Genomic DNA, 212,749 nt, shown 5'->3' on the forward strand with positions numbered 1-212,749 from the left:
AAGGGAAACCATTCGGTAGGCCTTTAGGCCTCGGCCGGTAGCAGAGGCTTTCAGCCGAAGAGCAAGCCACCCGTTCTCATGGGTTGTTTTGACTGATCTGTTTGTCAACCGTAGTGAGTGACGAAAAGCTAATATCTAGAGAGGACATAGTGGTATAGGGTAATCAAGTTTTGCTTGAATCTCGATATGAGTGTTAGTTTCAAAAACAAGTGAAATCTTGATATTTTACTCTTTATTTCCGATTAATTCGGTGGTATTCTTAATAGGTCTTATAAGTTCTTCCTAATGATGGTTTGGTCGCTTTTCATTATAGTTCTTATGGGACTTTTTGTGTATACTCAAAAAGCTCTATAAGAACTACAGTGGTTTTTATCCGCTTCAGAAATTATAGAGCCTATCATTTTTATAGTGACATATATGTCTCTATTTTATTTCTTATGTATCTCTTATAATAGGTTTCGTAATTATTTTAATTGCAAATATTTTATCTATTTATAGGAGGTTTAATGGAACAAGAAGTTTTTGTTCATGCATATGAAGTTGTAAGGCCGATTGTACTTAAGGCTAGTAGACAATATTTCATCCAACTTTGGGACCAAGCTGATATGGAGCAAGAAGCTATGATGACGCTTTATCAGCTTTTAGAAAAGTTTCCTGAATTAAAGTCTGATGATGATAAGTTACGGCGATATTTTAAAACGAAATTTAGGAATAGACTTAATGATGAGGTTAGAAGGCAGGAGTCTGTAAAACGACAAGCTAATCGACAATGTTATATCGAAATTTCAGATATTGCTTTTTGTCTCCCAAATAAAGAGTTAGATGCTGTTGATAGGCTTGTTTATGACGAGCAGCTTAATGCTTTCCGTAATCAGTTGTCTTCGGAAGATTCTACTAAGTTAGACCGTTTGCTAGCTGGGGAGTGTTTTAGAGGTCGAAAAAAGATGATTCGAGAGTTAAAATTTTGGATGGTTGATTTTGATCCTTACAATGAAGATGATTAATTCTTAATATAGAACCTTGACTAGCATTATTGATTAATATGAATAAAAAACACTTCGAAAGTAGATTTATCTTATCTATCTTTTGAAGTGTTTTTAATGTAATGAATTTATTTTACTGATATAGGGTTCCCAATGAATCTTGGAAGTTCAATATTTTCTTTGGTTAGGGCTTCTTGGTAAAGTTTTAAGAAATCAGCATAGATATGAATTTGTTGTCCATTTTGTGTAAAAATATCAATACGAAATACTAGTTGTCCAGAAGGAGTTGTGCTTAATCCAATGATATTTGGAGCTCCACAGATTTGAGGATAGTTTTCAATGTTTTCTCGATTTACTTCTTGTATGATGCTTGTCACCTTATTGATATCGGTTGACGGATAGACTGGGATATCAATTTGAGCTCTCATGTCCCCTCGAGATTTGTTGGATACAATTGTGATATTTCTGTTAGGTATAAAATGGAGGGTTCCATCAAATCCTCGAATTTGAGTAGTTCGAATACCTACGGTTGAAACAAGGCCTGTAACGGCTCCTACTTCAACTGCGTCACCGACTTCAAATTGGTTTTCTAACAATATGAAAAAACCATTAACGACATCAGATAGGAAGCCCTGAGCTCCTAGACCAAGAGCAACCCCAGCAAGTCCTGCCCCAGCAAGGAGGCTAGATACTGGGACCCCAAGGATACTAAGAAGACAGTAAACAAGGAAGAAGTATAGCACGTAGTTCATGCAATTGTGTAGTAATCGTTCAATGGTTTTTTGTCGAGCAGGTGTTTGAATTGTCCAAGCTAGAGAGCGTCCCACTGTATGTTTAAAAAGGAAGTTGATAATCTTCTTACTAAGAAGAAAGATGATGAGGAGAATAAGGAGTTTAATCCCTTTCGTAATGAGTACCATTAGGGTCTCTTCAAAATTAAATTGTTGGATGTATCTTTGTAAAATATTCATAGCTCTAGTTTATCAAAATTTTGAAAAAGTAGCAGTTTCTAACGATTTTCTTGTGATTAAATTGGATAAAAAAACTTTTAAAAGGCTTTGAAATATGGTAAACTAAACTGTATCTATAAAAAATTTTAAGGAGAATGACTACATGTCTGTATCATTTGAAAACACAGCCACTAACCGTGGTGTGGTGACATTCACTATCGGTCAAGATAAAATTCAACCAGCTTTGGATCAAGCATTTAACAAGGTTAAAAAGAATTTGAACGCTCCAGGCTTCCGTAAAGGACACATGCCTCGTGCCGTATTTAACCAAAAATTTGGTGAAGAAGCTCTTTACGACGATGCTTTGAATGCAATTCTTCCAGCAGCTTATGAAGCAGCGATTGCTGAACTTGGTCTTGATGTTGTTGCACAACCAAAAATTGATGTAAAATCAATTGAAAAAGGTCAAGATTGGACACTTACTGCAGAAGTTGTTACAAAACCTGAAGTAAAACTTGGTGCATATAAAGATCTTGAAGTTTCAGTTGAAGCTTCTAAAGAAGTTACTGATGAAGAAGTTGATGCTAAGCTTGAAAACGAACGCAAAAACTTGGCTGAATTGGTTGTTAAAGAAGGTGCAGCCGAAAATGGCGACACTGTTGTTATCGACTTTGTTGGTTCAGTAGACGGTGTTGAATTTGATGGTGGTAAAGGTGAAAACCACTCTCTTGAACTTGGTTCAGGTCAATTTATCCCAGGTTTCGAGGACCAATTGGTTGGAGCAAAAGCTGGTGATGAAGTAGAAGTTAAAGTAACTTTCCCAGAAGACTATCAAGCTGCTGACCTTGCAGGTAAAGCTGCTGTATTTGTTACTAAAGTTAACGAAGTTAAAGCTAAAGAAGTTCCAGCTCTTGATGATGAGTTGGCTAAAGATCTTGACGATGAAGTCGAAACTCTTGACGAGTTGAAAGCTAAATACCGTAAAGAACTTGAAGCAGCTAAAGAAATTGCATTTGATGACGCTGTTGAAGGTGCTGCACTTGATTTGGCTGTTGAAAACGCTGAAATCGTTGAATTGCCAGCAGAAATGGTTGAAGACGAAGTTCACCGTGCTATGAACGAATTCATGGGCAACATGCAACGTCAAGGTATCTCTCCTGAAATGTACTTCCAAATCACTGGTACAACTCAAGAAGATCTTCACAAACAATATGAAGCTGACGCTGACAAACGTGTGAAAACTAACCTTGTTATCGAAGCTGTTGCTGCTGCTGAAGGATTCGACGCTACAGAAGAAGAAATCCAAAAAGAAATTAACGATCTTGCAGCTGAGTACAACATGGAAGTATCACAAGTTTCTGCACTTCTTTCACCTGAAATGCTTAAACACGATATCACTATGAAGAAAGCTGTTGAAGTTATCACAAGCACAGCAAAAGTTAAATAATATGACTAAAATCAAGTTTCTGTTGAGACTTGATTTTTTCTTCTATAAATGCTTTGACTATTGACTCTTTTTAGCGTAAAATAAAAGGTAGCGAAAAATTGATTGCTGAGCTATTTCTGATAGAAACTAGCTTGAGTAAGAATGAAGGAGAACCACTTTGGAACTAGACGTATTTGCTGGACAAGAAAAAAGTGAATTATCAATGATTGAAGTGGCCCGTGCTATCTTAGAAACACGTGGTCGTGATAATGAAATGTATTTCAATGATTTGGTCAATGAAATTCAAAATTACTTAGAAAAATCGGATGCTGATATCCGCAATGCTTTGCCATTCTTTTATTCAGATTTGAATACGGATGGAAGTTTCATTCCACTAGGTGATAACAAATGGGGCTTGCGTTCATGGTATGCAATTGATGAAATCGATGAAGAGGTCATCACATTGGAAGATACTGATGAAAATGCACCAAAACGTAAGAACAAGAAAGTTAATGCCTTCATGGATGGTGATGAAGATGCCATCGATTATAATGACGATGATCCAGAAGACGAGAACTTTACACCTGATTCTGATAGTCTTGAATATGACGACGATAGCGAAGATGATGAGAAAGCCGAAGTGGAATCTTATGACTCTGAGTTGAATGAAATTATTCCAGATGATGATTTGGATGATGTTGAGTTGTCAGAAGAAGATGATGACGATGACTATGAGGACGAGTCAAACGACTAAGTTTTCATTGACAAATGGTCTTGGATAGTTTAGACTATTTATCGGGCACCTCTTTTGAAGAGGTCATGATTAAGGCTCCCAGAGTAAAACTCTTGGGGGTCATTTTTGTTTTTAGTCATTTACTGGACTTGTCTAAGGTGAGGTACTTTGTACGGCACCCATCAGGTACTAGGAAAGGACTATCATGATTATCTGAGTGGGTAACCAATCTGCTATCTGTAGTTGTTTTGAATTATATTATAAGGAGTTAACATGACAAAATATATTTTCGTCACTGGTGGTGTGGTATCTTCAATTGGTAAAGGGATTGTAGCTGCAAGTCTTGGGCGTTTGCTTAAGAACCGTGGTCTTAAGGTTACGATTCAAAAATTTGATCCTTACATCAATATTGACCCAGGAACAATGAGTCCTTACCAACACGGTGAAGTTTATGTCACTGATGATGGTACTGAAACTGACCTTGACCTTGGTCACTACGAACGTTTTATTGATATCAATCTTAATAAATACTCTAACGTGACTACTGGTAAGATTTATAGCGAAGTTTTGCGTAAGGAACGTAAAGGAGAGTATCTTGGTGCGACTGTTCAGGTGATTCCGCATATCACAGATGCTTTGAAAGACAAGATTAAGCGCGCAGCGACAACAACTGATTCAGATGTCATTATCACTGAAGTTGGTGGTACGGTTGGTGATATTGAAAGTCTTCCATTCCTTGAAGCTCTTCGTCAAATGAAGGCTGATGTGGGCTCTGACAACGTTATGTATATCCACACAACGCTTCTTCCTTATTTGAAGGCTGCTGGTGAAATGAAGACAAAACCAACGCAACACTCTGTTAAGGAATTGCGTGGTTTGGGTATCCAACCAAATATGTTGGTTATTCGTACAGAACAACCTGCTGGTCAGGGAATCAAGAATAAATTAGCTCAATTCTGTGATGTTGCACCTGAGGCTGTTATCGAATCACTCGACGTGGAACATATCTATCAAGTGCCACTTAATATGCAGGCTCAAGGTATGGATCAAATCGTTTGTGATCATTTGAAACTGGATGCTCCAGCTGCAGATATGACAGAGTGGTCTGCTATGGTTGATAAGGTGCTTAACCTTAAGAAAACAACTAAAATTGCTCTTGTTGGTAAGTATGTGGAGCTTCACGATGCTTACTTGTCAGTAGTTGAGGCACTTAAACACTCAGGTTTGGCAAATGATACTGCCATTGATATTGACTGGGTCAATGCTAATGATTTGACTGCTGAAAATGTTGCTTCTCGTTTGGCTGATGCTGATGGTATTATTGTTCCTGGTGGTTTCGGTCAACGTGGTACTGAAGGTAAGATTCAAGCTATTCGTTATGCACGTGAAAATGATGTGCCAATGTTAGGTGTCTGTCTCGGTATGCAATTAACATGTATTGAGTTTGCTCGCCACGTTCTTCACTTGGATGGCGCTAATTCAGCTGAGCTTGATCCAAACACAAAATATCCAATTATAGATATTATGCGTGATCAAATTGACATTGAAGACATGGGTGGTACTCTTCGTCTTGGTCTTTACCCATGTAAGTTGAAACCAGGTTCTAAGGCAGCTGCAGCTTATGGCAACCAAGAAGTTGTTCAACGTCGTCACCGTCACCGTTATGAATTCAATACTAAATTCCGTGAACAGTTTGAGGCTGAAGGTTTTGTATTCTCAGGTGTGTCACCGGATAATCGTTTGATGGAAGTTGTAGAACTCCCAGACAAGAAATTCTTTGTGGCAGCGCAATACCACCCAGAATATCATAGCCGTCCAAACCATGCTGAAGAACTTTACAGTGCCTTTGTGACAGCAGCGGTTGAAAATGCTAAATAATTATCTAAGACAGAGTGGGATAGCCTACTCTGTTTTTTATTGGCTCCTTTTATGCTAAAATAAAGGGAATAATAAGAAAGAACGAGGAAAACAAATGGCTAAATTCGGCTTTTTGTCAGTATTAGAAGAAGAACTGGATAAGCACCTGGACTATGATTTTGCGATGGACTGGGATAAAAAGAATCATGCTGTGGAAGTAACGTTTATCTTGGAAGCGCAAAACAGTAGCAATGTGGAGACTATTGATGATAAGGGTGAAGTGTCTGATGAAGATGTCATTTTTGAAGACTACGTGCTCTTTTACAATCCAGCAAAATCACGTTTTGATGAAGAGGACTACCTAGTGACAATCCCATATGAACCTAAGAAAGGTCTATCTCGTGAGTTTTTGGCCTATTTTGCGGAGACCTTGAATGAGGTGGCGACAGAAGGATTGAGTGACTTGATGGATTTTCTATCTGATGATGGACCTGAGGAATTCGGTTTGGTTTGGGACAAAGATGCTTTCGAAAAAGGGAAAGCTCAACTTGAAGAGAAGGAATTTTTTGCTTATCCAAGGTATTAAAGGGAGCGAAAAGGGATGGATGCTTATTTAAAAAATCAGTTTGATTTTACAGGTGTTAAGGCTGCCTTACTCGTAGAGCAAAGTATTTTGGTCATTCTCAGAGATAATAAACCAGATATTCCTTGGCCAAATACATGGGAGTTGCCAGGTGGTGGAAGAGAAGGTCAAGAAACGCCTCTTGAATGTCTTCAACGTGAGGTCTGGGAGGAGCTGGGCTTGACTTTGACAGAGGAATCGATTATTTGGTCGAAAATCTATCCTAGTATGTTGGATAAAGATAGGTCAGCTGTCTTTGTGGTTGGCCGAATTAGCCAAGAGCAGTATCGTGAGATTCGTTTTGGTGACGAGGGGCAGGAATTTAAACTAATGCCTGTAGAGGATTTTATAAAAGCAGAAGGTGTCATTCCCCAGTTGCAGGAACGCTTTAAAGACTATTTATCAGAAAAGGACGAAAATAATATATGGACAAATGGCAAGAATTAACGATTGAGGTTAATCGTGAGGTCGAAGAGGCGGCTTCTAATATTTTAATTGAATCTGGTAGTCAAGGTGTGGCTATTGATGATAGTGCAGATTATTTGGAAAATGCGGACCGTTTTGGTGAGCTTTATCCTGAGGTTGAACAGGTTGAGACGGTTAAAATTACGGCTTATTATCCGGAGTCAGCAGATATCGAAGCTATTACTAAGCAGGTTAATGAGCGTTTGGCTGAGTTGACGGATTTTGGTCTTGAAACTGGAGATATTCACTTGGCTACTCAAGAATTGGTTGAAGAAGACTGGGCTGAGAATTGGAAGAAGTACTATGAACCAGCTCGCATTACCCACGATTTGACTATCGTACCGTCATGGACGGATTATGAGGCATCAGTAGGTGAGAAGATTATCAAGCTAGATCCTGGCATGGCCTTTGGGACAGGAACACACCCGACAACTAAGATGAGTCTTTTTGCACTCGAACAGGTGCTTCGTGGTGGCGAGACGGTGATTGATGTGGGAACTGGTTCGGGTGTCCTCTCGATTGCTAGCTCTCTTCTTGGAGCTAAGGAAATCTATGCCTATGACCTTGACGATGTGGCGGTTCGAGTGGCACAGGAAAACATTGATATGAATCCTGGCATGGAAAATATCCACGTTGCTGCAGGTGATCTTTTGAAGGGAGTAACTCAAGAAGCTGATGTTATCGTGGCTAATATTTTGGCGGATATTCTCATCCATCTGACGGAAGATGCCTACCGTTTGGTTAAAGATGAAGGTTATTTGATTATGTCAGGGATTATCTCTGAAAAATGGGATATGGTGCGTGAATCGGCTGAGAAAGCTGGTTTCTTCCTAGAAACTCACATGGTTCAGGGAGAGTGGAATGCTTGTGTCTTCAAGAAGACAGATGATATTTCAGGTGTGATCGGAGGCTAAATGCAACAGTATTTTATAAAGGGGCAAGTTGAAAATCCAGTAATCATCAAAGATAAGGATACTGTGAAGCATATGTTTAACGTTATGCGTTTAACAGAGGATGATCAGGTTGTCTTGGTTTTTGAAGACGGTATCAAGCGTCTTGCGCGTGTGACTGACCGTGAGAACCATGTCTTTGAAGTGATTGAAGACTTAAATGATAATGTTGAGATGCCTGTATCTGTAACCATTGCCTCTGGCTTTCCCAAGGGAGATAAGCTAGAGTTGGTGACACAAAAGGCAACAGAGCTTGGAGCTCAGGCTATTTGGTCCTTCCCTGCCGACTGGTCTGTGGTCAAGTGGGATGGTAAGAAGCTTGCCAAGAAGGAAGATAAACTTGCCAAGATTGCTCTAGGAGCTGCAGAACAATCCAAGCGTAATCGTGTTCCAGAAGTTAGATTGTTCGAGAAGAAGGGAGAATTTCTATCAGAATTAGATAATTTTGATAAGATTTTTATCGCCTATGAGGAAACCGCCAAAGCGGGCGAGTTGGCTACTCTAGCTCGTGAGTTGGCTCAGGTAGAGAGTGGTCAGAAAATTCTCTTTATCTTTGGACCAGAAGGTGGTATTTCTCCGTCTGAGATTGATGCTTTTGAGGAAGCTGGTGGCCTTAAAATTGGGCTTGGACCGCGTATTATGCGGACGGAAACGGCTCCTCTCTACGCTTTGAGTAGTGTCAGTTATGCCCTAGAATTGAATAAATAAGAGAAAGTTGGCCTTGTTCCAACTTTTTTTGTATTTGACACTTTTAAGCTAAGATTGCATCTTGCCATTGGTTTTGTATGACAAATCGAGTAATTCTAAAAAAGTTGATAATCTTATTTAGTTTTAATATAATTGTATTATCTTTATAAAAGGGGAAGATTTTTAATGAAAACGAATCGTTATGTGACTCAATCCGCTGTGGTTTTGGGCCTTTTTGCTCTCTTGACCGTGCCACAAGTCGTAGGGCAAGCTGATGAAGCAACGGCACCTGTATCAACTACTTCTACGGAAACTGTGGCAGATAGTGGTGCATCAGTAGTATCAGGACAAGGAACTTCTGGGACAGCTGTTCAAGGAGGAACAGAGACTGTCTCTGCTACACCAACAACAGTAGCGACAAATGCGTCTACAGAGACATCAGCTAATACCTCAACGACCCAAGCAAGTCAAGAAGCCAGTGCTGTTTTGACGAATGCCAATCAGGTGACACCAGCAGTGCCAGTACAGGCTGAAACTGTTACAGAGCCTGCTCATGAGGGGCAGACCGTTGATATGCAGATTTTGTCAACAACAGACCTTCATACCAACTTAGTTAACTATGATTATTATCAAGATAAGCCGTCTCAAACAGTTGGTTTGTCTAAAACTGCTGTCCTTATCAAAAAAGCCCGTGAAACCAATCCCAATACGGTTTTAGTGGACAGTGGGGATACGATTCAGGGAACTCCTTTTGGGACTTATAAGGCTTTGATTGATCCTGTTGCCCAAGGTGAGACTCACCCTATGTATAAGGCTTTTGAGATGCTTGGTTACGATGCCGAAACGCTTGGCAACCACGAGTTTAACTATGGCCTAGAATTTTTGGATCGTATGGTTAAGGCTGCTAAGATCAACATTATCAATGCCAATGTGCGTAATGCTCAGACTGGTGATTACTATTACAATCCATATAAGATTGTTAACAAGACCTTTACTGATACGGACGGCAAACAGGTAACACTAAAAATCGGTATTACTGGTGTCCTTCCAACACAGATTTTGGTTTGGGATAAGGCCAACCTTGAAGGTAAGGTAACCGTTGATGATCCAATGGAGGCTGTTAAGGCTATCGTTCCTAAGATGAAGGCTGCAGGAGCTGACTATATTCTTGTTGCTGCTCACTCTGGTATTGGTGATAATGAATACACTAAGAACGAAGAAAATGAAGGTTACCAAATTGCTGGTATCGAAGGCGTTGATGCTGTTGCGACAGGGCATTCTCACGCGGATTTCCCAAATGGAGACGGTACGAGTTTTTATGCGAAATACCCTGGTGTAGATGATGTCAATGGTCTCATCAATGGGAAACCTGTGGTTATGGCTGGTAAATTCGGGGATCATCTAGGTATCATGGATGTTAAATTGACTTACACGGACGGCAAATGGAAAGTTGTCAATAGTAAGGCCAAGCTTGAAAAGATTGATACTAAGTCAGATGTTGCGGACAAGGACTTAATTGACATGGCAGCTCATGACCATAATGGAACAATCAACTATGTTCGTAAGGAAGTTGGTGAGACTACTGCACCAATTACTAGCTACTTTGCTCAGGTTCAGGATGATCCATCTATTCAAATCGTTAATAATGCACAACTATGGTATGCTAAAAAACAAGTAGCGGGAACAGCAGATGAGAATCTTCCACTCCTCTCAGCTGCAGCACCTTTCAAGGCAGGGACTCGTGGGGATGCGACCTACTATACCGATATCCCAGCTGGCCCATTGGCCATTAAGAACGTCGCAGACCTCTACCTCTACGACAATGTTACTGCCCTACTCAAAGTGACTGGGGCACAAATTAAAGAATGGTTGGAAATGTCTGCAGGACAGTTCAATCAAATTGATCCTAACAGCAAAGAACCACAGCAACTCATTAACAGTAGCTATCGCTCATACAATTATGATGTGATTGATGGGTTGACTTATAAGTTTGATTTGACACAACCTAACAAATACGATCGCGAAGGTAAGTTGGTTAACCCAGACGCTAGCCGTGTTCGTGACTTGGCTTATCAAGGTAAACCTATTGATTTGAATCAGACTTTCCTTGTCGTGACTAACAACTATCGTGCGACTGGTAACTTCCCTGGTGTTAAAGATGCTGCCGAAAAACGCCTCCTCAATCTTGAGAATCGTCAGGCCATCATTGATTATATCGTTAGCGAGAAGACAATTAACCCAACTGCCGATGGAAATTGGAGTTTCGTTCCTAATATCACGAATGCAGATATCCGTTTTGCTTCATCTGACAATGCGCGTGCCCACCTTGCAGGTCAGGATGCCATTAGTTATGTAGGACCATCAACACAAGCAGGATTTGCAGAGTACCGCTTGATTGTTAAGGAAAAGGCAAATCAAGTTGAGGATACGACTAAGAAAGAATCTGAGAAGTCACCAAAAGGTTCTGAGACAGCGGATCAAACTAAGCGTGAGACACCAAAAGCTACTGTAGGTGCCAGCGTGGCTAAACCTGCCCCAGCTATCCAATTGTCAAATGCTCAAGTCGTTATCTTGCCTCAAGCTCAAGCACAAGAAGCTCAAGGTTCAAGTTCAGTTAAGGCCTTGCCAAACACTGGTTCAGACGAATCTGTGTCGGCAACTTTAGCTGGTCTGATTCTTATGACCTTGGTTGGATTCTTTGGAATCAAAAAACACGAAAAAAATTAAGCAAAGGAAAAAGCCCCTATCAGGGCTTTTTTGCTCTAGTTTTAGCGTTGGTTAAAGTTCTTTTGGGCTTCTAGGATAATAGGTGCCAGACGTTCGATATCAGACTGTGTGCCGCGTAGCTCGAAGTCTCCCAACATTGGGAAGCCAAAACGTTGACTGTACTGTTTGGCGGTTAGGCAGTACTGGTTATTGAAGTTACGGTTACCAGAACCGATGATACCAAAACAACGTTCGTGATTGCCATGGGCCGCGATAAAGTCACCCAGTGGATTGGTTAGGATCTCAACATCTCCATTGTCAACGCCATTTCCTCCTTCAAGGTAGGTTGGTAAGAGTGCGACAAAGGGTTCATCTACTTGGAAGGTTTCATGATTAAGCTCTTTAATATTGATTTGGCGACATTCAATCCCGTGGTTGAGGGACAGATAGTCAGACATACGTTTGACAAAGCTTTGGGTATTGCCACTTAGACTAATATAAACGAGGGTAAGTTGAGACATAAGCGTCCTCTTTCTATCTATATCTTGTGTTTGTTCAATCATTCTAACACAAGATATTGTGCTTTTCAAGTTAGCTCCTTGTACTTAAGAATTGCCTATCTAGCTCTTTTTCTTTACTTGTAAAAGTGATAAAATAAAGGTTATTAAAAGAAGCGAAGGAAGAAATCATGGCTAAAGATAAAAATGTAACAGGAGAAGAAATTTTAGACATTTGTTCGGCCTACATGTCAGCAAATGATTTGAAATTAGTTGAAAAAGCCTGGCATTATGCGACAGATGCTCATAGTGGGCAATCTCGACAGTCAGGAGAACCTTATATTATTCACCCTATTCAAGTGGCAGGTATCCTGGCAGATCTCCATCTTGATGCAGTGACAGTAGCCTGTGGTTTCTTACACGATGTCGTTGAAGACACCGAAAAAACACTCGATGATTTGGAAGCGGATTTTGGTACAGATGTACGAAATATCGTGGATGGTGTTACTAAGCTTGGTAAGGTTGAGTACAAGTCCCATGAGGAGCAGTTGGCTGAAAACCACCGTAAGATGCTTATGGCCATGTCTAAGGATATCCGTGTCATCTTGGTTAAATTGGCCGACCGTTTGCACAATATGCGTACCCTTAAGCATCTTCGTAAGGATAAGCAAGAGCGCATTTCTCGCGAAACTATGGAAATCTATGCTCCTTTGGCCCACCGTTTAGGTATTAGTCGTATCAAATGGGAATTGGAAGATATGTCCTTCCGTTACCTTAATGAGGTGGAATTTTACAAGATTTCTCACATGATGAAGGAAAAACGTCGTGAGCGTGAGGAACTCGTGGACGAGATTGTCGATAAAATTAAGACTTACACAGCTGAACAAGGACTTGTTGGTGATGTTTATGGTCGTCCAAAGCATATCTACTCTATTTATCGTAAGATGCGCGACAAGAAAAAGCGCTTTGATCAAATCTATGATTTGATTGCCATCCGTTGTGTTATGGAGACGCATAGTGATGTTTACGCCATGTTGGGATACATCCATGAACTCTGGCGTCCGATGCCTGGCCGTTTTAAAGACTATATTGCCAATCCTAAATCCAATGGTTACCAGTCTATCCATACAACGGTTTATGGGCCAAAAGGGCCTATTGAAATTCAAATCCGTACCAAGGAAATGCACCAAGTTGCCGAATACGGGGTTGCAGCTCACTGGGCTTACAAGAAAGGTATCAAGGGCAAGGTAGATTCGAAAGAGTCTGCTTTGGGAATGAACTGGATTAAAGATCTTGTTGAACTTCAAGACGCCTCAAATGGTGATGCTATGGGGTTTGTGGACTCTGTTAAAGAGGATATCTTCTCAGAGCGTATTTATGTCTTTACGCCAAATGGTGCTGTTCAGGAATTGCCTAAAGATTCAGGACCTATTGACTTTGCCTATGCCATCCATACCCAAGTTGGTGAGAAGGCCACAGGTGCTAAGGTTAATGGTCGTATGGTGCCCTTGACTGCTAAACTCAAGACAGGTGATGTGGTTGAGATTGTCACCAATGCCAATTCCTTTGGTCCTAGCCGTGACTGGATTAAGATGGTTAAGACCACTAAGGCCAGAAATAAAATTCGTCAATTCTTTAAAAATCAGGACAAGGAAGCTTCCATCACCAAGGGTCGTGAGCTTTTGATTGCCTACTTCCAAGAGCATGGCTATATTGCCAATAAGTACCTAGACAAGAAACATATTGAGGAAATTCTCCCTCGTATGAGTGTGCGTAGTGAAGAAGCTCTCTATGCCGCTGTTGGTTTTGGTGAAATTAGTGCTGCTGCTGTTTTCAATCGTTTGACAGAAAAAGAACGCCGTGAGGAAGAGCGTGCGAAGGCAAAAGCTGAAGCTGAAGAGCTAATGAACGGTGGCGAAGTTAAGACTGAGAAGAAAGAAGTTCTCAAGGTTAAGAGTGAAAATGGCGTCATCATTCAAGGTGCTTCAGGTCTCCTCATGCGTATCGCTAAGTGCTGTAACCCAGTACCTGGAGATGAGATTGAAGGTTATATCACCAAGGGCCGTGGAATTGCTATTCACCGTTCCGATTGTAATAATATCAAGAGTCAAGAAGGTTATGAGCAACGTCTAATTGAAGTGGAGTGGGATGAACGTAATGCCAATAAATCTTATTTGGCAGAGATTGACATCTATGGCCTTAACCGTTCTGGTCTGTTGAATGATGTTCTTCAAATCTTGTCAAATACGACCAAGAGTATTGCTACGGTCAATGCGCAACCGACTAAGGACATGAAGTTTGCCAATATTCACGTTAGCTTTGAAATTGCAAACCTTATTGAATTGACTGGTCTTGTGGATAAGATTAAAATTATCCCTGATGTTTACAGTGTTAAACGTACGAATGGTTAAGGAGTTACTGCGATGAAGATTGTAATTCAGCGTGTGCAAAGTGCCTCTGTGGTTATTGAGGATTGTACAGTTGGCGCTATTAAGCAGGGACTCTTACTCTTGGTTGGAGTTGGTCCCGAGGACACCAAAGAGGACCTAGAGTATGCAGTTCGTAAGATTGTCAATATGCGCATTTTTTCAGATGAAGATGGCAAGATGAATCTTTCTGTTAAGGATATTGGCGGCCAGATTTTGTCGATTTCTCAGTTTACGCTTTTTGCAGATACGAAAAAGGGGAATCGACCAGCATTTACAGGTGCTGCAAAGCCCGACATGGCTAGCCAGTTATATGACGATTTCAACCATTCCTTGTCAACTCATGTTCCTGTAGAAAGAGGACGCTTTGGCGCAGATATGCAGGTTAGCCTGGTTAATGACGGACCTGTGACCATTATTTTAGATACCAAAAATCGATAAACAAACCATTTCTCGCCTTGTGTGAGAGGTGGTTTTTTTATTCTCTCACATGAACTATTTAGGTGATGGATTTTCATTATTTGGGATTTATTTTTGTCATTTAAAGTAGACTGAATCAAGTGAATATTTAATGAAATTAGAAAATGTTGTTCTCAAATTTCTGAAAAAACCTGACCATTCATGATGAAAAAATTACCGTTTACGAGGATTACCGGAAATTCCCTTGTCTTACAAAAAAGATTAAGTTAACATTAGTTTCATAAGAAACACCAAGCGATTTTTATGAAACTAAAAATAACTCGAGTTTACAGCATGCAAATACAAATAGTGATAATTTGAAACGCCGAGGTGATTTAAACTTTTTTAGAGGGATAGAGAGATATGTCAAAGAAAGTAGCGTCAACTAAATTATTATCAGGTTTGTTTGTAGCCGGTGGTGTCCTAGGGATGAATCAGGTTGCCAAGGCAGATAACGTGGTCAGTTCAGAAGCAACAAAACCAGTTATTACAACTGAAGCAGATAACTTGGTGGTGGTACCAACTGAGGCCGTTGCTCCAGTAGCGACAACAGAAGTAGGTCCATCATCTGCTGCTGTTGCGACAGATACTGCAACAACAGCGACAGCTTCTACAATCTTTTCACAAGCTGTGCCAGCAGAGAGTGCTAGCTCAGAAACGCTTGTAGCCAGTGAAGCACTAGCTCCTGAGTCAGCTGCTGTGGAAACCATCACGTCATCATTTGATAATGCTACTGAAGCAGGACGCCATTCAACTGCTCAAGTAACACCAGTTACAGAAGTGACAGAGCAAAACTTGAATGGTGATGCCTACTTGACAGATCCAGAAACAACAAAAGCAGCCTATAGCAAGACAGATGGTGATATTAATTATTCCGTTGTTGTATCTAATCCAACAGCAGAAACTAAGACGATGACTGTCAACTTGACACTTCAACATGCTTCAGAAATCATTGGTCAAGATAACGTTGACCTCACGCTAGCGGCAGGAGCTTCAGCTAAGGTTTCAAACTTGACAGTAGCGTCAGAGTGGTTGACAAACAATACAGGTTACTTGGTGACAATCAGTGTCAACGATAAATCAGGTAGTACTTTGTCAAGCAAGCGTGCTGGCTTGTCTGTTGAAGATGATTGGACAGTTTTCCCACGTTACGGTATTGTAGCAGGTTCGCCAACTGATCAAAACAGTATTCTTGTTAAAAATCTTGAAGCCTACCGTAAAGAGCTTGAGCTCATGAAATCTATGAATATCAATTCATATTTCTTCTATGATGCTTATAATGAAGCTACAGATCCTTTCCCAGAAGGTATCGATAGCTTTGTTCAAAAATGGAATACCTGGAGTCACACTCAGGTTGATACTAAGGCTGTTAAAGAATTGGTTGACCAAGTTCATAAGTCAGGTGCTGTTGCCATGCTTTATAACATGATTTCAGCAGATTCAAATCCAAAGAATCCAGCACTTCCACTTGTTGCTTTGGCTTATAACTTCTACGATAGCTTTGGTAAGAAGGGTGAACCGATGACTTACACTATCGGTGATAACCCAACTCAAGTTTACTATGATCCAGCGAATCCAGATTGGCAAAAATACATCGCAGGTGTCATGAAATCAGCTATGGATCGTATGGGATTCGATGGTTGGCAAGGTGATACAATTGGTGACAACCGTGTGACTGATTATGAGCACCGTAACAGCACAGACGAGGCTGACTCACACATGATGTCTGATTCATATGCATCATTTATTAATGCCATGAAGGACCTCATCGGTGAAAAGTACTACATCACAATCAATGATGTTAATGGTGGTAATGATGATAAACTAGCCAAGGCACGTCAAGATGTTGTTTATAATGAGCTTTGGACAAATGGTGGTTCAGTTATTCCAGGACGTATGCAGGTTGCCTATGGTGATTTGAAAGCACGTATCGATATGGTACGCAATAAAACTGGTAAATCACTTATCGTTGGTGCCTACATGGAAGAACCAGGTATTGACTATACTGTTCCTGGTGGAAAAGCAACTAACGGTGCAGGTAAAGATGCCCTTGCTGGTAAGCCATTGCAAGCTGATGCGACTCTTCTCGTAGATGCGACAGTAGCTGCAGCCGGTGGTTATCACATGTCCATTGCAGCCCTTGCCAATGCTAATGCAGCCCTTAACGTTCTTCAAAGTGCCTATTACCCAACTCAATACCTCAGTGTGGCTAAGGACACTATTCGTAAGCTTTACAATTACCAACAGTTCATCACTGCTTATGAAAATCTTCTCCGTGGTGAGGGTGTGACTAACAGCACTCAGTCTGTATCTACCAAGAATGCTTCTGGTGAAATCCTTTCTAAAGATGCTCTTGGTGTGACAGGAAATCAAGTTTGGACATTTGCTAAATCAGGAAAAGGTTTCTCAACTGTTCAAATGATTAACATGATGGGCATCAATGCGGGCTGGCATAATGAAGAGGGTTATGCGGACAATAAAACACCGGACGCACAAGAAAATCTCACAGTTCGTCTTAGTCTAGCAGGTAAAACAGCTCAAGAAGCAGCTAAAATTGCTGATCAAGTCTATGTGACATCACCAGATGATTGGGCAACTTCAAGCATGAAGAAGGCACAAGCAAGCCTTGAAACAGATGAAAATGGTCAACCAGTGCTTGTCATTTCAGTTCCTAAACTAACTCTTTGGAACATGCTCTATATCAAGGAAGACACAACAGCAACACCGGTAGAACCAGTTATCTTGAAACCAGTTACTAACCAAGCTGGTAAGAAAGTAGATAATACAGTAACATCTGAAGCAAGCTCAGAAACAGCTAAATCAGAAAATACAACAGTAAATAAAGGTTCAGAGGCTCCAACTGATACGAAACCATCTGTTGAAGCTCCTAAACTAGATGAAACAACTAAACCAGCACCATCAGTTGACGAGTTAGTAAACTCAGCAGCTGTTCCAGTGGCGATAGCTGTGTCAGAGACCGCACATGATAAGAAAGATGACAACTCAGTATCTAATACGGATCAAGGTACAGTAGCATCAGATTCAATCACTACACCAGCTTCAGAGGCTGCAAGCACAGCTGCCTCAACAGTCTCATCAGAAGTATCAGAAAGTGTAACAGTATCATCGGAAGCATCAGAAACTGAAAATAGTTCAGTAGCATCAACTTCAGAGTCAGCAATTTCAACGACGACAGCAATTTCAGAATCACATACAGTAGTTGAACCAGTGGCTTCTTTGACAGAATCAGAGAGTCGGGCAAGCACTAGCCTTGTTTCAGAAACTACTAGCACAATTGTCTCAGTTGCTCCGTCAGAAGTATCAGAAAGCACAACAGTATCATCGAAGGTCTCAGAAACTGATATTATCTCAGCAGCATCAACTTCAGAGACTTCAGCATCTGAATCAGAGAATTCAATCAGCACAGTCGTTTCAGAATCAGAAGTAGTTGAAGAACCAGCTGTTTCATTGACAGAATCAGAAAGTCAAGTGAGCACTTCAGAAGTGACTTCGGCGATTTCAGAAACAGTAAGCACATCAGAGGAAGTCATCCTTGATGGACTATCAGAAAACATCAATAGTTGGAATAGACTCTCTGTAGCTCCTCGCGTCTCAGAAACCTTACCAAGTACTTCTGAAACGATTACAGAAGCAGCATCACTCTTTAGCAACTATGCAAGATATTCAGAAACAGCAAGCTCAGAATCTCACTCTATGGTAGCAGCTTCTTCAGAAGTTTCTATTGAAAAATTAGCAGTATCTATCTTGAAAGATACTGAGGGTGGCTTGTACGATGCTACAACAATCAGAAATATTGTTGAGATGATTGATAGCATTACAACAAATGTCAGCTATACTCGCAGTAGCCGTCAAGACCTTGTCAATACAGCTTCGTCAGATAATACTTACAATGGTAGTCAAGATCTTAACCTTGCAAGTAAGACAACGACGCAAGCAGGTGAAAAAGGAACAACTGAAGATCTTAAGGCTACAATTGCTAAAACAGCAAAATCTCACAAGTGGGGAGAACATGCTGTAGCTATCCTTACAGCTATTGTCCTTGCAGGTGCGGCAACCCTTGCAGCTCTTCGTAACTTCTTGATGTCAAAAAAAGTTGATAAATAATAAGTAGAACTCTTTGTGTAAACAAGGAGTTTTCTTTATACTGGCTGCTATTTTTTCTGAAAATTGTGATACAATAGAAATAGTTTGAATATTGTGTCAAAGGAGAGCCAATGATTACTGCAAATGATATCGTAAAGGCTAATGAAGTCTTAAAAAACGTGGTGGAACGCACACCACTAGATTTTGATCGCTACCTATCTGAAAAATACGGGGCGACCATTTATATTAAAAAAGAAAATATGCAAAAGGTACGCTCTTTCAAATTGCGTGGAGCCTACTATGCTATCCATCAATTGAGTGATGAGGATAAGGCGCGTGGTGTGGTTTGTGCATCAGCCGGAAACCATGCTCAGGGGGTTGCCTACACTTGTAACGAGATGAAGATTCCGGCAACCATCTTTATGCCAGTAACAACACCTCTCCAAAAAATTGGTCAAGTCCGTTTCTTTGGTGGCAAGTTTGTAACAATCAAATTGGTGGGAGATACCTTTGATGCTTCTGCCCAAGCAGCGCAGGAATATACCAAGTCTGAAGGGATGACTTTCATTGATCCATTCGACGATTATAATGTCCAAGCGGGGCAAGGAACTGTTGCTTATGAAATTTATGAGCAGGCTCAAGAGGAAGGTGTTTCCTTCGATAGTATCTTGGTTCCAGTAGGTGGTGGCGGCCTTATCTCTGGTGTAGCTACCTATATCAAGGATGTAGCACCGTCTATGGAGGTTATTGGTGTTGAGGCTAGTGGTGCTCGTAGTATGCGTGCTGCCTTTGACCGTGGTTATCCTGTAAAACTCGAAGAAATTGATAAGTTTGCGGACGGGATTGCTGTTCAAAAGGTAGGTGTCAAGACCTATGAAGTCGCACGTAAATATGTTGACCGCCTCTTGGGAGTTGATGAAGGATTGATTTCAGAAACCCTAATTGATATGTACTCTAAGGTTGGTACCATTGCAGAACCCGCAGGTGCGGCATCAGTGGCAGCTTTGGAAGTGATCAAAGATGAGATTAAAGGAAAAACCATCGTCTGCATCATTTCAGGTGGTAACAATGACATCAACCGTATGCCAGAGATGGAAGAACGTGCGCTTATCTACGATGGTATCAAGCATTACTTTGTGGTTAACTTCCCACAACGTCCTGGTGCCCTTCGTGAATTTGTAAATGATATCTTGGGACCAAATGATGATATCACTCGTTTTGAGTACATCAAACGTGCTAATAAAGGAAAAGGTCCGGTTCTCATTGGTATAGCTCTTAGTGATAAGAACGACTATGATGGACTTCTCGAGCGTCTTTCGGCCTTTGACCCAAGTTATATCAACCTTCACGGTAACGAAACACTATACAATATGCTTGTCTGAGGACAGGTTCAGACAATGAAAAAAGAATCGACGAAGTCGGTTCTTTTCTACTTTGACTTAGCTATAAAGTGGTACTAATGCCTTATCTTCAAACTAAAACCCCAGTATTTCTACTGAGGTTTTCTTTATTCGATAATTAAGAGTCCATCTTTAATAGCGAATGGATTGTCTTTATTGATGCGGTCGTAGAACATGATACCGTTAGTATGGTCGATTTCATGTTGAACAACGATTGAGTTGTAACCACGGAGTTTAACACGTTGCTTTTCGCCCTCTTTGTTGAAGTATTCAACAGTTACACGAGCATGACGAACCACGTAACCAGGAACGTCGCGGTCAACTGAGAGGCATCCTTCGCCATCGCCCAAAGCAGCATCCTGAACAGAATGGGCAACTACTTTAGGGTTGTACATGATTTCTTGAAGGCTATATGCTTCTTTTGGTGGATTACCTTCAGCGTCTTCAGGGTTTGGAACGAGAATAGCGATAATGCGTTTTGAAATATCTAATTGAGGGGCTGCAAGACCGACTCCCCCACGAAGCCCCATTTTTTCGGCAATAACAGGATCTTGTGAGTTACGAAGAAACTGCATCATTTTTTCACCTAGGATAATGTCTTCGTCTGATAGTGGGAAGGTTACATCTTCAGCGACAGCACGCAAGGTTGGATTTCCTTCGCGAATGATATCATTCATATCAATCATATGGCTGGCGCGGATAATTTTGGTTTGAGCGTCCATTTGTTTACCTCTATTTTCTTTGATTTACTTGTTTATAACTATAGCACAAAAGGGTTGAAAATTAAACCATCAAGGATTAAAGTGAGGCTTTTTCTAATCGATAAAAGCCAGTTTTTCCAAGGTTTGTCTCTCTAAAATACGATAGGTTTTAAAGGCCTCTTTTTCGATAATTCCCTGGTCGATAAATTGTTTGATGACTCGCTGTACATGACGATAGCTAGTTCCAAAACGGGAAGCTAAAATAGATGGCGATAATTGAAAGATATTCTCTTCTTCACTATTCAAAATATGGGTGGCCAGACGCTCTTTGACAGAGTAGCTCGCATTCGTTGAAGCAGTGATACCTTGCTTATGCAGTGCCATAGCCAGGTTACGTCCAATTTGGTAGAGAAAAACAGGGTCTTTGAGGAGTTCTTCTTTATTATTTAATGGGAGCTGAACTGCTTGAACCTCTTCTAAAGCAATGACTGATGATCCTGCTGGTTGGTTGGTCATGAGTTCTACATCTCCCAATATCTGAGGCTGATTGAGCGTTTCTAGGATATGTTCTTTACCATTGAAGAGAGAACGAACAATTTTTACCTTTCCTGATAAAATGTAGGTCAGCTCAGTGATAGCTTGCCCTTGGGTACAAATATAATCGTTCTTTTGAAAGGTGACTTTCTGTAATTGGTTGAGGTAGGGGGGTGGAAAGACCTGGTCAAGTTGAGGTCTTATGGTATGATTACGCATACATCTCCTTTTTTAGGACCTAGGTCCTATTTTTTAAAGTCTCCTTAGATTATAATGAAAAAATAACTATTAGACAAGTAAGGAAAGGATGTTCTTATCCCTATATTATGACACGAATTTTAGAAAAAATGAGCCTGCTTGGGCTATCCTTGCTCTTGATTTCGGCCTTTTCGATTTCAACAGCGTTACCACCTATGTTGGACTACTATAGCCCAACCTTTTCTGCCGCGCAAGTGGAGCTTTTAGTATCTGTCCCTTCATTTTCCGTAGTCGCGATGCTCTTACTTAATTCATTTATTGACAAATGGCTAAGTGATAGACAGCTAATTGTGACTGGGCTGCTCTTACTTAGTAGTGCTGGGATTTTTCCTTTTTTTGTACAAGCCTATCCTCTTGTCTTACTGTCACGTATTGCTTTTGGAATGGGGATTGGTCTTATCAATGCTAAGGCGATTGCCATCATCAGTCAACGTTATCAAGGTAAAGAGCGAGTTCAGATGTTAGGTATTCGTGGCTCCATGGAGTTGATTGGTGGAGCTTCTTGTTCTCTTTTAGTTGGACAATTACTGAAAATTCATTGGACCTTTGCCTTTCTTATCTATGGTTTTGGTTTTGTGATTTTGATTATGTACCTCCTTTTTGTGCCATCGATGGAGCAGGTGGAGAAGAAGCAGATTACAAAAAGAAAACAAGTTCTGAACAAAAAAGACCTTGGTATGATTCTTGGCATGGCTCTTTTAGCAGGTTTTGTCATCTGTATCAATTCTTCGATTAGTTTGCGCGTGCCTCTGTTTCAAGTTGCTGGTAAGACTATTGAGAGTGGTCAATCAGCCTTAGTACTGAGTTTAGAGCAGGGAATTGGAATTGTAGCTGGACTGAGTTTCGCCTCGCTTATAGGACATTTTAAAAATCGTCTTTTGCTTATAGTGATGTTCTTGTTAGCGGTTTGTCTCTTTGGGATGTCAGTGGCTAGTAACTTACCGATTTTGATTTTATCTTCAGTTGGTGTTGGTTTCTTTTATAGTATTATTTTGACAATTATCTTTAACCGACTTTCTGAGTCTATTGCTAGAAGTCTGTTGAACAAGGCGACAGCCTATGTCCTCTTAGGCTGTAACCTAGGGTCAGCCATTTCCCCTTATGTTTTGAAATTGTTAGCACTCATATCTCCAAGTTTTAGTTGGATTTTTCTAGCTTATGCTATCGTAAGTTTCCTACTTTTCCTTGGATTCTTTCTGAATGCAAAAATGGCCAAAAAAGTCTAAGCTTCAAAAACTTAATCAGTGAAATCTTGCGATTGACAAAGATTAGTAGATGAGCTAAAATAGAGAGGTCGTAAAGACAAACCAACTCTTTCTTGGTTTTAGGAGAGCCAATCCTAAGACTCGGATGGAGCAAAAAAAGGAGAAAAAACATGGCAATTTCAAAAGAGAAAAAAAATGAAATCATTGCTCAATACGCACGTCACGAAGGTGACACTGGTTCAGTAGAGGTTCAAGTTGCTGTCCTTACTTGGGAAATCAACCACCTTAACGAACACATTAAACAACACAAAAAAGACCACGCTACTTACCGTGGTTTGATGAAAAAAATCGGTCACCGTCGTAACTTGTTGGCATACCTTCGCCGCACAGACGTTAACCGTTACCGTGAGTTGATCAGCTCACTCGGACTTCGTCGTTAATTCAAGATACAAGTGTCTAGGCCTTGTTCAATTGAATACACGAAAATGGAACTGCTCTATGATGGGGCAGTTTTTTTATTCGCTAGGATTTTAGCCTGAGTTCAAAACAGCTCTCTAGATGTAGAGGGCTGTTTTTCTGCATTCCTCTAAAAATTTCTTACGATGATTAATCTATAGAACAAAAAAAACTCCAAAATTAATTCTGGAAGTTTTTTAACTTAAAATCTTTTTGATAACTGTTTGAAATTGAGGGAGTTGATGGATAGCAGTTCCGACAAGGATACCTAACATATTTAAGGTGATATCTCCCAAATCAAAGACTCCCAAATGTCCGAAGTACTGAATGGATTCGACGGAGAAAAGGGTAAGGAGACAAAGTAGGAGATTACTCAATCGTGAAGAAAAGAGGAGTCCCAGAGGAATGAACATTAACAGGTTCATGATGGGAACGAAGTGGCTACCCCAGTATAATTCCCGAGCAAAGGAAAGGGGGTTAAGTGAGAGACCTTGGGTACCAATGTTTTTCAAGAAAAGTAGGTAGAAGAGAGCAAGAAAGTAAATGAAGTAGAGTAGGAGTAGTGTCTGTTTTTTCAGCTTTCTAGTAAGAAGTAGTTTCAAAAAAGCGTAGACAAAGTAACTCAGTAGGACAATAATGACTAGGTTGAGTAAGACTTGAAAGTAGGAGCCATAATGGGCGATGTAATGAACGTACTGTTCGAGATGCCCCCTATAAAACCAATAAGACAAGGCCAGTGAGAGGATTCCTAGTAAGATGTTACTCAATGTTTTTAATGTTTTTGCCACTTTGCTCCTCCATTTGCATATGATGAGTACACATTATATCAAAAAAACGTTTAAAGAAAGTTAAGAAACTGTAACGAAGTTTTGATAGAATAAAAGGATAAGGCAGAATCAAAGACTAAAAAAGGACTTTGAAACAGCAACTCTACTTTTGACTAACAATTTAATGATTTTTGTAAACAGGCTATGAAAGCTTATAAAATAATTAAATTTTAAAAATTAGGAGTCAGCACCTTGTTTCGAGATTATTAAAATGTTATTATATAGTAGTGAATTTTTAACATAAAAAGGAGTTCGTCTTATGAATAAAAAGGTTTTGGCGACAGCTGGAATTGCAGCACTTGCAGTTTCTGCTACAGTTGCTAAAGCTGATGAGGTAACGACAAACGATCAAGCCTCAACAACAGCATCAGTATCATCGACAGCTACACAAGCTGTCCCAACTCAAGCCCAAGTCGAAGCGGCTAGAGAAGAAGCCAGCGCTGCAAATCAAGCAGTATCGCAACAAGAGTCAGTTGTTGCTAATCATGAAGTAGCTGCAAACCAGGCTCAAGCAAACCTAGCGACAGCAGATTCTAACTTGCAAAAGGCACAAACAGCAGCCGATGAAGCAAGTCCAGAAACTATTGCTGCCGCTCAAGGTCAAGTAACTACTGCTGAAAATGCAGCTAAGGAAGCTAAGTCAGCAGTCGAAACAGCTCAATCAGCAGAAAAAACTGCTAAAGATGCAGCAGACAAACAGCAAGCTGTCGTTAATACAGATCAAGCTAATGTCAATGCTAAAGCTACTGAAGTGGCTAATGCTCAAAAATCAGTAGATGCCGCTAAAGCAGCTCTTAATGGTTCTAGTGCTTCTGAGGCAGCTTCTAACCAAGCTAAAGCGCAATCAGCTTTTGATGCTGCAACAGCAGCTGAGAAAAAAGCTCAAGAAGAATTGGCAGCCGCTCAGGCAGCTGATAAAGAAAAAGCTACTGCTATTTCAGCTAAAGAAGGGCAATTGACTGCAGACCAAAATGCAGCAAACCAAGCTAAAGCAGCTTATGAGACTGCTCAAACAGTAGCTAATGAAAAGGCAGCCGCACTTGCAGCCGCTGAAGCAGCTAAGAAAAAAGCAGAATCTTCAACAACTTCAACAGCTAATGTTCGTCAAAAATTCTCAGTGTCACAAGAGTATGTCAATGCTCTTAAGATTCATGAGTCTAAAACAGCGACCGCAGCAGAAAAAGCTCAAGCTGAACAAGTCTTGAAGAACGTTAATAAACGTGATCGTGGTAACAATAGTTATCAAGATAATGAAGCGGATAAAAATGTTAAAATTAGTGATTTGAATAATCTTAGTGAAGCTCAAATTACAGATTTGTCATTGTATGCTTCAAGTTTGATTAACCAAATTCGTACAGCCTTTGGTACAACTCAAACATCTGTTTCAAAAGGTAGTGTTCTTGCGGCTGACCGTGTTTCAGATGGTTATGTAGCAGATAACTGGGGTTGGGAAGCTATTACCCATCAACGACATGATAGTGCCGCCCTTGACCGTGCTGGTAAGTCATTTAATAGTGTAAGTATTGGTGAAAACCTTAATACATGGCAAGGTTTGACAGGACCATTTACCCTTAACGACATTAAGAAATATGTCTATGAAGCTATGCTTGACTTCATGTTTAACGGTAATGAGTGGAACCATGCTCGTTCTATCTCTGGACTTACAGCAGATGGTGGTGAGTCTTACATTGGAACAGACATCAGTGTTGTTGCCGGTGCCTTTAACGTTCACGTAAACAATGTCAATAAAAATTCTATCGCTTCTGATAGTAGCTTTGACACAACTAAGATTGCTAACCCATATGAAGGTAACCAATCTCAATCATCTTCAAATGCAAATCTTGCTGCTGCAAAAGCAGCTTATGAAGCTGCTAAGCAAGCTAACGATCAAGCTCAAAGTGACTTGGCTAGCAAGAAAGCGGCTTCTGAGTCAGCAACTCTTAAGCTTAAGAATACTCAGTCAGAACTTGCAGCTCTTAAAGCGACTGCAAGCAAGTTGGCAACTGCTCAGAATAACCTTTCTGAAAAACAAGCAGCCCTTGCAACTGCTAAATCAGAATTGGAAAAAGCTAACGCTGCAGTTGAAAACCTTAATGCTAACGCACAAGAAAAAGCAGCAGCCCTTAGCAAAGCTCAAGCAACTCTTGATGAAAAACAAGCAGAGCTTAAAACAGCTAAAGATAAACTTGCGACAAGTTCTGCAACCTTGCAACGTTTGACAAATGCCTACAACGCTGCTAAGCAAGATACTGCTAAGAAACAAGTAGCATTGACACAAGCTAACCAAGCCTTGACTGCTGCTAAGAACCGTGTAGCAGCCCTTACAAATGCTTCAGCTAACCTAGCTAAGGCTAAAGCAGAACGTGCAACAGCCTTTGCCAAACTTACTGCGGCGAAAGCAGCTCTTTCAACTGAACGTGCGAAACTTGTTGAATTGTCAGCTAAGCGTGATAAATTAACGAGCGAATACACGACTGTTCAAACAGCCTTCGATAACTACATGAAAGCTAAGGCAGACAAAGAGCTTCAAACACAATTGGCTAAAGAGTTCGCTAACATTACATCTAAAGGTCTTACACCAGTACCTGTTTACGATGTAGATGGGAAAGTTATTGCTTTCACAACACAAGAACAGGCAGCTCAAACTGTAGCGCAAGTTCCTGTAAATTATGGTCAAACAAAAGCTGAGAAACAAGCTCCTGTACAAGAAGCAGACAGCTTGCCAGAAACAGGTGAGTCAACTGCAGCAGGATTCAGTCTTGTAGGTCTCTTCATGACACTATTGGCCTTCCTTGGTTTCGTTGACAGACGTACACGTCGTAACTAATCATTATAGACAAAAAAACGGCAACTGCCGTTTTTTTTATATGTCTGAGAATCTAAAAAAGTTAAGGCCGAAACCTTAACTTTTTTGTTTTTAACCCAAGAAACGTTTGAGGAATTCCTTGGTACGTTCTTCTTTAGGATTTTCAAAGATTTGTTCTGGGCTACCTTGTTCAGCGATTACCCCTTTATCCATGAAGATGACACGGTCTGAAACGTCACGTGCGAACTCCATTTCATGGGTAACGATAATCATGGTCAAACCAGTTCCAGATAGCTCCTGCATAGTCTTGAGTACTTCCCCTACCATTTCTGGGTCAAGGGCTGAAGTTGGTTCGTCAAAGAGGATGGCTTCTGGATCAACAGAGAGGGCACGAGCAATTGCTACACGTTGTTTTTGTCCCCCTGAAAGTTGTTTTGGTTTAGCTTTCCAGTATTGTTCCCCCATACCAACTTTCTCCAAGTTAGCTTTGGCGATGCTTTCAGCTTCTTTACGGTCACGTTTTAGAACGGTTGTTTGAGCTACGATAGCATTTTCCAAGACATTAAGGTTTTCAAAGAGGTTGAATGATTGGAAAACCATACCGAGTTTTTCACGATAGGTAGTGAGGTCGTAACCTTTTTCAAGGACGTTGTCCCCATGATAGAGGATTTCACCACCTGAAGGTGATTCGAGTAGGTTAATAGAGCGAAGGAAGGTTGATTTCCCTGAACCTGAAGAACCAATAATTGAGATAACCTCACCCTTTTTGACGCTGAGGGAGATATCTTTGAGGACTTCATTTTTTCCGTATGATTTTTTGAGGTTTTTAATTTCTAAAATCGTCTCAGTCATTAGTGAACCCCTCCTTGTGTGTAAGTATCTTGATCCAAACGGCGTTCTACATAACGCAAGATGCGTGTCACTGTGAAGGTAAGGACAAAGTAGATTGCTGCGATAACAAAGAATGTTTGGAAGTATTGATAAGTTTGGCTTGCGACAGTGTTACCTGCGAAGTAAAGTTCCACAACAGAGATAACGTTCAAAACAGAGGTATCCTTGATATTGATAACGAACTCATTACCAGTAGCTGGCAAGATATTACGGATAACCTGTGGAAGAACAATCTTACGCATGGTTTGACCATGGGTAAATCCAAGAGCAGTTGCAGCTTCGAATTGTCCTTTATCAACAGCGAAGATACCACCACGAACGATTTCACTCATGTAGGCTCCGGTGTTGATAGAAACGATGAAGACAGCTGCTAGGGTACGGTCAATGTTGATACCAAAGGCCTGGGCAGTACCGTAGTAGATAACCATAGATTGTACAATCATTGGCGTACCGCGGAAAACTTCGATATAGACATTAAGAACCCAACCAAAGAGTTTTTGGAGCAAAGCTACAAATTTATTAGCAGCTTTAGGAGCTGTACGGTAAACACCAATCATAAGACCGATAAAAGTACCCACAACTGTACCAATAATTGAGATAAGAAGGGTAATTCCTGTACCACGTAAGAATTGTGGCCAGTTCTTAGCGATGATAGCGCTCATCTGACTAAAGAAGTTTCCTTTTTTAGCCTCATCAGTCTTATCTGCAGGTTGGATGGCAATGATGTGATCCATCAGTTTGACACGTTCCTCTTGGCTGATTCCAGCAAGGACCTTATTGACTTGTTCCATTTGCTGGCTGTCTCCTTTACGAAGACCGACGGCCAAGGACACGTCATCGTCTGAAACCTGGAAACCACCATCTTTAAGCGTAATCATCTTATATTTTGAGCTAGCTTCTTCGGCAGTTTTGGCTTCAGGACGCTCTGAAACATAGCCATCGATGATACCAGACGCAAGGGCTTGGCGCATAGCACCGAAGTCTCCCATAGCGGTTTGTTTGCTGACACCTGGGATTTGGTCAATCAAATTATAGAGATAAACCCCTTGTTGAGCTGTGATTTTAGCATCCTTGAAGTCTTTGAGGCTCTTAGCGTTGGCATAATCACCGTCTGAGCTGACAACCATGACAGGTTCGCTTCGGTAGTAGCTGTCTGAAAAGTCGATTTCTTGACGACGTTCAGCTGTTGGACTCATACCTGCGATGATCATATCGATCTTGCCGGAAGTGAGGGCAGGAATCAAACCTGTCCAAGCGGTTTTGACCACCAAGGGTTTCTTCCCTTGAGCTTCAGCGATTTTTTTAGCGATTTGCACGTCATAACCGTTGGCATACTGTTTAGTACCTTCGATTGGAACGGCTCCGTTTGAGTCATCGTCCTGCGTCCAGTTGAAAGGTGCATAGGCAGCCTCCATACCGACACGGAGATACTCGTCTGCTTGAGCGCTTGATACTCCGCCAAAAACGAGGAGGAGCGCTGCAAAGCAGGCTACAATAATTCTTTTCATTGAAACAATGTCTCCTATAAAAATGTCATACCTTACTATTTTACAGGAAATTAGGATTAATGACAATAAGTTGGGATTAGAAAAACAATCTCTATACCAAGATTGTCTTCAAATACAAGTTGTAATTTGATATAATGGGAAGGACGATTTGGAGCCTTGATCATTTTTGGTGTGATGAGGCTAGCATTTTAAAACGGAGATAATTATGCAAACGGCACAATTTATTATTGAATTACTAAAAGCAGTCTTTCTTGGGATTGTCGAAGGTATCACTGAGTGGCTACCGATTTCATCTACAGGTCACTTGATTTTGGTGAATGAATTCTTGAACTTGAGACAAAGTAAAGATTTCATCGATATGTTTAATATCGTTATCCAACTTGGTGCTATTCTGGCGGTTATGGTCATTTACTTTAAACGTTTGAATCCCTTCCAACCTGGTAAGACAGCACGTGAAGTGCAATTGACTTGGCAACTTTGGCTCAAGGTGGTCATTGCCTGTATTCCTTCAGCCTTCTTTGGTCTACTTTTAGATGACTGGATGGAGGCCCATCTCAGTAATTTCTTTGTAGTAGCTATCATGTTGGTGGTCTACGGGATTGCCTTTATTTGGATTGAGGACCGCAATCGACGTGTAGAACCTAAGGTAACGGATTTGGCACGTATGTCTTACAAGACAGCTTTCTATATTGGTCTTTTCCAAGTCTTGAGTATCATTCCAGGGACAAGCCGTTCAGGTGCTACTATTCTTGGGGGTATCATCGTTGGTACTAGTCGTAGCGTAGCTGCTGACTTTACCTTCTTCCTTGGTATTCCAACCATGTTTGGTTATAGTGGCCTTAAGGCGGTTAAGTATTTCATTGACGGGAATACCTTGACAGGTGGACAAGTGGCTATTCTCTTGGTAGCTAGTGTGACAGCCTTTGTTGTCAGCTTGTTCGTGATTCGCTTCTTGATGAATTACATTAAGAAACATGATTTCACAGTTTTCGGAAAATACCGTATCGTACTTGGTATTATTGTGCTTCTTTATGGAGCTGTCAAACTTATTTTCGGATAATTACTTTTAAGTAAACTGAAAAGGACTTCGATTGAAGTCCTTTTTATCTGGTTTAGAGATTAATTGTGGAGAAGTTTTCCAAAGATAAGGTAAGCTAGCAACCATAGGACCAGTCCACAAGTTAAGAAACTAGCTAGGATTTTCAAGAAGTCCACGATATTATGCAAGGGATACCATCCGGACAAACAGAGAATTGGAAGGATGGTAACACACATGATAGAGAAGTGCAGAAGTGATTGCTGTTTGAGCGATAAACGGTTATCGTCGTAAATGGGTGCAGTTGCTAGTATGATGGCGACGATTAGCCCTGTAAGAAAAGTAGATTTGTTTACTTGATAAGGTTGCCCCGATAAGTAGAGAAAGAGCGTCAATAAACTCGTTATTCCTCCAGCAATGCTAGCTCGTAGCCACCCTTTTTTATAGGCAGTCATGGTCATCACCTCCATGTATATCTTCACTTTTATTATACTCCAATCTAGGATAGATGACAGGTATAAATGGGGAAATACAAGGTTTTGTTAGTATTAAGAAGTTTGTAGAAATCCTTTCCAAAATAAGACTCAAACTTGCTCAGAAATTGCTATCTCTTGGCTTTTCTAGTATAATGAAATAACTACTCGTGCGAGGTTTTTTACATATGGAAATGAAACAAATAAGCGAGACAACTCTAAAAATCATGATTACCATGGAAGATCTTGAAGAACATGGTATGGAATTGAAGGATTTCTTGATTCCCCAGGAAAAAACAGAGGAATTTTTCTATACTGTCATGGATGAGTTGGACTTGCCTGATAACTTTAAAAATAGTGGAATGCTGAGCTTCCGTGTCACGCCACGCAAGGATCGTGTGGATGTCTTTGTGACTAAATCAGATCTTAAGGAAGACCTTGATTTCAACGATTTGTCAGATATGGATGACTATTCAGGGCTTTCTCCAGAAGAGTTTCTAAAGGCCCTTGAGGGTAACTTTATGGACAAGGGTGACATCGAAGCACACCATAAGCTCGAAGAGCTTGAAAAGACCTTGGAAGAGGTTGATAAGGCTATGACAGAGCCTACCAAGGAAGTGGCTGAAGAAAATATTCGTGAAGACTATACCCACTATGTCTTGGCCTTCTCTGACTTTGATCAAGTGGTGACTTTTACGCAAGGTTTGAAGGATATACCTGTTGAAGGTTCTGAGCTTTATAAACTTGGGGATGTCTACTACATGACGATCCTTCTTTACTTGGCTGATGAGCCTGATTATTACGCGAACAATATGTATGCGCGTTTTCTTGAATATGCGAATGTAGCAGACCGAACACGTGCCTACCTACAAGAGCATGCAACAATCTTGATGGAAGAGGACGCCTTACCGGTACTACAAGCAACGAAATGGAGCTAAGACATGCCTTGGACCATTAACTATATATTCGTTTTGATTGGGACCTTTTTGATTGCCATTGTGACGACCCCATTGGTACGCTCTTTGGCCTTACGTGTCGGAGCTGTTGACAATCCCAATGCAAGACGTATCAATAAAAAGCCCATGCCTAGTGCTGGCGGTCTAGCTATTTTGTTGGCCTTTGTACTAGCGACCTTGGTCTTTATGCCTATGATTATCCATAAGGATATCTGGCATGTTTCTTACATTAGGTACATCTTGCCGGTTGTTGTGGGGGGATCTGTCGTAGCTCTGACGGGCTTCATTGATGATATCTTGGAATTAAAGCCTCTACCTAAGATGCTTGGTATTGTTATTGGAGCTGTTATCGTTTGGGCTTTTACAGACTTCCGATTTGATAGCTTTAAGATTCCATTTGGTGGTCCCATGATTCATTTTGGGCCAGTCCTGACCTTGATTTTAACGGTGTTATGGATTGCGGCCATCACCAATGCCATTAATCTGATTGATGGTTTGGATGGCTTGGTTGGAGGAGTTTCTATCATTTCCCTTATGACTATGGGGGTGATTTCTTATTTCTTCCTCTATGATACTGATATTTTCTTGACCATGACCATCTTTGTCTTGGTGGCTGCCATTATGGGCTTCTTCCCTTACAATTATCATCCAGCGATTATCTATCTAGGTGATACGGGGGCGCTTTTTATTGGCTTTATGATTGGTGTCTTGTCATTGCAAGGATTGAAAAATGCAACTGCAGTGGCTATTTTGTCACCTGTTATTATCCTTGGAGTGCCTATTGTTGACACAGTGGTAGCCATTGTCCGCCGTAAGTTGTCAGGGCGCCCAGCCATGGAGGCTGACAAGATGCACTTACATCATCGCCTTCTAGCCATGGGCTTCACTCATCGAGGAGCGGTTCTGGTGGTTTATGCCATCGCTATTCTCTTTTCATTGATTGCCCTCTTGTTAAATGTTTCCAGTCGTCTCGGTGGTATTCTCTTGCTCTTGAGTTTACTTTTGGGAATGGAAATTCTGATTGAAGGGCTTGAGATTTGGGGCGTTGGTCGAACACCTCTCTTCAATTTCCTAAAATTTATCGGGAATAGTGATTATCGCCAAGCAACCATGTTAAAATGGAAGCAAGGGCGAAAAAATTAAACATTTGAAAAGCCAAGTAATGGCTTTTTTGTTATAATGATTCTAATTAAGGAAAATGGAAGTTCTCTTTTTATTTTCCAGAAAATAGCAAGACTATTTTCAAAAAAATAATGCAAATTAGCGAGCAAGTGCTCGCTGTATATATGAAAAAGGAGTATACAATGTCTGTACTTGAAATCAAAAATCTTCATGTTTCTGTTGAAGATAAAGAAATCTTGAAGGGTCTTAATTTGACTCTTAAAACTGGTGAGATTGCTGCTATCATGGGTCCTAACGGAACTGGTAAATCTACCCTTTCAGCTGCTATCATGGGTAACCCAAACTATGAAATCACAGAAGGGGACATCCTTTTTGATGGCGAAAGCATCCTTGATTTGGAAGTTGACGAACGTGCACGCCTAGGTCTTTTCCTTGCTATGCAATACCCAGCTGAAATCCCAGGAATCACAAATGCTGAGTTCATCCGTGCGGCTATGAACGCTGGTAAAGAAGATGACGAAAAGATTTCTGTTCTTGATTTCATCACTAAATTGGATGAAAAGATGGAATTGCTTGGTATGCGTGAAGAAATGGCTGAGCGTTACCTTAATGAAGGTTTCTCAGGTGGTGAGAAAAAGCGTAACGAAATCCTTCAATTGCTCATGTTGGAACCTAAGTTTGCTCTTCTCGATGAGATTGACTCAGGTCTTGATATCGATGCCCTTAAAGTGGTTTCAAAAGGGGTTAACGCTATGCGTGGCGAAGGCTTCGGTGCTATGATTATCACTCACTACCAACGTCTCTTGAACTACATCACTCCAGATGTCGTACATGTAATGATGGAAGGTAAAGTCGTTCTTTCAGGCGGTCCTGAATTGGCTGCTCGTCTTGAGCAAGAAGGTTATGCGAAAATCGCTGAAGAGCTCGGTTACGAGTACCACGAAGAAGCGTAAGTCTGTTACTCGAAATAACTAGAAAAGGAGTAACCTATGTCAAAAGAATCTATTATCGCTTTTTCACAAGCAAAGGCAGAGCCACTTTGGTTGCAAGACCTTCGTCAAGCAGCCTTTGATAAGATTGAAAGTTTGGCTCTTCCAAAAATTGAGCGTGTTAAATTCCACCGTTGGAATCTCGGTGATGGAACGATTACTGAAAATGAACCATCAGCAAATGTGCCTGATTTTACAGCGCTTGGAAACAACCCTAAATTGGTCCAAGTAGGAACAAATACTGTACTTGAACAATTGCCAGCTGACTTGATTAGTCAAGGTGTGGTCTTCACAGACCTTACAACTGCTCTTGAGGAAATCCCAGAAGTCGTTGAAGCCTTCTTTGGTAAGGCTGTAGCCTATGATGAGGACAAATTGGCAGCTTATAACTATGCCTATTTCAATAGTGCAGCAGTCCTTTATGTACCAGATAATGTTGAAGTTGACTTGCCAGTTGAAAGCTATTTTTACCAAGATGGAACTTCAAATGTTCCATTTAACAAACACGTTTTGATCGTGGCTGGTAAAAACAGTAAATTGACTTACCTTGAGCGCTTTGAAACGCTAGGTGAAGCGACTGAAAAAGCTAGTGCCAATATTTCAGTTGAAGTCATTGCTCAAGACGGTGCACAAGTCAAGTTTGCGGCTATTGACCGTTTGGGTGAAAACGTCACAACTTATATTAGTCGTCGAGGTCGTATCGGTCGTGATGCCAGCATTGACTGGGCTCTCGGGATCATGAACGAGGGCAATGTTATTGCTGACTTTGATAGTGACTTGATTGGCAATGGAAGTCATGCCAACCTTAAAGTTATTGGTCTTTCATCAGGTCGTCAGGTTCAAGGGATTGATACTCGTGTGACGAACTATGGTAACAACTCTGTGGGTCATATCCTACAACATGGTGTTATCTTGGAACGTGGTACTTTGACTTTCAATGGTATTGGTCACATTGTTAAAGGTGCTAAGGGTGCTGATGCACAACAAGAAAGCCGTGTGCTTATGCTTTCTGACAAGGCACGTTCAGACGCTAACCCAATTCTCTTGATTGACGAAAATGAAGTTACAGCAGGGCATGCTGCTTCAATCGGTCAGGTAGATCCAGAGGATATGTATTACCTCATGAGTCGTGGACTTGATCAAGACACTGCAGAACGTTTGGTTATTCGCGGTTTCTTAGGAGCAGTTATTACTGAAATCCCAGTTAAAGAAGTGCGCGATGAAATGATTTCTGTAACTGATACAAAACTAAACAAACGTTAGGAACTATCGACGCAGATAGTCTAACCTATGATATATCTAGATAGGGAGATAAGATGTCAGCTTTAGATGCCTATAAGATTCGACAAGATTTTGCCATTTTAGATCAGGTAGTTAATGATGAACCTTTGGTATACTTGGATAATGCAGCAACGACTCAGAAGCCTCAAGTAGTTTTGGACACTCTCATGGCCTACTATCATGAGGACAATGCCAATGTTCACCGTGGTGTGCATACTTTGGCTGAGCGTGCAACAGCTGCTTACGAAGCTAGTCGTGAAAAGCTTCGTCAGTTTATCAATGCTAAATCAACCAAAGAGGTCCTCTTTACACGTGGAACGACAACTGGTCTTAACTGGGTTGGTCGTTTTGCAGAGCAGGTTCTTGAGCCAGGAGATGAGGTGGTTATTTCAATTATGGAACACCACTCAAATATCATTCCTTGGCAGGAAGCTTGTAAGAAGACAGGGGCTAAACTTGTTTACGCCTACTTGAAAGATGGCCAATTGGATATGGAAGATTTGGCTAACAAGATTACTGAAAAGACAAAATTTGTCAGTCTAGCTCAGGTCTCTAACGTTTTAGGCTGCATCAATCCTGTCAAAGAGATTGCCAAGCTTGCTCACCAAGTTGGTGCCTATATGGTGGTGGATGGTGCCCAATCGGCGCCCCACATGGCCATTGATGTTCAGGATTTGGATTGTGATTTCTTCACCCTTTCTGGACATAAGATGTTAGGCCCAACAGGGATTGGGGTTCTTTATGGCAAGGAAGAGATTCTTAACCAGATGAATCCTATTGAATTCGGTGGTGAGATGATTGATTTCGTTTACGAACAGGAAGCCACTTGGAAGGAATTGCCTTGGAAATTTGAGGCTGGTACACCTAACATTGCGGGGGCTATTGCTCTTGGTACTGCTGTGGACTACCTCTCTGCTTTAGGCATGGAAAATATTCATGCTTACGAGCAAGAATTGGTAGACTATGTTTTGCCTAAGCTTCAGGCGATTGATGGTCTGACAGTCTATGGTCCAGAGGATCCTAGTCAGCATGCAGGTGTTATTGCCTTTAATATTGATGGGCTTCACCCTCATGATGTGGCGACAGCTCTTGATTATGAAGGAGTGGCAGTGCGTGCGGGTCACCACTGTGCTCAGCCTTTAATTAATCATTTAGGAATCTCATCAGCTGCCCGAGCAAGTTTCTATATTTACAATACCAAAGAGGATTGCGACAAGCTTGTAGAGGCAATTCTTGCGACGAAGGAGTTTTTCAATGGCACTCTCTAGACTAGATAGTTTATATATGGCTGTTGTGGCCGATCACTCTAAGAGCCCTCACCATCATGGTGTCCTACCTGATGTGGAGCAACTTCAACTGAATAATCCGACTTGTGGAGATGTTATCAATCTGTCAGTCAAATTTGATGGTGACGTGATTGAAGACATTGCCTTTGCTGGTGATGGGTGTACCATTTCTACAGCTTCATCAAGTATGATGACGGATGCAGTTATTGGAAAAAACAAGGCCGAGGCTTTGGAGCTAGCGGAGATTTTCTCTCTTATGATTCAAGGAGATCATAAAGATGAAGATAAGCTAGGCGAAGCCAAGCTCTTGGCGGGGGTTTCTAAATTTCCACAACGTATCAAATGTGCAACACTCTCTTGGAATGCCCTCAAAAAAGCCATAGAGAGAAGCGAGCTTTAGGAAGTCAAGGAGCAGTTAGTCTCCTTGACCAAGCAAAAAGGAAAACGAATCAAACCTTTAATAAAGGAAAATACTATGACTGAAACAAATGAAAAAGTAGAACCAAAACCCATTGATTTGGGGGAATATAAATACGGTTTCCATGACGATGTGACACCAGTCTTTTCAACAGGAAAAGGAATCAGCGAGGATGTGGTCCGTGCCATGTCTGCTGAAAAAGGGGAGCCTGAGTGGATGCTTGAATTCCGCTTGAAATCATTGGAAACCTTTAACAAAATGGCCATGCAAGAGTGGGGACCAGACCTTTCTGGTATTAACTTTGATGACTTGACATATTTCCAAAAAGCATCAGACAAACCTGCTCGTGACTGGGAAGACGTTCCTGAGAAAATCAAGGAAACTTTTGAACGTATTGGTATCCCAGAAGCAGAGCGTGCCTATCTTGCTGGAGCCTCAGCTCAGTATGAATCAGAAGTGGTTTACCACAACATGAAAGAAGAGTATGACAAGTTGGGTATTATCTTTACAGATACGGACTCAGCTCTTAAAGAGCATCCAGAGCTCTTCAAGAAGTACTTCTCAAAACTGGTTCCGCCAACAGACAATAAATTTGCGGCCCTTAATTCTGCCTTCTGGTCAGGTGGTACCTTTATTTATGTACCTAAAGGCGTCAAGGTGGATATTCCGCTTCAAACCTACTTCCGTATCAATAACGAAGCGACTGCCCAGTTTGAACGTACCCTTATCATCGTTGATGCAGGTGCCAGCGTTCACTATGTTGAAGGATGTACAGCGCCAACATACACAACGGCTAGCCTTCATGCAGCCATTGTTGAAATCTTTGCACTTGATGGTGCCTACATGCGCTACTCAACTATCCAAAACTGGTCAGATAGCGTCTACAACTTGGTAACTAAACGTGCTACCGCTAAGAAAAATGCGACTGTTGAGTGGATTGATGGTAACCTTGGGGCCGAAGTCACTATGAAGTACCCATCTGTTTACCTTGATGGAGAAGGTGCGCGTGGTACCATGCTTTCAATTGCCTTCGCCAATGCAGGTCAACACCAAGATACAGGGGCTAAGATGATTCACAATGCACCGCATACATCATCATCTATTGTTTCTAAATCAATCGCTCGTAACGGTGGTAAGGTTGACTACCGTGGACAAGTCACTTTCAACAAGGATTCTAAGAAATCGGTATCTCACATCGAATGTGATACCATCTTGATGGATGACTTGTCTAAATCAGACACTATCCCATTTAACGAAATCCATAACTCACAAGTTGCCCTTGAACACGAAGCTAAAGTTTCTAAGATTTCTGAAGAGCAACTCTACTACCTCATGAGTCGTGGACTTTCAGAACAAGAAGCAACAGAGATGATTGTTATGGGATTTGTGGAACCATTTACCAAAGAACTTCCAATGGAATATGCTGTTGAGCTTAACCGCTTGATTAGTTATGAAATGGAAGGATCAGTTGGGTAAAAACTCTGATAATTTAAAGGGACCAGATGGTCCTTTTTGTTTTGCTAGAAAAATCGAGCAATGAGCTCTAGATAACTGTTAGTAACAGAGTAATTGCAAAGTGTAGAAAGCGTTTACAATCGGTATTTAAAAAGATATAATAGATTTGAATAGCAAGTAATGGAGGGGACTAATATGGGAGTGTATAACAGTGACTGGCTACTCAATCAAATTCGAGGGACAGCTAATGTGGTCAGTAAGGCTTTTAAGTTTGAGACTTTAGATATTGATTTAGGTCAGGTGGAGGACGAGCAAGGTCACACGATTGATGGCAATGACTACATTGACGACTTGTTAATCCATGAACAGTATGATCAGGCAACTACCTTCATTCATAGTCAACTCAAGCGTTTGACAACTAATGACTATAATCTCCTTGTCAGCGTCTATATTGAGTATTTGGAGAATTTACCACCTGTAATAAGACAGAAACACCATTTTGATGATAGAAAAATAGCAAGTTTGAGGGAAAAACTGTCCGAATTTTCATGGTAATTTGGTAGAGAGTGTGGAAGAGAAACGCCGAGCGTTTACGATTTTTCCACCCTCTTTTTTGTGTTATAATAGAATCACTATGGATAAATTAATTAAAACAATTTCAGAATCAGGTTCTTTCCGTGCTTATGTTCTTGATAGCACAGAAACTGTTAGAACCGCACAAGAAAAACACAATACTCTATCATCATCGACAGTTGCTTTGGGGCGTACCCTTATTGCTAACCAGATCTTGGCTGCTAACCAAAAAGGTGAAAGCAAAATTACGGTTAAGGTTATCGGAAACAGCTCTTTTGGGCATATCATCTCAGTAGCTGATACCAAAGGACATGTTAAGGGCTACATCCAAAATCCAGGTGTGGACATCAAGAAAACAGCAACTGGTGAAGTCTTGGTGGGTCCTTTCATGGGACAAGGGCAGTTTGTTTCTATCATCGATTATGGAACTGGTAATCCTTACACGTCGTCAACACCACTTATTTCTGGTGAAATTGGTGAAGATTTTGCCTATTATTTAACAGAGTCTGAGCAAACGCCATCTGCTGTAGGTCTTAATGTGCTTCTTGACGAAGAGGACAAGGTCAAGGTTGCTGGTGGCTTCATGCTTCAGGTCTTGCCTGGTGCCAGTGAGGAAGAAATCACTCGTTACGAAAAGCGTATCCAAGAGATGCCAGCCATTTCAACGCTTTTGGAGTCTGATGACCATATCGAAGCTCTCTTGAATGCCATTTATGGGGATGAACCTTTCAAACGTTTGTCTGAAGAGGAGCTTAGTTTTGAGTGTGATTGCTCACGTGAACGCTTTGAAAATGCCCTCTTGACACTTGGTAAGGATGAACTTCAAGCTATGAAAGACGAGGACCATGGTGCTGAAATCGTCTGCCAATTCTGCCAAACCAAGTATGAATTTTCAGAAGCTGACTTGGAGGAACTCATCAATGACTAAACTTAATTCGTCCTTCATGATTGGAAACGTAGAGATTCCTCATCGTACAGTATTAGCTCCTATGGCAGGTGTGACCAACTCGGCCTTCCGTACCATTGCCAAGGAATTTGGTGCTGGTCTTGTGGTTATGGAGATGATCTCTGAAAAAGGGCTCCTCTACAATAATGAGAAGACCCTCCACATGCTTCATATTGATGAGAATGAGCATCCAATGTCTATTCAGCTTTTCGGTGGTGATGCTGAGGGCTTGAAGCGTGCGGCTGACTTTATCCAGACCAATACCAAGGCTGATATCGTTGATATCAACATGGGTTGTCCGGTCAATAAGGTAGTCAAAAATGAAGCTGGTGCCAAGTGGCTCAAGGATCCAGACAAGATTTACCACATCGTCAAGGAAGTAACGTCAGTACTTGATATTCCTCTGACCGTTAAGATGCGTACAGGTTGGTCAGACAGTGACTTGGCTGTAGAAAATGCCCTTGCAGCTGAGTCTGCAGGTGTTTCTGCCCTTGCTATGCACGGCCGTACTCGTGAGCAAATGTACACAGGTCACTGTGATCATGAGACTCTGGCTCGTGTTGCTAAGGCTATCACTAAGATTCCATTTATTGGAAATGGCGATGTTCGTAGCGTTCAAGATGCTAAGCTCATGATTGAAGAACTTGGTGTCGATGCCGTTATGGTGGGTCGTGCAGCTATGAACAATCCATACATTTTCACGCAAATCAACCACTTCTTCGAAACAGGAGAGGAGTTGCCAGAACTTCCATTTGATAAGAAATTGGACATCGCTGAAGACCACCTCAAACGTTTGGTGGACCTTAAAGGTGAAAAGATTGCTGTTCGTGAATTCCGTGGTCTGGCACCACACTATCTTCGTGGAACAGCAGGAGCGGCTAAGGTTCGTGGCGAAGTCTCACGTGCCGATTCTATTGCTCAGGTCGAAGAAATCTTTGCAACTTTGAGATAAGCTTCTATATGATGAAAACTTAACCAGCTTGGTTAGGTTTTTATTTTACCTTTATTCTTCCTTGATAGTGATGATAGCCCATCACCAATCTTTTTCTTGGTCCACCCTTGCAAAACCTCTGTGTTTTCGATATAATTAACTGGTTAAGTAAATGGAGAAAGCAATGCTAGAACTAGAAGAACAAGTAAATCAATTGATTAATCAGATTTTGCTTAAGGCTGAAAATCAGCATGAGCTCCTCATTGGTCAGTGCCGTAGTCAGGTTAAGTTGACCAATACCCAGGAGCATATTCTCATGCTTTTGTCTGAGGGACGAAAGACCAATTCTGAGTTGGCTAAGACCCTCAATGTCAGCCAGGCTGCTGTTACCAAGGCAGTTAAAACCTTGGTCAAAGAGGGCATGTTGGAGGCTAAGAAAGATAAGGATGATGGGCGCGTGACCTACTTTGTCTTGACACAAGAAGCTCAACCCATAGCCCAAGAGCATGAGGAGCACCACCAAGAGACCTTGGGGGTTTATCGGTCTGTATTGGATCAGTTCGATAATCAAGAGCGTCAGGTGATTGGACGTTTCTTGACAAAATTAGCAGAAAAAATCGAGGAATAAGATGCGCTATATTACAGTTGAAGGACTGAGCTTCCAGTATGATGCGGAGCCTGTTTTGGACAATATTCACTATCATTTGGATTCTGGGGAGTTTGTGACCCTAACTGGGGAAAATGGAGCTGCCAAGTCAACGCTTATTAAGGCTACCCTAGGAATTCTCAAGCCTAAGAAGGGAACTGTAACCATCTCTGAAACCAATAAAGATGGTAAAAAGCTTCGCATGGCCTATCTTCCACAGCAGATTGCCAGCTTTAATGCAGGTTTTCCGAGCACGGTCTACGAGTTTGTGAAGTCTGGCCGTTATCCTCGTAAGGGCTGGTTCCGTCGTTTGACTAAGCACGACTTGGAGCACGTTCAACGTGCCCTTGAGTCTGTAGGTATGTGGGAAAATCGTCACAAGCAAATTGGTCGTCTCTCAGGTGGGCAAAAGCAACGTGCCGTTATTGCTCGTATTTTTGCCTCAGATCCAGATATCTTTGTCTTGGATGAGCCAACGACGGGTATGGATGCAGGAACAGCCAATACTTTCTATGAACTCATGCACCACTCGGCTCACAAGCATGGCAAGTCTGTCTTGATGATTACCCACGACCCAGAGGAAGTCAAGGAGTACACCGACCGTAATATTCATCTGGTTCGTAACCAGAAATTGCCTTGGCGTTGTTTCAATGTCCATGAAAAGGATGGAGAGGAGCACAAACATGATTAGTGAATTATTAGCCTATGATTTTATGCAACGTGCTATTCTCGCCGTGATTGCTATCATTATCTTTTCGCCAATTTTGGGGCTTTTCTTAATTCTTCGTCGTCAGAGTCTGATGAGCGATACCTTAAGTCACGTGTCCCTAGCTGGGGTGGCTGTTGGGATTTTCTTGGGACTATCAACCACTTGGATGACCCTTGTGGTTGTGGTTATTGCTGCTTTGGTTTTAGAATATCTCAGGGTTAGTTACAAGCATTATATGGAGATTTCAACGGCTATCCTCATGTCAATGGGATTGGCAGTGGCTCTTATTCTTAGTAACAAGGCGGGTAGCAGTAGTATGAGTCTGGATAGCTATCTTTTTGGTTCTATCATCACGATTAGCGCTGAGCAGGTGCGTGCCCTCTTTGTTATTGCGGCCATTGTACTGGTCTTGACCCTACTCTTTATTCGTCCTATGTATCTTTTAACCTTTGACGAGGATACCGCTCATGTGGATGGCTTGCCAGTTCGTCTCATGTCCCTCCTCTTCAATATTGTGACTGGGATAGCGATTGCCCTGATGATTCCAGCAGCAGGATCACTTTTGGTTTCTACCATCATGATTCTTCCTGCAGCTATTGGTATGAAAATAGGTCAAACCTTCAAGTCTGTCATTTTCTGGGCTATTGGTATTGGTTTGATTGGTATGCTCTCTGGTATTTTTATTTCCTATTATTGGGAAACACCTGCTAGTGCTACTATTACCCTTATCTTCATCGCCTTCTTTGGTCTGGTATCCATCTTTGAACCTCTCTTAAAAGCAGAGTAAATAATAGAAGAAAAGGGCTTGAGAAATCAAGCTCTTTTTGTGATATACTAAAGTGGTTTTTGAGAGAAGTTAAAATAAGAATGGTGGATTTCTAGGCAGAAAAAATGATTAGTTTTTTCTGGTGTCTACTATTATTTGTAACAGTAACAAAAAAGGAGAAAACATGGAAATCTTTTTAACGAGTATATCGGGAATCCTAGTCATCTTAGGTATGATTTTAGTGGGATTCGTTATGGGCGAAAAAGGCTGGTTTGACGACAAGTCACGTGGTCTTATAGCGAAGCTAGTCACTCAAATTGCCCTGCCTTGTTACATGCTCTATACGATCACACAGCGTTTCACAGCGACAGACCTACTTAAAATGTTGCCAGAATTGCGTTTTCCTGCACTGTCCATGGTGATTTTACTTGGGATTGCGACAGCGGTGGCTAGTATTTTTGCAGTGAAAAAGGAGCGTCGTGGTCTCTTTATTTCCATGTTTTTTAATTCAAACACCATTTTTGTGGGGCTCCCTATCAATCAAGCCCTCTTTGGCGATGCTAGTATTCCCTATGTTCTTATCTATTATATGTGCAATACGACCTTTTTCTGGACCTTGGGAACTTACCTTATTCAGCGAGATGGGGAGGGAGAGGCAGAATTTGATTTAAAAACAAGTCTGAAAAAGATCTTCTCACCCCCTCTAATGGGCTTCATGTTAGGTCTTATTATTGTTATCCTTCATATTAAATTACCAACTTTTTTAGCCAGTGATTTGCAGTATTTAGGTAGTTTGACGACTCCTTTATCTATGATTTTCATCGGTTTGTCGGTATCCAATGCAGGTGTGAAGCAGTTGGTTCTTAAAAAGGACCAGTTATTAATTTTGTTGGGACGCTTTGTAGTTGCTCCTCTCTTGATGGCTGCTATTGTTTACTGGGCACCTCTCCCAACTTTGATGAAACAAGTTTTTATCATCCAGTCTGCCATGCCTGTCATGACCAATGCTCCAGTAGTTGCTAAACTCTATGGAGCTGATAGTGATTACGCAGCTGTTATGGTTACTGAGACTACCCTTGCAACCATGGTTGTCATCCCAATTTTGATGGTTCTGATGGCTTGAAAATAATCAAGTAACCCCTGTTTTTCTGGGGGTTTTTAAATTTGTAAAAAAATTCAAAAAAAGTTTACGAAAACGCTTTACAAATCGTAAAAAGATGCTATAATAAATACATAAGTTATGCAAGCGTTTGCATCGAAACGTAGGAGGAAATGAAATGAATAAGCTAAAAGAAAAATTTGGCTTTGAGTTCTGGCAAAAATTCGGTAAAGCCCTCATGGTTGTTATCGCAGTTATGCCAGCAGCAGGTCTCATGATCTCACTCGGTAAAACAGTTGCCATGATTAATCCAAACATGACACCACTTGTTATTACTGGTGGATTTCTTGAGCAGATTGGTTGGGGGGTTATTGGTAACCTTCACATCTTGTTCGCCCTTGCCATTGGTGGTAGCTGGGCTAAGGAACGTGCAGGCGGTGCCTTTGCGGCAGGTCTTGCCTTTATCTTGATTAACCGTTTGACTGGTTCAATCTTTGGTGTTACTTCAGATATTCTTGCTGATAAGGCTGCTACAGTCCACACCGTTTTTGGTCAATCAATCAAGGTATCTGATTACTTCATCAGTGTTTTGGAAGCTCCAGCCCTCAACATGGGTGTGTTCGTAGGTATCATCTCTGGTTTCATCGGAGCTACTGCCTTCAACAAATACTATAACTTCCGTAAATTGCCAGAAGCTTTATCATTCTTCAATGGTAAACGTTTCGTACCATTCGTAGTTATTCTTCGTTCAGCTATCGCAGCTATCGTTCTTGCTATCGTATGGCCAGTTATCCAATCAGGAATCAACGGCTTCGGTATGTGGATTGCCAACTCAAAAGAAACTGCTCCAATCTTGGCACCGTTCTTGTTCGGTACTTTGGAACGTCTTCTCTTGCCATTTGGTCTCCACCACATGTTGACTATCCCAATTAACTACACTCAATTGGGTGGTACTTACCACGTATTGACTGGTGCTGCTAAAGGTACTGAAGTATTGGGTCAAGACCCACTCTGGCTTGCTTGGGTTACTGACCTTGCAAACCTTAAAGGTGCACACCCAGAACAATACAAACACCTTCTTGAATCTGTTACACCAGCCCGCTTTAAAGTTGGTCAAATGATCGGTTCATTCGGTATCTTGATGGGTATCGTAGTAGCCATCTACCGTAACGTCGATGATGATAAAAAACATCAATACAAAGGGATGTTGACTGCAACTGCACTTGCAACATTCTTGACAGGGGTAACAGAGCCAATCGAGTACATGTTCATGTTCGTGGCTACTCCACTTTACATTGTTTATGCTTTGGTACAAGGATGTGCCTTTGCCATGGCTGATATCGTTAACCTTCGTGTTCACTCATTCGGTTCTATCGAGTTCTTGACACGTACACCACTTGCTATTAACGCTGGTTTGGCGATGGATATCGTTAACTTCATTTGGGTAACTGTACTCTTTGGTGTTATCATGTTCTTCATCGCAAACTTCATGATTAAGAAATTTGACTACGCTACACCAGGACGTAACGGTAACTATGAGCAAGCTGATGATGCTTCATCAGAATCTGCTGGCTCAGCAAGTGCTGGAACAAGCTCAGCAAGCTCACAAGTTATCAACATTATCAACCTTCTTGGTGGACGTGCTAACATCGTCGATGTTGACGCATGTATGACTCGTCTCCGTGTTACTGTTAAAGACGCTGAAAAAGTCGGAACTGAAGAACAATGGAAAGCTGAAGGAGCTATGGGTCTTGTCATGAAAGGACAAGGGGTTCAAGCTATCTATGGTCCTAAAGCAGACGTATTGAAATCTGATATCCAAGACGTTCTTGATTCAGGTGAAGTTATTCCTGAAACACTTCCAAGTCAAATGACTGCTGTTCAAAAAGCAGAAGCTAACTTCAAAGGTGTGACTGATGAAGTGCATTCAGTTGCTGATGGTCAAGTTATCAACATCGAAGATGTTAAAGACCCAGTATTCTCACAAAAAATGATGGGTGACGGCTTCGCTGTAGAACCAGAAAACGGTAAAATCGTTTCACCAGTAGCTGGTAAAGTGACAAGCATCTTCCCAACTAAACACGCTCTTGGTTTGGTAACAGATAATGGTCTTGAAGTTTTGGTTCACATCGGACTTGACACTGTCAGTCTTGAAGGTAAACCATTCGACGTTAAAGTTACTGAAGGTCAAACAGTTGCTGCAGGTGATCTCTTGGTTGAAGCAAACCTTGATGCTATCCGTGAAGCAGGTCGTGAAACATCTACAGTTGTTGTCTTTACAAATGCAGATGCAATCAAATCAGTTAAAGTAGAACATACAGGTAAATTGGCTGCTAACGCTCCAGTTGCAAAAGTAGAACTTTAATTTGCTAAACGATAAACAAGCAGACAGCCCTTGGGCTGTTTTGTTTGTAAATGACCCTATGTCATTTCTAGATGCAAGTCAGAAGAGGGATAAACTTATGAAATTTCTAACTTTAAATACTCACAGTTGGATGGAAGAAGATGCAGAAGGAAAGTTCCAAACCTTAAAGGAACAGATCCTAAAGGCTCAGTATGATATTATTTGCTTCCAGGAAGTTAACCAAGAAATAGAGACTTCTGTTGTAGACACGGATGCTTACTATCATGCACTTCCATCAGCAACACCAATCCACCAAGATCACTTTGTCCGTCTTCTTGTGGAAAAGTTAGCTGAAGAAGGGCTTCAATACCATTGGACTTGGGCCTACAATCACATTGGTTATGATCACCTTAATGAGGGGGTTGCCGTCTTGTCACGTCAACCATTGACAGCTAGCGAAATCTTGGTTTCAGATGTTGATGATCCAACTGATTACCATACACGCCGTGTTGCAGTTGCTGAAACTACTGTAGATGGCCGAGAAGTTGCTGTTGCTAGTGTTCACCTTTCATGGTGGGACAAAGGTTTCCAAGAAGAGTGGGCACGTATTGAAGAACGTTTCAAAGCTATTGGGAAACCGCTCATCCTAGCAGGTGACTTTAATAACCCAGCAGGTCGCGAAGGGCATCAAGCCATCTTGGCTAGCTCGCTCAATCTTCAAGATAGTTTTGAAGTAGCTAAAGAAACAACTGGTAGCTATACAGTTGGACCAGGTATCGATGGCTGGAAGGGCAATGAAGAGCCTTTACGTATCGATTATGTCTTTGCTAGCCAAGATTGGACAGTAGAGCGCCTTAGCGTGATTTTTGATGGCAACAATCAACCTTTGGTAAGCGACCACTACGGTCTTGAAGCAGAATTAACATTTAAGTAGAAACTGTATCCTATTATGACCTAATAAGGGTAAAAAACATTGTCAAAAGACAAATAAAAGAGTAAACTAGAAGCTATAATTGAATTTTTATAAGGAGAAAAAAATGTCACATATTACATTTGATTATTCTAAAGTATTGGGTAAATTTGTAGCACCACATGAGGTAGACTATTTTCAACCTCAAGTAACAGCTGCTGATGAAATGATTCGCAAAGGAACAGGAGCAGGAGCAGACTTCCTTGGATGGCGTGACCTTCCTGAGAACTACGATCGTGAAGAATTTGATCGTATCTTGAAAGCTGCAGAAAAAATCAAAAAAGACAGCGATATCTTAGTTGTAATCGGTATTGGTGGTTCATACCTTGGAGCCAAAGCAGCTATTGATTTCTTGAATAATCATTTTGCTAATCTCCAAACTAAAGAAGAACGTAAGGCCCCTCAAATTCTTTATGCAGGTAATTCTATTTCATCTAGTTATCTAGCTGATTTAGTTGATTTTGTTGCAGATAAAGATTTCTCAGTCAACGTTATTTCTAAATCAGGAACAACAACTGAGCCAGCTATCGCTTTCCGTGTCTTCAAAGAACTCCTTGTTAAGAAATATGGTCAAGAAGAAGCAAACAAACGTATCTACGCAACTACTGATCGTCAAAAAGGTGCGGTCAAGGTAGAGGCAGATGCCAATGGTTGGGATACTTTTGTAGTTCCAGATAATGTTGGTGGACGATTCTCAGTTTTGACAGCTGTAGGTCTTTTACCAATCGCAGCTTCAGGTGCTGATATCAAAGCCCTTATGGAAGGTGCAAATGCTGCACGTAAAGACTACTCTTCATCTAAAATCTCTGAAAATGAGGCTTACCAATATGCAGTACTTCGTAACATTCTTTATCGTAAGGGGTATCCAGTAGAAATTTTGGCAAATTATGAACCATCATTGCAATATTTTGGAGAATGGTGGAAGCAATTAGCTGGTGAATCAGAAGGTAAAGATCAAAAAGGTATCTACCCTACATCAGCTAACTTCTCAACAGATCTTCACTCTCTTGGACAATATATTCAAGAAGGAACTCGTAATGTTTTTGAAACAGTTATTCGAGTGGATAAGCCTCGTAAGAATATTATAATTCCAGAATTAGAAGAAGACCTTGATGGACTCGGTTATCTCCAAAGTAAAGATGTGGACTTTGTGAATAAAAAAGCAACAGATGGAGTTCTTCTAGCTCACACAGATGGTGGAGTACCAAATATGTTTGTGACAATTCCTGAACAAGATGCTTTCACTTTGGGTTATACTATCTATTTCTTCGAGCTTGCAATTGCTCTATCAGGATATTTGAATGCTATTAACCCATTCGACCAACCAGGTGTAGAAGCATATAAGAAAAATATGTTCGCTCTTCTTGGTAAACCAGGATTTGAAGAGCTTGGAGCAGAACTTAACGCTCGCTTGTAATTATTAGAAAAGATCAGACTAGTCTGATCTTTTTATTATACAAAATAATATCCCCTTAAAACATTTAATAATAGATAATCAGACTATACCAATTTTTCTATTTGACAACTATTATTACTTGTTGTAAACTATCATTGTTGGTTTTGTAAATAAAAATCAGACTATACCAATTTTTAATGAAAGGATGTATTATTTCTCATAGAATAATACAAGGAATATACTATGTGTGGAATTGTTGGGGTTGTCGGTAACACAAATGCAACAGAAATTTTAATTCAAGGACTTGAAAAGTTAGAATATCGAGGATATGATTCTGCTGGGATTTTTGTTATTGATGAAGGGAAAAAAGGACATCTAGTAAAATCAGTTGGTCGTATCGCAGATTTACAAGCTAAAATTGATAGTGAAGTTGTTGGTTCGACTGGGATTGGCCATACACGTTGGGCTACTCACGGGCAGGCAACAGAAGCAAATGCTCACCCACATACTTCAGCAAATGGTCGTCTTATTTTGGTACATAATGGAGTAATAGAGAATTATCTTCAAATTAAGGATGAGTATCTATCAGGAGATACTTTTAAAGGTGAAACAGATACTGAGATTGCAGTCCATTTGATTGGACACTTCGTTGATGAAGGGAACTCAGTATTGGATGCCTTTAAAAAGGCTTTACACATAATTCAAGGTTCATATGCCTTTGCACTGGTTGACTCTGAAAATCCTGATACAATTTATGTTGCTAAAAATAAATCACCGTTGTTAATTGGTATCGGAAACGGATACAATATGGTTTGTTCGGATGCAATGGCCATGATTCGTGAAACAAGTGAATTCATGGAAATTCATGATAAAGAATTGGTTGTTTTGACTAAAGATTCTGTAACTGTTAGTGATTATGATGGTAATCTAAAAGAACGTAATACTTATACTGCTGAGTTAGATTTGTCTGACATTGGTCGTGGAACATATCCTTACTACATGTTAAAAGAAATCGATGAACAACCAACTGTTATGAGAAAATTGATTTCTACTTACTCTGATGAAAATGGAAAACTTAAAGTTGATCCTGCTATTGTAAAAACTGTTCAAGAATCTGATCGTATTTATATTTTGGCGGCAGGAACATCATACAATGCAGGTTTTGCAGCAAAGAACATGATTGAACGTTTGACTGATACTCCAGTTGAACTTGGAGTGGCCTCTGAGTGGGGATATAATATGCCTCTATTGAGTAAGAAACCAATGTTTATCTTACTCACTCAGTCTGGTGAAACTGCGGATAGCCGTCAGGTATTAGTAAAAGCCAATGAGATGGGTATACCTAGCTTGACTGTTACTAATGTGCCAGGATCAACACTTTCTCGTGAAGCTACTTATACAATGCTACTTCATGCTGGACCAGAAATTGCCGTTGCATCAACTAAGGCGTATACTGCACAAATTGCTGCACTTGCCTTTCTCTCTAAAGCAGTAGGCGAAGCAAACGGTAAGAAAGAAGCAATTGAATTTGATTTGGTACATGAACTTTCAATCGTAGCTCAATCAATTGAGGCAACTCTTTCTGAGAAAGAAGCAATTTCTGAAAAAGTTGAGAAGTTGCTTGCTGCAACACGTAATGCATTTTATATTGGTCGTGGAAATGATTATTATGTTGCGATGGAGGCCTCTCTTAAGCTTAAAGAAATTTCCTATATTCAATGTGAAGGATTTGCCGCAGGTGAGCTTAAACACGGTACAATTTCATTGATTGAAGATGGTACACCGGTTATTGCACTTATTTCATCAAGTAGTGTTGTAGCTAGTCATACACGAGGAAATATTCAAGAAGTAGTTGCTCGTGGTGCAAATGCCTTAACAATTGTAGAAGAAGAGTTAGCTAAAGAGGGAGATGATATTATCGTCAATCAAGTTCATCCATTCTTGGCACCTATTTCTATGGTTATTCCAACACAACTAATTGCTTACTATGCATCACTTCAGCGAGGTTTAGATGTAGATAAACCTCGTAACCTTGCAAAAGCTGTTACTGTTGAGTAAATTCTATTATCTTGTAAAAGTTACTATTAATGAGACTAGTACTGGTTGGGTACTAGTCTTTTTTTTTGTCACATTTTTTTTGACAAAGTTTTAGTATGAAAAAAAAGAAATATATCGTATAATTAATTTATCAAAAAAGAAAGCGTTTTCTATTGCTGTTATAGGAAACAAAAAAAGGAGAAGAAGATGGAAAATAGTTCTTCATTTAAAGTAAGGCTCCAGAAATTAGGAACCTCTTTATCAAATATGGTTATGCCGAACATCCCAGCTTTGATTGCTTGGGGCGTATTGACTGCTCTTGTCATACCAGATGGATATATTCCTAATGAGCAATTAGCGACAATGGTGTCACCGATGCTGAAATATGTAATCCCACTGATGATTGGGTTTACTGGTGGATATAATGTTTATTCACATAGAGGAGGTATTGTTGGTGCAATAGCAGCATTTGGTGCAATTGCAGGATCTGATGTAACCATGATTATTGGTGCTATGGTCATGGGTCCGTTAGCTGCTTGGTTGATGAAAAAATTTGACCAGAACGTGCAACCTAAAATACGTCCAGGATTTGAAATGTTAGTGAATAACTTTTCTGCAGGTTTCATTGCTTTCGGTTTAATGATTCTGTCATTCTATGGTATTGGTCCTGTGGTTGCTAACTTAACTGGATTAGTTGGACAGGGAGTTGATGTATTAGTTAAATTATCACTTCTACCACTAGCTAATATTATTATTGAACCAGCCAAAATTCTATTTTTAAATAATGCATTGAACCATGGAATTTTCACTCCAATTGGAACACAACAGGTTACAGAAGCTGGCAAATCTATTCTCTTCTTACTAGAAGCAAACCCAGGTCCAGGTCTAGGAATCTTGCTTGCTTATGCGTTATTTGGTCGTGGCAGTGCTAAATCTTCTTCATGGGGAGCGATGATTATTCATTTCCTAGGGGGAATTCATGAAATTTACTTCCCTTATGTAATGATGAAACCAGCAATGTTTCTTGCAGTAATCGCAGGTGGTGTATCTGGTACATTTACTTTCCAATTATTAGGAGCAGGTCTAACTGCACCAGCTTCACCTGGATCTATCATTGCTATTATGGGTATGTCACCAAAAGGTTGGGGGCCACACCTAGTTGTTCTAGCGGGTGTACTTGTTGCAACTCTTGTATCATTTATCGTAGGTGCATTAGTACTTCGTTTTGATAATTCTGAAGAAGCTTCTCTTGAGGAAGCAAAAGCGGCTAGTACTGCGGCTAAAGCCCAATCTAAGGGGAAAGTAATTGATAAGACAAGTGAATCTGAGGAGATTTCTACAGATTCAGTAAAAAGAATTATTTTTGCATGTGATGCAGGAATGGGAAGTTCTGCAATGGGAGCTTCATTACTTCGTAATAAAATAAAGAAAGCAGGTTTAGATAATATTCCAGTTACTAATCAAGCAATCTCAACTTTAGATGATACAGATTACACATTGATAGTTACTCAGGAAGAATTGGCAGATCGTGCTAAACAAAGAACTCCACGTGCGATTCATGTAGCTGTTGATAATTTCTTGACATCACCTAAGTATGATGATATTGTTTCTCAGCTACTCAATAAAGAGCAAAATAACGTTAAACTTAAGAGTGAAGATAATAATTCAGAAAGTCCAAATGTTGATTTAGATAACATTGATGAAGTAGTTTTTGCATATGGTGTAAATCAAGGTTCCGCAACTATGGGATGTGAAACTTTAAAAACTATTTTTAGAGTTAATAATATTAATATTCCAGTTGTTACTGTATCAAATGCCAACCTTTCTGACCATAGTTCCCCAAATATTCTTATTGTTACAACTATTCCTAACCAAACAGAGGTTCAGGCTATTGCTCCTAATTCACAACTTTTAGTTGTTGATAGTCTTGTAACGACACCTGAATATGATAAGATTGTTGCTCGAATGAATAAATAATACGATTTACTTGATAACCATAGTATAATAGTATTATGATATTTACCAATCGAGAAGAAAAATTAGTGGATGCTTTCTTAGAACTGGGAAGTTTATCCTTAAAAGAAATGTCAGATATTCTGCAAGTCTCATCGAGAACAGTATATAGAACATTATCAGACTTGATGCTAACTCTTAAGACTGAGAATATACATGTTGTTAAGAAAGGAAAACAGTATTATCTTGAAGGAGACCTTACTCCCTTAAAGAATGCTAATGATTCTACGACAATAATCAGTAATCGTTTGTTAGGAATCACTTATGATCTTTTAAATAGCTCTAAACCCTTGATAAATGAGGAACTGCAAAGAAAATATCAGGTTTCAAACGTAACTATAATTCAGAGTATTTCTCAGATTGAAGAGCGCTTAAAGGACTTTAAGTTAGATATTGTTAGAAATAGAGGTTACTTGATTGAAGGTACAATTTGGGAAAAACGTAAAGTTTTAGCTATACTTTTAACAAATGCTATTTCCACACAAGATTTTAATAATGATCAATATAATTTATTTGAGTGTCTGAATAAAGATATACTTAATCATTGTAAAATATCATTTGATAAAGAAAAAAGTAACTTAGGTGATTTAGATCCTAAAATAAGACAATACTTAATTATTTTACTTGCACTAGCTGATAACACACTCCCAACTAACCTAGTTGGGAGTGTGTCGAGAAAAGCCTTGGGAATCTCACAGAGTATTTTTACAAATTTATCAAAACTTGTTAGCAGTAAGCTATATGGATTACAAGAAGTATTGTTTTTTGCTTCGATACTTGATGAGACTGATTTGATGAGACAAGAAACACCACTGTTTCAAGAACGTTTTGATGGAGATTTTTATTATAGTGTTAGTCAATTGATTGATATGGTTTCTCGCTTAACTAAGATAGAATTTTTCCGAGATAAACAACTCTTTCATTTTCTTTTTCAACATCTAAAGCTTAGTCTCGCTGTACCTATACTTTTTCCTGAATTTTCAAGAAATCATGTAGCATATCTTGCGACACAAAATAATACGTATTTGCATAATGTTGTCAGCTTGGTAGTGAAAGATATTTTCCCTAACTATATTCAAAATGATTATGAGTATTCCTTACTTACTCTTCATTTTGCGTCAAGTTTAAGACGAAGCCCAGATATCTATCCAATTAGTATGTTATTAGTTACGGACGAACGTCCGCTTGTGAGAAGCGTATTAGTATCGAAGATTAAAAGTGCTGCTCCTTTTGTGGGTGATATTAGAGTTATATCTACGAGTCAACTTAAGGACCATGATACTGAGGATTATGATTATTGTTTATCGACTAAGCATATCTCTCAATATCAAATGGATATTATATCTATTTTTCCATCTACAAAGGAGATAATAGAACTTCAAGAACGTCTTCAAGATGTTCAGTTGAATAGGACTATAAGACAACGAAAAAGAGATGTCGAGATAAAAAAATATGATATTCAGACGTATCTGTCTGCTTCAACTCATTTATTGAGAAATTTTAAATTGATATCATATTCTAATCCCAAAGAATTTACCGAGATGGTTAATACACTAGTTAATTATCTAGATAATGTATCTGAAAAGTCCTATTTAGCAGCAAAATTGGTTAGTAGATTTGATGAGAGTCCGATGGCTATTCCGAAAACAAATTTGTTACTATTACATACTCAATCGCATGCAATAGTTGAAAGTCAGTTTTTAGTCGTACAATTAGACAAGCCAGTCTTATCAAAATCGATGAACCACGAACTTGAAGAAGTCCATAGGGTTTTGGTTATGTTAACTAAAATAAATGAGAGTGATGAAGTCAGGGATTTAATGACGGCAATTAGTCAATCTATAATTGAAAATAATCTTTATACCGAAATTTATAAGACGGGAAATAGGGAAATTTTATATCAGTTATTAAATACGATATTTAATGAGAGGATAAAAAAATTGGAGGAAAAAAATGAAATTTGAAAAAAACTTAATTAAACTCAATCAGTCATTTGATTCAAAAGAAGAGGCAATACGTTATTGTGGACGTCAATTATTCGAAGCAGGGCATGTCAATGAATCTTATATTGATGCTATGATTCAGCGTGATAGAGAGCTATCGGTATATATGGGGAACTTTATTGCAATCCCTCACGGTACAGACAGTGCTAAGAATGAGGTAAAATCTTCTGGGATTACAATTGTTCAAGTTCCTTCTGGAGTAAATTTTGGAGATGATGAAAATCCAAAAGTAGCTACAGTACTATTTGGTATAGCTGGTTTAGGAAATGAACATTTGGAAATTATACAAAAAATCTCAATTTTCTGTGCCGATGTAGATAATGTTGTGAAAATTGCTGATGCTCAGTCGGTAGAACAAATTATTCAATTATTGAGCAGTGTAGAATAGGAGTAATATATGAAAAGAGCAGTACACTTTGGTGCCGGTAATATTGGGCGTGGTTTTATTGGAGAATTGTTATTTGAAAATGATTTCGAGATTACATTTGTTGATGTAAATGAGGAAATTATTAATGCATTAAATGATCGTGGTTCTTATGAAATCGAGATTGCTGAGGAAGGTCAGAGAAAAATTAAGGTATCAAATGTTTTGGGAATTAATAATGCAAAAGATCCAGAGCTGGTTATTGATGCTATTTCCAAAGCTGACTTAGTGACGACGGCCATTGGTCCGAATATACTACCTTACATTGCTGAATTAGTAGCGAAAGGTATTATGGAACGTCAGGCTAGTGGTAACAAAGAGCCGCTCGATATTTTGGCTTGTGAAAATATGATTGGAGGGTCACAATTTCTTTATGAAGAAGTGAAGAAATATTTGACTCCAGAAGGGATTGAATTTACCAAAGAGTTGATTGGTTTTCCTAATGCTGCAGTTGACCGTATTGTTCCAGCCCAACATCATGAGGATCCATTGTTTGTAATTGTTGAACCATTTAATGAGTGGGTTGTTGAAACTAGTCGCATGAAAAATCCTGATTTAAGGCTTGAGGGTGTTCATTATGAAAAGAATCTAGAACCATTTATTGAACGAAAACTTTTTTCAGTTAATTCAGGCCATGCAACATCTGCATATACAGGTGCTCATTTTGGAGCAAAAACTATTTTGGAAGCTTTACAGAATCCAACTGTCAAAACTAAAGTTGAATCTGTTTTGACAGAAATTCGTAATCTACTAATTGCTAAATGGGGATTTGATGAAGAAGCATTGGCTGACTATCATAGGGTTATTCTCAGTCGTTTTGAGAATCCGTTTATTGTGGATGATGTAAAAAGGGTAGCAAGAACGCCAATCCGAAAATTGGGATATGATGAACGCTTTATTCGTCCTATTAGAGAATTACGTGAACGTGATTTATCGTATAGTAACCTTCTTCAAACAGTTGCTTATGTATTTAGCTATAGAGATGAAGATGACCCTCAATCAGTAGAACTCCAAAGAATGTTAGAGAATCAAGAATTAACAGATGTGGTTAAGGAAGTAACTGGCGTTACTGACAAGGTACTTGTTGAAGAAATCGTATCAGCTGTCGAAAAGAATTAAACTAAAAGAAAAATCTATGAGATGATTAGGTTTGGGATATTGAAAAGGAGACTTCCTACATATGTCTCCTTTTTAGGCTCTTTGTCAACTGTAGTGGGTGACGAAAAGCTAACATCTTGAGAGGACCGGATAGGTCCTCTTTTTATGTATGTTCAGAGTGATGAAGACACGTTTCTAAAACCGAACCCCAACCGTTTGATGTCTTTGATCAACTTGTTAGTCGCTTCAAGTTTTGCTTGAATTTCTAGATGAGTGTTAGTTTCAAAAACAAGTGAAATCTTGATGTTTTGGTCTTTAATTCCGATTAATTCTGTGGTATTCTTAATAAGTCTCATAAGTTCTTCCTAATGATGGTTTGGTCGCTTTTCATTATAGTTCTTATGGGACTTTTTGTGTACACTCAAAAAGCTCTATAATCTCTACAGTGGTTTTACCCACTACAGAAATTATAGAGCCTTTTTTATCCATTTGTAGGCTAAAACCCTCCATTAATGATTTCTTGTAGGTTAATTTACGATTTTTTATTTTAAACGTTTTGGACTGGCTAGTTGGGCTTTGTGGCTCTTTAATTTAGAAATGATTGTTGTTATAATTAGTTCAAGCATAGGAGGATGGATCATGATTGGACCTGTTGAAATGGGTGCTTTGTTGAAAAAAATTCGTTTATCAAAGAATTTGACATTGAAAGAACTTGCTAGTGATTATTTATCAGTATCTTTCCTATCAAAATTTGAACGTGGAGAATCTGATATCTCATTATCTAGATTTTTTCTTTTGTTAGATAAATTGGATGTCAGTATTGAAGAGTTCTATGGTATTTTATCTCAAGATAATCCAACTCATACTGAAAAGTTATTAGAAAGTGCTAGTAAGGCTTATTATCAAAACGATATTTTATTGTTACAGAAGTACGCTGGAGAAGAGCGTCATAAATTTGAGCTCACACAAGACAAATCATTTCTCTATAACAGTATTATGCTAGAATCTTTTTTGGTAAGTGTTTCAAATAAAGAAGTTGATGAAAATAAGGTAAGGGAATTAACAGACTATCTTTTTAGCATTGAACAATGGGGAAAAAGAGAGTTAATCATATTAGGAAATAGTATGTCGTTTATTTCCACCCAGACACTTAATGTTTTGACCAAGGAGATTGTGTATAGAACTAGCCTTTTTGGAAAGAGCGACTCAAATCAAAGAATTCGAATTAGTCTTCTTATTAATGCAGCTTATGAATTTTTACGACGTGATGAATTAGATTCTGCGAAATACTATTTAGATTTAGTCAATGATAGTGGAATTCCTGAGGTCCTCTTATATGAAAGACATGAGTTGATATTTGTAATGGGAACCTACTTGATAAAGTCAGGTGAAGTCACAGAAGGGAGAAATCTAATTGAGGGGTGTTTAGAAACTCTTAGAACTTTAGGTGCGGAAAATTTATTGATTACTAAGGAATCAGAGTATCAAGAGTTGCTAAATTCCACTATATGACAATTTTATAGAGTGAGTTGAAAAATAGAATAAACTAAGACCATAGTACGATATCACTATGGTTTTTAATTTTTAATGGATATATGGAGTTCCAATGTCTTCAATTTATCCAACTGACTAAATACCAAGGTGATTTAGATTGTGAGGAAATCTATGAGAACCTATATTCTTAAATACAAATATGAAAATTTAGTTCATATCTTACTGTTAGCGTTGAATGCTGCTATTTTCGTGAGTGCTTCGGTAACCTTGGCTTTAATGACTAATCAGCTGGTATCGAAGCGAATCCAATCCTTTTTAGCTTTATTAGCTTTAGAGGTAGGGCTTTACGTTATTTATTTAGTTTTGAATTATATTATTGCTGTAAATCAAACAAAACTAATTCAGAAAATGACTTTGTCTATTCGTCAGTCTTATCTTAGTAAAATTATTCACCATTCTTTTAGTGAATTCAGAAAGAGTGATATTGGAGAGCATCTCTCTGTATTAAATAATGATATCCAATTGATTGAATCAAATGGCTTTACAAGTATTTATGCCCTTTGTTCAACAGTATTCACTACTTTGTTTTCAATTATTGCCTTATTAAGTTATGATGTAAGGATTGTTCTGTTAGCCATTTTTTTAACTTTGTGTCTGACCTATCTTCCCAAACCATTTACCAATAAAATGCAGAAATCAATGGAGAAATTTTCCCAAGCGAATGAAGAGCTTGTTTCTGGAGTAAGCGATCAGTTATATGGATATGCGGATGTTTATTATGCCAGTCGTAAACAGATATTTCTTAGACAAGTAAGGTCCATTGTTGAGGAATATATTGTACAAAAAATTATTTTTACAAAAAGAAATACTAGCACAGAGACGCTGATGGCTTTATTTTCAGTTGCCGCTCAGATGTTGATACTTCTTCTAACTGGCTTGTTAATTATTTTTGGGAATATTGCCGTAGGTACCATTGCTTCTGTGGGTCAGATATCAGGTAATATTTTTAACTCTCTATCCACCATTAATCAGCTGCAAGTGACAATTAAGTCTGTCGATCCTATCTTAAAAAAATTTCACGATTTTCCAGAGAATCCAAAGACTTGCATAGCGACTATTCAGGATGTTCGTTTTGAGAATGTAAGTTATCATTTTGGAGAGAAGGGTATTATTAAGGGATTCACTCAAACCTTTAAAGAGGGAGGTAAGTACGCTATTACTGGATGCTCAGGTAGTGGGAAGTCCACCCTGCTTAATATGCTCCTAGGAAATCTTAAAGATTATGAGGGAAAAATCTTGTTTGAGAAATCGGAGTTAAAAGAGATTGATGAGAACTCAATCGTATCTAATTGTGTCTATGTTGGGAGTCAAACTCATATCTATAATGACACCTTGAGGAATAATCTAACTCTTTGGAATGAAGCTATTACTGATACGCACATCAAGGAAGCTCTTGAAAGAGTTAATCTTTTATCTTTCTTAAGCCGTATAGATGAGCAAGTAAGTGACGGTAGCTTTTCGGAGGGTCAAAAACAAAGAATAGGCCTGATAAGAGCGTTTTTAAAAGGAAGTTCTGTTGTGATTTTTGATGAAGCCACTGCAAATCTTGACCATAAAAATGCTACTCGTATTGAGCACCTATTATTAAGTGATCCTAATATCACTTATATCACGGTTACCCACCATCTAATAAAGGAAAATGAACCATATTTTGATGAGATTATTTGCTTGGGAGAGGACGCTGAGTAAATGTTTGATATGATAAATGCTTAGGATTTATTTCAATTTTACTAACGGCAGTCAAAGTGCTATAATGTAAGGGATTGTGAATTTAGCAAGTTCTGCTATTTTCAAAAAAGAAAAAACAAATCAGAGATGCAAATCTCTTAGAAGAGGTGAATCCCATGGGACGTAAATGGGCTAATATCGTTGCTAAGAAAACTGCTAAAGATGGTGCAAACTCAAAGGTGTACGCTAAGTTTGGTGTTGAAATCTATGTAGCTGCTAAACAAGGTGAACCAGATCCAGAATCAAACTCAGCTTTGAAATTCGTTTTGGAGCGTGCTAAACAAGCGCAAGTGCCAAAACACGTTATTGATAAGGCCATTGATAAGGCTAAAGGTAACACAGATGAAACTTTCGTTGAAGGACGTTATGAAGGGTTTGGGCCAAATGGTTCTATGATCATCGTAGATACTTTGACTTCAAACGTTAACCGTACAGCTGCTAACGTACGTACTGCCTTTGGTAAAAATGGCGGTAACATGGGTGCATCAGGTTCTGTTTCATACATGTTTGATAAAAAAGGTGTTATCGTTTTTGCAGGTGAAGATGCAGACGCAATCTTTGAACAATTGCTTGAAGCCGATGTAGACGTTGAAGATGTAGAAGCAGAAGATGGTACTATCACTGTTTATACTGAGCCAACAGATCTTCATAAAGCGTTGGAAGCTCTCCGTGCTAACGGACAAGAAGAGTTCCAAGTGACTGAACTTGAAATGATTCCACAAACTGAGGTTACTCTTGAAGGTGAAGACCTTGAAGTTTTCGAAGGACTTATTGATGCGCTTGAAGCAGACGATGATGTTCAAAAGGTTTACCACAACGTAGCAGATATGTAATCTCATTCAACACTTTCCTCACGATGGAAAGTGTTTTTGTGTGGTCTATCTAAGGATTTGTCTTGCTTGTCCTGACTTAATCTGATATAGTAGTAGCCAAGTGAATTATTGGAGGAATACGAAATATGAATATGATGCTAGTTTTGGCCATTTATGTGGTCGCCATTGTTGCTTATGTGGCTTTCAGCCGTCGTCGCCAAGCAAAGGCACAGGAAGACCGTTTTGCAGGCCTTGCTAAGGGTGCTGAAGTTGAAACAATCGGTGGTTTGATTGCTATTGTTGATGAGATTGACAAAGAGAATAACCGTATCGTTTTGGATGCAGAAGGTGTCTTCTTGACTTTTGATTTGAGTCGTTCAATCATGAAAGTGATCACACCAGCACCAACTACAGAAACAGCAGAAACAACTAAAAAGACAATTATCGAAGAAGATTCAGCAATTGAGTCTTCTGATGAAAACTAAGTTGTATATATTAGACTAGGTTAAATCCTAGTCTTTTTGTGTTTTCTAATCTTATCGGTATTAAAAGCTGTTCAGAACCCCTGAAAATGTGGTAAAATAAAGGGTAAACTATATTTAGAGGATATTCCATGTTTAAATTTAGAAAAAAATCTCATCAAGAGGTTCTAGACAATATTCCCAACCATATTGGTATTATTATGGATGGAAATGGCCGTTGGGCTAAAAAGCGTCTACAACCACGTGTGATGGGGCATAAGGCTGGGATGGACGCCTTGCAAAAGGTAACTATCGAAGCATCACAACTTGGAGTTAAGGTATTGACAGTCTATGCCTTCTCAACTGAAAACTGGTCACGCCCACAAGATGAAGTAAAATTCATCATGAATTTGCCAGTTGAATTTTTTAACAAGTATGTACCAGAATTAGACAAAAACAATGTTCGTATTTTGACAATCGGAGATAACAGTCGTTTGCCTAAGGAGACTTTAGATGCTCTTGAAAAGGCAGTTGAGCAGACGAAACATAATTCCGGTTTGGTTCTTAATTTTGCACTGAACTATGGTGGTCGTGCGGAGATTGTGTCTGCTGTTCAAGCGATTGCTAAAGAGGTTGAAGCAGGAAAACTCAGTCCTGAAGCTATTGATGAAGATCTCATTGCTAAGCATTTGATGACAGATAAATTGCCTTACCTCTATCGTGATCCAGATTTAATTATCCGTACGAGTGGCGAGCTTCGTCTTAGTAATTTCTTGCCTTGGCAATCTGCCTATAGTGAGTTTTACTTCACAGATGTTTTCTGGCCAGACTTTGACCAGCAGGGGCTACGTCAAGCCATCTCTGACTACAATAAACGTCACCGTCGCTTCGGTGGTGTCTAGAAAGGACCTCTCATGCAAGAACGTTTAATTGGTGGGGGTGTGGCAGCAGCCATTTTCCTCCCATTGCTCTTTATCGGCGGTCTTCCTTTCCAACTTTTAGTTGGGGCTATGGCCATGGTTGCGGTGTCTGAGATGCTTCGCATGAAGCACTTGGAGATTTTCTCTATCGAGGGTATTTTATCAATGGTGGCAGCCTTTATCTTGGCTGTACCGATTGATCGGTATTTTATCAGTCTTCCAACAAATGCTAGTGTGACAGGTTTCGCTGTTATTTCATTTTTGATTCTAGCAGGGACTGTCCTTAATAGCGACCACTATTCTTTTGATGATGCAGCTTATCCAATCGCATCTGCCTTTTATGTTGGTTTTGGTTTACAAAATCTCATTGCAGCACGTTTGGATAGTTGGGAAAAGGTTCTCTTTGCCCTTTTTATTGTTTGGGCAACGGATATTGGGGCTTACCTTTTTGGTCGTCAATTTGGTCAAAATAAGTTATTGCCAAAAGTATCACCAAATAAGACTATTGAAGGTAGTGTTGGGGGTATCTTATCAGCAATCATTGTGGCTCTTATCTTTGGGTTGATTAACCACGGAGTTTATGCCCCTCATAACTTCTTCTGGTTGCTTATCTGTACGATTCTCTTTAGTATTTTTGGTCAATTTGGTGATTTGGTTGAATCAGCTATTAAACGTCACTTTGGCGTAAAAGACTCAGGCAATCTCATTCCTGGGCATGGTGGTATTTTGGACCGTTGTGACAGCTGGATTTTCGTTTTCCCAATCATGCACTTCCTAGGACTTTTTTAAGAGTGGGGGTGTCTAGATGAAAGCTATTATTACCTTTTTACTGATTTTCTGTGTGATTGTCGTTTTCCATGAGTTTGGTCATTTCTTTTTCGCCAAACGTTCAGGAATTTTGGTTCGTGAATTTGCCATTGGTATGGGACCGAAAATTTTTGCACACACTGGTAAGGATGGTACCGTTTATACTATCCGTATCCTCCCTTTGGGTGGTTATGTCCGTATGGCTGGTTGGGGTGAAGATACAACTGAGATTAAAACAGGTAGTCCTGCTAGTCTAACGATTGGATCAGATGGTAAGGTGAGACGTATCAACCTTTCGGATCATCAGGTTGACCAGACGGCTTTACCTATGAACGTCACTGCCTATGATTTGGAAGATAAGTTAACCATTACAGGTCTAGTCCTAGATGAGACCAAGACCTATGAGGTTGACCATGATGCCACTATCGTTGAGGAGGATGGTACAGAACTTCGTATCGCTCCTAAGGATGTCCAATATCAAAATGCTAGCATTTGGGGACGCTTAATTACCAACTTTGCTGGACCTATGAATAACTTCATTCTTGGGGTGCTTGTCTTTATTATCTTAGCCTTTGTTCAAGGTGGTGTTCAAGACACATCAACCAACCGTATTCAGGTGGCTGATGGTGGTGCTGCTCAGGTAGCAGGCTTGAAAAATGGTGATGCTATCGAGGCCATTAATAAGGACAAGGTTACTGATTGGGACAGCTTGAAGGAAGCATTGACAGAGAATACTCAAAAATTCTCCAAAGGTGACAGCCTTTCTGTGACGGTTAAGAGAAGTAACGGTCAGGAAGAAACGGTTTCTGTTAAACCTAAGGAGAGTCAAGGTAGCTACTTTTTGGGTGTTTCTCCAGCCTTAAAAACAGGTCTAAAAGATAAGATTTTTGGTGGTTTCCAAATGGCTTGGGAAGGGGCCTTCAAAATTCTCGTGGCACTCAAGGGGCTTATCACCAACTTTAGTTTGAATAAACTTGGTGGACCAGTTGCCATGTTCCAGATGTCTGCCCAGGCTTCAGAAAGTGGCTTGATTTCCATTCTTAACCTTATGGGGATGCTCTCAATTAACTTGGGAATTTTCAATCTTATCCCAATTCCAGCCCTTGACGGTGGAAAAATTGTTATGAATATTATTGAAGCCATTCGTCGTAAACCACTTAATCAAGAAATTGAAAGCTATATTACACTTGCAGGTGTTGCTATCATGGTTGTTCTTATGATTGCAGTCACTTGGAATGATATTATGCGTGCTTTCTTTTAATTAGAAACAAAGAAACGAAAGGAAGTCTAAGGGACTTGACCCAAGGGCCAGCCCCCTTAGTATGTAAATGATGAAACAAAGTAAAATGTTGATTCCCACACTTCGTGAAATGCCAAGTGATGCTCAAGTTATCAGTCATGCCCTTATGGTACGTGCGGGTTACGTGCGTCAGGTTTCTGCTGGTATTTATGCTTATATGCCATTGGCAAATCGTGCTATCGAGAAATTCAAAACCATCATGCGTGAGGAGTTTGAAAAAATCGGTGCGGTTGAAATGTTGGCGCCAGCGCTTTTGACAGCAGATTTGTGGCGTGAGTCAGGCCGTTATGAAACTTACGGTGAAGACCTCTATAAATTGAAAAACCGTGATAAATCTGACTTTATCCTCGGTCCAACTCACGAAGAAACGTTTACAGCCTTGGTTCGTGATGCAGTTAAATCATACAAACAATTACCACTTAATCTCTACCAAATCCAATCAAAATACCGTGATGAAAAACGTCCTCGTAACGGTCTTCTTCGTACACGTGAATTTATCATGAAGGATGCTTATAGTTTCCACCAAAACTATGAAGATTTGGATGTAACCTATGAAGACTACCGTAAAGCTTACGAGGCTATCTTTACACGTGCTGGCCTTGAATTTAAGGGAATCATCGGTGATGGTGGTGCCATGGGTGGTAAGGATTCTCAAGAATTTATGGCGGTCACTCCTGAGCGTACAGATCTCAACCGTTGGGTAGTTCTTGACAAGTCAATTGCTTCATTGGATGAGATTCCAGAAGATGTCATGGAAGAAATCAAAAAAGAATTGACATCATGGTTGGTATCTGGTGAAGATACAATTGCCTACTCTACAGAGTCAAGCTATGCAGCTAACCTTGAGATGGCAACAAACGCCTACACACCAGCGACTAAGGTTGTGACTCAAGAAGAAGTGGCTCGTGTTGAAACACCAGATTGCAAGTCAATTGATGAAGTCGCTGCTTTTTTGAATGTTCCAGAAGAACAAACCATCAAGACTTTGCTTTTCATCGCTGATGATGAACCAGTAGTGGCTCTTCTCGTCGGTAATGATCAGGTTAACGATGTGAAGTTGAAAAACTACCTTGCTGCTGATTTCCTTGAACCAGCTACAGAAGATGAAGCACGTCAAGTCTTTGGTGCTAACTTCGGTTCCCTTGGTCCAGTTAACCTTCCTGAAAATGTTCGCATCGTTGCGGACCGTAAGGTTCAAGATGTGGCTAATGCGGTCGTTGGAGCTAACGAAGATGGTTACCACTTGACAGGAGTTAACCCAGAGCGTGACTTCAAGGCAGAATACGTGGATATTCGTGAAGTTAAAGAGGGTGAAATTTCTCCAGACGGTCAAGGTGTCCTTCAGTTTGCGCGTGGTATCGAGATTGGCCATATCTTTAAACTTGGGACACGTTACTCTGAAAGTATGGGTGCTAACGTTCTTGATGAAAATGGCCGTGCTGTTCCAATTATCATGGGATGTTACGGTATCGGTGTTAGCCGTATCTTGTCAGCTGTGATTGAACAACATGCCCGTCTCTTTGTTAACAAGACACCAAAAGGTCAATACCGTTATGCATGGGGAATTAACTTCCCTAAAGAACTGGCTCCATATGATGTTCACTTGATTACAGTTAACACTAAGGATGAAGAAGCCAATGCTTTGACAGAACGTTTGGAAGCAACTCTTATGGCTGAAGGTTATGATGTCTTGACAGATGATCGTAATGAGCGTGTCGGTTCTAAATTCTCTGATAGTGACCTCATTGGACTTCCAATCCGTGTGACAGTTGGTAAAAAAGCTAGCGAAGGTGTTGTCGAAGTTAAAATCAAGGCAACTGGTGATACTATTGAAGTTAATGCCGATAACTTGATTGAAACACTTGCTATCTTAACAACAGACCAAGATGCTTAAGATTAAAAAATCTTTTCTTGCTGGAGCAGGAAGAGATTTTTCTTTTGCAGTGATAGTGATGAATTGAGAGAAAAGAGAGTAAATTCCAATTTGACAGAATTGTCTAAATAGTGTAAACTTAAGACTATCATAACTACGGAGGCATCACATGCTTAATAAAGCGACCCATTTGGGAAATCTTAAAGCTTTTTATTACTTTAGTTTCTTTAGATAGGACGTTTGTGTTTCAGGATACAAGCGTCAGTCAGTTTGTATCTATGAAGCTAAAGCATTTTGTGATGGATTAGCCGATTAGATGAATAGGTCTAACCGGTGACATAAGCTAGCCTATGCTAGTCAAGATGCAGAAAACCAGTTGGGCCTGTCCTAACTGGTTTTTTCATACCGTGGTCTATTTTTAGTTTTCTTTTGACCTTTAGATGTCTAAAAAATGGTGAATTCTAGCCGACTTTTTATAAGGTCAAAAGGTGATGGTCTTTGGACGACGGACTTTAGGATCTGATGAAGCGATGTAAGGTCTAATTTGCTTGCTTTTGACCCTATCGTCTCGGAAAAAGCATAAAAGAAAATTGGAAATAGATAGAATAAAAAATAGAGGTATACAAGATGAAGAAATTCTTGGTCAGTATGATGGCTGTTATCACAGCTGTCCTCTTGGTAGCATGTTCCAATGCTTCTAATAAAGATTTGGTTCACGTCGGTGTGCTCCAATATGTAGAACATCCTTCCTTGTCAGCGACACGTAAAGGGTTCATTGAAGAACTCAAAGAGGAAGGTTATGTTGACGGTAAGAACATCAAAATTGATTATCAGAATGCACAAGGGGATCAGTCTAACTTACAGACGATTTCTCAGTCGCTTATTGAAGATAACGATCTTATGTTGGCTATCGCAACCCCAGCAGCTCAGTCTTTGAGTAGTTTGACAAAGGACAAGCCAATTCTCTTTACAGCTGTCACAGATCCAGTCTCAGCTAAACTGGTTAAGTCTATGGACAATGTTGGAGGAAATGTGACAGGGACAAGTGACATGTCACCTATCAACAAACAAGTTGAGTTGTTGAAAAAGGTCCTTCCAAATACTAAAAAAGTTGGGATTATGTACACGACCAGCGAGCGTAACTCAGAGGTTCAGGTTGAAGAAGCCAAGAAATACTTCAAGGAAGCTGGTATTGAAACGGTTATTAAGGGAATTTCATCAACCAACGATATCCAAGATACAGCCAAGAGCTTGATGAGTCAGACCCAAGTCATCTTCATCCCAACTGACAATACTATTGTTAGTGCTATTAATACCTTGGTAGATCTTTCTAAAGAGACTAAGGTTCCAGTTGTTGGTAGTGATGCTGGTAGTGTAGAAAAAGGTGTCCTATTCACTTATGGAACCAACTATGAAGCGCTTGGTCGTCAAACAGGTAAGTTGGCAGGCCGTGTTCTCCGAGGTGAGAAGGTCAAGGATATCGATGCAGAGTATCCTAAAACACTAAATGTTGTGGTTAACCATGACATGGCCAAAGAACTTGGCATTGATGTTTCTAGTATTAGTGACGAGGAATCTAAGGCATCAACACAAGATGACAAACCAATTGCTAAAAAAGATAAGGGTGTCATTAAGATTAAGGTGAATAAGTCATCTAAGAATGGTTTTTCAAATGTGGTGCTAACAGCTATTTCTCAGGGACTTCTCTGGGCAATTATGGCTATTGGGGTCTTCATTACCTTCCGTATTTTGGACCTTGCTGATTTGACGGCTGAAGGGGCCTTCCCACTTGGTGCTGCTACGACAACTATCATGATTATCCGTGGGATCAACCCAATTTTTGCGACTCTAGGTGGTTTTGTAGCTGGTATGCTTGCTGGAGCTGTGTCTGGCTTTATGCATACGAAAATGAAGATACCAGCACTTTTAACAGGGATTATTACCTTAACGGGGCTCTATTCCGTTAACCTTTTGGTTCTTGGAAGTGCCAATGTCTCTCTATCAGGACATAATACGCTAGTAACAATGGTGATGGGACTCGGTTTGTCTAAGCTGAATGGTGTGATTCTATTAGGACTGATTTTTGTTAGTCTGGTAGTGCTTATGTTGGTTGTTCTCCTTAATACGCAGGTTGGTCTGGCCCTTCGTGCGACAGGTGATAACCTTGCCATGGGTGAAGCTAATGGTATCAAGGTTGACCGTATGAAGATTCTTGGCTACATGATTTCCAATGGTTTGATTGCCCTATCAGGTGCCCTCCTAGCTCAAAACAATGGCTATGCGGATATGAATATGGGTACTGGTACAATCGTAAATGGCTTGGCTGCAATTATCTTGGCTGAAGTTATCGTCAAGTATCTACCACTTGGTAAACGCCTGTGGTCAATTGTTGTAGGAGCTGTTCTTTACCGTCTGGTCTTGGTTATTATCCTTGCCATGAACGTTGATGCTCAAATGTTGAAATTGGCTTCAGCCATCTTGCTTGCTGTCATCCTATATGTACCAGAAGTACGACAAAAATTGAAAATCAAACCTAACAAATCCTTGACTTTAGGAGGTGACAAGTAATGGCTTTACTTAGTTTACAACAGATTCACAAGACCTTTGAAAAAGGCACAGTCAATGAAAATCACGTCCTTCGTGGTTTGGATCTCGACATTGAGCAGGGAGACTTTATCTCTGTTATTGGAGGAAATGGTGCTGGTAAATCAACCTTGATGAATTCAATCGCTGGTGTTCTTAGCATTGATGAAGGGGATATCTTGTTGGAGGGTCAATCTATTAAGAAAGCATCTGTAGATGAGCGCTCTAAAGACATTAGCCGTGTTTTCCAAGATCCTCGAATGGGGACAGCGACAAACCTTTCTATTGAAGAAAATATGGCGATTGCCTATCGTCGAGGTAAGAAACGTAGCTTCTTTAAAAAGTCTATTACTGAAAGCGAACGTAAAGTCTTCAAGGAAGCCTTGATAGATCTTGGTCTTGGGCTTGAAAATCGTATGAAGACCGATGCTAATTTCTTGTCAGGTGGTCAACGCCAAGCTTTGACACTTGCTATGGCGACCTTGGTTCGTCCAAAGATTTTGCTTCTCGATGAACATACAGCCGCACTGGATCCAAAGACAAGTGATATGGTCATGAATTTGACGCGTAAGATTGTTGAAGAACAAGAGTTGACAACCCTTATGATTACCCATAATATGGAACATGCTATCGAATATGGGAATCGTCTGGTTATGCTCTATCACGGAAAAATCGTCGTCGATGTGCGAGGTGAAGAAAAGAAAAATCTTACCGTTGCAGAACTTATGGACCTCTTCCACAAAAATAGTGGACAAGTCCTCAATGACGATGCCTTGGTACTCGGTTAATAAACAAAAAAGAAACTATCCAAAGTTCAGATTTTGGGTAGTTTTTTCTTGACTATTTTTGACCAAGTGCTAAAATAAATATATGGATTAGCACTCATGGTTTATGAGTGCTAAAAATAACGTTTCACACGTTACTAATAATAAATAACATTTGGAGGTAATTGGTATGGCATTGAAACCATTGGGCGATCGTATCGTTGTCCGTTTTGAAGAAACAGAAGAAAAAACAGCTAGTGGCTTTGTATTGGCAGGAGCTAGTCATGAAGCTACAAAGACTGCTGAGGTTTTGGCAGTAGGTGAAGGAATCCGTACTCTTACTGGTGAATTGATTGCACCTAGTGTTGCAGCAGGCGATAAAGTTCTTGTTGAAAATGGTGCAGGTGTCAATGTTAAAGACGGAGATGATTCCGTTTCAATTATCCGTGAAGCAGATATTTTAGCAGTCCTAGCTTAGGTCTATGTTAATCAGATATAAAGTAAGATAAAGAAGGAGTAACTATGGCAAAAGATATTAAATTTTCATCAGATGCACGCGCAGCAATGGTTCGTGGTGTTGATACTTTGGCTGATACAGTTAAGGTAACGCTTGGTCCTAAAGGTCGTAACGTGGTTTTGGAAAAAGCTTTTGGCTCACCTCTTATCACTAATGATGGTGTGACAATTGCTAAAGAAATTGAACTCGAAGATCACTTTGAAAATATGGGTGCTAAGCTTGTCAGCGAAGTGGCTTCAAAAACGAATGATATTGCCGGTGACGGAACAACTACAGCCACTGTTTTGACACAGGCTATCGTCCGTGAAGGTCTCAAAAATGTAACGGCTGGTGCTAATCCAATCGGTATCCGTCGTGGGATTGAAGCAGCTGTAGCTACAGCCGTGGAAGAGCTTAAAGCCATTGCACAACCAGTTGCTAATAAAGAAGCTATTGCCCAAGTCGCAGCGGTTTCATCACGTTCTGAAAAAGTTGGTGAATACATTTCAGAAGCTATGGAACGTGTTGGTAATGACGGTGTTATCACTATTGAAGAGTCCCGTGGTATGGAGACAGAACTCGAAGTGGTTGAAGGTATGCAGTTTGACCGTGGTTATCTTTCTCAGTACATGGTTACTGATAATGAAAAAATGGTCGCTGACCTTGATAATCCATTTATTCTTGTGACTGACAAGAAAATTTCAAATATTCAGGATGTTCTTCCACTCTTGGAAGAAGTACTTAAGACAAGTCGTCCACTCTTGATTATTGCTGATGACGTGGATGGTGAAGCTCTTCCTACACTTGTTCTTAACAAGATTCGTGGAACTTTCAATGTTGTTGCTGTTAAGGCGCCTGGCTTTGGTGACCGTCGTAAAGCGATGTTGGAAGACATTGCCGTATTGACAGGAGCAACTGTTATCACTGAGGATCTTGGTCTTGAGCTTAAGGATGCAACTATGGCAGCACTTGGTCAAGCTTCGAAAGTAACTGTGGATAAAGATAGCACAGTTATCGTTGAAGGTACAGGAAGTACAGAAGCGATTGCTAACCGTGTTAACCTCATCAAGTCTCAATTGGAAACAACAACATCTGAGTTTGACCGTGAAAAACTTCAAGAACGTTTGGCTAAATTGTCAGGTGGGGTTGCAGTTGTTAAGGTTGGTGCGGCCACTGAAACAGCCCTTAAAGAAATGAAACTTCGTATCGAAGATGCCCTTAACGCTACTCGTGCCGCTGTTGAAGAAGGTATCGTAGCAGGTGGTGGTACAGCTCTTGTTAACGTCATTGCTAAGGTTGCTGAACTTGATCTTGAAGGTGACGACGCTACAGGACGTAATATTGTCCTCCGTGCCTTGGAAGAGCCAGTTCGCCAAATTGCCTATAATGCTGGATATGAAGGTTCCGTTATCATCGATAAATTGAAGAATAGCCCAGTTGGTACAGGCTTTAACGCTGCTAACGGTGAATGGGTAGATATGGTTGAAGCAGGAATCATTGACCCAGTTAAGGTAACGCGTTCTGCCCTTCAAAATGCCGCTTCAGTAGCAAGTCTTATCTTGACAACCGAAGCAGTCGTTGCCAACAAACCTGAACCAGAGGCTCCAGCAGCGCCAGCTATGGATCCAGCAATGATGGGTTACTAAGAGTTTAAAAAGCAAAAGAAAAAACCTAGGAAAAGTAGAGAAACTTTTTCTGGGTTTTCTTTTTATCAATTATTTGTTGTTAATTACTGAAAAGGGTTAAATGTACCAGAACTTCCTTGTTGACCTGCCATTTGCATCATCATTTGTTGCTGCTTGATACGCTCTGCTTCCTTATTCATATTGATAGAAACAACAAGAAGGATGACCCAACCGATGAATGTCCAGTTTAGGAGGATAGATAAGACAAAGATTAGCCATTTCTTGTCTGTTTTATTGAGGAGGGCTGGTAAGATAATAAGTGCTACAAAAGGTAAAGAAAAAATTAGGAGGAAAAGTGCTAAGGGTAACGTTGCCCCAACTTCATCGCTAGCAACTCCAATTAAATATATTCCGAGGGCCCAGATGATAAATGGAATATCAGCGATGGCTAACATGATGAAGTTTGTCTGGGTTTTCTTGTCTTGTTTCTTCCAAGTTTCGTTTAGATTTTTACTTGCTTGTTGGAAAGTTTCACCAGTTTGATTCGCAAATTGGTTAACAGTCTGACTGGCAGTTTCTACAACAGGTTTAACTTGTTCCTGGAAGGTCTTTGATTGCTTTTCTTGAGATAAGTTAGTTGCTTGGAAAGTTTCTTCTTCATCTGCTGTAGAGTTAGTGAGTGGCTCTTCAGCGACGTCATAGCTGTCAACATCATTTTCGGTAGTTTCTACAACTTCTGTTGATGGTGCAGGTTCTGTAGGCTCAACACCTTCTGAGTCTTGCTTAGTTTCTACAGTGTCTTTTTGTGGGACAGGTTTTGTTATTTCGACAGTTTGTTTGGGAGTTTCTCGGACAAACTCGCCTTTCTGAGCTGCTTCAGCCATTTCTTGAATACTTGGATTACGACCATTAACTGCTTGGAAAAAATCGATCCAATCTTGTTGCTTCATGTGTATAACCTCCAGATATCTTGATTATAAAAATGTTGATAATTACAATTATAGCAATAGTGTAAGGGGACTACAATGGGAGTCTTTACTTTATTTCCTTATAATCTTCTTATCACTAAAGATGGGAAAGAGAAAGAAATAGGTTAGGATATAGACCACTAGAGGATATATCAGTGGATTATAGTCCCAGGCTCCTTGCCAATCTAGGTGTAAGAGTCTAACACTAGCGCGTGTTAGACCGGCACTCCAAGCTTTAAGGCCAAATGGTCTTAGGATTAAACTGAGTGGTGTTGGAAGATGTAAAAGGTAGACTCCATAAACTGCCACTAAAACTAAGAGATATAATCTAAAAAAACGCTGGTGGTAGGCCCACAAGCGTGTGAAATAGTTTTTCATTAGCCAATAACTGCAAATAGTTTTTGAGCGTTTGATTGGCGAGTAGCATCCATGATGAGGAATAAGTCAACGATTGACCAGATACCACATCCACCACACGTCAAAAGTTTACCAACACCGAGACCAATTTGTCCTAATAGAAAGCGGTCAATTCCAAGAGTCCCACCTAGAAGTGAAATAATTAACAACATTGTTGGATCTTGGAAGCTGATTGAGTAAAGCATTGAAAGTTGTTGCTCAGGAAGTGCTTCAAGACGTTGACGGATGTACTGAACTTGTTCTGTTGGGAAATACTTGGCGTTAATGGTTATCCATTGATCGACTGGATTCATAAATTAAATACCCCTCAAATTTTAAATGATATGTAAAGGATAACATATTGTAAAGGGAGATTCAAGGCGGTCAAGGTTTTTGAAGTCAATAAAAGTAACTTATTTGCAAGCTTCCACTGTGTCATAACTAGAGGATCATAAGGATAATCCTTTCGCACTATGCTTGAGAATGAGCCTACTTCTATTATTTGTGATTTCTCAACCCTTGTTCAAAACTGTCTGAATTCGCCTTAACAGTGATTTTTTCGAGTGTTAAGGGATGGGTGAAACTAAGAGTGTGGGCGTGGAGCATGAGTCGAGATGCGGTTCGGTGACTATAAAGAGGGTCTCCCAGAATGGCATGTCCATGGTGGGCCAGATGCACACGAATTTGGTGGGTCCGGCCGGTTTTTAGTTGGCAATTGACCAGACTAGCTCCTTTAAAGGTTTTGAGGCGTGTGACGGTTGTATAGGCAACCTGCCCTTTTCTAGAATCAACCACCCGTTTTCTACGATCATGGCGGTCGCGTCCAATCTTGTCATTGTACACAGTCTTCTTGGTTTGGAATTTACCTTCAGCCAATGCCCAGTATTGACGTTGGATGAGTTTATCTTCCAAGAGGCGGTTGAGAATTGGCAGGATAAACGGATTTTTTGCGAAGAGGACAGCCCCACTAGTTTCCATGTCTAGTCGATGAACGACGTAACAGGTTTGCCCACAATAGGCCGAAACATGGTTAAGTAGAGCAATTTCTGTGGGTTCATTACCATGCGTCTTCATTCCTTCAGGCTTGTTGACCACGATGAGATGTTGATCCTCGTAGAGAGGCTCTATCAAATTAGCATTTCCCATAGGGATAATTTTTTCAGGGTAGTCCTCCTTGTCAAAAGTCAGACTAATCTTATCGCCTTTTTCAACAGGACTCTGCCAGTTAATAGCTTCTCCATTGATGAGGACGTGCTTTTTCGTGCGTAGGAAATGACGAATCTTACGAGGAATGAGGAGCTTGGTTTCTAGCAAGTCTTTGACAGTTGTTGCAGGATAGGGATTGATAATTTCTACGTGTAAAGTCATGGTTTCATTATATCATGAACGTTTAAAAGAGGACAGAACCTGTAAAAACTTGGTATAATAAGGTTATGACATTTTTTGATAATCTAAAAAACAAACTTTTTAAAGAAGAAACTAGCGGAAAGGGTAAGGAATCCCAGCCTGCTGGAAAATCGAAGGATTTACAAGATAAGATAAAGGGATTGTTCGCTAAGAAACCTGATGAGGTTGAACAAGCCGTTGAAGACTTGGATATGTCTCAGGAAAGTAAAGAGACCTCACGTTATCAACGTTCTAAGCAAAAGAAACCTATTGATACCACCAAACCCTTAGGTAAGGTTCAGGCGTTCTTGAGCAAGTTTACGCTTTCGCCAAGAAATCCTATTCGCCGTTTCTGGCGTCGCTATCATATTGGAAAAATTCTCTTTATCATGCTAGCTGTGCTGGTTCTGACAGTAGGTTCCTACCTTTTCTATATTGCCAAGACGACCAATGTTTCAGACCTTCAAGATGCCTTGAAAGCCACTACGGTTATCTATGACAAAGAAGGCAATCAAGCTGGTTCTTTGTCAGGGCAAAAAGGGACCTATGTGGAACTAGATGCTATTAGTGATAGCTTGGAGAATGCTGTCATAGCAACTGAGGACCGTACCTTCTATAAAAATAGCGGGGTTAACGTCAAGCGATTCCTCCTGGCTATTGTGTCCATGGGGCGCTTTGGTGGTGGTTCAACCATTACCCAACAGTTGGCTAAAAATGCCTTCTTGACTCAAGAACAGACTGTTACTCGTAAGGCCAAGGAATTCTTCCTCTCTTTGGAATTAACCAAGAAATACAGCAAGCAAGAAATCCTTACTATGTACCTCAATAATGCCTACTTCGGAAATGGGGTTTGGGGTGTTGAAGACGCCAGCCAAAAATACTTCGGGACAAGTGCTGCCAATCTAACGGTTGATGAAGCAGCGACCCTCGCTGGTATGCTTAAGGGACCTGAAATTTACAACCCAATCGATAATATCCAAAATGCGACCAACCGTCGAAACACCGTTCTCGCCAACATGGTTGATGACAAGAAGTTGAGTCAGGCCGATGCCGACAGTGCCGCAGGAGTTGATATGGCTAGTCGCCTAGATGATACCTATCAAGGGACTGGCGATGACTACAAGTATCCTTCTTACTTTGATGCTGTTATTGAAGAAGCTACGAAAACTTATGGCTTGAGTGAGGATGAAATCGTAAAAAATGGTTACAAAATCTACACAGAGATGGATGCCAACTCACAAGCTAATATGCAACAAACCTACGAAAATACCTATCTCTTCCCTACATCAGAAAGCGATGGTAGTACAGCTCAGTCCGCTAGTGTGGCACTTGATCCAACAACTGGAGCGGTACGTGGTCTAGTAGGTCGTGTGGGTGGTACTAGTGATACAACCTTCCGTAACTTTAACTATGCAACTCAAGGGAAGCGTAGTCCTGGATCGACCATCAAACCTTTAGTGGTCTATGCCCCAGCTCTGGCTTCAGGATGGAGCATCAACAAGGATCTTCCTAATAAACCAATCGACTATAACGGCTATACTCCAACCAACTACGGTGGTGTTGAGACAGAGGATGTGCCCATGTATCAAGCTTTGGCCAACTCCTACAATATCCCAGCAGTTTACCTCTTTAATCAAATCGGTATTCAAAAGGGAATTAGTTACGGTCAAAAATTTGGTCTTAACTTTGACAATGTTCCGGAAGAACTTGGAATTTCACTTGGTGGTGGTGTGACAGCCAGTCCTCTTCAAATGGCTCAGGCTTATGCGACCTTTGCTAATGGAGGTGAGATGAACACAGCTTATTTCATTACTAAAATTGAAAATGCCAGTGGTGACATTATTGCTACCCATAGTAAGAAGTCTAAACGTGTTATCAGCCAGTCAGTAGCTAACCAGATGACCAGCATGATGCTTGGTACCTTTTCAAATGGTTCTGCTGTGAATGCCAACTACACGGGTTACACAATGGCAGGTAAGACAGGTACTGTTCAGGCTGAATTCAACAAGGATTTGACTAGTGACCAGTGGGTGATTGGTTATACTCCTGATGTGGTCATGACGACCTGGATCGGTTTTGATAAGACTGACGAAAGTCACTACCTAACAGGAGCTAGTTCGGGAACAGCTTCGACGATCTTCAGCTATATCGCTGCGGATGTTTTACCAAATACACCAGGTACTGAGTTTACTGTTGAAAATGCCTATGCAGCTGATGGTCAAACCCTAGACTATACGGCAGATCCAAATGACTCACGTAATAGTAGTAACAAGTCATGGACAGATAAGGCATCAGATGTTGTGAATGACGTTAAAGATCAGGCAAGTAGCCTATGGGATAAGATTACAGACTCCTTCTCAGGTCTGTTTAGATAGCTTGTCAATTGCACCTAAAAGTGGTAAGATAAAAAGAACGGAGGCGTTATGGCACAGAAAAAAGCAAGCCTAGCGTGTGCTGAATGCGGGAGCCGAAACTACTCAATTAATGTGAGTAGCACTCCCAAACCAACACGACTAGAAGTTAACAAATTTTGTAAACATTGTAAAAAATACACCTTGCATAAGGAAACAAGATAGGAGACACCGTGAGACAAACTGGAAGTATTTTCAAAGTCTTGAAAGACACGACTTGGCCAGACCGTAAACAACGCTGGCATGATTTTATTTCAGTTCTTGAGTATACTGCGTTCTTCACTGTCATCATCTATGCGTTTGATGAATTGTTGAGTCGCGCTATGTCAGCACTGATTAACTTTTTCTAAAGAAAACACAAAAAGAGTGGGAATGCCTGCTCTTTTTTGTTATAATAAATGCAGATAAAAGCGAGAACGAGGGCCACCAGGCTTTTTTATTACGCTTTGAATTAAACCATAGACATTCATTGACATTTAACACTCGCATCTAGAAGATAGCTAGCCAAAGGTGTTTAAATGTCATTTAGAAAAAAGAAAGGAATCCTAAAATGCTAGATTCATTCGACAAGGGCTGGTTCGTCCTTCAAACCTATTCAGGATACGAAAACAAAGTTAAAGAAAACCTTTTGCAACGTGCCCAAACTTATAACATGCTTGAAAATATCTTGCGTGTTGAAATCCCAACTCAAACGGTCAATGTTGAGAAAAACGGTAAAGTTAAAGAAGTGGAAGAAAACCGCTTCCCTGGTTACGTTCTTGTTGAGATGGTAATGACAGACGAAGCCTGGTTCGTTGTCCGTAATACTCCGAACGTTACTGGTTTCGTTGGTTCTCACGGTAACCGTTCTAAACCAACACCACTTTTGGAAGAAGAAATCCGTCAAATCTTGATTTCAATGGGTCAAACCGTTGATGTCTTTGATACTAATATCAAGGTTGGTGACGTGGTTCAAATCATCGATGGTGCCTTTATGGGTCAAGAAGGCCGTGTTGTAGAAATTGAAAACAACAAGGTTAAAATCATGATTAACATGTTTGGTTCTGAAACAGCTGCTGAACTTGAACTTTACCAAATCGCTGAACTTTAAGATAGATAAAAAGAGGTTGGGCTAAGAGACTTCAACCTTGGAAGACTATCTCATTAAACTTGAGGGAGAGGCTAGAAGCTAGATTTCTGAAATTTAGTTCTGTGTCACTCCCTTTTTTCTAACGGATGATGATGAATTACAAACGATTTTACGATAGGATTAGCGCTCCTTTGCGTTCTTACGCTAAGGTTTTAGAAGGGTTGAACAAGCTTATAACTAGGACTTTTTACCTGCTTTTCCCTATATTTCTTATTTGGGTATGGCTAAGGAATGGTTGGTTTGTTCTCTCTACGACAGTGCTTATTATGGGAGGAGGCTTTTTCCTTCTTTCTCTTGGTCGTAGCCTCTATAATCGACCGCGTCCATACCAGACCTGGGCTATTCAACCCCTTATTAAGAAGGACAGTCTGGGTAAGTCCTTTCCCAGTCGGCATGTTTTCTCAGCGACTGTCATTGCTATGTTGGCACTGACGCTTAACCCCTGGCTAGGTGGGGCTATGCTTTTTCTGGCGGGCGCTCTAGCTCTTCTGCGCGTGCTAGGTGGTGTCCACTATCCTAGTGATGTTTTGGCAGGCTATGCCATTGGGATTCTTGTAGGTCTCCTTCTTTATCTTTAGAAAATTTGGGTCTTCTTCGAGAGAGGAAGGCTTTTTTCGTTGAAAAAGGAAAGGCACCTCTAGGGCACCTTTCCTTTTGTTCTAAAATTCGAGTTGGCAATTAAAGGCTGTTCCCACCATTAGATATTAGCTTAGTTTAGGACATGTTCTGTAATGGCTTGAGCGACTCCATGCTCATCATTTGAAGCCGTTACTAAGTTTGCAGTTTCCTTAACCCCTTCAGGTGCATTGCCCATAGCAATTCCTAGGCCAGCTAGAGCTAGCATAGGACTATCGTTGAAGTTATCTCCGATAGTCATGACTTGTTCAAGAGGAAGGTCATAATATTTGGCAAGCTCAAGGAGAGCATGTTCTTTAGAAACATGTTTGGCAGTGACTTCAAGGTAGTTATCTTTAGATAAGTAGAAGGCTGTCTGTGGAAAATCCATGCTTAGGAGTTTTTGGTGGAGGTCCTGGATAACTTCAGGCTCATCAATCAACAATAGCTTGTGGATAGGTGGTTCTGAGTCTGAGACCGTGTCTTGCAGTTCCTTAATGATAGGAGATTCACCCGTAATACTTCCTTCTAGCTGAGACCATTTGTCTAGTTCGTTGGTGATCCAGTCCTTGCCAGAGTAGATATTCACAGAGACACTTGGATAATCTGTGGATAAGTAGTTAAGAAGTTCTTGGATTTCAGCTTTATCCACAGGGTGTTGTATGATAGTACGATCCCCCTCAAGTACTAAGGCACCGTTGTAGCAAGCGATGGGATTGTCATGAAGTCCCAGTTTATGAGCAATTGGTTGCATCCCTAGTGGAGAACGGGCAGAAGCTAAAACAAAGGGAATATTTGCCTTTTCAAGCTCTGGCATTACCTCAATCAGTTGCTCATCCACCTGGTGGTTACTAGTGAGAATAGTGCCATCAATGTCACTGATAATCAAACGAATATTACTCATAATCGCTATCCTTTCCATCGTATAAAATCGTTACTTTATCTTTAAGAGACTCGACCAAATCAGGATCAGGTTCTTTATCTGTAATCCAGTAGTCAAAGTCTTCAATTTTGCTCAAGATATATTTGGAGTGCTTTTCATATTTATCAGATTCAGCAATAAGAATCTTGGTTCTAGCAGCTTGCATGGCCAGTTGTTTGACAGCAACGTCTTCTTCATCTTCATAGCTGACCACTCCTTGACTGAGACTAGCCGCTCCGAAGAAGGCTAAGTCAAACTGTAGATGTTGCAAGAGCTGAGTTTCGTGAAGCGAATAGTAGAAGCGGTTTTTGCTGTAAAATCTTCCTCCCAAGAGATGAAAGTCGATTCCTTCTTTGCCACTTAGGACCAAGGCATTATCCAAAGAGTGGGAGTAGACAGTTACGCTCTTAGTCAATTTTTGTGAAACTTCAAGCATCAAGGTAGAGACATCGAAGAAGAGAAGAGATTGGTCTTTGACAAAGCTAAGCGCTAGGTCTGCCATTTTTTTCTTGTCTTCAGTGAGTCCTTTCTGACGTTCCTGGAAGCCAAGAACAGTGGTATTTTTAACTGGAAGAATGCCACCATGGGTACGCTGAGCCAGATTCCTCTGGCTGAGGCAGTCGAAATCTCTTCTGACGGTATCTTTGGAAACACCCAATGCGTCAACCATTTCCTTGACAGAAAGGCTTCCTCGCTCTTCCAAGAGTGTTAATATTTTCTCTAATCGTTGTTCCTGATACATGTGTCACCTTCTTTCTGATACTAGTATAGCATCTTTTTGCTTTTTTGCAACACAAAAACGCAAAAAAACTTAAAAAGAATGAAAAAGATGCAAAATAGACTTAGGTGAATTTGCCTTTTAAAGTTCCTTTATCATCTTTAAAAATCCTTCAAAAATGCTATAATAGAAGCATTACGAATATTGGAGAGAAACCATGAGTTTTTACAATCATAAAGAAATCGAGCCTAAGTGGCAAAAATACTGGGCTGACAATCACACTTTTGAGACAGGAACAGATGCCTCAAAACCTAAGTTTTATGCGCTTGACATGTTCCCTTATCCATCTGGAGCGGGTCTTCACGTAGGACACCCAGAAGGCTACACAGCGACTGATATCCTTAGCCGTTTCAAACGTGCGCAAGGTTACAATGTCCTTCACCCAATGGGATGGGATGCCTTTGGCTTGCCTGCAGAGCAATACGCTATGGATACAGGAAATGACCCAGCGGAATTCACAGCAGAAAACATTGCCAACTTCAAACGCCAAATCAATGCGCTTGGCTTCTCTTACGACTGGGACCGTGAAGTCAATACTACAGATCCGAACTACTACAAGTGGACGCAATGGATCTTCACCAAGCTTTACGAAAAAGGTTTGGCTTATGAAGCAGAAGTGCCAGTAAACTGGGTTGAAGAATTGGGAACAGCTATCGCCAACGAAGAAGTTCTTCCAGATGGAACATCTGAGCGTGGTGGCTATCCAGTTGTCCGCAAACCAATGCGCCAATGGATGCTCAAAATCACTGCCTATGCTGAGCGCTTGCTCAATGACTTGGATGACCTTGACTGGCCAGAGTCTATCAAGGACATGCAACGCAACTGGATTGGTAAATCAACTGGTGCCAATGTCACTTTCAAAGTAAAAGGTACTGACAAGGAATTCACCGTCTTTACGACTCGTCCAGATACTCTTTTTGGTGCGACCTTCACTGTTTTGGCGCCAGAGCATGACTTGGTAGATGCCATTACAACACCTGAACAAGCTGAGGCTGTAGCTGACTACAAACACCAAGCCAGCCTTAAATCAGACTTGGCTCGTACAGACCTTGCTAAGGAAAAAACAGGGGTTTGGACTGGTGCTTATGCCGTCAACCCTGTCAATGGGAAAGAAATCCCAATCTGGATTGCGGACTATGTTCTTGCTAGCTACGGAACAGGTGCTGTTATGGCTGTACCTGCCCACGATGAGCGTGACTGGGAATTTGCAAAACAGTTTGACCTTCCAATCGTTGAAGTCTTGGAAGGTGGGAACGTTGAAGAGGCTGCTTACACAGAAGATGGCCTTCACGTCAACTCTGACTTCTTGAACGGTCTCAACAAAGAAGAAGCGATTGCTAAAATCGTGGCTTGGTTGGAAGAAAAAGGCTTTGGTCAAGAAAAGATCACTTACCGTCTTCGTGACTGGCTCTTTAGCCGTCAACGTTACTGGGGTGAACCAATCCCAATTATTCATTGGGAAGATGGTACTTCGACAGCTGTTCCAGAAAGTGAACTCCCACTTGTCTTGCCAGTAACCAAGGACATCCGCCCTTCAGGTACTGGTGAAAGCCCATTGGCTAACTTGACAGACTGGCTTGAAGTGACTCGTGAGGATGGTGTCAAAGGTCGTCGTGAGACGAATACGATGCCACAATGGGCAGGTTCAAGCTGGTACTACCTCCGCTATATCGATCCACACAACACAGAGAAATTGGCTGACGAGGACCTTCTCAAACAATGGTTGCCAGTCGATATTTATGTGGGTGGTGCTGAACACGCCGTACTCCACTTGCTTTACGCTCGTTTCTGGCACAAATTCCTCTATGACCTTGGTGTTGTACCTACTAAGGAGCCATTCCAAAAACTCTTCAACCAAGGAATGATCTTGGGAACAAGTTACCGTGATCACCGTGGAGCTCTTGTGGCAACTGACAAGGTTGAAAAACGTGACGGTTCCTTCTTCCATGTGGAAACAGGGGAAGAGTTGGAGCAAGCACCAGCCAAGATGTCTAAATCCCTCAAGAACGTTGTCAACCCAGACGATGTGGTGGAACAATACGGTGCTGATACCCTTCGTGTCTATGAAATGTTCATGGGACCACTCGATGCTTCAATCGCTTGGTCTGAAGAAGGTTTGGAAGGAAGCCGTAAATTCCTAGACCGTGTTTACCGTTTGATTACAAGTAAAGAGATTGTTGCGGAAAACAATGGCGCTCTTGACAAGGTTTATAACGAAACTGTTAAATCTGTTACTGAGCAAATCGAGTCTATGAAATTCAACACAGCCATTGCTCAGCTCATGGTCTTTGTTAATGCTGCCAATAAGGAAGATAAACTCTATGTGGATTACGCCAAAGGCTTTATCCAATTGATTGCCCCATTTGCGCCTCACTTGGCGGAAGAACTCTGGCAAACAGTCGCAGAAACAGGTGAGTCTATCTCTTATGTAGCTTGGCCAACATGGGATGAAAGCAAATTGGTTGAAGACGAAATCGAAATCGTCGTTCAAATCAAAGGTAAAGTCCGTGCCAAACTCATGGTTGCTAAAGACCTTTCACGTGAAGAGTTGCAAGAAGTCGCTCTTGCTAATGAAAAAGTCAAAGCAGAGATTGATGGCAAGGAAATCGTGAAAGTGATTGCGGTACCTAATAAACTCGTTAATATTGTTGTAAAATAAAAATAAATCCTTTGGAGCTTAGCTCTGGAGGATTTTTTTAGGCTCAGCTTGACAAGAAATAGTAGTTTTGTTAATGTTGTTAACAAAAAGAGGGACACTATGAATAAGAAAGAACTGCATAAGTTTAATAATCGTTTTAACAGTTTTGTTTTAGCATTTGAACAGTTGAAAAAAGATCAACATCGGAACAGTATTGATAAATCAATCACTATTAATGAAGTCCATTTGATTGACCTAATAGGTCGGAATCAGCCTGTGAATTTAGTGAAATTATCTGAGTTACTTGAAGTCTCTAGGAGTGCCATTACTCAGAGTGTTAGACGTTTAACCAAGAAAGATCTCGTTTCTTTTGAATTTGCACCAGATAATGAAAAAAATAAATATCTGATATTATCCCAAAAAGGGGTTGACGTTTTTAATATCCATAAAGAGCAGCAAGAACATATTGAGACAGCCATTTTTTCAGTTTTAAGAAACTATAGTGAGGAGGATCTTCAAATGGTTATGAAATTGATGGATGATGTTGAAAAGGTATGGCAAGAATTACCGTGGTAAAAATCACGGTAATTTTAAAACTATATTGTTAATTGTATTAACAAAAAAGAGGAAGATATGAATATAAAAATTGAACTGATCTCAGAGTCTGATTTAGCAGACGAATCTTTTAATATTGTCATCGATGGCTTAAAACCAAGAGAAATATATCGAGTCGAAATGTTTCTATCCGATTATTATTGTATCAATGCTCCCATGCTTTTAGCTCATGATGTTTTATGGAAATCAGCAGCGACTTTTGTATCAGATAAGAATGGTATTATTGATATTTCACAAACTCCATCTTGTTCTGGCTCTTATGAAGATATTGCAACAATGGGGTTATTCTTTAATGCCAAACCTTTGACCAATAGGAAAAAGAAACTTCCAAACTCTCTTTCTAAAATTCCCTTATTAGATCACTTTTTTGTGGAAATCAAAATTATACAAGGTAATACTGTCGTCGCAGAGAGAACTTTCACAAGACATTACATGAGTTCGCAAATTAGTCATCAAGATATTTACGGGAAACATTTTCAAGGGAGACTCTTTTATGATAAAAAGGCAATGAAAGCACCAGCATTGATTATTGTGAGCGGTAGTGAAGGAAGGATTGAAAAGGCACAGAATATAGCTCAGCTTTTATCTTCTAGAGGTTATATTTGCCTAGCAGTTGCCTACTTTGGTTTAGAGGGGTTGCCAAAACATTTGGAACGTATTCCTTTAGAGTGCCTTGTGGAAGCAAAGTATTATCTACGTCAGCATCCTCAAGTAGATAGTGAAAAAATTGGACTCTATGGACGTTCTAAGGGAGCAGAGTTAGTTTTAGCTGAGGAGAGCATTTTTAATGACGTTCAATGTTTGGTACTAAATTCACCCTCTGATGTGGTATATGAAGGGATAAAAGGAAAATGGAACTCTCATACTTCTTCTTGGACGCATTTGCAAAAAGAACTTCCTTATCAAAAGTTTCGACTTAGAGATTATCTGTTCAGCAAACTTTTAAAAAAATCCTTCCCTAAAGATTGCTCTGCTAGGATAGATATTGGTCAAATGTATTCACCAATCTTACTGCTCGGAAGTACTGTTGATGAAATATGGGATGCCTCGTCAGCAATTGATGATATTGTCTCACATTATAAAGGACACCACATTACATTTAAAAAATATCATGAAACAGGTCACATGTTGACAGTGGCTTATCAACCCAATCATCGCTATCGAAAAGATTGGCGTTTACTGATGAAAGAGAGTAAGGATTCTTGGTTGGCTACAATTCATTTTTTTGATAGGCATTTGAAGAAGCGATAACATAAGATTATAAATATGCTATAATAGTCCCAACTAAGATAAAAACACAGTTCTGGTTGGTAGTCCAGACGTAGGCAAGCCTATCAGTAACCTTCCTCCTTGGTTGTCCATTCTTAGGGATAGATTTAAGGAGGTGCTGTCGTGGAAACAATTTCAATTGGATTGACAGTTTATTTTGAAGATGGTTTTTGGCATGGTTTGTTCGAACAAGTGTATCGAGAAACTTATAAAGTTTGTCGTGTGACATTTGGTCAGGAGCCAAAAGATGATGAAATTCTAGAGATTTTACAGACTCAGTTTACTCAGTTATCTTTTAGTCCAGAAGCTATAGTTAAGCAACATGTAAAAATCAAGAATCCTAAACGATTACAGCGAGCTGTGAAGAAACAAGTAAAGCAGAAAGTTTCTTCTAAGTCGAAAGAACTATTGCAGTTGCAGTATGAGGCAAGGAAAAAGATTTCAAAACATCAATCTAGTGTCCAAAAACAATTGTTCAAACAAGAGAAATTTGAACGCAAACAGCAAAAACGAAGAGACAAGCATAAAGGACATTAATGTGTTTCTCTTTATAGAAACAGCTCTTTTCTAAATAGAAAGGAGCTGTTTTACTAGTATTGAAGAATAGATTTCAACTATTTCCTAATCTAGTGACTTATCATCAAAAGTTTTACTGATGATAGTTTCAAATTCTGGACAATACTTACTTGCCTCAAATTCAATGATTTCATATTGAGCAATCTCATTTTGATAGAATGGATCGTGTGTAATGATTTTTTGAACAGCTTCTTTATTTTTAGCTCTCACGAGAATGATACCACCGGTTCTTGGATTTTTCCTTCCAGATGCAATAAAAAGACCTTTTGTATAATACTGATTTAAAAAATCTATGTGTTTTTCTAAGTATTTTTCAACTGCATCAAGGGGCTTAATATAGGTAAGATTTACAATAAACATAAGTGACTCCTTTAAAATGAATGATAAATAGATTATAATACTCTACAAACAAATTGAATAGTAGGCACATTTTTGTAAGGAGAAAAAATGTTAACAAATAAAAACTGGAATTGCAGTATGTCTCGGGTCTTAGATGTGGTTGGTGGGAAATGGAGAATGAATATATTATGGGTTATAAACAAGCATAAGAAAGTTCGTTTCAATCAATTGAGAAGAGAAGTTGAAGGGATTACAACTATCAGTTTGACACGTGGACTAGATGTTTTAATAGAGAACCAATTGGTTGAGAAATATGATTTTGAAACTATGCCACTCCATACAGAATATGGGCTGACAGAAAAAGGCAAGTCACTGATGCCGATTTTAAAGGACTTGAATCAATGGGGAAAAGAATGGCTGCAATAAATTTTCTCCTCATTTTAATCTCTTCCGTATCGCCACTTAGCTCTTCATTTTGACCACTTATCCCCCAAAGCCGTTTTTTAAACGGCTTTTTTGCTAGACTGGTTCTATCAAAAGGAGAGAGAACATGATATTACAAGCTAAAAACATAAGCAAACGGTATGGGAACCACCTTGCTGTTGATAATATTCAATTACAATTTAAAAGAGGGACCTTCAATGCAATTCTAGGACCAAATGGGGCGGGGAAATCAACGACGATTTCCATGTTGATTGGTTTGAAACAGCCAACGAAAGGTGAAATCATCTACGAACCAGGTACTAAAATTGGTGTGGTCTTCCAAACCAGTGTTTTAGATGAGATGCTGACGGTTAGGGAAAATCTGACCATTCGTGCGAAACAGTATAAAGGCTTAAAACCCGATCGTGTGTCTGATCTTATTGATCGGCTAGGCCTATCAGCTTTCCAAAAACAGAAATATGGGACTCTTTCAGGTGGCCAAAAGCGTCGGGTTGACATTGCGCGTGCCCTGCTCTCACAACCAGATATTCTTTTCTTAGACGAACCAACGACAGGTTTAGACATTCAAACCCGGAAGTCTATTTGGGATTTGCTCTATCAATTGCAGAGAGAAGAGGGGATGACCGTTGTACTGACCACGCATTATCTTGACGAAGCAGATGAAGCTGATCAGATTTATATTGTGGACCATGGGAAAGTGATCGCTCAGGGATCGGCATTAGATATTAAGAGCCAGTATGCAAGAAACATCTTGAAGATTCGTTTCAAGGAGATGCAGCAGATAGAAAGTCTTAAAACTTCGGGAATGTCAGTGGAGCGACAGGGACCATTAGAGTATGTTTTTCAACCTGAGAGTGAAAGGCAAGCCATTGATTACCTGGCGCAAGTTGGAGATAGAATAGCCCATTTTGAGTTTCGTCCAGGGACCATGGATGATGCCTTTATTGCACTTACAGGAAGGGAGGTTCGCTAATGATAGCCTTACTAAAGCGAAATTTTCTATTGTACTTCAGGAATCGTTCAGGAGTTTTCTTCTCTCTGTTGGGTGCCTTGATTTCCTTTATTCTTTATATTATTTTTCTTCAAAAAAATCTAACAGATGCTTGGGCTCAGCTCCCCAATAGTGGCCCTTTGTTAAATAATTGGTTGATGAGTGGGACGCTAGCTGTGACAGGGATTACGACGAGTCTGGCTGCCCTAACTCAGTTGGTAAAGGACCGTGAACATCAAGTAGATAAGGATCTTTATTTATCGAATCAAGGGAAGTGGCGGTTACCATTTTCGTATCTAGCGAGTGCAATCATCATTTCTTTTGCCATGCAGGTCCTTATGTATGTGCTGATGTGTGGCTATTTTAGAGAAGTTCCAAAATTATCCATACTACCCGAACTTCTCCTCATTATGCTGCTTAGTAGCGTGCTTTCTAGCTTAGTGAATGCCATTTTTGTTTACTTTTTCCAATCCGTAGACAGTCTTGGAAAGTTTGCGACCATAGTGGGGACAGCTTCTGGTTTTTTGGTAGGAACTTATGTACCTTTGGGCGTTCTACCTGATTTTGCACAACTACTAATGAAATGTACTCCAGCAACTTATATTGCTGCACTTTATCGGCAAGTCCTCATGAAAGAAACATTAAGTGAGACCTTTAAAGGTCAAGATAACCTTCTTCAAGAGTTTCGAGAAAAAATGGGCATTCAGCTCAAGTGGCAAGGTTTGTTGACAAAGGAAAATACTTACCTTATAGTGTTAGGAGGTATTCTTCTAGCAAGTATTCTTTGGATTGTTTTAGTGAAAAGAACTAGCCAGAAAAAATAAGTGAGAGTTGGAATAGGAATGAAACTTCGTTTTGAAGAAAAATCAGATATTTCGGCAAAGGATCCCTGTGTGGTCATCCAAGCAGAGCGATTGTCTGATCAAGCACGAGAGGTAATGGATTATCTCGAACAATTTTCAGTTGTAAATCAAGTGGTGATTCCTATTAAAACGGATGATCATTTGGTTATGGTAAAAATTGATGACATTATCCTAGCTGAGATTGATAAGAATGTGTTAACGATTTATACCGTAAACAATACCTATACGATGAGAGAGACACTGACAAACTTTCAGCATCGCATCAATCGTCGAAGTTTTTTACAGATATCACGTCATGCTGTTATGAATATAGACCATTTGGAGTCCCTATCAGATAGTTTTTCTGGCAATATGATGGCTAAAATGACAGGTGGAGTGAAGTCCAGTGTCAGCCGAAAATATGTCAAATCCTTGATGGATTATTTAGGGGTGTAGGAGGAACCAATGAAACGTTTAATTGCTTATTTTGTATCCGGCGTGAGAACGGGATCGTTCTTTTACCTTGCACTCCTTTTACTTGGTCAATTATTTCCGCAGCTTATCTATCCCAAAGTTAGTGTTGGGAATATTTTAGCCCTCTTTATGATGAGTGGTTTGATGGGAATGCTCTCGTGGATTTTGGAAGAGCTTGACCGCATGTCGTACAGACTTAGAGTAATCTTGCATTTCTTGTTGACGGCGATTGTACTTACACTGACTTGCCTACTATCAGGCTGGTATGAGGCTTTAACGAACCCTGCTATCTGGATTGTTTTCATTTCCGTTTATAGTATTATCTGGCTTTATCTCATTTGGCAAATGCATATGAGAACACAGCGTATTAATCAAGCTTTACTACATCGTCGAAGCCAGAAAAAGAAAGAAAAGTAATAAATTATAGTAAACTTCAAAAATACTCTTTTTCCTCTTGACCCTCACGCCACGTCATAGCCTATACTCTTAATCAGAGAGGAGTTCTAATGAAATCTGTAAAAGAAGTGAGCCAACTATCAGGTGTCAGTGTGCGCACCCTTCATTATTATGACGAAATTGATTTGCTGAAACCATCAGTTGTTGCTGAAAATGGTTGCCGTTACTATAATCGCGATGCGGTTGTCCGTTTGCAGGAAATATTGCTTTACCGTGAGTTAGACTTTCCTCTCAAAAAAATTAAGGAAATCGTAGGTCAACCAGGTTATGACAAAGTTCAAGCGCTTAGGGATCAGATTAAGCTCTTAGAGCTGAAAAAGTCCCGGTTGGAAGCCGTCATAGCTCATGCCAAGGCCTTACAAATGGAGGAAGAAGAAATGTCATTTGAAGCATTTGATCAAAAAGCTGTAGAAGCCTTTCAGGAAGAAGCTCAGGCTAGATGGGGCCAGACAGAAGCTTATCAAGCTTTTGCGGCTAAGGGAGAGGAGTCCTTCCCTGAAGTTACCAAAGAGATGACTGCAATCATGTCTACCTTTGGACAGCTCAAGGAGTCTAATCCTGGTGACAATAGTGTTCAGGAGCAAGTAAAGGTGTTACATGACTATATTAGTCAGCATTTTTATCCATGTGACCAAACGGTATTAGCTGGTCTCGGTCAGATGTATCAAACAGATAATCGCTTTTCTAGTTTTATTGATAAAGTTGGAGGAGCAGGGACTGCCACTTTTCTCGCAGAAGCTATTCGTATTTATTGTCAATAAACTAAAGCCAAAGTCTTAGGGACTTTGGCTTTTTTCATGCCATAGTGACATTTATGTCACTATTTTTATAATCATTTAATGCTTATAATTAATGTATCGTTTTAGAAGGCGATTAGTTAACTGTTTCTGCTATTTTGCTTGAAATTTTCTTGCAGATAATCAGATATAAACTAATTAAATTCTAACTTAAATCAAATTTACGGAGGAAATCATGTCCATTTTAACCATCGACCACATCTCAAAGTACTATAATCTCGACGGTACGAACCAAGAGCGCGCTTTGAACGATGTTACACTTGAGATTGCACCAGGAAAGATTACTGCTATCTACGGTCCATCTGGCTGTGGTAAGACCAGTCTGCTTAGTATTATTAGTGGCTTGGATAGTCAGTATCAAGGAAATCTTTATTTCAAAAATCAAAACATGAGAGATTTTTCAGAGCGTGACTTGACCTATTTTAGAAAGGCTCACATTGGCTTCGTCTTTCAAAATTTCAATCTTATCTCTCATCAATCAGTCCTTGAAAATGTCAAGATGCCTCTTTACGTTAAAAATATGACTGATAAAGAGATGGCCGAGATTGCGGAAAGGGAGCTTAGCCGTCTTGGAATCGGAGACTTTATCAAGAAAAATGTTAAGCAGCTTTCTGGTGGGCAAAAACAACGTGTGGCCATTGCCCGTGCCCTAGTCAATAATCCAGAAATGATTGTGGCTGATGAACCGACAGGTTCTCTTGATTCTCAGTCTCAGGAAAATGTTCTCGACATTTTTAAAGAGCTAGCCGAGGCAGGTAAAACTGTGATTATCGTAACCCATAACCCTGAAGTGGCGGATTATGCGGATGTTGTCATTAAAATGAAGGATGGTGAAGTCGTTGAAACAATCGAAAAATAAGGGGTTGACCCTCAAGAACAAGCTCAAATTGTCATTGAACAACTTTATGGAACGTAAGTGGCGTAATCTTTTGATTGCGACGGCAACTTCCATTGGTTTTATCGGTGTCCTAATTTCCTTTGGTTTGGGAAATGCTATTGTTGGTATGATTAATGACAGTACCGATGGTGGCAACATTCCATCCCAAATTCAGATCAGTCTTAGTGCTAAATCAGCAGCCAGAGGGGTTCTAAATGCGGATGATGAGAAGTTTATTCGTAATCAGATTAAGAGTGATGACATTAAGTATTTGGAGAGTCCCTTTGGAATGAATATGGCAAGTCTTACCCTTGATGGCAAGACCATGGATTTCAGTAAGGACCTTCCTAACTATTCTCAGGTTATCAGTCTTTACAAGAACACAAAAATCTCTACATCTCGCAATGATAAGGATAAAATTTCAGCTGGGAAACCTTTTAAATCTGAAGATGAAAATGGCTTAACCCTTCCGATGAGTTTTGTCAAACGCTACAACCAAGAAACAGGGAAGAAGCTCAAGGCTAAAGACTTTATCGGTAAAGAAATTTCAGCTCAGATTGTTGAAAATACTGCTGAGGGAACTAAAGTAGCGGATATCAAGACTAAGATTGTCCGTATTGTTGATGACAGCGAGGATGCTGAAGAGAGCAATAGCTATATGCCAGCTAAACAATTGGAAGAATTGCTCAAAGAAAATGGCTTTACCAAAACAGTCTCTTACATGCTTTTGGAGCTCAAAGATCCAGCCAAGACTAAGGAAGTCACTAAAAAATTGCAGAAAAACAAGAAGTATCTGGTTCTTTCACAGCAGGCTATTCTAGATGTCATTATTAAATTCATCCGTGTGATTCAGGCCCTCTTGATTATCCTTTCGTCACAAGCTATCCTAGTTTCAGCTGTCATGATTGGAATTATCATCTATATTAACATCATGCAACGCTCAAAAGAGATTGGTGTTATGAAGGCCGTCGGTTACCTTAATCGTGACGTGAAAGCTATCTTTGTTTATGAGGCACTTTGGATTACGGGTATCTCACTAGCTCTTGCCCTCCTTGTATCGCAGGGAATTGGAAGCTTGGCCAACATGATTGTTTCACATCTCTACCCAAGTGTCAGCAAGGTGTTTGACCTAAATCTGCCCTCAATTCTCATCATGTTTGGCTTCTCACTCTTGATGGGCTATGTGTCAGCCTACCTTCCAGCCCGTAAAATCAGTAAAATGGATCCTGTCGAGTCCCTAAGATATGAATAGAAATGAAGAGTAGTCTCCCTAGGCTACTCTTTTTTTGTTAAAACAAGCATTAGAAAATTCAGAAAATCCAAACAATAATTAACTTTCTGAAAAGTGGAGACAATTGCTCAAAAATGCTATAATAGTCAGCATATACAGGCTATTAATAACAAAAAAAGAAGTACCTATTCGATAGGAGGAATTCCATGTATAAAGATGACAGTTTAACCTTGCACACTGACTTGTATCAAATCAATATGATGCAGGTTTACTTTAACCAAGGTATTCACAATAAAAAGGCCGTTTTCGAAGTTTATTTCCGTCAACTTCCGTTTAAAAATGGCTTTGCTGTATTCGCAGGTCTGGAGCGTATTGTCAACTATCTTGAAAATCTGACCTTCTCAGAAACTGATATTGCTTATCTAAAAGATTTAGGTTATCCTGAGGATTTTCTGGACTATCTAGCCAACCTAAAACTCGAGTTGACTATCAATTCGGCCCTTGAGGGTGATTTGGTATTTGCTAATGAACCGATTTTCCAAGTGGAAGGTCCCTTGGCTCAGTGTCAGCTAGTAGAGACTGCCTTGCTAAATATCCTCAATTACCAGATTCTGATTGCTACTAAGGCAGCTCGTATTCGTTCTGTCATTGAGGATGCTCCTCTGTTAGAATTTGGGACACGTCGTGCACAAGAGATGGATGCAGCAATCTGGGGAACGCGTGCAGCCGTGATTGGTGGTGCTGATGCAACGTCAAATGTACGTGCCGGTAAGATTTTTGGCATCCCAGTTTCTGGTACACATGCCCATGCTCTTGTTCAAGCTTATGGTAACGATTATGATGCCTTTAAAGCCTATGCATCTACTCATAAGGACTGTGTATTCCTTGTAGATACCTATGACACCCTTAAGATTGGTGTACCTAATGCTATCCGTGTCGCTAAAGAGCTAGGTGATAAGATTAATTTCTTGGGTGTTCGTCTTGATTCAGGTGACTTGGCTTATCTATCGAAGCAGGTCCGTAAGCAACTGGATGCAGCTGGTTTCCCTGATGCCAAGATTTACGCTTCAAACGACCTTGATGAAAATACTATCCTTAACTTGAAGATGCAGAAGGCTAAGATTGATGTTTGGGGAGTAGGTACTAAGCTTATCACTGCCTATGACCAACCAGCCTTGGGTGCTGTCTACAAGATTGTTTCAATCGAGGATGATCAGGGAGTCATGCATGATACTATCAAGTTGTCCAATAATGCTGAGAAGGTTTCGACACCAGGTAAGAAGCAAGTTTGGCGTATTACGAGTCGTGCTAAGGGCAAATCAGAAGGTGACTATATCACTTTCGCAGATACGGATGTTAATGCTTTAGATGAAATTAATATGTTCCACCCAACATATACCTACATCAATAAGACTGTTCGTGATTTTGATGCAGTGCCACTCTTGGTCCCAATCTACGACAAGGGGCAACTGATCTATGACTTACCAAGTCTTAATGAAATCAAGGCTTATGCGACTAAGGAATTGGACGAACTTTGGAATGAGTACAAGCGCGTGCTTAACCCTCAAGATTATCCAGTTGACTTGGCTAAAGATGTCTGGGATAACAAGATGACCTTGATTGATAATGTCCGTAAGAAAGCCCATGACTTGTCAGAGTAAAAGGAGAGATTATGACTTTGCAAGAAACTATTATTGCTCAACTAGGTGTTAAACCTAGCATTGATCCAAAAGAAGAGATTCGAAAATCTGTTGATTTTTTGAAGGCCTACATGCTAAAGCATCCTTTCCTAAAAACCTATGTTTTGGGAATTTCAGGAGGTCAGGATTCTACATTGGCTGGCCGTCTAGCACAACTTGCGGTTGAAGAGCTCCGTGCAGAGACAGGAAAAGACTATCAGTTTATCGCCATTCGTTTACCATACGGTGTCCAAGCAGATGAAGATGATGCCCAACGTGCTCTTGCTTTTATCAAGCCAGATGTGAGTCTTGTGGTTAACATCAAAGAAGCTGTTGATGGTCAGGTTGCGGAACTTGCCAAGGCAGGCGTAACCGTTTCTGACTTTAACAAGGGTAATATCAAGGCCCGTCAACGTATGATTACCCAATATGCGGTTGCGGGAGAAAATAGTGGGGCAGTTATCGGGACAGACCACGCCGCTGAAAACCTTACTGGCTTCTTCACAAAATTTGGCGATGGTGGTGCGGATATTTTGCCGCTCTTTCGTCTAAACAAGCGTCAAGGTGCAGCTCTTCTTGCAGAACTTGGTGCGGACAAGGTCCTTTATGAAAAAGTGCCAACAGCGGACTTGGAAGAGGATAAACCAGGAATCGCTGATGAAGTGGCACTTGGTGTGACCTACCGTGAAATTGATGATTACCTTGAAGGCAAGGAAGTATCAGCCAAAGCCCAGGATACTATTGAGAATTGGTGGCGTAAAGGTCAACACAAACGTCACTTGCCAATCACTATTTTTGATGAGTTTTGGAAATAAGAGGAGAAATGAATTATGATCAAAGCTTATATTGATTTTTGGAAACGTGCCTTTGACTTTAGCGGACGTTCGACTCGTCCAGACTACTGGTGGGCTTACTTGGTTAATGTCATTATTATCACTATTCTTACTGTTTTTTGTGTTCTTATTCCTTTCTTCAGTAATGTCGACCTTAGTGATCCAGCTCTGTTGAATAATCAGACTGAACTGCAAAAAATAATTATTACCTATGCTTGGCCACTAATGCTTTTTAGCTTAATTGAACTTATCCCTCAATTGTCTCTACAAATCCGTCGTTTAAGAGATGCAGGCTTTCATCCGGCTTGGGTACTTCTAAGTTATATAGGGCTTGTACCAATCTTGGTTATCTTCTCATTGATTGGAAGCATTGTCCTCCTTATCATGTCTTGTCAACCAACGAAACTAGCACCTGAAACGCAGTTTGATAAAGTGGAATAAGATTGTCGTAACTCTAGGTCAAACCTAGGGTTATTTTTAAATTGAATTTTCAGAAATTAGTGATAAAATAGAGAGGAATAAGGCTTAAAAGGAGGAATCTTATGACTTCACTATCAACAGATTTCACAGATAAACTATTTGCAGACTATGAGGCCAATGCCAAGTACAGTGCTATTGAGAATGCTGTAACTCATAATGGCTTGCTCAAATCCATCGAAACACGTCAATCAGAAGTTGAAAACGACCATGTTTTCTCAATCGATTTGACTAAAGATGAGGTGTCTAACCAGAAAGCTTCAGGACGTTGCTGGATGTTTGCGGCGCTAAATACTTTCCGTCACAAATTGATTTCAGATTTCAAATTGGAAAGTTTCGAGCTTTCTCAAGCCCACACCTTCTTCTGGGACAAGTATGAAAAATCAAACTGGTTCTTGGAACAAATCATTGCTACAGCAGATCAAGAGATTGGCAGTCGTAAGGTTAAATTCCTTTTGGATACCCCTCAACAAGATGGTGGACAATGGGATATGGTCGTATCACTTTTTGAAAAATACGGTGTTGTACCAAAATCGGTTTATCCAGAATCTGTAGCTTCAAGCAATAGTCGTGAGCTTAATCAATACCTCAATAAGCTCCTTCGTCAAGATGCTCAAATTTTACGTGATCTGATTGCCAGTAGTGCTGATCAAGCTACTGTTCAAGCTAAGAAGGAAGAGCTTCTTCAAGAAATTTTCAATTATCTTGCTATGACTCTCGGTTTACCACCACGTCAGTTTGATTTTGCCTACCGAGATAAGGATGACAACTATCAATCTGAGAAAAATATCACACCACAAGCATTCTTTGAAAAATATGTGGGTCTCAAACTCAGTGACTATGTGTCAGTTATCAACGCCCCAACAGCTGATAAACCTTACGGAAAATCTTATACTGTTGAGATGTTGGGTAATGTTGTAGGTGCACCAAGTGTTCGTTATATCAACCTCCCAATGGACCGTTTCAAAGAGCTTGCTATTGCACAGATGAAATCTGGAGAAACTGTTTGGTTTGGTTCAGATGTTGGTCAAGTTTCAGACCGTCAAAAAGGTATTCTTGCAACTAATGTTTATGACTTTACAGCTAGCATGGATATTAACTTAACTCAAGATAAGGCAGGACGTTTGGACTACAGTGAATCTCTCATGACTCATGCCATGGTATTGACTGGGGTTGATTTGGATGTCGATGGCAAACCTGTTAAATGGAAGGTTGAAAACTCTTGGGGAGACAAGGTCGGACAAAAAGGTTACTTTGTCGCTTCTGATGCCTGGATGGATGAATACACTTATCAAATCGTTGTCCGTAAAGACTTCCTTACAGCTGAAGAATTAGCAGCCTATGAAGCAGAGCCACAAGTACTTGCTCCTTGGGACCCAATGGGAGCCCTTGCTTCAAAATAAGACAATAAATGAAACCACTGGGAAATGATTCCAGTGGTTTTTCGTAGTTTCTTTAAAATTTATCAGTAAAAAAAGAGTTATCCAATCGGATAACCCTTCTTATTTCTTATTCTTCTGCTGTAGCAGTGTTTGAATTCGAATGCTCAGAGCCGTTAGAGGCCGATGTCGATGGATTTGTTGAAGCATCAGGCCCATACTGTTGACTATCTTGTGAACTTGATGAGTCACTGCTTTGGCTGGCGTCCGAACTTGATGATGAGCTAGATGTTCCTAGTGATCCTGTGTAAACATTTGATGTTGAAGAACCAGTAAGGAAGACATAGCTACCATTGTTATAAACACCACTAGGCATTTCAAAATCTTCAGAACCAGCACCATACATCTGGTTAAGGTAGCTACTTGTTACACCGTAGATTTGTTTAGCGATATCAAGGTCTGAACCATAAAGTGGTGTTTTACGGTTTTTGTAACCTGTCCAAATCGCCATTGCATACTTAGTATTGTAACCAACGAAAGTTTCATCCGGAACCATAAGGTCAGCATAGACACCACTTTCTTTTTGTACTTTATAGTACTCATCGTCACCGTAGTTAGATGTACCAGTCTTACCAGCATTGATTGTACCAGGAACATAAGCTTCAGTTGCTGTACCACCTGTCAATACTTGTTTCAACATACTTGACATCATGTAGGCTGTTTGTGGTGACATGGCTTCGACACCTTTAGAATCAAATGATTTAGTTGAACCATCTTCAAACTTGATTGATTTAATGTAAGAAGGTTTATAGTAAGTACCACCATTTGCAAAGGCTGCATAAGCTGCGGCCATCTTCTCACTTGATGCACCATACTTAGAATCTGATGATGATGTTGAAGATGAGATGGCATTTGAGTAGTACATTTCTGGATACTCGATACCCAAATCCTTCAAGAAGGATTGAGCATATTCCAAACCAGCAGCTTGGAGAGCTTTAACGGCTGTAACGTTACGTGATTGTTGAAGTGCATAAGTCAATGAAATGCTTCCGTAATACTTACGGTCCCAGTTGTAAACTGGTGTTGAAGAACCTGGGAAATTGTAAGGATTATCGTAAACAGTCGTACCAGTGTTTGTATAAACACCTTTTTCAATAGCAGGAGCATAGTCAGTGATTGGTTTCATTGTAGAACCCCAGTCACGGTCTGTTTGAACAGCTTGGTTGGTACCAAGTGCAATGTTTTCGTCTTGGTGACGTGAACCCAATTGGGCAACGACACGACCATTAGTAACATCAATAATAGTAGAAGCAACTTGGAGACTATCGTTTGGATAGTATACGTAGTCGTTAGTATTATAGACGTTCCAGATATATTTTTGAATATCTGGATTAAGGTTAGTGTAGACGTCGAGACCTGCTGAGTAAATATCAGCGTTGGCATCGGTAGATACCTGTTCAATAACTTGTTTGATGTAGTTATCTAAGTATGGCTCATAGCTAGCTTTCTTCGTAAGTGGAAGAAGGCCATCTGATACATCAGTTGCTTTAGCTTGCTCGTACTCTTCTTTAGAAATATTCTTGTCTTCATACATTTCGTCAAGAACAGTGTTACGACGTTCTTTGGCAGCATCTGGATTAGCATAAGGGTCATATTGTGTTGGTGCTTGTGGAATACCAGCAAGAAGAGCTGCTTGGGCAACAGAGAGGTCGCTCAAGTCCTTACCAAAGTAAGATTTAGCTGCAGTCTTCATACCGTAGTAACCATTACCCATATAAACCTTATTAATATAGAAGGTCAAGATTTCTTGTTTAGTGAATTGACGCTCCATTTGGAGTGACAACCAGATTTCTTGTGACTTACGTTTAAGGGTTTGGTCAGAAGTGTTAGTTGAGAAGTAAGCCAACTTAATCAACTGTTGGTCGAGCGTAGACCCCCCTTGGGTGCTGCTACGACGAAGGTTGTTAACAGCTGCCCCCATGATACGGTAGACGTCAATCCCACGGTGAGTGAAGAAACGTTTATCCTCGATAGAGGTGATGGCATTAACTAGAGTTGTTGGAATTTCATCTGTTGATGCACTCTCACGTTTCTCAGCTCCCAAGTCGGCAACAAGACTACCATTAGCGTCGTAAATCTTACTTGAGTTTGTTGATTGCAGTTTGTTCTCGGTAAGTTTAGGAACACTGCTAACATAGTAGGCAAAGAGGCTACCACCAGCGATGACACAGACTACAAAGAAAGTAAGCAGTCCAATAAATCCGTATTTTGCAATACGCCAGCCCAAACTTTGGTCTGAAGCGGCAGAGCGTTTTCCTTTGCCATAGCGAGAAGAATCTGAACGCTTGACCTTGATGTTTTTAGCACGTTTAGTCAAACCGTTAAGTGATTCTTTAAAGTTGCTGAAATTAAATTTAGCCATTATGTGTTACCACCTAATAATTTTTCAATGATTTCTAAGTAAGGAACTTGAGGATAAGCTGCTTCTGCAATTGCATAGCCTCTTTTTTTGATATAATCAAGAGGCATTGATTTCGTCCCTTTATCAATCTGATAAAAAGCGATTAAGTCTTTGGCAGGCAGAAGGTAGGTTTCCTTAAGCGTCGAGAAGTGAAGTAGCACGAAGCAAATCCCATCTTGACTGATGACCTGAGACATGTGCTCAATTTGATGCGCATGAAAGTTTTTCATAGGCATGGATGTCTTTTGTCGTGTCTCTTTGGCTTCAAAATCAATGTAGTATCCTTTGTAAACGCCGGAGTAGTCGGTAGTAGAAGCTTGTCTAAAGTAAGCTTCTACAATCTTTGCCCGTGAGCGTTTGGGATAATCGACTTTGACAATTTGAACAGGGGTAGGTTTTTTATGAATAACGGCTAAACCACGCGACAAATAGTAATCATTAGTCGCGTTAATAGCAGATTCAAAACTCATCCCCCGATTGGCAAAGTCAACTCTATTTGATTTTTTAGGACGTACTTGTGCTATCTTACGAGATATCTGATGGGGATAGTTTACCATTTCTTTCCCTTCTTCTTTATAAGATATGCATAAAGACTACTTCATTATACCATAAAATGAACGAGGAAAACAACAAATGACATCACTACTGGTAACTGGCTATAAGAGCTTTGAACTCGGTATTTTTAAAGACAAGGACCCTAAAGTAACCATTATCAAGAAAGCAATCAAACGTGATTTGAAGCGTTTCTTGGATGATGGTGTGGATTGGATGATTTTTACTGGGAACCTCGGTTTTGAATTTTGGGCACTAGAAGTAGCCAAAGAACTTCAAAAAGACTATCCTTTGAAGTTAGCGACCCTCTTCCCTTTTGAAACGCATGGTCAGAATTGGAATGAAGCGAATCAAACAAAACTAGCGGCCTTTAAGCAGGTTGATTTTGTCAAGTACAGCTTCCCCGCTTACCAATCTCCAGCACAGTTTAAACAATTTAATCAGTTTCTCATTGACAATACAGATCAGGCTTATTTATTTTATGAACCTGAAAATGAAACAAATCTGAAATATTTTTACGGTATGATGTTAGAAGCAAGGGGTTATCCCGTATCTAGACTGACTTTTGATGACCTCAATGAAGTCATGTCGGAATAGGATATAATTGAATTTTAAACTTGCATTTTTATCTTTTTTTCTGTATCATAAAAACATTAGACAGTAAAGTATTAGTAAGTTAGATAAGACAAGTATTGGAGAATAAAAATGGCTAAGATTAATTTAACGCCCAAGAAAATCTACGAACAAGAATTTAAAACAAGCATGCGTGGATACGATAAAAAAGAAGTTGATGAGTTTCTAGACGATGTAATCAAAGATTACGGTGTCTATATTGCTCTAGTTAAGGAATTGCAAGAAGAAAATGCAAAACTGAAAGCTAAGACTTCATCAGCTCCTGCTAGTCGCCCAGCATACGCGAGTGCGACAAGTGAGCCATCACCTGCGAATGCCAATGTTGCTTCGGCTTCAAACTATGATATCTTAAAACGTATCAGTCGTTTGGAGAAAGAGGTCTTTGGAAAACAAATCGTCGAGTAAAACTGGTTTGTGCAATTTTTGGATAATCGCATGGTTGCTAGTCTTCCATGAGGAAAGTCCATGCTAGCACTGGCTGTGATGCCAGTAGTGTTTGTGCTAGGTGAATTAATAAGCCTAGGGACTTGATTTTCAAGTTACGGCGAGTGAACTGGCTAAGTCTTAGGATAGGTTTTAGTAGCTCTGAAAGTGCCACAGTGACGGAGTTTTTAGGGAAACCTAAAAAGTGGAACGCGGTAAACCCCTCAAGCTAGCAACCCAAACTTTGGTAGGGGCATGGGATGGCTGGAAACGAACGGACCATCCTGACTGCTTTGCAGTAGACAGATGATTATCGAAGGAAGTGGTACCTAGTCACTTCTGGAACAAAACATGGCTTATAGAAAATTGCATATAGGTGAGGCTGGGACACATGTCTCAGCCTTCTTTTAGCAAGAATTCTCTCTTTTATATTTAAAGAAAAGAGTGGGAAATAAGCTATCGGTTAAGAAAGTTTGTACGCGTAACAATGAGATAAAAGGATAACAATGAAAGAAACATTTACATTAGTAGCAACTGCAGCAGCAGGTCTTGAGGCTGTGGTTGGACGTGAATTGCGTGAGTTAGGTTATGACACGCAGGTTGAAAATGGTAAGGTGCGTTTCCAAGGTGGTGTTCGTGCAATTGCTGAAACTAACCTTTGGTTGAGGGCAGCAGATCGTATCAAGATTGTAGTGGGTGAATTTCCAGCACGTACCTTTGAGGAACTCTTTCAGGGAGTTTTTGCTTTAGACTGGGAAAATTATCTTCCGCTAGGTGCAAAGTTCCCAATTTCTAAGGCTAAATGTGTTAAATCAAAGCTTCATAATGAGCCATCTGTTCAGGCGATTTCAAAAAAAGCTGTCGTGAAGAAATTGCAGAAGTATTTCCACCGTCCAGAAGGAGTGCCTCTCCAAGAAACAGGAGCGGAATTTAAGATTGAAGTCTCTATTTTGAAGGATAAGGCTACGGTTTTGATTGATACCACAGGTGCTAGTCTCTTTAAGCGTGGCTACCGTACTGATAAAGGTGGAGCACCGATTAAAGAAAATATGGCGGCTGCTATCCTTGAACTTAGTAATTGGTATCCGGATAAACCATTGATTGACCCGACTTGTGGTTCAGGGACCTTCTGTATTGAGGCTGCAATGATTGGCATGAACATTGCACCAGGATTTAATCGTGATTTTGCCTTTGAAGCATGGAATTGGGTGGATAAGGATTTAGTACAGTCGGTACGTGATGAAGCAGATAGCAAGGCAAACTACGATATTGAATTAGATATTATGGGTTGTGATATTGATGGCCGTATGGTTGAAATTGCAAAAGCCAATGCTCGTGAGGCAGGTCTTGAAGATGTTATTAAATTGAAACAAATGCGTTTACAGGACCTGAAAACAGATAAAATCAATGGTGTCATTATTTCAAACCCTCCTTATGGTGAGCGTTTGTTGGATGACAAGGCTGTGGATATCTTGTATAATGAAATGGGTCAAACTTTTGCGCCACTTAAAACTTGGAGCAAGTTTATCTTGACCAGCGATGAACAATTTGAAAGCAAATACGGTATGAAAGCCGATAAAAAACGTAAGCTTTATAACGGAACCCTCCGTGTTGATTTATATCAATATTTTGGAGAGCGTGTTCGCCGTTCTGAGGCTAGAAAGGTAAATTAAACGTGTCAGAAGATAAAACACAAAATGGCTATGAAGGTAGCCAAGAGCTAGATTTCCAAGATGCCAAGGAAATGACGGTCGGTGAGGCTGTCCGAAAAGAAGCCGAGATTAATGCTGGTGTAACAGAAACAGATAGCATTTTGGATAAGTATATCAAGCAACACCGCGAAGAAGTTGCCTCACAAAAATTTTCAAAGAAAATTGAAGCTGACGGCGACACATCACCTTTGGATGCTTTTATTCAAAAGCAACGTCAGGAGTTTGCGGATTCAGGTTTGATTGGTCAATCAATGGCTAATGAGTCAATCAACTCAACAACAGCTACTGAAGAAGTAACACCGGTCACATTTGGTTTTGGTGCTACAGATAACAAGGCTGATGAAACTCAATCTCATATTGACAAGCAGTTGCCAAATGCCCCTGTTGAACCTGAGGTTATTGCAGAACCAGAAAGTCAAAGTTCTGAAGTTATCATTACGTCAACAAATGCTGATCGTTTCATCACGTCAGAAACAGAAAAATTTGACCTTGGTGATGCACTCGCTGATTCATCTACTTCAACTAATCAGCCAGCCTATAACGATGCATTGGTAGATAATATTGATGATAACAATCCTTTGATTGCTAACATTGATGATCCAGAACCACAAAATCCTGCTGTTGCCAATGTTGCCAATATTGACGGTACTGAGCCACAAGCTTCAAAACCTTTGTTGGATGATGCTGCTATTTCAGACACTATTGATTTGGCAGCTATTGCATCAACAGTGGCAGGGGTAACTGGAGCAAAAGCTGATGAAGAAAAGACAACACCAAAAGTGTCTATGGCAGTTAATCGCCCATCTGCAGAAGACAGAATCTCTTCAGAGTCTATTTCACCATCGCATAAGAGTGCCTTTGATGGTGACATTCCAGTTTACCGTCGTAAAGGTGTTGTTATCGGTGCTCTAGCAGTTCTTGCTTTAGCTATTATCGGTGGTAGCTATGCTCTTTATAAAGGAACACATAGCCAATCGGCGAAAACAACAAGCACAGCTTCTTCAGCAGTGACATCATCATCAAGCAAGGATACGTCAGCTGCTGATAATAAGGCCTTTGAAGAAATGTATAAGAATTTCTTCACAGATGACGAGCAAACAAAACTCGCTAATGACCAATTTGGTAAGTTATCAGATTTGGAAAAGCTGCTCAAGAAATTGGAGAAAACCAAGTATTATGATGCAGCTAAGAAAAAATATGATAACTTGAAGAAACAAATTGAAGCTGTACAAAAGATTAACAGTCAGTTTGAGTCAGATGCTCTTGTAGATGGTAACTATAATGCCTCTATTGCTGTTAAATCAGATGCTAACTTTAATAATCTTCCAGAAAGTGTAACAACAACTGGAAATGCGAGTCTCGACAGCACTGTCCAAGAAGCTATTAAGGGTGGTAAGACTCAACTTGAAGAAAAAGCTAAGGCTGCGAGTGCAACGTCTGCAGCGACAGCTTCTGAAAGTGTTAATACTGCTAGTCCTGCTGCACCTTCAGGTGATAACGCATCTGGAGCAGCTTCTAATGGTGATGGTGCGGCCGCATCAAATACTTCTGGAGCGCAAAATGGAGCAGCTAACTCAGCAGGTTCAGCAGGTTCAACTGGTGCGACTGGAGGAACTACTGGTGGCTCAGCTGCAGCTTCAACAGTTGTAACACGCGGAATCACAAATTATAACCCATCAATCCTTCAACGTAATCGCTCACGTGTGCCTTATAATGCAAACGTAGTAGCAGATACAAGTAACCCAGCTTGGACATGGGCTGACGGTGTTCTTGATAAGATCATCAATGACTCACACTCACGTGGTTACTTCTCAGGAGATAACTTCATCCTTGAGCCAGTCAACATCATCAATGGTAATGGTTACTACAACTTGTACCTTCCAGATGGAACTTACCTCTTCAGTATTAACTGTAAGACAGGTTACTATGTTGGTAATGGTTCAGGTCACTCAGATAAACTTGATTACGAATAATAATCTGCGACACTCCTTCGGGAGTGTTTTTTGTTTTATCTTGGTGAAGGCCTAGTTTATAAGGATTTTGTGCTATAATAGAGGGATAAGATAGGGGTGAATACTATGGCAAAATTGATGCCGGGTAGAGTCCGTAATGAGGGTATTGAACTTTTTGAAAAGGATCTCATTACCATTCATCAGGTCTCAGAAACTCAGTTGGATACAACAGTTGACCAACATCATTTAATTTATGCACTCAATGATTCTGAAATCACGTGTGACTGTGATTATTTCGCTCAAAAAGGCTATTGTCCCCATTTGGCAGCGATTGAGTATTATCTAAAAAACGATAAAGAAGGCCAGCGTCTCTTGGCAGAATTGGAAGAGGAACAAGAGTCCTCTCAGGGCCAAGAGCGAGGACACTCTTTTGGTGGTTTATTTTTAGAAGGCCTTTCCCTAAATGAGGATGATACTGTTAGATATAGCTTGATGGTAGAGGGAGAGGAATCTACCTTTGGTTCAGAGATTTGGTGGAGTATACGTTTACGTCGCTTACCAGATGAACGTTCTTATGTTATTCGAGATATTCCTGCCTTTCTCAAACTTGTAGAGGCTGAGGGTTATTATCAGATAGGTAAGAACTATTATGAACCCCTATCGCTTATTCAATTTGACCAGGCTTCACAGGCATTTTTAGACTTCTTAGGACGGATGATTCCAGATGAAGCCAAGATTAATTTAGACTTTATTTTACCGAATAATGCACGTCATCTTTGTCTCCCCTACGGTTTTTTTGAGGAAGGTTTGAGACGGATGCAAGATTTGGATGGCTTTAGGTTTGAATGGGAAGGAACCGAATATCACCGACTTTTGGTTGAGGATTTGACTGCTGATGCCCATCTCTTCTCGTTTGATATTTCTGTCGAGCCTAAGATGATTGAATTGATTGTTGCTGAGAAGAATAGTCAGGCCTTTTTTAATAATCGTATTCTCTTTTATCAAGGTATTTTTTATCGCCTGAATCGAAAACAACAAAAACTTTTGGTTGGTTTACGCTCTCTTCCAATCGGAAGCGATTTGAATAAGCATGTCAGCTTTAATCTTGATGAACAAGTTATCTTGGCTGCTAGTCTTTTTGATTTTAGGACTATGGGACCAGTTAAAGCTCCTAAAGCATTTAATATCAAGGATTTCACACCGAGATTTCACTTTGATCTGAAAGGTGACAGTGAGGTTATACTTACATTAGCCTTTGATTTTGATGGTTTCCTAGTCCATAATCGACAAGAGTTGAGTCATTTAGGATTTACGAGTAACTATCGTCATGAGCAGGCTGTTTTCCGTTTGATGGCTAAGCATGAATTCACCCCTGATTTTCAGTCATCTAAACGATTAAGTAGCAGTCAAGAGCTCTATGATTTCTTTACGAATACTCTAGCAGAATTTGAAAATACAGGGACGGTTCTGATTGGGCAGGAGTTGCGTGACTTACGGGTTGAACAGAGTCCACAGGTTCAGGTAGAGCGTCAGGGGAATTTATTAGATATTTCCTTTGATTTTTCAAGTCTTGACGATGAAGATGTGGATCATGCTTTAGCAGCTTTGATGGAAAGTTCGCCCTATTTTATCAATCGTAGTGGTCAGTTGATTGTTTTTGACGAAGCGACGCATCGTATTAGTGAGAGTCTCAAAACTCTAAGAGCTCGATATTCAGGGCAAGGTCACCTAGAACTAAATCAATTGACTGCCTATCAATTAATGGAGGCTCTTTCAGAAAGTGATTCTGTTCGTTTTTCAAAAGATTTCCAACTCTTAACGCAACATTTGAGTAAACCAGAGACCTTTGATTTGCCAACTTATAAGGTAGAAGCTGACCTTCGTCCCTACCAGGAAAAGGGTGTTCAGTGGCTATCTATGTTGCATCACTATGGTTTTGGCGGTATCTTGGCCGATGATATGGGGTTGGGGAAAACCTTGCAGACCATTGCCTATCTCTCTGCACATTTAGAAGAAGAGCAGCGAGTCTTGGTTTTGTCACCATCAAGCCTGATTTACAATTGGCAGGATGAGTTTAAAAAGTTCGCTCCTCAGTTAGATGTAGCGGTTTCTTATGGACTCAAGCCAAGACGTGATGACATCATTACTGAAGACCACCAGATTATTATTACAAGCTATGCTTCCTTCCGTCAGGATTTTGATGCCTACAAGGCTGGTAAATATGACTATCTCATTCTCGATGAGGCTCAGGTCATGAAGAATACACAGACAAAGATTGCCCAATATCTACGTGATTTTTCTGTTCCACATTGCTTAGCACTATCTGGAACGCCTATTGAAAATCATTTGTTGGAGATTTGGTCTATTTTCCAAATTATTCTACCAGGACTTTTACCGGCTAAGAAAACTTTCCTTAAGTTAACACCAAAGGAAGTGGCTAGGTATATTTCTCCCTTTATTCTAAGACGTAGGAAAGAAGAGGTCCTTCCTGATTTACCAGATTTGATTGAAATCACTCACCAAAGTGAATTGTCAGATGCTCAAAAGGCTATCTATTTAGCGCAATTGCAACAGATGCAGCAAGGTTTAATTTCTGCAAGTGATCAGGAAATCAACCGTCGTAAGGTGGAAATTTTGTCAGGAATTACCCGCTTACGACAAATCTGTGATACCCCAGCTCTTTTTATGGACTATGCTGGAGATAGCGGAAAATTAGATAGCCTAAGAGAGTTGCTTAGTCAAATTAAGGAATCAGACCACCGTGTTCTTATCTTTTCACAATTTCGTGGGATGTTAGATATTACAGAGAGGCTCTTACAAGAATTAGGTATTTCCTCTTATAAGCTAACAGGGTCAACGCCATCTGATAGTCGTCAAGAGATGACCAGAGCCTTCAATCAAGGAAGCCGAGATGCCTTTTTGATTTCTCTAAAAGCAGGAGGAGTGGGACTGAATCTAACTGGTGCTGATACGGTTATTCTGATTGACCTTTGGTGGAATCCAGCGGTAGAAATGCAGGCTATTAGTCGTGCGCATCGTATAGGTCAGGAACAAAATGTCGAAGTTTACCGTTTGATTACAAGAGGGACTATTGAAGAGAAAATTATTGAGCTTCAAGAAGGCAAGAAGAACCTTGTAACAACTGTCTTGGATGGCAATGAAAGCCGTGCCAGCATGACCGTTGAGGATATTAAAGAAATTCTTGGTATTGTAATATCTTAATTTGTTATATTTGATATTGAAATACTAAGATGTGAAAATGCTACTAGGCAAATCTTTTGAATTAGGCTATAATAGAATACTGCAAGACGTATCTTCACATTCCCGATTGTTTATATTAAGATACGCATCATCTCGAAAACGAAAGGAAGTCTTTTATGCATCGCCAAAGACGACAATTTCCGCTGATTCCAGACGGGGAATCTTGCTTGCAAGAACCGGTCTCTATGCGCCTATATGAAAATGAAGATTTAATCACAAATATCCGTGGCCCTTACCAAGATAAGGACTACAATGATTTGTTGCCGAACTATGATTTCTTGTCAGCTAAGCCTAGCAATCGTAAGCAGGCTTCAAAACGAGTGGAGACACAAGAAGCTGGCATGACTTATGCAGAGGAAGCCCGTGAAAAGGCTAAGCGTGATGTCCGTGAGAAACGCCAAAAATTCCTCCGCCAAGAAGTTCAACAAACCAAACATACTAATAGCCGTCAACTAACTGCTAAGCCTAAGGTAGAAGCTAAGCCAAGCTTTGAGGCTACTGTTGAGCCAGCTGCTGTAACAACGGATAAAGGGCCAGTGACAGCATCTATCTTGGGAGCTCCTGTAAGTGCTATCAAGCGAACTTTAGCACCTAACGGGAAACACTCAAAAATCCATCACTTGGCAAATCGTCTGCAACAGGATTCTTACATCTTGGCAGAAGTGGCTCCAACCTATCAACAGCCTAGTAACCCATCTCGTAAGAACGTCAAGAAAAATAGCTATGACTTCTTGAAACGTAGCCAGGTTTATAATTACCCAGAACGTCAAACTTACCGTGAACACCGAGTTGCTCAAGAATTAAATTTGACGCATTTAGAAGACGCAAACTAATCGCAGTGCGATTGTAAGGAGAAACTATGTCAAAAACTTATCATTTTATTGGAATTAAAGGATCTGGTATGTCAGCTTTGGCTTTGATGCTCCACCAAATGGGACACAAGGTTCAAGGTTCAGATGTGGAAAAATATTACTTCACTCAACGTGGTCTTGAGCAAGCAGGTATTCCTATCCTTCCTTTCGATGAAAAAAACATCACAGAAGATGTTGAATTGATTGCTGGAAATGCCTTTCGTGAAGACAACAACGTTGAAGTTGCTTATGCGATTAAAAATGGCTACAGCTTTAAGCGTTATCACGAGTTCTTGGGTCACTTCATGGATCAATTCACTAGCTTTGGTGTGGCAGGTGCACATGGTAAGACTTCTACAACAGGTCTCTTGTCACATGTTATGAAAAATATCACAGACACGTCATACCTTATCGGTGACGGAACTGGTCGAGGTTCTGCTAATGCACAATACTTTGTCTTTGAGTCTGATGAATATGAACGTCATTTCATGCCATACCACCCAGCATACTCAATCATCACTAACATTGACTTTGACCATCCTGATTACTTTACAAGTATCGATGATGTGTTCTCTGCCTTTGATGATTATGCTAAGCAAGTGCAAAAAGGACTCTTTGTTTACGGTGAGGATCCACACCTTCGTAAGATTACAGCCAATGCGCCAATCTATTACTACGGTTTCGAAGAAAATGATGACTTTATGGCAACAGACATTGTTCGTACAACGACAGGGTCTAATTTCAAGGTAAAACACGATGGACAAATTCTTGGAGAATTCCATGTGCCAGCCTATGGTCGTCACAATATCTTGAATGCAACTGCGGTTATTGGGACCCTCTATGTAGCTGGTTTCGACATGGATTTGGTTGCAGAACACCTTAAAACTTTCTCAGGTGTTAAACGTCGTTTCACAGAAAAAATTATCAGTGGTACTGTTGTCATCGATGACTTTGCTCACCATCCAACTGAAATTATTGCAACGCTTGATGCAGCACGCCAAAAGTACCCATCTAAAGAGATTGTTGCTATTTTCCAACCACATACCTTCACACGTACCATTGCTCTTCTTGATGAATTTGCTGAAGCTTTGAACGAAGCAGATGCTGTTTATTTGGCGCAAATTTATGGTTCAGCGCGTGAAGTTGACCATGGTGATGTTAAGGTTGAAGATCTTGCTGCTAAGATCAATAAACCTGCCAAAGTGGTTACAGTTGAAAATGTCTCACCTCTCCTTGACCATGACAATGCTGTTTATGTCTTTATGGGAGCTGGGGACATCCAACTTTACGAACGCTCGTTTGAAGAGCTCCTAGCAAGCTTGCAAACACACATGTAATATATTAAGGGCTGTAGCGATTTCGCTCAGCTCTTTCTCTTAATAGAAAGGAATTTAATATGCTTATTCGACATGCCCGAGAGGATGATTGGGCTGATGTTGTCCGTATCGAACAAGATAATTTTTCACCTGAAGAGGCTGCAACTCCAGAGGCTATTGCGGAGCGTTTAAAGACGATTTGTGATACCTTTCTAATTGCTGAAATTGATGGCGTTGTAGCTGGCTACATTGAAGGGCCTGTGATTGCGGAACGTTATCTTACAGATGACTTGTTCCATAAGGTGGTTCCTAATACTAGTCAAGGGGGCTTTATTGCAGTTACTAGTTTGTCTATCTCCAAAGATTTTAAAGGGCAAGGGATTGGGACAGCCTTGATTGCAGCGCTTAAGGATTTGGCTATCGCCCAAAAACGCCAAGGTATTAGTTTGACTTGCCATGATTACCTGATTGCCTATTATGAGATGAATGGTTTCACTGATGAAGGAGAATCAGAATCAAATCATGGCGGTAGCACTTGGTATAATATGGTTTGGGAGAATCCAGAAACCCATTGAATTCAGTGTTACGTTACTGTGACAAAGGACCAATTGATTTGCATTAACTGACTTTTTAAGATATAATGGCGTTTGTTACTATAGAGGAGGTATGCCTTGACGGACAAGTTTAATGAACACTCGGAATCTGCTGAAGATAGCCTAAGCTTTAAAGATCAGATTCTTCGAGATTTACAAGAAGCAACACGGCTCCGTTCTCTTCGCGAGGAGGAGCATAATAAAAGTGCAACTATGCCCGAGACACCACGTTCAACGTCAGCTGAGAGCGCTACAACACATAGTACCTCAGCGTCCAATAAAGTAAGTAACCAAGATTTTAGTTCACATTCTGTTTCTCACAGTGCTTTCGCTAAATCTATGACTTCTGAGACGGCTCAAGATTCTCAACAAGATAGTCTTGGCTTGTTTTCTGTTTCTCAAGCTGAGTCTTTAGTGTCTGATGCTCATTCAAATGAAGCGTCTATTTCTAAAGAACCTATTGAGGAGGAGAAAAAGGTAAATATTCCTCAGGAGACTGAAACGTCGAAACGCCGTTTTAAACGTCCGGTTTGGGAAACTAGCCTTAACGAAGCATCTGAAGAGGAGTATATTCCTGCAGATGTTGCCAAGGAGCTCATTGAAGCTAAGTCTAACGAAGCTATTTATACAGACCCTAAAGAATTGGAGGCCAAATTGACCTCAGAACGTCAAAAAGAAGCATTCTTGCAGGAACATCATGCAACAAGTGACCAAGCGTCGCAAGAAAAGGTTCAATCAGAGCTAGTGGCTGATGGTAATGAGGATGATGAGAGTATTTCTCTAGAACCCTCTGGAAAACCTAAGAAAAAGAAAGGTAAGAAAGTGAAGAAGAAAAAGTCTTCGCCAAAAGATGTTAAACAGGCTGATATTGTCGACGAAGAGCCGATTTCACGTTCTAACCGAAATCACAAACGCAATAAAAATAACCGTCGTGCTGGTAAAATTGCAAGAAATATTATTATCTTCTTGCTACTTATCTTGTCAGTAGCTGCATTCTTTGGTTATCGTTATGTTAGTGATGCTGTTGGCGCAAAAGATGTTAATTCAACTAAGTTTGTTAGTGTTGAAATTCCTGAAAATTCAGGTAGCAGTTATATTGGTCAACTATTGGAATCAGCTGGTGTCATTAAGTCTGGTAAGGTCTTTAATTACTATACCAAGTTTAAAAACATCTCAAATCTGAAAAGTGGTTATTACAACCTTCAGGCTAGCATGACTATGGATGAAATTATTGAGGCACTTCAGAAAAAAGGAAGTGATAAACCTCAGGAGCCATCTCTTGGTACGGTCTTGGTCAAAGAAGGATACACCATTGATCAAATTGCTAAGGCAGTTGAAGTTAATTCCTCAGCGAAAAAAGGCAAAAAAACATCAACTGGACTTAAGGCAAAAGATTTCTTGAAGCTGATGAAGGATGATGCTTTCATTACTAAGATGAAAGCGAAGTACCCAACCTTGTTGGCCAACCTTCCGAATTCTACGGATGCTAAGTATGTCCTAGAGGGCTATCTGTTCCCAGCGACTTATAACATTCATGATGATACGACGGTGGAATCTTTGGCAGAGGAAATGTTGTCTACGATGGATACCTACCTATCACCTTACTATGCGACGATTTCATCTAGCGGACACAATGTTAATGAGATTTTGACCCTAGCTTCTCTTGTGGAAAAAGAAGGAGCTACAGATGACGACCGTAAAAATATTGCGAGCGTCTTCTATAATCGTCTTAACTCAGACATGGCTCTACAAAGTAATATTGCAGTTCTTTATGCTCTTGGAAAACTTGGTCAGGAAACGACCTTGAAAGAAGATGCAACTATTGACACAAACATTGACTCCCCTTATAATGATTATGTTCATAAGGGGTTGATGCCAGGTCCTGTGGACAGCCCTAGTCTGTCTGCAATTGAAGCGGTTATCAATCCATCATCTACCAAGTACATGTACTTTGTTGCAGATGTAACCACTGGTAATGTCTATTTTGCTGAAAGCTATGAAGAGCATCAGCATAACGTTGAAACTTACATTAATAGCAAACTAAAAGATAAATAGTCTGATTGGCTCATTAAAATCAAGCAAACAAAGAGTGATTTTGAAAATAAAGCCAAGGGCTCAAAAAATAGGAAAGAGAAAAAAATGGCAGAAAAAACATATGTAATGACACAAGCGGAGAAAGAACAACTTGAAGCGGAATTGGAGGAGTACAAACTCGTCCGTCGTCCAGAAGTTGTAGAACGTATTAAGATTGCTCGTTCTTATGGTGACCTTTCAGAAAACTCTGAGTATGAAGCAGCCAAAGACGAACAAGCCTTTGTTGAAGGACAAATTCAGATTCTTGAAACAAAAATTCGTTATGCAGAAATCGTTGATAGTGATGCTGTTGCTAATGACGAAGTTGCAATTGGTAAAACTGTTGTTGTTCAAGAAGTTGGTACAAACGACAAAGATACTTACCATATCGTTGGTGCCGCCGGTGCTGATATCTTCTCAGGTAAGATTTCAAATGAAAGTCCGATTGCTCAAGCCTTGATTGGTAAGAAAGTTGGCGAAAAAGTCGCTATCGAATCACCAGCAGGTAGCTACTCTGTGGAAATCCTTAGTGTAGAAAAAACAGCCTAAGTGACTGTTGGAATTAAGGTGTTCAATATTTGAAACTAGTGGGAGTGAGACAAAACAGTTGTTCTGTCGCACTCCTTTTTTGCTTGTTGGCGCTATTAGGAATTAGGTTAGTCTGAATTAGTCTATAAGAAAAGCACTTTTGGAAAATTCCAAGAGTGCTTTGTAGCTTATTTACGATTTTGCTTACCGGCGTTACGGTTTTTCTTTGGTTTGCTCGCAATTGCTTGAGTATTTTTTGGTGTCACATCTTTACGCTTGCTTGGTGTTGTACGAGGTGCTTTTGGAGGGTTCTTTTTGAACTCTTCAGCAACTTTTTCTTTCAAGCGAGGTTTGATGATGTAGTTGGTAATCAACTGTTGGATAATAGAGAAGATACCACCAACGAACCAGTAGAGGATTACGGCTGCAGGTGAGCTAATACCAAAGAAGATCATCATGATTGGCATACTGTACATCGTCGCTGCCATTTGTTTACGTTGTTCTTCAGGAACTTGTTGAATAGACAACCAAGATTGGAAGTAGTAAAGCGCTGCGATGATGATAATCAATGGGAAGTCACGGTGACCAAGGTTAAACCAGAGGAAGTTATCCTTGAGTACACCAGGAGTGTAACGTGCTGCATAGTAGAGTGCTGAGAAGAATGGGAACTGAATCAATAGGGGAAGACAGCCGACACCGCCCATCAAGCTTAGACCGTTTTCACGCTGAGCTTGCATGAGTTCAGACTGGGCAGCCATTTTTTCTTCTTGAGTTTCAGCGTTGCGCAAACGTTCGTTAATTGGTTCTAAGATAGGCGCAAGGTATTCACGTTTTGCTGCTTGGTAGGCTGCGCTACGAGATTGATGAAGACCAAGTGGCAAGATAATCAAACGAACAATGATGGTTACGAAGATAATGCCAAGACCAAATCCCAGATTTAAATTATGTGCGAAGTAGGTGATGACGTGGCTCATAGGGCGACCAAGTAGGTTCCAAACCCAACCAGTAGGATTACCAGACTTATCAAGGCTCACACATCCTGATAGAAAGAGAAGCATGCTGGCAGCAAGCCCCATCAGGGCTAGACGTTTTTGATTTTTATTCACAATATCATTCCTTTTGTTTTTTAGTTATACTTGTCTATTTTACCTTTTTTTAAGGGAGAGAACAAGTTAAAAACGGAACTCCGACCTTAATTAGCCATGCGAAAATCGCTGTAATTAGGGAAGTTAGCCATGGTCACATCGACATAGGTTACTTTAGACCATTTTGAAGGTCCCTTTCGAACTTCTTGAATAAATTTAGCTAACTTAGAAGGGTTATCTGACTGAGCTAGAATTTCAACAGTGCCGTCGTCATTATTCCAAACCCGACCGCATATATCTCCAATATCTAGTGCTAGAGCATAGGTTGAATAACGAAAACCAACACCTTGGACTTTTCCTGAGACTAATAATCGTACTTTTTGCATGGTCCATGACCTCCTTTTGAAAGCTCTTTCTTTTAGTATAATCCTTGCTATAAAGTCGGTCAAGTCCAAGATTTATCAGGGGATTTCTGCTATAATGAGTGTATGGAAATCATTCAATCAAAGCAAAATGCTAGCATTAAGTCTGCTAGAAAATTATTGCAGCGTAAGCACCGTAAAACTAGCTATCTTTTAGAAGGATGGCATCTTTTTGAGGAAGCAAAGGCAAGCGGTGCCGAGATTCTTCAAGTTTTCGTACTTGAGGAAATGGCTGATCGTGTGGCTAATATATCTAAGGTTAAGTTGGTTAGTCCAGAGGTGCTTAAGGAACTCTGTGAAACTCAGACACCTCAAGGGATTGTGGTAGAAGTTGCTAAACAATCTCAAGCCTTGCCAAAGTCTTTCTCAGGGAAGTATCTGCTCTTGGAGGATGTTCAGGACCCTGGTAATGTAGGAACAATGATTCGAACAGCAGATGCCGCAGGTTATGACGGAGTCTTTTTGTCAGACAAATCAGCTGATATTTATAATCAGAAGACCTTGCGTTCTATGCAGGGAAGTCATTTCCACCTTCCAATCTATCGTGGACCAATTCTTGACATGGTTGAGGCTTGCAGAAAACAAGGTATCCCCGTCTTGGCAACGACTCTTTCCGATGTTTCCGTTGACTATAAAGCAGTTAATACAGATGGCAATTTTGCCCTAGTGATGGGAAATGAGGGGCAGGGAATTAGTCAGGATATGGCTGAGTCTGCTGATCAACTCGTACATATTAGCATGCCAGGTCAGGCGGAGAGTCTGAATGTTGCTGTTGCAGCAGGAATTCTCATGTTTAGTCTCTAGGTCTCAAGGATGATTTTAGGAGAAAACAACTGACTTTTAAAGTAATTTTAAGTACTAGTGGTATAATGAAGAAGCATTAGAAACATTAATGAGGTATTATTATGAAACGACCAGAAGATGATAAAGAATTCATGGAAGTTGTGGGACATTTGATTTCTCATCCACGTTTTCAAAAATTGGATGGGATTGTACAACACCATCATTCGACACGTTTAGAACACTCGGTTAATGTTAGTTACACCAGCTATAAGATTGCTAAAAAATTTGGCTGGGATGCCAAGAGCACAGCTCGAGGTGGTCTCTTACATGACTTTTTCTATTATGATTGGCGAGTGACTAAATTTAACAAGAGTCATGCTTGGGTACACCCACGTATTGCTGTTCGTAATGCCAGAAAGCTTGTTAATCTGAATAAAAAAGAAGAGGATATTATCCTCAAGCATATGTGGGGAGCAACGATTGCGCCGCCGAAGTATAAGGAATCTTATATTGTTACTATGGTGGATAAGTATTGGGCGGTTAAAGAAGCAGCGACACCCTTACGAAACCGAATCAAAAATCGTAAGTTTTTCCGTCGCAAGACTCTACAAAGCCACCACCAATAATTCATTATTTTTAGGAGATAACTATGGAATCAAATGCAATTTATACAACTAGTGATGCGGGCTTGAACCGCTTTTTCGGAAAGATTTATGGTCTTGTCGGTATGGGAGTGGGACTTTCAGCAGTCATCTCTTATCTGATGCTCTTCCCTCTTTCGCATCTTTTTGTCAACATTCTCATGAATTATTCTTGGGTTTACATGGCGGCACTCTTTTTAGAGTTTGGTTTGGTCTTTTTGGCTAGCGGTGCTGCAAGAAGGAATACACCTGCGGCTCTACCTTTATTTTTGGTTTATTCTGCTCTGAATGGATTTACACTTAGCTTTATCATCGTACAATATACGCAAGCCATTGTTTTCCAAGCTTTCCTTAGCACTGCCATTGTTTTCTTTATCATGGCACTTATCGGAGTTACCATTAAGCGAGATCTATCAGGCATGGCCAAGTTCCTTATGGCAGCCTTGATTGGGATTATTGTGGCTAGCTTGATTAATATTTTCTTTGCAAGTAGCATGATGAGTTTTGTGATTAGTATTGTATCAATTCTTATTTTCTCAGGTTTAATTGCCTACGATAACCAGATGATTAAGAAGGTTTATTATGGTACCAATGGTCAGGTCACAGATGGATGGGCAGTTTCTATGGCACTTAGTCTTTACTTGGATTTCATTAACTTATTCTTGAATATCTTGCGTCTCTTTGCTAGACGTAATTAGTAAAAAAAATCAGCCAGATGGCTGATTTTTTTACTGTCTAATAGTTTTTTGTGAGTGTTCCTTGCTGACCTGTGTAAGCGTAGAAGAGTGGATAGTAATCCCATTTTCCGACATAGCTATCTTTATCTGGGAAAGCCCACTTGTCGTCTTTTTTGGTAAGCTCGACTGAGTAATTATCAAAGATATTTGTCCCTTCAGTCTTTGGTGCTGATGGGTTTACTTCTTTGATTGAATTCGGTAGGTAAGTTTCCATGTAGAATTGTCTTGTCAGTTGGTCGACATTTCCAGCGTTAGCACCATTGCTTTGTAGGTAGTTTTTAAGTTCGTCTGTGAGATTGGGGTGATTAGCACCATAGGCGTCGTCTGCAGCTTTCATACTGATAGTTGACATGCTGACATTGAATTCTGCCTTATCTTTAGCGACGATAATGTTGTCAACAGTGTAGCTGCCGCGTTCACGGTTAGCTGTTTGAACCCAACCAAAAACTTTTGGAACTTCATCACCGGTTGGTTTGATGTTATCAGTTGCATCATAGCTGTATTGAAGGCTATCTGAGAAATATTGGTTAAGTTCGCCCTTAGCTTTGTCCAAGTCGTTAGAAACAAATTTGCTGTAGTCTTTGCTTTCGCCACCTAGAAGAACTGCGTTGAAATAAGCATCAACAGCCTTTTTAACATTGGTAGTTGTTTTACCATCGAAATCTTTTAGGTTAGTAGAAACAGTTTGTCCTTCTGTCTTCTCATCCTTTGATTCAAAATAGAGTTTATAGCTTTCGTCGTTGTTAACTTCGAAAAAGAGTGAGACAGTTTTGTAGTCGTCAGCTTCAAGCTTTCCAAAGTCATCTGTAGCATCCTCTACGTTCTTATTTTTGTTAAAGAGAGTAGGGAGGTCACTTTTGTCGAGCTTGCTTGCTGTGACTTTTTTACCATCTTTATCTTTGAGGTAGAATTGTTTAGCAGATGTTTTGAGCTCATTTTCCATATCTTCCGAAGTATTCTCGAGTTTGAATGAGACTTCGACTAGGGTTTGGTCATCCTTGAGCTTGAGGTCGCTTCCTGACATATAGACAATTTCGTTAACAGAAAGCTTGGCATCAAGTTTTGGCTTGGCACATGCTGAGAGCGTTAAGATGGCTGCTAGAGCAAGAGCCCCAGAGTAAAGATATTTTTTCATAAATAATCCCCCGTTATTTTATTTAGGTTATAGGTCTATTGTATCATGAAATATGCTTTGAGATTATTAGAAAATTGGGTTTCAAGCCTTTTCTTATGCTATAATAGGATTACTATTGTAAAAAAATGGAGAATAAAATGACAAAAACACCTTTTATTGCAGCTGATAAACTTGAACAAATCACTGCAGAATTTCCCACACCTTTCCATCTTTACGATGAAAAAGGTATTCGTGAAACAGCACGTGCAGTTAATGCAGCTTTTTCGTGGAATCCAGGTTTTAAAGAATTCTTTGCTGTAAAGGCCACACCTAATCCAGCAATCCTCAAAATTTTGAAAGAAGAAGGGTGTGGTGTCGATTGTGCGACCGATACAGAGCTTGTCATGAGTAAGAAAATTGGTTTTGATAGTAGCGCCATTAGCTTTACGTCTAATGATACACGTGCAGAAGAGTTTGTTTACGCTCGTGATATTAATGCGACAATTAACCTTGATGCTTACGAAGATATCTTTTTCTTGCAAGAGGCTGCAGGACTTCCTGAAACCCTTTCTTTGCGCTTTAACCCAGGGGGCGTCTTCTCTCTCGGTACTGATATCATGGATCATCCTGAAGAATCAAAATTTGGGATGACTAAGGAACAGCTCTTCAAAGGCTATGCTTACCTTAAAGAAAAAGGAGTGAAATCATTCGGCTTGCATGCTTTCTTAGCATCAAATACAGTAACGAATGAGTATTACCCAACCTTGGCTGCTCAACTGTTTGAATTGGCGGTAGAAATCAAGAATGAACTTGGAGTTAGTCTTGACTTTATCAATTTATCAGGTGGTGTTGGGGTAGACTACACACCGGCTAATAAGCAAAATGACATTGCTGTTATCGGTGAAGGGGTTCATGCTAAATTTGATGAGATCCTTGTTCCGAATGATCTTGGACATATCAGTATTTACACTGAACTTGGACGTTTCATGACAGCACCTCATGGCCTTGTTGTTACTAAGGTTCTTCATATTAAGGATACTTATCGTCGTTACGTTGGTGTAGATGCTTCTGCGGTTAACTTGCTTCGTCCAGCTATGTACGATGCCTACCACCACATCACGAATATGACTAATCCAGATGGTGGCATTCAAGTAGTTGATGTGACAGGTTCTCTTTGTGAAAATAATGATAAGTTTGCTAAGAACCGTGAATTGCCAGAAGCTCGTATTGGAGATACCTTGGTTATCCACGACACAGGTGCACATGGTTTCTCAATGGGTTACAACTATAATGGACGTCTTCGTTCTGCAGAAATTCTCTACCAAGAAGATGGAACGGCTCGTATGATCCGCCGTGCAGAGACGATGAATGATTACTTTGCTACTCTTGATGGTTTTGATTTTGACATTTAACAAAAAATAAGCTAGGCCTTAAAGGCCCTAGCTTATTTTACTTTAATGATGACAGCTTCAAGAATGATATCGGCTAACTCCTCAGGGGATTCGATACAGCCTTCTTTGAGCCATAATGTTAAAATGGTAACAATGGTGCTAACATAAACTTCCAATGAATATTTGGCAGGGATATGATAGCTTTGTTCCATGAGCTCTGTAACATTTTCAATATCAGAGTTAAGGATAGTCTCGATAATGAATTCACGAATCATCTCATTGATGTTTGGAATGTGTGTCATTAAGGTGAGACAGAGTTTTTGATTTTCCTTAAGATATCCTAGCATTTCAGTAACAACACCCTCTTGGTAGGTCATGTCTTCCTGAAGAATACTTGAAACTTTATCTAAAATCTTTGAGAAGGTTGTTTCAACCAAATCTTCTTTATTTGAATAGTAGTAGTAGAAAGTTGGTCTGCTGAGATTTGCCTTCTTGATGATGTCTGTGATGCTGATTTGTTCGAGTGAACTCTCTTCTAAGAGTTCAATAAATGCGTTGACAATTTTTCGTTCGGAAATAGTTGCTTCCTTGAGCATAAATAAACCCCTTTATATAAACATAATAATAATTCCACAACTTATATAATAACCTATTTTTTTTCTAGAAATCTTACAAGTCCTTTACAGTTGTAAGTGGAAAATACTGAAACTCTCATTTTGTCGATATTTTAAACGAAAAAACTTTTTTTCTATACGTTTTTAAGAACCAACGTCTTATTTGTCAGTAGGGTCCATTTTTGCTATAATATAAGGTAAATCAACGTTATAGGAGAATTAAATTTATGAACACCGTCCTTTGGATTATTCTTGTTTTTGTAGCCCTTTTGGGTGGTTTTTATGGAGGCGCATACTTTGCCCGCAAACAAATGGAGAAAGAATTGGCTGAAAATCCTCGTTTGAATGTGGACGCTGTTCGTACCATGATGTCGGCTGCGGGTCAAAAGCCAAATGAAGCAAAAGTGCGTCAAACATATAACCAAATTATCAAACAACAAAAACAAGCACTTGCAGATAGCAAGAAAAAGAAAAAATAATGGTGGGGAGCTGGGACGTGAATCTCAGCTTTTTACATGTAACCTAGGGGATAAGGAGGCAAGATGGATAATCGACCTATAGGATTTTTAGATTCTGGTGTCGGAGGACTGACGGTGGTACGTGAACTTAAACGTCAGTTGCCTCACGAGTCTATTGTTTATATTGGTGACTCTGCTAGGGCGCCGTATGGTCCTAGACCAGCAGAACAAATCAGAGAGTATACCTGGCAGTTGGTTAAATTCCTTCTGACCAAAGATGTAAAAATGATCGTTATTGCTTGTAATACGGCAACAGCAGTAGTTTGGGAGGAAATCAAAGGAGCCTTGGATATCCCAGTTCTAGGTGTGGTTTTGCCTGGTTCTAGTGCTGCCATTAAGTCTAGTCAATCGGGTCATATTGGCGTCATTGGGACTCCTATGACGATTTCCTCTAACATCTATGAACAAAAAATTAAGCATCTGGCACCACAAATGAATGTCTTGAGTTTATCTTGTCCTCGCTTTGCCCCTATTGTTGAATCCAATGAAATTAACTCAAGTGTGGCTAAAAAGATTGTTTATGAGAGCATGGCACCTTTAGTCGGTAAGGTAGATACCTTGGTTTTAGGTTGCACCCATTACCCACTTTTACGTCCTATCATCCAGAATGTTATGGGGCCAAGTGTCAAGCTAATTGATAGCGGAGCTGAAACAGTTCGTGATGTTTCCGTTTTGCTCAATTATTTTGAAATTAATCGTAGCCGTGAAGTCGAAGACAAGACGGAAGAATATTACACCACAGCTAGTGTGCTTGGTTTTAAAGAAATCGCAGAACAATGGCTGGGTGAAGAAGTTGCTGTCCAACATGTCGATTTGGACAAGGAGTTAGAAAATGACTAAATCAATTTTAGAATATAAAGACGAACAAGACTGGTATTTGGCTAGTTTTGGAAGCTACAATCACTTGACTTGTTTTGGTGGTGATGAGGCCTATGAACAATTTGTTGACCTTTTCCAAGCCTTGACTAACGTTTTGGCTGTTAGTGGTTTCCAGTTACATATTGCTAAACATTCTTCAGACCTTCGCTTGGTATCCTTTATTTTGGATTGCTTGAAAGAGCAAACTGGTCGTGACCTAGCTGTTACGCAACATCAAGGGGCCTTGGTAGTTAGTGAAGGGGATAAGCTTGTCTATGTTCATGTGCCAAGAGAAGGTGTCACCTTGAGTGATTTCTTTGGTTCTGATAACAAATCAGATTTTGGTGATGTCCTATTGATTGCGACACGCAATGAAGGAAAAACTAAGGAATTTCGTAAACTATTTGGAAAACTAGGCATTAAGGTAGAGAATCTTAATGATTATCCAGACCTTCCTGAAGTTGCTGAAACAGGTATGACCTTTGAGGAAAATGCACGCTTGAAGGCGGAAACCATTTCTGACTTAACTGGTAAAATGGTCCTCTCAGATGACTCTGGTTTGCAGGTAGATGTTCTTGGAGGTTTACCAGGCGTTTGGTCTGCACGCTTTGCAGGCCCTGATGCCACAGATGCTGAAAATAATGCTAAATTATTGCATGAGCTCGCTATGGTGCTTGATGATAGCAAACGTACGGCGAACTTCCATACAACCCTAGTTGTTGCAGCACCTGGACGTGATAGTTTGGTTGTTGATGCCGACTGGAAGGGTTATATTGGCCGAGAACCTAAAGGTGACAATGGTTTTGGTTATGATCCTCTCTTTTTAGTTGGTAATACGGGTAAAACAGCAGCAGAGCTTTCTGCAGAAGAGAAAAATGAACAATCTCACCGTGGACAAGCTGTTAAGAAACTTATGGAGGTCTTCCCAGCATGGCAGAACAAACAATAATCGTAATGAGTGACTCCCATGGGGATCGTGATATTGTAGCAGATATAAAAAAACGTTATCAAGGAAAGGTGGATGCCATTTTCCACAACGGAGATTCGGAGTTAGAATCAAGTGATCCTATTTGGAAAGGTATCTATGTAGTTCGAGGAAACTGTGATTATGATTCAGGTTATCCAGAACGTTTGGTCGTTAAACTTGGAGATGTGATTATTGCACAAACACATGGTCATCTCTATGGCATTAATTTTACCTGGGACAAGTTAGATCTTTGGGCGCAACAAGAGGATGCTGATATTTGTCTTTATGGCCACTTGCATGCGGCAACAGCTTGGCGAAATGGTAAGACAGTGTTTATCAATCCAGGTTCTGTTTTACAGCCACGTGGACCTATCCATGAGAAACTTTATGCAAAGGTGATTATAAATGATGCAAAAATTCGTGTGGAATATTACACACGTGACCATGAACTTTATTCAGAACTTACACAGGAATTTGAACGATGATTGCTAAAGAATTTGAAGATTTTTTGTTGGCTCGTTTAGATAATTATTTAATTCCATCAGATCAGGTTGCTATTTTTATTGATAGTCATAACGCTAATCATGTGGTTTTGCTTTTGACGAGTAACGGTTATTCGCGCGTTCCCGTTTTGACTAAGGATAAGCATTATCTTGGGACCATATCTTTGACAGATATTAAGCGTTATCAAGATGAACATAACTTGCAAGAGTGGGAGATGGTTAACCGTGATATCGGGCCGATGATATCAGATGTCGTGGAAACAGTGGAAGATAATGCTAATCTAAACGAGGTAATGCATAAGCTAGTTGATAATCCTTTCCTTCCTGTGGTTGATAGCCAAGGTATTTTCAAAGGAATTATCACACGAAAATCGATTCTAAAGGCGGTTAATAGCCTCTTACATGACTTTACACATGACTATATCATCATTCCAAAAACAACTGACAACTCAGATCACTGATTTTCTGGCTACTAAGGTCATTTCAGAGAGTTCAAAGCAAGCTTATACTTATGATCTTAAGCAGTTTGCAACTTTGATTTCAGGACAAATTGATCAAACCAGTCTTAAGCTCTATGAAAACCAACTCAAGGAATGGAAGCCATCCGTACAAAAACGTAAGCGCTCTGCGGTCAATCAATTTTTACTATATCTCTATCAAAAGGGTGAACTAGCGAAATTTTTCAAACTATCAGAGATGGTAACGCTACCTTCTCAGGAGGATAAGTTGCAGATACTAGATCTTTCGCCGCTTTACGAGGGACGTGAAGGGGCTGGGAAACTGGCCTGTCTGCTGATTCTAGAGTTGGGGCTCTTGCCTTCAGAGATTTTGGAGTTGGACTGGTCCGATATCGACTTGGATTTTGGTGTTGTAACTGTGGCCAAGGGAACGACTAAGCGTGTTCTTAGACTTGAAGCAGATGTGAAACAGTATTTGTTGGCTATTAAAGATGTGAACAGTCAGGGATTGCTTTTGGGTAAGGTCTATACTCGACAATGGCTGTATAAGCAAATCCAGACTTATGTTAGTGACTGTGGCTTATCGAATGTGACTGCTCAAGTCTTGCGTCAGCAATTTATTCTTAGACAAATTGAAAAGGGAACGGGCGCCTTTGAACTTGCTCGTTTACTGGGACTAAAAAGTCCAGTGACCTTGGAGAAATACTATAAAATCTAATGGATATTAAGTTAAAAGATTTTGAGGGACCACTGGATTTGTTGCTCCATCTGGTTTCTAAGTATGAGGTAGATATTTACGATGTCCCCATTGTTGAGGTTATTGAGCAATACTTGGCTTATTTGGCAACCTTGCAAGCCATGAAGCTTGAAGTTGCTGGGGAATATATGCTTATGGCTAGTCAGCTCATGCTGATTAAGAGTCGTAAGCTTCTGCCGACAGTGGTGGAAGCTGAGCCAGAAGCAGATGATCCAGAACTAGAGCTCTTGAGTCAGTTGGAAGAATATGCACGCTTCAAAGCAGTTAGTCAAGAGTTGGCTAAGCAGCATGAAGTGCGAGCTCAGTATTTTTCAAAACCAAAAGTTGAATTAGTTTATGAAGATGTGACGCTGAATCAGGATAAGACCATTCAAGACATTTTCTTGGCTTTTTCAAAAATCATGACTGAAAAGCAAGAAGAAATTCGGCGAAATCACACGACCATTGCGCGTGACGATTATAAAATTGAAGACATGATGCTGATTATTGAAGAAGCATTTGGCTCAAAAAATGAGCTATATCTGGATGAACTTTTCACAGATGCTAAAGATATGAATCAAGTAATCACCCTCTTTTTGGCAACTCTTGAATTGATTAAGGTACATCGCATATCAGTACAACAGGAAACAATTTTTGGCACAATCACACTAAGAAAGGAATGGACGAATGAGTAGTCACTTAGCACGATTAGAAGCTTTACTTTTTGTGGCTGGTGAAGATGGTCTTAGTCTACGTACTATGGCACAGCTTTTGGAAATGCCAGTGACGGGTCTGACTCAGTCTTTGGAGAAATTGCAAGCCAAGTACGAGGCAGATGAGGATTCAGCTCTGTGTTTATTGGAATCATCAAATACCTATAAGTTAGTGACTAAACCAGATTTTGCAAGTCTCCTTCGTGACTATTCTAAAACGCCTATTAACCAGAGTTTATCACGAGCGAGTCTTGAGGTCCTCTCTATAGTTGCGTATAAACAGCCCATTACTCGTGCTGAAGTCGATGACATTAGAGGTGTTAATTCTAGTGGCGCTATTGCTAAACTTCAGGCCTTTGATCTTATTCAAGAGGCTGGTAAAAAGGATGCTGTCGGTCGTCCTAACCTATATGCGACTACTGATTATTTCCTAGACTATATGGGCATTAACAGTTTAGACGAGCTTGTGGCGATTGATCAACTAGAACTTGAAGATCAAGAAACGAGTCTCTTTAGGGAAGATGCTTCAGAGGAGCTTGAGGACTTGGACAATTAAGAGTAAATCTTGTTGAAACTAATCATTAAAAATAAAGAAACATAGCAGAGATGCTAGGTAGAAAGGATATAGCTTAAGCTGTAGAAAAAGAATGCGAATTAATAAATATATTGCCCACGCTGGTGTGGCCAGCCGTCGTAAGGCTGAGGAACTGATTAAAGAAGGTCGTGTGACCCTAAATGGTAAGACCGTTACGGAATTGGCAACCATTGTCAAAAATGGTGACATTGTTGAGGTAAATGGTAGTCCAATTTATAATGAAGAGAAGGTCTATTATCTTCTTAATAAACCACGAGGGGTTATTTCTTCGGTATCTGATGAGAAAAATCGTAAGACGGTGATTGACCTCATGCCTCACGTTAAGGAACGTATCTATCCTGTTGGTCGTCTTGACTGGGATACGACTGGTCTTCTTATTTTGACTAATGATGGAGACTTTACCGATAAAATGATTCACCCACGTAATGAGATTGACAAGGTTTATTTGGCGCGTGTCAAAGGTATTGCGACCAAGGAGAACCTTCGTCCTTTGACTCGTGGTGTGGTCATTGATGGCAAGAAAACCAAGCCAGCACGTTACAATATTATCAAAGTTGACCATGAAAAGAATCGTTCAGTTGTCGAATTGACAATTCATGAAGGGCGTAACCACCAGGTTAAGAAAATGTTTGAATCAGTGGGCTTGCTCGTTGATAAGTTGTCTCGTACACGTTTTGGGACTCTTGATTTGACAGGTCTTCGTCCAGGTGAATCACGCCGTCTAAATAAGAAAGAAATCAGCCAGCTTCATAACGCTGCTGTCAACAAGGTCAAATAATGAAAAGATTTCTGATTGCCTTAGTTAGGGCTTATCAGAGATGGATTTCTCCCCTATTTCCACCCTCTTGCCGTTTTCGTCCAACTTGTTCGGTTTATATGATCCAAGCCATAGAAATGCACGGTTTAAAGGGAGTTCTTATGGGAGTTGCCCGTATCTTAAGATGTCACCCTTTATCAGAGACTGGCGATGATCCGGTGCCAGATTATTTTAGTCTAAAACGTAATAAAACTCCTTTGGATAAATGAATCCAAAGGAGTTTTTCTATGCTTAAGTTTTTGACCAAGTTTTTGGCAGGAAGAGGAGTAGTAAAGGATAAATTTCCAAACGTCCTGCAATCATAGCAAATCCCATGATAAGCTTAGACAAAGGACTGAAAATAGCAAAGCTATCACTCGTTCCAAGTAAAGGTCCAATATTGTTAAAGGTTGAAGCAGCAGCGCTTGTCACAATCAAGAGGTCTTGATTATCCAGTGATAAAACAGTGACTAAACTTAGTATAATGAGTACATATACAGCTAAATATTTAAGAACACTGTGTTGAGTTTCTTTATCGAGAACACTTCCATTGATATGAAGTGACAGGATACGATTAGGATAGAGACTAGCCAGGGTCTGATTTCGTGCAATCTTAGCAATAATCATAGCACGGATAATCTTGAAACCACCGGCAGTAGAACCTGCTGATCCCCCGATAAACATCAGGAGGAGTAGGATATACTGAGAAAAGAGTGGCCATTTGGTAATATCCGTTAGACCAAAACCGGTTGTTGTGATGATAGTTGACACTTCGAAAAATGAGTATTTGAAAGAGTCAGCCAAATTGTGGTAAATCCCAAAAATATTGAGGAAAATCAAACCTGTTGAAATAGCCACAATCGCAAAGTAGGTACGTAGTTCTTCATCTTGGAAGAAAAACTTGATTTTGCGAAGGAGGATATAGAAATAAAGGTTGAAGTTAACCCCAAAGAGTAGGGTACCAACAGTAACCACATAGGTAATCAGATCACTGTGGTAGTGGGCGATAGAGTCATTATAGACAGCAAATCCCCCAGTACCTGCGCCCCCCATAGCAGTGATGATACTATCAAAGATTGGCATACCGCAAAGCCAGAGAATAACAGCAAAAATAACAAACATAGTCAGATAGATGATGTAAAGAATCTGAGCTGTATTTTTGAGCTTGGCAACGACTTTACCAAATACTGGACCAGGCACCTCTGCACGCATAACCTCATGGTGACCATTTTTACTGTTGTTCATGATGGCTAGGGCAAAGACCAATACCCCCATCCCTCCAATCAAGTGGGCGAAGCTTCGCCAGAAAAGTAGGGAGTGGGTAAGTACTCCAGTATCTGTGAGAATAGTAGCCCCCGAGGTTGTGAAACCAGAGCTCATCTCGAAAAAGGCATCAATGACACTTGGGATCTGACCAGCAAAGACGAAGGGCAATCCTCCAAAGAAAGACCAGAGCACCCAACAGAGGGCTACAATAAGCATTCCTTCTTTGGTGTAAATATGGTAGTTCTTTGGTTTAAAGAGAGTACCAAGCACCCCGAGAAAGAGGAGAATCCCCATCGTACCTAAGATGCTGGCAAATACTTTAGCATCTTCTTGATAAATAAGAGCGACGATAAGTGGCACAACCAAGAGAGCAGCCTCAATCAGTAGGAGCTTGGCAATAAGAAAACGGACAATAGATCGATTCATGGCAGCTTACCTCTTCAACAAGTCGTAAATGTGAGTTATATTTTGTAAGAGTGTAACAACCACGATTTTATCCCCAATAGCGAGTCTGTCTTCTCCTGTTGGGAAAATAGATTTTCCATTGCGGATAATAGCAGCGATAAGGACACCGTTAGCAAATTCAAGCTCAGAAAGTTTCTTTCCGGCGATTTTGTTATTTTCTTTAATTTGGAATTGCAAGGTTTCGATACGACCATTAGCCACATGGTGAAGGGCATCAAGACTAGAGTCTTTAGCATTAAAACGCCCGCGTACAAAGTGCATTACAGTGTCAACAGCGATACTCTTAGGAGTGACAATTGTTGTTGTCTCACGTGGATCGATAATCTCTAAGAGACTAGTACGGTTAACCTTAGTAATATTCTTGTGAATACCAAGGCTTTCGAGGAACATAGAGGTAATGATATTTTCCTCATCTACTCCGGTTAGGGTAGCTACGGCATCATAACTGGCTGCACTTTCCTCGAGAAGAAGGTCTTTAGCAGTACCGTCACCTAAGATCACAGAAACTTCAGGGAAGACCTGACTAAAGGTTTGCGCACGGTCCATTTTTTGCTCAATCAATTTGACCTTAATACGATTGTTTTTCAAGATATTGAGCAAGTAGTAGGAGATGCGCCCAGCACCAATCAACAAAAGTTTTTTGATGCTTTTTGGCTTAATGTAACTGTGGAAAAGTGCCATATCAACACGTTTACCAGTGACATAAATCTTATCCCCAATTTGCATGGTAGCATTTCCATCTGGAATGATGAGTTCACCCTGACGGTGAATCGTACAAACTAGAATATTGCCGAATTTCCTACGGAATTGTTCCATTGTCATACCAGATAATTGGCTATTTTCAGTAACTTTAAATGCCATAAGAATAACGCGTCCATTAGCAAAAGTTTCAACTGATAGGGCGTTTGGAAATTCAACTGTATTGGCAATATAGCGAGCTGTTAAAAGTTCAGGGTTAACTACTAATGAGAATCCAAGAAAGTTTTTGTCTTTGAAATAAGCATTAGAGTATTCTGGGTTACGTACGCGAACAATAGTTTCTTTGGCACCCATTTGTTTAGCCAGAACCGCTGAAATCATGTTCACTTCATCTTTATCGGTCATTGCGATAAAGACGTCACAGTTGCTAACCTCGGCTTGTACCAAAATTTTAAAATTAGCCCCATTTCCAGCAAAGCCCATAACATCATAGCGTTTGCTGAGGCGTTTGAGGACCTCTTCCTTTTCTTCAATTAAAATAACATCGTGCTTCTCTTCAACAAGAGAACGACAGAGTGCGGTACCGACCTTACCGGCACCTACGACAATAATACGCATGAGTTACCTCCAAATAATCATTACTATGATACTCTATTTTAGCGGAAAAATCATCCTTTTCAGCTAGCTTTATCAACCATTCCTATTTAAGTGAATAAAGGTAAAATTTTTCTTTAAATTGTCTTGACTTTTAGACCAGAAGTGCTAAAATATATTCAAAGATTCGTTATTTTAAATCTAACCTGTCATGATTTAAGCTAATGAACGTCCACAACCATGTCGTCTGCTGAGCTTGACTCCGGGCGACATGGTATTTTTTATGTCTAGGAGAATTGAGATGTCACGTAATCATATTGTCTTGTTTGAACCTCGTATTCCACAAAACACCGGAAATATTGCACGTACCTGTGCAGCGACTAATAGCCCTCTTCATATCATCCGTCCTATGGGCTTTCCAATTGATGACAAGAAAATGAAACGTGCAGGTTTAGACTACTGGGATAAGCTTGACATCACTTATTATGACAATTTGGCAGATTTCATGTCTAAAAATCAAGAGGGTCGTTTGCATTTAGTCACGAAATTTGCGGATAAGACTTATTCAGAAGAGGCCTATGCCGATGGTGAGGACCACTATTTTATGTTTGGTCGTGAGGATACAGGCCTACCTGAAGATTTTATGCGTGAGCATCCTGAAAAAGCTATTCGTATTCCGATGAATGATGAACATGTGCGTAGTCTAAATGTGTCCAATACTGTTTGTATGATTGTTTACGAAGCGCTTCGCCAGCAACAATTTGAGGGGCTAGAGCTGAGTCACCGTTATCAGCATGATAAATTAAAATAGATACTTCATTTTGTTTTGAAAGAATAATTATAGTCATTGACTATCAACAGATTAGAAATCCATAATTTGAAAACCTTGTCACCAAGGTTTTTTTATGTTATCCTTAAAAGGTCTTCAGGGCAGGGTGAAACTCCCGACCGGCGGTGATTCTTTGGATAAGTCCGCGAGCGCAAGCTGATGAGGTGTGATTCCTCAACCGACAGTACAGTCTGGATGGAAGAAGACCAGTCTTTTTGCGTAGGCTTTTTTTGGCATGGGCAAATCCATTGGGAACTTCTTTCAAATTGTTAAAATTTGGAGGAATTTTTTTATGACAAACACACGTAAATTGGCTTACATTGCCATTTTATCCGCAGTTTCATTCTTGTTGCTTTATTTTTCATTTCCATTGATTCCAGCAGCAGATTTTTTGAAGGTTGATTTTTCAATCCTTCCTGTTCTTATTGCCTTGGTTATCTTTGATTTTAAGAGTGCCATTGGTGTTCTCTTGCTTCGTTCATTGTTGAAGCTCTTGCTAAACAATGGTGGACCAGGATCAATGATTGGACTTCCTATGAATTTTGTTGCTCTAGGCGTCTTTGTTTGGGGCCTAAGCTATTTTTGGAAGAAAAATCAAACAAGCAAGAATTATATTCTTGGTTCTGTTTTAGGAACTGTTTTGCTTACAGTTGCTATGGTTATTCTTAACTATATTTATGCAGTACCACTCTATGCTAAATTTGCCAACTTTGATATTGCGCAATTTATAGGTCTCTATAAATACCTTTTCGCTATGGTAGTACCTTTCAATTTACTTGAAGGTTTGATTTTTGCAGTAGCCTTTGCTTTGATTTATGCTCCACTTAAGTCTATTCTAGTAAAATTATAAATATGAAACACAAACACACACATTATATTTATGCTTCTTTTGCCTTATTGTTATTTGTTGCTCTCGGTTATATGGTTAAGTTCTACCCTGAAGTCTTGACAGGATTTGATAGCAACATTCAAACTTGGGTTCGAGGAGGCTTACCAGCAGGATTGACACGCTTTTTTAAAACTATTACCATGCTTGGGAATACGCCTGTACAGGCTATTATTGCAATCGTAGCAGTCATCTGGCTTTATCTACGTCAGTATAAATCAGAAGCTATCTTTGTGGGAGCCAGTGGGCTTCTCGCTAGTATCTTGATTGTAAGTTTGAAGTATATTTATCAGCGTCAGCGCCCATCAATTACGCATTTAGTGCATGCTAGTGGTTATTCTTTCCCTAGTGGTCATTCTTTGGGAACTTTTATGATTCTTGGAGCAATTGCCATTGTCCTTGCTCAGCGTTTGGAGAAAAAAGAATCTAAAATAGTAGTTTATGCTATTACTGGACTTCTTATTTTCCTTGTTGGACTTTCGCGTATTTATGTGGGTGTGCATTATCCAACAGATGTTTTAGCTGGCTTTACCTTAGCCTTTGGGTTGCTTAATGCGATTTATCCAACTTATGACCGCATTCGCTTTGAATGGCGATTCCAAAGTAAACAGAAATAAAAAAACATGTAGTTTTAAACTGCATGTTTTTTTGATACAAAGGAAGGTCTTTCCTATATAAAATGTATAAAAATAGCTTATTTTCACTATTGTTCTGTTAAAAATGCATTAACTGTATATTAATTATATTATAATTATGATATAATGTTTTTAAAATTTTGAAATAAAGGAGAGTCTCTTGAACATAAAAGACAGCATTGGACTAAGAATCAAAACTGAGCGTGAATGTCAGCAGATGTCACGTGAAGTGCTATGTTTAGATGGTGCGGAATTGACTGTTCGTCAGTTAATTCGCATTGAAAAAGGGGAGTCGCTCCCGTCTTTGGATAAATTATCTTATATTGCAAAACGTCTAGGAAAAAATATGACCGATTTATTGGATCATGATAATATTACTATCCCTGACGAATACTACGAGATGAAGAATCGTCTGATTAAGTTTCCAACGTATAGAAATCCAGAAAGAATAAAGGCTAAACTTGCCTTAATTGAGGAGGTTTATGAGAAATTCTTTGAACTTCTCCCAGAAGAAGAATTGTTAACTCTAGATATTTTGGAAAATATTTTGAGTTTTACTAGTTGGGAAGAGAGTCCTAAAGTTGAGGAGATATATGAAGACTTATTTGAACAAGTCAAAAGGAAGAGGAAATTCTCAACTAACGATTTATTAGTTATTGACTACTATTTCTTCCATCTTTATGGAAGAAAACAGTATGATAAAAAACTTTTTGAAAGAATCGTAAAGAGAGTATTAAATCAGGAAATTTGGACAGATGATGTCTATAATATTGTTTTGTTTAATGATTTGATGGCTATCGCTGCTTTGAAGATTTTTCACAATTCCTTCTCAGACTTCTTAACAGTTGTGGATAAAGCCTTAGCTGTTATAGAAAAATCACAATTTTATAGTTATAAACCTAGTGTTTTTGTTCTCAAAGCCAAATATGAACTTCTTCATAAAGGAAACAAGAAAGAGGCTGCAGAAAATTACGATAAGGCCATAATGTTTGCTTCCGTTTTAGAAGACTCGGTGCTAGAAGAAAGTATAAAGGCAGGTAAAGCGGCAGATGGTTTATAGAAATGGTGGTGACATAAATGTCACTACTTTTTTAATGGTTAAATGTTTACTATAGAAACATAACTAACAGTTAAAAGGAGTTTTATTTTGAAAAAACTAAAATTATTTACACTATTCTCACTACTTATCACTATCTTGCCTTATTTTGCAGGTTGTCTTTAATAAGGGGTCACCATGTCAAAATATCCATATATTTCACAGGTTGATCAGCGTGATTGTGGTGTCGCTGCCTTGGCCATGATTCTTAAACACTATGGTTCATCTTATAGTTTAGCTTATTTGCGAGAGTTGGCTCAGACTTCTCGTGAAGGTACTTCTGCGCTTGGTTTGGTGGAAGCGGCCAAGCAGTTGGGTCTTGAAACTCAGGCTATTCGTGCGGATTTAGACTTGTTTAAACAAGAAAACCTATCTTATCCTTTTATTGTACATGTGGTTAAAGAAGGTGGGCTGCAACATTATTATACGGTGTTTGGTCAAATCAAGGGGCAGCTTGTTATTGGTGATCCAGATCCTAGCAAGAAGGTCATTAAAATGCCCTTAGAGGAATTTGCCAAAGAGTGGACGGGAGTTGCTCTCTTTTTTGTTCCAGGAGAAGCCTATACTAAATACAAAGAAGATGTACCTGGACTTCTTTCATTTTTACCAATTTTGTTTCGTCGTAAGGGTTTGATTGCAGTTATTGTCTTATTAAGTTTTCTAGTGACCCTTGTTAATATTATTGGTTCTTATTATTTGCAAGCTATTATCGACCGCTTGATTCCTCAGGGGGCCTATAATCTTCTGACCATGATTTCGCTAGGCTTATGTATCTCTTATCTTGCTCAACAAGTTTTTACTTTTTTCAAAGATTATCTTCTACATCGATTGGGTAATTACCTGTCCATCGCTGTCATTCTTCCTTATATCAAGCATGTCCTTTCCTTGCCTATTAGTTTCTTTAGTTCACGTCGTACTGGTGAAATCACGTCACGTTTTGGAGATGCTAACACTATTATTGATGCTCTAGCTTCAACGATTTTATCGATTTTTCTAGATGTGACCATTGTGATGACTCTAGCTGTGGCTCTTATTGTACAAAATCAGTCACTTTTTTTGATGACTCTCACGGTAGTTCCTCTTTATGTTTTAATCATTCTGGTATTCTATAAGCTTTTTGAAAAGGAAAATTATCAATTGATGGAGGCAAATAGTCAGGTCAATACCGCTGTTATTGATGATTTGCGAGGTATTGAAACCTTAAAATCCTTGAGGGGTGAGGAAAGACGCTATCGGGAAATTGAGGTGAAATTCCATGACTATTTGAAGAAGTCTTTGTCTAAGGCCAAGTGGCAATTAACGCAGGATGGGTTAAAGACAGGGGTTCAGTTAGTTTCTAATGTCTTTATCCTCTGGTATGGGGCACAATTGGTTATGGAAGGGCAACTATCTGCAGGTCAGTTGATTACCTATAATATGTTGTTGAATTATTTTACAACTCCTTTAATTAATATCATCAATCTCCAATCTAAAATCCAGCAAGCCAAAGTCGCCAATAATCGTCTTCAAGAAGTTTATGTTGTGGACAAGGAAGAAAAAGGAAAACTTAAAGAGTTATCTTTTAAACAACTTGCTTTTAAAGGAGTCAGTCACCGTTTTAGTTATCAGCAAGAGACTCTTAGTAAGATTGATTTAACGATTCATAAGGGTGAGAAAATCGCCCTCATGGGTAAAAGTGGATCTGGAAAAACGACCTTAGCTAAAATGTTGTCAGGTTATTATACGAAATCTAGTGGTCATGTAACCCTAGATAAAGATGCTATTAGCCATGCGGAGTTGCGTCAAATGGTGACTTACGTTCCCCAGCAGACCTATGTGTTTACGGGAACCATTTTAGAAAATCTGCTATTAGGATTTGAAGGAGAAGTTGACGAGAAAAAACTTCTTAAAGTTTGCCAACAAGCTGATATCTTAGAGGATATTCAAAAAATGCCACTAGGCTTTCAGACCCAAGTATCTGAAGATGGAGGTCTGTCTGGCGGTCAAAAACAAAGATTAGCTATAGCAAGGGCTCTATTGTCCAAACAACCAATCTTGATTTTTGATGAAGCTACCAGTGGTCTCGATAGTGATACTGAAAGCAGGGTCATGGCTAACCTTGCTAAGATTAAACGAACAATGATTTTTATTGCTCACCGCAATAGTGTACGTCAACATGTCAGTCGTGTAGTGACCATGGTGAGTGGCCAGATTGAGTCAGACAGTCCTAATTTCAATCCATTCCAGTTTATTTAAAATAATCTTCCTATTATATATGTAGAAAACTTAAGAAGTCAAAATTTTCACATCTTGCACCTATCTTATTAATATAGTATACTGGTAGCAGACTATTAAGAGGTGTAAACATGTTAGAGGCATATAAAAATTTTTGGTTAGGCTATCTCGATTTTTATGGTCGTACAAAACGACCAGACTATTGGTGGGTTGTCTTGATTAATGGAATTATCGGTAGTTTGATTTTCCTACTGATGGACTTACTTGGGGAAACAAGAGCTGCTGGCTTTACATTGACAGCTTTCATTCTATTTATAGCAGCAACGGCGCTTCCTACAATTTCTATTCAGATTCGTCGTCTGCGTGATGCCAATTTCAATGTTGCTTGGATTGTATTAAAAGCAACTCCATTAACAGTAGCTCTTTGGGTGATGTATGCCTTTCCCACAAGAGATTCAAAATAACTCCAATATAAAAAGGGTGAAACTAGTTAATCTAGTTCCACTCTTTTTTCTTATAAAATAAAGCTACCTAAGAGGCTAACCAAGGTGAAGCTGATAGTTGCATAAAATACAGCGAGACGGGTTGCCTGGATAGGCTTATAAAGTCTAATAAGTGTTAGGACACACCAAATAAAGAGTACTGTGACAAACCAACCTGATAGTAAGCGGCGTGGCGTCACACCATAGAGTGCCATATAAACGCCAAGGAGTTTCCAGCCAGCGATAAGGGCAAAGAGACTAGCAAAAGTAAAGAGTAGGGTACTTAACAAACGAAGCCCTTTGTGAGTGAAGAAGTTTTCTTTAGAAAAAATGTAAAGTCCAGCTAGGATTCCTAAGTTGAGGGTAGAAACTCGAACCAATTGCCAGAAGCCTTGAACCGCAATATGTGAGGCCTGATGAGCTGGAATGCTGGCTTGGTTGAGAGAAAGGAGTTCTCCCATTTGACTAGTGGCAGTTAATATGAATAGGGCGTAAGTGAAACAGAGGCTTCCGAGTACGATATAAGCTGCTACTTTTGGAAATTGACGGGTTGTTTTAAGATGGCCTTCAAATTGTTTTTGACTAAGAGGCTTTTCTTTTGCCAAATAGGTTGCAATGAGTTGAGCAAAAAGTCCTAGAGCCAGAGGGATACTGGTTATTAAACGAGAGAACAATAAACCGTTATCCTTGAAGGTGATAGTGAAATCAAGTAGAGTAGCAAGTGTCTGGAAGAACTGTTGCCAAAGTTGTCCGAAAGCAGGCAAGACCTGACTAAGTTGACTAGCAGCGAATACAGTCAGTAGCAAGGCAATCATGATACTAATGAGAATCATCCATTTGTGGTTCTGAACTGCGTGTTTTTCTTCTTCAGAGAGTTCTTGTTTAGGTGCTGTTTTATAGAGTAGTGTCCAGGCTCCAATAAAGAAATATTTCAGTGGGAAGATGCAGCTAGTGTATATGAGATCTAGCCAAACCATAATTCCCAAACGGTCTTGACTACTTTGTCCAGTACGTGCCATTAAGTAAAGGAGGATACTCGCATGAAGGCAAAGAATCTGAGCGATCCCCCAGTTGTCTTGCAGACCCCAAAGACTAATTTGTAAACCTTGTAGTAGACTAGTGACCATAAATATTGCCGATTCAAGTCGCATTCCCTTTGCTTTTCCACCTAATAGACGACAGCCCAGTTCAATCGTACTTATCAAGACAACGGTTGCTGGAAAGGCAAAGGAAAAATGGGTCAAGTAAGTGACATATAGGAAGCAGGCCACGAGACAGGCGACAATCAGTCCTTTAATTTTCCAAATGTCTTTTGGTGAAAAATATTCCAAGAGTTTCTTGGTTTTGGTTTGAAGACTAGTCTTTTCGTCGGAATATTCCTGGGAGACTAGCTGTAAATTAGTAGTATAGTTATTTGTTTCCATCATAATTCTCCTTTTGGATGTTAGTCCCAAAAAGACTTTATCATAAAAAATGTTCGATTTTGTCACCCAACTGTAAAATTACTAAAAATAAGTCTATGGACTTAGGTCTGGAGAATGAGTTGGAAAAATAGGTGAGTAAAAAATATTATGCTCACATTGAATGATAGATTGTATGGGCTATATTGTCAGAAACTGTCAAATGCTAAAGATAGTTTTTTAGAGATTAACTGTTTGTTTATCTGGGATTGAGCAAAGGACTTCTATCGAGGATCACTAAAGGTGATGTCATTTTTTGACACTATATGTTAGATTGACTACCATCTAAATGTTGCAAAATTTCTGAAAATTCGTTGACATGTATTGTCAAAGTAGTATGATATTAACATAAAAAAACTTAGGAGGTTCTTATGTTAGGTGTCATCCTACTCTATGTTGGTATGGTTTTGATGAGTAATGGACTCCATCGTTTAGAGGGTATTCCTGATAAATCAAATGTTGTCATGAATATCTTTACGGGTGGTCTGGGTTTGATTCTCAACATTATTGTCATTGCTTACGGAGCTTGTACAGGGCAAGGCGCGGAATGGTTTTATGGTAGCGCTACTGGTCTTTTATTTGCTTTCACCTATCTTTACTCAGCAATCAATACGATTTTCGATTTTGATCAACGTTTGTATGGGTGGTTCAGCTTATTTGTGGCAATTAATACGTTACCAGCAGGGATTCTTTGCTTAACATCTGGATACGGTGGTAATGCTTGGTATGGTATTATTTGGTTCTTGTGGGGTATCCTATGGCTAACTGCCTTTATTGAAATTAACCTTAAGAAGAATCTAGGAAAATTTGTCCCTTACCTAGCTATTTTTGAAGGAATTGTAACAGCTTGGATTCCAGGGCTTTTGATGCTTTGGGGCAAGTGGTAAGCATTGATTTAAGGAGGAAAAACGATGCAATTGACAATGCGAGAGCAGGAAAAAATGATGATTAGCCTTGCGGCCATGATTGCTCAACGACGTAAAGACAAAGGAATCAAATTGAATCATCCAGAAGCAGTTGCTTTAATCACTGACTATGTGCTTGAAGGTGCAAGAGAAGGTAAAACTGTTGCCCAACTGATGGATGAGGCTCGCAATCTCTTAACACGTGAAGATGTTATGGAAGGTATTGCAGAAATGATTCCAATGATTCAAGTTGAAGCTACTTTTACGGACAGTACAAAACTGGTTACTGTTCATGATCCTATTCAGTAAGGAGAAGTGTAATGATTCCAGGTGAATACCATGTGGCGAGTGAGCCAATTGATTATAACGGTGGTTACGAAGCCATTAGTATTGAAGTAAAAAATGTGGGTGACCGTGCTGCTCAAGTGGGTTCTCACTACCATTTTTATGAAGCAAACGAAGCTGGTCTTCAATTTGATCGTGAAAAGGCGCGAGGCAAACGTCTAGATATTCCAGCAGGTACAGCCATTCGTTTTGAGCCAGGTGAAACGAAAACAGTACAACTTATTGACTTTGGAGGGAAACGTCGTATTTTTGGTTTCAATAACAAAGTCAATGGTTTCTTAGACTAGAAAGAGGACAAATCGATGAGTTTTAAAATGGATCGTGAAGAGTATGCTCAACACTATGGACCAACTGTAGGTGATAGCGTACGTCTTGGAGATACCAATCTTTTTGCAGCCATTGAAAAAGACTTTACTGTTTATGGACAGGAATCCAAGTTTGGTGGCGGTAAAGTTTTACGTGATGGTATGGGTGTCAGTGCTACGGAAACACGTGATAATCCATCAGTGGTTGATACCATTATTACAGGTGCAACCATCATTGACTATACAGGTATAATTAAAGCAGATATCGGTATTCGTGATGGTAAGATTGTTGCTATTGGTCGCGGTGGTAACCCAGATACAATGGACAATGTGGACTTTGTTGTGGGTGCTAGTACAGAAGCCATTGCTGCAGAAGGTTTGATTGTGACTGCTGGTGGTATTGACCTCCACGTACATTATATTTCTGCTGACCTTCCTGAATTTGGTTTGGATAATGGAATTACGACCCTCTTTGGTGGTGGTACTGGTCCTGCTGACGGTAGTAATGCAACAACATGTACACCAGGTAAATTCCATATTACTCGTATGTTGCAAGCTGTTGACGATATGCCTGCTAACTTTGGTTTCCTTGCCAAAGGTGTTGGTTCTGAGACTGAAGTGGTTGAAGAGCAAATTAAAGCTGGTGCAGCAGGAATTAAGACACACGAGGACTGGGGTGCGACTTACGCAGGAATTGATAATTCCCTTAAAGTTGCGGATAAATACGATGTTTCTTTTGCGGTCCACACCGACTCTTTGAATGAGGGTGGATTTATGGAAAATACTTTGGAATCTTTCCAAGGTCGTACTGTTCATACCTTCCATACCGAAGGTTCTGGTGGTGGGCACGCTCCAGATATTATGGTCTTTGCAGGTAAGGAAAATATTTTGCCATCATCAACTAACCCAACTAACCCATATACTACAAATGCTATTGGTGAGTTGTTAGATATGGTTATGGTTTGTCACCACTTGGATCCAAAAATCCCAGAAGACGTATCCTTTGCCGAATCACGTGTTCGTAAACAAACTGTGGCTGCAGAAGATGTTCTTCACGATATGGGAGCCCTTAGTATCATGACTTCAGATGCCATGGCAATGGGACGTGTCGGTGAAGTAGCAATGCGTTGTTGGCAACTAGCTGATAAGATGAAGGCTCAGCGTGGTCCACTTGAAGGGGATTCAGAGTTTAACGATAATAACCGTATTAAACGTTACGTGGCTAAATATACAATTAACCCTGCCATCACCAATGGTATTGCAGACTATATCGGTTCTGTAGAAGTTGGTAAATTTGCAGATTTGGTTATCTGGGAACCAGCACAATTTGGTGCAAAACCTAAGTTGGTGCTTAAGGGTGGTATGTTAACTTATGGTGTTATGGGTGACGCTGGTTCAAGTCTTCCAACACCTCAACCACGTATCATGCGTAAATTATATGGTGCTTACGGTCAAGCGGTTCATGAAACAAATCTTACATTTGTCTCTCAATATGCTTATGATCACGGTATCAAAGAAGAAATTGGTTTGAATAAGATTGTTCTTCCTGTTAAGAATACACGTAACTTGACTAAGCGTGATATGAAGCTTAATGACTACGCTCCAAAAACAATTCGTATCGATCCACAGACCTTTGATGTCTTTATTGATGATGAGTTGGTTACTTGTGAGCCAATCCATACGACATCATTGTCTCAACGTTATTTCTTGTTCTAAGGAAAACGCTATATACATGAGGCTGGAATTTTTCCTCCAACCTCTTTTGTATTTTACAGCCATAATGTTTTTAGTACTTTATTAAGTTGCTATATGAGTCTGATGCTAGACTTTTAAAATGTAATAGAAAAGGAAAAAGTATGATTTTTACAAAAGTAGATGCTCTTGTTAAAGATATCGATGTGGATAAATACCATATTGAAACAGTCATTCTTTCGAGTGACGACCTTAACAAAAAAATTATTCGTGTGAAGAGTGATCATGGGAATGAATTTGGTATTCGTCTTGATAAGGGACAAAAATTGCAAAATGGATCTGCCTTTTTTATCGATGATCATCATGTCCTAGCTATTGGTGTTGAGTCACAGGATTTGATTGTCATCTCACCTAAAGATATGGATGAAATGGGAATCACAGCTCACATTCTTGGGAATACTCATAAACCGATTGAGGTGAAAGATGCCAAGATTTATTTAGAGGTTGACCCAGTTGTAGAGCAAGTCTTGACTCAAAAAGAGATTGCCTACACGATTGAAGAAGTGGTCCTTGATAAACCCCTACGCCATGTGAATTTAACTGCCCATGAACATTAATCCCTTTGCTAATGTGTCTTTGCAAGATTATCTTGAAATTGTGCAAATTGTCGATTCAACCTTTCCAATTGGATCATTTAACCACTCATTTGGGATGGAAAATTATCTGCGTGAAGACACTGTAACAGATGATAAAGGTTACGAAGAGTGGCAAGAAGCCTATTTAGCTAGTCAGTTTAAATATGGTGAAGGTCTTGTAATCAAACTGGTTTATGATGCTATGGTTACAGATAACATAGAGCAGGTCTGGCATTATGATAAGGTCTTGACAGTTTCGACGCAAGCGCGTGAAACAAGACAGGGGACTAAAATGATTGCTAAGCAAATGCTTCGACTCATTCAAAGGCTTCATGCTATTCCGGTATTGGATGACTATCAGTCTAAAATACGTAAGGGTGTGGTCTTCGGCAATCCAGCTATTGTCTTTGCGCTCTATGTGTTTAACAAGGGCTTGGGATGTAGTGAAGCCATAGCACTTTATGGCTATAGTGTGATTTCGACGATGGTTCAAAATGCTGTGCGTGCCATTCCCCTTGGACAGTTTGCTGGACAGGAGATTGTTTTACGTAGCTTTTCACAATTAGAAAAAATGACACAAGAAATTCAAGAATTGGATGCGTCCTACCTTGGGGCCAATACGCCTGGTCTTGAATTAGCTCAGATGAAACATGAAACACAGGTATTCCGCCTATTCATGTCCTAAAATATCAACAAGGTTGAGAGGAAAAAACAATGACAAAACGTACTGTAATTATTGGAGTTGGTGGACCTGTTGGTTCAGGTAAAACCCTTTTGCTTGAGCGTCTTACACGACGTATGTCCGACTTAAATTTAGCAGTTATTACTAACGATATCTATACAAAAGAAGATGCCCTTTTCTTGGCTAAAAATTCAAGCTTAGACGAAGACCGTATCATTGGTGTAGAAACTGGTGGATGTCCTCATACTGCGATTCGTGAGGATGCCTCTATGAACTTTGAAGCGATTGAAACTCTTCAAGAACGCTTTAACCATGATTTGGATGTTATTTTCCTTGAAAGTGGTGGAGACAACTTGGCTGCGACCTTCAGCCCTGATTTGGTTGATTTTACCATTTATATTATTGACGTTGCTCAGGGTGAAAAAATCCCACGTAAGGCTGGTCAAGGGATGATTAAGAGTGATTTGTTCTTGATTAATAAGACTGATCTTGCACCTTATGTTGGAGCCAACCTAGACCGTATGCGTGAAGATACACTTCATTTCCGTAACGAAGATTCTTTCATTTTCACAAATTTGAATAATGATGACAATGTTAAGGAAGTGGAAGAATGGATTCGTAAGAATTTCCTACTAGAGGACTTGTAAGATGACACAAGTTTACGATGGCTTTGTCCATCTTGGATTTTCAAACAGAAATGGTCGTACAATTTCCCACAAGAAATATCAAGAAGGTAACTCTCGAGTATCGGCAGATAATTCAGATGCCAATGGCGTTCCTTACTATTTCCTAATTAATATGGGTGGGGGCTTTGTCGAGGGTGAGCAGTATCAAGTGACCATTGATGTTAATAAAGATGCTCATGCCTTGGTGACAACTCAAACACCTACCTATGTTTACAAGTGTGAGAAAGGACAGTTGACACAACAGAATACGTCTATCACACTTGAAGAAAATAGTTATTTGGAGTACATGGCTGATGAAGTTATTCCCTATTTAAAATCACGCTATTTCCAAACAAGTCGTATTGATATGGATAAGTCTGCCCACTTGATTTATTCAGATGGTGTAACGGCAGGTTGGTCTCATGAGGATTTACCGTTTCAATACCATTATTTTCGTAATTTGACACAAATTTACCAAGATAATGAACTTGTTTATAGCGATCAGACTCTCTTAGAGCCTCAGAAACAAGATATGTTTAAACTTGGTTATTTTGAAGGCTGGCGTAATTACAATAGCTTGGTAATGGTGTCACCAAATATTGACGAGGCTTTTGTTAAGGCTTTGCAGAAGCACTTAGAAAATCTGAATTTAGAGTCTGATTTTGCTATTTCATCCTTAGATATCCCGGGTCTGGTGTTACGTATCTTAGGAAAAACTGCTGAGGATAATCGTCGCGTCATTTATTCTTGTGCAGACTATTTTAGACAAGAAATACATGGATTAACCCCTTTGAATTTGAGAAAAAATGATATGAGGAGATAAGAAATGCATATTCCTGAAAATTACTTAAGCCCTATGACTTGTGCGGCAATGGGGGCAGTTATGTTGCCTATTTGGTATAAGGCTGTCAAGGAAGTGAAGGTAAAGGTTGACACTGATAAAAAAACGATTCCTATGTTGGGAATCGGGACTTCCTTGTCCTTCCTTATCATGATGTTTAATCTTCCAGCCCCAGGTGGAACGAGTGCCCATGCTGTTGGGGCAGTGCTAATTGCCATATTGTTAGGACCTTGGGCCTCCTGTTTAGCAGTTAGTGTGGCTCTAGCTATGCAGGCTTTGCTATTTGGTGATGGTGGGATTTTGGCCTTTGGTGCGAATGCCTTTTGTATGGCTGTTGTCATGCCATTTGTGGGTTATGCTGTTTATAAACTCTTGAATAAGTGGACAAAGAACAGGATAATTGCTAGCTTTTTTGGAGGTTATATTGGAATTGTAGTTGCGGCCCTGACTGTTGCGGTTTTACTAGGAATTCAACCGATTCTCTTTAAAGATAGCAGTGGTAATCCGCTTTATAATCCATACCCTTTGAGAGTGACACTTCCAGTAATGGGCTTGACTCACCTGCTTATAGGCTTGGTAGAAGGATTTTTCACAGCCGGTGTTCAAGAATTCATTGAACGTTTGAATATTGATAATACTCAGGAAATAACGACTAAAAAACTACGTCCTTTATTGCTCTTTATCCTAGCCTTAATTATCCTAACGCCACTTGGTTTATTGGCGACGGGAACAGCTTTTGCAGAATGGGATGTCAAAGAGTTGGTAGAAAAATTGTCTCATTACCATGTGGAAGCCCAAGCGCCAAAAGGAATGTTGAATGGTTTTTCATTCAATGCCCTCTTCCCAGATTATAGTATCGCAGGCATCCCAGAAGTTTTGGGTTATATCCTGAGCGCTGCCTCTGCTGTTTTGATTTTCTTCATCCTCTATCGCTTGATTTTCGGTAGAAAGGTTGAAAAATGATTCTTCCAGATTGGATGTCGGAAGAGCGCCCAGTAGTCACTAAAGTCGGTAGAAATAACTTTCTTATCCGGAATCGTCACCATCTGGAAGCTCTTCTTCAAAAGTTTGAAACGCATCCTTTAAAAGTAGCATCAGTCTTTCATCCAACAGCTAAGGTTTTACTTCTCTTTTTCTTACTTGTTTCAGTGGGAATTAGCCGAAATCTCACAGTTTTGTGGATTGTAGCCTTGTTTTTAGGAGCTGGCGTGGCTTTTTTACCGCATTCTGTTTTAGTAAGAACTTTGAAAAAAACTGTAGTGTTGTTGATCTTCCCTTTAGTTCTTTATCTACCGCATCTCTTACTTAGCGGAGGTCAATCGCTCTTTCTTTTTAGACTTCCTTTGATTGCCGTAGCCATTGCTTATTATTCAGAGACAAGTACAATAAGTGAGATGCTAGTGGCATTAAAAGGGTTGCATTTTCCTGATCTTGTTCTGCTCCAGTTAGATATCACCATAAAATATATCGATGTCTTTGGAAAACAATTAATGGATTTGCTCAAAGGGATTGAAGCACGAAGCTTTGGCGGCAACCATCGTTTCCGGATTGGAAGTAATATCTGGGGAATTTTATACCTTAAAGCTATACGCTATGGTGAGGAACTAACTCAAGCCATGGAAGCACGTTGCTTTGTCGGTGAGTATGTCAAGTCATCACAGTCATTCACATGGAAGGACTGGCTGGCCTTGATAGGTCTAGTAGCAGTGATTTTAGGACAGATTCTGTTAGGAGGATGAGATGTTTCAATTGAAACAAGTGGCCTGTGCCTATGAACAAAAAAAGGTCTTTACTGGTCTTGATTTGGAGATTAGACAAGGACAATATGTGATGTTGATGGGGGAAAATGGGACTGGGAAATCAAGTCTTATCAGTTTATTAACTGGCTTCAAGCAGGAAGAATCTGGTCGCATTCTTTTCTTAGGGAAGGACCTCAAAGAATGCCTGAAGGACAAACGTCAAAAACGAGATTTTTATAGTCGCCTCGGAATCCTCTTCCAGGATGTGGATAGTCAGTTATTTAATAGTACTGTCTATGATGAGATTGCTTTTGGTCCTCGCCAGCTAGGTCTAACCGAAGAAAAAGTCTCACAGCGCGTTCAAGACACGCTATCCCTGCTTAAAATTGAAGATTTAAGAGATCGCGTTCCCTATCAACTGTCTGGTGGAGAAAAGAAGAAAGTGGCTTTTGCCAGTATCATGGTAACGAATCCAGATGTGTATATTCTTGATGAACCCTTCAATAATCTTTCTAAAGAATATGAAGAATTTTTTAGGGAACTTCTACATGAGCTTCATTCAGCTGGGAAAACCATTATCATGTCTGCTCATCACTTTAAGCACCTTCATCATGAAAAGGCTGATGTTCTTCTTTTCGAAGATGGTAAGGCTGATTTCTTTCCTGCCCAGGAAGTGCTCAATAACCAGCAAGTAATTGAGCGTTTGTCGCATTATTAATTAGGAATAAGGTAGAAAATCGTTATTGGTTTTCTGCTTTTTTCTTGTCAAACAATTGATATTTTTAGGTGATAGTATTTTCTTATCACCTTGATTATGTTTAAGTATTAGTTAAGCTTAGTGAATTCTGTTACAATAAAAACAATCAATCTCAAAGGAGAATATTATGAAACTTAAAAAAATTCTTGGAATCACGGGTGTAGCCATTGCTTCAGTAGCTTTGCTTGCTGCATGTTCATCTAAATCATCAAAAGAAGCCTCTAAATCTTCAGGTGCTAAAGAAACAATTAACTTTGCCACTGTTGGGACAACAGCACCATTCTCATATGAAGAAAACGGTGAATTGACTGGTTACGATGTGGAAGTGGCTAAAGCAGTCTTCAAAGACTCTGACAAATATGAAGTGAAATTTCAAAAAACAGAATGGTCTTCAGTCTTCACAGGTCTTGACTCAGCTAAATACCAAATGGCTGGGAACAATATCTCTTATTCAGAAGAACGTGACCAAAAATATCTCTTCTCATATCCAATTGGTACCACACCAGCTGTTTTGACTGTTCCAAAAGATAGTAATATTAAGAAATATGATGATATTGCTGGACACTCAACGCAGGTTGTTCAAGGAACATCGACAGCTACTCAATTGACAGAGTTTAATGATAAACATTCAGACAAGCCAGTTGAACTTAACTACACAAATGAAAATATTACACAAATGTTGACAAGTTTGAATGAAGGTAAGTACGACTTCAAGATTTTTGATGCACCAACTGTTAATTCAATTATCAAAAATAATAAGTTGAGCAACTTGAAGACGATTGAACTTAAATCTGATCAACAACCATATATCTACTTCTTGTTCGCAGATAACCAAAAAGATCTTCAAAAATTTGTAAACAAACGTTTGGAAGAACTCCAAAAAGATGGTACTTTGGCTAAGTTGGCTGAAAAATTCCTTGGAAACAAAGATTATATTCCAACTAAAGACGCTTTGAAAGTTCCAAGCAAAAAATAAGAAAGGAGCTGGGAATGAATCTCAGCTTTTTCATATAATTAAAATCTAGGACATGTTATAGTTAAAAACTATAGATATATACAATTATAAACAATTTGCTACAATTCTTATCCTATGGGATAATAATTTTACACTTAAAACAATTAAAGGGAGTTCGTTATGAAACTTAAAAAAATTCTTGGAATTACAGGATTGGCAGTCGCTTCAACAGTAGCTTTGGCTGCTTGTGGTGCTGGCGGTAACAAATCAGCTAAAGATGATAAAACATTAACAGTTGGTGTCATGACTTTGGATGACACTACTGAGCCATTGTGGGATAAAGTTAAAGAATTGGCTAAAGACAAGGGTGTTACTATCGAGTTGAAAGAGTTCACAGACTACAACCAACCAAATGAAGCCCTTAAAAACGGCGAAATCGATGTTAATGCTTTCCAACACATTTATTTCTTGAACAACTGGAACAAAGAAAATAAAGGTGATGTTGTTGCGGCAGCTGACACACTTCTTAGCCCAATCCACCTTTTCTCAGGTACTGAAAACGGAAAGGCTAAGTATAAAGATGTTAAAGAGCTTCCAGATGGAGCTACTATCTCAGTACCTAACGATGGTACAAACGAAAGCCGTGCGTTAACACTTCTTCAAACAGCTGGTTTGATTAAGTTGGATGTTAAAGATGGTGAATTGGCAACTATCAAGAACATTTCTGAAAATCCAAAGAAACTGGATATCAAAGAAATCGCAGCTGAACAAGCTGCCCAAACTCTTTCATCTGTTGATGCAGCAGTTGTTAACAACTCATACGCACAACAACAAAACGTTGACTATGACACAACTCTCTTCCAAGAAGATCCAAGCCAAGATTTAAAAGATTGGGTCAATATCATTGCAGCTAATAAAGATTGGGAAAAATCAAATAAAGCTGATGCTATCAAGACTTTGATTAAAGCCTACCAAAATGATGAAGTAGCTCAAATCATCTATGATGCATCTAACAAGGTTGACCTTCCAGCATGGAAAGGCGCCCCAACACAAGATCAATTGAAAGCTAATTCAAAGAAATAAGCTAAGGACAGAGGGCGTGTGAGAGCACGCCGTTTTGTCGTGTATTAAGGAGACGATTTGATGGCATTTTCAAGTGAAGAAGAGCAGTTACGAAAATTTCGTAACGATGAAATTGCTCAGCACTATTTTGAAGTTTTGCGGACTTTGATTTCTAAAAAATCTATTTTTGCTCAAAATATTGGTCTCTATGATGTGGCTGCTTACCTTGGTGAGATTTTCTCTGGTGTTGGCGCAGAGGTGACAATTGACGAGACCTATACGGCACCTTTTGTCTTGGCGAAATTCAAGAGTCCAAATCCAGATGCGAAAACAATTATTTTCTATCAACACTATGACACTGTTCCTGCGGACAATGATCAACCATGGACCGATGAACCTTTCCGTCTGACTGTTCGAAAGGGATATATGTATGGTCGTGGTGTCGATGATGATAAGGGGCATATTACAGCTCGTCTGACAGCCCTTCGGAAATATATTCGAGAAGTTGGCGATCTTCCTGTAAATATTACGTTTATGATGGAAGGTGCTGAAGAATCAGCATCAACAGACCTTGAAAAATATTTAGAAAAATACCGAGATGATCTTCTTCCAGCAGACCTATTGGTTTGGGAGCAAGGAAACCGAAATAGTAAAGGTCAATTGGAAATCACAGGTGGCAACAAGGGGATTATTACCTTTGACTTGTCTGTCGATAGTGCTGATGTTGATATCCACTCTAAATTTGGTGCAGTGATTGAATCGGCGTCATGGTACTTGCTCAATGCTATCTCAAGCATGAGAGATGATCAGGGACGTATCCTTATCGACGGCATCTATGAAAAGATTGTCCAACCAAATGAACGAGAGATGAATCTTATCGAAACTTATGCCATTGAAAATGCAGACAGTCTTCGTAGGATTTACGGCTTAAAACTACCCATTTTAGAAAGTGACCGCCGAGCGTTCTTAAAAACTTACTATTTTGAGCCTGCTCTTTCTATTGAGGGAATTTCAACAGGTTATCAGGGGCAAGGGGTTAAGACCATCTTACCAGCTCAAGCCAGAGCTAAGATGGAGATGCGTTTGGTCCCTGGCTTGACACCTGAGTACGTTTTGGAGTGTATTAAGGCTCACCTCAAAAAAGAAGGATTTGACCGTATCAAGGTAACCTTCACTCTTGGTGAAGAAAGTTATCGAAGTGATATGTCTGATCCAGCTATTGTCAATGTTATTGAGTTAGCAAAAGGCTTTTATGAAGAAGGTGTCGCTGTCCTTCCAACAGCAGCAGGTACAGGGCCTATGCATATGATTTATCAGGCTTTGGGTGTTCCTATGGCAGCCTTTGGTATAGGGAATGCTAACAGTCGTGACCATGGTGGGGATGAAAATGTTAGTCTAGCAGATTACTACACCCACATTGAACTAATTAAGGAGTTAATTGCAAGTTATGAGTAATGTCATTATTGATTTGAAAAATATTGATATCACCTTTACGCAGAAACGCCGCACTATTCAAGCGGTTAAGGATGTGTCTATCCAGATTGAAAAAGGTGATATTTACGGAATTGTTGGTTATTCAGGGGCTGGTAAATCTACCCTTGTGCGTGCGATCAATCTTTTGCAAGTGCCTACCGCTGGTAAAATCACTATCGGTAAAGATGTGACTTTTGCAGATGGTAAGGTCCAATTGTCGACAAAAGAATTGCGCCAGAAACGTCAAACGATTGGGATGATTTTCCAACACTTTAACCTTATGGCTCAAAAGACGGCTTATGAAAATGTAGCTTTTGCTCTTCGTCATTCTAAACTAAGCAATGAAGAGAAAGACAAAAAAATTCGTGGTCTTTTGGAATTGGTTGATTTGGCTGATCGTGCCGAAAACTATCCTGCACAGTTGTCAGGTGGTCAAAAACAACGTGTAGCGATTGCCCGTGCCTTGGCTAATGATCCTGAAATCTTGATTTCAGATGAGTCTACCTCAGCTCTTGACCCAAAAACAACTAAGCAGATTCTTTCACTTTTGCAGGATTTGAATAAAAAGCTTGGTTTGACAGTGGTTATGATCACCCACGAAATGCAAATTGTTAAAGACATTTGTAATCGTGTGGCTGTTATGCAAAATGGTCAACTTTTGGAAGAGGGCAGTGTTCTTGATATCTTCTCAAATCCACAAGAAGATTTGACACAAGAATTTATTGAAACTGCTGCAGGGATTGAAGATGCCTTGGCTAAGATTAATGCACAACCCGTAGTGAAAAACTTACCAGACTCAGCCCTTCTTGTTCAACTTAAATATGCTGGTTCTTCAACAGATGAGCCACTCTTGACTGAAATTTTCAAAGATTACGGAGTTTCAAGTAACATCCTTTACGGTAACCTTGAGATTCTAGGTGATACACCTGTTGGTGAATTGGTCGTTGTATTGGATGGTGAGGCAGATAAGGTTCTTGCTGCCCAAAAAGCGATTGAAAATGCAGGTGTCAGCTTGCAAGTACTTAAGAAAGGAGCCCAATAATGGCAGATTGGATTCAACAAAACTTTCCAGATATTTATCGTATTGGTATGCAGGGGGTTAACTCTTGGCCAGACGCCATCTATGCGACTCTCTATATGACGGTTATTTCCTTCATCATTGGGGGGCTTCTTGGTCTTGTTATGGGGCTCTTCTTGGTATTGACAGGTCCTCGTGGAGTCATTGAAAATAAATTTGTTTTCCAAATCTTGGATAAAATCACTTCAATCTTCCGTGCCATTCCTTTCATCATCCTCTTGGCAATTTTGAAAGGCTTCACTTACTTTATCGTGGGGACTAACCTTGGTATGACAGCGGCCTTGGTTCCATTGTCAGCTGCGACTTTCCCATTCTTTGCACGTCAAGTACAGGTGGTACTTGCAGATCTTGACCGTGGCGTTATTGAAGCAGCACAAGCTAGTGGCGCAACACTTTGGGATACGATTAAGGTTTACCTTGGTGAAGGGCTTCCAGAATTGGTTCGTGTATCAACCGTAACTCTGATTTCCCTTGTGGGTGAAACTGCCATGGCCGGTGCTATCGGTGCCGGTGGTCTTGGTTACATCGCTATCTACTATGGATATAACCGTTCTAGTACCTCAGTTACCATTTTGGCAACTTTCTTGATTTTGATTTTGATTTTCCTTATCCAATTCTTGGGTGATTTCTTGACCCGTAAATTGAGTCATAAATAGGATTTGAGAGCCTGTTTGCCACAGGCTTTTCTCATTTCTTGACGATTTCAGATATTTATCATAGTATGGAAGCTATCGAATACTTTATGGTTAAGCTACCCATAAAAAGGAGTTAATGAGTAATGAAACGATTTATTTCAACTTGGAATAGGACCAGTCTAATCAAGCGTATTGCCATTGGTGTGGTAATTGGTGCTGTACTTGGTTTGCTTGTTCCTAAGTTTACGGTTATTGGTCTCTTAGGGGATATGTTTGTTGGTGGCTTGAAGGCAATTGCTCCACTCTTGGTCTTTGCCTTGGTTGCCAATGCCCTTTCACAAACGCGAGAAGGGCAACAAAGCAACATGAAGACAGTTATTGTTCTTTATCTCTTTGGGACCTTTGCGGCAGCATTGACGGCTGTTATTTCTCACTATATTTTTCCAATTTCTCTGAAGTTGGGAGCAGCGGCAGCGACTAAAGCGACGGCACCTCAAGGTGTGGGAGAAGTCTTTAAAGATTTGTTGCTTAAGATGGTGGATAACCCTGTCAATGCCTTGGCTCAAGCCAACTACATTGGTGTTTTAGTATGGGCGGTTGTCTTTGGTTTCGCCATGCGAACAGCTAGCACTCACACGAAAGATTTGCTACATACCTTGGCAGAAGTGACTTCACAAATCGTTCGTTGGATTATTAACTTGGCACCATTTGGTATCCTTGGTCTTGTCTTTAATACTATTTCTGAGAATGGTGTTGGTGTTTTGGCGGATTATGGTGTCCTAATCCTTGTTTTAGTGGGAACAATGGCCTTTGTTGCCTTGGTTGTTAATCCAATCATTGCTTTTGTGATGATGGGCAAAAATCCTTTCCCACTGGTTTTCCGTTGTTTGAAAGACTCTGGGATTACAGCCTTCTTTACTCGCTCGTCAGCAGCTAATATTCCTGTTAACCTTCAGCTTTGTAAAGATCTTGGTTTAAATCCTGATACCTATTCAGTTTCTATTCCTTTGGGGTCAACTATTAATATGGCTGGGGCAGCCGTGACAATCAATGTCTTAACTCTTGCTGCAGTAACGACTTTGGGAATTCAGGTCGATTTTGCGACATCACTCATTCTTAGTGTGGTTTCAGCTATTTCTGCCTGTGGTGCCTCAGGTATTGCTGGAGGATCTCTTCTATTAGTGCCAGTAGCATGTAGCCTCTTTGGTATCTCAAATGATTTGGCCATGCAAGTTGTTGGTGTTGGATTTATCGTAGGTGTCATCCAAGACTCTTGTGAAACAGCCCTTAACTCTTCAACAGACGTGCTTTTTACAGCAGTAGCAGAAAAGAGCCGTTGGAAGAAAGCATAGCTAATTGTATAAGGTCGGCCTATTTGGCTGGCTTTTTGATTTTGGAGAAAACATAGTCAAAGACTATAGCTAGCTCAAGAATCTATCATCTTTAAAAAGCCCATAAAATATGGTAAAATAAACCGTTCAAAGAGAAAAGGTGAAACATTTATGACTAATAATTTATTGGTGCTTCAATCAGACTTTGGTTTGGTTGACGGTGCTGTTTCGGCCATGATTGGTGTGGCTCTTCAAGAAGAACCAAGTTTGGGAGTTCATCACCTGACACATGATATTACTCCCTACAACACTTTTGAGGCTTCCTATCGTCTGTTTCAGACCGTTGAATACTGGCCAAAGGGAACAACCTTTGTTTCGGTAGTTGATCCGGGTGTAGGCTCATCGCGTAAAAGTGTGGTTGCCTTAACAAAGACGGGGCAATATATCGTCACACCAGATAACGGAACACTTTCTTACATCAAGAAGGATGTCGGTATCGTTGCTGTCCGTGAAATTTCCGAAGTTGAGAATCGTCGTAGTAATACAGAGCTGTCTTATACCTTCCATGGTCGTGATGTTTATGCCTATACAGGTGCCAAATTAGCTTCTGGTCATATCAGTTTTGAAGAAGTAGGTCCTGAGTTACCTGTGGACAAAATTCTAGAGCTTCCAGTGGTTGAAACCATCATAGAGGATAATTTGGTTCGTGGTGCAATTGACATTTTGGACGTCCGTTTCGGCTCTCTTTGGACCTCTATCACACGTGATGACTTTTACGCGTTGGAACCAAACTTTGGTGATCGATTCGAGGTGACCATCTTTAACAATGATATGTTGGTCTACCAAAATCAAGTTACCTATGGGAAATCTTTTGCGGATGTTCGTATCGGTCAGCCAATTATTTATATCAATTCCCTCTATCGTGTTGGCTTAGCCATTAACCAAGGGTCTTTTGCCAAGGCCTATAATGTTGGTGTGGGGTCTAACTGGCACATTGAAATCAAACATTTAGGAGATTAAAGTAAGATTATGAAAAATAATTCAATTCGTACAGTAGTTGCGACAGGTATTGGTGCAGCACTCTTTATTATCATTGGTATGTTTGTTAATATTCCTATTTTTGGGAATACCAGCATCCAACTTCAGTATGCTGTTCAAGCATTATTCTCAGTGATTTTTGGGCCTATTACAGGTTTCTTTATGGGCTTTATTGGGCATGCGCTTAAAGATGGTATTCAATACGGAAATATCTCATGGGCTTGGGTGTTTGCAAGTGCCATTACAGGTCTTGTAATTGGTCTATTCAACAAAAAATATGATGTGACAACTGGCAAGTTTTCTTTGATGAGTATGATTTGGTTTAACCTAGCACAAGCATTGGCCCTCCTTATTGCCTATGGTATCGTTACTCCTATTGGTGATAGACTCCAATTCGCACAAGCCTGGTCATATCTTTATGCACAAAGTTTTGTAGCTGGCGTAGCTAACTTTATTACAATTGCAATCGGAGGAACCCTCCTTCTTGCAATCTATGCTGGCTCACGTACACAATCTGGTAGTCTTACCAAAGACTAGCATGAATCATAGGAGAGTGGGACTGTCAGTTTGCTTTGATACCTCCTCTCTTTTTTAGTAGAAACATGGATAAATACATTAGTTTTAATCAGTTTACATTTCAATATGATGCGCAAGCAGAAGCGACGCTTAAAGATATCAGCTTTGATATTGTCAAAGGCGAGAAAGTGCTCATTTTAGGCCCTTCTGGTAGCGGAAAGTCGACCCTGGCTCAGTGTCTCAATGGTATCATACCTAATATCCATAAAGGCCAGGCACAAGGCCAGGTAAGGATAGCTGGACAGAATATTTTCAAGCAATCTATCTATGATAAGTCACAGTTAGTATCTACGGTATTGCAAGATCCAGATGGTCAGTTTATTGGCTTAACAGTAGCCGAGGATTTGGCTTTTGCCTTGGAAAATGATTGTGCTAATCAAAGTGAGATGAAGGATAAGGTAGCTCTCTGGGCTGAACGTCTAGACTTGACTTCTCTTTTGAATCACCGCCCTCAAGACTTATCAGGTGGCCAAAAACAACGAGTTAGTTTGGCTGGAGTCTTGATTGATGAGAGTCCTATTCTTTTATTTGATGAGCCTCTAGCAAATTTAGATCCTAAATCAGGACAGGAAACCATTGACCTCATTGATAAAATCCACAAAGAGGAGGGAGCTACAACAATTATTATTGAGCATCGCCTAGAAGATGTTCTTTATCGTCCTGTTGACCGGATTTTACTGGTCAATGATGGCACCCTCCTCTTTAACGGTAGCCCAGATGAGCTTTTATCAAGTGCTCTCTTACTGGAAAATGGGATTCGCGAACCTCTATATGTGACGGTTTTACGTCAGTTGGGATTTGACACAAGAGATGCACAAAATCTTAGTCAATTGGATGCTTTAGACTTATCTGACCTTGTTCTGCCAGATAGAGTTTTGAAAGATAAAAGAGACAGTTCAAGTGATTCTATTTTGAAGGTTGAGGGGCTTAGCGTTTCCTATGGGGATAATCCAGCGATTATAGAGGATATGTCTTTTAGCTTGAAAAAAGGTGAGCGACTAGCGATTGTCGGTAAAAATGGAGCTGGAAAGTCGACGCTTGCCAAAGCTCTATGCGGTTTTGTTCCTAGTCAAGGTAAATTAACTTACAAGGGTCAGGATATCAGTCAGGATAGCATCGCCGAGCGTTCAGAGCGTATAGGCTTTGTTTTGCAAAACCCTAATCAGATGATTAGCCAAACTATGATTTTTGATGAAGTGGCTCTAGGTTTACGCTTGCGAGGGATTGAAGAAACTGAGGTTGAAGAGCGTGTTCATGAGGTCCTGAAGACTTGTGGCCTCTATAGTTTTCGTAAATGGCCTATTTCTGCGCTTTCCTTTGGTCAGAAAAAGCGTGTGACCATTGCGTCGATCTTGGTCTTGAAACCTGAAATCATTATCTTGGATGAGCCAACAGCTGGTCAAGATTACAAGACTTACACGGATATCATGAATTTCTTGGACAGTCTTCAGAAGCAAGGCCATACCATTGTGATGATTACCCATGACATGCAGCTCATGTTGGAATATAGTGATCGTTGTCTCGTTGTGGTTGAGGGGAAAATCATTGCAGACGATAATCCTGTTACAATTCTTAATCAGAAGGATTTACTTGAGTCAGCCAATCTCAAGCAGACATCTCTTTATACATTGGGTCAGAAATTGTCAAGTGATCCAGTAGAAGTAACCCAGTATTATATCGAAAAAGGAGGCCCTAATGTCTAATCGTTTAATTGGTTATCAGTCAGGTCAAGGTTTCCTCTATGATTTGTCTGGGGCAAGTAAGATGCTTTTCTTTATCTTGGTTTCAGTTGCTTGTATGGCAACCTATGACCCACGTTTTATTCTAGCAGTAGGCTTACTTTCTATTTATCTCTTTTATTTGGCCAAGATTCGTTGGCGAGATATTTCTTTCGTTGTTAAGATTATTGGATCGATTGCTCTCTTTAATTTACTTATGGTCTACCTTTTCGCACCTGGCTATGGTGAAGAAATTTATGGGGCTAAGACAGTTATTATTGAAGGCTGGGGGCGTTTCTATCTAACCAGTCAGGAGCTTTTTTACCTTGCAAATCTATTGCTCAAGTATTTTTCAACGGTCCCTCTTGCCATTCTTTTTCTTATGACCACTCATCCGAGTCAGTTTGCGGCTAGCCTAAATCAAATTGGGGTTCCTTATAAATTTGCCTATTCCGTGAGTTTAACCTTGCGTTATATTCCAGATGTTCAAGAAGAATTCTTTACGATTCGTAAGGCTCAGGAGGCTCGTGGTTTGGATTTGTCGCAAAAGGCGGGATTGGTCAAACGCATTCGCGGGAATCTCCAAATTGTTCTTCCACTAATTTTTTCATCTCTCGAACGAATTGATACCATATCGACAGCCATGGAGTTACGACGATTTGGTCGCTACAAAAAACGTACATGGTATGTGCATAAATCTTTGATGAAACAAGATTACCTTGTCATCCTATCAGCTATCCTTATATTGGGGATTAGTATTGGATTAATCTTCTTCAATCATAGTCGTTTTTATAATCCATGGGGCTAATGCTCTTAGCATAGAGAGAATCTGCCATTAAGTATAATAAAAAATGTTCCCGTCTTGTCCAGATGAACGAGATTGGAACGTTTTTTGTTATTTCAAATAGCCTAAATAATCAAATTTTTCTAGTGTCCGATTGTCGGCGACAACTAGGATGATTCCTTCGTCAGGTAGTTTCTTACTTGGGTCAAAGTGAGTGTTTAACTTGCCATTTTGCTCATCTCTAAAACCAATAACGTTGACGTTATAATTTTGTCTTAGATTTAATGTATGCAAAGACTTTCCAGCCCATTCCTTTGGAATTTTAAGTTCAATTAAAGCCACGTCGTCCTCTAAATGAAAAACATTTGAAATGTTATAACGGAGGATATTTGAAGCCAATTCTTTTGCTGTGCTACGCTCAGGAGTGATGACCCAGTTGGCCCCCATTCCGTAAAGGACTTCCTCATAATTGTTATTCATAGCTTTGGCGATAATATTTGTAATGCCAAGCTTTTTACATTGCAGGAGCGCCAGTGCAGAAGATTCTAAGTGTTCTCCAGTTGCAATAATGACCGTATCGCAAGTATCAATACCAGCAGAACGTAGAAAGTCAATGTCAGTAATGTCACCAACAGCGGCCTTAGTCACCTGATCAGCAAGGGAATTAATTGTTGTAGAGTTATTATCTAAGGCAATAACGTCTTGTCCAAAAGAGGAGAGTTCGGTTGCAATGGTTTGTCCAAAGATTCCCAAACCGAGGACCCCAATAATTTGTGTTTTCATATAAAATCCTTTCAGAATATTGGCAATGAATAAAATTGTTTAGCCAACTGAAATATCAGTTGGGGCATAAGAGACATGCTTTTCTTTTTTGGTCATCAAGCTCAAGAGAACAGTGATAGGTCCAACACGGCCAATGAACATCAGAGACATGATAACGAGTCGTCCTAGAGTATTTAGATTAGGGGTCAAATCCATTGAAACACCAACGGTAGCAATGGCTGACACACTCTCAAAAAGTAGGCCTAGGGGCGATAGTGTAGGATTAGTCTCCAGCAAAATAACATAGCCGACAAAGAGCATGGTTAGGAAGAAGAGGGTAACAGTGAATGCTTGCATAACAGTTTTATTAGAGATAATACGATTTCGGAAAACAACACTAGAGTTACCAGAGAGCTCCGACTTGAAAAGAAGAAACATAATGGAGGCAGTGGTTACCTTGATACCACCCGCAGTTCCTCCAGGACCACCCCCAATAATCATTTGAATCATAAAAAGAAGATTTGTGGAGAAATCGGCATTGGTATAGGAAATAGTTGCAAAGCCAGCGGTACGCATGGTTACAGTCTGAAAGAAACTTACCAGAAGTTGTTGCCAGACATTGAGAGTACCGATTGTCTTAGAGTTATCCATTTCCAGTAACCAAGCAAGTAGTGTTCCTCCTAAGAGGAGACAGCCTGTACTTATAAGAACAAGACGGCTTTGATTGCTGAAAGGTCTACAAGCTAATTTCCAATTCCTTGGACGATCTTTAATATAACGTCGCAATAGTTGAATCAAATCAATCCAAACTGCAAATCCCAAACTTCCAGACATAATGAGAAAAGCTACAGCAAGGTTAATGGTTGGATTGGTTGCATAATCCTGTAAACTGTTAGAACCTAAGTTGTCAAATCCAGCATTACAAAAGGCAGAGACAGCTAGAAAGAGACTATTAAAAATGCCGTGACCAAGTCCAAAACGAGGAATGAAATCAGTCATAATCACAAGTGCTGCCAAAACTTCAATAGAAAAAGTAATTTTATAGACCTTAAAAAGATAAGCTTTCAAATCTTTTTGGTTATCCCTGCTAAGTGCGGATTGAAGGAGATCTTGATCACTCAGTCCTAATTTATTTTTCAGGGTATAGGTGCTAAAGGCTATAAGAGAGACGAGCCCAAGTCCTCCCGTCTGCATGAGAAGCATAGAGAAAATTTGACCGAGACCATTGTATGCCTTACTGACCGGGACAACAGAAAGTCCAGTTACACAGACCATTGACACAGTATTGAAGAGATGATCCAGGTAGCTTGTTTCTGGACTATTAGCATAGTGGCTTATGGGAAGGCTAAGTAAAATACTTCCCACTATAATGACAAAGACAAAGCTGAGCACAAGCTTTTGCGTGACAGAAAGACGATTAATCAATGAAAACCTCCAAGTTATCATAAGAGTAAATAATAATCCAAGGAGTAAGACACCTCCTTGGATAAACGTTATAGCGGCTTCTTGTTAGGAATTCCAGCACGACGTGGGTATTTATTTGGGGTTTCTTTTTTCTTATCGACAATAGTGACATTACGTCCATCCCCATTTGGCAGTCTGTAGTTCTCGTTGAGAATAGGCTTGGCAAAAAGCGAGTTCAAGGCATTTTTAGCATCGGCTAACTCTTCATCAGCTGCTACAGCTTTAAGTGCAATAAGTTGTCCACCAACCTTCAAGAAAGGAATAGTCAATTCTGAGAGAACTTGCATGCGTGCGACGGCACGGGCAGTAACAATATCAAACTGAGCACGGAAGGCCTTGTCTTGTCCAAAATCCTCTGCACGTCCATGATAGAAGTGAACACCGCTGAGCTCAAGTTCATCAGCCAAGAGATTGAGGAAATTGATGCGTTTATTAAGAGAGTCGATGATAGTCACATCAAGCTCAGGGCAAAGGATTTTCATAGGGAGACTTGGAAATCCAGCTCCAGCTCCGATATCCAGAAGTCGAATACTTTGATTTTTAATATGCCCTTGAAGCACAGGAGCTAGGGAATCGTAGAAATGTTTGAGGTAGACCTCGTCTCTTTCTGTGATTGCAGTAAGGTTGATCTTTTCGTTCCATTCTACCAAAAGCTCAAAGTAGCGTTGGAATTGGTCTTTTTGTTTTTGGCTGAGATCGAACCCCAGTTCTTTCAGAGCCTTGTAAAAATCTTCAGGTGTCATTATATATTCCTTTTATCTAGTTTCAATGCTCTTATTTTACCATAATTAAGAGCTTTCATCTAACTCTATAGGACAGATGGAAACTGGGTCTGAGTAAGTTTCTTATTAGCTTTGAAAAAAGTTCTAAGTTTAAGAAATATGTAATATTAAAGGTGTTATTTTTTCTTAAAAATTTGATATAATACTAATTAAGTCTAAAATCATAATCATGCTCTCTAATGAAAAGTGAATGTAGGGGATTATGGTCTTGTGGATTGAAAATAGATCCCTATGGGGAAATTTAATTTGAGGATTAAGAATGATTTATCTTTCAGAAGTTAGAAAGTCTCCAGAGGGGCTCGTCTTTACTGAAGCACCTTCTTTGTTGGAGTCTATTAAAGAACGCTATGATCAAGTTTTAAATCTTGAACAGATTCAAGCAAGTGGTCAGGTAGCCTATGATAATGGCTTGTACCTTTTGGACTATCAACTTAGCTATGATATTACCTTGCCATCTAGCCGTTCACTTGAACCTGTGACACTTAGCTTTAACTATCCAGTTTCAGAAACCTTTATACAAGAGGCAGATGCAGCTCTTCAAAAGGAATTAGTCGAAGAAAATCTAGTTCTTATCTTGGATGGGGATACCATTAATCTTGATGAGAGTATTCTAGATAATATTCTTCTTAATATTCCTTTGAGAGTATTAACACCTGAGGAAGAATCAGGACAAATTTCGCTCTCAGGTAATGACTGGGAAGTCTTGTCAGAAGAGGATTTTGCCGCACTTCAACAGGAGAAAAAAGAGGCAAGTAATCCCTTTGCCCAATTGAACGGTCTATTTGACGAAAATTAATTCAAAAAAATAAACTAAAAATGTTTGACAATTTTAAAAATCTGTATTATTATATCATTAGAAGTTAATTTTCGGATTTATTTATAGGGTAAATCTACAGACTTTTTAAGGGAAATAGAAGTCAAAAAATTTTAAGAAAGTGGTAAATACTTATTATGAGCAAACGCATTTTGATTGTTGAAGATGAGAAAAACCTTGCTCGTTTTGTCTCTCTTGAACTTCAACACGAAGGATACGACGTTGTGACAGCAGACAACGGACGTGAAGGACTTGAAATGGCACTCGAGAAAGATTTCGATCTTATTCTCTTGGACCTTATGTTGCCTGAGATGGACGGTTTTGAAGTAACACGTCGTCTCCAACAAGAAAAAGATACTTATATTATGATGATGACAGCCCGCGATTCAATCATGGACATTGTTGCTGGTTTGGACCGTGGTGCTGATGACTATATTGTAAAACCTTTTGCGATTGAAGAACTATTGGCACGTATTCGTGCAACCTTCCGTCGCCAAGATATCGAAGCTGCTAAGAATGCACCAGCTAAAGCGTCAACTTATCGTGATTTGAAATTGGATGTTCAAAACCGTACAGTTGTTCGTGGTGATGAAGCAATTCCATTGACAAAACGTGAGTTTGATTTGTTGAACACACTTTTGAGCAATATGAACCAAGTGATGACCCGTGAGGAACTCTTGCTTCAAGTTTGGAAATATGATGATGCAATCGAAACAAACGTTGTAGATGTCTATATTCGTTACTTGCGTGGAAAAATCGATGTTCCAGGTAAGGAATCATACATTCAAACAGTGCGAGGAATGGGTTACGTTATCCGTGAAAAATGAGTAAATTACAAGATAAATTATTTGGTAAAGTAACCATTAGAAAAAAGTTGACCATGACAACTGCTGTGGTCTTCTTTCTTGTATTGTCGATGTTCACTCTAGTTGTTGTTTTCTCGGCCAATACGCTTCTTTTGCAACGTGAACGTCAAAATGTAAATAATACAATTTCGAAAGTTGTTACTTATATCGAAAAGGACTGGGATTCTGATGAAGAGTTGAGTCCAGAACCGCTTTTAGCGGCCCTTTATTCGCCTAAAAATATCTATGCATCAATCATTAATGGTGTGCTTTCTGAAAAGCACTCTTTGGATGGTCAAGTTGCAATTTCTAATAAATTATTTTCTAACCAATCTGTTTTTGTTTATGACAAAAAGGGAACGTTTATCTTTACTTCTGAGGAAAACACAGACTCTCCTCCAGGCATGTCTGAAGTAAACAAACTGAAGTCAGTGTCCTATAAAGGAAAGCGTGGTTTCTTACTGCAAGTTCCAATTTACGGTAAGGATAAAAAGACCATCGTTGGTTATGCCCAGATTTTCCATGATTTGGAATTCTACTATGCTCTGAAAGAGCGTTTGATTTTCTTATTGATTTTCCTAGAAGTGGGGATGACGGTCCTAGTTATCGCAGCAACTGTGGTTGTCTTGACATCTATTCTTCGTCCGATGAGACAGTTGCACGAAACGATGGGAGTTATCACCGATTCGCCAAGTGATTTGGAACTTCGTTCTAAGATTGAAAGCCACGATGAAATTGGTGATTTGGCGGTTAACTTTAACCGTATGATGGATAAAATCCAAGAAAATAATCAGATGCAGATGCGTTTCTTGAGTGACGTCAGTCATGAATTACGTACGCCGATTGCGGTTATCAAGGGCCATATGGACCTCTTGCAACGTTGGGGTAAAAATGACCCTGAGATTCTTGAGGAGAGTCTTGAGGCTGCAAGTCATGAGGCCAACCGTATGACGATTATGATTAATGATATGTTGGATTCTATCCGTGTCAAAGGATCATTTGAAAATCATAGAAATGATACGTGTGATTTGAATTCTTCAATCCGTACGGTTATTGGTAACTTCCGTGTCTTGCATGAAGATTACCAATTCTATCTCAATGATTTTGAGAGCTCAGAGCGTCCAGCACAGATTTACAGCCAACACTTTGAACAGGCGATTACTATTTTGATTGATAATGCGGTCAAGTATTCTCCTGTTAACAAGGAAATCCAGGTTACAATTAAGGCTCTGGAAGATGAAATGTTGGTACAAGTACAAGATAATGGTGAAGGGATTTCTAAAGAAGATATTGAGCATATCTTTGAACGCTTCTATCGTTCAGACAAGGCACGTAATCGTACGACAACACAATCTGGTGTTGGTATTGGTTTGTCAATCCTTTACCAAATTGTGGAAGCTTATCGCTGCCGTATCGATGTTAGTTCTGAACTTGGTGTTGGAACACGTTTCGACCTTTACATTCCGTTTGCGGATGGAGAAACGACGACACCTCAACTTGAGCTTTAAATCAATTTATAAGAGTCTTAGAGTGATTCTTGGTCGTGAGCACGCCTCGTTTAGAGCGTGCTTTTTTTGTGTTTTTATGGTAAAATAGAGTACCGAATTTCAGAGATTGGTGGTGAAGTGCATGCGTTGTCCAAAATGTCAACATAATAAATCTAGTGTTATCGATAGCCGTCAGGCAGAGGATGGGAATACCATTCGTCGTCGTCGTGAGTGTGATTCTTGTCATGCTCGTTTTACAACTTTTGAGCGTGTGGAAGAAGTTCCACTTTTGGTTGTCAAAAAAGACGGTACTCGTGAACAATTCTCTCGCGATAAGATTTTCAATGGTATCTTGATGAGTGCTCAGAAGCGTCCGGTTTCTAGTGAGGATATCGAAAATGCCATCACCCGTATTGAGCAAAACATTCGCCGTAATCATGATGGGGAGGTTGATAGTGATGTCATTGGGAATTTAGTGATGAAAGAACTCGCTGACCTTGATGAAATTACTTATGTGCGTTTTGCCAGTGTCTACCGTTCTTTCAAAGATGTTGATGAGATTGAAGAGTTGCTTCAAGAAATCACCAAGACTGTACGTGCGAAAAAAGAGTCTAAAAAATGAGACCTATTGAAGAATTTGTCTATGTTGGTAATCAGGTTATCGTTCCCGATCAGGCAAGTTTAATGCGTTGCTATTATCCCATTATTGGGAGTGAGGGATACGCTCTCTACCAGTATTTCGTGGCTTTTTATGACAATGGTAATCGCCGCCATAAGTTTGCGGCTATTCTGAATCACCTTAACTTTGGAATGCAGCCCCTTCAAGAAGCACTGGCGGTTCTGACAGCAGTAGATCTCTTGGCCTTTTACCAGTCACCTCAAGGGTTTTATGTGATAGAGCTTAAGTCTCCCTTAACAATTGAGCAGTTTCTAAAACATGCCGTTTATAGTTCACTTCTCGAGCAAAAGATTAGTGAACCAGCAGTAGACGCTTTGAAACCGGCAGGTCTCCAAGGATTGCAAGATTTATCTAAACGTTTTTCGGATGTCTTTACCGATGAGCGTTTGGCTCAAAAGTCTGTGTCTGAAATCAAGCCTAAAAATTCATTTGATTTAACTGGTTTTAGGAATCGTATGCAGGCTGATGGGCTTGTATTTACAGATGAAAAGACAGATGTGCCAGAAATATATAAATTGTCTGAGACTCATGGCATGAATTGGTATGATACCTATCTCTTAGCTAAAAAGACAGCCGTCAACTACCAGATTATTGTCAAGCGTATGCAGGTGCAATTAGAGCAGGCACAAGCTCAAAAATTGGGTGGTGACTCTGCTTTGACGGAGACGGAGAAAAAAATTCTTAAAGCGGTTAGGTCTGAAAAACCTATAGATTATCTACAAAGTGCCAAGGGTCCTGGTGGTGCTGTGACTAATTCTGAGAAGAAGATTCTCACAGATTTGGCACAAAGAGGCTTTATGGATGAGGTCATTAACCTCATGGTTGCCTACAGTTTGGGACGGACACGTTCAACGAATGTGAATCGAGAGTATATCTCTAAACTTGCTAACGACTTTGACTTTAAGAATATCCTCACTGCCGAACAAGGGCTTTTAGCTTTGCGTAGTGGTTACAACAAGAAATCACAACAAGCAAAAGCTGATTCTAAGAAGAAAACAAATGTGCCGAGCTGGAGTAATCCAGATTATGATAATCAAACCAGTCAGGCTGATCAGGCTAAATTGGATGAAATTAGACGTCGGGCTTTGGCAAAACTAGAAAAAGGAAAGGAGTAGCCTATGGAAAGAGTTGGACAAACCCTAAACCGAACAGGGCATCATGGGTCTGGCAATGCAACAGATTTAACGAAGCAAATTTTGGCAGATACAAGAGTGGCTAGCTTTATTCAAGAGCATAGCCTAAGCCAGGATGAAATCAAACGTAGTCTTCCTAAGTTTAATCAATTCCTGGTGGAATGCCGTAAGGTCAAAGAAGGTGATGCCTCCTATATTGCTAAAGGGTATGAGCCGATTCTGACCATGAATGAAGGCTACGCTGATGTGACCTATAAGGAGACGCGTCAGCTCAAAGAGCAACAGGAACAACAGGCTATCGCTAAACGGATTAATTTGGTGAGTCTGCCTCAGTCTTATCGTAAGATTACCTTTGCGGATATTGCTCTAGATGATGTGGCGCGTGTGGATACCTTTGAGAGTCTCGTGGATTTTGTGGCGAATTACCCTAGTCCAGACCAGAAAGGCCTCTACATCTACGGGGACATGGGGGTTGGAAAATCCTTCATGTTGGCTGCTATGGCTCATGAACTTTCCGAAACCAAGAAGGTTACGACGACCATTATTCATTACCCATCTTTTACCATTGATGTTAAAAATGGAATTAAGGATGGTTCTGTTAAGGAACAAATAGACGCTGTCAAACAAGCAGAAGTTTTGGTTCTAGATGATATTGGTGCAGAGCAATTCTCTTCTTGGATTAGGGATGATGTTTTGCAAGTCATCCTCCAGCATCGTATGATTGAAGAGCTGCCTACTTTCTTTACGTCTAACTATAGTTTTGCGGATTTAGAAGCTAAGCTATCCAATGGACGTCAAGGAGACGAGACTTGGCAGGCCAAACGTGTGATGGAGCGTATTCGTTTTCTTGCCAAAGAGATTCACTTGAAGGGTGTTAATCGCCGCTAAGTTGAATCTAATAATGATAAAGAATAAGAGAGTTTGCTTCCTTTGGTGGAAGTGAGACTGCTAAATGAAGAAAGGAATCCCTATTTTAATCAGGGACTTAAACATATGACATTACCTACAGTTGCTATCGTGGGTCGCCCAAATGTTGGGAAATCAACCCTATTTAATCGAATTGCGGGTGAACGTATCTCTATCGTCGAAGACGTTGAAGGGGTAACACGTGACCGTATTTATACCTCTGCTGAATGGCTTAATCGCCAGTTTAGCTTGATTGATACTGGTGGTATCGATGATGTTGATGCACCATTTATGGAACAAATTAAGCACCAAGCCGACATCGCCATGACTGAAGCTGATGTTATTGTCTTTGTCGTTTCAGGTAAGGAAGGCGTGACAGATGCGGACGAGTACGTTGCCCGTATTCTTTATAAGACCAACAAGCCAGTTATCTTGGCGGTAAATAAAGTGGATAACCCTGAGATGCGTGCAGATATCTATGATTTCTATTCTCTTGGTCTTGGTGATCCCTATCCAGTTTCATCTGTTCACGGTATCGGTACAGGGGATGTTCTCGACGCTATCGTTGAAAATCTCCCAACAGAAGTTGAAGAAGAAAATCCAGATATCATCCGTTTCAGTTTGATTGGACGTCCAAACGTCGGAAAATCAAGTTTGATTAACGCCATTTTGGGGGAGGACCGTGTAATTGCTAGCCCAATTGCTGGTACGACTCGCGATGCCATTGATACAAACTTTGTGGACAGTGAAGGTCAAGAGTATACCATGATTGACACCGCTGGTATGCGTAAATCTGGTAAGGTTTATGAAAATACAGAGAAATACTCTGTCATGCGTTCTATGCGTGCTATTGACCGTTCTGATGTTGTCCTTATGGTTATCAATGCCGAAGAAGGTATCCGTGAGTATGACAAGCGTATTGCTGGTTTTGCCCATGAAGCTGGTAAAGGGATTATCATCGTAGTTAACAAATGGGATACGATTAAGAAGGACAACCATACTGTTGCCAATTGGGAAGCGGATATCCGTGAGCAGTTCCAATTTTTGAGCTATGCACCAATTATCTTTGTATCGGCTGAAACTAAACAACGTCTTAACAAGTTGCCAGAGATGATTAAACGCATCAGTGAGAGTCAAAACCGTCGTATTTCATCGGCTGTCTTGAATGATGTTATTATGGATGCCATTGCCATCAACCCAACACCAACAGATAAAGGAAAACGTCTTAAGATTTTCTACGGCACACAAGTTTCGGTTAAACCACCAACATTTGTTATCTTTGTCAATGAAGAAGAGCTTATGCACTTCTCATACATGCGTTTCTTGGAAAATCAAATTCGTCAGGCTTTCGGTTTTGAAGGAACACCAATCCACTTGATTGCTCGTAAACGTAAATAAAAAAAGAGACCAACCAGAATAGAATCTTTAAGGGTTGGTCTTTTGTCATTGTAAGGAGAAATGATGTTAGAAAATATTAAAGCTTATTTATCTAAACAAGGGGTTAAGTATATCAAACCTGAAAAAGCGGGTCCGCATCAAGAAGAGATGGAAATGCTCAAGGCACTTGGTCAAGCAGCTCGTAAGGAAATGCAGACTTTGTCAAAAGTTTTAGAGGAGCGTTTGGCACCCTTTAAGGTGGATCGTGTCAGTAATTGGGCCAATCAGGCACAAATATGTCGCCCACACTTTTGGTGCTATTATAGGGCCCCTGAGGACAGTTTAGACGATGTTGCCATGGCGATTCGCCTTTATGGTCAGCCTGAAAAATGGGGGATTTCAGTTGAGGTTAGCTTTGTCGAACGGAAAAAATCAGACACCACTCTAGCTAAGCAACATAAGGTCCTAGACTTACCGATTGCCCCCTCTCTATACTATTTTGCCCAGGAAGATGGTGTCAGTCATCGTGTAGAAGGAACTGAAGAGAATCGTCAGATGCTTAAAGCAGCAGTTAGAGATGGTCGTATCCGCAAGGTATTGGTTAAGTATGATGTGGTAGTGACTACTAGTAAAACTATGGAAGAGTTAGTAGAAGAGCTTGCTGATGGATTTGATAAGTTGAAAGCCTATTACGAGAAAGCTAATAAAAACTAAAAAATCTCCAGGTTCTTTCTGGAGATTTTCCTTGTTATTTTGGTGCAATCACTTCAGCACCACCCATGTAAGGACGAAGAACTTCAGGGATAGTTACTGAACCATCTTCGTTTTGGTAGTTTTCAAGGATAGCGGCTACTGTACGTCCAACAGCAAGTCCTGAACCGTTAAGAGTGTGAAGAAGTTTTACCTTACCATCAGCTTCGTCACGGTAACGGATTTGTGCACGACGGGCTTGGAAATCTTCTGTGTTTGAACATGAAGAAATTTCGCGGTAAGTGTTTTGTGCTGGAATCCAAACTTCCAAGTCGTAAGTTTTCGCAGCTGAGAATCCCATATCGCCAGTACACAAAGTGATGACACGGTATGGCAAGTTAAGTTTTTGAAGGATGTTTTCAGCGTTAACTACCATTTTTTCCAACTCATCATATGAGTCCTCAGGTTTTGAGAATTTGACCATTTCAACCTTGTGGAATTGGTGAAGACGAATCAAACCACGTGTATCACGACCAGCTGAACCAGCTTCTGAACGGAATGAAGGGCTCATAGCTGTGAAGTAGATTGGCAATTCTTTACCGTCAAGGATTTCACCGCGGTAGTAGTTTGTCAAAGGAACTTCAGCTGTTGGGATAAGGACGTAGTCAGTACCGTCAAGCTCGAAAGTATCTTCCTTGAATTTTGGATATTGACCAGTACCGAACATTGAGTCGTGGTTAACCATGTAAGGTGTGATCATCTCAGTGTAACCTTCTTTAGCGTGCTCATCCAACATGAAGTTGTAGATTGCACGTTCCAATTTTGCTCCAAGGCCTTTGTAGAAAAGGAAACGAGAACCAGTGACTTTAGCACCACGTTCCCAATCTAGGATACCAAGGTCTTCCCCAAGATCCCAGTGTGCTTTAACTTCAAAATCAAAGTCACGAGGTGTTCCCCAACGACGAACTTCTACGTTTTCATCTTCGTCAGCGCCTACAGGAACAGAGTCATTTGGTGTGTTTGGAAGTGTCACAACGATGGCATTAAGCTTTTCATCGATAGCAGCAAGTTCGGCATCAATCTCCTTAATTTCTGCAGAGACTTTTTGCATTGCTGCGATTTGTTCGGAAGCATCTTCTTTGTTACGCTTAGCTTGAGCGATACCATCTGAAGCAATGTTACGTTGAGCTTTGAGTTCTTCAGATTTGATAAGAAGTTCGCGACGTTTAACATCAAGCTCTTTGAGTTCATTTAAAGTTTCAGCAGCGACACCACGTGTAGCCAATTTTTCGGCAAGGGCATCGAAGTCGTTACGAATACGTTTTACATCTAACATAAGTTCCTCCAAAAAGTAAAACACTCCAGTGAAAGTGTTGGAGTGACATAGGCCACGGTTCCATCCAACTTCACAGGAGTGCACTTGTTTATGTTTTTAATTATTAGAAACGGTAGAATTTCGTAGGTCAACCCTACCTGCTCGCAGCAACCGCAGGCTTTCTGTAAGGGTCTAGCTAGTACTTATCCGTCTGTTATATTATACAAAAATTATGATTTTTTGGCAAATAAACCTTTGAGTCGAGCCCCAATAGTTTGAATGAGAGTTGGTAGCTTGACGACTTTTTCATTGCCAAGGTGTTCCCTAGCAATCTTTAGAATCTTTCCTGAATCTTTAGAGGCAAAGAGGAATTTGCTCTTGTCTGTTAACACTTCAAAGTGGCGGCTAATTCTCTTTCCTGAGACATTTGCACCGATTTGTGTGATGCTAGTCCATGGAATTTGAATGTATTGCTCGACATTGACATCTGGGTAGAATTCAAGAGCCACATCTCCGATTAGAAATTTACCGACTTTCCCTCCGATAGCCATGTAGGAAACGCCTGTTGTATGCAATTCAACTGTTTTGTTTAGTGATTGTGCCATATCTATCTCGCTTTTTGATTGTAGTACCTTTATTATAGCATAAGAAAAGAGTTCAGCTTTGCTAAACTCTTACTCTTTTTACATGATTCCGAAGAAGCTTGCAACAATACCAACTACAAAGAGTCCGATGATGATTGTGATTGGTGAAACTTTCTTCTTAAGCAACCACATACATGCAAAAGTAAGGAGAAGTCCCATCAAACCTGGAATCAATGAATCCAATTGTTTTTGGAGGGTATCAACTTGAATCTTATCGAAGCTAAGTTTGTCATTAACTTGGCCGAGGATAGTCTTAAGTTGGTCACCGCTAACATTGCCTTTAGGCCATTCGATATAGGCACCTTTAGACAAAACTTTACCTGGAAGGTTTACAGTGAAGACGATAGATACCCAACGTTCAACAAGGACAGCCAAGATGAACATACCAAGGATTGATGCCCCTTTAGTAATATCTTTCAAGATACCACCAGACATGTCTTTAGTGATTTCTGAACCTGCTTTGTAACCAAGTTCTTGAGTATACCACAAGAAGGCCATACGGATAAGGTTCCAACCGATGAAGAAGATAAGTGGACCAGCGATGTTACCAGCTTGTGCCAATGATGCACCAAGGGCACCAAGGATAGGACGAACTGTGAACCAGAAAACAGGGTCACCGATACCGGCAAGAGGTCCCATCATACCGATTTTAACCCCTTGGATAGCAGCATCTTCGATGTCAGTACCGTTAGCTTTTTCTTCTTCAAGAGCCAAGGTAACACCCATGATAGGAGCAGCTACGTAAGGGTGGGTATTGAAGAATTCCAAGTGACGTTTAAGAGCTGCGGCTTGGTCTTCTTTGTTAGTGTAGAGTTTTTTGATAGCAGGAATGAGTGAGTAAGCCCAACCCAAGTTTTGCATACGTTCATAGTTCCATGAACCTTGCAAGAATTGTGAGCGCCACCAAACCTTTTTACGATCCGCTTGAGATAATTGAATTTTTTCAGCCATGAGAGCACCCCTTCCTAGTAGTCTTCCAAGATATCGCCGATTGGGTCGCCTGAACCAGTTGAAGTTCCGCCACCATTTCCGCCACCTTGTTTAGAAAGGTTGAGGTAGATGAAGGCAATAGCGACACCGATAGCACCAAGAGCGATAAGTGTCAATTGGCTAATAGCAGCAAAAGCAAAACCGATGGCGAAGAATGGCCAAACTTCACGAGTTGCCATCATGTTGATAACCATGGCGTAACCAACGGCTACGACCATACCACCACCGACAACCATACCGTGGTTGAGCCAGTCAGGCATCAATCCAAGGGCATGTTGAACAGATTGTGCTGGGATAGCAAGAAGAAGGGCAGCTGGCACAGCGATACGCAAACCTTGAAGAAGGAGGGCGAGGTAGTGTGCACGTTCAACACCAGCGATGTTTCCGTTTTCTGCAGCTTTATCTGCGGCATGAACAAGGGCAACAGAGGCTGTACGAACAAGCATAGTTAGGAAGAGACCGGCAACCGCAAGTGGGATAGCTGTTGCAGTCGCAACACCGATACCTTCAGTTGTGAAGTTACCACCTTTAACCAAAATAATGGCAGCAGCAACAGAGGCAAGGGCAGCGTCAGGAGCGACAGCGGCACCGATATTAGCCCAAGCAAGGGCAATCATTTGAAGAGAACCACCAAGCATGATACCTGCAGTGAGGTTACCTGTAGCAGCACCGATGAGGGTACATGCAACAAGTGGTTGGTGGAATTGGAATTGGTCAAGGATACCTTCAAGACCAGCAAGGAAGGCAACAACTACGACCAAAATTGCAGAAATAATTGACATATCTGACATGGTAATAATTCCTTTTCTATTGAGTTGTGATTAGCTGAGATTATCAACTAATTTATCCGAATGAAGGTTATTGAACGTTAGCTTTTTTGATAAGGTCGAACAAATCTTTCTTAGAATCATTTGGTACCTTACGGACGTCGAATTCAACGCCAAGGTCACGCAATTTTTCGAAGCAAGCAACATCGTCTTTGTCCATAGACAAAACGTTGTTAACCATTGTTTTACCAGTTGAGTGAGCCATAGAACCAACGTTAAGTTCTTTGATTGGCACGCCACCTTCGATAGCACGAAGTGCGTCTTGAACAGTTTCGAACAAGATAAGCGCGTGTGTGTTACCAAAGCGAGGGTCCTTAGAAGCATCAATCAATTTTTGAATTGGAACAACGTTTGCTTTAACCCCATTTGGTGCTGCTTGTTTGATCAATTCTTTACGAAGCTCATCTTTAGCAACATCGTCTGAAGCAACAATGATACGATCTGCTTTAGAAGCAGGTGTCCAGTTAGTTGCTACCTGACCATGCAAGAGACGTGTGTCCAAACGTGCCAAGTTAATCTTGAGTTTACCATCTCCGATAACTGTCCCTTCTGGGATAGCTCCTTGAGGTGCAGCGGCTTCTACAGGAGCTGCTGTTGTTTCCTCAGCTGGATTGAGCTCCTCTGGAAGCGCCTTGATACCACCCTTAGCTTCCTTGATGATATTAGCAGCAACTTGCTCTGCAGTAGCGTTAGCATCCATCATACGTTCAGTGTATGCTTGGATTAGCATTGGCAAGTTAAGTCCTGTGATGATAGCAATCTTGCGACCTGGATTTTCTCCAGCAATTCGGCTAGCTTGGTTAAATGGTGAACCAGACCAAAGGTCAGCCAAAACAAGAATTTCATCATCAGCATCGAATTGTGCAATGGCGTCGTTGAAGTGAGCGTACAAGTCATCAGGACCTTCACTTGGCATGAAAGTTACGACTTGAACTTTCTCTTGGTCTCCAAAAATCATAGAGCCTGATTGGTGGATTCCTTCAGCGAACTTACCATGGCTGGCAATAATAATACCGATACCCATTCGTGTTCTCCTCCTTATAAATTATTTTTTCCTAGGCTTAAAAAGACTATCTCCGATTTTTATCAAGACGCTAAAAAAAAGCGTCTCTCAATCTTTTTAAACATAAGAAATCAAGAACAATTATATTGTAAAACGCTTTCAAGTAAATGTCAATAGCTAGTGAGATAAAATTTCAAAAGAAGTCAATTTCTTTCAAAAATGAGCAAAATATTATAAAAAGATTGCCCAACCATTAGATCGAACAATCTTTTTATAATATTCGGAGATTATTTCTTCTTGACAATGAGTCGGAAAAGATTTTTAAATCCTTGTTTGAGGACAGAGATAAAGCTAGGTGCTTTTCTTAAACTTTCTCGAGGAATTCTTTTTTGAATTTCTTTCAAAGTTATTCGGCTTTTTCGACTGGCAAAACGGAAACGTCCATTTTGCTTAGTACGGATTTCAAAACGTGGGATGAACTTACCACCGAAGTAGACATCGGCAATCACATAAGTGACTTCATCCCAAGGAATTTGAACGTAATCTTGTAACTTCGTATCGTTGTAAAATTCGAAGGCCTTATCACCGACCATAATATTTCCGTAAATAGGCCCTTCACGAAACCAAGTTCCCTTAGTTGTGTGAGCCATTTCGGTATTGAGCGATTTAACCATACCTTGCTCCGATTAGAGTACACCAATAATGTGGAGCACAATAGCTAGAACAAAGATACCCAAGATGATAACGATTGGAGAAACTTTTCTCTTAAGAAGGTACATACAGAGGAAAGTCAAACCAAGGGCAGCAAGACCAGGAATCAATTGGTTCAAGTTATCTTGCAATGTTGTTACCTTGTTGGCTTCGAGTGATTTACCAGCAGCTTGTTCTAGGAAGGCTGCTTTAACACCGGCAATACCTTTTGGAAGTTTATCCCAATCGATATAAGCACCTTCTTGTTGTTTAACAACAGAGACAACTGGTGTGAAGGTAATGCTTACCCAACGTTGGATAAGAGAACCGATAACGAACATCCCCATCATTGATGCGCCACGAGTTACTTGTTGAAGAAGGTTACCTGACAAGTCGTCTGTAATCGCAGTACCAGCACGGTAACCGAATTCTTGAGTATACCATTTAACGGCGGCAACCATGACGTTCCAGAGAACGAAGAAGACGATTGGGCCTAGGACGTTACCTGAAACAGCCAAACCTGCTCCTAGTGAAAGGAAGATTGGACGAAGGGTAAACCAGAAGAGAGGGTCACCGGCACCTGCAAGAGGTCCCATCATACCGACCTTAACCCCTGAGATAGCCGCATCATCGATCTCAGCACCGTTGGCACGTTCTTCTTCCAAGGCAAGCGTAACCCCAAAGATTGGGTTAGCCATGAAAGGTTGTGTATTAAAGAATTCCAAGTGACGCTTAAGGGCAGCAGCACGTTCTTCTTTAGTTTGATAAAGTTTTTTGATTGCAGGAATAAGGGTGTAGGCCACACCACCATTTTGCATACGTTCATAGTTGAATGAAGCTAAAAGGAAGTATGAGCGCAAGAAAGCTTTGAAACGATCTGCTTTTGTTAATTTAATTTTTGAATCAGCCATTTTCTTTCCTCCTAATTAAAAGTCTTCCAGAATTTCACCGAGGGGATCACCTGATCCTCCATCATTTGAAGAACCATTTGAACCACTAGCTTCAAGTGCAAGGTACATAACGGCAAGACAGAGACCGATGATACCCAAACTAATCAAGGTCAACTCTTTAAGGGCAGCCAAAGCAAAACCAAGGAAGAAGAATGGCCAAACTTCGCGACTAGACATCATGTTGATAACCATGGCATAACCAACGGCTACAACCATACCACCACCGATTGTCATACCTGATTTTAACCATTCAGGCATAGCTTCAAGACCAGATTGTACGAGGTGTGCAGGAATCAAGAGCAAGAGGAGGGCAGGGATAGCAACACGGAGACCTTGAAGGGCCATACCGATAAAGTGCCATCTTTCAACACCAGCGATATCAGCAGCTTCTGCACGGCTATCCATAATATGAGCGATGAAGACAGTTGCTGTACGGACAACCATTGTCAAGGCAAGACCGGCAACAGCCAAAGGCACCGCAAGGGCGATGGCAGGACCAATTCCTTTAGTTCCTTGACCACCCAAGATAAGGATAATTGTAGAAGCAACAGCGGCAAGTGAGGCATCTGGTGCCATGGCAGCACCAACGTTAGCCCATCCCATAGTAATCAACTGTAAGCTACCACCCAACATTACGCCGAGTTCGAGATGACCAGTAACAAGACCGATAAGGGAACAAGCCACAACTGGCTGGTATGTTTCGATTTGGTCGTTAACTGAGCTACAACCGATGATGAAAGCAACAATTACGACTAAAATAATTTGTACTAAACTCATTTATGCATCCTCCAAAATTATTTCTTCTCTGCTAATTTAGTTTCAGCTGACTTAATCAAGGCATCAACGTTTGCTGGGCTATCACTTGGTACCCCACGAACGTCAAATTTGACACCCAATGATTGCAACTCTTTGATAGCATCCACATCTGTTTGGTCAAATGAAAGAGCTTTAGTAACGTTGACTTTTCCTTCTTTATAAGCTGAAGAACCAAGGTTGATTTCTTTAACATCAACACCTGCTTTAACAGCAGCAAGAGCATCTTCAACAGATTCAAAGAGAAGCATAGCACGTGTATCACCAAAACGTGGGTCATTGTTTGCTTTAACCATGTTTTTAATTGGGATAACGTGAACTTGAACACCAGATGGAGCGGCTTGTTTAATCATGTTTGTACGAAGTTTATCATGACAAACAGTGTCTGAAACAACGATGATACGGTCTGGGTGAGTTGAGTGAGTCCAACCAGTCGCAACCTGACCGTGGAGGAGACGTGTGTCAACACGAGCCAAAACGTATTTGATTTTTCCATCACCAAGAACGGTTCCTTCAGGAATGGTACCTTTAGGAACAGAAGGCTTAGCGTCGGCTGGTTTAGTGTCTTCTTTAGGAATAAGGCCTTCTGGAAGGACTTTAACGCCTTCTTTGGTTTCCTTATAAATGTTAGCGACAATCTCTTCAACCCCAGCATCAGGAGCTACCATACGTTCCGTATATGCTTGGATAAGCATTGGCAAGTTGAGTCCTGTCACGATAACCATCTTGCGATCAGGATTTTCTTCCTTGATACGGCTTGCCTGGTTAAATGGTGACCCAGACCAAAGGTCTGCAAGGACAAGAATTTCGTCGTCAGCGTCAAATTGAGCGATGGCATCTTTGAAGTGAGCGTACAAGTCGTCAGGACCTTCATTTGGCATGAAAGTAACCACTTGAACTTTCTCTTGTTCACCAAAAATCATAGAACCTGATTGGTGAATACCTTCAGCGAATTTACCATGGCTAGCAATAATAATACCGATACCCATTAGTGTTCTTCCTCCTTTTATATATTGCTTCTTAGGAATAGAAAAATGATTATTGGTATTATCATTCATGACATGAAAATGACAACAATATTTTTTTAGTCCCTCGAAAATTAGAACAATCTAATTGTAAAACGTTATCATAGATTTGTCAATGCTTTTCGTAACAAAAGTGTCATAAAATTGAAAAAAATATCAAATTATCGCAAATATACTTTCTTTTCAGACAAAAAGAGTTAGATATAGTTTGAAGCTATATCTAACTAGAAGAAATGGGATTAAGAAAAAATGAGATAAATGCTTGTAATAGCTATTAATGGCTGCTATAATTTCTTCAATTAGCTATTTAAGGTTAAATCTATAAGAAAAGAGGACCTCCTTATGTCAGATTTACTAAGTATTTATAATGAATTGCAATCTAAGAAATGGGTTGACTTGACCCACAAAATTAATGCAGAAAGTCCACACTTTCCAGCTCTCCCAGCTTTGAAACAAGAAGACCTTTTCACATTAAAAGATGGTTTCCATGTTCAAAAATTTACAGTAGTTGGTCAATACGGAACGCATATTGATGCACCGATTCACTTTGTAGAAGGTGGTCGTTGGTTGGATGAGATTGCTCTCAAAGATCTTCTTTTACCACTCTATGTTATCGACAAGTCTAAAGAAGTTGCTGCGAATCCAAACTTTATCTTGAGCAAACAAGATATCTTAGACTTTGAAGCAGAGCATGGAAAAATTACTGAAAGGGCTTTTGTCGCTTTTCGTAGTGATTGGTCGAAGCGTTGGCCAAATCAAGATGCTATGCGTAACCTTGATGAAAATGGGATTCAACAAAGTCCAGGGTGGAGCCGAGAAGCTCTAGAATTCTTGATTCATGAACGCCATGTTAAGGCTGTCGGTCATGAAACCTTTGATACCGATGCGGGTATTCCAGCAGCAGAACATGGCTTGGTTAACGAATACTACCTTTTGGAACAAAACATTTATCAGGTAGAAGTCTTGAATCAATTGGATCAAGTTCCAGCTGTTGGTGCTTTGATTTCAATTGCATTTCCTCACTGGGACAAGGCGACAGGTTCCCCAGTGCGTGCAGTGGCTATTTTACCTTAATCAGAACAAAAGACACCGAAGAAATTTTCAGTGTCTTTTCTTGTTTATAAGAAGAGTTCCTGGAGTTTGCGAGCAACGCCATCCTCTTCATTAGTCCACTCAATTTGTTCGTTAGCGTGGGGGAGAAGAACAGAGCTAGCATTCTTCATGGCATAACCAGTTTTAGCAAGTTCCAACATCTCTGTGTCGTTGTGTTCGTCTCCAAAAGCAATCAGATCATCCGTTGATTTGCGCATGGCCTTAAGTAAGTAGTTTAGGGCGTAGGCCTTGTTTATGCCTTTAGGCGAAAATTCCAAGATATTAAGCGGGCCACCCCAAGAATCAACTTCAATTTCTTCCTTGAAGTCCTTCTTGATGTCATCGGCAAGTTGGTACTTATCCTCATGACGAGTTTGCATAAGGAGAGCGTTAGGGTTGCGCGTGATTTTAGTTGGTTCTAAACGCATAGCCTCAATAATTTTATCAACACCAAAGAGTTGTGGTTGGATACGCTCTGGGTGATTCATAGTGATATAGAAGTGTTTTCGATATTCACTAGCCAGAAAATCCATCTCTAATTCATCATGGCGTTGTAAGAGGCTAATCAGATATTTCTTATCTAATTTAACCGAATGCTCATAAGCCCAGTTTTGGTCTGGAAGATTGGTCAAGGAGCCGTTAAAGGTAATGAGTGGTGTTTCTAACCCTAGTGTTTTGTAATGGTCAATAGCCATACGATAAGGACGACCTGTAGCGATAACGACTTGGTGTCCTTTGTTTTGTACGTCTTTAATCGTTTTTTGTGTAAATTCTGAAATAGTTCCATCTGGGCGTAATAACGTTCCATCAAGATCTAGTGCAATCAATTTTTTTGTCATGTTCCTATTATAGCAAAAATCTGTCCTTTGTTGGTGATTAAGAAAGAGCTTTCTAAGAACGTTCGGTTTTTCATAAGAAAAGTCTCAGGAAATAAACCTTGCACCGTCAAATGATTTCATGTAGAATAGTAATGTTGCATTCTACATGAGAATGTTCCGAAATTATTCGGATTTTGACAATATTTTTTATTAAGGAGTCTAAACTTTCATGGAAAAGTTTTTCAAATTGAAAGAACATGGTACTGACGTCCGCACAGAAGTGACTGCCGGATTGACAACTTTCTTTGCCATGTCTTACATCCTCTTTGTTAACCCAGCGATGTTGGCCCAAACAGGAATGCCTGCACAAGGTGTTTTCTTAGCAACAATTATTGGTGCGGTTGCAGGGACATTGATGATGGCATTTTATGCTAACCTACCATACGCTCAAGCGCCTGGTATGGGGCTTAATGCCTTCTTCACCTACACAGTGGTCTTTTCTTTGGGTTACACTTGGCAAGAGGCCTTAGCAATGGTCTTTCTATGTGGTGTTATTTCATTGATCATCACGGTAACTAAAGTACGTAAGATGATTATTGAGTCTATTCCAACAGCTCTCAAATCTGCTATTTCAGCAGGTATCGGTGTTTTCCTTGCCTATGTTGGGATTAAAAATGCTGGTTTCTTGAAATTCTCAATTAATCCACATACCTACACTGTAGCAGGCAAAGGTGCTGACATGGCCAAGGCGTCAATTACAGCTTCATCGTCAGCTACACCAGGTTTGGTTGCTTTCAATAACCCAACTGTAATTGTAGGTTTGATTGGTCTTGCGATTGCGATTTTCTTTATTGTTAAAGGTATTCGTGGTGGTGTTCTTCTTTCAATCCTTGTAACGACTATCATTGCTATTTTTGCTGGTGTTGTTGATTTTGGAAGCATTGACTGGCACGCAGCTAGCTTGACATCATCTATTAAAGACCTTGGTCAGGTCTTTGGTGCAGCGCTTGGATCAAAGGGATTGGGGTCACTCTTTTCAGACGTTTCTCGTTTGCCTGGTGTCTTTATGGCTATTCTTGCCTTTTCATTGACTGATATCTTCGATACTATCGGTACCTTGATCGGTACTGGTGAGAAGGTTGGTATCATTGCTTCAACAGGTGATAACAACGAATCAAAAGCTCTTGACCGTGCTCTTTACTCTGACCTTGTTGGTACAAGTATTGGTGCCATTGCAGGGACTTCAAACGTTACAACTTACGTTGAATCTGCAGCAGGTATTGGTGCTGGTGGACGTACTGGTTTGACAGCTCTTGTGGTTGCTGTACTCTTTGCCATTTCTAGTTTCTTTAGTCCAGTGGTATCAATCGTTCCAAATGCTGCCACAGCGCCTATCCTTATTATTGTAGGTGTTATGATGCTCTCTAACCTTAAGAGTGTGGATTGGGAAGACTTGTCTGAAGCTATTCCTGCCTTTTTCACTTCTATTTTCATGGGATTCTCATATAGCATTACCTATGGTATCGCAGCTGGTTTCCTTACTTATACTTTGGTCAAAATCGTCAAAGGTCAAGCTAAGGATGTCCACTTTATTATGTGGATTTTGGATATCTTGTTTATCCTTAACTTCATCAGTATGGCTGTATTCTAAAGCTTGAAAGTTAAAAGTCTGTATATTTGTCAGGCTTTTTCTTTTGCGATTTTTATCTGGAGGAATGTGAGAGAGTTACTATTGGTTAACTTTTGAAACTATAGTAAGTTTTACAAAAACATTTCTAATCCATGAGTGATTGATGTGGTCAAAATAAACACAAAATTAAAAAACTCATCTTAATTTCTTGCTTAGATGATTCAATATTTATAAGTTTCTACTGTATTTTTACAGTGGATTCTAGTCCATATTTTTATTTTTTGATATAATGAAAACATGATTTACAGTCAAAATGAAGAAGAATTGATTAGTATCGGTCAAAAGCTAGGTCGACTACTCGATTCTGGAGATATAATTGTTCTCTCAGGTGATCTGGGAGCTGGCAAAACAACCTTAACCAAGGGGATTGCCAAAGGTTTGGATATTTCACAGATGATCAAGAGTCCAACCTATACTATTGTAAGGGAGTATGAGGGCCGACTGCCACTCTATCATTTAGATGTCTACCGCATTGGTGATGATCCAGATTCTATTGATTTAGATGATTTTCTGTATGGTGAAGGTGTGACAATCATCGAGTGGGGTGAGCTCCTAGACGAGAGTCTGTTAGGGGATTATCTCCTAATTTCGATATCTCATCATGGAGATGGGCGTCAGTTGCTTTTTGAATCTTTTGGTCCTAGAAGTAAGGAGATTCAGGAGGAAATGGTAAATGGCTGAGCAAGAATTAGTCATTGAGGAAGCCCAAAGAGAGGATGCGGCCTCTCTAGCTCGTTTACTAGAGACTGTAGCCTTGGAATCGGATTTTCTAGCACAAGATGATAGAAGTTCTATGCTGAGTGCTGAACAGTTAGCCACTTATATTGAAAGTCATCAGCATAGGCTTAATGAGATTTGTTTGGTAGCGAAATTGGGTCATGAGGTCATTGGTGTTTGTAATGTTACCTCTGATCAAGATACTAAGACCAGTCATATTGGCGACGTATTTATTGCGGTTTCTAAACCCTACTGGGGGAATGGTGTTGGACAGTTTCTTATGGAAACAATGATTGACTGGGCAGATCATACACCAACTATCCGCTGCTTAGAGTTGACGGTTCAAGCACGTAATGAACGGGCGGTTCATCTCTATCAAAAATTTGGATTTGACATTGAAGGCACTAAGAAACGTGGTGCAAGAACTAAAAATGGAGAATTTCTAGATGTTTACCTTATGGCTAAACTCATAGATTAGGAAAAAACATGAAACTTGGACGAAAAATTTTATTGATGTTGTTGGCGATTTTTGCAACGACAGTAGTAGCTGCTGGTATTTACCTAACGACAACTTATAATTACGCCACAGGCGAATTGTCAAAAACGTTTAGGGCTTCTAAAGCAACTTCAGGGAATAGTAAGGCTATTCAACAGACTAAGCCTATAACTATTCTCTTGATGGGGGTAGATACAGGATCCAAAGAACGTAAGGAAACCTGGGAAGGAAACTCTGATACCATGATTTTGGTAACAGTGAACCCTAAGACTAAGAAAACAACTATGACCAGTTTGGAACGTGACCTTTTGACAGATATTGAGGGGTCGGGTGAAGCAAAACTAAATTCAGCGTATGCTGAGGGTGGTGCTGACTTGGCTATTTCAACCATTCAAAAGGTTTTAGATATTGATATTGACTATTATGCACTGATTAATATGCAGGGTATGATTGATTTGGTAGATGCTGTTGGTGGTATTGAGGTAACGAATCATTTTGATTTTCCAATTTCGATTGCAGAAAATGAACCTGAATTTCAGGCAAAAGTTGAGCCCGGAACTCATAAAATCAATGGTGAGCAAGCTTTAGTCTATTCACGTATGCGTTACGATGACCCTGATGGTGACTATGGTCGCCAAAAACGTCAACGTGAGGTTATTCAAAAAGTTGTAGCTAAGCTCTTGAAGATGGACTCGATTGGTTCTTACAAGAAAATCTTGTCAGCTGTAAGTTCAAATGTTCAAACTAGCATTGATCTTGGTGATACCAATACTCTGCGTAGCTTGATGGGCTATAGTGATGCACTTAAAAATATTAAGTCATACCAATTGGCTGGTTCGGATGCCATGATCAACGGAGGAAGCTATCAAGTGGCCTCTACTGAGGATATTCTTAAGGTGCAAAACCGTATTAAGAAGGAAGTTGGTAAGAAAAAAGTCTCTGAATCCAATCTTAAGACTAGTTTGGTTCTCTATGGATCTGGTAGCTCTAACTATGGTTCAGATGATTTCGTTAATTCTAAAGGAAGTGCGGCTTCAAGTGAAGCATCTTCAAATTATGAGGCTGGGCCATCTGAGGCAGCAGGTGGTGGATCGGTAAGTACTTATAATGGAGGTACTAACTATAGTAATAATTATAGTGAAAACACAGGTAATTATGTTCAGGAACAAGGTACGACAACCCCTACATACAATAATAATGGATCGGGTGTGACTACCTATAGCACTGTTCCAGCGGCACAATAAATGAGGGTTGGGTGATTCCCAACCTTTTTGCTTTGAAATGACAGAGATATGGTTATTCCTTGCAATGGCTTTTGAGCTATGCTATAATATAGGAAAATAACGAAAGAGAGGCGGAGTAGAAACTTCGTCTCTTGTGTGTGTAAGGAGGTCATAATGTCGCAAAAAATTATTAATCTCGTGACGGCAGTCGTAGCTCCAGCTATTCCTGAGCCATACGAACTGGTCGATATCGAGTACGAAAAGCTTGGCGGTGACTATGTCTTGTCAGTTTTGATTGATAAGCCAGGTGGTATTACTGTAGAAGATACTGCAGACTTGACTGAGATTATCAGTCCCCTCTTGGATACTATTCAGCCTGATCCTTTCCCGGATCAATACATGCTGGAAGTTTCTAGTCCAGGGTTAGAGCGTCCCTTAAAAACCAAAGAAGCTTTGACAAATGCTGTTGGTCAGTATATCAATGTTAGTCTTTACAAGGCTATTGATAAGATCAAGATTTTCCAAGGTGACTTGGTGGCCTTTGATGGGGAAACCCTAACAATCGATTACCTTGATAAGACTCGCCATAAAACTGTTGAGATTCCCTATCAAACAGTTGCTAAAGCTCGTTTGGCAGTCAAACTCTAAAACTCTTAGTGTAAATAAAGAAAGGATGCCAGTTTTGGCCAATAGAGGCTAAAACAACAAAGAATATGAGCAAAGAAATGCTAGAAGCCTTCCGTGTCTTGGAAGAAGAAAAACACATTAACAAGGAAGACATCATCGATGCTGTGGTTGAATCACTTAAGTCAGCCTACAAGCGTCGTTATGGTCAGTCAGAATCAGCTGTAGTTGAATTCAATGAAAAAACAGGTGATTTTCAAGTTTATACCGTTCGTGAAGTTGTAGATGAAGTCTTTGATAGTCGTTTGGAAATTAGCTTGAAAGATGCACTTGCTATCAGCTCTGCTTACGAGCTTGGTGACAAGATTCGTTTTGAAGAGTCAGTTGATGAATTTGGTCGTGTTGCAGCGCAATCTGCCAAACAAACCATTATGGAAAAAATGCGCAAGCAGATGCGTGAAATCACTTATAATGACTATAAGCAACATGAAGGTGAAATCATGCAAGGAACAGTTGAACGCTTCGACCAACGTTTCATTTATGTCAATCTTGGAACGCTCGAAGCTCAATTGTCACGCCAAGATCAAATTCCTGGTGAAAGCTTTAAGTCACATGATGTCATTGATGTTTATGTTTATAAAGTTGAAAACAACCCTAAAGGTGTTAACGTCTTTGTCAGCCGTAGCCATCCAGAATTCATCAAACGTATCATGGAACAAGAAATTCCAGAAGTATTTGATGGAACTGTAGAAATCATGAGCGTGTCTCGTGAAGCAGGTGATCGTACTAAGGTTGCTGTTCGCAGTCATAATCCTAACGTTGATGCTATTGGTACTATCGTTGGTCGTGGTGGAAGCAATATTAAGAAAGTTGTCAGCCGTTTCCACCCAACACGTTTGGATGCTAAGACAGGAATTGAAGTTCCTGTTGAGGAAAATATTGATGTTATTCAATGGGTTGAAGATCCAGCTGAATTCATCTACAATGCTATTGCACCAGCTGAAGTGGACTATGTTATCTTCGACGAAGATGATAGCAAACGTGCAACAGTAGTTGTGCCAGACAACAAATTATCTCTTGCAATTGGTCGTCGTGGGCAAAACGTTCGTTTGGCAGCTCATTTGACTGGTTACCGTATTGACATCAAGTCAGCTTCTGAATACGAAGCACTCGAAGCTGAAAAAGCTGAGGCTGCTACTGAGGAAGTTGTAGATGAGATTGTTGCAGAAGAAGCTACACCTGTTGAAGTCACAACAGAAGAAGTAACTGAAACAACAGAAGCAGAATAAGAAGAACATAGAGGTGTTTGATGGCTAAAACACGAAAAATACCTTTACGCAAATCAGTTGTCTCAGGAGAAATCATTGATAAACGTGATTTGCTCCGCATTGTAAAAACTAAAGATGGTGAGATTTTCATTGATCCAACAGGAAAGAAAAATGGCCGAGGTGCTTACATTAAATTAGATAATGAAGAAGCTCTCCAAGCCAAAAAGAAACGTGCTTTTAACCATAGTTTCTCCATGGATGTTCCTGAAAGTTTTTATGATGAACTCATTGCTTATGTGGATCACAAGGTCAAAAGAAGAGAGTTAGGTCTTGAATAACACAGAAAAATTGTCAAATATGTTGGGACTAGCACAAAGAGCTGGAAAGCTTATTTCTGGCGAGGAACTTGTCATTAAGGCAGTCCAATCAGGGCAGGCGAGACTAGTTTTTCTTGCCAATGATGCTGGTAGTAACGTGACTAAAAAGACGACTGATAAATGTAACTACTATAATATAGAAGTCTCCACAGTGTTTAACGCACTGGAATTAAGCATGGCTATTGGTAAACCAAGAAAAACGGTTGCTGTAGTTGATGCTGGATTTTCAAAGAAAATGAGGACTCTTATGGACTAAAGAATAGGAGGACATCACGTGTCAAAGAAACGATTATATGAAATCGCAAAAGAGGTTGGTGTAGAGAGCAAAGTTGTTGTTGCAAAAGCTCAAGAACTTGGTCTTTCTGTGAAGAGCCACTCCTCATCAGTTGAAGAAGCTGATGCTAATCGTATCACTTCAAGTTTAAAAGGGGGAGCTGTTAAGGCTGAAAGTAAGCCAGCTTCCAAAGTGGCACCTGCTCCTAAAGAGGAAAAGGTAGCGCCTAAGGTTGTTGAGGCTCCTGCTTCGAAACCAACTCCTGCTAAGGAGTCTCCAAAGGCTGAGGCAAAGGAAACACCTGCGACTCCAAAGAAACCACAAAGCCGTAACTTTAAGGCAGAACGTGAAGCGCGTGCCAAGGCAGAAGCAGAACGTCGTCAAAATGGCGGAGGCCGTGACAACCGTAATCGTAACCGAAAACAACAAGGAAACGATCAAGGTAAACGTCAGAATAATGATCGTCGCAACCAAAATGGAAATGGTCGAGGAAACCGTAACAATGGAAACCGCGATAACAAGAGTAATCGTGACCGTAATTTCCAAGGTAAACAGCGCAATGATCAAGGTCGCAATAAACGTAACGATGCTGCCCGTAACAATCAGGCAGGACCACGTATTGACTTTAAAGCGCGTGCAGCAGCCTTGAAAGCAGAGCAAAATGCAGAGTATTCACGTCAAAGTGAAACACGCTTCCGTGAAGAAAAAGCTGCAGAGCAACGCCGAGCGAAAGAGCAGGAAAAGGCAAGAAAAGAAAAACAACAGGCTGAAGTCGCTGCTCAAAAAGCAGTTGCTGAAGCTAAGCCAGCTCCAAAACCAGCACCGGCTGCACAAGAACAAGATACACGTCGTAAAAAGGCACGTCCAGATAAATCACGTGATAATCGTCGCGAGAATGAAGATGGACCTAAGCAAACAAGAAATAATAAGTGGAATAATCAAAACCAAGTGAGAAATCAACGAAATAGTAACTGGAATAAAAACAAAAATAAAAAAGGTAAAAATAACCGTGGTAATTCAGCTCCAAAACCAGTAACAGAGCGTAAATTCCATGAATTACCAAAAGAATTTGAATACACTGAAGGCATGACGGTTGCAGAAATCGCAAAACGTATTAAACGTGAGCCAGCTGAAATCGTTAAGAAACTCTTCATGATGGGCGTTATGGCAACTCAAAACCAATCTCTTGATGGGGATACTATTGAGTTGTTGATGGTTGACTACGGTATCGAAGCAACCAAGAAAGAAGAAGTCGATAATGCTGATATCGAACGTTTCTTTGTTGACGAAGACTACCTCAACAAAGATGCTATGGTAGAACGTGCACCAGTTGTTACTATCATGGGACACGTTGACCATGGTAAAACAACCCTTCTTGATACCCTTCGTAACTCACGTGTTGCAACAGGAGAAGCTGGTGGTATCACACAGCACATCGGTGCTTACCAAATTGAAGAGGGTGGTAAGAAAATCACCTTCCTTGATACTCCAGGACACGCGGCCTTTACATCTATGCGTGCCCGTGGTGCTTCTGTTACAGATATTACTATCTTGATTGTAGCTGCGGATGACGGTGTTATGCCACAAACTATTGAAGCCATCAACCACTCTAAGGCTGCTGGTGTTCCAATCATTGTTGCGATTAACAAGATTGATAAACCAGGTGCTAACCCAGAGCGTGTAATCGGTGAATTGGCTGAACATGGCGTTATCTCAACTGCATGGGGTGGCGATAGCGAATTCGTTGAAATTTCAGCGAAGTTTGGTCAAAATATTGAAGAGTTGCTTGAAACAGTTCTTCTTGTGGCTGAAGTGGAAGAACTTAAAGCTGACCCAACAGTTCGTGCCATCGGTACCGTTATTGAAGCGCGTTTGGATAAAGGTAAAGGTGCGGTTGCAACCCTCCTTGTTCAACAAGGTACCTTGCATGTTCAAGACCCAATCGTTGTTGGTAATACCTTCGGTCGTGTCCGTGCTATGACCAATGACCTTGGTCGTCGTATTAAGACTGCAGCACCATCAACACCAGTTTCAATTACTGGTTTGAACGAAGCGCCTATGGCGGGTGACCATTTTGCCGTTTATGAAGACGAAAAAGCAGCTCGTGCAGCCGGTGAAGAACGTGCCAAACGTGCCCTTATGAAACAACGTCAACAAACACATCGTGTTAGTCTTGATAACCTCTTTGATACCCTTAAAGCTGGTGAATTGAAGACTGTTAATGTTATCATCAAGGCCGACGTACAAGGTTCTGTTGAAGCCTTGGCAGCATCACTTCTTAAGATTGATGTTGAGGGTGTTCGTGTTAATGTTGTTCACTCAGCAGTAGGTGCTATCAACGAATCTGATATTACTCTTGCGGAAGCTTCAGATGCTGTTGTTATCGGATTTAACGTTCGTCCTACACCACAAGCACGTCAACAAGCGGAAACTGATGAAGTTGAAATTCGTCTTCACAGCATCATCTACAAGGTTATCGAAGAAATCGAAGATGCCATGAAAGGGATGCTTGATCCTGAATTTGAAGAAAAAGTCATTGGTGAAGCTATTATCCGTGAAACCTTCAAAGTTTCTAAAGTCGGAACAATCGGTGGGTTCATGGTTACTAGTGGTAAAATCACTCGTGATTCAAGTGCCCGTGTGATTCGTGATGGTGTCGTTATTTTTGATGGTAAATTGGCAAGCTTGAAACACTTTAAAGATGACGTTAAAGAAGTCGGAAACGCTCAAGAGGGTGGTTTGATGATTGAAAACTATAACGATATTAAAGTTGATGACGTTATCGAAGCTTACATTATGGAAGAAATTAAACGTTAATTTTGTTAGCTTTTAAGAAAGCTTACTTAGGAGACAAAGCTAGGTCATCTGGCCTGGCTTTTGTTCCATCATAATAAGAGAGAAAGGATAAGACTATGGGAAATTCATTTCGTGTAGACCGTGTTGGTATGGAAATCAAACGTGAGGTCAATGAAATTCTTCAAAAGAAAGTTCGTGACCCACGTGTGCAAGATGTCACTATCACAGATGTGCAAATGCTAGGCGATTTGTCAGCTGCTAAGATTTTTTACACTATTCATTCAACTTTGGCCTCAGATAACCAAAAAGCACAAACTGGTCTTGAAAAGGCTACTGGGACAATCAAGCGTGAACTTGGTAAAAAATTGACCATGTATAAGATTCCAGATTTGACCTTTATTAAAGATGAGTCTATCGAATACGGTAATAAAATTGATGAAATGCTTCGTAATTTGGAGCGTAAAGACTAAGAAAAAATTCCTGTCAGTTATGGCAGGAATTTTGCGTTATAATAGAATAAAAAGGAGAACTTCAATGAAAGTAACGGTCTATTTGGGAGCTAATATGGGTGATAATCCTAGTTTTAAGAAAGCAACGATTGCCTTGGGTCAGTGGATTGCTAAAAATGGGCATACCCTAGTCTATGGTGGCAGTAAGATGGGACTTATGGGAGTTCTTGGTGATACGGTTTTGGAAAATGGTGGACAGGCTCATGGCATTATGCCACAATTCCTCAAAGATAGGGAGATAGCTTATGAGGGGTTAACCTCAATGACAATAGTAGAAACTATGGCAGAACGAAAGACTGCCATGCTAGAGCAAGGAGATCTCTTTATCGCCCTTCCAGGAGGTCTAGGGACATTGGAAGAAATCTCTGAAGCTATTGCAGCTGCTCGAGTCGGTAGGTTGGACAAACCCTGTGTTTTCTTCAATCTCAATGGCTATTATGATGCTATGAAAACGATGTTAGATACCATGGTTACTCATGATTTTTTGGAGGCTGAAACAGCAGCAAAATTCCTCTTTACAGATGATTTTTCAGAAATTGAAGCTTTCGTCCAGTCTTATGAACCACCTCAATTGAGACGTTATCGGTAGTATTGCTTTAATTTGTAAAAATGAGATGAATTAAAAAGATTCAATGACACATCATTGAATCTTTTTAATTAAATCTTTACAAATATTTCTTAGCGACTTCAATATCGCCAGCATAGTTATCACGTTTTCCATTTACGATTTGGAAGGCATCGGCACCTTTACCAGCGATAACCACAGCATCTTTGGAGTCTATAGTCTCAGACATTGCTGTTTTAATAGCTTTCTCTCGATCAACAATGATACGAACCTCGCGACTGATGTGGCTAGCAATTTCCTGACAGATAGCAAGAGGATCTTCCTTGTTAGGATCATCGGCTGTTAGGATGATATCAACATCAGGGTAGGTATTGAGGACATGTCCAAAGTCTTTACGACGGCTTTCACCTTTATTTCCAGGAGCCCCTAGAATTAGACTAATACGACCATCTTGATGGCTGGTTACGACTTGTAAGAGCTTATCTAGGCTATCTCCATTGTGAGCATAGTCAACAAATGTCTTAGCCCCATTAGTTTGGGTTAGAACCTCCATACGCCCTGGAACAGAGGTTTGAGCGATTCCTTCCTTGATGTCTTGAAGGTTAGCTCCGAGACGTAGGCAGGCCAGACCAGCAGCCATAGCATTGTCCTGGTTAAAGTCACCGATAAGTTGGATATCATAGTCACCGGCTAACTTCCCACTTGCCTTAAAGCTAAATCCTGAGCCATGTTTAACAGCATTGTCGGAGTTTTTACCATAGAAGTCATGCTCTTTATCTGCAACTTCTTCAGCAATAAAATCAAAGTGATCCATACCGCTATTAACGATAACAACTCGACTGTTTTCCAAGAGGAGACGCTTATGGTAGAAGTAGTCTTCAAAGGTTGGGTGTTCAATAGGCCCAATATGGTCTGGGCTGATGTTAAGAAAGACACCTACATCAAAAGTCAATCCATAGACACGCTTAGTCAGATAGGCTTGACTTGAGACTTCCATAATCAGATGGGTCATGCCATTAGCAACAGCTTCAGCCATCATACGGAAAAGGTCCAAACTCTCAGGTGTTGTTAAGGTAGACTTGAAGAAGTTTTTTCCGTCTAGTGTCGTGTTCATGGTTGAAAGCATAGCAGGTTTATGACTTTGCTTGAGAATATTGAAGGCAAAGTAGGCTGCTGTAGTTTTCCCTTTTGTCCCAGTAAAGGCTAGCAATTTAAGCTTGTCTTGAGGGTATTGGTAGAAGGCTTGAGCAACGAGGCTCATAGCCTGCTTGATATCTGATACGATAATGGCAGGAATTCCCACTTGATAATCTTTTTCAGCCACGTAGAAACTCAAGCCAGCTTTGACAGCATTCTCTAAAAATTCAGGCTTGAAGGCAGCTCCTTTGGCAAAGAAGAGGGACGATGGTGTGACATCACGACTGTCGTAAGAAAGATGGTCAAAGGTCACTCCGGTCCATGAATAGTAGTAGTTGTCTTGGTCGATAATATCTCTAAAATTATGGTCCTTTTTAAGAACCTCTAGAACTTGTTCAATAGTAATCATAGTTCCTATTTTAGCCTTAATGTTCTTGTTTTACAAGTCACAGCCAAAAGTTTATAATAAACTAGATTATATTTTATTCTCTAGAAAGAAAGTTATGACTGAAACTAAAACTGATACACAGCAGCAGCAGATGCTAAGAGGGACGGCATGGATGACAGCATCCAATATTATCAGTCGTCTATTGGGGGCACTCTACATTATTCCTTGGTATGCTTGGATGGGTAAACAAGGTGACCAAGCCAATGCCCTCTTTGGTCAAGGGTATAATATTTATGCTCTTTTCCTCTTGATTTCAACAGCAGGTATTCCAGTCGCGATTGCCAAACAGGTGTCTAAATACAACACACTTGGAAAGATGGAGACGAGTTTCTTCTTGCTCAAGCGTATCTTGTATTACATGATTGGTCTCGGACTGATCTTTGGTGTTTTCATGTACTTTGCTTCGCCGTGGATGTCTTACCTTTCTGGGGGAGACGAGGATCTGGTTCGCGTCATGCGTAGTCTTTCTTGGGCAGTTGTTATTTTCCCATCCATGTCTGTTTTACGAGGCTTTTTCCAAGGCTTTAACAATATGAAGCCTTATGCCTTAAGTCAGATTGCGGAACAGATTATCCGTGTTATTTGGATGCTGTTGGCGACCTTCTTCATCATGAAAATTGGGACAGGCGATTATGTGACAGCAGTTGTCCAATCGACTTTTGCCGCTTTTATCGGTATGTTGGCTAGTTATGGGGTGCTTTTCTTCTACCTTTGGAAGGAGGGTAAACTCAAGAGTCTTTTTGGCAAGCAGGCTGTTCATCCGGATATCAATCCAACTGCAATTGTTATTGAAACCTTTAAGGAAGCTGTCCCTTTTATTATCACTGGATCTGCTATTCAGCTTTTCCAACTGATTGACCAATGGACCTTTATCCGTACTATGGAGAGGTTTACAAGCTATAGCAACAGTCAGCTTCAGGTTCTCTATGCTTACCTATCTTCAAATCCAAGTAAGATTACCATGATTTTGATTGCTGTAGCTATCTCCATTGCTGGGGTTGGGATTCCACTCTTGACTGAAAATATGGTTAAGAAGGATTTGAAGGGAGCGGCTAAGTTGATTATCAATAACCTACAGTTGCTTTTGCTCTTTATTGTTCCTGCCATTGTAGGATCAGTGATTTTAGCAAAACCACTCTACACAGTTTTTTACGGGGCACCAGATAGCCAGGCCCACTTGCTCTTTGTAGCCAGTCTGATTCAAGTTATTTTCTTGGCCTTGTATAGCGTTTTAGCACCAATGCTTCAGGCAATCTTTGAAACCCGTAAAGCTATCAAATATTTTGCGATTGGGGTTTTAGTTAAGGCCGTTCTACAGTTGCCATTGATTATTTTCCTAGGAGCTCTTGGTCCGGTTATTTCAACAGCCATCGGTTTAGGTGTTCCAATTGCTCTCATGTATAATCACCTCCACACTGTTACGCACTTTAGTCGTAAGACAGTGTTTAGAAAAGCCTTGCTCATCTGTATCCTTACAGTGCTCATGGCTATTCCAGTTGCGGTCTTCTATTGGTTGTTCCAGTTTGTACTGTCACCAACAAGCCGTATGGGTAGTGTGATTTACTTGGTCATTGGAGGAGGCCTTGGAATCGGTGTCTATGGCGTTCTTGCTCTTGTAACTCGTATGGCTGACCAACTACTTGGTGCTCGAGCAGCTAGCCTACGTGCTAAATTACATATTAAATAAAATCTAAACCAAGTCATGTGGCTTGGTTTTTTTCTTTTCAACCTTTTCTGAAAAAGGAGTATAATAGGGGTGAAAAAATGAAATCGTTTTAATGATTTAGAATCGAGGAAAGGATTATGGTTGATTCTAGACAAGAACATATAAAATTAGGGACCTATCCTCCCGAACAAGTTTACCAAGTCTTGCAGACAAGCACTCAAGGTTTGAGCTTACAAGAGGTTAAGGAGAGGCAGGCGACGTATGGCCCTAACCAATTGAAGGAAAGTAAAAAGGAGCCTATTTGGTTGGTCTTTTTCAGGCATTTTACTAGTCTTATGGCGCTCTTATTGTGGGTCGGTGGCTTTATCGCCATGCTTTCTCATAGCTTAGAGTTGGGGATTGCAATTTGGTTGGTCAACATTATTAATGGTCTCTTTAGCTTTATTCAAGAATATAGGGCAAGTCAGGCGACGGCAGCTCTTAATAAGCTTCTTCCAGCCTATGCGCGAGTTCTTCGTGATGGTAAGGAGGATAAGATTCTAGCTCAGGACTTGGTGCCAGGTGACTTGGTTTTCATTGAAGAAGGAGACCGTATTTCTGCAGATGGACGCTTGGTCGCTGTGACAGATTTGCAGGTTAACCAGTCTGCCCTCACTGGTGAGTCTAATCCTATTTATAAGTCAGATCAAGCAGATTTGACTCCCGATAAGACTGAGTTAGAGTATGACAATATGGTATTTGCAGGGACTACTGTCTCTTCTGGTTCTGGACATTTTATAGTATCTGCTATCGGGATGAAAACTGAGTTTGGACAGATTGCGGATTTGACACAGAATCTTGCTCAGGAAAAGAGTCCCCTTCAGAAAGAATTAGACCATTTGACTAAACAGATTTCAGTTATTGCGGTGTCTGTAGGTCTCTTCTTTATGGTGGCAGCGACTCTATTTGTCCATCAGCCTTTGTCTCAAGCCTTTATTTTTGCATTGGGGATGATTGTGGCCTTTATTCCTGAAGGACTTCTTCCCACAGTTACTCTATCTTTAGCCATGGCCGTTCAGCGCATGGCTAAGGACCATGCTTTGGTTAAGAAACTGTCTTCGGTTGAGACGTTGGGAGCAACTTCTGTTATTTGTTCGGATAAAACAGGGACTTTGACGCAAAATGCCATGACGGTTAACCATCTGTGGACTTTGTCAGACAGTTATGAGGTAACTGGGCTAGGTTATGCATCAGAAGGACAGATTGAGCAGGAAGGACGACCTATTTCTCTTGAAGACAATGAGCTTCTTAATCGTTTGGTACGATTCTCTCATTTGGCTAGTAATGCTCAAGTTGTGGCCCCTAGTGCTGATAATCCCAATTTTACAATTTTAGGTGATCCAACTGAGGCTTGTCTTAATGTTCTCGCCGAAAAAGCAGGAATTAATTTAAATGACAATCATACTTGGGCCCCTCGCCTCAAGGAAATCCCCTTTGATTCTGATCGTAAACGGATGACAACAGTGCATAAGCTTGAGTTAGGATTAGATGGCAGTCAGCATATTTCTATCACCAAAGGTGCTCCGAAAGAAGTGATGGAGCTTTGCTCAGACTATTATGATAATCAAGGAATGATTAAATCATTGACAGCTACTGAGCGTCAGGCTATCCTTGCGGCCAACGACCAGTTTGCCCGAGACGGTTTACGTGTTTTAGCTGTGGCCTATAGACCTTTAGACAGTGAGCATATTGGAGAAGACAAATGGGACATGCAGACCTTGGAGGACAATATGGTCTTTCTAGGCTTGGTTGCCATGAGTGATCCGCCACGTCAGGGTGTGCGTGAAGCCATTGAAAAATGCCATAGAGCTAGTATTCGTATTATCATGGTGACAGGTGATTATGGTTTGACAGCTCTTAGCATTGCTAAGAAAATCGGAATTGTACAAGGAGACGATGCGCGTGTTGTTTCAGGCCTTGAACTAGCTGGTATGGATGACAATCAGCTTAAAGAAGCTCTTAAAGGCGAAATCGTTTTTGCTCGTGTGGCTCCTGAACAAAAATACCGTGTGGTCAATGCCCTTCAAGAGCTTGGTGAAGTTGTCGCTGTTACTGGTGATGGTGTTAATGACGCCCCTGCCCTTAAAAAAGCTGATATCGGTGTAGCTATGGGGGTATCAGGAACTGATGTTGCCAAGGAATCTGCAGATATGATCTTAACAGATGATCATTTTGCTTCTATTGTTCATGCTGTCGAAGAAGGTCGTGCAGTTTATAGAAATATTCAAAAATTCCTGACTTATATTTTTAATTCCAACACGCCAGAAGCCGTACCCTCTGCTTTCTTCTTGTTCTCTTTGGGACGCATACCTCTTCCCTTAACGGTTATGCAAATCCTAGCTATTGACTTGGGGACAGATATGGTACCTGCTTTGGGATTGGGGGTTGAACCACCTGAAGAGGGCGTTATGGATAGACCGCCAAGACGTCTTTCAGATCGCTTGCTCAATCGACAATTATTGATTAAAGCTTTTTTCTGGTATGGACTGATTGAAGCAGCCTTAGCTATGGGGGCTTTCTTCCTTAATTATTGGGTTAATCAAGGTAACTTAAACCATTTGGCCAGCTCAGGTCCTCTCTATCGAGAGGCAACTACCATGACCTTAGGTGCTATTATCTTTACCCAAATTGGTATGGCTATGAATAGTCGTAAAGGTAGAGGGTCTATATTCCAAGTTAAACCATTTGCTAATCGGATTATTAGCTTAGGGATTGTTTTAGAAATTGTTCTCTTTATCATCCTGTCTTACGTGCCTTTCTTCCACACGCTATTTAACACTGCACCTATTGGACTTGATGATTGGCTCTATTTACTTGCTTGTCCGTTTGTTATTATGGCTTTGGAAGAAATCAGATATCGCTTATTTGATAAAAAGTAAGTCAGTGGCATACCTTAGATTGAAGCAAGACTTTTAAATCATTTCTTAGTGCTTGAAACTATGATATTTCAGGCACTTTTTGATGCTTGAAAACCTACTTTTGACAATCTCAAAAATTGGGCTTATTTTAAATTATAGTCAGCATCTATCTGTCTTTTTAGGTTATAGAAATAAACTATAACTAACTATCAAGAATCCGTATGATGAACTTACCATTATTTTCAGAAAATAGTGATAAAATAGAGGTCATAGATATGGAGTATATCCACTTTACCATGTAGAAAGGGCGCATTATGACACAAGAATATCAATTAGAAACCATTTTGGCACACGCAGGAATCAATTCGGATGAAGCAACAGGAGCCTTGGCTTCACCAATTCATTTTTCAACAACTTACCAACATCCAGAATTTGGCCATTCTACTGGTTTTGACTATACACGAACTAAAAATCCAACACGCGCAACAGTGGAAAAAACACTTGCAGCTATTGAAAAAGCAGATTATGCTATTGCGACAAGTTCAGGGATGAGCGCCATTGTTTTGGCCTTTGAAATTTTCCCAGTAGGCAGTAAGGTTGTAGCTGCGCGTGACCTTTACGGAGGTTCTTTCCGTTGGTTTAATGACAAGGAAAAAGAAGGGCGTTTCTTTTTTGAATACACAAATACAGAAGATGAGATGATTGCGGCTATTACAGAAGATACCGATATTGTCTACATCGAAACACCGACAAACCCACTTATGATTGAGTTTGATATTGAAAAAGTGGCCAAAATTGCTCATGACAAGGGTGCGGTGGTTATTGTTGATAATACTTTCTATAGCCCAATCTATCAAACCCCGATTACTCAAGGTGCTGATATCGTTGTACATTCAGCTACTAAATACCTATCAGGGCATAATGATGTTTTGGCTGGTGTTGTTGTGACTAGTAACCAAGAATTCTACGATAAACTTTATTATAACCTCAATACGACTGGTCCTACCTTATCACCATTTGATAGCTATATGCTCATGCGTGGTCTTAAGACCTTAAAACTTCGTATGGAGGCATCGACAGCTAATGCTCAAGAAGTTGTAGCTTTCTTAGAAAAGTCACCGGCTGTTAAGGAAGTTCTCTATCCAGGCAAGGGTGGGATGATTTCCTTCAAAGTGGCTGATCAAGACAAGATTCCAACCATTATCAATTCTCTAAAGGTCTTTACCTTTGCGGAGAGCCTAGGTGGTGTCGAAAGCTTGATTACCTACCCAACGACACAAACCCACGCAGATATTCCAGGTGATGTACGTGCTTCCTATGGTTTGACAGATGACTTGCTTCGTCTTTCAATTGGTATTGAAGCAGCACAAGATTTGATTGCTGACTTGGAAAATGCCCTTAGTCTTTAAGGAGTTATCTATGACACGTTATGATTTTACAACACAACCAAATCGCTTGAATCAAAACACCATGAAATGGCACGAAGCTGAAAGTAATCCAGAACTCCTTGAGCTTTGGGTTGCTGATATGGACTTCCTACCTGTTCCTGAGATTAGGGATGCAGTCATCAACTATGCTGAGACACATATTTTTGGTTATCCTTATCCAAGTGATGAGCTTTATCAGTCCATTATTAATTGGGAAAAAAATCAACATGGTTACGTCGTTGATAAAGAAAGTATTGTGCTCATTGAAGGTGTTGTTCCAGCCATTTCAACAGCTATTCAAGCCTTTACGAAAGAAGGCGATGCTGTTCTCATCAACACACCAGTTTATCCGCCTTTTGCTCGTTCTGTCCGTTTGAATAATCGTCAGTTGATTGAAAATAGTCTTGTTAAGGTTAATGGGCATTTCGAAATTGATTTTGAACAATTGGAACGTGATATCGTCGATAATGAGGTTAAACTTTATGTTTTCTGTAGCCCACATAACCCAGGTGGGCGTGTCTGGACTAAGGAAGAATTGACCAAGGTGGCAGACCTCTGCCAAAAACATGGTGTCCTTTTAGTATCGGATGAAATCCACCAAGATTTAGCCTTATATGGGAATAAGCACATTTCTATGAATACCATTTCAGATGCTTACAAGGACTTTACCTTGGTACTTAGTTCGGCCACTAAAACCTTTAATATTGCTGGTACCAAAAATAGTTTTACCATCATTGAAAATGAATACTTACGTAAAGCCTTTAAACAAAAGCAATTGGCAAATAATCAACATGAAATTCCAACCATTGGTTTGATTACAACGCAAGCAGCTTTGACCTATGGGAAACCTTGGTTAGAGGAATTGAAGACTGTCTTTGAAACTAATATTGACCTTTTAACCAAGGAACTTAGTGAAAAGACTAATATCAAAGTCATGAAACCTGAGGGAACCTACTTGGTCTGGCTTGATTTTTCAGCCTACGTTCAAGACCATAATGAACTTGGACGCTTGCTTAAAGAAGAAGCCAAGGTAGTGCTAAATGACGGTATTACCTTTGGTTCCGAAGGAGAAAAACATTTCCGTTTTAACGTAGCTACACCGACTACTGTTGTTGCAGAAGGGGTGAAACGTCTCGTTTCTGTCTTTGGAAAATAAGAAAAGTGATGCTATTTGCATCACTTTTCTTATTCTTATGAGTGCATATCGTAGATTTTCAAGTTTAGTAGAAGGTCTTTCTGAGTGGAGAAGACCTTGACATCTTGCTTGCCAGAAGTATTAAACCTAGCTAGAGTGTAGGTTTGGCCATTTGGAAAGAAGATTTCCAAGCTACGATTGTCTGTAATAAGCGTTATAGTAATATTATCAGTTTCCTTATAGCGACTGTCAGCTTGATAACCTTGACCATTTCCCAAGAGTCCATCGTAATAGTAAGAAGAAGCAACTTGACTGCCATCCATGCTGTTGCTCAGTTCAGCAGCATAAGCAGAGACCTGATAGGTACCACTTGTTATTTGGTAGGCGATTTTAACGTAATCAGAGCCTTGCCAGATATCAATGTAGATATAGCCTCCTTCTTTCTTAATATTTGAAAAATGCAGTTGGTAATACCCTGAACTATTTTTTCCAGCAAGGTCAAGAAGGCCATTAGCATTCTGATTGTGACTTTTATCAATCCAAGGTTTTCTATTGTCACTGGTGAGTGGCCTTTGACTCGAAATGTTGCCGTTTTGATTTTTGAGGGCTAATTGTTCATTTTTATAGAGGGGAGCAGACTGAATAATATTGTTCTTATCTAGCTGTAGCTGTCTGGGTGTAGTGTAAAAACCGATAGTTTTTAGAAAATCACTCTTGGCCTCTTGGTCACTGTGAATGCCTGACGTGAAGTAGTTCCAATTACCAACCCAGCCAAGACTGATAAGGTTATGGTTGCTTTCTTCAATTCGATCGCTTCCAGTGAAGTTAGCGCCATAATAGTCTGAGCCTTGATCTAAGCGTTTCGTTTCTGTGTCTGCAATAAATAAGCCTTTATCATCTAAATGCCCTACAGTATAGTAGGTTCCAGTTGTTTCACCTGAGGCTGTATCCTTAGCTCCAAAAAAGAGAACTTGCTTGTCCCGATCATCAGTTGTTGTCATTGTTTTTAGAACGGGACACTCGATAGGAGCGTTGTCCTGCCAGTTACGACCCTTAAAAAATGTTTCGGGTAGGATTTTGGAGTCTCCCTTGCTATCTGCTTTGGTCCAGTTGATACCATCTTGAGATTGATAAACACCTAAGGCGTCACCTTCAGCGACATACATGAGTAATTTGTCTTTGAAGTGGAAGACATAAGGATCGCGGAAGTCCTTACCATTATAGGATTGTTCCTTTGTCAATAAAGGTTTACCATCTTTTAAGGCTTTAGTAAAGCTAGCTCCCTTGTCGTTTGACTCACTAGCATAGATTGCCTGGCTTCCATCATCCATGAGCCCTGTAAAATAGGCGACAGGTTCTTCGTTTTGGATACCAGAAATCCCCTGACTATCTGTGACTACACTCCCTGTCCAAGCAGAATGCCATCCTTCTTTAGAGTCACCACCCTTTGCTGGTATAGCAGTCTCTTGTTTACTATAGGTGATAAAATCTTTAGTCGTTGTATGTATCCAATCTTGACCGCTAGGTCCAAAAGGATCAGTAGCCCCATCTACAGAATGTAGAAAATAGATATCATAGTAATTTTTTTCTTGATTCCACACGATAGTCTGTAGGTCGTTAGACCATCCTTTATGAGATGCTAGATGAAAGGTTTGACTCACAGAAACCCTATTTGTTTTTTGGGAAGGATTGTTAGCGTTCTCATTTTTTATTATAAAAACAAAAAATAAAATTAAAAAAACGAGAGCTAAAATTAGAGGTGAATATTTTGATTCCATATAGTGATATTTCCTGATAAAATTACTTATTTTGTAGTTATTATTTTAACAAAAAAATAGTTTTTTACAAAAAATATAAATTTGTCATTAAAAAAAGATTGGAATTTAGATTAAAAAATGATAGAATAAAACATGTGAAAACCTAAAAGGAGAGTTTAATATGGATAGTACAGTTAATTCACAGTCAAATACAGTAGCACCAAAGCAAGCAGAGTGCAAAAAGATGCGTTATAGCATCCGTAAGGTTGCCACAGTAGGGGCAACATCAGCGCTCGTTGGTACCTTGGCATTTTTGGGTGCCACTCAGGTAAAAGCTGATCAAGTTACAGAAACAGCACCAGCGGTAGCTACTGCGACAGCAACACCAGAAACAAGCACAGCATCTCTAACGGTAGCCAGTGAAACAGCAACAAGTGTGGCAACTTCAGAAGCAGTTGAATCTTCAGTTGCACATTCAGAGGTTGTAACTACACCAGTTACAGAGACACAACCAAGCAACACAACTCCATCAGTAGTCGAAGAAAAGGCGTCTAGCACAGTAGTGACATCTTCATCAGATGCAACAACACCTTCAGAAACGGTTGCTGCGGTTTCTGCTCCAGCTCATACATCAGAGGCTGCAGTAGAAGCACCAACTTCAACAGCAAGCTCAGAAACAGCTGATACACACACTGAAGTAGCCCTTAAACCTACTGAAAACAGTGCTGCTAATGCAAACCTTAGCAAACTTAACGGTCGTATCAAGTCTATTGTTGAAGATAATATGACCTCAGATCAAATCGTTGCCTTGACTGAGGAAGAAATTAAAGCACTTAATAAAGTTGACTTTAGTGATGATGCAATCAAGGGTACAGGTACTAGCTTGACTTACCGTAACTTGAAAGATATCGTTGCTAGCTTCTTGAAGCAAGACAGCAAATTGGCAGTTCCTTACTTTAAAGCAGATACAATCATCAATATGCCTGCTTTCAACACTGTTGATGCCCAAACAATGGAAAAAGAAGAAATCGACGTTTGGGATTCTTGGCCAGTCCAAGATGCTGAGTCAGGTGTAGTAAGTAACTGGAACGGTTACCAGTTAGTCATTTCAATGGCCGGTGCACCAAATAAAAACTCAAACCACATTTACTTGCTCTATAGTAAATATGGAGATAATGACTTTACACATTGGAAAAATGCGGGTCCAATCTTTGGTTATAATGCCCTTGAAGATGACCAACAATGGTCAGGTTCAGCGACGGTAAACTCTGACGGTAGTATCCAACTTTACTACACTAAGAATGATACTAGTGGCGGTAAATTGAACTGGCAACAATTGGCTAGTGCTACACTTAACCTAGCTGTTGAAAACGATGAAGTTGTTATCAAGTCAGTTGAAAATGACCACATTCTCTTTGGTGGGGATAACTATCATTATCAAAGTTATCCAAAATTCATGAGTACTTTCAACGATGACCACAACCACGATGGAAATCCAGACCGTACAGATAACTACTGTCTTCGTGACCCACACATCATTGAAGATAACGGTAGCCGCTACCTTATTTTCGAATCAAATACAGGTGACGAAAACTACCAAGGCGAAAAACAAATCTACAACTGGTCAAACTATGGAGGAGATGACGCCTTTAACCTTAAGTCATTCCTCAATATTGTCAATAATAAACACCTTTATAACCTTGCTTCATGGGCAAATGGTTCTATTGGTATCTTGAAACTTGACGACAATGAGAAAAATCCATCTGTAGCTGAACTTTACACACCACTTGTTACTAGCCACTTGGTTACTGATGAAGTAGAACGTCCAAGTGTTGTTAAGATGGGTAACAAGTATTACCTCTTCACTGCTTCACGTATCAATAAATCTACGGATGCTGAAGGTACTGTAGCAGCGCGTGAAGCTGTCGGTGATGACGTTGTCATGCTCGGATTCGTATCAGATAGCCTCCGTGGAGAATATCGTCCGCTTAATGGCTCAGGTGTGGTTTTGACAGCCTCTGTACCAGCTGACTGGCGTACATCTACCTATTCTTACTATGCGGTTCCTGTTGAAGGCTCATCAGATACTCTTTTGGTAACTTCTTACATGACTAACCGTGGTGGAATTGCCGGTGCTGAGAATAAATCAACATGGGCTCCAAGCTTCCTTATCAAGATGAATGCAGATGATACTACAGAAGTTCTTCCTAAGATGACGAATCAAGGTGACTGGATTTGGGATAAATCTAGTGAAAGCTTGGTACACGTAGGCGATCAAAACAGTGCTAAATTGCCAAACGAGGACTTTAATGTAGATTATTATGCGGTATCGGGTTATGGTCTTAAACCACATACTTATCCTACAGTTGATGGTTCAACAGGCGTTTCTGAAGCTCACGGTGTCTTGACTGTAACTGTTAAAGATGGTAAAGACAAGAAGGCAGATAAGCCAGAAACACCAGTAAGTCCAACAGAAGGTAATCATTCTGTTGATGATAAGTCTAACAAACCAGATACACCTTCTAAACCAGCAGACAATAATCAACCATCAACTAATAAAGAAGATAAACCAGCAACGCCGACGAATCCAGATTCTCCAGTTCGTAATCCGTTCCCTTATTTCACAGATCGCCCATCTAATGATAATAATTCATCAGATGATCATCATGTAGAGGTTCCTGCGAAACCTTCAACAGAGGGTTCTGTGGGTGACCGTCGTCCAGTAGCTCAAGCTACAGAGATTGCGTCACCAGTACCAGAGGCTATTGTAGCAACTGGACCAACTGTTTCAACGACTCCTGTTAAAGAAGAGTCTGTCACTGAAACAGAAGCTCCAAAACCAGCTAAGTCTGAAGAGGAAGTTCAGTCTCACGGAGTCGCTAAAGCTGATGAAGTAACTAAGTCTGATGAGTCAAGTAAAGACAACAATACTAAAGTTGCTGCCAAACTTGCTACGACTCCTAAGACACCAAGTGATTCAGAAGGTTCAAAGAGCAACATTCTTTCAATCTTGGCGACTATCTTTGCAGCAATTGCAAGTCTAGCTCTTCTTGGCTATGGTTTGGTCACAGGAAAGATTCATTTGCCTAAAAAATAATCCTTTTCAAAAACGTTTGCAGTAAAGCAAGCGTTTTTTTTGCCTTTTTGATATAATGGAGTGAATATAAAGCAAAGGAAGAAACTATTATGGGTAAATTTCAAGTTATTTCACATCCACTGATTCAACATAAACTTTCAATCCTCCGTCGTGAGGATACTTCTACTAAGGACTTCCGTGAGCTAGTTAATGAAATTGCTATGCTCATGGGTTACGAAGTGTCTCGTGACCTTCCTCTCGAAGAGGTTGAAATTCAAACACCAATTACCAAAACTGTACAAAAACAACTTTCTGGTAAGAAATTGGCGATTGTTCCAATTCTTCGTGCGGGTATTGGTATGGTCGATGGTTTCCTTAGCCTTGTACCAGCAGCTAAAGTTGGTCATATTGGTATGTATCGTGACGAGGAAACTCTTGAGCCGGTTGAGTACTTGGTTAAATTACCAGAAGACATTGATCAACGTCAGATTTTTGTAGTAGACCCTATGCTTGCGACTGGTGGTTCAGCAATCTTGGCAGTAGACTCACTTAAAAAACGTGGTGCAGCTAATATCAAGTTTGTTTGCTTAGTTGCAGCACCAGAAGGTGTCAAAAAATTGCAAGATGCTCACCCAGATATCGATATCTACACAGCATCTTTGGATGAGAAACTTAATGAAAACGGTTATATTGTTCCAGGTCTTGGAGATGCAGGTGACCGTCTCTTTGGTACAAAATAAGTTGAAAAGGGAAAATTTCCCTTTTTTTACTAGATTAATAAGTTTTAAGTGAGATTGGTTTAGGGGAGTTTAGCACTCTTTTGAAAAGAGTGCTAAGAATGATGTTTTTTATTTGACCTAATTTGACTAAAATCATATAATAGCATCAAGACAATATTAAAAGGAGGATTCATATGATTCCTGTAGTAATTGAACAAACATCACGCGGTGAGCGTTCTTATGATATTTACTCACGTTTGCTCAAGGATCGTATCATCATGTTAACAGGTCCTGTTGAAGATAATATGGCAAACTCAATTATCGCCCAACTTTTGTTCTTGGATGCTCAAGACAATACAAAAGATATCTATCTTTATGTTAATACACCAGGTGGATCCGTTTCGGCAGGTCTTGCCATTGTTGATACAATGAACTTCATCAAGTCTGATGTTCAGACTATCGTTATGGGGATGGCAGCATCTATGGGAACAATTATCGCTTCAAGCGGTACCAAAGGTAAACGTTTCATGTTGCCAAATGCAGAGTACATGATTCACCAACCAATGGGTGGTACTGGTGGCGGTACGCAACAAACAGACATGGCTATCGCAGCTGAACACTTGCTCAAGACACGTAATAATTTGGAGCAAATCTTGGCAGATAATTCTGGACAACCAATTGAAAAAGTTCATGTAGACGCTGAACGTGACAATTGGATGAGTGCTCAAGAAACGCTTGAATATGGTTTCATCGATGAAATCATGGCTAATAACCAATTAAAATAAACTGAGCTTGTCTTAAATAAAAGTCAGATGCAAATCGGTTGTATAAGGACCGTTTCATCTGGCTTTTTGTGTTATAATAGAAAGCATGTTAATAATCAATGAGGAGTTGCTTGCGATTGATCAAGCTATAGAGTGTCTTGTTTCGTATTTTCTAAAGCTACCTGAGGTAGAGAATTATCGTTTGAAACGCCAGAAATTCGAAAATGACAGAGAACTTCAAGAGCAACTCTTTGCATTTCAAGAATTAAAAGATAGCTATGATGCTGCTAAGGCGTATGAGGCTTTTAGACCAGATGTGAGAGAGTTGAAACGTCAGGTTTTGCGAATGAAGCGCCAAATTGATTTAAACGAGGTGGTTATTGGCTATCGTCAGGCAGAGTTCGATTTACAGACTATTTTAGCCAATCTTGGTGAGGAGATTGCCCAAGCTGTTTCAAATCAGATTTTTATTGATACTGGGCTACCTCTTGCCCCTCATAAACCACATCATAAAAAGGGAGACACTAACATAAAGGAGAAGATGAGTCATGATTAAGCGTCAAGGCATTATTGTTTATTTATACTACAATAGAGACTTACGTAAAATTGCCAAGTTTGGGGATGTTGTCTACCATTCTTTTAAGATGCGTTATGTGCACCTTTATGTAGATGAGGACAAGGTCGAGGATATTTTGAAAGAGCTAGATGGAATGAAAGCAGTGAAAAAAGCTCTGCCTTCTTACTATTCTGATATTGATATGGACTTTGTAGGTAGTCTGGAACGTTATGACACCTCAGTCCCTGAACCGTTTAAGAACTTTTCTCTTTAATAAGAGAAAAGTTTTTTTCTTTAATAAGAGTTATTCTTAAAGCAATGGAAACGATTACTGCCGCTAAAGCTTAGTTGTGTGTAGTTGACAATTGTCTGATAATTCTGTAAGCTATAAGGTGGACTTTTTTAAGAAAATATTAAGGAGAAATCTTATGTCTAAAAAGATCACACTTATTGTGTTAGCCTTTTTTGCTTCCATTTTCTTGGTTGCCTGTGGCAAGTCACCAGATGTGACTGCTAATGCCAATGGTACTAAGATTGGCGATACCATCAAAATTGGTGTTAATATGGAGTTGACAGGTGCCGTTGCAGCCTATGGTAAGGCAGAGCAAAATGGTATTAAGTTGGCTGTTGATGAAATTAACAAAGCTGGTGGCGTCGATGGCAAAAAACTTGAGCTTGTCACAAAAGATAATAAATCTGAAAACGCTGAAGCTTCAACCTCTTCAACGAACTTGGCTATTCAGAGTAATGTAAATGCTATCGTTGGTCCAGCGACATCAGGTGCTGTCGCTGCGGCTAGCCTCGTATCACAAAAAACAGGGGTTCCTTTGTTGACACCTTCTGGTACTCAGGATGACCTTACGGTAGATGCTAACGGAGCTAAGAAATTTGTTTTCCGTACAACCTTTAAAGATAGCTACCAAGGTAAAGTTTTGGCAACTTATTCTTACAATAATTTGAATGCTAAGAAAGTAGTTCTCTACTATGATAATGCTTCGGATTATGCTAAGGGGATTGCGGATGAATTCAAGCGTGAATATAAAGGTCAAATCGTTACTGAAGCTACCTTTGCTTCAGGTGACAAGGACTATCAGTCAGCTTTGACTAAATTTAAAGACCTTGATTATGATGCGATTGTAATGCCTGGTTACTATACTGAGACTGGTATTATCACTAAACAAGCACGTGACCTTGGAATTGATAAACCAATTCTAGGACCTGACGGATTCAGTGATGCGAAATTTACTGAGCTTGCAGGTAAAAAGAATGCTTCAAACGTCTACTATGTATCAGGGTATTCAACAAATGTTTCTCTTTCTGACAAAGCATCAGGATTCATCGAAGCATATAAAAAAGCTTACAAAACTGAACCAAATATGTTTGCTGCTCTAGCGTACGATTCAGTTTATATGATTGCAGAAGCATCTAAAGATGCGAAAACATCAGTTGATATTGCTGATAACTTAGCACATTTGAAAAACTTTGTCGGGGTTACAGGTAAAATGACGATTGATAAGGATCATAACCCTATTAAAGCAGCTCTTATGGTTAAAAGAGATAATGGTGAAGAAGTTTCAGCGGAAGCCGTTGAAATTGAAAAATAATCTGTTATCAATATTGAAAATGAACTAGAAAGTTTGGTTATATATGTTTTTTGAACAACTTCCCCAACAACTAGTCAATGGTATCATCTTGGGTAGTATCTATGCCCTACTTGCCCTTGGATATACCATGGTTTATGGGATTATCAAATTGATTAACTTCGCCCATGGAGACATCTATATGATGGGTGCCTTCGTTGGTTACTATGCGATTAATAGCCTTGGAATGAATTTCTGGGTTGCCCTTGTCTTTGCTATGCTTGTCTGTGCGATTTTAGGGGTTGTCATTGAGTTCTTGGCTTATCGCCCACTCCGTAATTCGACACGTATTTCTGCCTTGATTACGGCTATCGGTGTCTCATTCTTCCTTGAGTACATCATGGTTCTCTTTGTAGGTGCAGATACACGTTCATTCCCTCAAAAGATTGCGATTAAGACTTATCATCTTGGATCAATCTCTGTAACAAATGTGCAATTGCTTATCTTGGTAGTTGCCCTTGTCCTTATGGTTGCTCTTCAATTGATTGTTAAAAAGACTAAGATGGGTAAAGCTATGCGTGCCGTATCTGTAGACAGTGATGCCGCTGAATTGATGGGTATTAATGTTAATAACACTATTAGCTTCACTTTTGCTCTTGGATCATCACTAGCAGGGGCAGCGGGTGTCCTTATTGGTCTTTACTATAACTCTATCGAACCTCTTATGGGTATGACGCCAGGTATTAAAGCCTTTGTTGCCGCTGTTCTTGGTGGTATCGGTATTATCCCTGGTGCAGCACTTGGTGGATTTGTTATCGGTATTTTGGAGACATTATCAACTGCAATTGGTTTGTCAAGTTACCGTGATGCCATCGTTTATGGTGTCTTGATTGTTATCCTTTTGGTTCGCCCAGCGGGTATCCTCGGTAAAAATGTGAAAGAGAAGGTGTAAGACATGAAGAAAAATCTAAAAGTAAACCTTATTTGGTTTGGTCTTATCATTGGGCTCTTCCTTATCTTGAAAGCTCTTGAACTTTCAGGTATCATGAACCTTTACTACATCCAAATCTTAATGGGGATTGGCATCTCAATCCTTATGGGACTTGGTACTAACTTGGTTCTTGGTTTCTCAGGGCAATTTACACTTGGGCAAGCTGGTTTCATGGCAATTGGTGCCTATTCATCAGCTATCATCACTGGTATGATGCCAACATATGACGGTTTCTACCTCTCAATGGTTGTCGGTGTCATCATCGCAGCTATTGTTGCCCTTATCTTTGGTCTACCTACCCTTCGTTTGAAAGGTGACTACCTTGCCATTGCAACTCTTGGTATGGCTGAAATCATCCGTATCATTATCGTTAATGGTGGTGAATTGACCAATGGTGCCGCTGGTTTGACAGGTATCCTTCCTTATACTAGTTGGCCTGTGATTTATTTCTTTGTGGTAATCATTACAATTTTGGTGCTTAATTTCTTACGTTCAGCAACTGGACGTCAAGCAATCACTCTTCGTGAAGATGAAATTGCTGCTGAGTCAATGGGTGTTAATGTCACAAAAATGAAGGTTCTTATCTTTGTTATCGGTGCCATGATTTCAGCGATTGCTGGCTCACTTTATGTCAGCTACATTGGTACAGTCGTGCCAAAAGACTTCACTATCATGAAATCAATTGATTACCTTATCATTGCCGTTCTTGGTGGTCTTGGATCTATCACAGGTACTATCATTGCCGCTGTTGTTCTTGGTATTATCAACATGTTCCTACAAAATGTTTCAAACCTTCGTATGATTATTTACGCCTTGGCTTTGATTCTTGTAATGCTCTTCCGTCCAGGTGGACTTCTTGGAACAAAAGAACTCTATCTCTCAAAATTCTTCAATAAATCTAAGGAGGGCAAATAAAAATGGCACTTCTTGAAGTTAAAAATCTAACTAAAAACTTCGGTGGTTTGACTGCCGTTGGTGATGTTTCAATGGAACTCAATGAAGGTGAGTTGGTTGGGCTTATCGGACCAAACGGAGCTGGTAAAACAACCTTGTTCAACCTTTTGACAGGCGTCTATGAGCCAAGTGAAGGAACGGTTACACTTGATGGTACAGTCCTAAATGGTAAGGCACCGTATAAAATCGCTTCACTCGGTTTGTCACGTACTTTCCAAAATATCCGTCTTTTCAAAGACATGACTGTGCTTGAAAATGTTCTTGTTGGTTTGTCAAATAAGCAACCTTCAAATTTCTTTGCATCTCTTTTGCGTTTGCCTAAGTACTATTCAAGTGAGGAAGAGTTAAAAGCAAAAGCTATGAAACTCTTGGCTATCTTCAACTTGGATGGAGAGGCAGATACACTTGCGAAAAACTTGGCTTACGGACAACAACGTCATTTGGAAATTGTTCGTGCGCTTGCAACAGAACCAAAAATCCTTTTCCTTGATGAACCAGCTGCGGGTATGAACCCACAAGAAACAGCTGAATTGACTGCTCATATTCGTCAAATTCAAAAAGACTTCGGTATTACAATCATCTTGATTGAACATGATATGAGTTTGGTCATGGATGTTACTGAGCGTATCTATGTTTTGGAATACGGACGCTTGATTGCAGAAGGAACACCTGATGAAATTAAGAATAACAAACGCGTTATTGAAGCTTACTTGGGAGGTGAAGCATAATGGCTATGTTGAAAGTTGAAAATCTCTCAATTAAATATGGATCTATTGAAGCTGTTAAAAACGTCAGCTTTGAAGTTAATGAAGGTGAAGTTGTAACTCTAATCGGTGCTAACGGTGCAGGTAAGACATCAATTCTTCGTACAATCTCAGGTCTTGTTCGTCCAACTGAGGGAACCATTTCTTATCTCGGAAATGATATCCATAAAACACCTGCACGTAAGATTGTTGCTGAAGGTTTAGCTCAAGTACCTGAGGGACGTCATGTATTTGCAGGATTAACCGTAATGGAAAATCTTGAAATGGGAGCTTTCCTTCATACAAATAAAGAAGAGAACGCAGCTCTCTTGAAAAAAGTCTTCCAACGTTTCCCGCGCCTAGAAGAACGTAAGAATCAAGATGCAGCGACACTTTCTGGTGGTGAACAACAAATGCTTGCAATGGGCCGTGCCCTTATGAGTCGTCCAAAACTTTTGCTTTTGGATGAGCCTTCAATGGGACTTGCTCCAATCTTTATTCAGGAAATTTTTGATATTATCGAAGATATTAAGGCACAAGGGACTACCGTTCTTTTGATCGAGCAAAATGCCAATAAGGCTTTGTCAATTGCAGACCGTGGTTACGTTCTTGAAACTGGTAAAGTGGTTCTTTCAGGTACTGGTGAAGAACTTCTTGCATCAGATGAAGTTCGTAAAGCCTATCTTGGAGGATAAGAAAAAGCGCCCAAGGGCGTTTTTCTATCGTCTCATACTGATTGTAAAATACTAATTTTTCAGTAAAATATTGCAATCGGTTACAATTAGTGTGGTATAATACAAGTAAGAAATCATTCGGAGGAAAATGAAACATGGCAGTAAAAGATTTTATGACGAAACGTGTGGTTTATGTCTCACCAGAAACAACAGTTGCAGCAGCTGCAGATATTATGCGTGATAAAGGGTTGCGACGTTTGCCGGTAATTGAACACGATAAACTTGTTGGGCTTATTACAGAAGGTACAATGGCGGAGGCTTCACCATCAAAAGCAACAAGCTTGTCAATTTATGAAATGAACTATCTCCTTAATAAGACAAAGGTAGGAGATATCATGATTAAGAATGTCCTCACTGTTTCCAAATATGCTAGCCTTGAGGATGCAATCTATATCATGCTTCAAAATAAAGTTGGAGTTCTTCCAGTTGTGGACAATGACCAAATTTCAGGAATTATCACAGATAAAGATGTCTTTCGTGCTTTCTTAGAAATTTCTGGTTATGGTCAAGCTGGAATTCGTATTGGGTTGGAAGTTCCAGATACTCCACGTGTTTTGGAAAAAATTGCGAACCTTATCGCTAGTGAGAATCTCAACATCGAACGTACAATTGTTGCGCCTAAAAATGACACTATACTTCGTGTCGAACTCCAAGTTGAAGGAGAGATTGGAATTGAACAACTCAAGAAAGTTTTTGTAGAAGCAGGATTTACAGTTACTGAAATTGCAGAAACAGAAGCAAAAGAGTTAGACTAATAAAAAGGATAAAACAAACTAAATTCTTAAGACTTTAGTTATCCCAAAAAATAGAAAGTTTGTAGGAACAGTTCAGTGGAAATGAGATTATTATCCTTGCTATTTCTAGTAATTAATGAACTACAGGCTTGAACTTTATACAATAAAAAGAGGCTAGAACATTATGTTCTAGCTTCTTTTTTATTAGTCTTGAAAATCGTAAAGTGTTGTAGAGAGGTAACGCTCACCATTGTCAGGCAAGAGTGTCAAGACTTTTTTGCCTTCGCCAAGCTCAGCGGCAACCTTAAGGGCGGCAGCAATAGCAGCACCTGATGAGATACCAGCTAGGAAACCTTCTTGGCTACCCAATGTACGTGATGTTGCGATAGCTTCATCAGAAGGAATACGCACAACACTGTCATATGATTTTGTATCCAATGTGTCAGGAATGAAACCAGTTGAGATACCTTGGATTTTGTGTGGTCCTGGTTTATCACCATTCAAGACGGCAGATTCGTCAGCTTCAATACCATAAACCTTGATATTTGGATTGGCAGCCTTAAGGGTTTTTGAAACACCTGAAATAGTACCACCAGTACCGATACCAGCAACAAAGGCATCCAAACCTTCTGCACCAAAATCTTCAAGAATTTCTTGACCAGTTGTAGCTGCGTGAACAGCTGGGTTTGATGGGTTAGCAAATTGAAGTGGTACCCAACCATTGCGTTCAGCAGCAACTTCTTTAGCCTTAGCAATCGCACCCTTCATTCCTTCGCTACCAGGAGTCAATACAAGTTCAGCTCCATAAGCTTGGATGATTTTACGACGTTCAACACTCATTGTGTCAGGCATTACGATAACAACTTTATAGCCTTTAGCAGCACCAACCCAAGCGAGACCAATACCAGTGTTACCTGAAGTTGGTTCAACAATGGTATCACCAGGTTTAATCGTACCAGCTTTTTCAGCATCTTCAATCATTCGAAGAGCAATACGGTCTTTTACTGAAGAACCAGGGTTAAAGGCTTCGAGTTTAACGTAAACATCTGCTGATCCTTCTGGAACAATAGAGTTAAGTTTAATAACAGGTGTTTTTCCAACAAGTTCAGTGATTGAGTTGTAAATTGTCATATTTAAAATCCTCTTAATCTTTGATTGATGGTTTTAAGTATACGACGGTAGGCTCAACTTGTAAAATACATCTTCTTTATCACTGTGATAACGTTTGACTATCAGATAGGAATTTCAACGATTTTCTTTCCAGATTTTTCATAAGTGACTTTCCCTTGATAGAATTCGGTTAGTTCCTGACTGAGTCTTTTAATCTCAGACTCTTCGACAAATAAAGTAGTAGAAACATCTGATAAGAAAGTTGTATCAAATTCTTGGAGTCCTTCTTTTTCAAGGAAGTTGGAGAAGACTTGGTACTGAGAGTAGGTTAACTCTACGGTTAGTCCTGTTAATTCCTTGACTTCCACTCGACCAATTTCTTCAACAGCATGGGCAACGCTACCAGAGTAAGCGCGGATAAGACCACCTGCCCCAAGTTTGATTCCTCCAAAATAACGAGTCACAACAGCTACGACATTTGTAAGTCCTTGTTTTTCTAGAACAGTAAGCATAGGCACACCAGCTGTTCCAGAAGGTTCGCCATCATCACTGGAACGCTTAATTTGACCATCATCTCCAACAATCATTGCAGAGCAAGAATGATTAGCCTTGTGATGCTCTTTCTTAATCTGAGCGATATACTCTCTCCCTTCTTCCTCACTGCTAATACGTTTCAAGTGACAAATAAAACGAGATTTTTTTATTTCTTCTTCAACGATTCCATCGTTGGCAATAGTTTTGTAATCCATAAAAAAATTTTATCATAAAAAGATGAATGCAAACATATTTTCGAATAGAAAGATATGGTACCTAAAGAATATTATGGACGACTATTTACGAAAGAACAGTTGCCAGTGGACTATCACTCAGAGGCTTTTACATTAGAAAGCATGATAAAGGTCGATAAACAACTTAGATGTAAAAGATGTTACAGTCAGATAGAGGAAGATTGGCAATTACCGGGAGGTCAGTATTATTGCAGAGCATGTATTGTCTTTGGCAGAAACCAAGAAGGAAAAGAACTTTATTATTTTCCTTCAAAAACATCTGAAATTGAATTTCCTGTTTTGAAGTGGTTGGGGGAACTGACTCCCTATCAAGCTGAGGTCTCAGAGAAGCTTTTAGAAACATATCAAAAACAGAAAGACAGCCTCGTACATGCTGTGACCGGTGCTGGGAAGACTGAGATGATTTATAAAATCGTTGCCTATGTTCTTGAAAGTAAAGGTAATGTAGCTATCGCAAGTCCTCGGGTTGATGTTTGTCGAGAGTTATTTCTTCGTATGCAGAGGGATTTTACTTGTAGTATTTCTCTGCTTCATGCTGAGAGTGAACCATATGATGGTAGTCCGCTTGTAATAGCTACCACCCATCAACTACTAAAGTTTTACCAGAACTTTGACCTAGTTATCGTTGATGAGGTTGATGCATTCCCTTTTGTAGGAAATGTCATGTTAAATCATGCTGTGGAGCAGGCAAAGACCGAAACCGGTCGCTATATTTATTTAACAGCGACTTCTACATTATCTTTAGAGGAGCAAGTGCGACTTGGAGCTTTAGAAAAGCATCACCTTGCCAGACGTTTCCATGGAAATCCTTTAGTACTTCCTAAATTCTGCTGGCAGGGAAGATTACAAAAATCTCTAATGAGAGGCAAGCTTCCAAGGCCTCTTCTTTATCAGATTAAAAAGCAACGTAAATCAAAGTTTCCTCTATTAATCTTTTTCCCAAATATAGCGATAGGTGAAAAGTTTACCAATATTCTACAAAAATGTCTTCCAGATGAAAAAATGGCCTTTGTTTCTTCAAAAAGCGAGGAGCGCTCAGCTACCGTAGAGCAGTTCCGGGAAAAAGAGTTATCCATCTTAGTGACAACAACTATCCTTGAACGTGGTGTAACCTTTCCACAAGTAGATGTTTTTGTTTGTATGGCAAATCATCACTTATACACTAGTTCGAGTCTTATTCAGATAGGAGGTCGAGTTGGAAGATCCCCAGATAGACCGACAGGGAAGCTTTATTTCTTTCATGAAGGACTATCCAAATCTATGCTTCGTTGTCGAGAAGAAATAAAGGTTATGAATAAAAAAGGAGGATTTAACAATGAAGTGTCTACTATGTAATGACTGGATTGAATCAGTGCCAAAATTAAGAGACCTGATTACGTTTAACCAGAGAGAAGAGTACTCCTGCGTATCTTGTAAAAATCAGTTTAAAAAACTTTCAAAAGAAAGATGTCGAAATTGTAATAAGGAGTTACATAGAGATACCTGTATTGATTGTAAACTTTGGATGAAAAAAGGCTATATTCCTAAGCACCTTGCCATTTATCGCTATGAAGAAAACATGAAAGATTATTTTAGCCGCTATAAATTTATGGGAGACTATTGTCTTAGAAAAACATTTCAAAAAGATATAAAAAATAATTTAAAACGATTTTTTAAAAAAGGTTATACCATAGTGCCGGTCCCATTGTCGGAAGAACGCTTGGTAGAAAGAGGGTTCAACCAAGTTGAGGGATTAATAGAGGGAATTCCCTATCAGGATATCTTTGAGAAAAGAGATATTGAGAAGCAATCATCGAAAACACGTGAGGAGCGTTTAAGTCAAGATAATGCCTTCTGTCTCAAGAAAGGTATAGATGTACCAGATAAGATTATTATAGTGGATGATATCTATACAACAGGATCCACTTTATATCATATGGTTCAACTATTAGAAGCTATAGGTATTAAAGAAGTTTTGACCTTTTCACTAGCTAGATAATAAAAATCCTTGCAAATTTTCATGAAAAGGATATAATATAGATAAAGAAAACGCTAACAAGCGAGAAAGAGGTCTTTTATGATTAAATATAGTATCCGTGGCGAAAACATCGAAGTAACTGAAGCACTTCGTGACTATGTTGAAAGTAAACTTAGCAAAGTTGAAAAATACTTCAACGAAGACCAAGAATTGAACGCACGTGTAAATCTTAAGGTTTATCGCGAAAAGACAGCTAAAGTAGAGGTTACTATTCCAACAGGTTCTGTAACACTGAGAGCAGAAGATGTTTCGCAAGATATGTATGGTTCTATTGACCTGGTGGTTGATAAGATTGAAAGACAAATCCGTAAAAACAAAACAAAAATTGCACGTAAGCATCGTGAAAAAGTTCCAACAGGAGAAGTATTCTCAGCTGATTTTAATAACGAACAAGTTGAAGAAGCACCAGCTGTTGAAGTTGTAAGAACTAAAAACATTGAGTTGAAACCAATGGATGTTGAAGAAGCTATCCTTCAAATGGAATTGTTGGGTCATGACTTCTTTATCTATACTGATAGTGAAGATCATACAACTAATGTTCTCTATAAACGAGAAGACGGAAACTACGGTTTGATTGAAGCTAAATAAAAAAGAAGGGAAGTAGGTTGAGAGACATGCTTCCTTTATTTTTTTCAAAAACCCTATTGACAAGAATTTATTTGGGTGATAAGATATAAAAGTTGTCTTAACTGACTTGCCACAAACTTGAAAAGGTTCCAAAACTTTAAAAAAGTTATTGACAAGACAGGCCAGAGATGATATTATAAATAAGCTGTTTCGGAAGGAGCAGCCAACACCAAGAAGTGAAAAAACTTCAAAAAAAGTGTTGACAAGCTATTCTAGATTTGCTAGAATATAGGAGTTGTCTTAAGAGAG

General features: G+C 40.1%; 203 protein-coding genes, 1 other RNA gene, 1 pseudogene and 1 riboswitch. Of the genes and pseudogenes, 162 read left to right on the top strand and 43 right to left on the bottom strand.

Annotated features, from left to right (window positions below; genetic code table 11):
• Positions 1-141: 141 nt before the first annotated feature.
• Positions 142-273: pseudogene (locus tag H7U02_RS02355) on the bottom strand (ISL3 family transposase); the annotation flags it as partial.
• A gap of 233 nt (positions 274-506) precedes the next feature.
• Between H7U02_RS02355 and H7U02_RS02360 the strand changes: the two are divergent.
• The gene (locus tag H7U02_RS02360) at positions 507-1,004 is read left to right on the top strand and encodes a sigma factor (RefSeq protein ID WP_060973245.1); all 498 of its coding nucleotides are present in this window, start codon (positions 507-509) and stop codon (positions 1,002-1,004) included.
• A 107-nt stretch (positions 1,005-1,111) separates the two neighbouring features.
• Here H7U02_RS02360 and H7U02_RS02365 read toward each other — a convergent pair whose 3' ends face one another.
• Entirely contained in the window at positions 1,112-1,954 is an 843-nt protein-coding gene (locus tag H7U02_RS02365; protein ID WP_110980928.1) for a mechanosensitive ion channel family protein, read from the bottom strand.
• 142 nt (positions 1,955-2,096) lie between these two features.
• On the opposite strand from H7U02_RS02365, the gene tig reads away from it, so the two are divergent.
• From tig to H7U02_RS02405, 8 genes are all read left to right on the top strand, one after another.
• On the top strand, positions 2,097-3,380 hold the full coding sequence (gene tig, locus H7U02_RS02370; protein ID WP_002889721.1) for a trigger factor: 1,284 nt from the start codon (positions 2,097-2,099) through the stop codon (positions 3,378-3,380).
• 157 nt (positions 3,381-3,537) lie between these two features.
• Positions 3,538-4,113 carry a DNA-directed RNA polymerase subunit delta gene (gene rpoE / locus H7U02_RS02375; RefSeq protein ID WP_002885605.1) on the top strand — a complete coding sequence of 192 codons (576 nt, stop codon included), beginning with the start codon at positions 3,538-3,540 and terminating at the stop codon, positions 4,111-4,113.
• A 252-nt stretch (positions 4,114-4,365) separates the two neighbouring features.
• Positions 4,366-5,970 carry a CTP synthase gene (locus H7U02_RS02380; protein ID WP_049545134.1) on the top strand — a complete coding sequence of 535 codons (1,605 nt, stop codon included), beginning with the start codon at positions 4,366-4,368 and terminating at the stop codon, positions 5,968-5,970.
• A gap of 94 nt (positions 5,971-6,064) precedes the next feature.
• Positions 6,065-6,535, top strand: a complete 471-nt coding sequence (locus tag H7U02_RS02385; RefSeq protein ID WP_013989957.1) for a DUF3013 family protein — start codon at positions 6,065-6,067, stop codon at positions 6,533-6,535.
• A 15-nt stretch (positions 6,536-6,550) separates the two neighbouring features.
• Positions 6,551-7,018, top strand: a complete 468-nt coding sequence (locus tag H7U02_RS02390; protein WP_110980927.1) for an NUDIX hydrolase — start codon at positions 6,551-6,553, stop codon at positions 7,016-7,018.
• A complete protein-coding gene (gene prmA / locus H7U02_RS02395) occupies positions 6,997-7,950 on the top strand; it encodes a 50S ribosomal protein L11 methyltransferase (protein WP_013989960.1) in 954 nt (317 codons plus the stop codon). The genes H7U02_RS02390 and prmA overlap by 22 nt, the downstream gene beginning before the upstream one ends.
• A complete protein-coding gene (locus H7U02_RS02400) occupies positions 7,951-8,694 on the top strand; it encodes a 16S rRNA (uracil(1498)-N(3))-methyltransferase (RefSeq protein ID WP_073689496.1) in 744 nt (247 codons plus the stop codon). It abuts the gene before it with no gap.
• Positions 8,695-8,859: 165 nt separating this feature from the next.
• Complete coding sequence (locus H7U02_RS02405) at positions 8,860-11,400, top strand: bifunctional 2',3'-cyclic-nucleotide 2'-phosphodiesterase/3'-nucleotidase (protein WP_073689495.1); 2,541 nt, start codon at positions 8,860-8,862, stop codon at positions 11,398-11,400.
• A 41-nt stretch (positions 11,401-11,441) separates the two neighbouring features.
• Here H7U02_RS02405 and nrdI read toward each other — a convergent pair whose 3' ends face one another.
• Positions 11,442-11,900: a class Ib ribonucleoside-diphosphate reductase assembly flavoprotein NrdI gene (nrdI, locus tag H7U02_RS02410; protein WP_002883589.1), complete on the bottom strand. Its 459-nt coding sequence runs from the start codon at positions 11,898-11,900 to the stop codon at positions 11,442-11,444.
• A gap of 167 nt (positions 11,901-12,067) precedes the next feature.
• Here nrdI and H7U02_RS02415 point away from each other — a divergent pair, with 167 nt between their 5' ends.
• The 4 genes from H7U02_RS02415 to ilvA all read left to right on the top strand — a co-directional run bounded on the left by H7U02_RS02415 (position 12,068) and on the right by ilvA (position 20,247).
• A complete protein-coding gene (locus H7U02_RS02415) occupies positions 12,068-14,287 on the top strand; it encodes a RelA/SpoT family protein (RefSeq protein WP_101799888.1) in 2,220 nt (739 codons plus the stop codon).
• Positions 14,288-14,299: 12 nt separating this feature from the next.
• Positions 14,300-14,743, top strand: a complete 444-nt coding sequence (gene dtd, locus H7U02_RS02420) for a D-aminoacyl-tRNA deacylase (protein WP_014633809.1) — start codon at positions 14,300-14,302, stop codon at positions 14,741-14,743.
• Positions 14,744-15,124: 381 nt separating this feature from the next.
• Positions 15,125-18,886 (top strand): glycoside hydrolase family 66 protein, encoded by a 3,762-nt coding sequence (locus tag H7U02_RS02425; protein WP_073689436.1) that lies wholly within the window; start codon positions 15,125-15,127, stop codon positions 18,884-18,886.
• 110 nt (positions 18,887-18,996) lie between these two features.
• Positions 18,997-20,247 carry a threonine ammonia-lyase IlvA gene (gene ilvA, locus H7U02_RS02430; protein WP_002883616.1) on the top strand — a complete coding sequence of 417 codons (1,251 nt, stop codon included), beginning with the start codon at positions 18,997-18,999 and terminating at the stop codon, positions 20,245-20,247.
• Positions 20,248-20,372: 125 nt separating this feature from the next.
• Here the strand turns inward: ilvA and def are convergent, their stop codons facing one another.
• Together def and H7U02_RS02440 are read right to left on the bottom strand one after the other, a co-directional pair.
• Positions 20,373-20,987 carry a peptide deformylase gene (gene def / locus H7U02_RS02435; protein ID WP_201042717.1) on the bottom strand — a complete coding sequence of 205 codons (615 nt, stop codon included), beginning with the start codon at positions 20,985-20,987 and terminating at the stop codon, positions 20,373-20,375.
• Positions 20,988-21,080: 93 nt separating this feature from the next.
• Positions 21,081-21,719: a Crp/Fnr family transcriptional regulator gene (locus H7U02_RS02440; protein ID WP_002883647.1), complete on the bottom strand. Its 639-nt coding sequence runs from the start codon at positions 21,717-21,719 to the stop codon at positions 21,081-21,083.
• A 107-nt stretch (positions 21,720-21,826) separates the two neighbouring features.
• On the opposite strand from H7U02_RS02440, the gene H7U02_RS02445 reads away from it, so the two are divergent.
• Positions 21,827-22,984, top strand: a complete 1,158-nt coding sequence (locus H7U02_RS02445) for an MFS transporter (RefSeq protein ID WP_110980925.1) — start codon at positions 21,827-21,829, stop codon at positions 22,982-22,984.
• Positions 22,985-23,133: 149 nt separating this feature from the next.
• The gene (gene rpsO / locus H7U02_RS02450) at positions 23,134-23,403 is read left to right on the top strand and encodes a 30S ribosomal protein S15 (RefSeq protein ID WP_002883618.1); all 270 of its coding nucleotides are present in this window, start codon (positions 23,134-23,136) and stop codon (positions 23,401-23,403) included.
• A gap of 213 nt (positions 23,404-23,616) precedes the next feature.
• Here the strand turns inward: rpsO and H7U02_RS02455 are convergent, their stop codons facing one another.
• The gene (locus tag H7U02_RS02455) at positions 23,617-24,207 is read right to left on the bottom strand and encodes a VanZ family protein (RefSeq protein WP_049529346.1); all 591 of its coding nucleotides are present in this window, start codon (positions 24,205-24,207) and stop codon (positions 23,617-23,619) included.
• Positions 24,208-24,505: 298 nt separating this feature from the next.
• On the opposite strand from H7U02_RS02455, the gene H7U02_RS02460 reads away from it, so the two are divergent.
• On the top strand, positions 24,506-27,073 hold the full coding sequence (locus H7U02_RS02460; protein WP_073689730.1) for an SEC10/PgrA surface exclusion domain-containing protein: 2,568 nt from the start codon (positions 24,506-24,508) through the stop codon (positions 27,071-27,073).
• A gap of 90 nt (positions 27,074-27,163) precedes the next feature.
• Here H7U02_RS02460 and H7U02_RS02465 read toward each other — a convergent pair whose 3' ends face one another.
• Entirely contained in the window at positions 27,164-27,904 is a 741-nt protein-coding gene (locus H7U02_RS02465; protein ID WP_073689731.1) for an amino acid ABC transporter ATP-binding protein, read from the bottom strand.
• Positions 27,904-29,451, bottom strand: coding sequence for an ABC transporter substrate-binding protein/permease (locus H7U02_RS02470; RefSeq protein WP_156685181.1), 1,548 nt, complete (start codon positions 29,449-29,451; stop codon positions 27,904-27,906). Before H7U02_RS02470 ends, H7U02_RS02465 begins: the two co-directional genes overlap by 1 nt.
• 205 nt (positions 29,452-29,656) lie before the next feature.
• Between H7U02_RS02470 and H7U02_RS02475 the strand changes: the two genes are divergently transcribed.
• Positions 29,657-30,511 (top strand): undecaprenyl-diphosphate phosphatase, encoded by an 855-nt coding sequence (locus H7U02_RS02475; RefSeq protein ID WP_002883622.1) that lies wholly within the window; start codon positions 29,657-29,659, stop codon positions 30,509-30,511.
• 59 nt (positions 30,512-30,570) lie between these two features.
• Here the strand turns inward: H7U02_RS02475 and H7U02_RS02480 are convergent, their stop codons facing one another.
• Entirely contained in the window at positions 30,571-30,942 is a 372-nt protein-coding gene (locus H7U02_RS02480; RefSeq protein WP_073689825.1) for a DUF3021 family protein, read from the bottom strand.
• Positions 30,943-31,148: 206 nt separating this feature from the next.
• Here H7U02_RS02480 and mecA point away from each other — a divergent pair, with 206 nt between their 5' ends.
• From mecA to H7U02_RS02590, 22 genes are all read left to right on the top strand, one after another.
• Positions 31,149-31,898 (top strand): adaptor protein MecA, encoded by a 750-nt coding sequence (gene mecA, locus H7U02_RS02485; protein ID WP_014633817.1) that lies wholly within the window; start codon positions 31,149-31,151, stop codon positions 31,896-31,898.
• Positions 31,899-31,901: 3 nt separating this feature from the next.
• The gene (locus tag H7U02_RS02490; RefSeq protein ID WP_061652476.1) at positions 31,902-33,059 is read left to right on the top strand and encodes a glycosyltransferase family 4 protein; all 1,158 of its coding nucleotides are present in this window, start codon (positions 31,902-31,904) and stop codon (positions 33,057-33,059) included.
• 161 nt (positions 33,060-33,220) lie between these two features.
• Positions 33,221-33,991, top strand: coding sequence for a Fe-S cluster assembly ATPase SufC (sufC, locus tag H7U02_RS02495; protein ID WP_002883600.1), 771 nt, complete (start codon positions 33,221-33,223; stop codon positions 33,989-33,991).
• A 36-nt stretch (positions 33,992-34,027) separates the two neighbouring features.
• Positions 34,028-35,290 (top strand): Fe-S cluster assembly protein SufD, encoded by a 1,263-nt coding sequence (sufD, locus tag H7U02_RS02500; protein WP_013989976.1) that lies wholly within the window; start codon positions 34,028-34,030, stop codon positions 35,288-35,290.
• Positions 35,291-35,343: 53 nt separating this feature from the next.
• A complete protein-coding gene (locus H7U02_RS02505) occupies positions 35,344-36,576 on the top strand; it encodes a cysteine desulfurase (RefSeq protein WP_037611136.1) in 1,233 nt (410 codons plus the stop codon).
• Positions 36,563-36,994 carry a Fe-S cluster assembly sulfur transfer protein SufU gene (gene sufU / locus H7U02_RS02510; RefSeq protein ID WP_037611135.1) on the top strand — a complete coding sequence of 144 codons (432 nt, stop codon included), beginning with the start codon at positions 36,563-36,565 and terminating at the stop codon, positions 36,992-36,994. The genes H7U02_RS02505 and sufU overlap by 14 nt, the downstream gene beginning before the upstream one ends.
• Positions 36,995-37,069: 75 nt before the next feature.
• A complete protein-coding gene (gene sufB, locus H7U02_RS02515; protein ID WP_155212003.1) occupies positions 37,070-38,488 on the top strand; it encodes a Fe-S cluster assembly protein SufB in 1,419 nt (472 codons plus the stop codon).
• A gap of 174 nt (positions 38,489-38,662) precedes the next feature.
• Positions 38,663-39,022, top strand: coding sequence for a hypothetical protein (locus tag H7U02_RS02520; RefSeq protein ID WP_002883594.1), 360 nt, complete (start codon positions 38,663-38,665; stop codon positions 39,020-39,022).
• Between the two features lie 79 nt (positions 39,023-39,101).
• A complete protein-coding gene (gene hslO / locus H7U02_RS02525; protein ID WP_201042719.1) occupies positions 39,102-39,968 on the top strand; it encodes an Hsp33 family molecular chaperone HslO in 867 nt (288 codons plus the stop codon).
• Positions 39,961-40,938, top strand: coding sequence for a tRNA dihydrouridine synthase DusB (gene dusB / locus H7U02_RS02530; RefSeq protein WP_155213055.1), 978 nt, complete (start codon positions 39,961-39,963; stop codon positions 40,936-40,938). The genes hslO and dusB overlap by 8 nt, the downstream gene beginning before the upstream one ends.
• Before the next feature lie 163 nt (positions 40,939-41,101).
• Positions 41,102-41,545: a zinc-dependent MarR family transcriptional regulator gene (locus tag H7U02_RS02535; RefSeq protein WP_013989980.1), complete on the top strand. Its 444-nt coding sequence runs from the start codon at positions 41,102-41,104 to the stop codon at positions 41,543-41,545.
• A 1-nt stretch (position 41,546) separates the two neighbouring features.
• Positions 41,547-42,254 (top strand): metal ABC transporter ATP-binding protein, encoded by a 708-nt coding sequence (locus H7U02_RS02540; RefSeq protein ID WP_013989981.1) that lies wholly within the window; start codon positions 41,547-41,549, stop codon positions 42,252-42,254.
• Positions 42,247-43,059, top strand: coding sequence for a metal ABC transporter permease (locus H7U02_RS02545; protein ID WP_201042721.1), 813 nt, complete (start codon positions 42,247-42,249; stop codon positions 43,057-43,059). Before H7U02_RS02540 ends, H7U02_RS02545 begins: the two co-directional genes overlap by 8 nt.
• Positions 43,060-43,222: 163 nt before the next feature.
• The gene (locus H7U02_RS02550) at positions 43,223-44,161 is read left to right on the top strand and encodes an AEC family transporter (RefSeq protein ID WP_061652477.1); all 939 of its coding nucleotides are present in this window, start codon (positions 43,223-43,225) and stop codon (positions 44,159-44,161) included.
• A 154-nt stretch (positions 44,162-44,315) separates the two neighbouring features.
• Complete coding sequence (locus H7U02_RS02555; RefSeq protein ID WP_201042724.1) at positions 44,316-46,502, top strand: PTS transporter subunit IIBC; 2,187 nt, start codon at positions 44,316-44,318, stop codon at positions 46,500-46,502.
• A gap of 97 nt (positions 46,503-46,599) precedes the next feature.
• Complete coding sequence (locus H7U02_RS02560; RefSeq protein WP_002886451.1) at positions 46,600-47,415, top strand: endonuclease/exonuclease/phosphatase family protein; 816 nt, start codon at positions 46,600-46,602, stop codon at positions 47,413-47,415.
• A 103-nt stretch (positions 47,416-47,518) separates the two neighbouring features.
• The gene (locus H7U02_RS02565) at positions 47,519-48,868 is read left to right on the top strand and encodes a glucose-6-phosphate isomerase (protein ID WP_080611592.1); all 1,350 of its coding nucleotides are present in this window, start codon (positions 47,519-47,521) and stop codon (positions 48,866-48,868) included.
• Positions 48,869-49,090: 222 nt separating this feature from the next.
• A complete protein-coding gene (glmS, locus tag H7U02_RS02570; protein WP_080611590.1) occupies positions 49,091-50,905 on the top strand; it encodes a glutamine--fructose-6-phosphate transaminase (isomerizing) in 1,815 nt (604 codons plus the stop codon).
• A 186-nt stretch (positions 50,906-51,091) separates the two neighbouring features.
• Positions 51,092-52,861, top strand: a complete 1,770-nt coding sequence (locus H7U02_RS02575) for a PTS mannitol-specific transporter subunit IIBC (protein WP_080611589.1) — start codon at positions 51,092-51,094, stop codon at positions 52,859-52,861.
• Positions 52,862-52,896: 35 nt separating this feature from the next.
• Complete coding sequence (locus H7U02_RS02580) at positions 52,897-54,861, top strand: BglG family transcription antiterminator (protein WP_080611588.1); 1,965 nt, start codon at positions 52,897-52,899, stop codon at positions 54,859-54,861.
• Positions 54,851-55,288: a PTS sugar transporter subunit IIA gene (locus H7U02_RS02585; protein ID WP_080611587.1), complete on the top strand. Its 438-nt coding sequence runs from the start codon at positions 54,851-54,853 to the stop codon at positions 55,286-55,288. Before H7U02_RS02580 ends, H7U02_RS02585 begins: the two co-directional genes overlap by 11 nt.
• Before the next feature lie 9 nt (positions 55,289-55,297).
• Entirely contained in the window at positions 55,298-56,443 is a 1,146-nt protein-coding gene (locus tag H7U02_RS02590; protein ID WP_080611586.1) for a mannitol-1-phosphate 5-dehydrogenase, read from the top strand.
• A gap of 152 nt (positions 56,444-56,595) precedes the next feature.
• On the opposite strand, the gene H7U02_RS11695 is transcribed toward H7U02_RS02590, so the two are convergent.
• A complete protein-coding gene (locus H7U02_RS11695; RefSeq protein WP_225791449.1) occupies positions 56,596-56,778 on the bottom strand; it encodes a transposase in 183 nt (60 codons plus the stop codon).
• A 283-nt stretch (positions 56,779-57,061) separates the two neighbouring features.
• Here H7U02_RS11695 and H7U02_RS02600 point away from each other — a divergent pair, with 283 nt between their 5' ends.
• The 12 genes from H7U02_RS02600 (at position 57,062) to groL (ending at position 71,366) form a co-directional block, all read left to right on the top strand.
• Entirely contained in the window at positions 57,062-57,934 is an 873-nt protein-coding gene (locus H7U02_RS02600; RefSeq protein ID WP_201042728.1) for a helix-turn-helix domain-containing protein, read from the top strand.
• A gap of 153 nt (positions 57,935-58,087) precedes the next feature.
• Positions 58,088-59,665: an ATP-binding cassette domain-containing protein gene (locus H7U02_RS02605; RefSeq protein WP_201042729.1), complete on the top strand. Its 1,578-nt coding sequence runs from the start codon at positions 58,088-58,090 to the stop codon at positions 59,663-59,665.
• A gap of 155 nt (positions 59,666-59,820) precedes the next feature.
• On the top strand, positions 59,821-60,537 hold the full coding sequence (locus H7U02_RS02610) for a YebC/PmpR family DNA-binding transcriptional regulator (RefSeq protein ID WP_013989989.1): 717 nt from the start codon (positions 59,821-59,823) through the stop codon (positions 60,535-60,537).
• Positions 60,538-60,662: 125 nt separating this feature from the next.
• Complete coding sequence (locus H7U02_RS02615; protein ID WP_002889798.1) at positions 60,663-61,001, top strand: preprotein translocase subunit YajC; 339 nt, start codon at positions 60,663-60,665, stop codon at positions 60,999-61,001.
• Between the two features lie 128 nt (positions 61,002-61,129).
• Positions 61,130-61,879 (top strand): isoprenyl transferase, encoded by a 750-nt coding sequence (locus H7U02_RS02620; RefSeq protein ID WP_002886457.1) that lies wholly within the window; start codon positions 61,130-61,132, stop codon positions 61,877-61,879.
• Positions 61,880-61,891: 12 nt separating this feature from the next.
• On the top strand, positions 61,892-62,686 hold the full coding sequence (locus tag H7U02_RS02625; protein ID WP_037598929.1) for a phosphatidate cytidylyltransferase: 795 nt from the start codon (positions 61,892-61,894) through the stop codon (positions 62,684-62,686).
• A gap of 16 nt (positions 62,687-62,702) precedes the next feature.
• Positions 62,703-63,965: an RIP metalloprotease RseP gene (rseP, locus tag H7U02_RS02630; protein WP_201042730.1), complete on the top strand. Its 1,263-nt coding sequence runs from the start codon at positions 62,703-62,705 to the stop codon at positions 63,963-63,965.
• A gap of 70 nt (positions 63,966-64,035) precedes the next feature.
• The gene (locus tag H7U02_RS02635; protein ID WP_201042731.1) at positions 64,036-65,898 is read left to right on the top strand and encodes a proline--tRNA ligase; all 1,863 of its coding nucleotides are present in this window, start codon (positions 64,036-64,038) and stop codon (positions 65,896-65,898) included.
• Between the two features lie 606 nt (positions 65,899-66,504).
• A complete protein-coding gene (locus H7U02_RS02640; RefSeq protein ID WP_201042732.1) occupies positions 66,505-68,445 on the top strand; it encodes an ABC transporter substrate binding protein in 1,941 nt (646 codons plus the stop codon).
• Positions 68,445-69,248: an ABC transporter ATP-binding protein gene (locus tag H7U02_RS02645; RefSeq protein ID WP_201042737.1), complete on the top strand. Its 804-nt coding sequence runs from the start codon at positions 68,445-68,447 to the stop codon at positions 69,246-69,248. The genes H7U02_RS02640 and H7U02_RS02645 overlap by 1 nt, the downstream gene beginning before the upstream one ends.
• A gap of 166 nt (positions 69,249-69,414) precedes the next feature.
• A complete protein-coding gene (gene groES, locus H7U02_RS02650; protein ID WP_002883604.1) occupies positions 69,415-69,702 on the top strand; it encodes a co-chaperone GroES in 288 nt (95 codons plus the stop codon).
• A 44-nt stretch (positions 69,703-69,746) separates the two neighbouring features.
• Positions 69,747-71,366, top strand: coding sequence for a chaperonin GroEL (groL, locus tag H7U02_RS02655; RefSeq protein WP_201042738.1), 1,620 nt, complete (start codon positions 69,747-69,749; stop codon positions 71,364-71,366).
• A gap of 83 nt (positions 71,367-71,449) precedes the next feature.
• Here the strand turns inward: groL and H7U02_RS02660 are convergent, their stop codons facing one another.
• The 4 genes from H7U02_RS02660 to H7U02_RS02675 all read right to left on the bottom strand — a co-directional run bounded on the left by H7U02_RS02660 (position 71,450) and on the right by H7U02_RS02675 (position 74,077).
• Positions 71,450-72,295, bottom strand: a complete 846-nt coding sequence (locus tag H7U02_RS02660; protein WP_201042740.1) for a superinfection immunity protein — start codon at positions 72,293-72,295, stop codon at positions 71,450-71,452.
• 90 nt (positions 72,296-72,385) lie between these two features.
• Positions 72,386-72,691, bottom strand: coding sequence for a DUF2752 domain-containing protein (locus H7U02_RS02665; RefSeq protein ID WP_073689661.1), 306 nt, complete (start codon positions 72,689-72,691; stop codon positions 72,386-72,388).
• A complete protein-coding gene (locus H7U02_RS02670; RefSeq protein WP_013989998.1) occupies positions 72,691-73,023 on the bottom strand; it encodes a TM2 domain-containing protein in 333 nt (110 codons plus the stop codon). Before H7U02_RS02670 ends, H7U02_RS02665 begins: the two co-directional genes overlap by 1 nt.
• A gap of 184 nt (positions 73,024-73,207) precedes the next feature.
• Positions 73,208-74,077 (bottom strand): RluA family pseudouridine synthase, encoded by an 870-nt coding sequence (locus H7U02_RS02675; protein ID WP_201042742.1) that lies wholly within the window; start codon positions 74,075-74,077, stop codon positions 73,208-73,210.
• 65 nt (positions 74,078-74,142) lie between these two features.
• Between H7U02_RS02675 and pbp2a the strand changes: the two genes are divergently transcribed.
• The 5 genes from pbp2a (at position 74,143) to H7U02_RS02700 (ending at position 78,213) form a co-directional block, all read left to right on the top strand.
• Entirely contained in the window at positions 74,143-76,470 is a 2,328-nt protein-coding gene (gene pbp2a / locus H7U02_RS02680; protein ID WP_145516994.1) for a penicillin-binding protein PBP2A, read from the top strand.
• 48 nt (positions 76,471-76,518) lie between these two features.
• Positions 76,519-76,671 (top strand): 50S ribosomal protein L33, encoded by a 153-nt coding sequence (gene rpmG, locus H7U02_RS02685; protein ID WP_002886472.1) that lies wholly within the window; start codon positions 76,519-76,521, stop codon positions 76,669-76,671.
• An 8-nt stretch (positions 76,672-76,679) separates the two neighbouring features.
• Positions 76,680-76,856, top strand: coding sequence for a preprotein translocase subunit SecE (gene secE / locus H7U02_RS02690; RefSeq protein ID WP_002883656.1), 177 nt, complete (start codon positions 76,680-76,682; stop codon positions 76,854-76,856).
• A 200-nt stretch (positions 76,857-77,056) separates the two neighbouring features.
• Complete coding sequence (gene nusG, locus H7U02_RS02695) at positions 77,057-77,596, top strand: transcription termination/antitermination protein NusG (RefSeq protein ID WP_002883644.1); 540 nt, start codon at positions 77,057-77,059, stop codon at positions 77,594-77,596.
• A gap of 128 nt (positions 77,597-77,724) precedes the next feature.
• Positions 77,725-78,213, top strand: coding sequence for a phosphatase PAP2 family protein (locus H7U02_RS02700; RefSeq protein WP_060972213.1), 489 nt, complete (start codon positions 77,725-77,727; stop codon positions 78,211-78,213).
• Positions 78,214-78,344: 131 nt separating this feature from the next.
• Here the strand turns inward: H7U02_RS02700 and H7U02_RS02705 are convergent, their stop codons facing one another.
• Both H7U02_RS02705 and H7U02_RS02710 read right to left on the bottom strand, forming a co-directional pair.
• Complete coding sequence (locus tag H7U02_RS02705) at positions 78,345-79,154, bottom strand: Cof-type HAD-IIB family hydrolase (RefSeq protein ID WP_060972212.1); 810 nt, start codon at positions 79,152-79,154, stop codon at positions 78,345-78,347.
• Positions 79,147-79,914, bottom strand: a complete 768-nt coding sequence (locus H7U02_RS02710) for a DeoR/GlpR family DNA-binding transcription regulator (protein ID WP_060972211.1) — start codon at positions 79,912-79,914, stop codon at positions 79,147-79,149. The genes H7U02_RS02705 and H7U02_RS02710 overlap by 8 nt, the downstream gene beginning before the upstream one ends.
• 193 nt (positions 79,915-80,107) lie before the next feature.
• Here H7U02_RS02710 and leuS point away from each other — a divergent pair, with 193 nt between their 5' ends.
• The 4 genes from leuS to H7U02_RS02730 all read left to right on the top strand — a co-directional run bounded on the left by leuS (position 80,108) and on the right by H7U02_RS02730 (position 85,009).
• Complete coding sequence (gene leuS / locus H7U02_RS02715) at positions 80,108-82,609, top strand: leucine--tRNA ligase (RefSeq protein WP_060972210.1); 2,502 nt, start codon at positions 80,108-80,110, stop codon at positions 82,607-82,609.
• A 99-nt stretch (positions 82,610-82,708) separates the two neighbouring features.
• The gene (locus H7U02_RS02720) at positions 82,709-83,164 is read left to right on the top strand and encodes a MarR family winged helix-turn-helix transcriptional regulator (RefSeq protein WP_045771710.1); all 456 of its coding nucleotides are present in this window, start codon (positions 82,709-82,711) and stop codon (positions 83,162-83,164) included.
• A 57-nt stretch (positions 83,165-83,221) separates the two neighbouring features.
• A complete protein-coding gene (locus tag H7U02_RS02725; RefSeq protein WP_060972209.1) occupies positions 83,222-84,454 on the top strand; it encodes an acyl-CoA thioesterase/bile acid-CoA:amino acid N-acyltransferase family protein in 1,233 nt (410 codons plus the stop codon).
• 141 nt (positions 84,455-84,595) lie between these two features.
• Complete coding sequence (locus H7U02_RS02730) at positions 84,596-85,009, top strand: YjdF family protein (protein ID WP_060972208.1); 414 nt, start codon at positions 84,596-84,598, stop codon at positions 85,007-85,009.
• A gap of 84 nt (positions 85,010-85,093) precedes the next feature.
• On the opposite strand, the gene H7U02_RS02735 is transcribed toward H7U02_RS02730, so the two are convergent.
• Positions 85,094-85,408 carry a YciI family protein gene (locus H7U02_RS02735; protein WP_060972207.1) on the bottom strand — a complete coding sequence of 105 codons (315 nt, stop codon included), beginning with the start codon at positions 85,406-85,408 and terminating at the stop codon, positions 85,094-85,096.
• An 87-nt stretch (positions 85,409-85,495) separates the two neighbouring features.
• On the opposite strand from H7U02_RS02735, the gene H7U02_RS02740 reads away from it, so the two are divergent.
• The 12 genes from H7U02_RS02740 to pepC all read left to right on the top strand — a co-directional run bounded on the left by H7U02_RS02740 (position 85,496) and on the right by pepC (position 95,891).
• Positions 85,496-85,813 carry a winged helix-turn-helix transcriptional regulator gene (locus H7U02_RS02740; RefSeq protein ID WP_060972206.1) on the top strand — a complete coding sequence of 106 codons (318 nt, stop codon included), beginning with the start codon at positions 85,496-85,498 and terminating at the stop codon, positions 85,811-85,813.
• A gap of 124 nt (positions 85,814-85,937) precedes the next feature.
• The gene (locus H7U02_RS02745) at positions 85,938-86,804 is read left to right on the top strand and encodes an ATP-binding cassette domain-containing protein (RefSeq protein WP_060972205.1); all 867 of its coding nucleotides are present in this window, start codon (positions 85,938-85,940) and stop codon (positions 86,802-86,804) included.
• Complete coding sequence (locus tag H7U02_RS02750) at positions 86,804-87,646, top strand: ABC transporter permease (RefSeq protein ID WP_060972204.1); 843 nt, start codon at positions 86,804-86,806, stop codon at positions 87,644-87,646. Before H7U02_RS02745 ends, H7U02_RS02750 begins: the two co-directional genes overlap by 1 nt.
• Before the next feature lie 18 nt (positions 87,647-87,664).
• A complete protein-coding gene (locus tag H7U02_RS02755; RefSeq protein WP_002886486.1) occupies positions 87,665-88,120 on the top strand; it encodes a LytTR family DNA-binding domain-containing protein in 456 nt (151 codons plus the stop codon).
• A 9-nt stretch (positions 88,121-88,129) separates the two neighbouring features.
• A complete protein-coding gene (locus tag H7U02_RS02760) occupies positions 88,130-88,555 on the top strand; it encodes a DUF3021 domain-containing protein (protein WP_014633849.1) in 426 nt (141 codons plus the stop codon).
• Between the two features lie 89 nt (positions 88,556-88,644).
• Positions 88,645-89,355 (top strand): MerR family transcriptional regulator, encoded by a 711-nt coding sequence (locus tag H7U02_RS02765; RefSeq protein WP_060972203.1) that lies wholly within the window; start codon positions 88,645-88,647, stop codon positions 89,353-89,355.
• Between the two features lie 211 nt (positions 89,356-89,566).
• Positions 89,567-90,250, top strand: a complete 684-nt coding sequence (locus H7U02_RS02770) for an ABC transporter ATP-binding protein (RefSeq protein WP_021143517.1) — start codon at positions 89,567-89,569, stop codon at positions 90,248-90,250.
• On the top strand, positions 90,219-91,520 hold the full coding sequence (locus tag H7U02_RS02775) for an ABC transporter permease (RefSeq protein ID WP_082757404.1): 1,302 nt from the start codon (positions 90,219-90,221) through the stop codon (positions 91,518-91,520). The genes H7U02_RS02770 and H7U02_RS02775 overlap by 32 nt, the downstream gene beginning before the upstream one ends.
• 185 nt (positions 91,521-91,705) lie before the next feature.
• Positions 91,706-93,160 (top strand): nicotinate phosphoribosyltransferase, encoded by a 1,455-nt coding sequence (locus H7U02_RS02780; RefSeq protein ID WP_110980921.1) that lies wholly within the window; start codon positions 91,706-91,708, stop codon positions 93,158-93,160.
• 11 nt (positions 93,161-93,171) lie between these two features.
• Positions 93,172-93,993, top strand: a complete 822-nt coding sequence (gene nadE / locus H7U02_RS02785) for an ammonia-dependent NAD(+) synthetase (protein ID WP_073688877.1) — start codon at positions 93,172-93,174, stop codon at positions 93,991-93,993.
• A gap of 15 nt (positions 93,994-94,008) precedes the next feature.
• The gene (locus tag H7U02_RS02790; RefSeq protein WP_070838898.1) at positions 94,009-94,452 is read left to right on the top strand and encodes a DUF805 domain-containing protein; all 444 of its coding nucleotides are present in this window, start codon (positions 94,009-94,011) and stop codon (positions 94,450-94,452) included.
• Between the two features lie 101 nt (positions 94,453-94,553).
• Complete coding sequence (gene pepC / locus H7U02_RS02795; protein WP_110980920.1) at positions 94,554-95,891, top strand: aminopeptidase C; 1,338 nt, start codon at positions 94,554-94,556, stop codon at positions 95,889-95,891.
• 106 nt (positions 95,892-95,997) lie between these two features.
• Here the strand turns inward: pepC and pbp1a are convergent, their stop codons facing one another.
• Positions 95,998-98,289: a penicillin-binding protein PBP1A gene (gene pbp1a, locus H7U02_RS02800; protein ID WP_110980919.1), complete on the bottom strand. Its 2,292-nt coding sequence runs from the start codon at positions 98,287-98,289 to the stop codon at positions 95,998-96,000.
• Positions 98,289-98,885 (bottom strand): Holliday junction resolvase RecU, encoded by a 597-nt coding sequence (recU, locus tag H7U02_RS02805; RefSeq protein ID WP_002886506.1) that lies wholly within the window; start codon positions 98,883-98,885, stop codon positions 98,289-98,291. The genes pbp1a and recU overlap by 1 nt, the downstream gene beginning before the upstream one ends.
• 76 nt (positions 98,886-98,961) lie before the next feature.
• Here recU and H7U02_RS02810 point away from each other — a divergent pair, with 76 nt between their 5' ends.
• From H7U02_RS02810 to greA, 11 genes are all read left to right on the top strand, one after another.
• The gene (locus tag H7U02_RS02810) at positions 98,962-99,477 is read left to right on the top strand and encodes a DUF1273 domain-containing protein (RefSeq protein ID WP_002889858.1); all 516 of its coding nucleotides are present in this window, start codon (positions 98,962-98,964) and stop codon (positions 99,475-99,477) included.
• 108 nt (positions 99,478-99,585) lie between these two features.
• Complete coding sequence (gpsB, locus tag H7U02_RS02815; RefSeq protein ID WP_037598953.1) at positions 99,586-99,918, top strand: cell division regulator GpsB; 333 nt, start codon at positions 99,586-99,588, stop codon at positions 99,916-99,918.
• Between the two features lie 14 nt (positions 99,919-99,932).
• Positions 99,933-100,300, top strand: an RNA gene (rnpB, locus tag H7U02_RS02820) — RNase P RNA component class B.
• A 142-nt stretch (positions 100,301-100,442) separates the two neighbouring features.
• Positions 100,443-101,609 (top strand): THUMP domain-containing class I SAM-dependent RNA methyltransferase, encoded by a 1,167-nt coding sequence (locus H7U02_RS02825; protein ID WP_064525716.1) that lies wholly within the window; start codon positions 100,443-100,445, stop codon positions 101,607-101,609.
• 2 nt (positions 101,610-101,611) lie between these two features.
• Positions 101,612-103,621: a cell division site-positioning protein MapZ family protein gene (locus H7U02_RS02830; protein WP_073685711.1), complete on the top strand. Its 2,010-nt coding sequence runs from the start codon at positions 101,612-101,614 to the stop codon at positions 103,619-103,621.
• Between the two features lie 105 nt (positions 103,622-103,726).
• Complete coding sequence (locus H7U02_RS02835; protein ID WP_201042743.1) at positions 103,727-106,822, top strand: DEAD/DEAH box helicase; 3,096 nt, start codon at positions 103,727-103,729, stop codon at positions 106,820-106,822.
• A 155-nt stretch (positions 106,823-106,977) separates the two neighbouring features.
• Positions 106,978-107,694 carry a hypothetical protein gene (locus tag H7U02_RS02840; RefSeq protein ID WP_002886515.1) on the top strand — a complete coding sequence of 239 codons (717 nt, stop codon included), beginning with the start codon at positions 106,978-106,980 and terminating at the stop codon, positions 107,692-107,694.
• A gap of 26 nt (positions 107,695-107,720) precedes the next feature.
• Positions 107,721-109,049, top strand: a complete 1,329-nt coding sequence (gene murC / locus H7U02_RS02845) for a UDP-N-acetylmuramate--L-alanine ligase (RefSeq protein WP_002889872.1) — start codon at positions 107,721-107,723, stop codon at positions 109,047-109,049.
• A gap of 59 nt (positions 109,050-109,108) precedes the next feature.
• Positions 109,109-109,603, top strand: coding sequence for a GNAT family N-acetyltransferase (locus tag H7U02_RS02850; protein WP_073689405.1), 495 nt, complete (start codon positions 109,109-109,111; stop codon positions 109,601-109,603).
• Between the two features lie 96 nt (positions 109,604-109,699).
• A complete protein-coding gene (gene mltG, locus H7U02_RS02855; RefSeq protein ID WP_201042744.1) occupies positions 109,700-111,676 on the top strand; it encodes an endolytic transglycosylase MltG in 1,977 nt (658 codons plus the stop codon).
• 84 nt (positions 111,677-111,760) lie between these two features.
• The gene (gene greA / locus H7U02_RS02860) at positions 111,761-112,243 is read left to right on the top strand and encodes a transcription elongation factor GreA (protein WP_107372509.1); all 483 of its coding nucleotides are present in this window, start codon (positions 111,761-111,763) and stop codon (positions 112,241-112,243) included.
• A 167-nt stretch (positions 112,244-112,410) separates the two neighbouring features.
• Here the strand turns inward: greA and yidC are convergent, their stop codons facing one another.
• Together yidC and H7U02_RS02870 are read right to left on the bottom strand one after the other, a co-directional pair.
• Positions 112,411-113,328, bottom strand: coding sequence for a membrane protein insertase YidC (gene yidC / locus H7U02_RS02865; RefSeq protein WP_037598962.1), 918 nt, complete (start codon positions 113,326-113,328; stop codon positions 112,411-112,413).
• 86 nt (positions 113,329-113,414) lie between these two features.
• Positions 113,415-113,693 (bottom strand): acylphosphatase, encoded by a 279-nt coding sequence (locus tag H7U02_RS02870; RefSeq protein ID WP_070575857.1) that lies wholly within the window; start codon positions 113,691-113,693, stop codon positions 113,415-113,417.
• A 102-nt stretch (positions 113,694-113,795) separates the two neighbouring features.
• Here H7U02_RS02870 and H7U02_RS02875 point away from each other — a divergent pair, with 102 nt between their 5' ends.
• The 3 genes from H7U02_RS02875 to H7U02_RS02885 all read left to right on the top strand — a co-directional run bounded on the left by H7U02_RS02875 (position 113,796) and on the right by H7U02_RS02885 (position 115,851).
• On the top strand, positions 113,796-114,533 hold the full coding sequence (locus H7U02_RS02875; protein WP_155198341.1) for a TrmH family RNA methyltransferase: 738 nt from the start codon (positions 113,796-113,798) through the stop codon (positions 114,531-114,533).
• 101 nt (positions 114,534-114,634) lie between these two features.
• Positions 114,635-115,138, top strand: coding sequence for an HD domain-containing protein (locus H7U02_RS02880; protein ID WP_002883682.1), 504 nt, complete (start codon positions 114,635-114,637; stop codon positions 115,136-115,138).
• A 23-nt stretch (positions 115,139-115,161) separates the two neighbouring features.
• Positions 115,162-115,851 carry a Bax inhibitor-1/YccA family protein gene (locus tag H7U02_RS02885; protein WP_049545705.1) on the top strand — a complete coding sequence of 230 codons (690 nt, stop codon included), beginning with the start codon at positions 115,162-115,164 and terminating at the stop codon, positions 115,849-115,851.
• Positions 115,852-115,888: 37 nt separating this feature from the next.
• On the opposite strand, the gene H7U02_RS02890 is transcribed toward H7U02_RS02885, so the two are convergent.
• Positions 115,889-117,025, bottom strand: coding sequence for a DUF5105 domain-containing protein (locus H7U02_RS02890; protein WP_201042745.1), 1,137 nt, complete (start codon positions 117,023-117,025; stop codon positions 115,889-115,891).
• Between the two features lie 137 nt (positions 117,026-117,162).
• On the opposite strand from H7U02_RS02890, the gene H7U02_RS02895 reads away from it, so the two are divergent.
• Positions 117,163-118,416, top strand: coding sequence for a diaminopimelate decarboxylase (locus H7U02_RS02895; RefSeq protein ID WP_201042747.1), 1,254 nt, complete (start codon positions 117,163-117,165; stop codon positions 118,414-118,416).
• Positions 118,417-118,448: 32 nt separating this feature from the next.
• Here H7U02_RS02895 and H7U02_RS02900 read toward each other — a convergent pair whose 3' ends face one another.
• A complete protein-coding gene (locus tag H7U02_RS02900) occupies positions 118,449-118,991 on the bottom strand; it encodes a TetR/AcrR family transcriptional regulator (protein ID WP_201042749.1) in 543 nt (180 codons plus the stop codon).
• Between the two features lie 245 nt (positions 118,992-119,236).
• Between H7U02_RS02900 and H7U02_RS02905 the strand changes: the two genes are divergently transcribed.
• The 10 genes from H7U02_RS02905 (at position 119,237) to yidD (ending at position 125,383) form a co-directional block, all read left to right on the top strand.
• Positions 119,237-119,488: a YneF family protein gene (locus H7U02_RS02905; protein ID WP_002883695.1), complete on the top strand. Its 252-nt coding sequence runs from the start codon at positions 119,237-119,239 to the stop codon at positions 119,486-119,488.
• 63 nt (positions 119,489-119,551) lie between these two features.
• Entirely contained in the window at positions 119,552-120,367 is an 816-nt protein-coding gene (racE, locus tag H7U02_RS02910; protein WP_002889898.1) for a glutamate racemase, read from the top strand.
• Positions 120,360-121,334 (top strand): nucleoside-triphosphate diphosphatase, encoded by a 975-nt coding sequence (locus H7U02_RS02915; RefSeq protein ID WP_198463494.1) that lies wholly within the window; start codon positions 120,360-120,362, stop codon positions 121,332-121,334. Before racE ends, H7U02_RS02915 begins: the two co-directional genes overlap by 8 nt.
• Positions 121,316-121,837 carry a metallophosphoesterase gene (locus tag H7U02_RS02920; RefSeq protein WP_198463493.1) on the top strand — a complete coding sequence of 174 codons (522 nt, stop codon included), beginning with the start codon at positions 121,316-121,318 and terminating at the stop codon, positions 121,835-121,837. Before H7U02_RS02915 ends, H7U02_RS02920 begins: the two co-directional genes overlap by 19 nt.
• Positions 121,834-122,316 carry a cyclic-di-AMP-binding protein CbpB gene (cbpB, locus tag H7U02_RS02925; protein WP_201042755.1) on the top strand — a complete coding sequence of 161 codons (483 nt, stop codon included), beginning with the start codon at positions 121,834-121,836 and terminating at the stop codon, positions 122,314-122,316. Before H7U02_RS02920 ends, cbpB begins: the two co-directional genes overlap by 4 nt.
• Entirely contained in the window at positions 122,270-123,031 is a 762-nt protein-coding gene (gene xerD / locus H7U02_RS02930; protein WP_201042757.1) for a site-specific tyrosine recombinase XerD, read from the top strand. Before cbpB ends, xerD begins: the two co-directional genes overlap by 47 nt.
• Positions 123,031-123,744: a segregation/condensation protein A gene (locus tag H7U02_RS02935; protein WP_002889903.1), complete on the top strand. Its 714-nt coding sequence runs from the start codon at positions 123,031-123,033 to the stop codon at positions 123,742-123,744. The genes xerD and H7U02_RS02935 overlap by 1 nt, the downstream gene beginning before the upstream one ends.
• Positions 123,737-124,318 carry an SMC-Scp complex subunit ScpB gene (scpB, locus tag H7U02_RS02940; protein ID WP_064525558.1) on the top strand — a complete coding sequence of 194 codons (582 nt, stop codon included), beginning with the start codon at positions 123,737-123,739 and terminating at the stop codon, positions 124,316-124,318. The genes H7U02_RS02935 and scpB overlap by 8 nt, the downstream gene beginning before the upstream one ends.
• Positions 124,319-124,409: 91 nt before the next feature.
• On the top strand, positions 124,410-125,135 hold the full coding sequence (locus H7U02_RS02945) for a pseudouridine synthase (protein ID WP_002883686.1): 726 nt from the start codon (positions 124,410-124,412) through the stop codon (positions 125,133-125,135).
• Positions 125,135-125,383: a membrane protein insertion efficiency factor YidD gene (gene yidD, locus H7U02_RS02950; RefSeq protein WP_002886534.1), complete on the top strand. Its 249-nt coding sequence runs from the start codon at positions 125,135-125,137 to the stop codon at positions 125,381-125,383. Before H7U02_RS02945 ends, yidD begins: the two co-directional genes overlap by 1 nt.
• A 22-nt stretch (positions 125,384-125,405) precedes the next feature.
• On the opposite strand, the gene H7U02_RS02955 is transcribed toward yidD, so the two are convergent.
• Together H7U02_RS02955 and trkA are read right to left on the bottom strand one after the other, a co-directional pair.
• Positions 125,406-126,845 carry a TrkH family potassium uptake protein gene (locus H7U02_RS02955; protein ID WP_002889908.1) on the bottom strand — a complete coding sequence of 480 codons (1,440 nt, stop codon included), beginning with the start codon at positions 126,843-126,845 and terminating at the stop codon, positions 125,406-125,408.
• A gap of 6 nt (positions 126,846-126,851) precedes the next feature.
• Entirely contained in the window at positions 126,852-128,201 is a 1,350-nt protein-coding gene (gene trkA / locus H7U02_RS02960) for a Trk system potassium transporter TrkA (RefSeq protein WP_201042759.1), read from the bottom strand.
• A 277-nt stretch (positions 128,202-128,478) separates the two neighbouring features.
• Between trkA and H7U02_RS02965 the strand changes: the two genes are divergently transcribed.
• From H7U02_RS02965 to H7U02_RS02990, 6 genes are all read left to right on the top strand, one after another.
• Positions 128,479-128,988, top strand: coding sequence for a tRNA (cytidine(34)-2'-O)-methyltransferase (locus H7U02_RS02965; RefSeq protein ID WP_021143543.1), 510 nt, complete (start codon positions 128,479-128,481; stop codon positions 128,986-128,988).
• Positions 128,989-129,094: 106 nt separating this feature from the next.
• Positions 129,095-129,217: riboswitch (FMN riboswitch) on the top strand.
• 81 nt (positions 129,218-129,298) lie between these two features.
• On the top strand, positions 129,299-129,856 hold the full coding sequence (locus H7U02_RS02970; RefSeq protein WP_021143544.1) for an ECF transporter S component: 558 nt from the start codon (positions 129,299-129,301) through the stop codon (positions 129,854-129,856).
• Positions 129,857-129,858: 2 nt separating this feature from the next.
• Positions 129,859-130,509 carry a phosphatase PAP2 family protein gene (locus tag H7U02_RS02975; RefSeq protein WP_175062717.1) on the top strand — a complete coding sequence of 217 codons (651 nt, stop codon included), beginning with the start codon at positions 129,859-129,861 and terminating at the stop codon, positions 130,507-130,509.
• Between the two features lie 178 nt (positions 130,510-130,687).
• Positions 130,688-131,587 carry an XRE family transcriptional regulator gene (locus H7U02_RS02980; RefSeq protein ID WP_201042760.1) on the top strand — a complete coding sequence of 300 codons (900 nt, stop codon included), beginning with the start codon at positions 130,688-130,690 and terminating at the stop codon, positions 131,585-131,587.
• Positions 131,588-131,761: 174 nt separating this feature from the next.
• Positions 131,762-133,858, top strand: a complete 2,097-nt coding sequence (locus tag H7U02_RS02985) for a peptide cleavage/export ABC transporter (RefSeq protein ID WP_201042761.1) — start codon at positions 131,762-131,764, stop codon at positions 133,856-133,858.
• A 110-nt stretch (positions 133,859-133,968) separates the two neighbouring features.
• Positions 133,969-134,301 (top strand): DUF805 domain-containing protein, encoded by a 333-nt coding sequence (locus H7U02_RS02990; protein WP_060972183.1) that lies wholly within the window; start codon positions 133,969-133,971, stop codon positions 134,299-134,301.
• Positions 134,302-134,351: 50 nt separating this feature from the next.
• Here the strand turns inward: H7U02_RS02990 and H7U02_RS02995 are convergent, their stop codons facing one another.
• A complete protein-coding gene (locus H7U02_RS02995; protein ID WP_201042762.1) occupies positions 134,352-135,743 on the bottom strand; it encodes a DUF4153 domain-containing protein in 1,392 nt (463 codons plus the stop codon).
• 407 nt (positions 135,744-136,150) lie between these two features.
• Between H7U02_RS02995 and H7U02_RS03000 the strand changes: the two genes are divergently transcribed.
• The 21 genes from H7U02_RS03000 to H7U02_RS03100 all read left to right on the top strand — a co-directional run bounded on the left by H7U02_RS03000 (position 136,151) and on the right by H7U02_RS03100 (position 155,019).
• A complete protein-coding gene (locus H7U02_RS03000; protein ID WP_002886548.1) occupies positions 136,151-136,666 on the top strand; it encodes an AmiS/UreI family transporter in 516 nt (171 codons plus the stop codon).
• Positions 136,667-136,690: 24 nt separating this feature from the next.
• Positions 136,691-136,993 carry an urease subunit gamma gene (locus H7U02_RS03005; RefSeq protein WP_002886558.1) on the top strand — a complete coding sequence of 101 codons (303 nt, stop codon included), beginning with the start codon at positions 136,691-136,693 and terminating at the stop codon, positions 136,991-136,993.
• Positions 136,994-137,004: 11 nt separating this feature from the next.
• Positions 137,005-137,316, top strand: coding sequence for an urease subunit beta (locus H7U02_RS03010; RefSeq protein WP_003092180.1), 312 nt, complete (start codon positions 137,005-137,007; stop codon positions 137,314-137,316).
• A gap of 15 nt (positions 137,317-137,331) precedes the next feature.
• Positions 137,332-139,050 carry an urease subunit alpha gene (gene ureC, locus H7U02_RS03015; protein ID WP_002886560.1) on the top strand — a complete coding sequence of 573 codons (1,719 nt, stop codon included), beginning with the start codon at positions 137,332-137,334 and terminating at the stop codon, positions 139,048-139,050.
• A 140-nt stretch (positions 139,051-139,190) separates the two neighbouring features.
• The gene (ureE, locus tag H7U02_RS03020) at positions 139,191-139,643 is read left to right on the top strand and encodes an urease accessory protein UreE (RefSeq protein ID WP_002949549.1); all 453 of its coding nucleotides are present in this window, start codon (positions 139,191-139,193) and stop codon (positions 139,641-139,643) included.
• Entirely contained in the window at positions 139,633-140,346 is a 714-nt protein-coding gene (locus H7U02_RS03025) for an urease accessory protein UreF (protein ID WP_073949314.1), read from the top strand. The genes ureE and H7U02_RS03025 overlap by 11 nt, the downstream gene beginning before the upstream one ends.
• A gap of 29 nt (positions 140,347-140,375) precedes the next feature.
• Positions 140,376-140,990 carry an urease accessory protein UreG gene (gene ureG / locus H7U02_RS03030; RefSeq protein ID WP_002889928.1) on the top strand — a complete coding sequence of 205 codons (615 nt, stop codon included), beginning with the start codon at positions 140,376-140,378 and terminating at the stop codon, positions 140,988-140,990.
• A 1-nt stretch (position 140,991) separates the two neighbouring features.
• Positions 140,992-141,831 (top strand): urease accessory protein UreD, encoded by an 840-nt coding sequence (locus tag H7U02_RS03035; protein ID WP_110980916.1) that lies wholly within the window; start codon positions 140,992-140,994, stop codon positions 141,829-141,831.
• Between the two features lie 3 nt (positions 141,832-141,834).
• Positions 141,835-142,812, top strand: coding sequence for a cobalt transporter CbiM (cbiM, locus tag H7U02_RS03040; RefSeq protein WP_013990045.1), 978 nt, complete (start codon positions 141,835-141,837; stop codon positions 142,810-142,812).
• Positions 142,809-143,588, top strand: coding sequence for an energy-coupling factor transporter transmembrane component T (locus H7U02_RS03045; RefSeq protein ID WP_013990046.1), 780 nt, complete (start codon positions 142,809-142,811; stop codon positions 143,586-143,588). Before cbiM ends, H7U02_RS03045 begins: the two co-directional genes overlap by 4 nt.
• A gap of 1 nt (position 143,589) precedes the next feature.
• Positions 143,590-144,306 (top strand): energy-coupling factor ABC transporter ATP-binding protein, encoded by a 717-nt coding sequence (locus H7U02_RS03050; RefSeq protein WP_037600280.1) that lies wholly within the window; start codon positions 143,590-143,592, stop codon positions 144,304-144,306.
• A 166-nt stretch (positions 144,307-144,472) separates the two neighbouring features.
• Positions 144,473-145,321, top strand: coding sequence for an amino acid ABC transporter substrate-binding protein (locus tag H7U02_RS03055; RefSeq protein WP_013990048.1), 849 nt, complete (start codon positions 144,473-144,475; stop codon positions 145,319-145,321).
• Positions 145,322-145,480: 159 nt separating this feature from the next.
• Positions 145,481-146,383, top strand: coding sequence for a MetQ/NlpA family ABC transporter substrate-binding protein (locus H7U02_RS03060; RefSeq protein WP_013990049.1), 903 nt, complete (start codon positions 145,481-145,483; stop codon positions 146,381-146,383).
• A gap of 60 nt (positions 146,384-146,443) precedes the next feature.
• The gene (locus tag H7U02_RS03065) at positions 146,444-147,817 is read left to right on the top strand and encodes a M20/M25/M40 family metallo-hydrolase (protein ID WP_201042763.1); all 1,374 of its coding nucleotides are present in this window, start codon (positions 146,444-146,446) and stop codon (positions 147,815-147,817) included.
• The gene (locus H7U02_RS03070; RefSeq protein ID WP_201042775.1) at positions 147,810-148,877 is read left to right on the top strand and encodes a methionine ABC transporter ATP-binding protein; all 1,068 of its coding nucleotides are present in this window, start codon (positions 147,810-147,812) and stop codon (positions 148,875-148,877) included. Before H7U02_RS03065 ends, H7U02_RS03070 begins: the two co-directional genes overlap by 8 nt.
• Entirely contained in the window at positions 148,877-149,569 is a 693-nt protein-coding gene (locus H7U02_RS03075; RefSeq protein ID WP_002883771.1) for a methionine ABC transporter permease, read from the top strand. Before H7U02_RS03070 ends, H7U02_RS03075 begins: the two co-directional genes overlap by 1 nt.
• Positions 149,570-149,691: 122 nt before the next feature.
• Entirely contained in the window at positions 149,692-150,900 is a 1,209-nt protein-coding gene (sstT, locus tag H7U02_RS03080; protein WP_201042777.1) for a serine/threonine transporter SstT, read from the top strand.
• Between the two features lie 150 nt (positions 150,901-151,050).
• On the top strand, positions 151,051-151,899 hold the full coding sequence (locus H7U02_RS03085; protein WP_060972170.1) for an S-adenosyl-l-methionine hydroxide adenosyltransferase family protein: 849 nt from the start codon (positions 151,051-151,053) through the stop codon (positions 151,897-151,899).
• 9 nt (positions 151,900-151,908) lie between these two features.
• Positions 151,909-152,454: an ECF-type riboflavin transporter substrate-binding protein gene (locus tag H7U02_RS03090; protein WP_002889953.1), complete on the top strand. Its 546-nt coding sequence runs from the start codon at positions 151,909-151,911 to the stop codon at positions 152,452-152,454.
• Between the two features lie 65 nt (positions 152,455-152,519).
• Positions 152,520-154,196, top strand: a complete 1,677-nt coding sequence (locus H7U02_RS03095; protein ID WP_073688681.1) for an ABC transporter ATP-binding protein — start codon at positions 152,520-152,522, stop codon at positions 154,194-154,196.
• A complete protein-coding gene (locus tag H7U02_RS03100) occupies positions 154,189-155,019 on the top strand; it encodes an energy-coupling factor transporter transmembrane component T family protein (RefSeq protein ID WP_073688680.1) in 831 nt (276 codons plus the stop codon). Before H7U02_RS03095 ends, H7U02_RS03100 begins: the two co-directional genes overlap by 8 nt.
• Before the next feature lie 87 nt (positions 155,020-155,106).
• Here H7U02_RS03100 and H7U02_RS03105 read toward each other — a convergent pair whose 3' ends face one another.
• The 3 genes from H7U02_RS03105 to rsmG all read right to left on the bottom strand — a co-directional run bounded on the left by H7U02_RS03105 (position 155,107) and on the right by rsmG (position 157,964).
• The gene (locus tag H7U02_RS03105; RefSeq protein ID WP_073688679.1) at positions 155,107-155,778 is read right to left on the bottom strand and encodes a potassium channel family protein; all 672 of its coding nucleotides are present in this window, start codon (positions 155,776-155,778) and stop codon (positions 155,107-155,109) included.
• Positions 155,779-155,817: 39 nt separating this feature from the next.
• Complete coding sequence (locus H7U02_RS03110; protein ID WP_311637291.1) at positions 155,818-157,182, bottom strand: TrkH family potassium uptake protein; 1,365 nt, start codon at positions 157,180-157,182, stop codon at positions 155,818-155,820.
• Between the two features lie 68 nt (positions 157,183-157,250).
• Positions 157,251-157,964, bottom strand: coding sequence for a 16S rRNA (guanine(527)-N(7))-methyltransferase RsmG (gene rsmG, locus H7U02_RS03115; protein WP_155222411.1), 714 nt, complete (start codon positions 157,962-157,964; stop codon positions 157,251-157,253).
• A gap of 298 nt (positions 157,965-158,262) precedes the next feature.
• On the opposite strand from rsmG, the gene H7U02_RS03120 reads away from it, so the two are divergent.
• From H7U02_RS03120 to H7U02_RS03155, 8 genes are all read left to right on the top strand, one after another.
• Positions 158,263-158,799 (top strand): DUF177 domain-containing protein, encoded by a 537-nt coding sequence (locus H7U02_RS03120; RefSeq protein ID WP_201042779.1) that lies wholly within the window; start codon positions 158,263-158,265, stop codon positions 158,797-158,799.
• A 155-nt stretch (positions 158,800-158,954) separates the two neighbouring features.
• A complete protein-coding gene (locus tag H7U02_RS03125; RefSeq protein ID WP_002883757.1) occupies positions 158,955-159,644 on the top strand; it encodes a response regulator transcription factor in 690 nt (229 codons plus the stop codon).
• Entirely contained in the window at positions 159,641-161,170 is a 1,530-nt protein-coding gene (locus H7U02_RS03130) for a HAMP domain-containing histidine kinase (protein ID WP_002889963.1), read from the top strand. Before H7U02_RS03125 ends, H7U02_RS03130 begins: the two co-directional genes overlap by 4 nt.
• Positions 161,171-161,291: 121 nt before the next feature.
• The gene (gene nrdR, locus H7U02_RS03135) at positions 161,292-161,771 is read left to right on the top strand and encodes a transcriptional regulator NrdR (protein ID WP_002883820.1); all 480 of its coding nucleotides are present in this window, start codon (positions 161,292-161,294) and stop codon (positions 161,769-161,771) included.
• The gene (locus H7U02_RS03140; protein WP_110980909.1) at positions 161,768-162,943 is read left to right on the top strand and encodes a DnaD domain protein; all 1,176 of its coding nucleotides are present in this window, start codon (positions 161,768-161,770) and stop codon (positions 162,941-162,943) included. Before nrdR ends, H7U02_RS03140 begins: the two co-directional genes overlap by 4 nt.
• Positions 162,944-162,946: 3 nt before the next feature.
• Positions 162,947-163,849 (top strand): primosomal protein DnaI, encoded by a 903-nt coding sequence (dnaI, locus tag H7U02_RS03145; protein WP_110980908.1) that lies wholly within the window; start codon positions 162,947-162,949, stop codon positions 163,847-163,849.
• A gap of 105 nt (positions 163,850-163,954) precedes the next feature.
• Positions 163,955-165,265 (top strand): ribosome biogenesis GTPase Der, encoded by a 1,311-nt coding sequence (gene der / locus H7U02_RS03150; RefSeq protein ID WP_037597430.1) that lies wholly within the window; start codon positions 163,955-163,957, stop codon positions 165,263-165,265.
• A gap of 63 nt (positions 165,266-165,328) precedes the next feature.
• Complete coding sequence (locus H7U02_RS03155; protein ID WP_110980907.1) at positions 165,329-165,958, top strand: ribonuclease P; 630 nt, start codon at positions 165,329-165,331, stop codon at positions 165,956-165,958.
• Positions 165,959-165,992: 34 nt separating this feature from the next.
• Here the strand turns inward: H7U02_RS03155 and serS are convergent, their stop codons facing one another.
• The 9 genes from serS to H7U02_RS03200 form a co-directional block, all read right to left on the bottom strand.
• Positions 165,993-167,270 (bottom strand): serine--tRNA ligase, encoded by a 1,278-nt coding sequence (gene serS / locus H7U02_RS03160; RefSeq protein WP_073686616.1) that lies wholly within the window; start codon positions 167,268-167,270, stop codon positions 165,993-165,995.
• Between the two features lie 209 nt (positions 167,271-167,479).
• Entirely contained in the window at positions 167,480-167,854 is a 375-nt protein-coding gene (locus tag H7U02_RS03165; protein ID WP_002883765.1) for a DUF956 family protein, read from the bottom strand.
• Between the two features lie 78 nt (positions 167,855-167,932).
• Positions 167,933-168,844, bottom strand: coding sequence for a PTS system mannose/fructose/sorbose family transporter subunit IID (locus tag H7U02_RS03170; protein WP_002883717.1), 912 nt, complete (start codon positions 168,842-168,844; stop codon positions 167,933-167,935).
• 14 nt (positions 168,845-168,858) lie between these two features.
• Positions 168,859-169,674: a PTS mannose/fructose/sorbose transporter subunit IIC gene (locus tag H7U02_RS03175; protein WP_060933518.1), complete on the bottom strand. Its 816-nt coding sequence runs from the start codon at positions 169,672-169,674 to the stop codon at positions 168,859-168,861.
• A gap of 67 nt (positions 169,675-169,741) precedes the next feature.
• Positions 169,742-170,734, bottom strand: coding sequence for a PTS sugar transporter subunit IIB (locus H7U02_RS03180; protein WP_110980906.1), 993 nt, complete (start codon positions 170,732-170,734; stop codon positions 169,742-169,744).
• 266 nt (positions 170,735-171,000) lie between these two features.
• Positions 171,001-171,387, bottom strand: coding sequence for a DUF956 family protein (locus tag H7U02_RS03185; protein WP_110980905.1), 387 nt, complete (start codon positions 171,385-171,387; stop codon positions 171,001-171,003).
• A 12-nt stretch (positions 171,388-171,399) separates the two neighbouring features.
• Positions 171,400-172,314, bottom strand: coding sequence for a PTS system mannose/fructose/sorbose family transporter subunit IID (locus H7U02_RS03190; protein ID WP_002889984.1), 915 nt, complete (start codon positions 172,312-172,314; stop codon positions 171,400-171,402).
• Positions 172,315-172,329: 15 nt separating this feature from the next.
• Positions 172,330-173,130 (bottom strand): PTS mannose/fructose/sorbose transporter subunit IIC, encoded by an 801-nt coding sequence (locus H7U02_RS03195; RefSeq protein ID WP_002886606.1) that lies wholly within the window; start codon positions 173,128-173,130, stop codon positions 172,330-172,332.
• Positions 173,131-173,147: 17 nt separating this feature from the next.
• Entirely contained in the window at positions 173,148-174,155 is a 1,008-nt protein-coding gene (locus tag H7U02_RS03200) for a PTS sugar transporter subunit IIB (protein WP_021143568.1), read from the bottom strand.
• Between the two features lie 378 nt (positions 174,156-174,533).
• Here H7U02_RS03200 and H7U02_RS03205 point away from each other — a divergent pair, with 378 nt between their 5' ends.
• The gene (locus H7U02_RS03205; protein WP_110980904.1) at positions 174,534-175,265 is read left to right on the top strand and encodes a cyclase family protein; all 732 of its coding nucleotides are present in this window, start codon (positions 174,534-174,536) and stop codon (positions 175,263-175,265) included.
• Positions 175,266-175,309: 44 nt separating this feature from the next.
• On the opposite strand, the gene H7U02_RS03210 is transcribed toward H7U02_RS03205, so the two are convergent.
• On the bottom strand, positions 175,310-176,122 hold the full coding sequence (locus H7U02_RS03210) for a Cof-type HAD-IIB family hydrolase (RefSeq protein ID WP_014633905.1): 813 nt from the start codon (positions 176,120-176,122) through the stop codon (positions 175,310-175,312).
• Positions 176,123-176,330: 208 nt separating this feature from the next.
• Between H7U02_RS03210 and H7U02_RS03215 the strand changes: the two genes are divergently transcribed.
• The 11 genes from H7U02_RS03215 to H7U02_RS03265 all read left to right on the top strand — a co-directional run bounded on the left by H7U02_RS03215 (position 176,331) and on the right by H7U02_RS03265 (position 186,664).
• Positions 176,331-177,752 (top strand): NCS2 family permease, encoded by a 1,422-nt coding sequence (locus tag H7U02_RS03215; RefSeq protein WP_022496346.1) that lies wholly within the window; start codon positions 176,331-176,333, stop codon positions 177,750-177,752.
• A gap of 276 nt (positions 177,753-178,028) precedes the next feature.
• On the top strand, positions 178,029-178,472 hold the full coding sequence (gene tsaE / locus H7U02_RS03220) for a tRNA (adenosine(37)-N6)-threonylcarbamoyltransferase complex ATPase subunit type 1 TsaE (protein ID WP_014633907.1): 444 nt from the start codon (positions 178,029-178,031) through the stop codon (positions 178,470-178,472).
• Positions 178,465-178,986 carry a GNAT family N-acetyltransferase gene (locus H7U02_RS03225; protein ID WP_022496347.1) on the top strand — a complete coding sequence of 174 codons (522 nt, stop codon included), beginning with the start codon at positions 178,465-178,467 and terminating at the stop codon, positions 178,984-178,986. Before tsaE ends, H7U02_RS03225 begins: the two co-directional genes overlap by 8 nt.
• Before the next feature lie 8 nt (positions 178,987-178,994).
• Positions 178,995-180,248: a biofilm formation/cell division transcriptional regulator BrpA gene (gene brpA / locus H7U02_RS03230; RefSeq protein WP_022496348.1), complete on the top strand. Its 1,254-nt coding sequence runs from the start codon at positions 178,995-178,997 to the stop codon at positions 180,246-180,248.
• Positions 180,249-180,401: 153 nt separating this feature from the next.
• The gene (gene rimP / locus H7U02_RS03235; RefSeq protein WP_022496349.1) at positions 180,402-180,875 is read left to right on the top strand and encodes a ribosome maturation factor RimP; all 474 of its coding nucleotides are present in this window, start codon (positions 180,402-180,404) and stop codon (positions 180,873-180,875) included.
• A gap of 65 nt (positions 180,876-180,940) precedes the next feature.
• The gene (gene nusA, locus H7U02_RS03240; protein ID WP_104020643.1) at positions 180,941-182,140 is read left to right on the top strand and encodes a transcription termination factor NusA; all 1,200 of its coding nucleotides are present in this window, start codon (positions 180,941-180,943) and stop codon (positions 182,138-182,140) included.
• 20 nt (positions 182,141-182,160) lie between these two features.
• On the top strand, positions 182,161-182,457 hold the full coding sequence (rnpM, locus tag H7U02_RS03245; protein WP_002883779.1) for an RNase P modulator RnpM: 297 nt from the start codon (positions 182,161-182,163) through the stop codon (positions 182,455-182,457).
• Positions 182,450-182,752, top strand: coding sequence for a YlxQ-related RNA-binding protein (locus H7U02_RS03250; RefSeq protein WP_002883776.1), 303 nt, complete (start codon positions 182,450-182,452; stop codon positions 182,750-182,752). Before rnpM ends, H7U02_RS03250 begins: the two co-directional genes overlap by 8 nt.
• An 18-nt stretch (positions 182,753-182,770) precedes the next feature.
• Positions 182,771-185,587, top strand: coding sequence for a translation initiation factor IF-2 (gene infB / locus H7U02_RS03255; RefSeq protein ID WP_037610602.1), 2,817 nt, complete (start codon positions 182,771-182,773; stop codon positions 185,585-185,587).
• Between the two features lie 95 nt (positions 185,588-185,682).
• Positions 185,683-186,036: a 30S ribosome-binding factor RbfA gene (rbfA, locus tag H7U02_RS03260; protein ID WP_002883798.1), complete on the top strand. Its 354-nt coding sequence runs from the start codon at positions 185,683-185,685 to the stop codon at positions 186,034-186,036.
• Between the two features lie 64 nt (positions 186,037-186,100).
• The gene (locus H7U02_RS03265) at positions 186,101-186,664 is read left to right on the top strand and encodes a TIGR00730 family Rossman fold protein (protein WP_022496352.1); all 564 of its coding nucleotides are present in this window, start codon (positions 186,101-186,103) and stop codon (positions 186,662-186,664) included.
• 76 nt (positions 186,665-186,740) lie between these two features.
• Here the strand turns inward: H7U02_RS03265 and H7U02_RS03270 are convergent, their stop codons facing one another.
• Positions 186,741-188,186: a UDP-N-acetylmuramoyl-L-alanyl-D-glutamate--L-lysine ligase gene (locus tag H7U02_RS03270; RefSeq protein ID WP_022496353.1), complete on the bottom strand. Its 1,446-nt coding sequence runs from the start codon at positions 188,184-188,186 to the stop codon at positions 186,741-186,743.
• 94 nt (positions 188,187-188,280) lie between these two features.
• Between H7U02_RS03270 and H7U02_RS03275 the strand changes: the two genes are divergently transcribed.
• The 4 genes from H7U02_RS03275 (at position 188,281) to H7U02_RS03290 (ending at position 195,371) form a co-directional block, all read left to right on the top strand.
• A complete protein-coding gene (locus H7U02_RS03275) occupies positions 188,281-189,912 on the top strand; it encodes a polysaccharide biosynthesis protein (protein ID WP_129852166.1) in 1,632 nt (543 codons plus the stop codon).
• 116 nt (positions 189,913-190,028) lie between these two features.
• Positions 190,029-192,809, top strand: coding sequence for a cation-translocating P-type ATPase (locus tag H7U02_RS03280; protein ID WP_129852165.1), 2,781 nt, complete (start codon positions 190,029-190,031; stop codon positions 192,807-192,809).
• 293 nt (positions 192,810-193,102) lie between these two features.
• Positions 193,103-194,197, top strand: coding sequence for a cystathionine gamma-synthase (locus tag H7U02_RS03285; RefSeq protein WP_201042780.1), 1,095 nt, complete (start codon positions 193,103-193,105; stop codon positions 194,195-194,197).
• Positions 194,198-194,207: 10 nt separating this feature from the next.
• Positions 194,208-195,371, top strand: a complete 1,164-nt coding sequence (locus H7U02_RS03290; protein ID WP_110980899.1) for a MalY/PatB family protein — start codon at positions 194,208-194,210, stop codon at positions 195,369-195,371.
• Between the two features lie 35 nt (positions 195,372-195,406).
• On the opposite strand, the gene H7U02_RS03295 is transcribed toward H7U02_RS03290, so the two are convergent.
• A complete protein-coding gene (locus H7U02_RS03295) occupies positions 195,407-197,011 on the bottom strand; it encodes a glycoside hydrolase family 32 protein (protein ID WP_311637300.1) in 1,605 nt (534 codons plus the stop codon).
• A 277-nt stretch (positions 197,012-197,288) separates the two neighbouring features.
• Here H7U02_RS03295 and H7U02_RS03300 point away from each other — a divergent pair, with 277 nt between their 5' ends.
• From H7U02_RS03300 to H7U02_RS03350, 11 genes are all read left to right on the top strand, one after another.
• Positions 197,289-200,204, top strand: a complete 2,916-nt coding sequence (locus tag H7U02_RS03300; protein WP_110980897.1) for a glycoside hydrolase family 68 protein — start codon at positions 197,289-197,291, stop codon at positions 200,202-200,204.
• A gap of 89 nt (positions 200,205-200,293) precedes the next feature.
• Positions 200,294-200,923: a uracil phosphoribosyltransferase gene (upp, locus tag H7U02_RS03305; RefSeq protein ID WP_002883819.1), complete on the top strand. Its 630-nt coding sequence runs from the start codon at positions 200,294-200,296 to the stop codon at positions 200,921-200,923.
• Positions 200,924-201,096: 173 nt separating this feature from the next.
• Complete coding sequence (locus tag H7U02_RS03310; protein WP_002883818.1) at positions 201,097-201,687, top strand: ATP-dependent Clp protease proteolytic subunit; 591 nt, start codon at positions 201,097-201,099, stop codon at positions 201,685-201,687.
• 85 nt (positions 201,688-201,772) lie between these two features.
• On the top strand, positions 201,773-202,222 hold the full coding sequence (locus H7U02_RS03315; RefSeq protein WP_110980896.1) for a YlbF family regulator: 450 nt from the start codon (positions 201,773-201,775) through the stop codon (positions 202,220-202,222).
• Complete coding sequence (locus H7U02_RS03320) at positions 202,215-202,496, top strand: DUF2129 domain-containing protein (RefSeq protein ID WP_110980895.1); 282 nt, start codon at positions 202,215-202,217, stop codon at positions 202,494-202,496. Before H7U02_RS03315 ends, H7U02_RS03320 begins: the two co-directional genes overlap by 8 nt.
• 154 nt (positions 202,497-202,650) lie before the next feature.
• Positions 202,651-203,826: an ABC transporter substrate-binding protein gene (locus H7U02_RS03325; RefSeq protein ID WP_070838925.1), complete on the top strand. Its 1,176-nt coding sequence runs from the start codon at positions 202,651-202,653 to the stop codon at positions 203,824-203,826.
• A 43-nt stretch (positions 203,827-203,869) separates the two neighbouring features.
• The gene (locus tag H7U02_RS03330; protein ID WP_002883743.1) at positions 203,870-204,754 is read left to right on the top strand and encodes a branched-chain amino acid ABC transporter permease; all 885 of its coding nucleotides are present in this window, start codon (positions 203,870-203,872) and stop codon (positions 204,752-204,754) included.
• A 3-nt stretch (positions 204,755-204,757) separates the two neighbouring features.
• Positions 204,758-205,708: a branched-chain amino acid ABC transporter permease gene (locus H7U02_RS03335; RefSeq protein WP_080611201.1), complete on the top strand. Its 951-nt coding sequence runs from the start codon at positions 204,758-204,760 to the stop codon at positions 205,706-205,708.
• 2 nt (positions 205,709-205,710) lie between these two features.
• The gene (locus H7U02_RS03340; RefSeq protein ID WP_002883723.1) at positions 205,711-206,475 is read left to right on the top strand and encodes an ABC transporter ATP-binding protein; all 765 of its coding nucleotides are present in this window, start codon (positions 205,711-205,713) and stop codon (positions 206,473-206,475) included.
• Complete coding sequence (locus H7U02_RS03345) at positions 206,475-207,185, top strand: ABC transporter ATP-binding protein (protein ID WP_002883761.1); 711 nt, start codon at positions 206,475-206,477, stop codon at positions 207,183-207,185. The genes H7U02_RS03340 and H7U02_RS03345 overlap by 1 nt, the downstream gene beginning before the upstream one ends.
• 134 nt (positions 207,186-207,319) lie before the next feature.
• Positions 207,320-207,979, top strand: a complete 660-nt coding sequence (locus H7U02_RS03350; protein WP_195914704.1) for a CBS and ACT domain-containing protein — start codon at positions 207,320-207,322, stop codon at positions 207,977-207,979.
• A 183-nt stretch (positions 207,980-208,162) separates the two neighbouring features.
• Here the strand turns inward: H7U02_RS03350 and cysK are convergent, their stop codons facing one another.
• Entirely contained in the window at positions 208,163-209,089 is a 927-nt protein-coding gene (gene cysK / locus H7U02_RS03355; protein ID WP_002883742.1) for a cysteine synthase A, read from the bottom strand.
• A 101-nt stretch (positions 209,090-209,190) separates the two neighbouring features.
• Positions 209,191-209,817: a YigZ family protein gene (locus tag H7U02_RS03360; protein WP_084870205.1), complete on the bottom strand. Its 627-nt coding sequence runs from the start codon at positions 209,815-209,817 to the stop codon at positions 209,191-209,193.
• 54 nt (positions 209,818-209,871) lie between these two features.
• Between H7U02_RS03360 and H7U02_RS03365 the strand changes: the two genes are divergently transcribed.
• The 3 genes from H7U02_RS03365 (at position 209,872) to hpf (ending at position 212,461) form a co-directional block, all read left to right on the top strand.
• Positions 209,872-211,191 carry a DEAD/DEAH box helicase gene (locus tag H7U02_RS03365; protein WP_201042781.1) on the top strand — a complete coding sequence of 440 codons (1,320 nt, stop codon included), beginning with the start codon at positions 209,872-209,874 and terminating at the stop codon, positions 211,189-211,191.
• Positions 211,172-211,834, top strand: coding sequence for a ComF family protein (locus H7U02_RS03370; RefSeq protein WP_195187835.1), 663 nt, complete (start codon positions 211,172-211,174; stop codon positions 211,832-211,834). The genes H7U02_RS03365 and H7U02_RS03370 overlap by 20 nt, the downstream gene beginning before the upstream one ends.
• A gap of 78 nt (positions 211,835-211,912) precedes the next feature.
• Positions 211,913-212,461, top strand: coding sequence for a ribosome hibernation-promoting factor, HPF/YfiA family (hpf, locus tag H7U02_RS03375; protein ID WP_002883786.1), 549 nt, complete (start codon positions 211,913-211,915; stop codon positions 212,459-212,461).
• The last annotated feature ends 288 nt before the right edge of the window (positions 212,462-212,749 follow it).

It is taken from the genome of Streptococcus sp. 3.1, from assembly GCF_016648915.1.
Classification (GTDB): Bacteria; Bacillota; Bacilli; order Lactobacillales; family Streptococcaceae; genus Streptococcus; species Streptococcus salivarius_E.

Excerpts from the sequence above, each read along its gene's own strand:
- H7U02_RS03315 (WP_110980896.1), top strand. The coding sequence starts at position 201,773 with ATGTTAATAATCAATGAGGAGTTGCTTGCGATTGATCAAGCTATAGAG.
- rsmG (WP_155222411.1), bottom strand. The coding sequence starts at position 157,964 with ATGACACCTGAAGATTTTTACAAGGCTCTGAAAGAACTGGGGTTCGAT.
- H7U02_RS02915 (WP_198463494.1), top strand. The coding sequence starts at position 120,360 with ATGACTAAATCAATTTTAGAATATAAAGACGAACAAGACTGGTATTTG.
- H7U02_RS02720 (WP_045771710.1), top strand. The coding sequence starts at position 82,709 with ATGAATAAGAAAGAACTGCATAAGTTTAATAATCGTTTTAACAGTTTT.
- H7U02_RS02560 (WP_002886451.1), top strand. The coding sequence starts at position 46,600 with ATGAAATTTCTAACTTTAAATACTCACAGTTGGATGGAAGAAGATGCA.
- H7U02_RS02640 (WP_201042732.1), top strand. The coding sequence starts at position 66,505 with ATGAAGAAATTCTTGGTCAGTATGATGGCTGTTATCACAGCTGTCCTC.
- H7U02_RS02615 (WP_002889798.1), top strand. The coding sequence starts at position 60,663 with ATGAATATGATGCTAGTTTTGGCCATTTATGTGGTCGCCATTGTTGCT.
- hpf (WP_002883786.1), top strand. The coding sequence starts at position 211,913 with ATGATTAAATATAGTATCCGTGGCGAAAACATCGAAGTAACTGAAGCA.
- tsaE (WP_014633907.1), top strand. The coding sequence starts at position 178,029 with ATGATTTACAGTCAAAATGAAGAAGAATTGATTAGTATCGGTCAAAAG.
- H7U02_RS03175 (WP_060933518.1), bottom strand. The coding sequence starts at position 169,674 with ATGTCAGATATGTCAATTATTTCTGCAATTTTGGTCGTAGTTGTTGCC.
- H7U02_RS03290 (WP_110980899.1), top strand. The coding sequence starts at position 194,208 with ATGACACGTTATGATTTTACAACACAACCAAATCGCTTGAATCAAAAC.
- H7U02_RS03300 (WP_110980897.1), top strand. The coding sequence starts at position 197,289 with ATGGATAGTACAGTTAATTCACAGTCAAATACAGTAGCACCAAAGCAA.
- H7U02_RS02755 (WP_002886486.1), top strand. The coding sequence starts at position 87,665 with ATGAAACTTCGTTTTGAAGAAAAATCAGATATTTCGGCAAAGGATCCC.
- H7U02_RS02390 (WP_110980927.1), top strand. The coding sequence starts at position 6,551 with ATGGATGCTTATTTAAAAAATCAGTTTGATTTTACAGGTGTTAAGGCT.
- xerD (WP_201042757.1), top strand. The coding sequence starts at position 122,270 with ATGACTATATCATCATTCCAAAAACAACTGACAACTCAGATCACTGAT.
- H7U02_RS02780 (WP_110980921.1), top strand. The coding sequence starts at position 91,706 with ATGTATAAAGATGACAGTTTAACCTTGCACACTGACTTGTATCAAATC.
- H7U02_RS03100 (WP_073688680.1), top strand. The coding sequence starts at position 154,189 with ATGTCTAATCGTTTAATTGGTTATCAGTCAGGTCAAGGTTTCCTCTAT.
- recU (WP_002886506.1), bottom strand. The coding sequence starts at position 98,885 with ATGGTAAACTATCCCCATCAGATATCTCGTAAGATAGCACAAGTACGT.
- ureC (WP_002886560.1), top strand. The coding sequence starts at position 137,332 with ATGAGTTTTAAAATGGATCGTGAAGAGTATGCTCAACACTATGGACCA.
- der (WP_037597430.1), top strand. The coding sequence starts at position 163,955 with ATGACATTACCTACAGTTGCTATCGTGGGTCGCCCAAATGTTGGGAAA.
- rnpM (WP_002883779.1), top strand. The coding sequence starts at position 182,161 with ATGGCTAAAACACGAAAAATACCTTTACGCAAATCAGTTGTCTCAGGA.
- ilvA (WP_002883616.1), top strand. The coding sequence starts at position 18,997 with ATGATTACTGCAAATGATATCGTAAAGGCTAATGAAGTCTTAAAAAAC.
- trkA (WP_201042759.1), bottom strand. The coding sequence starts at position 128,201 with ATGCGTATTATTGTCGTAGGTGCCGGTAAGGTCGGTACCGCACTCTGT.
- H7U02_RS02540 (WP_013989981.1), top strand. The coding sequence starts at position 41,547 with ATGCGCTATATTACAGTTGAAGGACTGAGCTTCCAGTATGATGCGGAG.
- H7U02_RS03340 (WP_002883723.1), top strand. The coding sequence starts at position 205,711 with ATGGCACTTCTTGAAGTTAAAAATCTAACTAAAAACTTCGGTGGTTTG.
- H7U02_RS03180 (WP_110980906.1), bottom strand. The coding sequence starts at position 170,734 with ATGGGTATCGGTATTATTATTGCCAGCCATGGTAAGTTCGCTGAAGGA.
- glmS (WP_080611590.1), top strand. The coding sequence starts at position 49,091 with ATGTGTGGAATTGTTGGGGTTGTCGGTAACACAAATGCAACAGAAATT.
- H7U02_RS02460 (WP_073689730.1), top strand. The coding sequence starts at position 24,506 with ATGAATAAAAAGGTTTTGGCGACAGCTGGAATTGCAGCACTTGCAGTT.
- H7U02_RS02840 (WP_002886515.1), top strand. The coding sequence starts at position 106,978 with ATGCATCGCCAAAGACGACAATTTCCGCTGATTCCAGACGGGGAATCT.
- sufD (WP_013989976.1), top strand. The coding sequence starts at position 34,028 with ATGTCAAAAGAATCTATTATCGCTTTTTCACAAGCAAAGGCAGAGCCA.
- H7U02_RS02760 (WP_014633849.1), top strand. The coding sequence starts at position 88,130 with ATGAAACGTTTAATTGCTTATTTTGTATCCGGCGTGAGAACGGGATCG.
- H7U02_RS02710 (WP_060972211.1), bottom strand. The coding sequence starts at position 79,914 with ATGTATCAGGAACAACGATTAGAGAAAATATTAACACTCTTGGAAGAG.
- H7U02_RS02385 (WP_013989957.1), top strand. The coding sequence starts at position 6,065 with ATGGCTAAATTCGGCTTTTTGTCAGTATTAGAAGAAGAACTGGATAAG.
- H7U02_RS03310 (WP_002883818.1), top strand. The coding sequence starts at position 201,097 with ATGATTCCTGTAGTAATTGAACAAACATCACGCGGTGAGCGTTCTTAT.
- H7U02_RS03350 (WP_195914704.1), top strand. The coding sequence starts at position 207,320 with ATGGCAGTAAAAGATTTTATGACGAAACGTGTGGTTTATGTCTCACCA.
- H7U02_RS02440 (WP_002883647.1), bottom strand. The coding sequence starts at position 21,719 with ATGCGTAATCATACCATAAGACCTCAACTTGACCAGGTCTTTCCACCC.
- mecA (WP_014633817.1), top strand. The coding sequence starts at position 31,149 with ATGGAAATGAAACAAATAAGCGAGACAACTCTAAAAATCATGATTACC.
- H7U02_RS03055 (WP_013990048.1), top strand. The coding sequence starts at position 144,473 with ATGAAACTTAAAAAAATTCTTGGAATCACGGGTGTAGCCATTGCTTCA.
- H7U02_RS02745 (WP_060972205.1), top strand. The coding sequence starts at position 85,938 with ATGATATTACAAGCTAAAAACATAAGCAAACGGTATGGGAACCACCTT.
- sufC (WP_002883600.1), top strand. The coding sequence starts at position 33,221 with ATGTCTGTACTTGAAATCAAAAATCTTCATGTTTCTGTTGAAGATAAA.
- H7U02_RS02885 (WP_049545705.1), top strand. The coding sequence starts at position 115,162 with ATGGAATCAAATGCAATTTATACAACTAGTGATGCGGGCTTGAACCGC.
- ureG (WP_002889928.1), top strand. The coding sequence starts at position 140,376 with ATGACAAAACGTACTGTAATTATTGGAGTTGGTGGACCTGTTGGTTCA.
- H7U02_RS02750 (WP_060972204.1), top strand. The coding sequence starts at position 86,804 with ATGATAGCCTTACTAAAGCGAAATTTTCTATTGTACTTCAGGAATCGT.
- greA (WP_107372509.1), top strand. The coding sequence starts at position 111,761 with ATGGCAGAAAAAACATATGTAATGACACAAGCGGAGAAAGAACAACTT.
- H7U02_RS03090 (WP_002889953.1), top strand. The coding sequence starts at position 151,909 with ATGAAAAATAATTCAATTCGTACAGTAGTTGCGACAGGTATTGGTGCA.
- H7U02_RS02775 (WP_082757404.1), top strand. The coding sequence starts at position 90,219 with ATGGTGAAGTCGTTGAAACAATCGAAAAATAAGGGGTTGACCCTCAAG.
- pbp1a (WP_110980919.1), bottom strand. The coding sequence starts at position 98,289 with ATGGCTAAATTTAATTTCAGCAACTTTAAAGAATCACTTAACGGTTTG.
- H7U02_RS02545 (WP_201042721.1), top strand. The coding sequence starts at position 42,247 with ATGATTAGTGAATTATTAGCCTATGATTTTATGCAACGTGCTATTCTC.
- cbiM (WP_013990045.1), top strand. The coding sequence starts at position 141,835 with ATGCATATTCCTGAAAATTACTTAAGCCCTATGACTTGTGCGGCAATG.
- H7U02_RS02660 (WP_201042740.1), bottom strand. The coding sequence starts at position 72,295 with ATGAAGCAACAAGATTGGATCGATTTTTTCCAAGCAGTTAATGGTCGT.
- sstT (WP_201042777.1), top strand. The coding sequence starts at position 149,692 with ATGAAACGATTTATTTCAACTTGGAATAGGACCAGTCTAATCAAGCGT.
- H7U02_RS02580 (WP_080611588.1), top strand. The coding sequence starts at position 52,897 with ATGATATTTACCAATCGAGAAGAAAAATTAGTGGATGCTTTCTTAGAA.
- H7U02_RS02670 (WP_013989998.1), bottom strand. The coding sequence starts at position 73,023 with ATGAATCCAGTCGATCAATGGATAACCATTAACGCCAAGTATTTCCCA.
- H7U02_RS03325 (WP_070838925.1), top strand. The coding sequence starts at position 202,651 with ATGTCTAAAAAGATCACACTTATTGTGTTAGCCTTTTTTGCTTCCATT.
- H7U02_RS03265 (WP_022496352.1), top strand. The coding sequence starts at position 186,101 with ATGAAAGTAACGGTCTATTTGGGAGCTAATATGGGTGATAATCCTAGT.
- H7U02_RS02400 (WP_073689496.1), top strand. The coding sequence starts at position 7,951 with ATGCAACAGTATTTTATAAAGGGGCAAGTTGAAAATCCAGTAATCATC.
- H7U02_RS03370 (WP_195187835.1), top strand. The coding sequence starts at position 211,172 with ATGAAGTGTCTACTATGTAATGACTGGATTGAATCAGTGCCAAAATTA.
- H7U02_RS02920 (WP_198463493.1), top strand. The coding sequence starts at position 121,316 with ATGGCAGAACAAACAATAATCGTAATGAGTGACTCCCATGGGGATCGT.
- H7U02_RS03185 (WP_110980905.1), bottom strand. The coding sequence starts at position 171,387 with ATGGTTAAATCGCTCAATACCGAAATGGCTCACACAACTAAGGGAACT.
- nusG (WP_002883644.1), top strand. The coding sequence starts at position 77,057 with ATGCTAGATTCATTCGACAAGGGCTGGTTCGTCCTTCAAACCTATTCA.
- dnaI (WP_110980908.1), top strand. The coding sequence starts at position 162,947 with ATGGAAAGAGTTGGACAAACCCTAAACCGAACAGGGCATCATGGGTCT.
- H7U02_RS03205 (WP_110980904.1), top strand. The coding sequence starts at position 174,534 with ATGTCAGATTTACTAAGTATTTATAATGAATTGCAATCTAAGAAATGG.
- H7U02_RS03210 (WP_014633905.1), bottom strand. The coding sequence starts at position 176,122 with ATGACAAAAAAATTGATTGCACTAGATCTTGATGGAACGTTATTACGC.
- H7U02_RS02490 (WP_061652476.1), top strand. The coding sequence starts at position 31,902 with ATGCCTTGGACCATTAACTATATATTCGTTTTGATTGGGACCTTTTTG.
- H7U02_RS02740 (WP_060972206.1), top strand. The coding sequence starts at position 85,496 with ATGTTAACAAATAAAAACTGGAATTGCAGTATGTCTCGGGTCTTAGAT.
- H7U02_RS02735 (WP_060972207.1), bottom strand. The coding sequence starts at position 85,408 with ATGTTTATTGTAAATCTTACCTATATTAAGCCCCTTGATGCAGTTGAA.
- H7U02_RS02635 (WP_201042731.1), top strand. The coding sequence starts at position 64,036 with ATGAAACAAAGTAAAATGTTGATTCCCACACTTCGTGAAATGCCAAGT.
- H7U02_RS02935 (WP_002889903.1), top strand. The coding sequence starts at position 123,031 with ATGGATATTAAGTTAAAAGATTTTGAGGGACCACTGGATTTGTTGCTC.
- H7U02_RS03155 (WP_110980907.1), top strand. The coding sequence starts at position 165,329 with ATGTTAGAAAATATTAAAGCTTATTTATCTAAACAAGGGGTTAAGTAT.
- H7U02_RS03060 (WP_013990049.1), top strand. The coding sequence starts at position 145,481 with ATGAAACTTAAAAAAATTCTTGGAATTACAGGATTGGCAGTCGCTTCA.
- racE (WP_002889898.1), top strand. The coding sequence starts at position 119,552 with ATGGATAATCGACCTATAGGATTTTTAGATTCTGGTGTCGGAGGACTG.
- H7U02_RS02850 (WP_073689405.1), top strand. The coding sequence starts at position 109,109 with ATGCTTATTCGACATGCCCGAGAGGATGATTGGGCTGATGTTGTCCGT.
- H7U02_RS03225 (WP_022496347.1), top strand. The coding sequence starts at position 178,465 with ATGGCTGAGCAAGAATTAGTCATTGAGGAAGCCCAAAGAGAGGATGCG.
- cysK (WP_002883742.1), bottom strand. The coding sequence starts at position 209,089 with ATGACAATTTACAACTCAATCACTGAACTTGTTGGAAAAACACCTGTT.
- pbp2a (WP_145516994.1), top strand. The coding sequence starts at position 74,143 with ATGACATTTTTTGATAATCTAAAAAACAAACTTTTTAAAGAAGAAACT.
- H7U02_RS02505 (WP_037611136.1), top strand. The coding sequence starts at position 35,344 with ATGTCAGCTTTAGATGCCTATAAGATTCGACAAGATTTTGCCATTTTA.
- pepC (WP_110980920.1), top strand. The coding sequence starts at position 94,554 with ATGACTTCACTATCAACAGATTTCACAGATAAACTATTTGCAGACTAT.
- H7U02_RS03345 (WP_002883761.1), top strand. The coding sequence starts at position 206,475 with ATGGCTATGTTGAAAGTTGAAAATCTCTCAATTAAATATGGATCTATT.
- brpA (WP_022496348.1), top strand. The coding sequence starts at position 178,995 with ATGAAACTTGGACGAAAAATTTTATTGATGTTGTTGGCGATTTTTGCA.
- H7U02_RS02575 (WP_080611589.1), top strand. The coding sequence starts at position 51,092 with ATGGAAAATAGTTCTTCATTTAAAGTAAGGCTCCAGAAATTAGGAACC.
- nadE (WP_073688877.1), top strand. The coding sequence starts at position 93,172 with ATGACTTTGCAAGAAACTATTATTGCTCAACTAGGTGTTAAACCTAGC.
- H7U02_RS03120 (WP_201042779.1), top strand. The coding sequence starts at position 158,263 with ATGATTTATCTTTCAGAAGTTAGAAAGTCTCCAGAGGGGCTCGTCTTT.
- dusB (WP_155213055.1), top strand. The coding sequence starts at position 39,961 with ATGACTAAACTTAATTCGTCCTTCATGATTGGAAACGTAGAGATTCCT.
- H7U02_RS02905 (WP_002883695.1), top strand. The coding sequence starts at position 119,237 with ATGAACACCGTCCTTTGGATTATTCTTGTTTTTGTAGCCCTTTTGGGT.
- H7U02_RS03190 (WP_002889984.1), bottom strand. The coding sequence starts at position 172,314 with ATGGCTGATTCAAAAATTAAATTAACAAAAGCAGATCGTTTCAAAGCT.
- H7U02_RS02465 (WP_073689731.1), bottom strand. The coding sequence starts at position 27,904 with ATGACTGAGACGATTTTAGAAATTAAAAACCTCAAAAAATCATACGGA.
- H7U02_RS03360 (WP_084870205.1), bottom strand. The coding sequence starts at position 209,817 with ATGGATTACAAAACTATTGCCAACGATGGAATCGTTGAAGAAGAAATA.
- H7U02_RS02565 (WP_080611592.1), top strand. The coding sequence starts at position 47,519 with ATGTCACATATTACATTTGATTATTCTAAAGTATTGGGTAAATTTGTA.
- H7U02_RS03025 (WP_073949314.1), top strand. The coding sequence starts at position 139,633 with ATGAACATTAATCCCTTTGCTAATGTGTCTTTGCAAGATTATCTTGAA.
- cbpB (WP_201042755.1), top strand. The coding sequence starts at position 121,834 with ATGATTGCTAAAGAATTTGAAGATTTTTTGTTGGCTCGTTTAGATAAT.
- H7U02_RS02665 (WP_073689661.1), bottom strand. The coding sequence starts at position 72,691 with ATGAAAAACTATTTCACACGCTTGTGGGCCTACCACCAGCGTTTTTTT.
- H7U02_RS02610 (WP_013989989.1), top strand. The coding sequence starts at position 59,821 with ATGGGACGTAAATGGGCTAATATCGTTGCTAAGAAAACTGCTAAAGAT.
- H7U02_RS03005 (WP_002886558.1), top strand. The coding sequence starts at position 136,691 with ATGCAATTGACAATGCGAGAGCAGGAAAAAATGATGATTAGCCTTGCG.
- dtd (WP_014633809.1), top strand. The coding sequence starts at position 14,300 with ATGAAGATTGTAATTCAGCGTGTGCAAAGTGCCTCTGTGGTTATTGAG.
- H7U02_RS03085 (WP_060972170.1), top strand. The coding sequence starts at position 151,051 with ATGACTAATAATTTATTGGTGCTTCAATCAGACTTTGGTTTGGTTGAC.
- serS (WP_073686616.1), bottom strand. The coding sequence starts at position 167,270 with ATGTTAGATGTAAAACGTATTCGTAACGACTTCGATGCCCTTGCCGAA.
- H7U02_RS03170 (WP_002883717.1), bottom strand. The coding sequence starts at position 168,844 with ATGGCTGAAAAAATTCAATTATCTCAAGCGGATCGTAAAAAGGTTTGG.
- H7U02_RS03125 (WP_002883757.1), top strand. The coding sequence starts at position 158,955 with ATGAGCAAACGCATTTTGATTGTTGAAGATGAGAAAAACCTTGCTCGT.
- H7U02_RS03045 (WP_013990046.1), top strand. The coding sequence starts at position 142,809 with ATGATTCTTCCAGATTGGATGTCGGAAGAGCGCCCAGTAGTCACTAAA.
- H7U02_RS02550 (WP_061652477.1), top strand. The coding sequence starts at position 43,223 with ATGGAAATCTTTTTAACGAGTATATCGGGAATCCTAGTCATCTTAGGT.
- H7U02_RS02770 (WP_021143517.1), top strand. The coding sequence starts at position 89,567 with ATGTCCATTTTAACCATCGACCACATCTCAAAGTACTATAATCTCGAC.
- H7U02_RS03275 (WP_129852166.1), top strand. The coding sequence starts at position 188,281 with ATGACTGAAACTAAAACTGATACACAGCAGCAGCAGATGCTAAGAGGG.
- H7U02_RS02445 (WP_110980925.1), top strand. The coding sequence starts at position 21,827 with ATGACACGAATTTTAGAAAAAATGAGCCTGCTTGGGCTATCCTTGCTC.
- H7U02_RS02900 (WP_201042749.1), bottom strand. The coding sequence starts at position 118,991 with ATGCTCAAGGAAGCAACTATTTCCGAACGAAAAATTGTCAACGCATTT.
- H7U02_RS03095 (WP_073688681.1), top strand. The coding sequence starts at position 152,520 with ATGGATAAATACATTAGTTTTAATCAGTTTACATTTCAATATGATGCG.
- rbfA (WP_002883798.1), top strand. The coding sequence starts at position 185,683 with ATGGGAAATTCATTTCGTGTAGACCGTGTTGGTATGGAAATCAAACGT.
- H7U02_RS02700 (WP_060972213.1), top strand. The coding sequence starts at position 77,725 with ATGATGAATTACAAACGATTTTACGATAGGATTAGCGCTCCTTTGCGT.
- H7U02_RS03050 (WP_037600280.1), top strand. The coding sequence starts at position 143,590 with ATGTTTCAATTGAAACAAGTGGCCTGTGCCTATGAACAAAAAAAGGTC.
- H7U02_RS02975 (WP_175062717.1), top strand. The coding sequence starts at position 129,859 with ATGAAACACAAACACACACATTATATTTATGCTTCTTTTGCCTTATTG.
- sufU (WP_037611135.1), top strand. The coding sequence starts at position 36,563 with ATGGCACTCTCTAGACTAGATAGTTTATATATGGCTGTTGTGGCCGAT.
- H7U02_RS11695 (WP_225791449.1), bottom strand. The coding sequence starts at position 56,778 with ATGAGACTTATTAAGAATACCACAGAATTAATCGGAATTAAAGACCAA.
- H7U02_RS02590 (WP_080611586.1), top strand. The coding sequence starts at position 55,298 with ATGAAAAGAGCAGTACACTTTGGTGCCGGTAATATTGGGCGTGGTTTT.
- H7U02_RS02585 (WP_080611587.1), top strand. The coding sequence starts at position 54,851 with ATGAAATTTGAAAAAAACTTAATTAAACTCAATCAGTCATTTGATTCA.
- scpB (WP_064525558.1), top strand. The coding sequence starts at position 123,737 with ATGAGTAGTCACTTAGCACGATTAGAAGCTTTACTTTTTGTGGCTGGT.
- tig (WP_002889721.1), top strand. The coding sequence starts at position 2,097 with ATGTCTGTATCATTTGAAAACACAGCCACTAACCGTGGTGTGGTGACA.
- H7U02_RS02880 (WP_002883682.1), top strand. The coding sequence starts at position 114,635 with ATGAAACGACCAGAAGATGATAAAGAATTCATGGAAGTTGTGGGACAT.
- H7U02_RS03010 (WP_003092180.1), top strand. The coding sequence starts at position 137,005 with ATGATTCCAGGTGAATACCATGTGGCGAGTGAGCCAATTGATTATAAC.
- H7U02_RS02765 (WP_060972203.1), top strand. The coding sequence starts at position 88,645 with ATGAAATCTGTAAAAGAAGTGAGCCAACTATCAGGTGTCAGTGTGCGC.
- H7U02_RS02945 (WP_002883686.1), top strand. The coding sequence starts at position 124,410 with ATGCGAATTAATAAATATATTGCCCACGCTGGTGTGGCCAGCCGTCGT.
- H7U02_RS02520 (WP_002883594.1), top strand. The coding sequence starts at position 38,663 with ATGGGAGTGTATAACAGTGACTGGCTACTCAATCAAATTCGAGGGACA.
- H7U02_RS02825 (WP_064525716.1), top strand. The coding sequence starts at position 100,443 with ATGAAAGAAACATTTACATTAGTAGCAACTGCAGCAGCAGGTCTTGAG.
- H7U02_RS02475 (WP_002883622.1), top strand. The coding sequence starts at position 29,657 with ATGCAAACGGCACAATTTATTATTGAATTACTAAAAGCAGTCTTTCTT.
- rseP (WP_201042730.1), top strand. The coding sequence starts at position 62,703 with ATGAAAGCTATTATTACCTTTTTACTGATTTTCTGTGTGATTGTCGTT.
- H7U02_RS02380 (WP_049545134.1), top strand. The coding sequence starts at position 4,366 with ATGACAAAATATATTTTCGTCACTGGTGGTGTGGTATCTTCAATTGGT.
- nusA (WP_104020643.1), top strand. The coding sequence starts at position 180,941 with ATGAGCAAAGAAATGCTAGAAGCCTTCCGTGTCTTGGAAGAAGAAAAA.
- H7U02_RS03035 (WP_110980916.1), top strand. The coding sequence starts at position 140,992 with ATGACACAAGTTTACGATGGCTTTGTCCATCTTGGATTTTCAAACAGA.
- H7U02_RS02955 (WP_002889908.1), bottom strand. The coding sequence starts at position 126,845 with ATGAATCGATCTATTGTCCGTTTTCTTATTGCCAAGCTCCTACTGATT.
- H7U02_RS03285 (WP_201042780.1), top strand. The coding sequence starts at position 193,103 with ATGACACAAGAATATCAATTAGAAACCATTTTGGCACACGCAGGAATC.
- H7U02_RS02425 (WP_073689436.1), top strand. The coding sequence starts at position 15,125 with ATGTCAAAGAAAGTAGCGTCAACTAAATTATTATCAGGTTTGTTTGTA.
- H7U02_RS02890 (WP_201042745.1), bottom strand. The coding sequence starts at position 117,025 with ATGAAAAAATATCTTTACTCTGGGGCTCTTGCTCTAGCAGCCATCTTA.
- H7U02_RS02995 (WP_201042762.1), bottom strand. The coding sequence starts at position 135,743 with ATGGAAACAAATAACTATACTACTAATTTACAGCTAGTCTCCCAGGAA.
- H7U02_RS02605 (WP_201042729.1), top strand. The coding sequence starts at position 58,088 with ATGAGAACCTATATTCTTAAATACAAATATGAAAATTTAGTTCATATC.
- H7U02_RS02535 (WP_013989980.1), top strand. The coding sequence starts at position 41,102 with ATGCTAGAACTAGAAGAACAAGTAAATCAATTGATTAATCAGATTTTG.
- H7U02_RS03195 (WP_002886606.1), bottom strand. The coding sequence starts at position 173,130 with ATGAGTTTAGTACAAATTATTTTAGTCGTAATTGTTGCTTTCATCATC.
- nrdI (WP_002883589.1), bottom strand. The coding sequence starts at position 11,900 with ATGTCTCAACTTACCCTCGTTTATATTAGTCTAAGTGGCAATACCCAA.
- H7U02_RS02870 (WP_070575857.1), bottom strand. The coding sequence starts at position 113,693 with ATGCAAAAAGTACGATTATTAGTCTCAGGAAAAGTCCAAGGTGTTGGT.
- H7U02_RS02810 (WP_002889858.1), top strand. The coding sequence starts at position 98,962 with ATGACATCACTACTGGTAACTGGCTATAAGAGCTTTGAACTCGGTATT.
- H7U02_RS02620 (WP_002886457.1), top strand. The coding sequence starts at position 61,130 with ATGTTTAAATTTAGAAAAAAATCTCATCAAGAGGTTCTAGACAATATT.
- H7U02_RS02405 (WP_073689495.1), top strand. The coding sequence starts at position 8,860 with ATGAAAACGAATCGTTATGTGACTCAATCCGCTGTGGTTTTGGGCCTT.
- H7U02_RS02985 (WP_201042761.1), top strand. The coding sequence starts at position 131,762 with ATGTCAAAATATCCATATATTTCACAGGTTGATCAGCGTGATTGTGGT.
- prmA (WP_013989960.1), top strand. The coding sequence starts at position 6,997 with ATGGACAAATGGCAAGAATTAACGATTGAGGTTAATCGTGAGGTCGAA.
- H7U02_RS03105 (WP_073688679.1), bottom strand. The coding sequence starts at position 155,778 with ATGAAAACACAAATTATTGGGGTCCTCGGTTTGGGAATCTTTGGACAA.
- groL (WP_201042738.1), top strand. The coding sequence starts at position 69,747 with ATGGCAAAAGATATTAAATTTTCATCAGATGCACGCGCAGCAATGGTT.
- groES (WP_002883604.1), top strand. The coding sequence starts at position 69,415 with ATGGCATTGAAACCATTGGGCGATCGTATCGTTGTCCGTTTTGAAGAA.
- yidD (WP_002886534.1), top strand. The coding sequence starts at position 125,135 with ATGAAAAGATTTCTGATTGCCTTAGTTAGGGCTTATCAGAGATGGATT.
- H7U02_RS03130 (WP_002889963.1), top strand. The coding sequence starts at position 159,641 with ATGAGTAAATTACAAGATAAATTATTTGGTAAAGTAACCATTAGAAAA.
- H7U02_RS02625 (WP_037598929.1), top strand. The coding sequence starts at position 61,892 with ATGCAAGAACGTTTAATTGGTGGGGGTGTGGCAGCAGCCATTTTCCTC.
- H7U02_RS02835 (WP_201042743.1), top strand. The coding sequence starts at position 103,727 with ATGGCAAAATTGATGCCGGGTAGAGTCCGTAATGAGGGTATTGAACTT.
- H7U02_RS02365 (WP_110980928.1), bottom strand. The coding sequence starts at position 1,954 with ATGAATATTTTACAAAGATACATCCAACAATTTAATTTTGAAGAGACC.
- H7U02_RS03335 (WP_080611201.1), top strand. The coding sequence starts at position 204,758 with ATGAAGAAAAATCTAAAAGTAAACCTTATTTGGTTTGGTCTTATCATT.
- H7U02_RS03320 (WP_110980895.1), top strand. The coding sequence starts at position 202,215 with ATGATTAAGCGTCAAGGCATTATTGTTTATTTATACTACAATAGAGAC.
- upp (WP_002883819.1), top strand. The coding sequence starts at position 200,294 with ATGGGTAAATTTCAAGTTATTTCACATCCACTGATTCAACATAAACTT.
- def (WP_201042717.1), bottom strand. The coding sequence starts at position 20,987 with ATGGACGCTCAAACCAAAATTATCCGCGCCAGCCATATGATTGATATG.
- H7U02_RS03200 (WP_021143568.1), bottom strand. The coding sequence starts at position 174,155 with ATGGGTATCGGTATTATTATTGCTAGCCATGGTAAATTCGCTGAAGGT.
- H7U02_RS02470 (WP_156685181.1), bottom strand. The coding sequence starts at position 29,451 with ATGAAAAGAATTATTGTAGCCTGCTTTGCAGCGCTCCTCCTCGTTTTT.
- H7U02_RS03070 (WP_201042775.1), top strand. The coding sequence starts at position 147,810 with ATGAGTAATGTCATTATTGATTTGAAAAATATTGATATCACCTTTACG.
- H7U02_RS03140 (WP_110980909.1), top strand. The coding sequence starts at position 161,768 with ATGAGACCTATTGAAGAATTTGTCTATGTTGGTAATCAGGTTATCGTT.
- H7U02_RS03165 (WP_002883765.1), bottom strand. The coding sequence starts at position 167,854 with ATGGCACAATCACTAAACAAAACAGTTGAATTGCATACAACAGGCGTT.
- rpmG (WP_002886472.1), top strand. The coding sequence starts at position 76,519 with ATGGCACAGAAAAAAGCAAGCCTAGCGTGTGCTGAATGCGGGAGCCGA.
- H7U02_RS02895 (WP_201042747.1), top strand. The coding sequence starts at position 117,163 with ATGACAAAAACACCTTTTATTGCAGCTGATAAACTTGAACAAATCACT.
- H7U02_RS02415 (WP_101799888.1), top strand. The coding sequence starts at position 12,068 with ATGGCTAAAGATAAAAATGTAACAGGAGAAGAAATTTTAGACATTTGT.
- H7U02_RS02645 (WP_201042737.1), top strand. The coding sequence starts at position 68,445 with ATGGCTTTACTTAGTTTACAACAGATTCACAAGACCTTTGAAAAAGGC.
- H7U02_RS03330 (WP_002883743.1), top strand. The coding sequence starts at position 203,870 with ATGTTTTTTGAACAACTTCCCCAACAACTAGTCAATGGTATCATCTTG.
- H7U02_RS03075 (WP_002883771.1), top strand. The coding sequence starts at position 148,877 with ATGGCAGATTGGATTCAACAAAACTTTCCAGATATTTATCGTATTGGT.
- H7U02_RS03280 (WP_129852165.1), top strand. The coding sequence starts at position 190,029 with ATGGTTGATTCTAGACAAGAACATATAAAATTAGGGACCTATCCTCCC.
- H7U02_RS03215 (WP_022496346.1), top strand. The coding sequence starts at position 176,331 with ATGGAAAAGTTTTTCAAATTGAAAGAACATGGTACTGACGTCCGCACA.
- ureE (WP_002949549.1), top strand. The coding sequence starts at position 139,191 with ATGATTTTTACAAAAGTAGATGCTCTTGTTAAAGATATCGATGTGGAT.
- H7U02_RS03065 (WP_201042763.1), top strand. The coding sequence starts at position 146,444 with ATGGCATTTTCAAGTGAAGAAGAGCAGTTACGAAAATTTCGTAACGAT.
- H7U02_RS02555 (WP_201042724.1), top strand. The coding sequence starts at position 44,316 with ATGAATAAGCTAAAAGAAAAATTTGGCTTTGAGTTCTGGCAAAAATTC.
- rpsO (WP_002883618.1), top strand. The coding sequence starts at position 23,134 with ATGGCAATTTCAAAAGAGAAAAAAAATGAAATCATTGCTCAATACGCA.
- rimP (WP_022496349.1), top strand. The coding sequence starts at position 180,402 with ATGTCGCAAAAAATTATTAATCTCGTGACGGCAGTCGTAGCTCCAGCT.
- H7U02_RS02970 (WP_021143544.1), top strand. The coding sequence starts at position 129,299 with ATGACAAACACACGTAAATTGGCTTACATTGCCATTTTATCCGCAGTT.
- sufB (WP_155212003.1), top strand. The coding sequence starts at position 37,070 with ATGACTGAAACAAATGAAAAAGTAGAACCAAAACCCATTGATTTGGGG.
- H7U02_RS02725 (WP_060972209.1), top strand. The coding sequence starts at position 83,222 with ATGAATATAAAAATTGAACTGATCTCAGAGTCTGATTTAGCAGACGAA.
- H7U02_RS03270 (WP_022496353.1), bottom strand. The coding sequence starts at position 188,186 with ATGATTACTATTGAACAAGTTCTAGAGGTTCTTAAAAAGGACCATAAT.
- H7U02_RS02360 (WP_060973245.1), top strand. The coding sequence starts at position 507 with ATGGAACAAGAAGTTTTTGTTCATGCATATGAAGTTGTAAGGCCGATT.
- H7U02_RS02480 (WP_073689825.1), bottom strand. The coding sequence starts at position 30,942 with ATGACTGCCTATAAAAAAGGGTGGCTACGAGCTAGCATTGCTGGAGGA.
- leuS (WP_060972210.1), top strand. The coding sequence starts at position 80,108 with ATGAGTTTTTACAATCATAAAGAAATCGAGCCTAAGTGGCAAAAATAC.
- H7U02_RS02990 (WP_060972183.1), top strand. The coding sequence starts at position 133,969 with ATGTTAGAGGCATATAAAAATTTTTGGTTAGGCTATCTCGATTTTTAT.
- gpsB (WP_037598953.1), top strand. The coding sequence starts at position 99,586 with ATGGCTAAGATTAATTTAACGCCCAAGAAAATCTACGAACAAGAATTT.
- hslO (WP_201042719.1), top strand. The coding sequence starts at position 39,102 with ATGGATAAATTAATTAAAACAATTTCAGAATCAGGTTCTTTCCGTGCT.
- H7U02_RS02965 (WP_021143543.1), top strand. The coding sequence starts at position 128,479 with ATGTCACGTAATCATATTGTCTTGTTTGAACCTCGTATTCCACAAAAC.
- H7U02_RS03365 (WP_201042781.1), top strand. The coding sequence starts at position 209,872 with ATGGTACCTAAAGAATATTATGGACGACTATTTACGAAAGAACAGTTG.
- H7U02_RS02875 (WP_155198341.1), top strand. The coding sequence starts at position 113,796 with ATGGAAATCATTCAATCAAAGCAAAATGCTAGCATTAAGTCTGCTAGA.
- H7U02_RS02705 (WP_060972212.1), bottom strand. The coding sequence starts at position 79,154 with ATGAGTAATATTCGTTTGATTATCAGTGACATTGATGGCACTATTCTC.
- H7U02_RS02790 (WP_070838898.1), top strand. The coding sequence starts at position 94,009 with ATGATCAAAGCTTATATTGATTTTTGGAAACGTGCCTTTGACTTTAGC.
- H7U02_RS02600 (WP_201042728.1), top strand. The coding sequence starts at position 57,062 with ATGATTGGACCTGTTGAAATGGGTGCTTTGTTGAAAAAAATTCGTTTA.
- H7U02_RS03000 (WP_002886548.1), top strand. The coding sequence starts at position 136,151 with ATGTTAGGTGTCATCCTACTCTATGTTGGTATGGTTTTGATGAGTAAT.
- nrdR (WP_002883820.1), top strand. The coding sequence starts at position 161,292 with ATGCGTTGTCCAAAATGTCAACATAATAAATCTAGTGTTATCGATAGC.
- murC (WP_002889872.1), top strand. The coding sequence starts at position 107,721 with ATGTCAAAAACTTATCATTTTATTGGAATTAAAGGATCTGGTATGTCA.
- H7U02_RS02675 (WP_201042742.1), bottom strand. The coding sequence starts at position 74,077 with ATGACTTTACACGTAGAAATTATCAATCCCTATCCTGCAACAACTGTC.